At 54.4% G+C, this 203,108-nt stretch carries 167 protein-coding genes and 3 tRNA genes; 60 read left to right on the top strand and 110 right to left on the bottom strand.

Features of this window, described 5'->3' with window-relative positions; translation table 11 throughout:
* Nucleotides 1–84 precede the first annotated feature (84 nt).
* Together scpA and meaB are read left to right on the top strand one after the other, a co-directional pair.
* Complete coding sequence (gene scpA, locus ACMZ66_RS15705; protein ID WP_416938481.1) at nucleotides 85–2,238, top strand: methylmalonyl-CoA mutase; 2,154 nt, start codon at nucleotides 85–87, stop codon at nucleotides 2,236–2,238.
* A 77-nt stretch (nucleotides 2,239–2,315) separates the two neighbouring features.
* A complete protein-coding gene (gene meaB, locus ACMZ66_RS15700; RefSeq protein ID WP_416938480.1) occupies nucleotides 2,316–3,350 on the top strand; it encodes a methylmalonyl Co-A mutase-associated GTPase MeaB in 1,035 nt (344 codons plus the stop codon).
* Nucleotides 3,351–3,426: 76 nt separating this feature from the next.
* Here meaB and ACMZ66_RS15695 read toward each other — a convergent pair whose 3' ends face one another.
* Entirely contained in the window at nucleotides 3,427–3,582 is a 156-nt protein-coding gene (locus tag ACMZ66_RS15695; RefSeq protein WP_416938479.1) for a hypothetical protein, read from the bottom strand.
* 115 nt (nucleotides 3,583–3,697) lie between these two features.
* Nucleotides 3,698–3,847 carry a hypothetical protein gene (locus tag ACMZ66_RS15690; RefSeq protein WP_416938477.1) on the bottom strand — a complete coding sequence of 50 codons (150 nt, stop codon included), beginning with the start codon at nucleotides 3,845–3,847 and terminating at the stop codon, nucleotides 3,698–3,700.
* Nucleotides 3,848–4,078: 231 nt separating this feature from the next.
* Between ACMZ66_RS15690 and ACMZ66_RS15685 the strand changes: the two genes are divergently transcribed.
* On the top strand, nucleotides 4,079–5,077 hold the full coding sequence (locus tag ACMZ66_RS15685) for a tRNA dihydrouridine synthase (protein ID WP_416938475.1): 999 nt from the start codon (nucleotides 4,079–4,081) through the stop codon (nucleotides 5,075–5,077).
* An 87-nt stretch (nucleotides 5,078–5,164) separates the two neighbouring features.
* On the opposite strand, the gene ACMZ66_RS15680 is transcribed toward ACMZ66_RS15685, so the two are convergent.
* The 3 genes from ACMZ66_RS15680 to ACMZ66_RS15670 all read right to left on the bottom strand — a co-directional run bounded on the left by ACMZ66_RS15680 (nucleotide 5,165) and on the right by ACMZ66_RS15670 (nucleotide 33,726).
* Nucleotides 5,165–29,668: a hypothetical protein gene (locus tag ACMZ66_RS15680; RefSeq protein ID WP_416938473.1), complete on the bottom strand. Its 24,504-nt coding sequence runs from the start codon at nucleotides 29,666–29,668 to the stop codon at nucleotides 5,165–5,167.
* Between the two features lie 243 nt (nucleotides 29,669–29,911).
* On the bottom strand, nucleotides 29,912–31,219 hold the full coding sequence (locus ACMZ66_RS15675) for an HlyD family type I secretion periplasmic adaptor subunit (protein ID WP_416938472.1): 1,308 nt from the start codon (nucleotides 31,217–31,219) through the stop codon (nucleotides 29,912–29,914).
* Entirely contained in the window at nucleotides 31,219–33,726 is a 2,508-nt protein-coding gene (locus ACMZ66_RS15670) for a type I secretion system permease/ATPase (RefSeq protein WP_416938470.1), read from the bottom strand. Before ACMZ66_RS15670 ends, ACMZ66_RS15675 begins: the two co-directional genes overlap by 1 nt.
* Nucleotides 33,727–34,412: 686 nt before the next feature.
* On the opposite strand from ACMZ66_RS15670, the gene ACMZ66_RS15665 reads away from it, so the two are divergent.
* The 3 genes from ACMZ66_RS15665 (at nucleotide 34,413) to ACMZ66_RS15655 (ending at nucleotide 36,532) form a co-directional block, all read left to right on the top strand.
* Complete coding sequence (locus tag ACMZ66_RS15665; RefSeq protein ID WP_416938469.1) at nucleotides 34,413–35,306, top strand: M48 family metalloprotease; 894 nt, start codon at nucleotides 34,413–34,415, stop codon at nucleotides 35,304–35,306.
* 6 nt (nucleotides 35,307–35,312) lie between these two features.
* Entirely contained in the window at nucleotides 35,313–35,648 is a 336-nt protein-coding gene (locus ACMZ66_RS15660; protein WP_416938467.1) for an HNH endonuclease, read from the top strand.
* Nucleotides 35,649–35,803: 155 nt separating this feature from the next.
* The gene (locus ACMZ66_RS15655; protein ID WP_416938465.1) at nucleotides 35,804–36,532 is read left to right on the top strand and encodes a MarC family protein; all 729 of its coding nucleotides are present in this window, start codon (nucleotides 35,804–35,806) and stop codon (nucleotides 36,530–36,532) included.
* A gap of 98 nt (nucleotides 36,533–36,630) precedes the next feature.
* Here the strand turns inward: ACMZ66_RS15655 and ACMZ66_RS15650 are convergent, their stop codons facing one another.
* A complete protein-coding gene (locus tag ACMZ66_RS15650; RefSeq protein WP_416938463.1) occupies nucleotides 36,631–39,015 on the bottom strand; it encodes a transketolase in 2,385 nt (794 codons plus the stop codon).
* 321 nt (nucleotides 39,016–39,336) lie between these two features.
* On the opposite strand from ACMZ66_RS15650, the gene ACMZ66_RS15645 reads away from it, so the two are divergent.
* Nucleotides 39,337–39,582 carry a hypothetical protein gene (locus tag ACMZ66_RS15645; RefSeq protein WP_416938461.1) on the top strand — a complete coding sequence of 82 codons (246 nt, stop codon included), beginning with the start codon at nucleotides 39,337–39,339 and terminating at the stop codon, nucleotides 39,580–39,582.
* Here ACMZ66_RS15645 and ACMZ66_RS15640 read toward each other — a convergent pair.
* Nucleotides 39,558–40,775, bottom strand: coding sequence for a methionine gamma-lyase (locus ACMZ66_RS15640; protein WP_416938459.1), 1,218 nt, complete (start codon nucleotides 40,773–40,775; stop codon nucleotides 39,558–39,560). The genes ACMZ66_RS15645 and ACMZ66_RS15640 overlap by 25 nt on opposite strands.
* 225 nt (nucleotides 40,776–41,000) lie before the next feature.
* Between ACMZ66_RS15640 and ACMZ66_RS15635 the strand changes: the two genes are divergently transcribed.
* Entirely contained in the window at nucleotides 41,001–42,626 is a 1,626-nt protein-coding gene (locus ACMZ66_RS15635) for a sigma-54-dependent transcriptional regulator (protein ID WP_416938457.1), read from the top strand.
* Between the two features lie 22 nt (nucleotides 42,627–42,648).
* On the opposite strand, the gene ACMZ66_RS15630 is transcribed toward ACMZ66_RS15635, so the two are convergent.
* The gene (locus ACMZ66_RS15630; protein WP_416938456.1) at nucleotides 42,649–43,089 is read right to left on the bottom strand and encodes an acetyltransferase; all 441 of its coding nucleotides are present in this window, start codon (nucleotides 43,087–43,089) and stop codon (nucleotides 42,649–42,651) included.
* 185 nt (nucleotides 43,090–43,274) lie between these two features.
* Between ACMZ66_RS15630 and ACMZ66_RS15625 the strand changes: the two genes are divergently transcribed.
* Nucleotides 43,275–44,057, top strand: a complete 783-nt coding sequence (locus tag ACMZ66_RS15625; RefSeq protein ID WP_416938454.1) for a 3-hydroxybutyrate dehydrogenase — start codon at nucleotides 43,275–43,277, stop codon at nucleotides 44,055–44,057.
* Between the two features lie 93 nt (nucleotides 44,058–44,150).
* On the opposite strand, the gene ACMZ66_RS15620 is transcribed toward ACMZ66_RS15625, so the two are convergent.
* Nucleotides 44,151–44,339, bottom strand: a complete 189-nt coding sequence (locus ACMZ66_RS15620; protein WP_416938453.1) for a YegP family protein — start codon at nucleotides 44,337–44,339, stop codon at nucleotides 44,151–44,153.
* A gap of 95 nt (nucleotides 44,340–44,434) precedes the next feature.
* Here ACMZ66_RS15620 and ACMZ66_RS15615 point away from each other — a divergent pair, with 95 nt between their 5' ends.
* The 7 genes from ACMZ66_RS15615 (at nucleotide 44,435) to ACMZ66_RS15585 (ending at nucleotide 51,932) form a co-directional block, all read left to right on the top strand.
* A complete protein-coding gene (locus ACMZ66_RS15615; RefSeq protein ID WP_416938451.1) occupies nucleotides 44,435–44,902 on the top strand; it encodes an SDR family NAD(P)-dependent oxidoreductase in 468 nt (155 codons plus the stop codon).
* Nucleotides 44,903–45,215: 313 nt separating this feature from the next.
* Nucleotides 45,216–46,079: a polysaccharide deacetylase family protein gene (locus ACMZ66_RS15610; RefSeq protein WP_416938450.1), complete on the top strand. Its 864-nt coding sequence runs from the start codon at nucleotides 45,216–45,218 to the stop codon at nucleotides 46,077–46,079.
* 9 nt (nucleotides 46,080–46,088) lie between these two features.
* Nucleotides 46,089–47,309 carry a hypothetical protein gene (locus tag ACMZ66_RS15605; RefSeq protein WP_416938449.1) on the top strand — a complete coding sequence of 407 codons (1,221 nt, stop codon included), beginning with the start codon at nucleotides 46,089–46,091 and terminating at the stop codon, nucleotides 47,307–47,309.
* 4 nt (nucleotides 47,310–47,313) lie between these two features.
* Nucleotides 47,314–48,612 (top strand): O-antigen ligase family protein, encoded by a 1,299-nt coding sequence (locus ACMZ66_RS15600; RefSeq protein WP_416938447.1) that lies wholly within the window; start codon nucleotides 47,314–47,316, stop codon nucleotides 48,610–48,612.
* Between the two features lie 511 nt (nucleotides 48,613–49,123).
* Complete coding sequence (locus ACMZ66_RS15595) at nucleotides 49,124–49,687, top strand: GNAT family N-acetyltransferase (RefSeq protein ID WP_416938445.1); 564 nt, start codon at nucleotides 49,124–49,126, stop codon at nucleotides 49,685–49,687.
* Entirely contained in the window at nucleotides 49,684–50,433 is a 750-nt protein-coding gene (locus ACMZ66_RS15590) for a class I SAM-dependent methyltransferase (protein ID WP_416938443.1), read from the top strand. The genes ACMZ66_RS15595 and ACMZ66_RS15590 overlap by 4 nt, the downstream gene beginning before the upstream one ends.
* On the top strand, nucleotides 50,430–51,932 hold the full coding sequence (locus ACMZ66_RS15585) for a lipopolysaccharide biosynthesis protein (RefSeq protein WP_416938442.1): 1,503 nt from the start codon (nucleotides 50,430–50,432) through the stop codon (nucleotides 51,930–51,932). Before ACMZ66_RS15590 ends, ACMZ66_RS15585 begins: the two co-directional genes overlap by 4 nt.
* Here the strand turns inward: ACMZ66_RS15585 and wecB are convergent.
* The 3 genes from wecB to ACMZ66_RS15570 all read right to left on the bottom strand — a co-directional run bounded on the left by wecB (nucleotide 51,883) and on the right by ACMZ66_RS15570 (nucleotide 55,286).
* Nucleotides 51,883–53,028: a non-hydrolyzing UDP-N-acetylglucosamine 2-epimerase gene (gene wecB, locus ACMZ66_RS15580; RefSeq protein ID WP_416938440.1), complete on the bottom strand. Its 1,146-nt coding sequence runs from the start codon at nucleotides 53,026–53,028 to the stop codon at nucleotides 51,883–51,885. The two genes, ACMZ66_RS15585 and wecB, sit on opposite strands and share 50 nt — an antisense overlap.
* Nucleotides 53,029–53,034: 6 nt before the next feature.
* Entirely contained in the window at nucleotides 53,035–54,264 is a 1,230-nt protein-coding gene (locus tag ACMZ66_RS15575; protein ID WP_416938438.1) for a glycosyltransferase, read from the bottom strand.
* Between the two features lie 146 nt (nucleotides 54,265–54,410).
* Nucleotides 54,411–55,286 carry a LysR substrate-binding domain-containing protein gene (locus ACMZ66_RS15570; RefSeq protein ID WP_416938436.1) on the bottom strand — a complete coding sequence of 292 codons (876 nt, stop codon included), beginning with the start codon at nucleotides 55,284–55,286 and terminating at the stop codon, nucleotides 54,411–54,413.
* Between the two features lie 120 nt (nucleotides 55,287–55,406).
* Between ACMZ66_RS15570 and ACMZ66_RS15565 the strand changes: the two genes are divergently transcribed.
* Together ACMZ66_RS15565 and fghA are read left to right on the top strand one after the other, a co-directional pair.
* A complete protein-coding gene (locus ACMZ66_RS15565) occupies nucleotides 55,407–56,534 on the top strand; it encodes an S-(hydroxymethyl)glutathione dehydrogenase/class III alcohol dehydrogenase (protein WP_416938435.1) in 1,128 nt (375 codons plus the stop codon).
* A gap of 96 nt (nucleotides 56,535–56,630) precedes the next feature.
* Nucleotides 56,631–57,485 carry an S-formylglutathione hydrolase gene (gene fghA / locus ACMZ66_RS15560; protein WP_416938433.1) on the top strand — a complete coding sequence of 285 codons (855 nt, stop codon included), beginning with the start codon at nucleotides 56,631–56,633 and terminating at the stop codon, nucleotides 57,483–57,485.
* A 108-nt stretch (nucleotides 57,486–57,593) separates the two neighbouring features.
* Here the strand turns inward: fghA and ACMZ66_RS15555 are convergent, their stop codons facing one another.
* From ACMZ66_RS15555 to ACMZ66_RS15545, 3 genes are all read right to left on the bottom strand, one after another.
* Nucleotides 57,594–58,190: an energy-coupling factor transporter transmembrane component T family protein gene (locus ACMZ66_RS15555; protein WP_416938431.1), complete on the bottom strand. Its 597-nt coding sequence runs from the start codon at nucleotides 58,188–58,190 to the stop codon at nucleotides 57,594–57,596.
* Complete coding sequence (locus ACMZ66_RS15550; RefSeq protein WP_416938430.1) at nucleotides 58,187–58,861, bottom strand: energy-coupling factor ABC transporter ATP-binding protein; 675 nt, start codon at nucleotides 58,859–58,861, stop codon at nucleotides 58,187–58,189. Before ACMZ66_RS15550 ends, ACMZ66_RS15555 begins: the two co-directional genes overlap by 4 nt.
* Before the next feature lie 93 nt (nucleotides 58,862–58,954).
* Nucleotides 58,955–59,503, bottom strand: coding sequence for a biotin transporter BioY (locus tag ACMZ66_RS15545; RefSeq protein ID WP_416938429.1), 549 nt, complete (start codon nucleotides 59,501–59,503; stop codon nucleotides 58,955–58,957).
* 324 nt (nucleotides 59,504–59,827) lie between these two features.
* Between ACMZ66_RS15545 and ACMZ66_RS15540 the strand changes: the two genes are divergently transcribed.
* The gene (locus ACMZ66_RS15540; RefSeq protein WP_416938427.1) at nucleotides 59,828–61,111 is read left to right on the top strand and encodes an ImmA/IrrE family metallo-endopeptidase; all 1,284 of its coding nucleotides are present in this window, start codon (nucleotides 59,828–59,830) and stop codon (nucleotides 61,109–61,111) included.
* A gap of 3 nt (nucleotides 61,112–61,114) precedes the next feature.
* Here ACMZ66_RS15540 and ACMZ66_RS15535 read toward each other — a convergent pair whose 3' ends face one another.
* The 15 genes from ACMZ66_RS15535 to ACMZ66_RS15465 all read right to left on the bottom strand — a co-directional run bounded on the left by ACMZ66_RS15535 (nucleotide 61,115) and on the right by ACMZ66_RS15465 (nucleotide 74,660).
* Entirely contained in the window at nucleotides 61,115–61,474 is a 360-nt protein-coding gene (locus tag ACMZ66_RS15535) for an ArsR/SmtB family transcription factor (protein ID WP_416938426.1), read from the bottom strand.
* Entirely contained in the window at nucleotides 61,461–61,907 is a 447-nt protein-coding gene (locus ACMZ66_RS15530) for an SRPBCC family protein (RefSeq protein ID WP_416938424.1), read from the bottom strand. The genes ACMZ66_RS15535 and ACMZ66_RS15530 overlap by 14 nt, the downstream gene beginning before the upstream one ends.
* Nucleotides 61,908–62,105: 198 nt before the next feature.
* On the bottom strand, nucleotides 62,106–62,726 hold the full coding sequence (gene ureG / locus ACMZ66_RS15525; protein WP_008888415.1) for an urease accessory protein UreG: 621 nt from the start codon (nucleotides 62,724–62,726) through the stop codon (nucleotides 62,106–62,108).
* Nucleotides 62,723–63,493 (bottom strand): urease accessory protein UreF, encoded by a 771-nt coding sequence (locus tag ACMZ66_RS15520; RefSeq protein ID WP_416938422.1) that lies wholly within the window; start codon nucleotides 63,491–63,493, stop codon nucleotides 62,723–62,725. The genes ureG and ACMZ66_RS15520 overlap by 4 nt, the downstream gene beginning before the upstream one ends.
* Complete coding sequence (locus tag ACMZ66_RS15515) at nucleotides 63,420–64,019, bottom strand: urease accessory protein UreE (RefSeq protein WP_416938421.1); 600 nt, start codon at nucleotides 64,017–64,019, stop codon at nucleotides 63,420–63,422. Before ACMZ66_RS15515 ends, ACMZ66_RS15520 begins: the two co-directional genes overlap by 74 nt.
* A gap of 11 nt (nucleotides 64,020–64,030) precedes the next feature.
* Nucleotides 64,031–65,743 (bottom strand): urease subunit alpha, encoded by a 1,713-nt coding sequence (gene ureC, locus ACMZ66_RS15510; protein ID WP_416938419.1) that lies wholly within the window; start codon nucleotides 65,741–65,743, stop codon nucleotides 64,031–64,033.
* A 16-nt stretch (nucleotides 65,744–65,759) separates the two neighbouring features.
* Nucleotides 65,760–66,065, bottom strand: a complete 306-nt coding sequence (locus tag ACMZ66_RS15505) for an urease subunit beta (protein ID WP_416938417.1) — start codon at nucleotides 66,063–66,065, stop codon at nucleotides 65,760–65,762.
* 17 nt (nucleotides 66,066–66,082) lie between these two features.
* Entirely contained in the window at nucleotides 66,083–66,385 is a 303-nt protein-coding gene (locus ACMZ66_RS15500; RefSeq protein ID WP_416938415.1) for an urease subunit gamma, read from the bottom strand.
* Nucleotides 66,386–66,412: 27 nt separating this feature from the next.
* The gene (locus ACMZ66_RS15495) at nucleotides 66,413–67,345 is read right to left on the bottom strand and encodes an urease accessory protein UreD (protein ID WP_416938413.1); all 933 of its coding nucleotides are present in this window, start codon (nucleotides 67,343–67,345) and stop codon (nucleotides 66,413–66,415) included.
* A 175-nt stretch (nucleotides 67,346–67,520) separates the two neighbouring features.
* A complete protein-coding gene (gene urtE / locus ACMZ66_RS15490; RefSeq protein ID WP_416938410.1) occupies nucleotides 67,521–68,216 on the bottom strand; it encodes an urea ABC transporter ATP-binding subunit UrtE in 696 nt (231 codons plus the stop codon).
* 12 nt (nucleotides 68,217–68,228) lie between these two features.
* Nucleotides 68,229–69,029, bottom strand: a complete 801-nt coding sequence (gene urtD / locus ACMZ66_RS15485) for an urea ABC transporter ATP-binding protein UrtD (protein ID WP_416938408.1) — start codon at nucleotides 69,027–69,029, stop codon at nucleotides 68,229–68,231.
* On the bottom strand, nucleotides 69,026–70,213 hold the full coding sequence (urtC, locus tag ACMZ66_RS15480) for an urea ABC transporter permease subunit UrtC (RefSeq protein ID WP_416938406.1): 1,188 nt from the start codon (nucleotides 70,211–70,213) through the stop codon (nucleotides 69,026–69,028). The genes urtD and urtC overlap by 4 nt, the downstream gene beginning before the upstream one ends.
* 3 nt (nucleotides 70,214–70,216) lie before the next feature.
* Entirely contained in the window at nucleotides 70,217–71,920 is a 1,704-nt protein-coding gene (gene urtB, locus ACMZ66_RS15475) for an urea ABC transporter permease subunit UrtB (protein ID WP_416938405.1), read from the bottom strand.
* 139 nt (nucleotides 71,921–72,059) lie between these two features.
* Entirely contained in the window at nucleotides 72,060–73,334 is a 1,275-nt protein-coding gene (gene urtA, locus ACMZ66_RS15470; RefSeq protein ID WP_416938403.1) for an urea ABC transporter substrate-binding protein, read from the bottom strand.
* Between the two features lie 372 nt (nucleotides 73,335–73,706).
* Nucleotides 73,707–74,660, bottom strand: a complete 954-nt coding sequence (locus ACMZ66_RS15465) for a LysR family transcriptional regulator (RefSeq protein ID WP_416938401.1) — start codon at nucleotides 74,658–74,660, stop codon at nucleotides 73,707–73,709.
* Between the two features lie 100 nt (nucleotides 74,661–74,760).
* Between ACMZ66_RS15465 and ACMZ66_RS15460 the strand changes: the two genes are divergently transcribed.
* Nucleotides 74,761–75,744, top strand: coding sequence for an MBL fold metallo-hydrolase (locus tag ACMZ66_RS15460; protein ID WP_416938399.1), 984 nt, complete (start codon nucleotides 74,761–74,763; stop codon nucleotides 75,742–75,744).
* A 120-nt stretch (nucleotides 75,745–75,864) separates the two neighbouring features.
* On the opposite strand, the gene ACMZ66_RS15455 is transcribed toward ACMZ66_RS15460, so the two are convergent.
* On the bottom strand, nucleotides 75,865–77,109 hold the full coding sequence (locus tag ACMZ66_RS15455; RefSeq protein ID WP_416938397.1) for a urate hydroxylase PuuD: 1,245 nt from the start codon (nucleotides 77,107–77,109) through the stop codon (nucleotides 75,865–75,867).
* A 271-nt stretch (nucleotides 77,110–77,380) separates the two neighbouring features.
* Between ACMZ66_RS15455 and ACMZ66_RS15450 the strand changes: the two genes are divergently transcribed.
* Entirely contained in the window at nucleotides 77,381–78,292 is a 912-nt protein-coding gene (locus ACMZ66_RS15450) for a LysR family transcriptional regulator (protein WP_416938395.1), read from the top strand.
* Nucleotides 78,293–78,364: 72 nt separating this feature from the next.
* Here the strand turns inward: ACMZ66_RS15450 and ACMZ66_RS15445 are convergent, their stop codons facing one another.
* The 3 genes from ACMZ66_RS15445 to ACMZ66_RS15435 form a co-directional block, all read right to left on the bottom strand.
* A complete protein-coding gene (locus ACMZ66_RS15445; protein WP_416938393.1) occupies nucleotides 78,365–79,402 on the bottom strand; it encodes a histone deacetylase family protein in 1,038 nt (345 codons plus the stop codon).
* 77 nt (nucleotides 79,403–79,479) lie between these two features.
* Nucleotides 79,480–80,649 carry a methyl-accepting chemotaxis protein gene (locus tag ACMZ66_RS15440; RefSeq protein ID WP_416938391.1) on the bottom strand — a complete coding sequence of 390 codons (1,170 nt, stop codon included), beginning with the start codon at nucleotides 80,647–80,649 and terminating at the stop codon, nucleotides 79,480–79,482.
* A gap of 36 nt (nucleotides 80,650–80,685) precedes the next feature.
* Nucleotides 80,686–81,219, bottom strand: coding sequence for a PAS domain-containing protein (locus tag ACMZ66_RS15435; protein WP_416938389.1), 534 nt, complete (start codon nucleotides 81,217–81,219; stop codon nucleotides 80,686–80,688).
* Between the two features lie 369 nt (nucleotides 81,220–81,588).
* On the opposite strand from ACMZ66_RS15435, the gene ACMZ66_RS15430 reads away from it, so the two are divergent.
* Nucleotides 81,589–82,200, top strand: coding sequence for a hypothetical protein (locus ACMZ66_RS15430; protein WP_416938387.1), 612 nt, complete (start codon nucleotides 81,589–81,591; stop codon nucleotides 82,198–82,200).
* Nucleotides 82,201–82,309: 109 nt separating this feature from the next.
* Here ACMZ66_RS15430 and ACMZ66_RS15425 read toward each other — a convergent pair whose 3' ends face one another.
* Entirely contained in the window at nucleotides 82,310–83,482 is a 1,173-nt protein-coding gene (locus tag ACMZ66_RS15425; RefSeq protein ID WP_416938385.1) for a helix-turn-helix transcriptional regulator, read from the bottom strand.
* A 116-nt stretch (nucleotides 83,483–83,598) separates the two neighbouring features.
* Here ACMZ66_RS15425 and ACMZ66_RS15420 point away from each other — a divergent pair, with 116 nt between their 5' ends.
* Nucleotides 83,599–83,961: a hypothetical protein gene (locus ACMZ66_RS15420; protein ID WP_416938384.1), complete on the top strand. Its 363-nt coding sequence runs from the start codon at nucleotides 83,599–83,601 to the stop codon at nucleotides 83,959–83,961.
* 83 nt (nucleotides 83,962–84,044) lie between these two features.
* On the opposite strand, the gene ACMZ66_RS15415 is transcribed toward ACMZ66_RS15420, so the two are convergent.
* From ACMZ66_RS15415 to uraH, 9 genes are all read right to left on the bottom strand, one after another.
* Complete coding sequence (locus ACMZ66_RS15415; protein WP_416938382.1) at nucleotides 84,045–85,127, bottom strand: BMP family ABC transporter substrate-binding protein; 1,083 nt, start codon at nucleotides 85,125–85,127, stop codon at nucleotides 84,045–84,047.
* Nucleotides 85,128–85,335: 208 nt separating this feature from the next.
* Entirely contained in the window at nucleotides 85,336–86,256 is a 921-nt protein-coding gene (locus ACMZ66_RS15410; RefSeq protein WP_416938381.1) for an ABC transporter permease, read from the bottom strand.
* Nucleotides 86,256–87,335 carry an ABC transporter permease gene (locus ACMZ66_RS15405; protein WP_416938380.1) on the bottom strand — a complete coding sequence of 360 codons (1,080 nt, stop codon included), beginning with the start codon at nucleotides 87,333–87,335 and terminating at the stop codon, nucleotides 86,256–86,258. The genes ACMZ66_RS15410 and ACMZ66_RS15405 overlap by 1 nt, the downstream gene beginning before the upstream one ends.
* The gene (locus ACMZ66_RS15400) at nucleotides 87,322–88,902 is read right to left on the bottom strand and encodes an ABC transporter ATP-binding protein (RefSeq protein ID WP_416938485.1); all 1,581 of its coding nucleotides are present in this window, start codon (nucleotides 88,900–88,902) and stop codon (nucleotides 87,322–87,324) included. The genes ACMZ66_RS15405 and ACMZ66_RS15400 overlap by 14 nt, the downstream gene beginning before the upstream one ends.
* Nucleotides 88,903–89,016: 114 nt before the next feature.
* On the bottom strand, nucleotides 89,017–89,490 hold the full coding sequence (locus tag ACMZ66_RS15395) for a nucleoside deaminase (protein ID WP_416938378.1): 474 nt from the start codon (nucleotides 89,488–89,490) through the stop codon (nucleotides 89,017–89,019).
* A 107-nt stretch (nucleotides 89,491–89,597) separates the two neighbouring features.
* Entirely contained in the window at nucleotides 89,598–90,638 is a 1,041-nt protein-coding gene (gene xdhC, locus ACMZ66_RS15390) for a xanthine dehydrogenase accessory protein XdhC (RefSeq protein WP_416938376.1), read from the bottom strand.
* A gap of 3 nt (nucleotides 90,639–90,641) precedes the next feature.
* Nucleotides 90,642–93,038, bottom strand: a complete 2,397-nt coding sequence (gene xdhB, locus ACMZ66_RS15385; RefSeq protein WP_416938375.1) for a xanthine dehydrogenase molybdopterin binding subunit — start codon at nucleotides 93,036–93,038, stop codon at nucleotides 90,642–90,644.
* Nucleotides 93,031–94,524, bottom strand: coding sequence for a xanthine dehydrogenase small subunit (xdhA, locus tag ACMZ66_RS15380; protein ID WP_416938373.1), 1,494 nt, complete (start codon nucleotides 94,522–94,524; stop codon nucleotides 93,031–93,033). The genes xdhB and xdhA overlap by 8 nt, the downstream gene beginning before the upstream one ends.
* Before the next feature lie 8 nt (nucleotides 94,525–94,532).
* Complete coding sequence (uraH, locus tag ACMZ66_RS15375) at nucleotides 94,533–94,886, bottom strand: hydroxyisourate hydrolase (RefSeq protein WP_416938371.1); 354 nt, start codon at nucleotides 94,884–94,886, stop codon at nucleotides 94,533–94,535.
* Nucleotides 94,887–95,320: 434 nt separating this feature from the next.
* Between uraH and puuE the strand changes: the two genes are divergently transcribed.
* The 4 genes from puuE (at nucleotide 95,321) to ACMZ66_RS15355 (ending at nucleotide 98,400) form a co-directional block, all read left to right on the top strand.
* The gene (gene puuE / locus ACMZ66_RS15370; RefSeq protein WP_416938370.1) at nucleotides 95,321–96,235 is read left to right on the top strand and encodes an allantoinase PuuE; all 915 of its coding nucleotides are present in this window, start codon (nucleotides 95,321–95,323) and stop codon (nucleotides 96,233–96,235) included.
* A gap of 26 nt (nucleotides 96,236–96,261) precedes the next feature.
* Nucleotides 96,262–96,789, top strand: a complete 528-nt coding sequence (gene uraD / locus ACMZ66_RS15365) for a 2-oxo-4-hydroxy-4-carboxy-5-ureidoimidazoline decarboxylase (protein ID WP_416938368.1) — start codon at nucleotides 96,262–96,264, stop codon at nucleotides 96,787–96,789.
* 73 nt (nucleotides 96,790–96,862) lie between these two features.
* The gene (gene alc, locus ACMZ66_RS15360; protein WP_416938367.1) at nucleotides 96,863–97,882 is read left to right on the top strand and encodes an allantoicase; all 1,020 of its coding nucleotides are present in this window, start codon (nucleotides 96,863–96,865) and stop codon (nucleotides 97,880–97,882) included.
* An 11-nt stretch (nucleotides 97,883–97,893) separates the two neighbouring features.
* Nucleotides 97,894–98,400, top strand: a complete 507-nt coding sequence (locus tag ACMZ66_RS15355; protein WP_416938365.1) for an ureidoglycolate lyase — start codon at nucleotides 97,894–97,896, stop codon at nucleotides 98,398–98,400.
* 12 nt (nucleotides 98,401–98,412) lie between these two features.
* On the opposite strand, the gene ACMZ66_RS15350 is transcribed toward ACMZ66_RS15355, so the two are convergent.
* From ACMZ66_RS15350 to ACMZ66_RS15340, 3 genes are all read right to left on the bottom strand, one after another.
* Nucleotides 98,413–99,090, bottom strand: coding sequence for an HAD family hydrolase (locus ACMZ66_RS15350; RefSeq protein WP_416938363.1), 678 nt, complete (start codon nucleotides 99,088–99,090; stop codon nucleotides 98,413–98,415).
* Nucleotides 99,087–99,896 (bottom strand): tetratricopeptide repeat protein, encoded by an 810-nt coding sequence (locus tag ACMZ66_RS15345; RefSeq protein WP_416938361.1) that lies wholly within the window; start codon nucleotides 99,894–99,896, stop codon nucleotides 99,087–99,089. The genes ACMZ66_RS15350 and ACMZ66_RS15345 overlap by 4 nt, the downstream gene beginning before the upstream one ends.
* Before the next feature lie 72 nt (nucleotides 99,897–99,968).
* Complete coding sequence (locus ACMZ66_RS15340; protein WP_416938359.1) at nucleotides 99,969–101,696, bottom strand: hypothetical protein; 1,728 nt, start codon at nucleotides 101,694–101,696, stop codon at nucleotides 99,969–99,971.
* 228 nt (nucleotides 101,697–101,924) lie between these two features.
* Here ACMZ66_RS15340 and ACMZ66_RS15335 point away from each other — a divergent pair, with 228 nt between their 5' ends.
* Both ACMZ66_RS15335 and ACMZ66_RS15330 read left to right on the top strand, forming a co-directional pair.
* The gene (locus tag ACMZ66_RS15335) at nucleotides 101,925–102,194 is read left to right on the top strand and encodes a ribbon-helix-helix domain-containing protein (protein ID WP_416938357.1); all 270 of its coding nucleotides are present in this window, start codon (nucleotides 101,925–101,927) and stop codon (nucleotides 102,192–102,194) included.
* The gene (locus ACMZ66_RS15330; protein WP_416938355.1) at nucleotides 102,184–102,528 is read left to right on the top strand and encodes a type II toxin-antitoxin system RelE/ParE family toxin; all 345 of its coding nucleotides are present in this window, start codon (nucleotides 102,184–102,186) and stop codon (nucleotides 102,526–102,528) included. The genes ACMZ66_RS15335 and ACMZ66_RS15330 overlap by 11 nt, the downstream gene beginning before the upstream one ends.
* A 108-nt stretch (nucleotides 102,529–102,636) precedes the next feature.
* Here the strand turns inward: ACMZ66_RS15330 and ACMZ66_RS15325 are convergent, their stop codons facing one another.
* From ACMZ66_RS15325 to ACMZ66_RS15300, 6 genes are all read right to left on the bottom strand, one after another.
* Nucleotides 102,637–103,419 (bottom strand): succinate dehydrogenase iron-sulfur subunit, encoded by a 783-nt coding sequence (locus ACMZ66_RS15325; protein WP_114096665.1) that lies wholly within the window; start codon nucleotides 103,417–103,419, stop codon nucleotides 102,637–102,639.
* Between the two features lie 25 nt (nucleotides 103,420–103,444).
* The gene (sdhA, locus tag ACMZ66_RS15320) at nucleotides 103,445–105,241 is read right to left on the bottom strand and encodes a succinate dehydrogenase flavoprotein subunit (protein ID WP_416938354.1); all 1,797 of its coding nucleotides are present in this window, start codon (nucleotides 105,239–105,241) and stop codon (nucleotides 103,445–103,447) included.
* A gap of 4 nt (nucleotides 105,242–105,245) precedes the next feature.
* Complete coding sequence (sdhD, locus tag ACMZ66_RS15315) at nucleotides 105,246–105,629, bottom strand: succinate dehydrogenase, hydrophobic membrane anchor protein (protein WP_416938352.1); 384 nt, start codon at nucleotides 105,627–105,629, stop codon at nucleotides 105,246–105,248.
* A gap of 26 nt (nucleotides 105,630–105,655) precedes the next feature.
* Entirely contained in the window at nucleotides 105,656–106,036 is a 381-nt protein-coding gene (gene sdhC / locus ACMZ66_RS15310; RefSeq protein ID WP_416938351.1) for a succinate dehydrogenase, cytochrome b556 subunit, read from the bottom strand.
* A gap of 414 nt (nucleotides 106,037–106,450) precedes the next feature.
* Nucleotides 106,451–107,500, bottom strand: coding sequence for a MaoC family dehydratase (locus ACMZ66_RS15305; RefSeq protein ID WP_416938349.1), 1,050 nt, complete (start codon nucleotides 107,498–107,500; stop codon nucleotides 106,451–106,453).
* Between the two features lie 110 nt (nucleotides 107,501–107,610).
* The gene (locus ACMZ66_RS15300) at nucleotides 107,611–108,489 is read right to left on the bottom strand and encodes an HpcH/HpaI aldolase/citrate lyase family protein (protein WP_416938348.1); all 879 of its coding nucleotides are present in this window, start codon (nucleotides 108,487–108,489) and stop codon (nucleotides 107,611–107,613) included.
* A gap of 329 nt (nucleotides 108,490–108,818) precedes the next feature.
* Here ACMZ66_RS15300 and ACMZ66_RS15295 point away from each other — a divergent pair, with 329 nt between their 5' ends.
* Nucleotides 108,819–109,856 (top strand): substrate-binding domain-containing protein, encoded by a 1,038-nt coding sequence (locus ACMZ66_RS15295; protein ID WP_416938347.1) that lies wholly within the window; start codon nucleotides 108,819–108,821, stop codon nucleotides 109,854–109,856.
* 3 nt (nucleotides 109,857–109,859) lie between these two features.
* Here the strand turns inward: ACMZ66_RS15295 and ACMZ66_RS15290 are convergent, their stop codons facing one another.
* From ACMZ66_RS15290 to pspA, 7 genes are all read right to left on the bottom strand, one after another.
* Entirely contained in the window at nucleotides 109,860–111,020 is a 1,161-nt protein-coding gene (locus tag ACMZ66_RS15290; RefSeq protein ID WP_416938345.1) for a serine hydrolase domain-containing protein, read from the bottom strand.
* Between the two features lie 30 nt (nucleotides 111,021–111,050).
* On the bottom strand, nucleotides 111,051–111,383 hold the full coding sequence (locus ACMZ66_RS15285) for a hypothetical protein (RefSeq protein ID WP_416938343.1): 333 nt from the start codon (nucleotides 111,381–111,383) through the stop codon (nucleotides 111,051–111,053).
* A gap of 26 nt (nucleotides 111,384–111,409) precedes the next feature.
* Nucleotides 111,410–111,979: an EndoU domain-containing protein gene (locus tag ACMZ66_RS15280; protein WP_416938341.1), complete on the bottom strand. Its 570-nt coding sequence runs from the start codon at nucleotides 111,977–111,979 to the stop codon at nucleotides 111,410–111,412.
* A gap of 115 nt (nucleotides 111,980–112,094) precedes the next feature.
* On the bottom strand, nucleotides 112,095–113,471 hold the full coding sequence (locus ACMZ66_RS15275; RefSeq protein ID WP_416938339.1) for an ATP-binding protein: 1,377 nt from the start codon (nucleotides 113,469–113,471) through the stop codon (nucleotides 112,095–112,097).
* 258 nt (nucleotides 113,472–113,729) lie between these two features.
* Nucleotides 113,730–114,314, bottom strand: coding sequence for a hypothetical protein (locus ACMZ66_RS15270; RefSeq protein ID WP_416938337.1), 585 nt, complete (start codon nucleotides 114,312–114,314; stop codon nucleotides 113,730–113,732).
* A complete protein-coding gene (gene pspB, locus ACMZ66_RS15265) occupies nucleotides 114,311–114,568 on the bottom strand; it encodes an envelope stress response membrane protein PspB (RefSeq protein WP_416938335.1) in 258 nt (85 codons plus the stop codon). The genes ACMZ66_RS15270 and pspB overlap by 4 nt, the downstream gene beginning before the upstream one ends.
* 47 nt (nucleotides 114,569–114,615) lie before the next feature.
* Nucleotides 114,616–115,281 carry a phage shock protein PspA gene (gene pspA / locus ACMZ66_RS15260; protein WP_416938334.1) on the bottom strand — a complete coding sequence of 222 codons (666 nt, stop codon included), beginning with the start codon at nucleotides 115,279–115,281 and terminating at the stop codon, nucleotides 114,616–114,618.
* Nucleotides 115,282–115,450: 169 nt separating this feature from the next.
* On the opposite strand from pspA, the gene pspF reads away from it, so the two are divergent.
* The 4 genes from pspF (at nucleotide 115,451) to ACMZ66_RS15240 (ending at nucleotide 119,110) form a co-directional block, all read left to right on the top strand.
* Nucleotides 115,451–116,464: a phage shock protein operon transcriptional activator gene (gene pspF, locus ACMZ66_RS15255; RefSeq protein WP_416938332.1), complete on the top strand. Its 1,014-nt coding sequence runs from the start codon at nucleotides 115,451–115,453 to the stop codon at nucleotides 116,462–116,464.
* Between the two features lie 113 nt (nucleotides 116,465–116,577).
* A complete protein-coding gene (locus tag ACMZ66_RS15250) occupies nucleotides 116,578–117,345 on the top strand; it encodes an outer membrane protein (protein ID WP_416938330.1) in 768 nt (255 codons plus the stop codon).
* Nucleotides 117,346–117,473: 128 nt separating this feature from the next.
* Entirely contained in the window at nucleotides 117,474–117,953 is a 480-nt protein-coding gene (locus tag ACMZ66_RS15245; protein WP_416938328.1) for a hypothetical protein, read from the top strand.
* Nucleotides 117,950–119,110, top strand: a complete 1,161-nt coding sequence (locus ACMZ66_RS15240; RefSeq protein ID WP_416938327.1) for a 2-methylaconitate cis-trans isomerase PrpF family protein — start codon at nucleotides 117,950–117,952, stop codon at nucleotides 119,108–119,110. Before ACMZ66_RS15245 ends, ACMZ66_RS15240 begins: the two co-directional genes overlap by 4 nt.
* 4 nt (nucleotides 119,111–119,114) lie before the next feature.
* Here ACMZ66_RS15240 and ACMZ66_RS15235 read toward each other — a convergent pair whose 3' ends face one another.
* The 9 genes from ACMZ66_RS15235 to ACMZ66_RS15195 all read right to left on the bottom strand — a co-directional run bounded on the left by ACMZ66_RS15235 (nucleotide 119,115) and on the right by ACMZ66_RS15195 (nucleotide 128,607).
* A complete protein-coding gene (locus tag ACMZ66_RS15235; protein ID WP_416938325.1) occupies nucleotides 119,115–120,248 on the bottom strand; it encodes an acyl-CoA dehydrogenase in 1,134 nt (377 codons plus the stop codon).
* A gap of 103 nt (nucleotides 120,249–120,351) precedes the next feature.
* Entirely contained in the window at nucleotides 120,352–120,972 is a 621-nt protein-coding gene (locus ACMZ66_RS15230; protein ID WP_416938324.1) for a carbonic anhydrase, read from the bottom strand.
* 150 nt (nucleotides 120,973–121,122) lie between these two features.
* On the bottom strand, nucleotides 121,123–121,434 hold the full coding sequence (locus ACMZ66_RS15225; protein ID WP_416938322.1) for a P-II family nitrogen regulator: 312 nt from the start codon (nucleotides 121,432–121,434) through the stop codon (nucleotides 121,123–121,125).
* Between the two features lie 4 nt (nucleotides 121,435–121,438).
* A complete protein-coding gene (locus tag ACMZ66_RS15220; RefSeq protein ID WP_416938320.1) occupies nucleotides 121,439–122,413 on the bottom strand; it encodes a sodium-dependent bicarbonate transport family permease in 975 nt (324 codons plus the stop codon).
* A 147-nt stretch (nucleotides 122,414–122,560) separates the two neighbouring features.
* The gene (locus ACMZ66_RS15215; protein ID WP_416938318.1) at nucleotides 122,561–123,748 is read right to left on the bottom strand and encodes an acetyl-CoA C-acyltransferase; all 1,188 of its coding nucleotides are present in this window, start codon (nucleotides 123,746–123,748) and stop codon (nucleotides 122,561–122,563) included.
* A 35-nt stretch (nucleotides 123,749–123,783) separates the two neighbouring features.
* On the bottom strand, nucleotides 123,784–124,956 hold the full coding sequence (locus ACMZ66_RS15210) for an isovaleryl-CoA dehydrogenase (RefSeq protein WP_416938317.1): 1,173 nt from the start codon (nucleotides 124,954–124,956) through the stop codon (nucleotides 123,784–123,786).
* A 52-nt stretch (nucleotides 124,957–125,008) separates the two neighbouring features.
* The gene (locus tag ACMZ66_RS15205) at nucleotides 125,009–125,473 is read right to left on the bottom strand and encodes a PaaI family thioesterase (protein ID WP_416938315.1); all 465 of its coding nucleotides are present in this window, start codon (nucleotides 125,471–125,473) and stop codon (nucleotides 125,009–125,011) included.
* A 257-nt stretch (nucleotides 125,474–125,730) separates the two neighbouring features.
* A complete protein-coding gene (locus ACMZ66_RS15200) occupies nucleotides 125,731–126,561 on the bottom strand; it encodes a substrate-binding periplasmic protein (protein WP_416938313.1) in 831 nt (276 codons plus the stop codon).
* A gap of 228 nt (nucleotides 126,562–126,789) precedes the next feature.
* Nucleotides 126,790–128,607, bottom strand: coding sequence for a DEAD/DEAH box helicase (locus tag ACMZ66_RS15195; RefSeq protein ID WP_416938312.1), 1,818 nt, complete (start codon nucleotides 128,605–128,607; stop codon nucleotides 126,790–126,792).
* A gap of 382 nt (nucleotides 128,608–128,989) precedes the next feature.
* Here ACMZ66_RS15195 and ACMZ66_RS15190 point away from each other — a divergent pair, with 382 nt between their 5' ends.
* Nucleotides 128,990–130,660, top strand: a complete 1,671-nt coding sequence (locus tag ACMZ66_RS15190; RefSeq protein ID WP_416938310.1) for a methyl-accepting chemotaxis protein — start codon at nucleotides 128,990–128,992, stop codon at nucleotides 130,658–130,660.
* 85 nt (nucleotides 130,661–130,745) lie between these two features.
* Here ACMZ66_RS15190 and ACMZ66_RS15185 read toward each other — a convergent pair whose 3' ends face one another.
* On the bottom strand, nucleotides 130,746–131,606 hold the full coding sequence (locus tag ACMZ66_RS15185) for a prephenate dehydratase (RefSeq protein ID WP_416938308.1): 861 nt from the start codon (nucleotides 131,604–131,606) through the stop codon (nucleotides 130,746–130,748).
* 78 nt (nucleotides 131,607–131,684) lie between these two features.
* On the bottom strand, nucleotides 131,685–132,425 hold the full coding sequence (locus ACMZ66_RS15180) for a 3-deoxy-manno-octulosonate cytidylyltransferase (RefSeq protein WP_416938306.1): 741 nt from the start codon (nucleotides 132,423–132,425) through the stop codon (nucleotides 131,685–131,687).
* A gap of 357 nt (nucleotides 132,426–132,782) precedes the next feature.
* On the opposite strand from ACMZ66_RS15180, the gene ACMZ66_RS15175 reads away from it, so the two are divergent.
* The 4 genes from ACMZ66_RS15175 (at nucleotide 132,783) to ACMZ66_RS15160 (ending at nucleotide 136,560) form a co-directional block, all read left to right on the top strand.
* Complete coding sequence (locus ACMZ66_RS15175) at nucleotides 132,783–133,421, top strand: c-type cytochrome (RefSeq protein ID WP_416938304.1); 639 nt, start codon at nucleotides 132,783–132,785, stop codon at nucleotides 133,419–133,421.
* A 166-nt stretch (nucleotides 133,422–133,587) separates the two neighbouring features.
* Entirely contained in the window at nucleotides 133,588–134,370 is a 783-nt protein-coding gene (hisN, locus tag ACMZ66_RS15170) for a histidinol-phosphatase (RefSeq protein ID WP_416938302.1), read from the top strand.
* 67 nt (nucleotides 134,371–134,437) lie between these two features.
* Complete coding sequence (gene hisN / locus ACMZ66_RS15165) at nucleotides 134,438–135,223, top strand: histidinol-phosphatase (RefSeq protein WP_416938301.1); 786 nt, start codon at nucleotides 134,438–134,440, stop codon at nucleotides 135,221–135,223.
* A 107-nt stretch (nucleotides 135,224–135,330) separates the two neighbouring features.
* Nucleotides 135,331–136,560, top strand: a complete 1,230-nt coding sequence (locus ACMZ66_RS15160; protein WP_416938300.1) for a cation:proton antiporter — start codon at nucleotides 135,331–135,333, stop codon at nucleotides 136,558–136,560.
* A gap of 20 nt (nucleotides 136,561–136,580) precedes the next feature.
* On the opposite strand, the gene ACMZ66_RS15155 is transcribed toward ACMZ66_RS15160, so the two are convergent.
* From ACMZ66_RS15155 to ACMZ66_RS15135, 5 genes are all read right to left on the bottom strand, one after another.
* Nucleotides 136,581–137,252: a LysE family translocator gene (locus ACMZ66_RS15155; protein WP_416938298.1), complete on the bottom strand. Its 672-nt coding sequence runs from the start codon at nucleotides 137,250–137,252 to the stop codon at nucleotides 136,581–136,583.
* Nucleotides 137,252–137,749 carry a DinB family protein gene (locus ACMZ66_RS15150; RefSeq protein ID WP_416938296.1) on the bottom strand — a complete coding sequence of 166 codons (498 nt, stop codon included), beginning with the start codon at nucleotides 137,747–137,749 and terminating at the stop codon, nucleotides 137,252–137,254. Before ACMZ66_RS15150 ends, ACMZ66_RS15155 begins: the two co-directional genes overlap by 1 nt.
* 43 nt (nucleotides 137,750–137,792) lie before the next feature.
* Nucleotides 137,793–138,722 (bottom strand): DMT family transporter, encoded by a 930-nt coding sequence (locus tag ACMZ66_RS15145; protein ID WP_416938294.1) that lies wholly within the window; start codon nucleotides 138,720–138,722, stop codon nucleotides 137,793–137,795.
* Between the two features lie 125 nt (nucleotides 138,723–138,847).
* Nucleotides 138,848–140,827: a potassium/proton antiporter gene (locus tag ACMZ66_RS15140; protein WP_416938293.1), complete on the bottom strand. Its 1,980-nt coding sequence runs from the start codon at nucleotides 140,825–140,827 to the stop codon at nucleotides 138,848–138,850.
* A 133-nt stretch (nucleotides 140,828–140,960) separates the two neighbouring features.
* Nucleotides 140,961–141,425: an Lrp/AsnC family transcriptional regulator gene (locus ACMZ66_RS15135; RefSeq protein WP_416938292.1), complete on the bottom strand. Its 465-nt coding sequence runs from the start codon at nucleotides 141,423–141,425 to the stop codon at nucleotides 140,961–140,963.
* A gap of 167 nt (nucleotides 141,426–141,592) precedes the next feature.
* Here ACMZ66_RS15135 and ACMZ66_RS15130 point away from each other — a divergent pair, with 167 nt between their 5' ends.
* Genes ACMZ66_RS15130 through ACMZ66_RS15120 form a run of 3 tightly spaced genes read left to right on the top strand, consistent with a single transcriptional unit; the run spans nucleotide 141,593 to nucleotide 144,434 of the window.
* Nucleotides 141,593–142,609 carry a DMT family transporter gene (locus ACMZ66_RS15130; RefSeq protein ID WP_416938291.1) on the top strand — a complete coding sequence of 339 codons (1,017 nt, stop codon included), beginning with the start codon at nucleotides 141,593–141,595 and terminating at the stop codon, nucleotides 142,607–142,609.
* The gene (locus ACMZ66_RS15125) at nucleotides 142,602–143,555 is read left to right on the top strand and encodes a DMT family transporter (protein ID WP_416938290.1); all 954 of its coding nucleotides are present in this window, start codon (nucleotides 142,602–142,604) and stop codon (nucleotides 143,553–143,555) included. Before ACMZ66_RS15130 ends, ACMZ66_RS15125 begins: the two co-directional genes overlap by 8 nt.
* Nucleotides 143,556–144,434 carry a DMT family transporter gene (locus ACMZ66_RS15120; RefSeq protein ID WP_416938289.1) on the top strand — a complete coding sequence of 293 codons (879 nt, stop codon included), beginning with the start codon at nucleotides 143,556–143,558 and terminating at the stop codon, nucleotides 144,432–144,434.
* Here the strand turns inward: ACMZ66_RS15120 and ACMZ66_RS15115 are convergent, their stop codons facing one another.
* Nucleotides 144,435–145,040, bottom strand: coding sequence for a Spy/CpxP family protein refolding chaperone (locus ACMZ66_RS15115; RefSeq protein ID WP_416938288.1), 606 nt, complete (start codon nucleotides 145,038–145,040; stop codon nucleotides 144,435–144,437).
* 76 nt (nucleotides 145,041–145,116) lie between these two features.
* On the opposite strand from ACMZ66_RS15115, the gene ACMZ66_RS15110 reads away from it, so the two are divergent.
* Both ACMZ66_RS15110 and ACMZ66_RS15105 read left to right on the top strand, forming a co-directional pair.
* Nucleotides 145,117–145,647 (top strand): Crp/Fnr family transcriptional regulator, encoded by a 531-nt coding sequence (locus ACMZ66_RS15110; protein ID WP_416938287.1) that lies wholly within the window; start codon nucleotides 145,117–145,119, stop codon nucleotides 145,645–145,647.
* 111 nt (nucleotides 145,648–145,758) lie between these two features.
* Entirely contained in the window at nucleotides 145,759–146,520 is a 762-nt protein-coding gene (locus ACMZ66_RS15105) for an SDR family NAD(P)-dependent oxidoreductase (protein WP_416938286.1), read from the top strand.
* Between the two features lie 75 nt (nucleotides 146,521–146,595).
* On the opposite strand, the gene ACMZ66_RS15100 is transcribed toward ACMZ66_RS15105, so the two are convergent.
* The 3 genes from ACMZ66_RS15100 to ACMZ66_RS15090 are packed head-to-tail and all read right to left on the bottom strand — an operon-like array spanning nucleotide 146,596 to nucleotide 148,241.
* Nucleotides 146,596–146,886, bottom strand: a complete 291-nt coding sequence (locus ACMZ66_RS15100) for a 4a-hydroxytetrahydrobiopterin dehydratase (protein ID WP_416938285.1) — start codon at nucleotides 146,884–146,886, stop codon at nucleotides 146,596–146,598.
* Between the two features lie 59 nt (nucleotides 146,887–146,945).
* The gene (locus ACMZ66_RS15095) at nucleotides 146,946–147,578 is read right to left on the bottom strand and encodes a uracil-DNA glycosylase family protein (RefSeq protein ID WP_416938283.1); all 633 of its coding nucleotides are present in this window, start codon (nucleotides 147,576–147,578) and stop codon (nucleotides 146,946–146,948) included.
* Nucleotides 147,579–147,581: 3 nt separating this feature from the next.
* Nucleotides 147,582–148,241 (bottom strand): glutathione S-transferase family protein, encoded by a 660-nt coding sequence (locus ACMZ66_RS15090; protein ID WP_416938282.1) that lies wholly within the window; start codon nucleotides 148,239–148,241, stop codon nucleotides 147,582–147,584.
* A gap of 180 nt (nucleotides 148,242–148,421) precedes the next feature.
* Between ACMZ66_RS15090 and ACMZ66_RS15085 the strand changes: the two genes are divergently transcribed.
* The 3 genes from ACMZ66_RS15085 (at nucleotide 148,422) to ACMZ66_RS15075 (ending at nucleotide 151,456) form a co-directional block, all read left to right on the top strand.
* The gene (locus tag ACMZ66_RS15085; protein WP_416938280.1) at nucleotides 148,422–149,399 is read left to right on the top strand and encodes an alpha/beta hydrolase; all 978 of its coding nucleotides are present in this window, start codon (nucleotides 148,422–148,424) and stop codon (nucleotides 149,397–149,399) included.
* 206 nt (nucleotides 149,400–149,605) lie between these two features.
* The gene (locus ACMZ66_RS15080; RefSeq protein WP_416938278.1) at nucleotides 149,606–151,006 is read left to right on the top strand and encodes a leucyl aminopeptidase family protein; all 1,401 of its coding nucleotides are present in this window, start codon (nucleotides 149,606–149,608) and stop codon (nucleotides 151,004–151,006) included.
* A gap of 102 nt (nucleotides 151,007–151,108) precedes the next feature.
* Nucleotides 151,109–151,456: a MarR family transcriptional regulator gene (locus ACMZ66_RS15075; protein ID WP_114096622.1), complete on the top strand. Its 348-nt coding sequence runs from the start codon at nucleotides 151,109–151,111 to the stop codon at nucleotides 151,454–151,456.
* Nucleotides 151,457–151,765: 309 nt separating this feature from the next.
* Here ACMZ66_RS15075 and ACMZ66_RS15070 read toward each other — a convergent pair whose 3' ends face one another.
* From ACMZ66_RS15070 to ACMZ66_RS15040, 7 genes are all read right to left on the bottom strand, one after another.
* Nucleotides 151,766–152,437, bottom strand: coding sequence for a LysE family translocator (locus tag ACMZ66_RS15070; RefSeq protein ID WP_416938276.1), 672 nt, complete (start codon nucleotides 152,435–152,437; stop codon nucleotides 151,766–151,768).
* A 126-nt stretch (nucleotides 152,438–152,563) separates the two neighbouring features.
* On the bottom strand, nucleotides 152,564–153,262 hold the full coding sequence (locus ACMZ66_RS15065; RefSeq protein WP_416938483.1) for a hypothetical protein: 699 nt from the start codon (nucleotides 153,260–153,262) through the stop codon (nucleotides 152,564–152,566).
* A 73-nt stretch (nucleotides 153,263–153,335) separates the two neighbouring features.
* The gene (locus tag ACMZ66_RS15060; protein ID WP_416938274.1) at nucleotides 153,336–154,970 is read right to left on the bottom strand and encodes an ABC transporter ATP-binding protein; all 1,635 of its coding nucleotides are present in this window, start codon (nucleotides 154,968–154,970) and stop codon (nucleotides 153,336–153,338) included.
* A gap of 9 nt (nucleotides 154,971–154,979) precedes the next feature.
* Nucleotides 154,980–156,014 (bottom strand): ABC transporter permease, encoded by a 1,035-nt coding sequence (locus tag ACMZ66_RS15055; protein WP_416938272.1) that lies wholly within the window; start codon nucleotides 156,012–156,014, stop codon nucleotides 154,980–154,982.
* A gap of 2 nt (nucleotides 156,015–156,016) precedes the next feature.
* A complete protein-coding gene (locus ACMZ66_RS15050) occupies nucleotides 156,017–157,141 on the bottom strand; it encodes a microcin C ABC transporter permease YejB (protein WP_416938270.1) in 1,125 nt (374 codons plus the stop codon).
* Between the two features lie 3 nt (nucleotides 157,142–157,144).
* Nucleotides 157,145–159,094, bottom strand: a complete 1,950-nt coding sequence (locus tag ACMZ66_RS15045) for an extracellular solute-binding protein (RefSeq protein ID WP_416938269.1) — start codon at nucleotides 159,092–159,094, stop codon at nucleotides 157,145–157,147.
* Between the two features lie 168 nt (nucleotides 159,095–159,262).
* Nucleotides 159,263–160,186: a LysR substrate-binding domain-containing protein gene (locus ACMZ66_RS15040; RefSeq protein WP_416938267.1), complete on the bottom strand. Its 924-nt coding sequence runs from the start codon at nucleotides 160,184–160,186 to the stop codon at nucleotides 159,263–159,265.
* A gap of 166 nt (nucleotides 160,187–160,352) precedes the next feature.
* On the opposite strand from ACMZ66_RS15040, the gene ACMZ66_RS15035 reads away from it, so the two are divergent.
* The gene (locus ACMZ66_RS15035; protein WP_416938266.1) at nucleotides 160,353–160,562 is read left to right on the top strand and encodes a DUF1127 domain-containing protein; all 210 of its coding nucleotides are present in this window, start codon (nucleotides 160,353–160,355) and stop codon (nucleotides 160,560–160,562) included.
* Nucleotides 160,563–160,823: 261 nt separating this feature from the next.
* Here the strand turns inward: ACMZ66_RS15035 and ACMZ66_RS15030 are convergent, their stop codons facing one another.
* From ACMZ66_RS15030 to ACMZ66_RS15020, 3 genes are all read right to left on the bottom strand, one after another.
* The gene (locus tag ACMZ66_RS15030; RefSeq protein ID WP_416938264.1) at nucleotides 160,824–162,092 is read right to left on the bottom strand and encodes a class I SAM-dependent methyltransferase; all 1,269 of its coding nucleotides are present in this window, start codon (nucleotides 162,090–162,092) and stop codon (nucleotides 160,824–160,826) included.
* A gap of 118 nt (nucleotides 162,093–162,210) precedes the next feature.
* On the bottom strand, nucleotides 162,211–163,200 hold the full coding sequence (locus ACMZ66_RS15025) for an NADPH:quinone oxidoreductase family protein (protein ID WP_416938263.1): 990 nt from the start codon (nucleotides 163,198–163,200) through the stop codon (nucleotides 162,211–162,213).
* Nucleotides 163,201–163,333: 133 nt separating this feature from the next.
* Nucleotides 163,334–163,642: a hypothetical protein gene (locus ACMZ66_RS15020; RefSeq protein WP_416938261.1), complete on the bottom strand. Its 309-nt coding sequence runs from the start codon at nucleotides 163,640–163,642 to the stop codon at nucleotides 163,334–163,336.
* 350 nt (nucleotides 163,643–163,992) lie between these two features.
* Between ACMZ66_RS15020 and ACMZ66_RS15015 the strand changes: the two genes are divergently transcribed.
* Nucleotides 163,993–164,082: transfer RNA gene (locus ACMZ66_RS15015), tRNA-Ser, on the top strand.
* A gap of 76 nt (nucleotides 164,083–164,158) precedes the next feature.
* Here the strand turns inward: ACMZ66_RS15015 and ACMZ66_RS15010 are convergent.
* The gene (locus ACMZ66_RS15010) at nucleotides 164,159–164,674 is read right to left on the bottom strand and encodes a MarR family winged helix-turn-helix transcriptional regulator (RefSeq protein WP_416938259.1); all 516 of its coding nucleotides are present in this window, start codon (nucleotides 164,672–164,674) and stop codon (nucleotides 164,159–164,161) included.
* An 82-nt stretch (nucleotides 164,675–164,756) separates the two neighbouring features.
* Between ACMZ66_RS15010 and ACMZ66_RS15005 the strand changes: the two genes are divergently transcribed.
* Both ACMZ66_RS15005 and ACMZ66_RS15000 read left to right on the top strand, forming a co-directional pair.
* A complete protein-coding gene (locus ACMZ66_RS15005; protein WP_416938257.1) occupies nucleotides 164,757–165,638 on the top strand; it encodes an EamA family transporter in 882 nt (293 codons plus the stop codon).
* Nucleotides 165,639–165,736: 98 nt separating this feature from the next.
* Nucleotides 165,737–166,432, top strand: coding sequence for an NAD(P)-dependent oxidoreductase (locus tag ACMZ66_RS15000; RefSeq protein WP_416938255.1), 696 nt, complete (start codon nucleotides 165,737–165,739; stop codon nucleotides 166,430–166,432).
* 73 nt (nucleotides 166,433–166,505) lie between these two features.
* On the opposite strand, the gene ACMZ66_RS14995 is transcribed toward ACMZ66_RS15000, so the two are convergent.
* From ACMZ66_RS14995 to ACMZ66_RS14965, 7 genes are all read right to left on the bottom strand, one after another.
* Nucleotides 166,506–167,288: a pyrroline-5-carboxylate reductase gene (locus tag ACMZ66_RS14995; protein WP_416938253.1), complete on the bottom strand. Its 783-nt coding sequence runs from the start codon at nucleotides 167,286–167,288 to the stop codon at nucleotides 166,506–166,508.
* A complete protein-coding gene (gene thpR, locus ACMZ66_RS14990) occupies nucleotides 167,285–167,881 on the bottom strand; it encodes an RNA 2',3'-cyclic phosphodiesterase (RefSeq protein ID WP_416938252.1) in 597 nt (198 codons plus the stop codon). Before thpR ends, ACMZ66_RS14995 begins: the two co-directional genes overlap by 4 nt.
* 53 nt (nucleotides 167,882–167,934) lie before the next feature.
* Nucleotides 167,935–168,801 carry a pirin family protein gene (locus ACMZ66_RS14985; protein WP_416938250.1) on the bottom strand — a complete coding sequence of 289 codons (867 nt, stop codon included), beginning with the start codon at nucleotides 168,799–168,801 and terminating at the stop codon, nucleotides 167,935–167,937.
* An 83-nt stretch (nucleotides 168,802–168,884) separates the two neighbouring features.
* A complete protein-coding gene (locus ACMZ66_RS14980; protein ID WP_416938248.1) occupies nucleotides 168,885–169,925 on the bottom strand; it encodes an NADP(H)-dependent aldo-keto reductase in 1,041 nt (346 codons plus the stop codon).
* Nucleotides 169,926–170,097: 172 nt separating this feature from the next.
* Nucleotides 170,098–171,216 (bottom strand): FIST signal transduction protein, encoded by a 1,119-nt coding sequence (locus ACMZ66_RS14975; RefSeq protein WP_416938246.1) that lies wholly within the window; start codon nucleotides 171,214–171,216, stop codon nucleotides 170,098–170,100.
* 147 nt (nucleotides 171,217–171,363) lie between these two features.
* Entirely contained in the window at nucleotides 171,364–172,068 is a 705-nt protein-coding gene (locus ACMZ66_RS14970; protein WP_416938245.1) for a J domain-containing protein, read from the bottom strand.
* A 1,027-nt stretch (nucleotides 172,069–173,095) separates the two neighbouring features.
* Entirely contained in the window at nucleotides 173,096–173,803 is a 708-nt protein-coding gene (locus ACMZ66_RS14965; protein WP_416938243.1) for an arylesterase, read from the bottom strand.
* A gap of 187 nt (nucleotides 173,804–173,990) precedes the next feature.
* Here ACMZ66_RS14965 and ACMZ66_RS14960 point away from each other — a divergent pair, with 187 nt between their 5' ends.
* Nucleotides 173,991–174,737 carry an ABC transporter ATP-binding protein gene (locus ACMZ66_RS14960; RefSeq protein WP_416938241.1) on the top strand — a complete coding sequence of 249 codons (747 nt, stop codon included), beginning with the start codon at nucleotides 173,991–173,993 and terminating at the stop codon, nucleotides 174,735–174,737.
* The gene (locus ACMZ66_RS14955) at nucleotides 174,734–177,292 is read left to right on the top strand and encodes an ABC transporter permease (RefSeq protein ID WP_416938239.1); all 2,559 of its coding nucleotides are present in this window, start codon (nucleotides 174,734–174,736) and stop codon (nucleotides 177,290–177,292) included. Before ACMZ66_RS14960 ends, ACMZ66_RS14955 begins: the two co-directional genes overlap by 4 nt.
* A 103-nt stretch (nucleotides 177,293–177,395) precedes the next feature.
* Here the strand turns inward: ACMZ66_RS14955 and ACMZ66_RS14950 are convergent, their stop codons facing one another.
* Entirely contained in the window at nucleotides 177,396–179,012 is a 1,617-nt protein-coding gene (locus ACMZ66_RS14950; protein ID WP_416938237.1) for an acyl-CoA synthetase, read from the bottom strand.
* 138 nt (nucleotides 179,013–179,150) lie between these two features.
* Nucleotides 179,151–180,671, bottom strand: coding sequence for a hypothetical protein (locus tag ACMZ66_RS14945; RefSeq protein ID WP_416938235.1), 1,521 nt, complete (start codon nucleotides 180,669–180,671; stop codon nucleotides 179,151–179,153).
* Between the two features lie 262 nt (nucleotides 180,672–180,933).
* Between ACMZ66_RS14945 and ACMZ66_RS14940 the strand changes: the two genes are divergently transcribed.
* On the top strand, nucleotides 180,934–181,653 hold the full coding sequence (locus ACMZ66_RS14940) for a Bax inhibitor-1 family protein (protein ID WP_416938233.1): 720 nt from the start codon (nucleotides 180,934–180,936) through the stop codon (nucleotides 181,651–181,653).
* A gap of 103 nt (nucleotides 181,654–181,756) precedes the next feature.
* On the opposite strand, the gene ACMZ66_RS14935 is transcribed toward ACMZ66_RS14940, so the two are convergent.
* Nucleotides 181,757–183,352, bottom strand: coding sequence for a hypothetical protein (locus ACMZ66_RS14935; protein ID WP_416938232.1), 1,596 nt, complete (start codon nucleotides 183,350–183,352; stop codon nucleotides 181,757–181,759).
* Nucleotides 183,353–183,568: 216 nt separating this feature from the next.
* Nucleotides 183,569–184,540 (bottom strand): zinc metalloprotease HtpX, encoded by a 972-nt coding sequence (htpX, locus tag ACMZ66_RS14930; RefSeq protein ID WP_416938230.1) that lies wholly within the window; start codon nucleotides 184,538–184,540, stop codon nucleotides 183,569–183,571.
* 298 nt (nucleotides 184,541–184,838) lie between these two features.
* Here htpX and ACMZ66_RS14925 point away from each other — a divergent pair, with 298 nt between their 5' ends.
* A complete protein-coding gene (locus ACMZ66_RS14925) occupies nucleotides 184,839–185,483 on the top strand; it encodes a hypothetical protein (protein ID WP_416938228.1) in 645 nt (214 codons plus the stop codon).
* Nucleotides 185,484–185,554: 71 nt separating this feature from the next.
* On the opposite strand, the gene ACMZ66_RS14920 is transcribed toward ACMZ66_RS14925, so the two are convergent.
* The 4 genes from ACMZ66_RS14920 to ACMZ66_RS14905 all read right to left on the bottom strand — a co-directional run bounded on the left by ACMZ66_RS14920 (nucleotide 185,555) and on the right by ACMZ66_RS14905 (nucleotide 195,847).
* Complete coding sequence (locus tag ACMZ66_RS14920) at nucleotides 185,555–188,734, bottom strand: efflux RND transporter permease subunit (protein ID WP_416938226.1); 3,180 nt, start codon at nucleotides 188,732–188,734, stop codon at nucleotides 185,555–185,557.
* Between the two features lie 38 nt (nucleotides 188,735–188,772).
* Nucleotides 188,773–189,945 (bottom strand): efflux RND transporter periplasmic adaptor subunit, encoded by a 1,173-nt coding sequence (locus ACMZ66_RS14915; protein ID WP_416938224.1) that lies wholly within the window; start codon nucleotides 189,943–189,945, stop codon nucleotides 188,773–188,775.
* Between the two features lie 147 nt (nucleotides 189,946–190,092).
* Complete coding sequence (locus tag ACMZ66_RS14910) at nucleotides 190,093–190,722, bottom strand: TetR/AcrR family transcriptional regulator (RefSeq protein ID WP_416938223.1); 630 nt, start codon at nucleotides 190,720–190,722, stop codon at nucleotides 190,093–190,095.
* A 289-nt stretch (nucleotides 190,723–191,011) separates the two neighbouring features.
* The gene (locus ACMZ66_RS14905; protein ID WP_416938221.1) at nucleotides 191,012–195,847 is read right to left on the bottom strand and encodes an NAD-glutamate dehydrogenase; all 4,836 of its coding nucleotides are present in this window, start codon (nucleotides 195,845–195,847) and stop codon (nucleotides 191,012–191,014) included.
* 371 nt (nucleotides 195,848–196,218) lie between these two features.
* Here ACMZ66_RS14905 and fabI point away from each other — a divergent pair, with 371 nt between their 5' ends.
* The gene (gene fabI, locus ACMZ66_RS14900; RefSeq protein ID WP_416938220.1) at nucleotides 196,219–196,977 is read left to right on the top strand and encodes an enoyl-ACP reductase FabI; all 759 of its coding nucleotides are present in this window, start codon (nucleotides 196,219–196,221) and stop codon (nucleotides 196,975–196,977) included.
* A 27-nt stretch (nucleotides 196,978–197,004) separates the two neighbouring features.
* Here the strand turns inward: fabI and ACMZ66_RS14895 are convergent, their stop codons facing one another.
* From ACMZ66_RS14895 to ACMZ66_RS14880, 4 genes are all read right to left on the bottom strand, one after another.
* A complete protein-coding gene (locus ACMZ66_RS14895) occupies nucleotides 197,005–197,643 on the bottom strand; it encodes a DUF488 family protein (protein ID WP_416938218.1) in 639 nt (212 codons plus the stop codon).
* 48 nt (nucleotides 197,644–197,691) lie between these two features.
* Nucleotides 197,692–199,908 carry a putative bifunctional diguanylate cyclase/phosphodiesterase gene (locus tag ACMZ66_RS14890; RefSeq protein WP_416938216.1) on the bottom strand — a complete coding sequence of 739 codons (2,217 nt, stop codon included), beginning with the start codon at nucleotides 199,906–199,908 and terminating at the stop codon, nucleotides 197,692–197,694.
* A 220-nt stretch (nucleotides 199,909–200,128) separates the two neighbouring features.
* Nucleotides 200,129–200,203 (bottom strand) — tRNA-Gly (locus ACMZ66_RS14885).
* 36 nt (nucleotides 200,204–200,239) lie between these two features.
* A tRNA-Gly gene (locus ACMZ66_RS14880) sits at nucleotides 200,240–200,314 on the bottom strand.
* 163 nt (nucleotides 200,315–200,477) lie between these two features.
* On the opposite strand from ACMZ66_RS14880, the gene ACMZ66_RS14875 reads away from it, so the two are divergent.
* The 4 genes from ACMZ66_RS14875 (at nucleotide 200,478) to ACMZ66_RS14860 (ending at nucleotide 203,034) form a co-directional block, all read left to right on the top strand.
* The gene (locus ACMZ66_RS14875) at nucleotides 200,478–201,053 is read left to right on the top strand and encodes a prolyl-tRNA synthetase associated domain-containing protein (RefSeq protein ID WP_416938214.1); all 576 of its coding nucleotides are present in this window, start codon (nucleotides 200,478–200,480) and stop codon (nucleotides 201,051–201,053) included.
* A gap of 134 nt (nucleotides 201,054–201,187) precedes the next feature.
* Nucleotides 201,188–202,114: a thioredoxin gene (gene trxA / locus ACMZ66_RS14870; protein WP_416938212.1), complete on the top strand. Its 927-nt coding sequence runs from the start codon at nucleotides 201,188–201,190 to the stop codon at nucleotides 202,112–202,114.
* Nucleotides 202,111–202,794 carry an LON peptidase substrate-binding domain-containing protein gene (locus tag ACMZ66_RS14865; RefSeq protein ID WP_416938211.1) on the top strand — a complete coding sequence of 228 codons (684 nt, stop codon included), beginning with the start codon at nucleotides 202,111–202,113 and terminating at the stop codon, nucleotides 202,792–202,794. The genes trxA and ACMZ66_RS14865 overlap by 4 nt, the downstream gene beginning before the upstream one ends.
* Nucleotides 202,795–202,845: 51 nt before the next feature.
* A complete protein-coding gene (locus ACMZ66_RS14860) occupies nucleotides 202,846–203,034 on the top strand; it encodes a Trm112 family protein (RefSeq protein WP_101246487.1) in 189 nt (62 codons plus the stop codon).
* The last annotated feature ends 74 nt before the right edge of the window (nucleotides 203,035–203,108 follow it).

Here is a 203,108-nt window from a genome sequence, read left to right as displayed (position 1 = left end):
GTTTATCTTTGTTGGCGCAGACGTTCTTGCCATTTGCTGTGCCGCACTTGACCATCTTCTTGCCAAACAGGGGGAGAAATAACCATGTCCCGTATTCCTGATTTCTCCGATCTTCCGTTGTTTGATGGGGCTTCTGCCGGGGCAAAGGATCCGTTTGAAGCAACGCCGTGGACCACGCCCGAAGGCATTGATGTTAAACCATCCTATGGTCCCAAGGATCTAGATGGCATTGATCATCTGAGCACCATGCCGGGCATGCCGCCGTTTTTGCGTGGCCCCTACCCGACCATGTATGTGCAGCGTCCCTGGACCATTCGCCAATATGCCGGTTTCTCGACCGCTGAAGAATCCAACGCGTTTTATCGCCGTAACCTGGCGGCCGGTCAAAAGGGCCTGTCGATTGCATTCGATCTTGCCACCCACCGTGGTTATGACAGCGATCATCCGCGCGTAACCGGTGATGTCGGCATGGCTGGTGTTGCGATTGACAGCATCTATGACATGCGCACCCTGTTTGATGGCATCCCGCTTGATCAGATGTCGGTTTCCATGACCATGAATGGTGCGGTTCTGCCCGTCATGGCGCTTTATATTGCGGCGGCCGAAGAACAGGGTGTGAAGCACGAACAGCTTTCGGGCACCATTCAGAACGACATCCTCAAAGAATTCATGGTGCGCAACACCTATATCTATCCGCCGAAACCATCGATGCGCATCATTTCGGACATCTTTGCCTTTACCTCGCAAAACATGCCGAAATTCAACTCGATCTCGATTTCCGGCTATCACATGCAAGAAGCCGGTGCGACGGCCGATCTTGAGCTGGCCTATACGCTGGCCGACGGCATTGAATATGCCCGTGCAGGTCAGGCAGCGGGATTGCCGATTGATAAGTTCGCACCGCGTTTGTCCTTCTTCTGGGCGATTGGCATGAATTTCTTCATGGAAATCGCCAAAATGCGGGCGGCCCGCATGATCTGGGCCAAGCTGATCAAACAGTTTGATCCGCAAAACCCCAAATCACTCTCGCTGCGCACACACAGCCAGACATCCGGTTGGTCCCTGACCGCACAGGACGTGTTTAACAACGTTGTACGCACATGTGTTGAGGCGATGGCATCGACACAGGGCCACACACAGTCCCTGCATACCAACGCGCTGGATGAGGCACTGGCCCTTCCGACCGATTTCTCGGCCCGGATTGCACGCAACACCCAGCTGTTCCTGCAACAGGAAAGCGGCACGACCAATGTCATCGATCCATGGGGTGGCTCATATTATGTCGAACGCCTGACCCGTGATCTGGCGGAAAAGGCATGGGCGCATATCGCCGAGGTCGAAGAACAAGGCGGCATGGCCAAGGCGATTGAAGCCGGCATTCCCAAAATGCGCATCGAAGAAGCTGCTGCCCGCACGCAGGCCCGCATTGATAGCGGCCGCCAGACTTTGGTCGGCGTGAACAAATACCGCGTGACCGATGATCGCCCGGTTGATGTTCTTCAGGTCGATAACGCCGAAGTCCGTCGCCAGCAGATTGCCAAGCTTGAACGTCTGCGCGCTGAACGTGACAACGCGTCCGTTGAAAGTGCGCTAACCGCCCTGACCAATGCCGCTGACAGCGGAACTGGCAACCTGCTTGAACTTGCCGTCGAAGCCGCTCGCGCGAAATGTACGGTGGGCGAAATCTCCGATGCGCTTGAAAAGGTCTATGGCCGTCATCAGGCTGTTATTCGATCTATCTCGGGCGTTTATAAAACCGAAGTCGGCGCTGATAACGAGGCATTGGCAAAGGTCGATCGCCTGATCACGGAGTTCGAAACCAATGAAGGCCGTCGTCCGCGTATCCTGATCGCCAAGATGGGTCAGGATGGCCATGACCGTGGTCAGAAGGTGATTGCGACTGCCTTCGCCGATCTTGGCTTTGATGTCGATATCGGCCCGCTGTTCCAGACCCCGGAAGAAGCCGCAAAGCAGGCCGTCGAGAACGATGTTCATATCGTTGGTGCAAGTTCACTTGCCGCAGGTCACCTGACCCTTATCCCGCAGCTTCGTGCCGAACTTGATAAGCTTGGCCGTGAAGACATCATGATCGTTGCCGGGGGCGTGATCCCGCCACAGGACTTCGACAAGCTGTTTGCTGCCGGGGCAGAGGCGATCTTCCCGCCCGGAACGGTGATTGCCGAAGCAGCCGGCGACCTGCTAGAAAAGCTAAATCAATCTGGCGAAGAAGCAGCCTGATCGCTGCTTCTGCCCCGCCCCTCTCATCGGCATGGGCATAGACACTTGATTTGGCGGCATCCGAAAAGGAACCATCGGTGAAAGAAACGCTGCGCACCATACCTGCTGGCACGGGCGGAACCGTAAGCCCGCGCAAGGCTGTGCGCAGACGTGTGCTTTCCACTGATGAAATCGTTGAAGGCGTTCTGACAGGCAATCGCACGATCCTGTCACGCGCCATCACGCTGGTTGAAAGCCGCAACCCCAAACATTTCGAACAGGCGCAAGCCGTTCTGGCCCAACTCATGCCGAAAACGGGCGGTTCGCAACGCATCGGCATCACCGGTGTGCCCGGTGTTGGCAAATCGACCTTTATCGAGGCATTTGGCAAAAACCTGACCCGCGCTGGCAAGAAGGTCGCCGTCCTTGCCGTTGACCCGACCAGTAGCCGGTCAGGCGGTTCGATCCTGGGTGACAAGACCCGGATGAACGAACTTTCGATTGATCCCAACGCCTATATCCGCCCATCGCCCAGCAGCGGCTATCTGGGTGGGGTCAACCGCATGACGCGCGAAACCATCTTGCTGTGTGAAGCAGCCGGTTTTGACGTGGTCTTGGTCGAAACTGTCGGTGCCGGACAAAGCGAAACCATGGTCGCGCAAATGACCGATTTCTTTTTGGTGCTGATGCTGCCCGGCGCGGGGGATGAGCTTCAGGGCATCAAGAAAGGCGTTCTTGAAATCGCCGATCTGATCGCGGTGAATAAGGCCGATGCCGACCCGGCCAAGGCCCGCGAAGCCAAACGTGAGTATTCCTCAGCTTTGCGTATTATGCAGCCCACCAGCAAACATTGGCGCCCACAATCAGTCATGGTTTCCGCCCTAATTAATGACGGGCTTGATAACATCTGGGACCTGATCAACCAGCATCGTGCGGTGATGGACAAGGAAGGCGAATTCGCCGCCAAGCGCGCCCGTCAGCAACGTGACTGGATGTGGACGATGCTGCGCGACCGATTGCTTGAAACCTTCACCCACCGCGAAGATGTCGCAAGCCGCCTAACAACCCTTAATCTGACGTCCTTTCCGGCACCACCAACCCGACCGCCGCGGTCGAGGAATTGTTGGGGCTAATCAAGACCGGATCGAACTAGGCAAAACAAAAGGCCGCGCAATCAGCACGGCCTTTGGACCAAGACGTTCAGCGAGGTTACTTGCCCTCAGCGTCGTCTTTCAGCTTGTCCTTCAGGATTTTAAGCTTCTCGACCGCATCATTGATTTCCTGTTCAAGATGGGCAAGGCCTTCGCGTTTTTCGCTTGGCACGGCTTCGAGTTCATCGAGTGCTTTTTCAACGATATACAGCATTTCAAAATCCTCCTTGGCTGTCATGACAGACCTGATGGCCCATTAGCTTGTTAACGAGCATGGGGCAGCCAGAGTTCCAATTCCAAGACATAGATCAAAGATGGAAAGAAATGCGTTAGCTCGCAGTCTGTTCGAGCCGTTCTTTAAGGACTTCAAGGCTTTCGGCGGTTGATTTCAGGATGGCTTCAAGACCGCTTAGTTTCTCACGTGCTTCGCGTGATACGGCTTCGACCTCGTCAAAGGCACTTTCAAAGATATACAGCATGTTTCTTACTCCTGCCCGATGCCAATCACCGGGCATTTCTTGGTTGTTTTTGATGCAGTTAATCTAGCCGCCAAATCGGCGCAAATCGTGTCAGCAATGCGCTTATTTCGCCTCATTTCGGCGGTTTTGCTGGCATCTCGCACATTGCTGGTCTGTGATTTTTCAACGGCACGTTTTGGGCTTTTGTGGTAAAAGCCGCCAACTTAATTCATGAAACAGGACACACTTGCGATGACGCGTCTGGTGCTTGCACCGATGGAAGGACTTGTTGACTGGCGCGTTCGGCAATTGCTGACCGCGACCGGCGGGTTCGACTTGTGCGTGACCGAGTTTATCCGCGTGTCGCAAAACCTGTTTCCGGCTCATGTGTTTCATCGCTATTGCCCGGAACTTCTGAACGGCGGCAAGACGCTTTCGGGTGTGCCGGTACTGGTGCAGTTGATGGGGCATGATCCCGAATTGATGGGCGAAAATGCCGTGGTCGCGGTCGAGCTTGGCGCGCCGGGCATTGACATCAATTTCGGCTGCCCGTCCAAAACCGTGAACAAGCGCGAAGCCGGCGCATCGCTTTTGAAATGCCCGGATAATCTGTTCCAGATTGTTTCAGCCGTGCGCCGTGCAGTTCCGGCGGAAATCCCCGTCAGTGCCAAGGTACGTCTGGGCTTTTCGGACAAGGAACTGTTCCTTGATATCGCGCGCGCTGTCGAAGCCGGTGGCGCGCAGCATCTGACAGTTCATGCGCGCACCAAGCTGGAAGGCTATAAACCGCCAGCACATTGGGAATATCTGGCGCGCATCCGCGAAGCCATTTCCATTGGCTTGACCGGCAATGGTGAAATCTGGGATGTCTCGGATTATCAGAAATGCCGCGATATTTCGGGCTGTGACAGCTTCATGCTGGGCCGTGGCGCAATTGCCGCCCCCGACCTTGCCAACCGCATCAAGGCGTTTGAAGGCGGATCACACCTGCCCAAGGAAAGCTGGGCGGATGTTTTGACGATGCTTCTGTCCTATTGCGATCTGATGAACGAAGACGGAGCATCGGAAAATCATCAGGCCGGGCGCATCAAACAATGGATGGCCCTGATCCGCAAAAGCCATGCGCAGGGTGCCGATTGCTTTGACGAAATCAAACGCATCCGCGCAATTGACGAGCTTCGCGATAAATTGCGCTTTGATATGACATTGCCGGAAAATCAGCGGCAGGATGTTCCAATCGCTGCTGAATAACCGGCAGGTCGGTTTACTGGGCGCGAAATGCAAAACGGGGTGGCTTTTGGGCCACCCCGTTTTCTGTTTCAGCAGATTAGCACCTGATTAGCTGCCAAATCCGAAATCATCGGCATCAAGATCATCCGGGTCATTTACCCCCATCAGGGTGACAGATGCATCATTGCCAAGCTCGATCACAACATTGCCGTCGGTGTCGACATGCATGTCATCGCGGATCTGGTTGAAGTTGTTGTAGTTCCATTCAGACAGATCAATGATGTCTTCGCCCGGCGTGAAGTCGGTGATGATGTCATGGCCATCGGTTTTGCCAATCTGGAAGGTATCCCAGCCGGTCCCACCGGTCAGCGTATCGTCACCGGCACTGCCATAAAGATGGTCATTGCCTTCACCACCCAGCAGCACGTCATCACCGGCATTTGACCAAAGCGTATCGTTACCGGTGCCACCGTCGATGGTGACATTGCCATAGCTTTCGATCTCGCTCGTCAGGTCGATGATGTCATTGCCAGCACCAGCTTCGATAACCTCGATACCGCTGATGCGGACATTGGCGTCGCCTTCGCTGACACTGTCACGCAGGAACAGGGCGTCATCGCCGCTGGTCATCTGCAGGGTATCGACACCATCGCCACCGATAAAGACGTCGTTGGACTGGTTATACCCGCCAAGATTGACGTATTCACCTGTACCTTCGTCGCCGCTGCCATTGTCATGGCCCCAGCCGTTGCCATTGTGATTCTCATGGCCCCAGCCATTGTCGTGGCTATGACCGTCTTCACCCGGCGAACCATCGTTCAGCGCGTACCAGCTGTTACCCCAGGTGTCGTCTGCATTGTATTGCAGAACGTCATCACCGGCACCGCCATTGAGAACGTCAACACCTGCACCGCCCGAGATGGTATCAGCACCCGAACCGCCCCACAGGGTGTCGTTGCCTTCGCCACCATCAATCACGTCATCACCGGCATTGCTCCAGATGATGTCATCACCGGTGCCACCAAGGATCGTGACATCGCCGTAGCTCAGCGTATCGCTGGTCAGGTCGATGATGTCATTACCATTGCCTGCATCGATAACTTCGATGTTGGAAATGCGCGGGCTGACATTCGGCTCGGTGATGGTGTCATCAAGGAACAGGGCGTCGTTACCGCTGGTCATGGACAGGGTGTCGGTACCCTCGCCACCATCAAAGATGTCTTCGGAACGGGTGTAGTTCGACAGCGTGATCTGTTCGTTGGTGCCATCCATACCCGGATCACCAACGTTTTTCGCAGCGTAGCTTCCGCTCCAGGTCGCGTCTTTCTGGTATTCGATAATGTCGTCGCCAGCACCGGCATCAATGATGTCAGAACCAGCACCACCGTTGATGGTGTCATTGCCATCACCACCCCAGATGGTGTCATCCCCGTCGTCACCGCCCAGTACGTCATTGCCATCAAGCCCCGACAGCAGGTTCGAGCCATCATCACCGAACAGGTAATCGTTGAAGTTCGAACCGATCAGATCTTCGATCGAGGACAGAACGTCATAACCTGCACCGCCAACTGCCGATCCGCTTTCAAGGCTGACGCCCACGGCCGAGGTCGCGTTGGCATAGCTTGCCGTGTCACGGCCCGCACCACCAACAAGCGTGTCATTGCCCAGACCACCTTCAAGGGTGTCATTCCCGGCATCGCCATACAGCTTGTCGTCGCCATTGCCGCCGCTTAGCGTGTCGTTGTCGTCACCGCCATAGAGCTTGTCGTTGTTTTCGCCGCCCTCAAGGACGTCGTCACCCGCACCCCCCCAAAGCGTGTCGTCACCGGTACCGCCCTGCAGATTGTCATTGCCGGCTTCGCCATACAGCTTGTCCTGACCCTGACCACCAATCAGCGTATCGTTGCCATCACCAGCCGAGATGCTGTCATCACCCGAACCGCCATCAAGGGTATCGTTGCCGGTACCACCCGTGATCTTGTCCTGACCGCTGCCACCTTCGATGACATCGTCGCCTTCGTCACCCGAAAGCGTATCATCGCCATCACCACCATAAAGGCTGTCATTGCCTTCCATGCCGCTCAGCGTGTCCTGACCGTTCAGGCCAAAGACAGTGTCATCACCCGAAAGGGCCGCGATGGTGTCGTTGTTGCTTGTGCCATAGAGCAGATCATCATACGGGGTCGGGCCACTTGCCGCTTCGACGCCAACAAACATGTCCGCGGTCAGCGCACCCATCGAAACACCGACAAGGGTCAAGGTTCCCTGACCATTCAGGTTGATCACGGTGTCGTTGCCCGACTGGCTCATCAGACCCTGAAGCTCGGTCCAGTCATCCACATCAAGCGATGCCAGATTGATTTGGTCTTCATTGACGTTGAAGTCGGTAACGACCTTGTCGCCGACATTGTTCGAAACAAGAATCTGATCGGCACCGGCACCACCGGTATAGGTGTCATCACCTGCACCGCCATCGAGCGTATCATTACCCGAACCACCCAGAAGCGTATCGGTACCATCGGTTCCGGTCAGGGTGTCGTTACCGGCACCACCATCAAGCAGGTCATTGCCGTTACCGCCCGACAGAACATCATCGCCGTCGCCACCGATCAGGGTATCGTCGCCGTCACCGCCATTGAGCGTATCGTTGCCAATACCGCCATCAAGGGTGTCATTGCCCGCATCACCCGAAAGCATGTCATTGCCAGCACCACCTGCGATGCTGTCATTGTCGTCGCCACCATAAATGACGTCGTCGCCGCCTTCGCCATCAAGCGTATCGTTACCGGCCGATCCATAGATGGTGTCGGTTTCATCACCACCGGTGATGGTGTCGTCACCTTCCATGCCGTCGATGTAATCATCGCCGCCGCCGCCATCCATGACGTCGTTGCCGCTGCCACCAACAAGGGTGTCATCGCCAGCACCGCCGGAAATCACGTCGTGGCCTTCGTTACCATCAAGGGTATCGTTGCCATCACCACCCGAAACAACGTCATTGCCGCTGCCACCGGTCATGGTGTCATCGCCGTCACCGCCCGAAAGGTTATCGTCACCTTCCATGCCGTTGATGGTGTCATTACCCGCACCGCCATCGACCACGTCGTTACCGGCCAGTGCATCGATATAGTCATCTTCGCTGGTGCCGATCAGGACGTCATCGAACGGGGTCGCGCCACCGTCATTTTCGATGCCGACAAACATGTCAGAAGACACATCATTGAGGCGAACACCCAGAAGCGTGACCGAGCCCTCTGCGCCAAGATCAATGACCGTGTTGCCATTCACTTCTGACAGAAGCGGGGCAAGGTCGGACCAGGTGCTGACATCAAGCGCATCAAGCGAGATCTTGTCTTCGCTGGTGTTGAAGTCGGTAACGACCTTGTCACCGATCAGGCTGCTGACCTGAATAAGGTCGGCACCCGAACCACCCGACATGGTGTCGTCGCCTTCGCCGCCATCAAGGGTGTCATTGCCTTCACCACCGACCAGACGGTCCGTACCGGCACCACCATCAAGGACGTCGTCGCCTTTTTCACCATTCAGGTAATCGTTGCCTTCGCCACCGCTCAGTGTATCGGAACCGTCACCGGTCCAGATCGTGTCATTGCCAAGACCGCCATCAATGGTGTCTTCGCTGACATCGGCTTCGACGTTATCGAAGGTGTCATTGCCATCGCCAAGATCGACTTCGTTGTTCTGGCTGTTGCCATAGACATAGTCGTCATGGGCCGATGCGATGACTTTTTCGAAGTTCGCAAGGATATCGCCAACCGCATCGCCGTAATAGGCGCGGCCACCCTCGCCCGGGGTCTGGGCATGGGCATCGGTTTCACCAAGATAGATTTCGACGCCTTCGTCGGAACCTTCGTAGCTGATGGTGTCGCGGCCTTCGCCACCGTCCATGTAATCGCCGCCTGCACCACCTTCGATGGTGTCATCGCCATCGCCACCCAGAATGGTGTTATCGCCATCCGATCCGGTCAGGAGATCATTGCCGTCCGAACCGATCACGTTTTCAATGCTGCTGATGGCATCCGATCCGGTCTCAGCCGAGGTCGCGGTGCCCGCACCCAGATCAACCGTCGCACCGTTTGCGCCGCTCATATCAAGGGTGTCTTCACCCTCGCCACCATCGATGGTGTCATCACCGGCTGCTGCGATCAGGCTGTCATTACCGGCACCGGCATCGACAACGTCGTTGCCTGCACCATCATTGATGATGTCTGCACCGTCGCCGGCCGTAATCGTGTTGGCTGCATCGCTGCCCGTGATGGTGTCTGCACCAGCAGAACCAATTACGTTTTCGATATTGGCAAGGCTGTCGGTACCGCTTTCGGCAGAGGAAGCCGTGCCTGCACCAAGATCAATGGTCGCACCAGAAGTTCTGGATGCATCAAAGGTGTCGGAACCTTCGCCGCCATCGATGCTGTCGTCACCGGCACTTGCGATGATGGTGTCATCACCGGTACCGCCATCGACAATGTCATTGCCTGCGCCATCATGGATATTGTCGTTGCCAGCACCACCCAGAACCGTGTCATTGCCAGCATTGGTCCAAAGCGTATCATTGCCGTCACCGCCATCGACGGTGACATCGCCATAGGCATGGGTCTGACTGGTCAGATCGACCACGTCATCGCCACCACCGGCATTGATTACTTCGATGTCAGAGATCGACGGATCGGTTGCACCATTTTCGTGGTCGCCATCAAGGATGATCGCATCACCGCCATCAGAACCAACCAGCGTATCAACGCCGTCGCCACCGGCATATTGGTCATCACTGATGCCAAGGCCATCTAGGCTTGCAACATCACCGGTGCCACCAACACCCGGGCTGCCGATATGGTCGGTATCATCGGCGTCGGTTCCGGTGCGATCCGCACCGAATTCCAGAACGTCATCACCAGCACCACCATCAAGCGTGTCGCTGCCTTCACCGCCGGTAAGGGTATCGTTGCCCTCACCACCATCAAGGCTGTCATCACCTGCGCCACCAACCAGCGTATCGCCACCGGCGCCGCCCGTGATGGTGTCGTTGCCGCCACCGCCATTGATGCTGTCATCGCCATCGCCGCCGCCAAGGGTATCGTCACCTTCGGTCGCGATGTTTTCGACGCCTTCGAACTGATCCGGGCCAAGCTGATCAAGGGCAACACCAACCAGCATGATCGTGCCGCCAGCCGGCAGGTTGATCACGGTATTGCCATTGCCGTCTTCCGACATCAGCGCCTTCAGATCGGTCCAGGCCGTAATGCCCAGATCCGGAAGCGAAATAACGTCTTCATCAACATTGAAGTCGGTGACGACGTCATCGTCGGTTCCGTCTTCAAAGATCAGTTTGTCAGAACCAGCACCGCCGGTGATGGTGTCATCACCCTCACCTGCAGCAATCGTGTCATTGCCCGCACCGGCATCAATGATGTTGTCGCCCGACGATCCGGTGATGATGTCATCGCCATCACCCGTGGTCAGGTTTTCAAAGCCGGAAATCACGTCCGTACCGGTCTCGGCACTGCTTGCAGTACCCGCCGACAGATCAACCGTCACGCCAGATGTCGCTTCCGACAGATCAAGCGTATCGGTACCTGCACCACCCGACAGGGTGTCGTCACCGGCACCGGCCATGATCGTATCATTGCCTTCACCACCCGATACGGTGTCGTTGCCCGCACCGCCATCAAGCACGTCATCACCGGCACCGCCAGAAATCACGTTGTCGCCGTCAGAACCGGTGATCGTGTCAGAACCGACACCACCAGTGACATTCTCGAACCCGGAAATAACGTCATCGCCAGTCTCGGCACTGCTTGCCGTGCCAGCAGACAGATCAACAGTCGCACCACTGGTTGCTTCGGACAGATCAAGTGTATCGGTGCCATCGCCACCAGCAAGGGTGTCGTTGCCGGCACCCGCCAGAATGGTGTCATCACCCGCGCCACCATCGACCGTGTCATTGCCAGCACCGGCATTGATCACATCGCTGCCATCGCCGCCATTGATGGTGTCATCGCCTTCGCCGCCATCAAGGACGTCGTCGCCTGCACCACCTTCAAGGACATCATTGCCGCCATTGCCGATCAGTGTGTCGTTGCCAAGGCCACCCATCAGGGTGTTGTCGGCATCCGAACCGGTCAGTTTGTCATTGCCTGCCGAACCGATCAGGTTTTCGATGCTTGAAAGCGTATCGGTTTCACTTGCGCCAACCTGTGCCGTACCGGTCGACAGGTCCGCAGTTACCGGCGAGGTTGCGGCACTGTAATCGGCCGTATCATTGCCATCGCCACCGCGCAGGGTGTCGTTGCCTGCACCGCCGACAAGGGTATCGTCGCCTGCGCCACCATCAAGGGTGTTGGCTTTGGCATCGCCCGTGATCGTGTCGTCGTGATCAGAACCGGTAACGTTTTCGACCTGATAGATCGCATCGTTACCTGCACCGCCGGTCGCGGTGTAGTTCGCCAGATCGACAGCGACACCTTCGGTCGCGTCGTCATAGATCACGGTATCCTGGTCAGCACCACCAACAATGGTGTCATCACCGGCACCACCACGAAGCAGATCTTCGCCGGTACCGCCCAGCATGGTGTCGTTGCCAACACCACCATCGATCACATCGTCGCCGTAACCGCCATCAAGATAGTCATCACCCGCACCGCCATGGATGTTGTCATCGCCAAGCTCGCCACGGATGGTGTCGTCGCCTTCGTTACCCCAAAGGGTATCGGCACCCGAACCACCATTGATGGTCACATCGCCATAAGCAATCGTGTCACTGGTCAGATCGACAACGTCATTGCCGTCGCCAGCATTGATGACTTCAACACCTTCGATGCGCGCATTGTCAGATGCTTCTTCGACAACCGTGTCGAAGCTGATTGAACGCACGAAGAAGTCGCTGCTGTCGGAACCAGACGTGCCGTCGGCATATGGTTCGCTTTCAAACGCGATATAGCGGAATTCAACCGGGTTACCCGATCCATCGGTTACGGCAATGGTCGAGGTGCCAACGCCACCACTGGTGTAATTGATCGTGCTTGCGTCAAGCGTGCCCGATCCCACCAGATTGCCGTCGGCATCAAAAGCCTGCCAGGAACCGACTTCACCGCTTGCTTCGCCCGTCATCAGGTTGGAAACCTGAACCGTTGCCGTGGTTGCATCCGCACCAAGGTCAACAACGATGGCTTCGCTTTCACCGGTCGTGCCATCATGATTGATCTGGCTGCCCGCCGGGCTGCCGCCATCATTGCCGATGCCGTTGCCGTTATAGGTCACGGTGTCATCAGCAGCCGCAAGGTTCAGCTTGCCGTTTTCATCAACGAACGACGTTCCGAAATCAAAGGCATAAAGGTCTGCATCCGACCATGCCGCTTCGACATCGGCCGAGCTTGCCGAATCTGTCATGCCCAAAGTGCGCGTTTCAATGGTCGGCGTCGTGTTGCCGCTATCGCCCAGTTTCGAACCATCAAGGATCAGCGCGTCCGAACCATCGGTCATATTCAGGGTATCGTTACCCTCACCACCGACAAAGCTGTCATCAGAGATGTTCTTGCCGCTGATGCCTGCAAGATCGCCGGTACCGTCTACGTCCGGGCTACCGGTATGTTCGGTGGTGTCACCGGTTGCGGCCGTACCATCAGCTTCGAAGTTCAGGACGTCATCGCCAGCACCGCCATCAAGGGTATCGGCACCCGCACCACCCGACAGAACGTCATTGTCGTTACCGCCTTCGATAACGTCATCGCCGTCGCTACCGGTCAGGGTGTCGTTGCCTGAACCGCCATCAAGGCTGTCATTGCCCGTACCACCATCGATGGTGTCCGAACCGTCATTACCCAGAAGCGTGTCATCACCTGCGCCACCGGCAACGGTGTCATCACCGGCCAGGGCATCAATGACGTCATCTTCGTCAGTGCCTTCAAGGTTATCATCAAACGGCGTTGCGCCATCAGTGATGTTGGTGAAGTCATCGGCACTCAGATCGCTCAAACCAACACCGATCAGGGTCACCGTGCCGCCCGCAGGCAAGCTCAGAACCGCATCGCCATTGCCGTTTTCGCTAAGCAACGGCAGAAGGTCGCTCCAGCTTTCAAGGCCAAGGTCATCGATCGAGATTTTGTCTTCGCCAACGGTGAAGTCGCTGACGACATCGTCATCGGTGCTATCGGCAAAGATGAAGGTATCCGCACCCGCGCCACCGGCAACCGTGTCATCACCCGCACCACCATCAATGGTGTCGTTCCCGGCACCCGCATTGATGTTGTTATTGGCAGACGAACCCGTGATCTGATCATCACCGGCACCGGTGGTGACATTTTCAAAGTTCGAAATCTGGTCATTGCCGGTTTCGGACGAGGTCGCCGTGCCCGCGCTCAGATCAACAACCGCATCGCTTGAGGCGTTGGACATATCAAGGGTGTCGGTACCCTCACCGCCATCCATGCTGTCATTGCCAGAACCGGCAACTACCAAATCGTCACCTGCACCGGCCAGAACCATGTCGCTGCCTGCGCCATCGGCAATGACGTCATTGCCCGCACCACCATCGATCAGATCAATGCCATCGCCACCATCAATGGTGTCGGCACCCTCGCCGGTCGAAATGGTGTCGTTCGCGGTGCTGCCAGTGACGGTATCGTCACCTGCGCCGGTTACCAGATTTTCAAAGCCGGAAATGATGTCATCGCCGGTTTCGCTGCTGTTGGCTGTGCCATCCTGCAGATTGACTGCGATATCCGCATCAACATCGGACAGATCAAGCGTATCGGTACCTTCGCCACCCATCAGGGTGTCGTTGCCCGCATCGCCAACAACCGTGTCATTACCCGCACCCGCATCGACGATGTCATTGCCTGCACCGGCATTGATGTGGTCGTTGCCATCACCGCCGCTGATGCTGTCATTGCCTGCGTTGGTCCAAACCGTGTCGTCACCTGCACCGGCATCAACCGATACATCGCCATAGGAATGAACCTGGCTGGTCAGATCGACAACGTCGTCGCCTTCACCGGTATTGATGACTTCAACATCAACGATCGACGGGTTGGCTGCGCCATTTTCATGATCGCTATCAAGGATGATCGCATCGCCACCACTGGTACCTACCAGGGTATCGGTGCCTGCACCGCCATCATAAACATCGTTGCTGGTGCCAAGACCTTCGAGGTCGGCAACATCGCCGGTGCCATCGACGCCCGGGCTTCCGACATGATCGGTGCTATCGCCTGCCTGACCGGTACCATCGGCACCAAATTCAAGCACGTCATCGCCATCGCCACCGTCAAGCGTATCGGTACCGCCGCCACCAGACAGGGTGTCGTTGCCGTCACCGCCATCAATGGTGTCATCACCTTCGCCGCCACCAAGCGTATCGTTGCCGCCGCCGCCAGACATGGTGTCGTCACCGCCACCACCGTCGACGGTATCATCGCCACCGCTGCCACCAAGGCTGTCATCGCCTTCGGTCGGAACGTTATCAATGCCTTCGAAATCGCCCGGACCAAGGTCTTCGACCGCAACACCGGCAAGGGTCACCGTGCCACCGGACGGCAATGTGATCACTGCACCATCCGGGCCTTCGGAAAGCATATCCTGAAGTTCGGTCCAGCTGGTGATGCCGCTATCAGGCAGGGCAATCTGATCTTCACCAACCGTGAAGTCAGTGACCAGATCATCATCGGTGCCATCATCAAAGCTAAAGACATCCGCACCACTGCCGCCCGTGACGGTATCGTCACCAAGACCGGCATCAATGCGATCATCACCCGCGCCACCATCAATAGTGTCGTTACCTTCGCCACCCAGCAGGCTGTCATTGCCAGCACCGCCGTCGATCACATCATCGCCTGCACCGCCATCAACGATGTCGTCGCCGGTACCCGATGCGATGACGTTCGCGCCGTCGCTACCAGTGATGGTGTCTGCACCATCGCTGCCCGTAACATTTTCAAAACCGGAGATCGCGTCATTGCCCGTCGCATCCGAGGATGCGGTACCCGCCGCAAGATCAACAACCGCGCCATCGGCACCGGTCATATCAAGGGTATCGATACCTTCATCACCGGCAAGCGTATCATCGCCCGCACCGGCCAGAACCGTATCGTCACCGGCACCAGCAGTTACCGTGTCGCTGCCCGCGCCACCGTCAAGGGTGTCGTTACCAGCACCACCATCAATGACGTTGGCATCGCTTGAGCCCGTGATGATGTCATCACCCGCAGAACCGGTTACGTTTTCGATGTTCGAAACGCTGTCTGCGCCAAACGCGTCAGACTGTGCGGTACCTGCTTCAAGATCGACCGTTACGCCATCAGCATCAGACAGATCGAGGGTATCAGTACCTTCACCACCATCAATCGCGTCGTTGCCAAGGCTGCCTTCGATCACGTCATTGCCTGCACCGGCATTAACAACGTCATCGCCTGCGCCATCGTGGATCGCATCATCGCCGTCACCGGCATTAATCTCGTCATTACCGGCACTGGTCCAGACCGTGTCATTGCCCGTTCCGGCATTAACCGTCACATCGCCATAACCATCAGTCGCACTGGTCAGATCGACAACGTCGTCGCCCGCACCGGTATCGATGACTTCAACATTGCTGATCGACGGGGCATTCGTGCCATCTTCATGGTCGTCATCAAGAATGATCGCATCGCTGCCCGATGTGCCCAGAAGGGTATCGATGCCCGCGCCACCATCGAACTGATCATCGCTGATGCCAAGACCTTCAAGATCGGCGACATCACCGGTGCCATCGACCCCCGGGCTACCGGCATGATCGGTTTCATCGCCAGCCTGACCAATACGGTCGGCTTCGAACTGAAGCACGTCATTGCCATCGCCGCCATCAAGCGTATCGGAACCTTCGCCACCGGTCAGGGTGTCGTTACCGCCACCACCTGCGACCGTGTCATCGCCGGAACCACCACCAACGGTATCGTCGCCACCACCGCCCTGAAGCGTGTCGTCACCGCCACCACCGTCAACGGTGTCATCACCATCGTCGCCGTCGATATTGTCATCACCATCGCCACCACCAAGGGTGTCTTCACCCGGCGTACCAATATTGGCGATATCCTTGAAGTGATCCGGGGTCAGGTCATCAACCGCAACACCCGAAAGGGTGACGGTGCCACCAGACGGCAGCGTGATCACTGCTCCGTCCGGACCATCAGCCAGAAGCGGCTGCAGATCCGTCCAGGCAGAAATGCCCAGATCCGGCAACGAAATCACATCAGAACCCAAGTCAAAGTCGCTGACCAGATCGGCATCGGTGCCGTCTTCGAACACAAAGGTATCCGCACCGGCACCGCCCGAAAGCGTGTCATTGCCATCACCTGCTGCGATGGTGTCATCGCCTTCGCCGCCCGACAGAACGTCATCACCGGCACCGCCATCGATCACGTCGTCGCCTGCACCACCGTCAATGACGTTGGCGTCATCAGAACCGGTGATGGTATCAGCATCGTCCGAGCCGGTGACATTTTCAAAGTTGGCAATCGCATCGTCACCGGTATTGGCACCGCTTGCGGTACCTGCGGCCAGATCGACGGTCACGCCACCGGTCGTGCCAGACAGATCAAGGGTATCAATCCCCTCGCCGCCATCAATCACGTCATTGCCTGCATCAAGGCTTACGGTGTCATTGCCAGCACCGGCATCAATCGTATTGTCGCCATCCGATCCGGCAATGATGTCATTACCCGCCGTTGCGATAACATTTTCAAATCCGTCGATGCTGTCGGTTCCGGTTGCATCGCTGCTTGCTGTGCCTGCGCCGAGATCAATGGTCGCGCCATCGGCACCAGACATATCAAGCGTATCGTCGCCGTCACCACCAATCAGGATGTCGTCACCGGCACCAGCAGCAATGGTGTCATTGCCGGTACCACCGTCGATGGTATCCGAACCTTCGCCGCCATCGATGATGTCATCATCAGCACCGCCATCAATGACGTCGGCCCCTGCACCACCATGGATGTTGTCCGAACCGTCGCCACCCAGAAGGACGTCATCGCCATCGTTTGACCAGATGGTGTCGTCTCCCGCACCACCGTCAATCGTGACATCGCCATAGGAATGGACATTGCTGGTCAGATCGACAACGTCATTGCCATCACCGGCATCGATATTTTCGATATCGACAATCGCCGGATTGGCCGAACCGTTTTCATGATCACGATCAAGGATGATCGCATCATCGCCGGAACCGGCAACCAGCGTGTCATTGCCTTCGCCGCCAACGAAGCTGTCATCAGAGATATTTTTGCCGGAAATATCGGCAACCGCGCCGGTACCATCGGTGGTCGGGCTGCCGACATGATCGGTCGTCTCGCCATCAGCAGCAACGCTGTCACCTTCGAATGACAGAACGTCATCACCAGCGCCACCATCAACAAGATCGGCACCTTCGCCACCGGCAAGGGTATCGTTACCCGCACCGCCCGAAAGCGTATCGTTGCCTGCACCGCCCGAAAGGACATTATCACCGGTGGAGCCCAGCAGGGTGTCATCACCCGAACCGCCAATCGCACCTTCGATACCATCAAGGGTATCGGTGCCATCGGTTGCAGTACCGGTACCATCTTCAAGATCAACAACAACACCGTCGGTATCGTCGGAATAATCAACGATATCGGCACCGTCGCCACCGATCAGGGTGTCATTACCGGCACCACCCGAAAGTGTGTCGTCACCAGCACCGCCATCAATGACGTTATCGGCATCATTACCCGCCAGAACGTCATCATGGTCCGAACCGATCAGCGTTTCAAAGCCGTCAATGACGTCATTGCCCGCACCACCGGTCGCGGTACCCTCACCCATGTCGGCATTCACGCCCGCATCGGCATCGGCATAAGACAGAACGTCTTCGCCGTCGCCACCGATCAGGGTGTCATCACCGCCATTGCCGATGATGGTGTCGTTACCGGCACCGCCATCAAGAATGTTGTCGTTTTCATCGCCGATCAGAACATCGTCACCCGCACCACCGGTGGCGTTTTCGATGCTTTCAAGCGTGTCATTGCCTGCTTCGCCAGTCGCGGTACCCGCGCCCAGATCAACAGTCACGCCTTCGGTCGTGTCGGAATAATCGGTGGTGTCACTACCCTCGCCGCCGCGCAGCGTATCATCGCCCGCGCCACCGATCAGGGTGTCGTCACCTTCATTGCCATAGATGTCATCATTGCCGGCCTGGCCATCAACGATGTCATCGCTTTCAAGCGCATGGATTTCATCGCTGATCTGGCTACCGGTGATGTTGTCTTCAAACTCGGTGCCATAGATGACTTCATAGCCAAAGAAGTTCTTCGGCGACAGGTCATCAACCGAAACACCTTCAAGCGTGATGCTGTCATCACCAACCGTGATCACGGCATTGCCGTTTTCATCGTCAAACATCTGATCACGCAGGGTCGCGTAATCCTCGATGCCATAGGCCGACAGATCGATCATGTCGTTTTCGACGTCAAAGTCTGTCGCGGTGTCATGACCACCGCCCGGCTCCATAACAATCAAGTCTTCGCCGTCGCCCGTGATCAGAACGTCATCACCCGCACCACCAGACAGCGTATCGTTACCCGAGCCGCCATCAAGGGTATTGATCCCGTCGCTACCGATCAGGGTATCGGTGTAATCCGTACCAATAACGCGTTCGAAGTTCCGAACGATGTCATCACCCGCGGCACCGGTCGCGTATTCGCGCAGAAGGTCAACCGTCACACCGCCATCGACGTTTGAATAATCGACGGTATCAACGTCCTCGCCGTCATCATCTTCGCCGCCGTCTAGAAGATCGTCGCCAGCATCACCATAGACCCAGTCATTGCCGATGCCAGCATCGACAATGTCATCACCGTCGCCGCCTGTGATGGTATCCGCACCGGCTTCGCCAAGAAGAATGTCACCGCCAGCACCGCCGTCGATGATGTCGTTGCCATCTCCACCACTGACTTCGTCAACGCCGTCACCCGCATTGATAACGTCATTGCCGGCACCTGCTTGAATTGCATCGCCGCCAGCTCCCGACGAAATGGTGTTATCATTGTCATCGCCGACGATTTCATCGTTGAAGTCAGAACCGACAACGTTCTCAATGCTTGTAAAGATATCGCTGCCCTGACCAGATGCCGTACCTGAACCAAGATCAATATCCATACCCTGTGCGGCAGAACTGTAGTCGGCAGTGTCCGAACCTTCCCCACCGTCGAGTACATCGTCACCATCACCACCGGCGAGAGTATCATCGCCATCAAGGCCAGAAAGCGTATTGTTCTGAGCGTCACCAATCAGCGTATCGCCCTGATTAGTACCAATCAGGTTCTCAACGCCTGAGATAACATCGTTGCCATCTCCGCTGGTGACCGTACCATTCTGAAGATCGGCAACAATACCAGCGCTTTCACCAGAATAGTCTGCTGTATCCGTTCCGTCGCCACCCAGCAGGACATCCGATCCTGCATTACCAATCAGGGTGTCATCTCCGACACCACCATCCAGGGTATCGTCTCCTTCACCGCCGATCAGCAAGTCGTCTCCAGCACCGCCAGAGATCGTATCGTTGCCAGCAAGGCCATCGATGATTTCATCGTTGACGCCGCCAACAATTACATCATCGCCGCTCGTACCAACGACTGAGTCGAATCCTGCAAAATTCTCGGTATTCAGGTCGTCAGGAGAGACGCCCACTAGAGTGAGTGTTTCCCCACTTTCAAATGTGATGACCGTATTGCCGTTGTCATCGACAGCAAACATATCCTCAAGCGCGCCGTACCCTGCAATATCGAAATTGCGGAGATCCAAAACGTCTTTCGAGGGGTCAAAGTCGGTAATCGTGTCGTTACCATCACCCGGATTGAAGACAACGAGGTCAGCACCGTCACCAAGGGTCAGAACATCATTACCTGCACCCGCATCAAAAGTATCGTCGCCAGCACCGCCAATGAAGGTATCGTTCTGCGCACCGCCCGTAAAAGTATCGTTGAAATCAGTACCTTTGATTACTTCAATTTCATCGATGCTATCGTTGCCAGTAGCGTCGCCAGTAATCGTTTTGTTCGCGGTATCAACAGCGATAGATGAAGTTGATCCGCTGTAGTCGAGCGTATCGACCCCATCGCCACCGCGCAGTGTGTCGTCGCCTTCATCGGCAAGAATGGTGTCATTGCCTGCACCACCAGAGATCGTATCCTGACCAGCTCCACCCATGATGGTGTCGTTACCAGCGCCACCATCAATGACGTCATCACCCTCACCAGTCGAAATTGTATCCTGGCCTTCGCCGCCAGATACAGTGTCGGCACCAGCACCGGTATTTATGATGTCATGACCATCGCCACCATCGACTACGTCATCACCCAGCCCGGTTTCGATAACGTCGTTTCCAGCACCACCAAGGACTGTATCATTGCCTTCACCGGTGTTTATTGAGTCATTTCCGGCACCACCATCGACCACATCGTCACCGTCACCCGATGAAATGGTATCGTCGCCAACCCCGCCAGAAACGGTGTCTGCGCCAGCACCCGAAGTAATGGTGTCATTGCCAACGCCGCCATCAACAATATCGTCACCATCGCCTGTGAGGATGACGTCTGCGCCATTCCCGGCAAGTACCGTATTGTCACCGCCACCAGTTTCGATTGTGTCGTCACCCTGACCAGCATCAATCAGGTTATTTCCGTCACCCACAGAGATGGTGTCATTGCCGAAACCGGCATTGATTGTGTTGTTTCCAGCGCCGCCATCAATCAGGTCGTCGCCTTCTCCGGCGTCGAGAACGTCATCCCCTTCGCCACCACTAAGGGTGTCGTTGCCATCACCAGCTACAATAACGTTTGCACCATCGTCACCGGTAATGACATCCGCGAAATCTGTGCCAGTTACGTTTTCGAAACCGGAAATCGTATCATTGCCATCGGCACCAAATGCCGTTCCTGCGGAAAGGTCGATGTTCTGACCACCGGTCGCAGCTGAGTAATCAAGCGTATCAGTGCCTTCGCCACCGGAAAGGGTATCTGATCCCTCACCACCGGAAATGACGTCATCACCGGCACGGCCATCAATGGTGTCGTCACCTGCACCGCCAAGGAGGGTGTTGCCATCATCGGACCCAGCAATGCTGTCATTTGCGTCAGAACCAAGAACATCTTCGATATTACTGATCTGATCAGTGCCGTCAGCCTTGCCGACTGTGCCTGCTTCAAGATCGACATCAACACCAGTGCTACTTGCACTATAGTCAAGAACGTCTTTACCGGCACCACCATCAATAACGTCGCTGCCGCCACTTACACCGATCGTGTCGTCACCATCCCCACTGAGGATCGTATTGTCAGAATCAGAACCGGTAATGACATCGCCATACCCAGAACCAATGATGTTTTCAACATTCAGGACGGTATCACCAGTGGTGGAATCTGTTTCACCGGTTGCAAGATTAATGGTTACGCCACGCTCTGCCCCCTCATAGGTAACGGTATCGACACCGTCGCCACCATCAATGACGTCTCTGCCTTTACCACCATCAAGGAAGTCATTGCCGGCACCACCAATGAGGGTGTCCTCACCGCCAGCGCCAAACAGGGTATCATCACCGTCTTCACCAGACAGAATGTTGTTGCCCTGACTACCAGTAATCGTGTCGCCATAATCCGAACCGACCAGGTTCTCTATATTCTCGAGCTGGTCATTGCCCATACCAGTCACGGTTCCGGCCTGCAGATTGGCTTCAATGCCACCTGCCGCGTTGCCGTAGTCGATGGTATCATTGCCGCCGGAGCCACGCAGAACGTCGTTGCCTTCGCTTGCGATCAGGCTGTCATTCCCAGCACCAGCATTGATGGTGTTATCGCCACTATCACCAGACAGTACGTCATCGTGCGAAGAACCTGTGATATTCTCGATACTGGAAAGTGAATCATTGCCAGCAGCGCCACTTGCAGTCTGATTCTCCAGGTCTACATTGACGCCACCCGATGCGTTCGCGTAGCTGGCAGTATCGTTTCCTTCACCACCTTCAATCGTATCATCGCCATCAAGACCTTCGAGAAGATCATCACCTTCGCCGCCAGCGAGCAAGTTGTCGCCGTCCGTTCCAGTCAGTCGATCATCTCCTGCGCCCGCAATGATATTCTCAATGTTGCGCAGAGTATCATTACCCTTGTCGGTCGCAGCCGTACCCGAATTCAGGTCGACGGTGACATCTTCGACTTCGCCACTGTAATCAGCAGTGTCATTTCCGTCGCCGCCATCAAGGTCGTCGTCTCCAGCCCCGCCAATCAGGGTGTCGTCACCGTCTCCGCCAAGAATGCTGTCATCTTCTTCAAGGCCATAGATCGTATCGTTACCATCAAGACCCGAGATGACATCTTCACCATCGGTGCCATAGATGGTGTCGTCACCCAATGTGCCGACGATATCGCGAACACCAATAAAGTTGTCAGCAGTAATGTCGTCGATACCGACACCCTGGAGCACCATTGATGTGCCTTCACCGAAATCGATGACAAGGTCACCGTTCTCGTTTTCAGACATCATTTCAAACAGCGCACCATAGGTGTCGATGGACAGCCCGGTAATGTCGATCTTGTCTTGTTCGGTATTGAAGTCAGTAACAGTGTCAGTTCCGTCGTCAGCGCCGACGACGTAAACATCAGCACCAGCGCCACCAGTCAGGGTGTCATCACCAGCGCCACCAGTGATGGTATCTGCACCGCCACCGGCCTGAATAATGTTATTCGCATCGTCACCAGTGATTATGTCGTTCTGGTTCGAGCCAATTACATTTTCGACGCCAATGATGCTATCGGTACCGCCAGCATTGGTTGCCGTACCTTCAGACAGATCAATGGAAACAGCACCACCATCCTTGTAGCTGGCAGTGTCGCTGCCATCGCCGCCGATAATAGTGTCATTGCCGACACCACCGATAAGAAGGTCATCACCAGCACCGCCGTCAATTACGTCGTCACCGAGACCACCTGAAAGCGTATTGGCACCATCATTACCGATGAGCGTATCGTTGTGATTTGAGCCTGTTACATCTTCGATGCTGTCGAGAGTATCATTCCCATCAGCACCCGACGCCGTACCAGCACCAAGATCGACTGTAACAGAACCATCTGCCGCACTGTAATCAACTGTATCCTGACCAGCACCGCCAGAGACCGTGTCATCACCGGCACCACCTGACAGCAGATCCTTGCCAGCCCCGCCAAGCACAACATCGTCACCGCCGCCACCAGAGATGGTGTCATCGCCGGCATTCCCGCTGAGCGTGTTGGCACCATCATCACCCGCGATGATGTCCTTCTGACCAGAGCCTGTGACATTCTCGATGTTGATCAGTGTGTCTTCTGCTCCGACACCGCCGGTACCTGCCGCAAGATTTACCTGAACGCCGTTTCCAGCGGAATAATCGGCAGTATCTTCGCCGTCGCCACCATCAATAATGTCTTCGCCAAGACCACCAGAGATCGTGTCATCGCCGTCATTGCCATAGATCGTATCGGCACCAGCACCACCGCTGATGGTGTCATTACCACCAAGACCGTCGATAATTTCTTCGAACGCTGTCCCTTGAATGACGTCATCGCCATCGGTTGCGCCAAGATCTTCAATATCAACGAAATTGTCTGCGGTTAGCTGATCCGGAGAAACACCTGACAACGTCATGACGCTGTCATTGATGGTGATCACCGCGTTGCCTTCACCATCCTCGCTGATAAGTTTCTTCAATGCCTCAAAGTTCGGCACATTGAAATCAGCAAGATCGATCTTGTCTTCCGCAGGATCAAAGTCGGTAATAACCGTTGATTCGGTAGATGAAGTCATGACGAAGGTATCAGCACCTGCGCCACCAGTAACGATATCATCACCAGCCCCAGAGCTAATGGTGTCATCACCGGCACCACCATCAATGGTGTTATCAGCCTGCGAACCTGTCAGGACATCGTCAAATGCTGACCCGGTAACGTTTTCGACGTCAACGATCGTATCGTTGCCGTCCGCACCCGAAGCATTACCAGCCTCAAGATTGACGTTTACACCGCCTGAGGCATCTTCATAGGTGACAGTATCAATTCCCGCTCCGCCATCGATTGTGTCGTTACCAACACCGCCAGACAACGTATCGTTTCCGGCTTCGCCAAACAGCGCGTCATCACCTGCACGACCGTCAAGAACGTCGTCACCTGCACCACCGCGAAGAGTATTATTGTTCGCATCGCCTGAGATGGTATCTGATTTGTCAGACCCGGTGACATTCTCGAAATTCGAAATGGTGTCACTATCGGAACCGGAAGTCGCCTGACCTGTTTCAAGATCAACATTAATGCCAGTCGCATTGCCCTGATAGCTCAGCGTGTCGTTACCGTCGCCGCCATCAAGCTCATCACTTCCAGCGCCACCGTTGATCGTGTCATTGCCTTCGCCACCAGCGATCGAGTCTGTCCCGCCATCACCGAACAGAACATCATCGCCTGCGCCACCATCAATGGTGTCATTGCCTTCACCGCCGGAAACAGTGTCGTTGCCACCCTTGGCATCAATGACATCACTTCGGTTGGTCCCGACAAGAACATCTCGCTCTTCGGTGCCATCAAGTGAACGAATACCTGCAAAGTTTGCGTATGTCAGGCTATTGGGATCAACCCCTTCAAGAGTGATGACCGCGTCGCCGACGGAAATCGTCGCGTTTCCAGCCGCATCTTCACCAATGAAATCTACGATATCAGAGAACAGCTCAAGGCCATCGATACCCTGAATATCGATAACGTCACTTGCAGGATCAAAGTCCGTGACAAGATCGCTGCCACTGTCAGAAGTGATTACGAAGGTATCAGAGCCCGTGCCACCGGTAAGTGTATCGTCACCGCCCCGGCCATCAAAAACATCATCACCTGCACCACCGAGGAGGATATCGTTCCCGCTACTGCCCAGCATTGTATCGTTGCCAGACGAGCCTTCAATTTCCTCAAACCCGGAGATCGTATCAACAAAGCTGCTACCGGTAACCGTGCCTGCTTCCAGATCGACAGTAACACCTGATCCAAGGCTGCTGTTCACACCTGGGCTATAGCTCAGCGTATCATTTCCATCGCCACCGCTTAGGGTGTCATTCCCGCCACTGCCATAAACAGTATCATTGCCATCTCCGACATCGATGACGTTGTCTTCTGAATTGCCTTTAACAACATCGTCGCCTGCACCCGTAATGACATTCTCGATACCAGAAAGAGTATCGGATCCGTCACCGGTTGCTGTTCCTGCGGTCAGATCAACTGACATACCGCTATCGATGTTGGAATAATCCGCAGTGTCGCTGCCTTCACCGCCGATGAGGACGTCATTTCCGCCGCCCCCGACGAGAGTGTCATCACCACCCTGGCCAGAAAGAACGTTGTTACCATCGTCGCCGATGATCAGATCATCATTGTTCGAACCAGTGACGTTCTCGACATTGGAAATCGATGCAGTACCATTTTCGGTTTCTGCAACACCAGTAGACAGATTGATGCTGGTCGATTCATCACCAAGGAAAACAGTATCGCTACCTTCACCGCCGTCGATTGAATCGCCACCAGTAACGCCAAGAATACGGTCGTTGCCCGCACCAGTCGCAATGGTATTGGCATCCGCATTCCCGACAACAACATCGTCACCGGCACCGGTAATGACATTCTCAATTCCGGTGATGCTATCGACTTCATCTGTTTTCGTATCACGTGCGAAACCACTGCCAAGACGAACATCCTGGGCCGTATCACGTGCACTCAGATCAAGCGTATCGCTACCTTCACCACCGATGATGACGTCATTGCCATCTTCACCGATGAACAGGTCATCGCCCGCACCGCCATCAAGGGTGTCATTACCACCGCGGCCAACAATGGTGTCGTTGCCTGCACCGCCCTCAAGGACGTTTACGCCGCCATCGCCATAAATTTCATCGTCATAGTTCGAACCGATAACGTTCTCGATGCGATCAAGGACGTCATCGCCATCCGCACCAGTCGCCGTACCCGCGGCAAGATCAACCTGAACACTGCCAGGTGCGCCGGAATAATCGACCGTATCGATACCTTCCTGACCACGAAGCGTATCGTTGCCCGAACCACCCGAAACCGTATCGTCGCCATAGCCGCCGGAAACAACGTCGTTGCCTTCGCCACCGCCAAGGGTGTCGTTACCGCCATAACCGTAAATGGCGTCGCTGCCACCGGTACCGCCCTGAACGTCGTCATCTTCGGTTTCAAAGATGCGGCCAAAGCCACGGAAATCATCTGCCGTCAGGCTGTCGCTGCTGACACCTTCAAGGGTCAGCGTGCCCTGTTCGCCGAAATCGATAACGGTGTTGCCGTTACCATCATCGGCCATCATGGTCTGAAGAGTTTCGAAGTCCTGAACGCCAAGCTGAGACAGGTCGACAATATCGCCCGACCCGTTAAAGTCGGTGATGGTGTCGTTGCCGAAATTCTCGGTCAGTTCGAAATCGTCATTGCCCGAACCACCGGTCAGAGTGTCATCACCCGCCCCACCGGTCAGGGTATCAACGCCGGCACCGCCCTCAAGAACGTTATTGGCGTCATCGCCCGTAATGTGGTCGTCATAGTCGGTACCGATGACGTTTTCCATCATCTGCACGACGTCGTTGCCCGCACCGCCGGTCGCGGTTTCGTTGGCAAGATTAACCGTTACGGCACTGTCAGCTTCGCTGTAGCTGACGGTATCAATGCCGCTGCCACCCTGCATGTGGTCATCGCCAGCACCACCGCGGAAGAAGTCATTGCCCGATCCACCGGCCATGACGTCATTGCCGTCACCACCGATCAGAAGGTCATCACCCGACCCGCCTTGCAGCATGTCATCGTCATCGCCGCCATAAAGGCTGTCATTGCCTTCACCGCCCTGCAGGATGTCATTGCCAGCTTCGCCGCGCAGAACGTCATTACCGCCAGCACCTTGGAGCAGGTCATCGCCAACATTGCCTTCAAGCGTGTCGTCGCCGTCATTGCCCTGAAGTGTGTCGTTTCCGGCACCACCACCCAGAACATCATCGCCGTCAGTGCCCTGCACAACATCATCGCCAGCGGTCGGGACGTTGTCGTAATCAACAACACTGCCATCATCGCCGTCGCCAAGCGTTACATCGACTTGGGTTTCAGTTTCGGTATCGGTTTCATCGGTGGTTTCACCAGATGTTTCTTCACCCGAAGCTTCGTCGCCAGAACTCTCACCACCGGTTTCATCGTCAGATGCTTCGGTATCGCTGGTTTCTTCACCGCCAGCAGGCAAACCGCCTGCTTCAGGCGTCTGCGTTTCATCGGCGCCCGTTTCGGAGTCAGAAGTCTCTTCACCTGTTGTTTCGTCACCAGTGGTTTCCTCGCCACCGGTTTCACCAACGGTATCTTCGCCGGAATCACCTGCGGTTTCGTCACCGGCTTCGGCACCGGCCTGCGCACCCGACGTCGTATTTTCGTCCTGGCTTTCACCGGTCGCGCCGCCATCGGTCTCATCAGACGGGGCAGCCTCGTCACCAGTCGCGTCATCGCCGGTGGCTTCACCAGTGGTCTCGCCGCCGGACGTCTCTTCACCAGATGTCTCGCCGCCGCCGGCTTCTTCGCCAGACGTATCGCCAGCTGCTTCACCGCCGCTGGTTTCGTCTACCGGATCGGTGGAGCCATCGCCGGAACCGGTTTCATCAGTGCTCGTTCCATCAGAACCGAGCGCATCTTGACCGCCGGAACCAGATGTTTCATCCGATCCACTGGTGTCGCCGGAATTGGTTTCGCCACCGGTTTCCGAACCGGCCTCACCGTCGGAGCCAGCCGTGGTTTCGCCGTCCGATCCGCCGGTGCCAGATGTGTCACCTGCTTCTGAACCACTTTGCGTTTCCGCACCGGTTTCGCCCGATCCAGTGTCACCTGAGCCGGTTTCACCCGCGCCGGTTTCACCAGTGTTGGTTTCGCCTGATCCCAGCGTGTCATCGCCACCAGAGCCCGAAGCACTGTCAGAACCACTATCACCCGTGGTTTCTTCATCGCCGGACGCCGTTTCGCCAGAACCGGTATTGGTTTCTTCCGAGCCGGAAGAATCGGTGGTTTCACGACCTGATTCACCACCGGAATCACTTGGGTTATCTGAACCGGCATCCGTTCCGGTTCCTGAACCCGTTTCGCTGCTGCCATCAGAGCCGGTTTCATCGCTGGAACCAGTACCGGTATCGCTGCCGGATTCTCCCCCGCTTTCTAAATCGCCAGAAGTGGCCTCGCCCGAGGATGTGTCTTCCTGCGCTCCAGAACCGTCTGATAAACCGGAATCCGTCGAACCGGTTTCCGTTTCACCGCCGTCTGAAGTGTTGGTTGTTTCGCTGTCACCCGAGCCCGTATCGCCCGAACCAGTATCGCCAGAACCAGTTTCACCGGAGCCAGTTTCACCTGAACCTGATGCGCCGCTATCGCCTGAACCGCTGTCGGTAGAACCGGTTTCGCCGCTACCGGTGTCAGTACCACCGGTATCTGATTCCGTTTCGCCGCTGCTGCCATCAGTGGTGGTTTCGTCTTCGGTGATTGCTTCGGCCGCACCAGCGCCAAGATCAACATGCACGCCCTGCTGGGCTTCGCTGTAATCAAGGGTGTTTTCGCCAGAACCGCCGTCAATAACGTCCGAGCCGTCACTGACAGCAAAGGTGTCATTGCCGTCGCCGCCCGAAAGCGTGTTATTGCCGGAATCCCCGCGCAGAACGTCATTTCCGGACGTGCCGCGAACATTTTCAATGCCGCTAAAGGAAACGCGGTTCGCACCGAAATCATCGGTCGCAAGCCCCTGACCCAGATCGGCACGCATGCCATCGGCCGCACCATCAAGCGAAAGAGTATCTTCGCCTGCACCGCCATCAATAGTGTCAGAACCACCATTTGATGCGATCACATCATCACCGTCCGTCCCGGTGATAACGTCATCACCTTCGGTACCGTCAATGACGTTTTCTGTGCCGTCTGCTGAGGTATCAGAAGAACCGTCCGTCACACCCAAATCGGTTGTCGCAGCAACCTGGGTGATCTGCGGTGCATCGACCAGATTTATATTGGCAAGCTCCGCCTTGGTAACGCCCTGGAACACCAGAACATCGCCCGTAGCAAAGGTCACCACAACATTGCCTGCACCATCATCGGATGCCAGCAACATCAGGTCGCTTACGCTGTCCACACCAAGGTCGGTCAGCGCAAGTTCATCTTGCTCAACATTGAAATCGGTAATCGTGGTTTTCTCGAAACCACTTTCAAGAACAAAGGTATCGCGCCCTTCGCCACCGGTAACAACATCCTCGCCCTCGCCCGATTGCAGGATATCGTCGCCGTCGCCGCCGATCAGCGTGTTATTGCCATTATCACCCACCAGAATGTCGTCATAGGCGCTGCCGATGACGTGCTGGACATTGGTGAAGATCTGGTTTGCGGCAGATGGAGAATTGCCGTCGCCCGATGAAGTGTTTCCTAAATCAGAATTGGCCGCTGCAAAATCACCTTCCGCGCGGTCATCGAGAACCTGGTCAATATCGGTGTCGGTGATACCAACACCATCATCTTGATTGGCGGGCGAGGCCAAGACACGTACTCCCTACTTGGGAATTCATTATACTTTCAACTGTGGCACCCCCTGCGCCACAAATCGATTTATACACTAGTATAAATCAACTCAATACCACCATCAACCACACATCGGCAGCAAACGGCGGTAATTTAGTTTTTTTTCATGTTTTTTCGTGATTTGGAAGCCAAATCTTTATGACGTCAAATTCTGTCAGGTTGTATAGGGTACTCGACTTAAACCTAGACGACAGACCGAAACCTATTGCTCGCGGAATGCACGATCAAAACTGGTGGTAATCGGGGAGAAAAGATAGGCCAGGATCGTTCTGGACCCGGTCACGATCTCAAGTTGGGCGGGCATACCGGGTGATAAAATCATCCCTTCATGCTCGGCCAAACTCTCTGCATCGATCTCAACCATGGCTTGAAAATACGATCTTCCTTCCAAATCGGTAAGGCGATCCGGGGAGACGTCGGTGACAATTCCCTTGACCGGTGCAAACCAGCGCTGGCTGAACGCCGTTACCCGGATATTGACCGGAAGCCCGGCCGAAACAACGTCGACATCGTTCGGCGATACCCGCGCCTCGATCACCAAGCGGTCATCAAGCGGCACGATCTCAAGCACCTGTGCACCCGGCGGAATGACGCCACCAACGGTCGTGAACTGCATGTTGGTCACAGTCCCGTTGCGCGGTGCTTTGATGTCGGAACGTACCAAGACGTCCTCGGCTGAGCGCAGCCGTTCGTTCAGATCGGAAATCTCGCTTTGGATGTCGCGAAGCTCGGTATTGATCGATTGCAAATGATCTCGCATCAGCTGCGACTGGCTGGCTTTAACCTGCTGGATTTGCTGCTCAATCCGCGCGATGTCTGCTGAAAAACGCCCGATATTGCCAAGCGTCTCGACAAGTCTGCTTTCAAGCTGCAACAACCGGGTCCGACGGGCATAGCCCAGATCAACCATCGGTTTGACCATCGCGAGCTCTTCCTTGACGATGCCGACTTGCTGTTCGGCTGCAATTTTCTGCTCGCGCGTCCCAACAATCTCGCGGCGCAGCTCCTTGATCCGCTCGTCATAAAGCTGCACTTCACCGGTAAAGGCACTTCTGCGGCTTTCAAACAGCGTGCGCTGCAAGTCCGTGATCGAGAAATATCTTGGATCTTCAAGCGGTGCGGGGAATATCAGATTGTCTTGTTGACCGCGCTCGGCCAGAAGCCGGGTTTGGGTGGCAATCGCATTCAGGTAACGGTTATTGAGCAAATCAAAACTTGCGCGCGACCGTGTATCATCAAGGCGGACCAACACGTCGCCCGCCTTCACCCGCGTGCCATTGCGCACCAGAATGTCGCGAATGATCCCGCCTTCAAGATGCTGAACACTTTGCCGCCCGGAAAATGGCGCAACCACGCCGCTGGCCGTCGCCGCCGAATTGACCTCGGCCGTGCCCGCCCACAGCAATACAGACCCAAAACCCAAAAACAGGATCAAAAGCCCGATCCGCACCAATGGCTTAACATCGGTACTAAGCTCGCGCGCGGTTGGAAGCTGCACACCACCAGACATCAGGCACCACCCTGTCGACGCTCAGCCGATCCTTCGACCACGCGAAGCTGCGGGCGACCACGGCGCGGTTTTTCCGCCCGCATGGGGGCTTCTTCTGGGGCGCGACGCGGTCCGCGTTTTGCGGCACGTTCGGCCGCTGCACGTTCAGCATCCTCACGCACCTTGCGCATACGTTGGGCTGCTTCTTCGCGGGCCTTGGCGATTGCCTCGGTGTCACTCATTTTGCGTTTTGGAGAGGCTGGCTTACGTGCTGGTGCCGCTGCCCGTTCAGGCTGCGCTTTTGGTGCAGGTGCAGCGGCACGACGTTTCGCCACAAGATCCGCCGCACTTGCCGGGCGGGCTTCACGCGACGGACGTGCAGGTGGCGCCTTGCGCGGTTCGTCCTTGGCGGTTTCCTGCTTTTTCGTCACCGGGCGCATGGTCATCATGGTGCCACCCGGCGTTACGGTCGGCTTCATTTCGGTCTTGTCTTCTTTCGCGATGCCTGCGGCCTGTTTGGCGGCCTGCGCACGGCCTGATCCGGCTTCGCTGACCGAACCGAAATCTTCGATCTCTGGCATTTCTTCGATTTCTGGTTCGACGGCAGCGGCAGGATGCGGTGTGGTCGCGCTGTTCTTTTCAATGATCGGACGCGGCGCATCCGGATTGGGAACAGCAATTTGTTTTGGCGTGATCCGCATCTGCCCATCTGACGGTGCACCGGCCTCAGTCACCGCTGCGGGTGCGGCGGGTGCCAATGGATCAGGCATGTCAGAGCTTCTGCGCATTGGCGGCAGGCCCTTGGCAATGTCTTCGGTCTGGGTCGCCGGCTTGCCCGGTTGCGGTTTTGATTTCACCGGTACGACCTGAATTTGACCATCCGCAAGGGCCAGGATCGCGTCCGCATGGGCCAGAATTGCCCGTTCGTGGCTGACGATAAAGGTCGTAATGCCATTGCGCCGCAGAATATCAATCAGATCGCTGATATGACGCACCCCCATGTCATCAAGGGCCGTGGTCGGCTCATCCAGCAGCAACAAGCGCGGGCGCGAAAACAGGGCCGCAGCCAAGGCAATCAATTGGCGCTGACCACCCGAAAGGTTACGCCCGCCGCGATCAACGCGCGTGTCATACCCATCAGGAAGATCAAGAATGAACTGATGCGCCCCGGCAAGCTCGGCGGCCTGAATGATGTCGCGCATCTCGGCATTGCCAAGGCGCGCGATATTTTCGGCAATCGTTCCGGGGAACAGGAACGGGTTTTGCGCCAGATAACCGATCTGCGCGCCAAGTTCCTGACGATCCACACGCGATGCTTCGACGTCATCAAGTTTGACTGACCCGGAGCCCGGTAACCAGATTCCCATGATCAATTTCAAAAGGGCGGTTTTACCCACACCGTTGAAACCGGCAATCGAGATGATCTGACCCGGCCCAGCCTTGAACGAGAACCCCTTGAACAGAACATTGCGGCTGTTGGGCGGGGCAAAAACCAAGCGATCAACCGTCACCGCCATCCCGCGTCCACGCGGCATCGGGGCCGGTACGGTCGAGCGTTTTTCAAGCAGGATCTTATTGAGGCGCTCAAACGAGCTGCGCGCTGAATTCCAGCTGCGCCACGCATTCACCGCACCATCAAACGGGGCCAAACCACGCATACCAAGGATCATGGATGCGACCATGATACCAATCGTGATGCTTTCAGAGAGAACCAGATATGCACCAACACCGATAAAGCACACCTGCATTGCAAGGCGCACGAAATGCGAAAGCGTGGTGGATGTCCCAACTCGGCGGCTGGCCTGTCCTTCCCAATAAAGCAAATCTGATTGATCGGCCTGCCAACGCTGACGCGCAGCGGGCGTCATGCCCATGGCTTCCATCGCCTCGGCATTGCGGACATAGGTTTCTTCCTGCGCAATGCCACGGTTCTGGCTTTCTTCGGACCGGTCGACGGAAATCTTTGCAGCCGCCTCATTGGCAATCGCAATGATGATCAAAAGAACCGCCCCGCCACAGGCCACAAGGCCCAGCCGGGTATCAAAGATAAACACCACGCCGATATAGACCGGCGCCCACATGAAATCGATCAGGGCGAAGGGGCCACTGCCGGTCAAAAAACCGCGCAACCCATACAAGTCGCGCAATGGGCGCTGACGCATCTGGCTGCCGCGTGCCGATTGCTGCACGACATGGGCAAACAGCTCGCCACCCAAACGCAGATCAAGGGCGGTTCCGACCCGGATCAAAACCCTGGATCGGAGCTGCTCCATCGAGGCAATGAAAATCAGGACAAGGCCGATACCAAGCGTCAGAAGTGCCAGCGTATCGACCGAACGACTTGAAAGAACGCGGTCAAATACCTGCATGGAATAGATCGGGATCACCATGTTGAGCATGTTGATCACCATCGAGAACCCGCCGACAAGCGCGATCGACCGCCAGAACAATCGTTCAAGCGGGGTACGATCCCCCTCGCGTCCCGCATCCGTTTTGCGGTCTGGCCGGATTCGATCCAACAGGCCCATGCGTTCCTTCCGCTACAACCACCCATTCATATGGGTGGAACCCCAATATTTCCCGCCGTTGGCCGCCCATCTATCACGCATGACAAGCGTCCCGCGCAGCAAAGCTGTGACGGGCATCCAGAGCCTTCTCTACTTAGGTTGCATCGTTTTGCCGAGGACATTCTTCTGGCCAGCAAGGAAAGGATTGAAGAGCGTAGCGGCACTACGGTCAAAATCCTTGACGCTGCGGGGCAGAAGAATGTCCCGGCCCAAAGGGTTCGTGTTTGGCGATGTTTCGCATCGTTACACCGCTTGCGCGATGCGCCGCATCGCCCTGCTCGCTGTGTCTTGCCAAACAGTTCGCCAAACGCGAACAAAATCTATGCAACCTAAGTAGAGAAGGCTCTCAGGCATATTCCCACTATTCTAGTGGAATATATAAGGATGTGTTAAAATTTCGCCGCAAATCCCTTTATTTCATTGCGTTATCGTCGAACTGTAACGGGTGAATCTGTCGAAATTCCGACCTATACCTCCATCGGCGTAAATCACCCCATCGCTGTCATGGATCAATGCGCGCAAGTGATTGCTGCGACTATGGTTTTAATAAAAGACGGGCACAGGATTTGCGCAAGCACCCCTGACACCCCCATCTGTAAACAAGACCCACACATAAAAACCCGATCACGACAGAAACGGCTTAACCGATGTCCGATCAAAACCAGCAACTTCCTGATTTTATTGCCCGCTTTCTGGCCCTTGAGCCGGGCGGCGTGTCTCATGCCGGGGCATTGATGGCCTGTATGATCGGGGTGCTGGCGGCCTGTGCCTGGATGCTGGGCGGGTTTTCAATGATGATATCGGCCGGTATTGCCGTTGCCCTGATGCTGGTCTTAACGCCCATGATCTCGCCCGATATTCTGATGAAAATCCTGCGCGCCCGGCCCCTGCCCGCGCCCGATTATCCCGTCATTCACGAAATGCTGCAGCTTCTGGCAGATCGTGCGGGTCTTGCCCATCTGCCAAAGCTTTTCATCCTGCCGGGCAAAGGCGTTAACGCGATCACGACCGGGACAGATGATCACACAACGATTGCTGTTTCAGGCGATGCGCTTCATGGCCTATCACCCCGCCAGATGCGTGCGATCCTTGCCCATGAAATTGCCCATGCCTGGCATGGCGATACGCGCATCCTTTTGATTACCGATGTGCTTTATCGCGCGACCTGGACTGTCGCCCTATTTGGCTTGATCGTCTTCATCTTTGGCAATTTCAATCCGCCCGGATGGATGATCGTCCTGTTTGGGGCCGTGCCGACAATCAGCTTCCTGCTGCAACGTGCGGTGATCCGCGACCGCGAATTTGCCGCCGATCACGGGGCCAGCGATCTTTTGAACGGTCCCGAAGACATGATTGATGCGCTGCTGCATATCGATCAGATCAACCGCATCCGGCTTGGCATCATCCCCTATCGCAGCACGCAGCCACCCAGCCTGCTTGATACCCATCCATCGGTCGGGGCGCGCATCAAGGCATTGCGCGCACTCAAGCCCGGCACATGGCAAAAATTCTTTGAAAACCGGCGGATGCCCGGCCAATAATCACCCATGCCCATTGTACATGACCGCACTGAAAATGACCTTGGACCCTGCCCGATTTGCGGCCGTCCGATGCTGGCCGGCCCCACGGTGGATCGTCATCACTGGCGACCAAAATCACAGGGCGGGACAGAGACCGAGTGGCTGCATCGGGTCTGTCATCGCATGATCCACCGCCTGTTTGATGAAGCCACGATTGCGCGCGACTTTGATCACCCTGACAAGCTTAAATCCCACCCGGACATCGCCAAATTCATCAAATGGGTGCGCAAAAAGCCCGCCGATTATATCGACTACCCCGAAAGTGCCGGGCGATATGGCCGCAATCGCGGCAGACGACACTAATTCCCGCGTCAAACACGGCACCTTTCCTCTTCAAAGCGCAAAAGAAATGCCAATTTAATCATTTACCTGCCAGACTGGGCCGGATACATGACCCGCCTGCCGGGTCGCACATGACAATGCCCGCAGCCGATTAACCGTCCTTACAGGGAAAACCGATGCCAAGCTTTGACATGCTCAACGAACTGATCCCGGTCTTTGTCACGCTGTTTGTGATTATTGATCCGCTGGGTCTGGTCCCGGTTTTCATCGTTCTGACACAGGGTACAAGTGCGGCGCACCGTCGCCGCATGGCCATTCGCGCCTGTTTGACCAGCTTCTTTATTCTCGCGGCCTTTGCCCTGATTGGTGAAGGGTTGCTTGGGATTTTCGGCATTCATATGCCAGCCTTTCGCATTGCCGGTGGCACCCTTCTTTTCCTGATCGCGCTTGAGATGCTGTTTGAAAAACGCAGCCAAAAACGTAACCAGCGCGCCGAACAGGTTCATCAGGAACTTGAAGAAGACCACGAAGCGGAAAAGGCGCAAAAGGCCCAGGCAGCAGCACCCACGACAAAATCCGCCAACGGCCACACCATCCCCGATGAAGAAGCCGACGATATTTCAATCTTCCCGATGTCGATCCCGTTCCTGTCGGGTCCTGGTGCGATTGCATCGGTCATGCTGTTGATGGGCAAATTCGAAGACAATATCGCCATGCAGGCCAGCGTCATTGGCGTTGTTGCTGTGGTGATGGCCATCGCATTTGTCTTTTTCCTCGCATCAAACGTCGTTGCCAAACGCCTGAGCCCGACGGTTGCCACCGTGGTATCTCGCCTGCTCGGCATGATCCTGGCTGCCCTTGCCGTCCAGTTCATCATCGATGGCGTGAAGCAGGCGTTTTTCTGAGCCACTTAACGATTGCAAAACCCAAAAAAGAAGGGAGGGCAATTTGCCCTCCCTTTTGCGTTCAACACACCTGAACGTCTTCATTGATGACACTTTGATCAGTCCCAGCGCTTCGCCGCACGCAGGATGGCGTCGGTGCCGATCTGGTAATGGTCATAAAGGGCGATGCTATCGCCGCACTGACCAAAACCATTCACACCAAGCGGTGCGACCGCGTGACCACGGACCGACCCAAGCCATGCAAGTGCAGCGGGATGGCCATCAATCACCGTGACAAGACGGGCATCAGATGCCAGCGGCTTGAGTAGGTTTTCAACATGGGCCATGTCGCCCTTTGCCTTGCCTTCAAGACGGGCACGTTCCAGATCCTGCCATTCGTTGTACAACCGATCGGTCGAAGTAACCGCGAGCAGGCCCAAGCCCGGATGATCTTCGGAAAGCTTTTCCCACGCAGCAATCGCTTCGGGCGCCATGGCACCGCAATAGGCAATCGCCATCTTGCAATCCTTGCCGGGCTCGCGCAGCCAGTAACCGCCCGAGACGATCTCGCCCTTGGTGATATCGGAAAGCTCACGTTCGGGCTGTGCCAGCGGCTTGGTCGACAGACGCAGGTAAATCGATCCGCCATCCAGGGCCTGCATATGATCAAACGACCAGCCCATGATGGTGGCAAGCTCATCGCCAAAACTTGGCTCAAAGCTGGTCAGGCCCGGCTGGCCCATACCGATCATCGGCGTTGAGATCGACTGATGCGCGCCACCTTCCGGCGCCAGCGTGATACCGCTTGGTGTTGCGACAACCATGAAACGCGCATCCTGATAGCAGGCATAGTTCAGCGCATCCAAACCGCGCGCAATGAACGGATCATAAAGCGTTCCGATCGGGAACAGACGCTGCCCGAACAGGCTGTGCGACAGGCCAAGGGCGGCGAGGTTCAGGAACAGGTTGTTTTCGGCAATGCCAAGCTCAACATGCTGACCGCTTGGTGATCTGATCCATTTCTGGGCCGAGGGCACCTTGCGTTCACGGAACTCATCGGCCAGTTCTTCGCGGCCAAACAGTCCGCGCTGGTTCACAAAGCCGCCAAGGTTGGTTGACACCGTCACGTCCGGCGATGTGGTGACGATACGATCGGAAAGATCGCTGTCCTTCATTTTCGCCAGTTCGTTCAGGATCTTGCCAAATACTTCCTGGGTGCTCGATGTATCGACACGGGCATAGGGCATGTCCGGAATGGTGATGACTTCGGCCATCTTGTGGCGCGGGGCACGGTCATTGAACGGTGCGTTTTTGATGTAATCACGCACACGTTCGGCGCTGACATCAAGGCCCGCCGCCATGTCCCATTCCTGACCATCGGCGATCTTGTTTTGCAGTTTGAAGGCATCCATCTGCGGGACGTTCATCAAACCGGCATGGTTATCCTTATGCCCCTGAAGCGGGGTGGCATAGCCTTTGACCGTATAGGCGATGAAGATTGTCGGCTTGTCATTGGGGACCGCATCAAATGCGTTCAGAACCGCTTCCATGCAATGACCGCCCAGATTGGTCATCAGGTCATGGAGTTCATCATCGCCATAATCGCCCAGCAAGCTTACCAGCGCATTGTCGCCCGGCATATCCGAAATGATCTGTTTGCGCCATGCGGCACCGCCCTGGAAGGTCAGTGCTGAATAGATATCGTTTGGCGCATCATTCAGCCATTTCTTCAATGACTTGCCACCCGGCTTGGCAAAGGCATCATGCAGCTTGCGGCCATATTTGATGGTAATCACGTTCCAGCCAACCGCACGGAAGAAACGACCAATCACGCGGAACAGATGCGCATCGATCATGCCATCAAGGCTTTGACGGTTATAATCGATCACCCACCAGACATTACGAATGTCATGCTTCCAGGTATCAAGAAGTGCTTCGTAAATGTTGCCTTCATCAAGTTCCGCATCACCGACAAGGGCAACCATGCGACCGGGCGTTTCACCCTTGGGCAGCATATCCTTGTAACGCAGGTAATCTTGCGTCAGGGCGGCAAAGTTCGTGACCGCCGCACCAAGGCCAACCGAACCGGTGGAAAAATCAACCTGATCACCATCCTTTGTGCGCGACGGATAGGATTGCGCACCGCCGAACGAGCGGAAGTTTTCGAGCTTTTCCTTGGTCTGGCGACCAAACAGATAATTGATCGCATGGAAAACCGGGCTTGCATGCGGCTTGACCGCAACGCGGTCCTGCGGGCGCAAAACATTGAAATAAAGTGCTGTCATCAACGTTGTCATCGACGCACAGCTGGCCTGATGACCGCCGACCTTGATGCCATCGCGTTTCGGGCGCAGATGGTTGGCGTTATGGATTGTCCAGCTCGATAGCCAGCGCACTTTCTTTTCGATCTGACCGAGCATCTCAAGATCTTCGGCCTTCACATTTCCAGTGCTGGTTGCTTCGATAATTTCACCGATTTCCGGGGCGGCATCCTGTGCTGACATTTCCTGTTCGCCTTCTATATACGCCTGATGTTTTGGGTCTTGTTCGGGCTGAATAATCACGCCCGTCATATTCTGGTATTGGAATACCGATTTTTAAGCTCACGCTACGGAAATCAAGGGTTGAGACCATCATTTCACACAAAATTCGTCGAATTTACCTGAACTGTGGAATCGGCTGCGACAATCCCGGTCAAACCTTCGAATTTCCCGTCTGAAACATTATTTCGTGGCGGCTTTCTGCCCTTCTTGAAGCAACAATTCGCCCTTCGCACTTAAAAACCGGCCTTTGGAAGTTCAATATGCGTCACCGCGATCCAAGCCATGCTGATCGATAAAACGCAGCTTCAAGCCCAAGATTTCGATGAGAAGTCGGGCCTGACGCGCCAGCGGGGTACGGCACCTGCAATCAATGACATGCACATTTGTCGATTGCAAATTCTGGCGCTGTGGGGATGCACGTCAGGCCCAAGGGCCGACCCGATTTCGGATCAGCCCTCTTCTTCCTCCCCTGAGGTCGGTATTGGTTTGGATTTTGGCCTGACTTATTCCGCAGCAATCGCCATCTGATCGCCATCAAGCGCGTTCGACAGGTCAGCAAGGATATCATCGATGCTTTCAAGACCGGCCGACAGACGGATCAGACCATCGGTGATCTGATATTCTGCGCGCTCTTCGGCGGTGTAGGTCGAATGGGTCATGGATGCCGGATGCTGGATCAGGGTTTCGGCATCGCCCAGGCTGACAGCACGGGTGATCATCGAAAGACCGTTCATCAATTTGCGGCCTTCTTCGATCCCACCTTTAAGTTCAAACGCGATCATGCCGCCAAAACGATCCATCTGCTTTTTCGCCAGTTCATGTTGCTCAAAGCTTTCCAGACCCGGATAGAAGACCTTTTCGACTTTCGGGTGTTTGGCGAGGAATTCGGCAATCTTTTCGGCATTGTCGCAATGACGTTCCATGCGAAGCTCAAGCGTCTTGAGACCCCGCATTACAAGATTGGCGTCCTGTGCCGACAGAACCGCACCGGTCATATCCTTAAGACCAACCAGACGCACCTGGGTCATGTCTTCGGCCGAGCCAATCACCGCACCCGCCATCAGATCGCCATGACCGCCCAGATATTTGGTCGCGGAATGCACAACGATGTCAGCACCCAGTTCGATCGGCCGCTGCAGATAGGGCGTGCAATAAGTGTTATCGACAACGACCTTGGCACCATGTTTGTGGGCAATTTCGGAAATCGCTTCGATATCGACCAGACGCATGTTCGGGTTGGCCGGGGTTTCAAAATAGACAATCTTGGTCTTGTCCGAGATCGCCTTTTCCAGTTCCGCCGGATCGGTCAGATCAACATGGGTGTGTTTGATGCCAAACTTTTCCAGACCATGACGGAAATAGGCAAATGTGCAGCCATAAAGGGTACGATCAACAATGATCTCGTCACCCGGCGCAATGAAGGTCCAGAAGACCGACGTAATCGCCCCCATCCCCGATGCGGTCGCAAGCGCTGCTTCGCCGCCTTCAAGAACAGCCAGACGCTTTTCGAGCAGATCAAGGGTCGGGTTGGCAATACGTGAATAGATGAAGCCCTGCTCATCACCGGCAAAGAAGCGACCGCCCTGCTCGGCTGTTTCGAACGCAAAGGTCGAAGACATGTAAACCGGCGGGTTCAGCGCACCATTATGGCTCTGCGGATCATAACCATGATGAATTGCGTGGGTGGAAAAACCGGTTTTGGCGGTGTCATGTGCGGACATGGGAAGGCTCCTGATAATGCGTTTATTCTGCCGCTATCACCGCAAAGCCCGTGCCAGAATTGAAAATCGCCGGTTTTCAAGGGCTTGACGATAGGTCGCACAATCAGTGTGTAAATTAATATTTACACACAAAGAATTTCCAACGGACTTAACCGCAATTTCACTGGATTTCAGAACCTTACATCCGTACAATTTTCGTTACAGTGTAAATTATTCGGTACGGTTATGCGGTTTGAGATCAGGGGTGAAAACAGGCTCGGCATCACGCGCGATGTGGTGAATGTCCTGACCGATCAGGGCCTGGACATCCGCGCGTTTGAGGTCACCACCCATCACATCTATGCCGATATCCCGGCCATCCGCCCGGAACGCTTTCCGCTTCTGGCAACCGCGCTTAAGAAAATTCCGGGTATTTCCGACATTACCGAGATCGACCGTCTTCCGACCGAACGCAGGCGCGCGCAGCTTCATGCAACGCTCGCCGCCCTTGGCGACCCGGTGATTGCCGTTGATGCCAACGGCCTGATCGCCCAGGCCAATCCAGCCGCACAGGCCATCGCGGGCACCCCGGAAAAATCCCTGCGCGACATCGATATAACCAATATATTGAACGAACCATCCATTAAAGATTTACGCCAAAGCAAATTTCGCCTACCCGAACATGAGGTCACTTTGGGCGGTCAAACCTATTTGTTGCAGGTCGAACCGATTGGCCATGTCGATGATGGATCGGACGCGGGGGATGATGAACCCTGGGGCGGGGTAATGGTGTTTCACCGTGCGGCCCGCCTGGGCCGTGTCATCACCGCCCTTCAGGACCGCAGCCATACCGGCTTTGACGACATCATTGGCGATAGCCGTGCAATGACCCGGGTGAAGTCACAGGCGCAGCGATTGGCCGGCATTGACGCGCCGATGCTGATCCTTGGTGAAACCGGCACGGGCAAGGAGCTGTTTGCGCGCGCCTGCCACCGGGCGAGCACCCGTTCTGATCAACCGTTCTTGGCGCTTAACTGTGCCGCCATGCCTGAAGGTCTGGCCGAAAGCGAGCTGTTTGGCTATGCCGCTGGCGCCTTTACCAGCGCGCGTCGTGGCGGCAAGCCGGGGCTTTTGGAACTGGCCGATGGCGGCACGCTGTTTCTTGATGAAATCGGTGAATTGACGCCGTATCTGCAGGCAAAGCTTCTGCGCGTACTTCAGGACGGCCGGTTCCGCCGCGTTGGCGGCACCGATGAAATCGCCGTTGATGTCCGCATCATCAGTGCGACCAACCGTGACCTTGAAGCCATGTCCCATGACGGCACATTTCGCGAGGATCTGTATTTCCGCCTCAACGTTCTTGGCATCACCCTACCGCCGCTGCGTGAGCGGATCGAAGACATCCTTGATCTAGCGAAATTCTTTATCGATCGCACCGCCCAACAAACCGAACGCGCAACGCCCTATTTGGCCATTGACGGGCTTGATTGGCTGCGCGCGCATGATTGGCCAGGCAATGTGCGTGAGCTTGAAAACACCCTGTTTCGCGCGGTTGCCCTTTTGGATGGCGATGTCTTGGGCGCGCGCGACCTGACCAATGCCGCCACCGGCACGACCTCTGCACCAGACACATCCAGCATCGATACTGCGCACGATACCACAAGCCCACCAAACACCACCGCTGCCCAGACCGACCTGATCACCGAGGCATTGTCGCAGGAAGATTTCGGTGCCGGATTGGACCTTCTGGAACGTGAAATGCTGGTGCGGCTTTATCCGGATTATCCAAGCTCGCGCAAACTGGCCGAACGGCTTGGCGTGTCGCACACATCAATTGCCAATAAGCTTCGCAAATACGGTATAGGCACTTAGACCAACCTTCTCGATCCTGCCGTCAGGCACCCTGATATTTCAAATGGATCAAAGGATAAGCCCGCCCCTGCCCGTCAAGATCAGAACGCCCGGTGCGCACGAACCCCATCGCCTCGTAAAAACCAACGGCTTTCGGGTTTTGCGCGTTTACATCCGTCGTCATGCCTGGATGTAGATCCAATCCATGCTGCACAAGCACCCTGCCGATACCCGCACCATGACGGGCAGGATCGACAAAAAGCGCTTCCATATGGCCATCATCGATCAGCATGAAGCCAAGCGCGACATTATCCTGATCCACCGCCAACCAAAGCGGCGCATCGGGTAAAAAGCCACACACCAAATCATCAATCGCCAGACGGTCTTCGGGCGTCAGGAAATCATGGGTGGCATCGACAGCCTTGCGCCAGATATCGATCACGCGGTCGCTGTCTTCGGGTCTGGAAGCTCTGATTTCGATCATGGCGCACATTATTTCGGCCTTGAACGACACACAAGCAAACCATTGTGACAGTTACAATTTTCGGGGCCATCGGCGCGCGGGACGGCAATTGGTCACACCACTTCTTGCCAGCTTGGTTGCAGTGCGGCATGATCCTTCCAACTTAACAAGAGGATCAAACTCCTCACACACAGGGAGAAGACAAGATGCTGACAGGAAAACGCGCACTCGTGACCGGCTCCACCAGCGGGATCGGCCTTGCCATGGCGCGCGCCCTTGCCGGGGCTGGTGCGGACGTGATGCTCAATGGCTTTGGCGATGCCGATGCGATTGAAGCGACCCGCAAATCAATCGAAACCGATTATGGCGTGACGGCACATTATAACGGTGCCGACCTGTCCAAACCTGACGAGATCGAAGCAATGATGAAGGATGCTGCGGCCAAATTTGGCGGCGTCGATATCCTGATCAACAATGCCGGCATTCAATATACCGCCAATGTCGAAGATTTCCCGGTCGAGAAATGGGACGCGGTGATCGCGATTAACTTAAGCTCCGTCTTCCACACCACCCGTTTGGCCGTGCCCTATATGCGCGAGAAAAACTGGGGCCGCATCATCAATACCGCCTCTGCCCACGGCCTTGTCGCATCGGTCCAGAAGGCAGCCTATGTTGCCGCCAAGCACGGCGTGATCGGGCTTACCAAGGTCACCGCCCTTGAAACCGCTGAAACCGGCATCACTGCAAACGCGATCTGCCCGGGTTGGGTCCGCACCGAAATGGTCGAACGCCAGATCGAAGCGCGCGCCAAGGAAAACAATATCTCGATCGAAGAATCCGCAACCCGTCTGGTTTCTGACAAACATCCGTCCAAACAGTTCGTCAGCCCCGAACAAATCGGCCAAACCGCCCTGTTCCTGTGTTCTGACGCAGCATCGCAGATGACCGGAACCCACATGTCGGTTGATGGCGGCTGGACGGCGCAATAACCGCCCGTCAGACACGCACAAAGCACATTCAAAAGCCCCTCGGCATATCTGCCTGAGGGGCTTTTTCTTTGTTGTTTGCTCGTATCGATCTGATCAGTCTTTGGGCGTGCAGGTCATGCCGTTGCGTTCGGCATTGGCGATGCAGTCCGAACGCTTTGAATAGCCTTGCGTTGCCGCCCCAACAATATTCCCGTTACTGGCCGTACGCCGCCAGCGCCAGCCGTCCTTGCCCTCATAAATCTCCCAACGATCCCCGCGGGCATCAACACATTGCGCCATCATTCACCTCTTCTGCTGCGTCGTGTTTCCATGTCATGGATGACGCGCAAAGTCGGTTTATGTGACGTGAAGATCGATCACCCCAAATACCGCCCAAGATGCTCGACCAGCATGCGGATCTTGGGGCTGAGATGGCGGTTGGTCAGGTAGATCGCCCAGATGCCTTCGTCGGATGGCCGGTACTTGGTCAGGACCGGGATCAGATCACCACTGGCTATGCCGATGCGATTGAAACCGCCCTCAAAGCGATCGAAACCGTCGATGGCGCCACCGCACATTATAACGGTTCCGACCTGCCCAAATCTGATGAGATCGATGCAATGATGAAGGATGCCGCAGCCAAATTTGGCGGCATCGACATCCTGATCAACAATGCGGGCATTCAATATACCGCCATTGTCGATGATTTCCCGGTCGAGAAATGGGGCGCGGTGATCGCGATCAACCTAAGCTCCGTCTTCCACACCACCCGTTTGGCCGTGCCCGCACCGAACTGGTCGAACGCCAGATCGAAGCGCGAACAAAGGAAAGCAACATTTCTATTGAGCAATCCGCAATCCACCTGACCTCCGCCCTGTCCAAACAGTTCGCTTTCCCCGAACAGATCGGCCAAACCGCCCTGTTCCTCTGCTCTGACGCAGCATCGCAGATGACGGGCACGCATAGTTAGGTTGATGGTGGTCGTGCGGCGCAATAAAGAACCTCGCCTCCGCACCAATACGCGCAGCCCTCCGGAGCCCCCTCTTTCAAGAACAACACGCCACTTAGCAACATATGTAGAAGTCGAGATTGCCCCACTCGACTTCATTTCCACTATGCACACAATTTAACGCATGCTAGGAAACTGATACACGTGTTCCAAATGTTCGGCTTCGGAAAATGGTCAGCAAAACTCAAATATTCTTGGGTAAAATTGCCTTAAGGCTGCTTCCGAGTCTGTATCTGAGAAGCCAGCTTAAAAAATCAAACACAACAAGTAGTCAGAATTTTTTCCTGACTTTTGATTGCGATACAGATCGCGACGCTGAAGCAGCCATCAACATTCAATCGCGTCTGAACAAGGTGGGCATGCGCGCAGGCTACGCAATCCCTGGTGAATTACTCAGAAATCACTGGGATGAGTACCAGCAGCTCCTCTCAATGGGCGGATACTTTATAAATCACGGGTACCGTAAACATGCCGAAGTCGACCTTTCATCTGGTCGGGTTTATTCTACTTTTACATACCGCGATGTAGATGACGCAGTGTGGCAGCAAGACATTCTTGACGGTCACCATACAATCCTTCAGCTAACCGGAAAATCGCCAAGCATATTTAGAACCCCACACTTCGGTGAATTCAATTCACCTGCTCAATTGCAGAAGCTCTACATTTTTTTGGCGAAACTTGAGTACAAAGCGTCTTCTTCCACCACGCCCATCTTTGGCTTCTTGAATGGCCCCATTTACAAAGAAAAGAATGGCATTACTGAACTCCCATTAAGCGGATCACTCAGAAAGCCAACGCAGCTGATTGACAGCTGGGGATTTATTGCAGCACCGGACGCACTCGGACGCGAGCAACTTGTTGCCGAGCTGGGAGACTATCTTTCCAAGTTCGCCTCCGGCAAAAAGCCAATGACAAACATTTATTTTGACCCTGCTGATATCGCACAAGATGAAGAGTTGCTCGACTTGCTTACCAACTTTGCGCCTTACAGCCATCCAGGATACGACAAGTATCTTGATGCCAAAATGAGCTAACTGCAAAAGATGACAGATACACCGCGCATACTAGTAATAGGCTACTGTTATCCCCCAACCGCCAGCCCGGAAGCTTTCGTCAGCGCCAAATTGATGAGAAACATTCCAGACTGCAAGATTGACGTCCTAACCCTTGAAGACGGCCTAGTCAGCGATTTTTTCGATGACGAGATGGGCGAATACGCCGCCGACATAAACGGTGAAGTCATCAAGGTCTCGCCGTCGCCATTAACTAAGTACTTATGCAGAGTTCCGCGCCTGCCACTTCGCCCAGACCGCTGGCTTCTAGCAAACTCCAGCGTACATCAACGCGCCAAACAATTGATGCCCCGCAAATACGACCTCTTAATCACTCGCTCTCAATATCACTCTGCGCATTTAGTTGGCCTCAGACTCAAGAAATCAAACCCAGCACTACCTTGGATCGCATGCTTCTCCGACCCATGGTCAGAGTCCGATCACCAACCGTTTATTCCCTTCATTTCGCACCTTAGCCAGAAACATGAAGAAAAAGTCATGGAGCTAGCTGATCGTCTTATTTTTCCGACAACCGGCCTGCTCGAACATATGACCAAAGGGCACAATGCAGCGGTAAAAAAGTCATACGTTGTACCGCACTGCATTGACTACAATCTCTACCCTCGCGAAGCCCACCCCGCCACTTCGCTTAAGGATGAATCACAATATGTTTGGCGTATTTTCGGGTCTTTCTACGGAAATCGACAACCCGACGTGCTGTTTGAAGCACTAAGTAAAATATCCATACCATCAAACAAAAATCTATCAGTTGAAGTGTTTGGGTCACACCACGAAAAATATGACAACTTCGACGCATTCAACCAAGAACACACAGACAGAAAAATTCGTTATGCCGGCCAAATATCGCATAAAAAAGCTCTATCACTAATGCAGGTTTCCGACCTTCTTATTGTGATTGATAGCACCAATATGAAGGAGAGTTTCTATTTGCCATCAAAAATCATCGATTATTTTGGAAGTGGCGCACATGTTTTATCGATTTGCCGCGAAGGCACAGTATCTGCAATCACTCGAGAAAGAGGTCACCTAGTAGCAAGCATTGACAGCGTAACAGCAATTTGCGTCGAAATGGAAAAGGCTTTATCAATGCGACACCCACGCTGCAGACAACAATGCATTAGCTCTGATTTTTCCGCATCAACCGTAGGACAAACATTCAGAAAAATAATAACAGACGCCATCAAGAGATAAGAAAATGAAAAAAAATAATCAAAATATAACGGAAATATCATCAGTTATATTTTCGACAATAATACTTAGCTTTTGTGTAATTCATGTAAACTCATCCACACTATACATCAATCCATTTCTCCAAATCACTATAGTACTCCTATCAATTCTCTCCCTGCATTTAATCGACAAAAAAAAAGAAAAAATAGAAAAAATATCTTCAATAAATATTATTGCTTTCATTGTAGTTTTATCATCAATAACAATATCTAGTACTATATCAAATGAAACACATAAAAGCATAACCCGATTTGTGCTAATATTTGGCGTCTCCTTTTTTGCTTTCTATATTTTCAGATCATCCAGAAATCCTCAGAAATTACTGCAAGGACTATCAATCAGCGTAATCCTGATAACTATAGTTTCAACTTTATACAACATAGTCATGGCTTTATATGACTTTAACCTCATAAACAAAACGGGATACTTAACTGTAACAATGAACTTTGCAGGAATTGAACTGCACCAAAATATAGCGTATCGCGCTTTTAGATTAAACCAAACAAACTATTACATTCAACGCTTTGGCGGTATTTTCCCCAACCCGAATGGGATGGGAATCATGTCGGCAATGACATTTTTTCTAGCATACACTTCAACGGAAAACAAAAAAATACGGATGACAATTCAGGCTATAAGCTTAATCGGACTAATTATGTCTATTTCCCGAATGGGATTTCTTTTATTTTCCACCGCCCTAATATATTATCACTTGCATCACAATCGCATAAGACAAATCATTATTTCAGTAATGATCATCGTCTTGATGTTATTTTTATTTGGAACAGCAACCTCCACGCCCGCAACTATAGCTACCCCCCTCAAGCTTACGCCAATTTCACAGCAAGAACTACTTCAACTCAGCGAACGCGCCCAAATGATATCGATGGCTTGGCAAGGCTTTCTAGAGCATTGGTTCGTCGGAGTAGGTTACGGCGTAGGAGCCGAATACCTTTTCAAGGAAAGTGCAGATGTACAAGCCGTACACTCTGTTCACTTGAACGCAATGCTCGAAACCGGAATTATTGGCACTTTGGCCTTGTTCCTGATTTGGCTTACTCCAGTTTTTGCAACTCCCACGAGCAACAAGCGAATAGAAGGGAGGATTGATCACCGTCATGTTATAGCGGCATTATTGTTCGGACTTTTCTTTGCAGAGGCGTTTGATTTGAGTGTTACACGCTTCCACTACATTCATATCATTTTTGTCTTCTTTATTGGCTGCTGGTTTGCCTTGGGACATGTCTTGAAAGACAAAACGTGACACTATGTTAAAATTACTCGAACGGCGTAACATCCCCAAAAACATTTGGAATCAGGCGAGCGACGATATAGATGCAGCCTGGGCTTGGCATAGGTGGGAGTTACTCGAGGCTCGACAAACATGGGATAACACGACGGATCTTAGCTTCGCAATTGTGTCCTCAGAACAACAGTTACGTATTCATGCCCTTGTCCCACTCGTCCTCGTGAACTCAAATAAATACTCGATTTTTTTCGGGCCATATATGGAAAGCACTGGCGGCCCAGCCATCTGTTCAGGCGTGCCTCGTCGGACACAGCACACAATTCAAACGTTAGTCTCTCAAGAGCTAAAAAATTTAGCACGAAAGAACGGCGCGAGGCGGGTAGATATATCATGCCCTCCACTGGCTCCTAGATTCCTATACACGAACCAACCCACTCCAAACCCACTGTGTCACTTCGGCTCAACCGATGCATCGACCCAATCTTGGGTCCTTAGAATTTCCGACCGAAGTGAACAAGAGCTTTGGATGACTATCGAGCACCGTTGCCGAAAGCAGATCAACAAAGCTATTCGCAATGATCTGCGGGCGGAGATAGTTACCCCGGACAAGAAGTTACTTGACGTATACTACAACCTTCATCTGCAAACCTGTCGCCGAAATGGGATTAAACCTCACCCAAATCAATATTTCAGAACCATACAGTCAACCGTCGCGCCCGCTGGCCTGAGCAAGAGCTGTGTGGTTATGCTTGATAATGAGGTTCTCGCTATCCACAATTTTTTAATCTACAAAAATTGTGCACTTTATTGGACGACCGCAGGCAGCAAAAAGGCCTTACAGCTCTGCGCCAATGATCTTGGAATATGGCATGCAATAAAAGAATTGAAACAAATCGGCATCAGCTATCTTGATTGCGGAGAGGCATTTCCTGGCATTCCGCATGGCAAGCTAAAAGGTCTCAACGATTTCAAAAAATCGTTTGGCGGAGAACTGCATCCGTACTTCAGAGGTCAAACTGTCTATCGACCGATAACCGAGTCAATTATGAGCATAGCTAGACATCTTTTAAGTAGAGGAGCAACACATTGACTTCTCACGAACAAATCCATTTTGATGGTCGTGCGGAAACCTACGAAACGGAGATTGGGCAGGAGTACCCACAAGCTCTTAAATGGTGGCTGCTAAGGAAGTACTCCAGTGAAGGAGAGCAAGTTGTCGACGTTGGCGGAGCAAGCGGTCGACATGCTATTGAACTCGCATGTGTAAACCGCGATGTCACCTGTATTGATTTAAGTTTCGGAATGCTCAAGAAGATGAGCGTTCGTGATAGCTTTGACGCGCTTGAAAACTTTCAAAAACCAAAACCCATCGTCGCGAAGGCTCAGTCTATTCCGTTAGCAAGCCAATCAGTAGATTTAGCTTATTGCTATGCAACCTTGCTCCTCATGCACGATCAGGATAAAGCAATTTCAGAGCTTGTACGGATCGTTCGCCCAGGTGGACACGTAATCGTCGATATTGCACGTCCTTGGAATTTTGGATGGCTATACTGGCGGCGGCACTACAGGAAACTCGGTTTTCCTGGAATTTTCCCGCTTTCCAATAAAGCAACCGGAAAGCTTTTTAGCTGCTTGGGTTGCTATCCCGTGGAAACAATAGCGACGGGTTTTCTAACACAGTTGTTGTACCTGCCCTATGTGGAACAAAAAACCAGTTTGCGGCATTGGATCCACCGCAATGGTGAAGGGCCAGACTTGGACGGCAAAGTGACGGCAAAAGTGCCACTATTGGCTAACCGCGAATATATCGTACTTCGTAAGGAAAAGCGCATTTGATAGGAAAGGCGATCAGAAGCGCAACACACTTCTTCAGAAGTGATCTTGGCATCCGTTTCATTGCCGAGGGAGCAGTACGTTCCAGCGCTTTTGTTTTGACGCCGTTGCTGTCGTGGTCTTTGGGAGCCCATGTCTTTGGTGGTTACCTGCAGATCATGAGTCTTTCTTTTGCATTTGTTCCACTTGTTTCTGCGGGCTTAGGCTTCACGGTTATCAGACAACTCGCGGGCCATCGAAACAGCACTCAGGGACCACATTTACTTGCAATTGCGTTGGGAATAATTAGTGCTCTTTGTGTGGCGCTAGCAGCAGCCCTCGCACTCCTGTCAGACACAATCATGAGCTATTTTGCTCTGAGCATGTTTGAACACAGAAACTGGCTTGCATTAACAATCCCTGCACTTGCTTGGATATTTGCAACAGAAGCATTAGTCGGGGAATATCTGCGCGCACTCATAAAGGCTCGCGCATCCCTTTATGTCCAGATTGCCGGCTTCGGCTTGCACATGACAGGCCTGGTCGGAATTCTCCTATTTGGTGAGTTATCACTCGAAACAGCACTACTGTCCATTGCTGCAGCAAAACTGATCATCATTGGACTTGTTCTTGGTCCAGCCTTCTTGCGCACACATCGCAAGTTTAAAGGAAGATCGACCATACCACCGTTTCGAACGGCCGTAGCCGGTCTACCATTCATGTTGGCCGGCCTTGCTGAATGGGCGGCGAACTTGGGTGACCGGCTCATCGTCGGACGTTTCTTGGGATCAGAGGCCGTTGCCCACTACGGAGCAGGTATCATGATGCTGTCTGTTATCGCTGCCTTGGGAGCTCCGGTTTGGTGGATGCTCTTTCCGACAGTTGCTAAAAGCGTGAAAGGTCGCGACATCGAGGGGTGCAGAAATGCTGTCAAACACTACACAATGCTGTTCCTAGAACTGGCACTTCCTGTAATGGCGTTGGCGGTGCTTATCGCCAACCCTGCTATATCGCTGTTGTTGAATAGTTCTGTGGAACAAATGACACCTGTCATTCTCATTGCCGGGTCTGCAATTGTGGTTTCCCAAGTAACCACCGGCTGGGAGTACTATCTGGTCACGATTTCTTCAGGCAAACGACTGATGATAGCCACCATAATTTGCTCATCGGTCGGGTTTGCCGTTGCTTGGCATTTTGCACCAGCATCGGGGCTCGCCGGAATAGCTGCGGGCATGCTAACAGGAAAGTTGTGCCTCGCAATATTTTACGCGATCAGTGCAAATCGCAACGGGTTTGGAGGCACTGTGTGGCGCTCCTCAAAGCTTATCTTGTTATGCACCCTGAATACGATCGCCTTATTGCTAACCTATCTTGCAGTACGTTCACTTCCCCCTAGCACGACAGTCATCACTGAGATCGCCATACCAGCCTTAATTTTTTCTGCACTCTATTGCAGCGGTCGTTACCTGATTACTACGACTGAGCGTCGCTTAGATACTCAAGCAAACAACGTGAAATCTTGACTGCCGAGTTACCGCGCCCCTGAATGTTTCTCCATTTCTCGACGGCAGCGAGATTAATGCTATTGGCAATGAAACTCTCAAAATCATCTGCAAGCGAAATCCCGTGTGCGCCAGCAAGTTTACCTAACCCCAAATCAATGATTTCAGGTCGTTCAGTAACATCACGCATAACAACGATTGGCACACCGCAATAAGGAGCTTCTTCTTGCATGCCACCTAAGTCACTTACGACAATGCGCGCCATTGGAAGAATGGTAGCCATTTCGTCGTAAGGAAGAGGCGCTACGAAACGAAGGTTCACCGGTATTTCTTGGAAATGACGCTCTACGATCTCCCGAACCATTGGATTAGGATGCAAAGGCCAAACGAAATCCAGCTCTGGATGATTGCCGATGGTAAGCTTGAGGTTCTCACAAAATGCATCAAGCGCTCCCTGCAAAGCCTCACGGCGGTGCATTGTTATCAAGGCAAACGGTCGACCTGCCTGAAAGTCGTAGCCATCTTGATTCTTTGAAATCTGGCACGAGTTTTCCTGAGTAGCGACCAAACTATCGATCCCGGGATTGCCGACGATACTGATACGGCTTTCAGGAATACCCTCGCGCATCAGGTTACTTTTTGCGATTTCGGTCGGAGCAAAATGAAGGGAAGCGACCCGCGCAATCATTTGCCTTAGCCCCTCTTCCGGCCAGGGATTATTGATGTCGTGACTTCTAAGACCTGCTTCGACATGCGCGACCGGAATATTGTTCAAGAAACCCGCCATCGTGCCGCCAAAAGCCGAAATTGTGTCGCCCTGTACAACAACGACATCAGGTTTTCTGGCTTTGAACTCCCTATCCAGCGCAGAAATGATACGTCGTTGAATTTCTGCAGCAGGTTGCGCATGTGTCATCAAGTCAAAATCAACATCAACTTTCAAATGTAGACTGTGAATAGCTTGGTCCATCAGGCTTCGATGCTGCCCCGTCGAATAAACTCGAACCGCACTCTCACCTGCAGTAGCTCTCAGTGACCGAATAACAGGCGCCAGCTTGATAAACTCCGGCCTTGTTCCCGCAACAACAGCAATCCGTTTCGTCGAGCTATCAGTCACGCGCATTCAATCCTTATTCCACGGACGCAGACCATTGTTCGGGGTCTGCGATATGAGATCAGCCATCAATTTGCCAGAAGAAACAGGATTAAAAACTGCTTCAAAGCGGTTTCTTGTTGTAATGCCTAATTCCTTGAGGTCAACAAAATCCCAACCCAGTCCTTTAAAAGCACTACGATAGCTCGACGCATCTCCTGAAACCCAAATGATCGGTGCTCCATCGTATTCTTGTGCAATAGCGCTTGAGGACTTGTTCAAAATAATCGGCAAACCAACCAAACCTGCCTCAATGACGGTTTTTGGTACTTCTGCATATGCCGTGTATGCAGCAAAAACATCAAACGTACTTAGAGAAGCGACCAAATCATCGTTTTTCATAGAAGGTACCAGCCTGACCTTCCCTGCCTTATCATAACGAGCAATCCAATCAGCAATCTCGTAACGACATGGACCATCGCCGATGATGGTCAACTCCCAGCACTCAAGTTCCCTGAGCGCCTCGAGTACCGGCATTACACTTTTTCCTGGAACAAGGCGGCCAACCGTAACAATCTTGAAAATGTCAATTCTGTCATAATCAAGCTTCTTATGCGTTTGGACCACCCCGACAGCATTCGGGATCACATAGGATTTGTGGTGATATCTTTCCGGAATAGATGCCATGATCGGGCTGTAGACTGGCGCAAGTGCATCAATATTTTCGTGCGTAAACGCCCTGCTCCTCTTCTCAAGGAACCGCAGCAACTTTCCCTTCGCGGAGATTTTCTCACCGACCGGTATATGCGTGAAGGTCGTATGCACACTTGCGACTGATCGACACCTCAATGCCTTGCCCAGCAATGCAGCAAACATTCCGGCGAAACTGTCACCATATGATCGCACAACAAAGCTCTCTTCTGTTTGCAAGAGCGGCACTAGTGACTTTTGAATGAGCTTTCCAACCAAGAATGGCGAAAAACCTGCTGAGTAAACCAATCCTGAAACGGTCAGCAGGTCCAAGGACACGAATGATGACTCTTCAGCCTGACAGAGAAAACTGACCACCTCTTCGCTTGGTTGGTCAGGCAACAGTGACACCACCAACACCTTTTTAAAGCGACCATCTGGATTGAAGTAGCCAGGAGATATTTCCCCTTTCGCAATCCATTCGGATATTCTGGCAGGCACTACAACGATCAAGGTATTTGTCAAAACAAGGACCTTCGCAAAGAGATCGCGGTTAAAATCTTCGGACAACTCGCAACCAAATTCAACGGCCGCAAGACCGTTAACTTACCTGAATTTGTATAATCGATATGCATCAAGATCGAAAGAAACTCAGAGCCATACCAACCGTCATCGCGTCATTTAGTATGGACTACCGAAGCACCTCACACTTACCCTCACCCCAAATACCGCCCAAGATGCTCGACCAGCATGCGGATCTTCGGGCTAAGGTGCCGGTTGGTCGGGTAGATCGCCCAGATGCCTTCATCGGATGGCTGATATTTGGTCAGGACCGGGATCAGATCACCGCTGGCGATCCATGGATCGACGTAGTAATCGGGCAATTGCACGATGCCGATGCCTTTGAGGGCGGCATCCAAAAGCGCCTGTCCGCTATTGGCATGGATGGAGCCATGGATGCGCACGGTGCGTTCACGCCCATCTTCTTCAAAGCGCCAGTAATCAAGTGTCCCGACAAGGCAATTATGATGGTTAAGCTCGGACAGTGAATGCGGCTCGCCGCGTTTGGCGAGGTATTTGGGCGCGGCACAGGCATAAAGGCGACGCGTTGACAGCTGCTGGGTCATCAGGCTGCCCGTCGTGCTATCTAGCCGCCCCAGACGGATCGCCATGTCATAGCCTTCCAGCACCAGATCAAGTTTCTGATTGGTGAAGCGGCATTGCACTTCAAGATCGGGATAGCGGGTGACGAAATCATTCACCAGCGGCGCAATCACGGTTTCGCCGTACGTGGTGGGCGCGGTGAGCTTGAGCTTGCCGCGCGGCATTTCGGTCAGGTTGCCAATCGCACGCTCCGCCTCGCCCAGACCATCAAGCAATTGTCGGCAATGCTGATAATAAATCTGTCCAGCTTCGGTCACGCTGACCTTGCGCGTGGTGCGATAGAAAAGCTGGGTGCCGAGCTTTTCCTCAAGTGCGGTTACCTGACGGCTGACCTGGGCAACCGAAATGCCAAGCTGCTTGGCCGCTGCGGTAAAGCTTTGGCGCTCTGATACAGCGATAAATTCGCTGATCCCGTCCCAGGCATTCATCGCCGATCACCCCATTATTATTTCACATTGGTAAAAGTGAATTACCAAAATAGCCGATTATCATTTCGGGGGAAATAAATAGACTGATCGCATTACACATTCAAACGCCGGAGGAGCGTCATGAGCGCCGAAACCACCATTACCTGTAAAGCCGCCATTGCCTGGGAAGCTGGCAAACCGCTGTCGATCGAAGAAGTACAGGTCGCACCGCCCAAAGCCGGCGAAGTGCGCGTCAAAATCGTTGCGACTGGCGTGTGCCACACCGATGCCTTTACACTGTCGGGCGACGATCCCGAAGGCATCTTCCCGGCGATCCTTGGCCATGAAGGCGGCGGGATTGTTAAATCTATCGGTGAAGGTGTGACCAGCGTTGCGGTTGGCGATCACGTGATCCCGCTTTACACCCCGGAATGTGGCGAGTGCAAATTCTGCAAATCAGGTAAAACCAACCTGTGCCAGAAAATCCGCGTCACCCAGGGCAAGGGTTTGATGCCTGATGGCACCACGCGTTTCTCGCAGAATGGCAAGCCGATCTATCACTATATGGGTTGCTCGACCTTCTCGGAATACACTGTGCTTCCGGAAATCTCGCTGGCCAAGATCAACAAATCCGCACCGCTTGAAGAAGTTTGCCTGCTGGGCTGTGGTGTCACCACCGGCATGGGTGCTACCGTCAACGCAGCCAAAGTTCAAAAGGGTGATTCTGTTGCGGTCTTTGGCCTGGGCGGTATTGGCCTTTCGGCCATCATCGGCGCACAGATGGCCGGTGCGGGCCGCATTGTTGCGATTGATCTGAACGAAAAGAAATTCGATCTGGCAAAACAGCTTGGCGCGACCGATTGCATCAACCCGAAAGACCATGACAAACCGATCCAGGAAGTGATTGTCGAGCTGACCGATGGTGGCGTTGACTGGTCATTTGAGTGCATTGGCAATGTCAATGTCATGCGCTCCGCCCTTGAATGCTGCCACAAAGGCTGGGGTGAGTCGGTGATTATCGGTGTTGCCGGTGCCGGTCAGGAAATCTCGACCCGTCCGTTCCAGCTGGTGACCGGTCGCGTCTGGCGCGGCACGGCATTTGGTGGCGTTAAAGGCCGTTCGCAGCTGCCTGATTATGTTGAGCGTTACCTTGCTGGTGAGTTCAAACTGTCGGACTTCATCACCCACACCATGAAGCTTGAAGACATCAACGAAGCGTTCGACCTGATGCATGAAGGCGAAAGCATTCGTTCCGTCATTCATTACTGATCATCCAAAAATAGTTTGAATGATCACGCCAATGCCGGAAATCTTCCGGCGCAGTCAAAACCGAAATTCCGGCATTGGCACTTTCAAGGAGCCCCAATGGGTATTGAAAACGCTTCAAGCAACAAGGTGTTTGGCGGCTGGCAAAAGCAATACACCCATCCGTCTGCGGTGCTGGGCTGTGACATGCGCTTTGCCATCTTCCTGCCGCCCCAGGCCAGCAATGGCAGCAAGGTCCCGGTGATGTATTGGCTTTCGGGCCTGACCTGTACCGATGAAAACTTCATGCAGAAGGCCGGTGCGTTTCGCATCGCCGCCGAACTCGGCATCGCCATCGTCGCCCCGGACACCAGCCCGCGCGGCGATCATGTCCCCGATGATGAAAACGAGGCCTATGATTTCGGCAAGGGTGCTGGCTTTTACGTCAACGCCACCCAGGAGCCCTGGGCACGCAATTACCGCATGTATGATTACGTGACCAAGGAACTGCCAGCCCTGATCAAGGATCACTTCCCGGTCAGTGATGACGCGGTGATTTCCGGCCATTCGATGGGCGGCCATGGCGCGCTTATGATCGCGCTTCGTAATCCAGGCACGTTCAAATCGGTTACCGCATTCTCCCCGATCACCAACCCGGTCAATTGCCCGTGGGGCCAGAAGGCGCTTGGCAATTATCTGGGCGATGACAAATCGGTCTGGAAAGACTGGGACAGCTCGGAACTGATGAAGGCTGCCAAATCGGCTGATGTTCAGACGCCAGCACTGGTTGATCAGGGCGATGCAGACGGCTTTTTGGCCGAGCAGCTTAAACCCGAAACCCTTGAAGCAGCAGCAAAGACATCAGGCTATCCGCTGACCCTGCGCATGCAGGATGGCTATGACCATAGCTACTACTTCATCTCAAGCTTTATCGAAGATCACATCCGCTTCCATGCCAAGCATCTTGGCCTGTAGTTGATTGCACCCCGATCTTCGATTGCCCCGGCGCGTCGCCACGTACCTCCCCCCATGGCGTGCCGGGGCCTTTTATTTGGGGGATAGTCTTCTGGGCAGGCAGGGCGATTAGTCGAAGCTGCGCGCTTCAATCGCATCGGCCACATCATCAGCCATCTTAAGCGTTCTGATAATCAGCGGCACGATCATCGCAAGGATGGATCGATCAAGCCCGCGTGCGCGTTGCGCATCCCGGATTTCCGATGCCACCGTGGCGATCACCGGGATAAAGCGCAGCACCATTGAAATGGCGAGACTGACCTTTTCCGGGTTTACACCAATTGGACGCAAGGGCTGCATTGCACGTTCGAGCGCGCTTAGCAGATCGGATGTTTTGGTTGTCAGCGTCACAAGCGATGCGAACATCACGATCGCTGCGATCCGGGTCACAACCAGCAACCCCGCCTGCCAGTCATTCAGCCACAACTGAACCGCAAAGAAGATCGCAAGCAACCACAGGATCGGCTTGATCTGCGCCCAGATGATGCGCGGGCCAAATCCCGATGCCGGATACAGCAGGAAAACCGTGGCCATGACAAAGCCCACGACCGGCCAATCGGGGATTAAAAACACCCCCGTGCCAAGGGCGATCATCGCAAGGATCTTTGACCCGGCGGATGCACGGTGCAGGGCAGAACGGCCTTCGATGTAAAGCCCTGCGATCACGCCATCATCTCCCGATATCTGGGAATAACGTCGCCCGGCTTGCCATCAAGAACGATTTTGCCGCCTTCAAACACCAAAACCCGGTCATAGCCCGCAATCAGATCAAGGTCGTGCGATACCGTAATCACGGTCTGATCAAGCTCGGCAATCGCACGTTCAACCCGGTTGCGATTGCGCAGATCCAAAAGCGTGGTCGGTTCATCAAAGATGATATAGCGCGGCTCCATCACCAAAACGCCCGAGATCGCCAGAAGCTGCTTCTGGCCACCACTCAGCAAATGACTGGGATGGGTTTTGAACTCGGTCAGGTCATAGCGCGCGAGAATTTCATCAATACGGCAATTGATCTCGTCCTTCGGAAGTTTCAATGCCTTCAGGCCAAAGGCCAAGTCTTCTTCGACGACCGGATAGACGATCTGATTATCAGGGTTTTGAAAAACAAAGCCGACATGACGGCGCAATTTGCGGCCATCCTTGGCGGCATCAAAATCATCGACCAGAACCTTGCCCGACGTTGCGGTTTGAAGCCCGTTTAACAAACGCACAAACGTGCTTTTGCCTGATCCGTTGGCACCGACAATCCCGATCCGCTTTTCGCCAAGCGTCAGATCAATATCATCAAGCGCACGTCGCTGATCAAATTGTACAGAGACATTTTCAAACCGGATCATGGGGTTGTCTGTCCGTGGTTTATGGCAGGAAAGGCCGGTCAACCGGCATCAAGAAAACGGGCGCAAGCAATCACTGCTTGCGCCCATAAAACGTTAGGCCGTTTTGGAAATCAAGGGATAGGACTTGCGCACGGCAAGGCATGCGGCGGTCGCAATCGCAACCTTGATCGCATCCCCGATCAGGAACGGAGCTGCGCCGACAGTTGCCTGCCAATAGCTGATGTCAGCGGCAACCGCGACCCAGGCATTGCCAATGGCATAGAGCAGAACGATGCCGCCAAAGGCAATCGACAGGGCAGCGTTGATAACGTTCAGATTGTTCCAGAATTTCTCGATCAGCAGACCAATGACAAAGGCCGAAATGGCCCAGCCAAAGATGAAGCCGCCGGTCACACCAATCATCACGCCAAAGCCACCACGACCACCCGAAAGCAACGGCAGGCCAACAGCAACCAGCACCAGGAACAGCACGATGGAAAGCCCACCGCGACGTGCGCCCAAAATGGCACCAGCCAACATCGGACCCAATGACTGGGCTGTTACCGGAACGCCGGTAACCGGAAGCGTGATTGGCGGAAACAGGCCAAGAACAGCGGTCAGTGCCGCAAACAAGGCGATATAGACGATATCTTTGGTATTCATGTAACGGTTCCCATTCCCGTTATAAGGCATCTTGCATCAACCCCTTGCGCAAGGATGCCTTTCGTTAACCGGTCCGCCCGACCGGCTCAACGCGATATGGGATAACCGCAAATATCGGCAACGCCAAGCAAAATGACGATGTCAATCAACCATCAGTTCACCTGATGCATCAAGGACACACCTTTTCAGTGGCTTAAAGAACCCGACGCGATCAGAGACAAAAATCGAAAAGACAACTAGTTCGCGATTGCACTGCATAGATCAGCAATCCATGATGGTTTCACGGACATCTACTAGGTTTACGTCTCTACGGAGTGAGCTGAGTTGGATACAGTTCGAATCGGAAACGAACTTGAGAACGCAATCTTTGCTTACCTGAAAGAGCAACAGAATGCTGGTCTATACTTGATTGGAACATTACCGCCCGATCGCTGCACGATCAGGCGCAAACCCAGATATTACTCGAAAGAGCGCGAGGATGACATCGAGTTCGACGTCTCAATTGAACTCCGGCGAGAAGATCACCTCGAGCCACAGCAAATTATAATTTTTGAGTGCAAGAATTATAGCAGCGCTATCCCGGATAGCGAGATTAGAGAGTTTTCCGACAAACTGTCTGACATTGGAAGAGACAACACGAAAGGCATCATTGTTGTAACTTCCAAACTCCAAAGTGGCGCAGAAAAGGTGGCTCGCAGCAGAAAGCTCGGGATTATCAAATACAATCCAAATGGTTTGGAATTTTTGGCCGAACGCCGGTTCACCGACGACCTGAAATCCAAGCATGCAAGAGCTTCAATGTTCAACTCTAACAGTCGCTTTCGCTCACTCAAGTTCGCCGCTTATTTTTCCGGGAAATACTACGACAACACGCATCAACTCCTTAGTGTAGTCGCAGGCGAAGAACCCGACAAATCTGAAGTTCAAATCTTATCCAAAAGTCAGTTTCCATACCTGCGAGCGGACGAAATTGAGCAAACTACAAGCCAAATACATACAATGATTGGCTACGATGATGGTCCTGTTGATCTAATTAAAATTTGCGAAGAACTGTCTATTGATCTTACAATATCTGAAGAATCTGGAGACACTGTTGAAGAGAGCGAACTTCTAGGACGTGCTGACTTCGCCACTAGGAGAATAGTGATTTACGCACATGGAAACAGAAAGCGTGAACGCTTCACCCTAGCTCACGAAATTGGTCACTTTCACCTAAACCATGACCAGTTCCTCCGCTCTGAAACCACTATCAAACAAGACTTGGTTGTCGATGAACATGAAACGAAAGGCAACTTAATCAACCGAATGGAGTATCAGGCCAACATGTTTGCGTCCCATTTACTCCTACCAAAGTTCAGTTTGGTCGAAAAAGTACAACAGCTAAGGACTGAACTCGACATCAGAGATCGCGGGCACGGGTACATATTCGTAGACAACCAACCGCAAAATTTGTCCAACTATTACCTGTTACTTGAAGCCGTTTCCGAGCATTTCAACACGTCTAGCCAAGTCATCGAAATCAGATTGAAAAGTTTGGGCTGCATAACTGATAACAGAAAACAGCTTCAAAACTTTGTAGCTGACTTTCGCCAAACTTGGCCAAATTGATGCCTAAACTTCATCGTCTTCGACAAATGACTTAAGCCGCATGAGGGCAAATTCCCAACGTCCCGCGACCTGATCAAGATAGGCACGGGCTTGTGCCAATTGTTCAGGACAAAACGCATATTGGCTTTCGCGCCCGACCCGATGGTTTTGCACAAGGCCCGCCGCCTCAAGCACGCGAAGATGCTTGGTCACGGCTTGGCGGGTCATATCGGCATCATCGGAAAGAACCGAGATCGAGCGTGGCTTGCCATCGGCCAGACGATCAAAGATCGCCAAGCGTGTAGGATCGCCCAAAGCAGCAAACATGACGGAGAAATCCTTGTCATGTTTGCCAATGTCCGAATTATTTTCAGCTTTCTGCATGTTTCTTGATGTTTTCAAGCTGGAAGCCCCAGCCGTTTGTATTGGCCCGCAGTGCATCGGCAATGCGATGGGGGGGCAGATTATCAAATCCGGTTTCCCGCACCTTTACCGATGTCGTGCCGGACGTTTCTTCAAGCCAGAATTCGACAAGGGTTTCGGGTTCACCGCTGTAATCGACTTCGGGGTCAACCGCATAGGGATGCCATGTATAGGCAAAGTAACCCGGTTCCTCCATGGCCTTGATCGTCGAGTTCCACGGCACATGAGTAAAACCTTCGATGGTCATCATGCCTCTGGACACCTCGCCAACGACAAACGGGGCTTTGATATCAATCCCGAACCATGTGCCAAACTCCTGATGATCTGTCAGGGCCTGCCAGACACGTGAACGGGATGCCTTGATTTCAATCGACTTCTCAATGGTATTTGACATAACACAACCTCCTGGTTGCATTTAATCTGCCAGAAGATTTTCTATTATGCAACTGAAAAGTTGCATAATAGATTTTGGGCGGCAATTTGGGCCGGATGCACAAACGCCCGGCTGTTTCCAGCCGGGCGATGCGTGCTCCCGTCATCCTTGGGTCAAAGCGCTTGGCTTTGCCCGTGCAGCTATCCTTATATCCCCATATCAGGATGCTGCGGATTGGCGGAGCCCCCCTGTCTCGATGATGAAGTTTTTCACGTCTTCAAGGCCATCCATCGCCTTGAGATTGGTGAACAGGAACGGACGATCACCACGCATTTTCTTGGCATCGCGATCCATCACGCCCAGATCCGCGCCAACGAGTGGCGCCAGATCGGTTTTGTTGATCACAAGCAGGTCTGATCGGGTAATACCCGGTCCACCTTTGCGCGGGATTTTGTCACCGGCAGAAACGTCGATGACGTAAATGGTGATGTCGGCAAGCTCCGGCGAGAAGGTGGCAGACAGGTTATCGCCACCAGATTCAATAAAGATCGCCTCAAGTCCCGCATGCTTGGCGGCCATGTCTTCGACCGCTGCAAGATTGATCGATGCGTCTTCACGAATGGCGGTATGCGGACAGCCACCGGTTTCAACACCGGCAATGCGGTCTGCTGCCAATGCGCCCGACCGGGTCATGAATTCGGCATCTTCGCGGGTATAGATGTCATTTGTGATGGCCGCGATATTGAACTCATCGCGCATCGCCTTGCACAGGCGTTCCAGAAGTGCGGTTTTGCCCGAACCAACCGGGCCACCAATTCCGATACGAAGAGGAGAGCTCATGATCTAAATAGCCTCGTATATTGGGTTTCGTGTTTCATGGATGTCCAATCGACCATCGGTGCAGCCGCACCAAGATCGCAAAGTTCGGCCTGCATCGCGTGATCAACGGCAATCGATACCGCCTGATCAAGGGATGAAAGCGACCTGACACCATCGGTTTGACCAAGCGGCACCAAACGCACCGCACTGGAAACAAGGTTTGCCGCCATCGCATGCAAATAGGCGGTCAGCGCATCGCGCAAGGGGACTTTTGCCTCGGCCGCGGCAATGCCAACAGCAACCGGATAGGATGGCAGGCGATCATCAGCACGCATGCGTGAAGCCCATCGGGTTATGATGCCATCGCCCCAGACTTTTTCGACGGTCGAGACAAAGGCACGCCCCTGAGCGGTTGCCTCCAACGCCATTTCAGATGTCCCGCGCCAGCAATCTGCCTCAATACCAATGTCAAACAGCGCGTCTTCATCACCGGCAAGAGCCGCGCGCCATGCAGCACAAAACAGCACCGCATCAATCCGCCCGGCACCAAATTCCAGAACGCCTTCAACCCATCGGATCAGGGTCTCAGCCGACGTCACCCGACCATCTTCCACCGCGTATTCCACGCCATGGGAATAGGTATAGGCACCAACCGGAAATGACGGGCTCAGCCAGGTCATCAAACGCATCAGGCCTGCGGGGTTAAGGGTCAGATCATCCGTGGTCATGCGAATGTCCATGATGATGGGAATGGCCGTGATCGTGGGAATGTTCGTGCTTGTGGCCATGATCATGGTCGTGGTCGTGACTGTGATCATCATGATCGAAATGATCATTGCCATGGCTGTGACCATGTGCACCGCCAAGCCCGTGATAAGCCCCGTTCAGCGGATTGAACGGCGCGATTTCGGCATCCACCACACCGCCAAGACCGATAATCATATCGCGCATGACATGGTCATCAATGATGCGCAAACGCCCGTCATTAAGAACCTCGACCGGGGTATGGCGGTTGCCGATATGCCAGGCAAGCTTGGCCGTTGCGATCGGACCGGCTGCCGTGATGGTCAGAACCGGCTCGTCCGCCGCGCGAACAACAATCACCCCGCCATCAACAAGGCGCAATCGATCCCCATCGGCCAGACGCACCGCATGGGGCAGATCAAGCAGGAACGGCTCCCCCGCATCATCGATCAGACGAATGCGGCGGCGATGACGATCGGCAAAGGCCAATGTGACCGTCCCGCGCACCTCAACAAGGCGGGATGCGCTGTCTGTTCGGTCGACCGGTATATGTTCAATGGCATGACGCATGATGATGATGCTCAGAACAGGAAGTAACGCTGTGCCATCGGCACAACATCGACCGGCTGACAGGTCAGAAGCTCACCATCTGCCGTCACCTGATAGGTTTCCGGATCGACTTCCATCGCGGGCAACGCATCGTTCAGCTTCATGTCCTTCTTGCCGATGTTACGCGTGTTCGACACGGCCAGAAGTTCTTTGGACAGGCCAAATTCGGCGGCAATACCCGCATCAATCCCGGCCTGGGATACGAACGAGAAGCTCGATTTCGCAATCGCATTGCCGTACGCACCAAACATCGGGCGGTAATGAACCGGCTGCGGTGTCGGGATCGATGCGTTCGGATCCCCCATGGCGGCCGCGACAATCATGCCGGCCTTCACCACCATGTCGGGCTTGGTGCCAAAGAACATCGGCTTCCAAACCACAAGGTCGGCGATCTTGCCAACTTCGATGGAGCCGACATGCGCGCCAATGCCCTGCGCAATTGCCGGGTTGATGGTGTATTTCGCGACATAGCGTTTGGCGCGGAAGTTATCATTCCCCTTGCCCGCATCTTCGGGCAAAGCTCCACGCTGCTTTTTCATCTTGTCGGCTGTTTGCCAGGTACGCGTGATGACTTCACCAACACGCCCCATCGCCTGACTGTCAGACGAGATGATCGAAAACGCGCCAAGATCATGCAGGATATCTTCGGCCGCAATGGTTTCGCGGCGGATACGGCTTTCGGCAAAGGCGACGTCTTCTGGGATTTTCGGATCAAGGTGATGGCAGACCATCAGCATGTCCAGATGCTCGTCAATCGTGTTGACCGTGAACGGACGGGTCGGGTTGGTCGAGCTTGGCAGAACGTTGGCTTCACCACACAATTTGATGATGTCTGGCGCGTGACCGCCACCGGCACCTTCGGTGTGGAAGGTATGAATGGTGCGGCCCTTGAACGATGCACGGGTATGCTCGACAAAGCCGCTTTCATTCAAGGTATCAGTATGGATCATGACCTGAACATCAAGGTCATCGGCCACCGAAAGACAGGTATCAATCGAAGCTGGCGTTGTCCCCCAGTCTTCATGCAGCTTCAGGCCACAAGCACCCGCCTTGATCTGTTCGATCAACGATCCCGGCAGGGTCGCATTGCCCTTGCCAAAGAAGCCGATATTCATCGGAATACCGTCAGCTGCCTGAAGCATCCGGGCAATATGCCACGGACCGGGTGTACAGGTGGTCGCGTTCGTTCCGGCCGCCGGGCCAGTCCCGCCACCCAGCATGCTGGTGACGCCGGAATAAAGCGCGTCTTCAACCTGCTGCGGGCAAATCCAGTGAATGTGTGCGTCAATGCCGCCTGCGGTGATGATGTTGCCTTCACCGGCAATCACCTCGGTCCCCGGACCAATGATGATATCCACACCGGGCTGCACATCCGGGTTCCCGGCCTTACCGACACCGGCAATACGGCCATCCTTAATGCCGATATCGGCTTTGACGATGCCGGTATAATCAAGAATCAGCGCATTGGTGATCACGGTATCAACCGCACCTTCGGCGCGCGTTGCCTGTGACTGGCCCATGCCGTCACGGATCACCTTGCCGCCACCAAATTTGACTTCTTCGCCAAGGGTGGTGAAGTCCTTTTCGACCTCGATAATCAGGTCGGTGTCGGCCAATCGCACCTTGTCGCCCACAGTCGGGCCAAACATGGCAGCGTAGGACGGACGATCAATTTCATATGCCATTTATCCCATCCCCCGCTTAGAGCTTGCCGTTAACTTTGGCGTTAAAGCCATAGACCGTGCCGGTACCGGCATATTTGACCAGATTGACCTCGCGCGATTGGCCCGGCTCAAAACGAACAGCCGTACCCGCCGGGATATCAAGGCGGAAGCCACGTGCGGCTTCGCGGTCAAAATCAAGGCCCGGATTGGTTTCATAGAAATGATAGTGCGAACCAACCTGCACCGGCCGGTCGCCGGTATTGGCAACCTTGATGGTTTTGGTTTCACGCCCCTCGTTGAGGATGAGGCTGCCTTCCTTGGTAATGATTTCACCTGGAATCATGACTTGGTCCTCCTTCCTTAACGGATCGGTTCGTGAACGGTCACAAGCTTCGTCCCGTCCGGGAAGGTGGCTTCGACCTGAATTTCGTGGATCATTTCGGCAATGCCATCCATCACCTGCGCGCGCGTGATCACGGTCGCCCCGTCGCGCATCAGTTCGGCAACAGATCGGCCATCACGTGCGCCTTCAACGACGTAATCGGTAATGATTGCGATGGCTTCGGGATGGTTCAGCTTCACCCCCCGTGCAAGGCGATTGCGCGCCACCATGGCGGCAACCGAAACCAGCAACTTGTCCTTTTCGCGTGGCGTCAGATTCATGCCTGCCTACTCCTTGGATCCACCATTTCAAATCTCCCACAAACGCGGCAAGCGTTCGGGAAGCCCCCGTGTTTTATGGCGGAATTGCTTCCACCATGCGCCGTAAACCCGGCGCAATTTCATCGGATCGCGCGCCATGAAACGCGCAATCACAATCCCCTTCATCGCGGTCGCGGCACATAAAACATCACCGCCCGCCATGCCAGCAGACGCCTGCTCCAGACAATCGCGCGCATCCTCAAGATGATCTTCAGCACCCTGCCCGACCAAAATGGCGGTCGCATTGGCCCGCGCGCCGTCAAAGGCCGCTTCATGATCGAGCATGCGCAACACATCGCCTTCAAGATGGAGCGCATCGCGCCAGATCGGACGACCATCAATCGAAACGTCCCAGGCATCGCGTGCAAGACCCGTGGTGAAAACTTCACCGCGCGCCAGACGGCCAAACACCATCATCTCACCGGCCATCACCATGCCCGAACCGGCAACCGAAACCGTTGTCTTGCGTCTCAGGCGGGCCTGATCAAACAGGATGCTTTCATGGGGCAACCATTCAAGCCAGCCCCCATCAGCCACCGCAAGATCAACCGACATTTCACAATCCGGCCCGACCGAGCGGTAAATCTTTTCTGCTGCCTGCGCGGTAAAGAGCGCGGATGCGCCCGCCTCGACCTTACCGGCAAAGGCCAGCTTGTCGCCGCCTACCATGCCGCCCGATGTGGTCACCAAAACAGCCGTTGTCAGGTCCCCCGCAACCGGGCGCGGGAACAGGATTTTCATCGGATCACGGTAATAAAGATGATCAAGTGCCGCATGCCCGCCCTGATGGGCAGGACCGGTTCCCTGACGGAAAGTGACCTCGGCCCGGCCATCGGTGATGATGCGCTGGACGGTTTGGGTCAGTTCTGTATCCGCGCTTTGATCCGCAGATACCGGGGTTTCGAGTTTGCGAAGTTGCACTAAGCCACCTTATCTATAGGTCCAGTTGTTGAACCTGATACCGTTCACCGGCAATTCCAAGGGGCTTAACAGCAAGATGCGGGCCAAAAACCAAATCCATGCCGATCCACGGATTTTGATCTCTATTGGTCTGATCAATCACGTGAATTTTGCGCAAAATTTTGGCAAATGCTGATCAAACAGTCAGATAGGCCCGCACTTTTTCCCGATCCAACGTATCCTTCGCGCCCGAAAGCACCACTTCGCCACGTTCCAACACAACGATTTCATCGGCCAGTTCATGGGCGAATTCGAAATATTGTTCGACCAGAAGGATCGCCATGTCGCCACGATCGGCCAGCTGTTTGATCACGCGTTGAATGTCCTTGATGATCGATGGCTGAATGCCCTCGGTCGGTTCATCAAGCACCAACAAACGCGGACGGGTGACAAGTGCACGGCCAATTGCCAATTGCTGTTGCTGACCGCCTGAAAGATCCCCACCGCGACGGCCGAGCATGTCACGCAGAACCGGGAACAGTTCGAATATCTCATCGGGGATATGGCGCATGGCACGTGGCAAGGCGGCAAAGCCGGTTTCAAGGTTTTCCTTCACGGTCAGAAGCGGGAAAATCTCGCGCCCTTGCGGGACAATCGCGATGCCATTGGCCGAACGGCGCCAGGATGGATCGCGCGAGATATCCTTGCCTTCCCATTTGATGTTGCCGTCCGCAATCGGATGTTGCCCGACAACGGCACGCATCAATGATGTTTTGCCAACGCCATTGCGCCCCAGAACTGCGGTAACCTTGCCGGTTTCAGCATTGAGTGACACTTTGCGAAGCGCATGGGACGCGCCGTAGAACAGATCAATTTTGCTGACATCAAGCATGACAGTTTTCCCCTAGCGCCCCAGATAAACTTCAATGACCCGCGGGTCTTTCTGCACATGATCAAGGCGGCCTTCGGCCAGAACCGATCCTTCGTGCAGAACGGTCACCTTGCAATCAAGGTCGCGGACAAATTCCATGTCATGTTCAACCACGACGACCGAATATTCCTTGGCGATTGATCGTAAAAGTTTCGCCGTTTCTTCGGTTTCGGAATCTGTCATCCCGGCAACCGGCTCATCGACCAGAAGAAGTTCGGGTTCCTGCATCAAAAGCATGCCGATTTCCAGCCACTGCTTTTGCCCGTGCGACAGGTTCGCTGCCATCTCGTCACGCTTGTCTTCGAGCATGATGGTGACCAGCGTCTTTTCGATCCGGATTTTCTCTGCAGCGGAAAGCTTGTGGAACAGCGCCTTGAACACCCCACGTCCGCCAGAACAGGCCAGAAGCAGGTTATCAAACACCGTATGGCTTTCAAAAACGGTCGGCTTCTGGAACTTGCGGCCGATGCCCAGATTGGCAATTTCCGCCTCGTCCATCTTGGTCAGATCGATCTCGCTTTTAAACAGCACATCACCCGTATCCGGGCGCGTTTTACCGGTGATGATGTCCATCATCGTCGTTTTACCCGCACCGTTCGGACCGATAATGGCGCGAAGTTCGCCCGGCTCAACATAAAACGACAGGTTATTAAGCGCACGGAACCCATCAAAGGTCACCGACACCCCGTCGACATAAAGAATGGTTTCCGATCGCGCTGATTTGATCTGCGGTTCGTCCGAGGCATTCTTTTCCATGACAGCTGCGTCACTCATGCTTTGCCTCCTTCATTTGCGCGGCGATCAGCAATGCGTTTGCGCCATGTCGTAAACAGCGATTGGCGATCAGCCGCCCCGAATGCCGGAACCGCACCAATCACACCTTTTGGCAGGAACAGGGTGACGGCAATGAACAGACCACCCAGGAAGAACAGCCAGAAGTCCGGCATAACCCCCGTGAAGAAGGTCTTGGCATAGTTGACGATAAACGCGCCAAGCACAGCACCATACAGCGTGCCACGCCCGCCAACCGCGACCCAGATAACGATTTCAATCGAAAGGGCCGGGGCAAATTCGCCCGGATTGATGATGCCGACCTGCGGCACATAAAGCGCCCCGGCAATCCCCGCCATCACGGCCGAAACAGTAAAGACAAACAGCTTGTAATACTCAACCCGGTAGCCGGTGAAACGCACCCGGCTTTCCGCATCACGAATGGCAATCAAAACCTTGCCCAGACGTGACTGGGTAATCCCGCGCGCCACGATATAGCAGATGCCAAGAAACACGCAGGATGCGACGAACAATCCGGCACGCGTCCCGTCGGACTGCAACGAGAAGCCAAGCAGATCCTTGAAGTCCGTCAGACCGTTATTGCCGCCAAAGCCCATATCGTTGCGGAAGAAGGCGAGCAACAGCGCATAGGTCATCGCCTGGGTGATGATCGAAAGATACACACCCGTCACGCGCGAGCGGAAGGCAAGGAAGCCAAACACAAAGGCCAGAAGTCCCGGTACAAACATCGCCATGACAATGGCGAACCAGAACATGTCAAAGCCGTACCAGTACCATGGCAATTCCTTCCAGTTCAGGAAGACCATGAAGTCCGGCAGGATCGGGTCGCCATAGACACCGCGATCACCGATCTGGCGCATCAGATACATGCCCATCGAATAGCCACCAAGCGCAAAAAACGCACCGTGACCAAGCGACAGAATACCGCAGAAACCCCAAATCAGATCGACGCTAAGAGCGAGTAGCGCATAGCAAAGATACTTGCCCAGCAAGCTCAACATCCAGGTTGGCACATGGAAGGCCGAGCTTTCCGGCACCAGAAGGTTTCCGGCAGGCACGAGGATCGCCGCAGCAATCAGGATCATAAGCAGGATCATCCCGCCACGGTCGTTCAGAAGCCAACCAACAACCGGCGTCATTTGATATTTTCGGGCGTAATCGGTCATGGATCAGGCCTCCACCGCGCGGCCCTTAAGGGCGAACAGCCCCTTGGGTCGTTTCTGGATAAACAGGATCAGGGCGATTAGGACAAAGATCTTGGCCAGAACGGCCCCTGCCACCGGCTCAAGGAACTTGTTGACGATGCCAAGGCTGAACGCGCCAAGTACCGTACCCCACAGGTTCCCGACCCCGCCGAACACAACCACCATGAAGCTATCAATGATGTAGGTCTGACCAAGGTTCGGGCTGACGTTGGAAATCTGGCTGAGCGCCACACCGGCAATCCCGGCAATCCCCGACCCCAAACCAAAGGTCAGTGCATCCACATACCCGGTACGGATACCAACCGAACCGGCCATGCGGCGGTTTTGCGTCACCGCGCGCATCTGAAGACCAAAGGCCGTGTAACGCAGAACAGCAGCAATTCCAGCCACGACAATCACGCTAAACAGGATGATCCAAAGACGGTTATAGGTCAGAACCAGACCGGTCGAAAATTCGATCGCACCACTCATGAAATCAGGCGCGGTGACCTGCTGGTTGGTTGCACCAAAGATCGAACGAATGGCCTGCTGCAAGACAAGGCTTACACCCCAGGTCGCCAGAAGTGTCTCAAGCGGACGACCATAAAGGAAGCGAATTACGCATCGCTCGATCACAACACCAACCGCACCAGCAACAAGGAAGGCCGCCGGAACCGAAATCGCCAATGACCAGGCTGAACCTGATGGCAAGAAGGGTGCCAAGGCCTGCTGCACCACAAAGGTCGTGTAGGCACCGATCATGATCATTTCGCCATGCGCCATGTTGATCACGCCCATCACGCCAAAGGTAATGGCAAGGCCGACAGCGGCCAGCAACAGAACCGAACCCAGGCTGATGCCGCGATAAACATCGCCAACCGTCTGCCAGGTGGACAGACGTCTCTCAACCGATGCCAGCGCGTCCTTTGCTGCTTCAACGACTTCGGGCTCGTATCCTTCGGCCTCGGCGCTGGCGACGAATTGCGACAGGACCGCACGAATTTGCGGGGTGGTTTCACTGGCCAGAACCATGATTGCGCTTAGGCGCTCATCAGTGGTTTCCCCCGCAGCCAATGCCATGGTGGCCTCGGCCAGTTGCATGCGGGCCAGAAGCGTTTCGTCTTCTTCACGGTCAATCGCGCGCAGAAGCAGCGGCAACATGGCCGGATCGCGCGCATCCATGATCTGCTCAACCGCAGCCGTTCGGACATTCAGATCCGGGCTAAACAGGTTCAGCGTCGCCAGCGCATCGCGCAGCGCACCGCGAAGACGGTTGTTGATCTTGATTTTCGACAGCTCCTTGGAGCTGCTTTCGCCAGCTTCTTCACCGCTGACGATATCGATATGGGTATAGACATTGCCCTTTTTCGTCGCGATCACGACATGTTCGTCGCTGTCACGGACATAAAGGTCACCCTCAAGCATGGCTTTCAGGATCGGCGCCACTCGCGGGTCGCCATCGGCCGCCATTTCTTCGATTACTGCGACCTTTTTGGTCGCACTTTTATCGTTAAGCTGTTCGGCGATGTTTCGCAGTTCTTCGTCGCTAAAGGCCTGCGCACTGTGCGGTGTTGCGATCACAAGCAGCGCCAGACACGCGATAACCGCACCCAACCGGCACAGAACATCACGCGTTTTGGTCATTGAGAACGGAGAACGGCGCAGCACTGAAAACACTTCATTGCGCATGATCACCAAACCTTTGAATTCAATATGGAAAATTGGATAAAGAAAGCGCGAATTTCAGGCAAAGACCCAGAGAGCCTAGCCAATGCGCCTAAAATGAACAGGCCGGTCGCGTTTCCACGACCGGCCCATCCGAAACCAATTAGTACATCGGTTTTTCACAGTTGCCGCAGACCCACGGATAGGTCCAGTCGGCGGTCAGCTTTGCGCTTTCCGGAAGGAAGTCAGACCAAGCATCGCCAACGACGGTGCCTTCGGTTTCCCAAACGATGTCGAACTGGCCATCATCCTGGACTTCGCCGATCAGAACCGGCTTGGACAGGTGGTGGTTGGTGTTCATGACAGCGGTACCGCCGGTCAGGTTAGCAACTTCCTGGCCGTACATTGCCTGACGAACGGCATCAACATCAGTGGTGCCAGCCTGCTCAACAGCCTGTTTCCACATGTTAAAGCCGATATAGGTTGCTTCCATCGGGTCGTTGGTTACACGGAACTCATCACCGATAAAGGCATGCCATTTTTCGATGAAGGCAGAGTTCGCATCTGCTTCAACCGACTGGAAGTAGTTCCAGGCAGCAAGGTGACCAACGAGCGGTGCGGTATCGATACCAGCAAGCTCTTCTTCACCAACAGAGAATGCAACAACCGGGATGTCCTCAGCTTTGATGCCCTGGTTGGCGAGTTCTTTGTAGAACGGAACGTTAGCGTCACCGTTAATGGTCGAAACCACTGCGGTTTTCTTGCCAGCGGAAGCAAATGCTTTCACGTCAGCAACGATCGACTGCCAGTCGGAATGACCGAACGGGGTGTAGTTCTCCATGATGTCTTCATCGGAGATACCCTTGCCGTTCAGGTAAGAACGCAGGATCTTATTGGTGGTACGCGGATAAACATAGTCCGTACCCAGAAGCACGATGCGCTCAGCGGAGCCGCCATCTTCGCTCATCAGGTAATCAACAGCCGGAATGGCCTGCTGGTTCGGAGCAGCACCGGTGTAAAATACGTTACGTGAGCTTTCCTCACCTTCGTACTGAACCGGATAGAACAGCATGCTGTTAAGCTCTTCGAAAACCGGCAGAACCGATTTACGCGACACAGAGGTCCAGCAACCGAAAACAACGGAAACCTGATCTTTTTCGATCAGTTCGCGTGCTTTCTCGGCGAAAAGCGGCCAGTCAGATGCCGGGTCAACGACCACAGCCTCGACCTGCTTCCCAAGCAGACCACCGTTCTTGTTCAGATCGTCGACCAGCATCAGGACGGTGTCCTTCAGCGTGGTTTCGGAAATAGCCATCGTCCCGGAGAGAGAGTGCAGCACACCAACTTTGATGGTATCTGCTGCTTGTGCGGCTGACATTGCCATTGCGGACACTGCCATGGCCCCAGCGCTGATCAGCGCCTGAAGCTTCTTATTCATTTATAGCCTCCACTGCGAGTTTATTGCACCGCAGTAGACCTTGCTAAAACCATGCCAGATTCAAACGACAATAGAATAAAATCAAGAATCGAGGGATTCCCACGCAATATGCGACTATTCCACAGCCATTTTAGGGAAAATATTTGCGCAGACCGGTTTTTGTATGATTATTTTTCAATCACAGATTAAAATTTGATTACTTTTTAATCACATTGACTGCGTAGTTTGCGCGCCCTATTTGAAAGGCGGAAGTTTCGCCTTCATTGCGGTTATTGCACCACAATCCGCCTGATGAATGGCGGCTTCCCGCCCCGTCGGCTTGCCGGCGGGGCGTTATTATTTCAGGACGAAATTCGCGGTCAAAAAGCCTGATTACTCGGCGGCCAAGACGGCATGATCAGGGGCGATTGACGCGATCACTGTGCGGATTTGCTCACGCAACCAGACAAGCCCGACATCCTTATCTGTCCAAAGCGCCCAGTTCATGGTTACCGGCGGAAAGGCCACATCAATCGGCATCGGACAATAGGACAAGCCAAATAGCGGCGCATATTGGGTGGCAATCCGGCACGGCACCGTTGCGATCACCGGTGTGTTGCGGGCCGCAGCCAGTAGCGGCATAAAATCGGGTGCCGCCAGCACAACGTTCAGCTCAATGCCCAATCCCTGAAGTGCCACACCAACGCATCCGGCGACATTTTCGGTCTGCGACAGAACCGCATGGCGGGACGCCAGATATTGATCGCGCGAAATCGGCGCTTTTAACCCCACCAGATCAGCATTAAAGCAGCAGGCAACCTCGGAATTAAACAGCACCTCGCCAAAATGCCCGGTTTGCAGCTGACTTTTGCAGCCAATTGCCATTTCGATCTCGCCGGTATTGACCATCATATCAACGCTATCGGCCGTGATCGGACGGCTGAGCAGCTTGATGCCCGGTGCCTGTTGCTGCAGGTGATGCAAAAGTGCCGGAAGCAGGATCATTTCCATTTCGCCGGTCACACCAAGACGAAAAACGCGTTCTGCCGTTGTCGGATCAAAGCAATCGGTTGCCTGAAGGGCGTTTTGCGCCTGTGACAGCGCAGTGCGCACCGGCCCTGCCAGCGCACGCGCCTTGGCTGTCGGCTGCATTTTCTGACCAACACGGACAAAAAGATCATCCCCCAACAGCATGCGAAGCGTGTTGAGATTGTGGCTCATGGCGGACTGACCAATGCGCAGTTTTTCGGCAGCCTTGGTGACGCTCATCTCTTGCATCATTGCGTCAAACGCAATCATGAGGTTGAGATCGAAGGACCGTAAATTGAAATGATCAATATTATCCATGATTGGCATCGATTTGATTACTGACTAAAGGCACTATAGCTTTTCCCCATCAGGTTACAACCCGCTGGTTCCCCACCGGCGATATTTGAGGGAAAAGAAAATGTTATCACGTCGCGATTTGCTTAAAAGCACGCTTGCCGCTGGTGCCGTCGGCGCCATTGGCAGCACGGTCTTTGTCCCGCTGACAGCCAAGGCAAAGGCACCTTTGGTCGGCACCCAGGCACCGGGCTATTACCGCATCATGGTGGGTGACGTCGAAGTCACCGCCCTATCAGACGGCACCGGTCAGTTCCCGATTGCCGATCTTTACGTCAACACAACGCCGGAACAGGCCCGCCTGGCGCTTGCCAATGCGTTTCAGGGAACCCCGACCTATCTTTCGGTCAACGCCTATTTGCTGAACTTTGGTGATCGTCTGGTTCTGCTTGATGCCGGTACCAGCGATCTGATGGGCCCGTCCCTTGGCAAGCTTCCGGCAAATATGATCGCATCGGGCTACCACCCCGATCAGGTCGATGATGTCGTGATCACCCACGTTCATCCTGACCATACCGGTGGTCTGACCTTGGGCGGCAAGAAGGTCTTTGCCAATGCTACGGTCCATGTGCCCGAGGCTGATGCCGCGTTCTGGCTGAGTGCGGAAAACAAGGCCGCAGCGCCTGATGATGCCAAGGCATTCTTTGATCAGGCGGTTGCAGCCCTCACCCCCTATATCGATAGCGGTAAGCTTGAGAAATTTGCACCCGATGCCGCAGCCATCCCGGGCAAGGTCAACACCACCTTCCGCCCGGGTCATACGCCGGGTCACAGCGCGCTTTGGATCGAAAGCAAGGGCGAGAAGTTTGTCTATTGGGGCGATATCACCCACGGCGATGTCGTGCAGTTTGATGACCCGAATGTCGCGATTGCCTTTGATGGCGATACCGACATGGCGATCAAATCGCGCGAAGCGGCCTTTGCCGAAGCGGTAAAGGAAAAGTATCTGGTGGCAGGTTGCCACGTTGCCTTCCCGGGCTTTGGCCATGTGCGTGAAGACGCGACCATGTATGACTGGGTGCCGATGAATTATCGCGCGGACGTCTGATACCTGATCAAGACCGGAATATGATCCCCCAACCCCGCCGGTCTTGAAACATTAGCAACGCAAAAGGGCGGCCGCATCACGCGACCGCCCTTTCTGCTGATTAACCGGGAAGGAAAAATCCTATTCCGGCATGCCCGCGCGGATCCACTGCCCAAGCTGGGCGCGTTCCTCGTCGGTCATCTCTGTGATATTGCCAAGCGGCATGGCACGGCCAATCACGGCCTGTGCAAGGACACGTTGCGCATTGGCTTCGATCTGGGCCAGATCATCAAACATCACGCCTGCCGGGGCTTCGTCAAAACCCTCATCGGTCGGGTTTGCCGAGTGGCAGGTCGAACAGCGGGTCTGAACAATCGCCATCGCGTGGTTGGCAGTAATCATATCTTCGTCTGCAAGCTCGACCGCGTTCGGGTCATAGGATGCAAACATCGCAAGGATCGCCATCCCAACCGCAGCCGAGGGAAGCTGCCAGGAGATCGCCTTGCCGGTACCACCGGCATTGCGCGTGTTAAAGAAATGACGCACCAGACCACCGATGATCAGGATCAGACCAACAATCAGCCAGGACTGATCGTGAGAGAACAGCATCGAATAGTGATTGCTGATCATCATCAGCAACACCGGAAGGGTCAGGTAGTTATTGTGCGTTGAACGCTGTTTCGCCTGAAGGCCCAGCTTCGGGTCGGGCTTTTCACCGGCCATCAGGCTGGCGACGACCTTTTTCTGATTCGGAATGATGATGCGAAACACGTTGGCGGCCATGATCGTGCCAATCATCGCACCGACATGAATGAATGCACCACGGCCACTGAACACATTGGTGAACAGATAACTTGCCACCATGATCAGGATGAACAGAGCAACGGCAAGCGTGCCGGTATTTTTGCCAATCGAACTTTTGCAGATGATGTCATAGATCACCCAACCGGCGAACAGGCTGCCAAGACCAATAAGGATCGCATCCATCTTGGTCAGCGCCAGAACGCTTGGATCGATCAGATAGCTTTCTGCACTCCAGTAATACATCGTTACGAGAAGCGCGAAGCCGGTAATCCAGGTGAAATAGGCTTCGTATTTGAACCAGTGAAGATCTGGCGGCATGGAGCTTGGCGCGACCATCCATTTATTGACGTGATAGAACCCGCCACCATGGACCATCCAGGCTTCGCCATAAACGCCCTCATCCATGCCCGGACGCTTGCGCAAGGACAGATCAAGCCAGACGAAATAGAACGAAGACCCGATCCAGGCGATGCCCGTAATCAAGTGCGCCCAGCGCAGGATCAGGTTGATCCAGTCCTGAAACAGAATATCCACGGTGCTTGAAACCTCCGTCTCGCCGCGGTGCGGACCACCGACTGCCATTTGCAGTCCGGCGCACGTTGGCTGCCCCTCTGATGGTCAGATCCGGCTGGCTTGTCCCCGCCATAATCCGGAACCGTTCAAATCAATCTCTTATCTTGTCCTAACATAGGCGTCCCGCCGCCTCTATTATTAAGGGGCTGAGCATAATCGAAATGACTTTCAAATTATTCTTTAAAATGGCACAGTGTGCGCCATTAAATTGAATATAGAACAATCATAAACGCCATAAATCACGTTAGTTGATCACGTTAGTTCAGGAGCTTCCCGCGCCATGTCCGACTTTGAGGACATCCAGATTTTTGTCCGCGTTGCCGAATTGGGCAACCTTTCTGCCGCTGGCCGCGAGCTGCGCCATTCTGCTGCTGTTGTTTCCAACCGGATTGCCCGCCTTGAAGAACGCCTTGGCGTCCGGCTGTTGAACCGCACAACGCGCCGGGTCAATCTGACGACCGAGGGCGATGTTTATTACCGCCATTGCCTGCGTATTCTCTCAGAAATGCAGGAAGCGGAAAACGCCATCGCCAATCAGAAAAACACCACGCGCGGTCCTGTAACGCTGACCTGCCCGGTCGCGTTTGGCAATAAATATATCGCGCCGATCATTCCGAAATTCGTGGAAAAGAACCCGGATGTGCAGATCAGACTGCATCTTTCCGACCGGCTTTTGGATCTTCTGCAAGACAAGGTCGATCTGGCAATCCGCATTGCCGAGCTTAAGGAAAGCTCGTTGATCGTGCGCAAGCTTGCCTCGAACAAACGCATGCTGGTTGCAAGCCCGGATTATCTGGCAAAGCATGGCACCCCCAAAGCCCCGGCTGATCTTTTAAACCACAATTGCCTTTTGCTGCGTTTCCCGGGTTCGCGGCAATATCAATGGACGCTGACCGGCCCGAATGACGAAGCCCCCACCACCCTTGCGGTGTCCGGATCAATGGATTCAGATAACGGTGAAGTCCTGACACGCTGGTGTCTTGATGGCTATGGCATTTCACTAAAATCAAACTGGGAAGTCGGCGAACTGGTCCGCGATGGCAAACTCAAGGTCGTTCTGCCCGACTACCAACCGCCATCACACGCGGTCTATACGCTTTATCCGGAAAACCGGTACCTGCCGACGCGCGTGCGCGCCTTTGTCGATTTTCTGGTGTCCGAGTTTGGCGGAACCCCGCCTTGGGAACGCTAGCAGGCTAGTAGCGCTCAAAACAAAACGCCCCGGCAATCTGCACGGGGCGTTTTCGTTTGACCACGCAATTGTTCAGCGCTTGGCTTGTTCAAGATATCCCGAAAGCACCGCAGCCACATTCAAGCCGATCACATCATGGGCGTAACCGCCTTCCATGGTGAACACGGTTTTAAGGCCCAAACGCCCGATCATTTGACCAATCCGGTTGAAATCATCGGTCTGAAGTTTGAAATCGCAAATCGGTTCTGCTTCATGCGCATCAACACCAAGCGCGATGACCAGCGCATCTGGCTGCCAGGTGACAAGCTTTTGCATCGCCTTGGCAAAGCCCTGACCCCAGGCACCAAAATCACTGCCACCCGCAAGTGGGACATTCAGGTTCGCACCCTGCCCGTCATTGCGACCGGTTTCATTGGCATAGCCCATGAAGAACGGGAATTGATGGGTCGGATCGGCATGGATCGAGATGGTCAGGACATCGCCCCGTTCATAGAAGATATCCTGCGCGCCGTTGCCGTGATGGTAATCGATATCAAGGATCGCGACCTTTTTCGCCCCCTTGCTGATCATCTTCTGGGCGGCAATCGCAGCGTTATTAAGGAAGCAATATCCGCCATAGCGGTTGGCATGGGCGTGATGTCCCGGTGGGCGGGTCAGGGCAAAGGATGCCTCGCCATCATTCCATGTTGCGTCCGCCGCCGACACCACGGTTTGCGCCCCCCAATAGGCAGCCTTCCAGGTGCCTTGGGTAATCGGGGTGTCGCTTGAAAATGCAAAAGCACCAAGCCGCGCGCTGATATGTTTGGGATTGCCACCGGAAAAACCGGCTGTCGGCCAGACATAGGGGAAGGCATCGCCGGTCTTGCCGACCTTGGTCCATTCACCCCAGGCATTTTCGATGAAATCAAGATAGTCCGGATCATGGATCGCCCGGATCGGGTCCATGCCGTGATCGGCCGGATCGACCAGATGGGCTTTGACCGCATGGGCCACCGCATCGCGGATGATTGGAATACGCCGGGCATTTTCAAAACAGGGCACCATCCGCCCGTGGTGCATTTCGCCAGCCCCGTCATGGGCATCGTGACGTGAATTAAAAAACACACGCATCGCACCACTCCCCTGTTTTGAAAATATCTGCAGGGCATCGTAAAACGCCCTGCAGGATCATAATCCGCCGAAAACGGCTATTTCTTGGCGGTATAAAGCAGCTTTTCGATGGTATCGAGGAAGCCTGCCAGATGTTTGCGCAAGTTTTCCGATTGATCTGCCAGTCGGCTGGCCATTTCACGGGTGGTATCGGCGGCCTCGCCGGTACGGCCCGCCATGTCGGATACCACGGTGATGTTATCTGTTACTTCCTGTGCGCCACTTGATGCCTGTTCGACATTGCGCGTGATGTTCGATGACAGATGCGCCTGGGTTTCCACATTACCTGAAATGGTATCGGACCGCGCCGCCAGATCATCTATCACACCGGCAATCTCGCGGATTGCGCCAACCGATTGTTCAATCGCGTTCTGGATATCCTGAACTTTTTCTTCGATGCTTTCAGTTGCCTTACTGGTCTGGTTGGCAAGGCCTTTGACCTCGTTGGCAACAACGGCAAAGCCCTTACCGGCTTCGCCAGCACGCGCGGCCTCGATGGTGGCGTTCAGTGCGAGCAAGTTGGTCTGTGCTGCAATGTCACGGATGAAGCTGACAACTTCGACAATCTCGCCAGCAGCGGCTTCAAGCTCGCCAATTCGGCCATCGGTTTCTTGCGCCAGACCGTTTGCACGATTGGCAATCTGGACCGATTCACGGGCCTGTTCGGATACTTCGCGGATCGACTGGTTCAGTTCTTCGGATGCGGCCGAAACTTCGGTGACGTTGCTTGCGGTCTGGCGCGCAGCGGCGGCAACGTTGGTCGAACGGGAACTGGTTTCATGGGCAATGGTGTTGGCCTCACCCGATGCTTCGGAAAGTGCCGATGCCGCATTGGCGATATCATCAACTGCTTCGAACGAACCACTTTTGAACTCGCCCAGGATATCGGCAAAGCCAGACAGCTTCTGTTCGATGGATGCGGTCGCGGCATTGATGCGCTTGGCCGAGGACAGATATTCGCCAACAAGACCGGTTTCAACGATACGGCGGTAATAACGGTTTTCCGAAACTGCGCCCATCGATGCCGCACTTTCGCGCAGGAACGCATCATTGCGGTCGATCAGACGGTTGATGGCGACAAACAGGTCGCGCATATCGGGGTGACTATCGACATTGGTAATACGGGCTTCGTAATTGCCCTCGGCTGCGGCCAGAACCACATCGAGTGCCTTTTTGATACCGGACTTGGAACCACCAAATAGCGCCATTGCGAACCTCGAACCTTCGATTTGGGACCAAAGCCGTTAGAGACTTTGAATGAATTTGTCGTATGCCATACCGGCATCCGAAAGCTTTTTGGCAAGGGCGTCGGATGCGGCATGCATGCCGTCCTTGCGGTTGGATGTGCTTTCCTCGATCTTGCGAAGCTCCGCATAGAGAGGAATGATCTTGTCACTCAGCACCTTGGGATCAGCCACGCGGCGATTGGAATGGTAACCAATGACTTTGTGATTGGCATCAAAGGTCGGCGTGACGTGGGCATAGACCCAGTAATGATCGCCCTTTTTGCCCATATTGAGCACATAGGCGAAGATTTCCTTACCGGCTTCGATCTGGTCCCACAGCAGCTTGAATACGCAGCGCGGCATATCAGGATGGCGGATCAACGAATGCGGCTGCCCCAGCACTTCCTTCTCGGTATAGTCGGAAAGGCGCAGAAAAACTTCGTTGGCATAGGTAATGCGACCCTTAAGGTCGGTCTTGCTGACAATCAGTTCTTCCGGCTTGAAATGACGTTCCTTGCCAGATGGCTGGACGCCTGAACGCTTCTCACTCACCTTGATACCCCGTTTATTCTGATCCTACCTTGCAATCCAAAGATGCAGGCAAGTTGGACAATTCGATTACCATGTAACAATAGTTCCGCGAAGAAAAAATGTAAATTTTTCATACAGTTCCAGCCCAGTTCGCGGCACCGAATTCTCAGAATTATTCTAATACCATTTCGCCATTTTCCTAAAGCACAGATGGGGAAACAACCCAAAAAATTCACCTGACCGTTTTTAATGTTTCCAATCATCTGTGCTTCCTCCCCCGTGCGGGGGATGCGCGCGTGATCAAATTCACATTCAATCGCCTAATAAACATCCCGGTACAAACCATTACCGCTTCACACAAAACCGGGTTTGGATGATCAGGAGAACCAGATGAAGAAGTTTGTCGTTTCGTGCGCGCTGCTTGGCGCCTTGGCAGCCTGCCAGACCACTAACAATGTGGTCCGTGATACCAATGTTAATTTGCTGTCGCTGGCCAAACCGGCCCTGGCTGTTGGCGATACCTATGCCTATTACCGCAATGGCGAGCACGAAGTTGCAACTGTCACCGCTGTTGGCGATGGCGTTTACAGCTTTGAAGTCACCGAGGGTGAAGATGCTGGTTGCACCTATGTCGGGGATGGCTTCCTGGCACCGGACGTCAAATGGGCTGATTGCAGCGGATCAACCGGCACCCAGACCCTGACCCATACCGGTGACATCTGGCCGCTCAAGATCGGCAATATAGAATCTTACGGGATTGAGGGCACGGACGGCACTGACAGCTGGACCCAGACGCGTGATTGCAGCGTCATTGGCACCGCCATGGTGACCCTGGGCACCAGCACCATTCCGACCTATGAAGTGGTTTGCAAAGACAGCTCAAACACCCGGACCTGGTTCTATTCCCAGACCCACAAATTCCCGGTCAAATACACCAAGGTCCACAAAAAGCGCGGTCTTGTTGACGTGCGCGAACTTGACCTTGGCCAGAAAGCTGGCTGATCCCATCTGGTGATGCGAATTGGTGCCATCATCCCTGACCCGGCACCAATTTGGGTCTGGTTTCTGTACCCGGGAACCAGACCCCACCCACCGATCCAAACAGGCGGAATTAACCCGGAATAATCTGATCTTCTTTGAGCGGAATGATCATTTGCACCGCCAAGCGGACCAGCTCCAAGCGGTCCTTTACCCCGGTTTTGCGATAGACGCTGGCAAGCTGGGATTTAACGGTTTCTGGCCCCTTGCCCAGATGTTCGGCGATTTCGCTGTTACTCAGGCCGCGCAGGACCGCGTCAAACACATCGGTTTCAGTACGCGTCAGGGCAAAGTGGCGATTAAGAAGATCGGTATTGATATCGGTGTACCAGAACGGATCAACCACCGTTGCCAGCACCCCGGAAAACTGCCCGCCAAATGTGCCGTGCTTTTCACGCAACGGCGCCAAATCAAGCAAATAGGCACTGCTTTCATTGATCCGGCTATTGAGGCGCAGGTTTTCCGATGTCTTTTCGATAAAGGCTTGCTGGCTGAGTTTCCCAACCGCTTGCGACAGGCGTCTTGCATCCTGATCATCATTGGCAGTTAGCTTTTGACCCGGCCCGACAATCAGGGCATCGCGGCTATCAAGAATGCGGCTGAATTCTTCGTTGATGACAACGATCTCACCATTGGCATTAAGGATCGCAACCCCGATCCGCAACCGATCAAGAACATCAAGAAACGCACCATAGCGATGGCGCAGCAAATGCACCGGGCGGTTCATTTCCAGAACCTTGGTCAGATGCGGGCCAATAAAGCGGAGCTTATCCGTCGCCTCGGACGGCATGAACGGGCCATCATCACGGTAATGCACCGTCAGAATGTCATAGCCCGCTGCGTCCTTCGACACACACATACCAGCGGCCTGATTGCACCCGGTGGTCTTTTCAAGCCAGGGATAGAACTTTGATGGGGATGTATCGCCGTTTTGGTGGCGGACCTCATCGCCAACGGAAAACCGATACAGGTCTTGCAGATGAAAATATTCCGACCCGTCATTCTGGTTAAGACCAAGGCTTAGATATTCTGCAATCGCCTCGCTTGGCACCCAGCTATTGGCATGAAAGGAATACTCGGAAATCTCGGGCCGAATATTTTCGATATGCATGATGATGGCATTTTGCGTCCGCAGAAGCCCTGCCAGCCAATCAAGCCGTTCGCACCAAAGTTCGGGCGAAATCGCAGCTTCGTAAAATTGCGGAATAAGTTTGTTATATTCTTCGAATTCGTCAGAAGACCACATCCGGCCAGCATCCCTGTTCAACCATCTTTTTAGTCAAACACCGAAAAACCATATATATCAAGAAGTACTGACCTAAGCCGAAGACTAGGGTTGTATGTTCCAAAGGGGGAAAATACATGAGCAAAGATTTGCGAAATTTTCCATATCGCGTGGTTATTCACGAAAAGCATTCGGCCCAGCAGGTTCTCGATTGGCTGGATTTGAATGTACGCAGCGACATGTGGACCATGGGCATTCGCAACATTGAACTGCCGCGCTCCGATCAGTCCGCCCCCTTTGTTGACTTGGTGATCTATTTTTCACGCCGCGATGACATGGACCTGTTTCGCGAGAAGTGGGCTGGAAAGACGCGCGAGCACAAGGTCAAACTTCATGGCTGGCGCGCAGCCCTTTATGCCCTCCGCCATCCGCGCACCGAAATGGTCGCCTATGAAAAGTCGGACGGACCAGCCCGCATTCGCCCAAAAAACCCCGCATAACAAACCGGCATGCAAAAAGCCCCGCGCAAATCAATGCGCGGGGCTTCGTCATTTAGCCAATCCGGGTGGATTGGAAAGCTGACTTATTTTGGCAGTTCAGCGTCGATGCCTTTGATGTACCAGTCCATGCCAAGCAGCATGCCGTCATCAGCAACTTCGCCTTCTTTGACGCGCAACTCGCCTGCCTGATCATAGATCGGGCCGGTGAACGGATGGAATTCACCCGAAGCGATTTTAGCTGCGGTTGCTTCTGCCAGCGCTTTTACGTCGTCAGGCATGTTGGTGTACGGAGCCATCTCGACCATGCCGGTGTTGATGCCACCCCAGGTATCCATGGACTCCCAGGTGCCGTCGACAACAGCTTTGGCACGCGCGACATAGTAGCTGTCCCAGTTATCAACGATCGCGGTCAGCTGTGCTTTCGGTGCGAACTTGATCATGTCAGAAGCCTGACCGAAACCAAGAACGCCACGGTTTTCAGCAACCTGAAGCGGTGCCGGGCTGTCGGTGTGCTGAACCATGATGTCAGCACCCTGGTCGATCAGCGCCTTGGCAGCATCGCCTTCTTTGCCCGGATCATACCAGGTGTTTGCCCAAACGATTTTGACCTGAACGTCCGGGTTAACCGACCATGCGCCCATCATGAAGGAGTTGATGCCACGGACAACTTCCGGGATCGGGAAGGAACCGACATAACCAACGATGTTCGACTTGGTCATTTTACCGGCGATCACACCAGCAACATAACGGCCTTCATAGAAACGCGCAGCATAGGTCGACAGGTTGTCGGCACGCTTGTAACCGGTCGCATGTTCGAACTTCACGTTCGGGAACTGCTTGGCAACCTTTTCGGTCGGGTTCATGTAACCGAACGAGGTGGTGAAGATCAGGTTATGGCCAGTCTGGGCCATCTGACGGATCACACGCTCTGCGTCGGCACCTTCCGGCACGCTTTCAACATAGCTGGTCGATGCTTTATCGCCGAGCTCAGCTTCGATTGCCTGACGGCCGATGTCGTGACGGTAGGACCAGCCATGGTCACCAATCGGGCCAACATAGACAAAACCGACTTTAGCGTCTTCGGCCTGGGCGCTACCCATGCCGGTTGCGAGTGCACCGACGGCTGCTACAGCAGCGATCGTGCGCTTCACGAAAGTTGCATTCATTCGTTAGGTCTCCCTGTTAATCAGCAGATTAGGATTTATACGCAATCCACTATCCAATCAATGACGCGATCACGCCCGAACCAAGACTCAGTCAAACCGGCCCAAAACGACCGGTCGACTTGATTGAGTTTTGGCCCGACGCGAGCCTTCCTCCCGTTGGGTCGGAACATCATTTGACGTGCCCCGATCCCAAAAGCAGAACCGCCCCTTATTGGGCGGCCCTGAACGCCTGGCCGATACAGGCAGGCGCATTCAGTCTGATTTTCGCACGGTCACTGGAAATAATCACCAGCACAATCACAGTCGCCAGATATGGCAGCATCGACATGAACTGAGACGGCACATGAATGCCAGCCCCCTGCGCATGAAGCTGCATCACCGAGATAAGACCAAACATATAGGCACCCGCAACCAGACGTCCGGGACGCCACGTTGCAAAGACCACCAATGCCAGTGCAATCCAGCCACGACCGGCGGTCATGTTTTCCGCCCACATCGGCGTATAGGACAGCGAAAGATACGCCCCGCCAAGACCGGCCATCGCCCCGCCAAACATGGTGGCAAGATAGCGGATCTTGATCACGGAATAGCCAATCGCATGGGCCGAATGATGGGAATCCCCAACCGCCTTAAGCACAAGACCGGCACGCGTTTTCGCCAGGAACCAGCCAATCGCAACCACCGCCGCAATTGACAGATACACCAGGAAATCCTGCCCAAACAGGATCGGGCCAATCACCGGAATGGCACTGATGCCAGGGATCGAAAGGGCCGGAAGCGGTGCAATCGCAAAGCCAACAAAACCTGATCCGACAAGGGCTGAAAAACCAACGCCAAAGATCGTCAGCGCCAAGCCCGTTGCCACCTGATTTGCCATCAGCGTCAGGGTCAAAAAGGCAAAGATCAGCGACATCAAAACACCGGCCAGAACAGCGGCCAGAATGCCAAGGATCGCCGAACCAGATGATGCGGTGACGGCAAAACCGGCAATCGCACCAACCAGCATCATGCCTTCAACGCCCAGGTTCAAAACACCGGATTTCTCGGTCACCAACTCGCCCGATGCCGCCAGCAAAAGCGGGGTCGATGCGGTGATGACGGTCAGAATAAAGGGAACAAGCCATTCCATTATGCGGTTCTCCCTTTGGCCGCGATTGAACCGAAACGAATGCGGTATTTGGTCAGAACGTCACAGGCCAGCAGGAAGAACAACAAGATCCCCTGGAAAAGCCCGGTCACTGCATTTGGCAGACCAAGCGTAATCTGGGCCAATTCACCGCCCAAATAGGTCAGCGCCATGATCAGACCACCAAACAAGATACCTACCGGATGCAAGCGACCAAGAAACGCCACGATAATCGCGGTAAAGCCATAGCCCGGCGAAATGGAAGGCTGCAGCTGACCAATCGGACCGGCAACCTCAAACAAACCGGCAAGACCGGCGAGTGCTCCGCCCAGAAGAAGGGTGAACCACACCATGCGTTTTTGACGGAAACCAACGTGACGGGCGGCCTGCGGGGCCTTGCCAACCACGCGAAGCTGGAAACCGATCACGGATTTTGACAGCAACAACCAACCGGCAATCACCACAAACACGGCAACTGCCGTGCCCAGATGAACGCGCGTGCCGTCATAAATGATCGGCAGCAAACCAGCATCCGGGAACGGGCGGGATTCCGGGAAGTTGAAACCTTCCGGGTTACGCCACGGACCATGCACAAGGAAGCTCAGGAACAGGGTCGCGACATAAGTCAACATCAGGCTGGTCAGAATTTCATTGGCATTAAAGCGCGTGCGCAGCAAGGCGGGGATCGCCCCCCAAAGTGCGCCACCCAATGCACCCAGCAAGAACATGGCTGGCATCAAAAGCATGCTTTCGCTGTCATGGAAATACAGCGCCAAGCCACCGCCAAAAATCGCCCCCATGGTCAGCTGACCTTCCGCGCCGATGTTCCAGACATTGGCACGGAAGCCCATCGCAAGACCGACCGCAATGATCACAAGCGGGGTTGCCTTCACAAACAGCTCGGAGATGCCATAGCTGTTATTGATCGGCAGAATGAAGAAGGTATAGAGCGCATCAAACGGGTTCTTGCCCAGAAAGGCAAAGATGATCCCGCCGACCACCAGCGTCATAAGGATTGCCAGAACCGGCGACAGATAAACCATCGCCTGGGAGTGCTGGCGACGGGGTTCAAGCCTGACCAACGCGACCTCCTACGTCTTGCGTGTCGTTCGCCGGGGTCGCGTCGCCTTCAAGATCATGAAGGCCCCCCATCAACAGACCAATTTCTTCGATGCTGACATCGGCCATCGGACGCGGCTTGGACATTTTGCCCTCCGCCATCACAACGACGGAATCACAAATGGCAAAAATCTCGTCGAGATCCTGGGAAATCACCAAAACCGCCGTGCCCTTGGCCGCCAGGTTCAAAAGCGCCTGGTGAATGGCACTGGCCGCGCCGGCATCCACCCCCCAGGTCGGCTGCGAAATCACAAGAACACCCGGGTCCTGCATGATTTCACGACCAACGATAAACTTCTGAAGGTTACCACCCGAAAGCGATCCTGCTTCTGCCCCCGATCCGGTCGTGCGCACATCAAAAGTCTTGATGATGTTATCGGCAAACGACTTGGTCTGGACTTCGCGGATCAAACCACGCGCAGAAAGCGCCATGCGACGGAACGCGGTCAAAAAGCCGTTTTCCGACAGGCTCATATCTGGCACAGCACCATGACCATTGCGTTCTTCAGGCACAAAGGCCGCGCCCAAACGACGGCGTCGGCGTGGACCGAAATGGGCTACCGATTTGCCCTCAATCTTGATGCTGTCCGGGGCTGCTTCGTGTTCGGTTTCACCGGCAAGCGCACTGAACAGTTCGTTCTGACCGTTCCCGGCAACACCGGCAACGCCCATGATCTCGCCACCGCGCACGGTAAGGTCGATATTTTTCAGATGCGTGCCGAACTGCTCGTCACTGATCAGTGAAAGGTCGGAAACTTCAAGACGAACATCGCCAAACTGACGTTGCGCACCACGATCCGGTGCCGTCAGTTTCTGACCGATCATCATCTCGGCCATGGATTTGGCCGTTTCCGCACGCGGATCACAGCTGCCAACAACCTTGCCACCGCGCAGAACGGTTGCGTTCTGGCACAGGGCTTTTACTTCGTGCAGCTTGTGGCTGATATAAAGGATCGCGCAGCCTTCATCGGCCAGACGACGCAGGGTTTCAAACAGCTTTTCAACTTCTTGCGGCGTCAGAACCGAGGTCGGCTCATCAAGGATCAGAAGTTTGGGGTTCTGCAACAGGCAACGGACAATCTCGATGCGCTGACGCTCACCAACGGAGAGCGTATAAACGTGGCGATCAGGGTCGAGTGGCAGACCATAGGTCTTTTCGACCTCGATCACCTGTTTGCGCAACGCGTCCATATCGCGCACATCATTCATCGCCAGTGCGATGTTTTCGAGCACGGTCATGGTTTCAAACAGCGAGAAATGCTGGAACACCAGACCAACGCCCATTTCGCGTGCGTCATGCGGGCTTTGGATCGTGACCGGCTTGCCATCCCAGAGCAATTCGCCCTGATCGGCCTGCAGCACGCCATAAATGATTTTCACAAGCGTACTTTTGCCTGCGCCGTTTTCACCGAGCAGCGCATGGATTTCACCAGGCTCGATACGGAAACTGATATCGTCATTGGCCAGACAGCCCGGAAAGGCCTTGGTCACACCGCGCACTTCCAACTGCGCGGGTGCCGCCCCCTTCATCGCTTCTGCCCCGGCATCACCGGTCGTTGACGTCACTGTTGCCACCCCTATTTAGCGATATGATCTACAACCCCTGTGCGGTTTTACCGCATAACGTATTGCAATCAAACGGTCTCAATATGCGATCTTGTCGGTTTTGGCATCCCACGCAGCGAACACTTCGCGCGCTTCGGGCAAATCGACATGAACAATTGGCAAGGAACGATCATTGATCGGCTTTGCCACTTCATCATACAGGAACTGATCATCAAAACCGATGGCAGCAGCATCGTCGCGGCCATTGGCATAATAGATCTTGTCGAGACGGGCCCAATAGATTGCCGAAAGGCACATCGGGCAGGGTTCGCAACTGGTATAGATTTCACAACCCGACAGGTTGAACGTACCCAGCTTTTCACAGGCAGCACGAATGGCGCTGACCTCGGCATGGGCAGTCGGATCGTTATTGGATGTGACATTGTTCCATCCTTCGGCAATCACTTCGCCATCGCGAACAATGATTGCACCGAACGGTCCACCACATCCTTCATCCATTTTTTGCCGTGACAAATCCACGGCGTGGCGCATATGGCCTTTGGCGTCACACACAGCCAATCTCCTTTACGAAGCCCTTGATCTGGTAACCAGATCACCTGATCGGGCCGTCATTTCGCGGCCCTTTAGCATTAAAAACACCTTCAATGAAGGCTTTATAATCAGCCGACCCCGTCTGATGCGGATTTGGTCGTCTGATTTTGCGCCATCTGAGCTTCACGCACCGATAGCACCTGCGCTGCGACAGAAGCCGCAATTACCACCGGCTGTTTTCCGGTAATGCCTTGAATCCCAATCGGGCATGTCAAACGGCCGATTTCAACCGCACCCAACCCCCGGTCAGAAAGCCTTCGGACAAAGCGTGCACGTTTGGTTTGACTGCCAATCATGCCAACAAAACCAAGGTCACCGCGCATCAAAGCCGCCCGGCAGATGTCAAAATCAAGCGCATGGTTATGCGTCAGGATCAAAACATGCGCCCCGGACGGGATGTCAGCGACCTCCAATTCCGGCCTATCGCTTTGACAAATATGAATATTATTGCCCGTCACCGCATCCAGATACGCATCGCGCGAATCGACAAGATGGATGTCAAACGGCAAGGGTGACAGGGCATTTACAATCGCCTGCCCGACATGACCCGCACCGAAAATCCAGATAGGCGTCAAGGCCTCATCAAGGCGCAAACACAGCGTTTCCGCGCCATTGATCGCAACAATCCCGCCGCGCGCGGTACCAAAACCATTGGCCAGCATTGCAGATTGCGGACTGTTTTGATCAGCAACCGAACGTTTCCCGTGATCCCCCATCGGCAGCATCAACCAGCGGCCATTTTGCGAAACCGGCTGATCGGCAATGTCGGTCAAAACATCGCGAAGTTCGGATTGGCTATCGGCATCCAGAAAATGGAAACCAACTTCAACCGATCCCCCGCAACATTGACCCAGTCCAGGGCCAAGCGGGAAGCGGACTATCTCGGCTTTGGTCAGCTCACCGGCATCGGCAAATGCCGCCTGAACGCGCAAGGTCACCTGATGTTCAAGATTGCCACCGCCAATCGTGCCCGCCGTCGCGTTGTCACTGATCAGCATGAACGCACCAACCTCGCGCGGGGTTGATCCGCGCAATGCGGCAACGGATACCAGCATCACCGGATCGGTTCCCGACAGAAGGTTAATATGTTCACGCAGCGACAGGGTCATGGATTATTCCCCAACCGCCGGAACAGCCTGTCCCGATTGTTCGATCATGCGTTTGGCAACATCGGCCACAGCATACAGAACCGCTTCGGGTGTCGCCGGGGTGCTGAGTGCCGGGATGACCTTGTGGTCGGCAACCGATGCCACCGCATCGGCAATCGCGCGATGGACGGAAATGGCCAGCATCAAGGGTGGCTCACCAACCGCCTTGGAGCGATGAATGGTTTTTTCCACATTTCGTCCGGAAGACCAAAGATCAAGTCGGAAATCGTCCGGTCGATCTGAACATGCCGGGATTTTATAGGTCGACGGCGCGTGGGTGCGCAGGTTGCCCTTATCATCCCACCAAAGTTCTTCGGATGTCAGCCATCCCATGCCTTGAATAAAACCGCCTTCAATCTGACCACGGTCAATCGCCGGGTTCAGCGACCTGCCGACATCATGGATGATATCAACGCGCGTGACCTTGTTTTCGCCGGTCAGGGTATCAATCAAAACTTCCGAGCAGGCCATGCCATAGGCAAAGTAATAGAACGGTCGGCCCGACGCGGTTTCGCGGTCATAATGGATTTTCGGCGTCGCGTAATAGCCCGTCGCCGACAGCGACACGCGCGCAAGATAAGCCTGCTTGATCAGATCGGCGAATGCCAGTTCCGCCTTATCACCAACAATGATCTTGCCCGGCACAAATCGGACTTGGGCTTCCGCCACGTCATACTTTTCGGCAGCAAATTCGATCAGGCGGTTCTTGATCGTCATGGCTGCATCACGTGCTGCCATCCCGTTCATATCCGCCCCGCTTGAAGCTGCGGTTGCCGATGTGTTTGGCACCTTGCCGGTATTGGTCGCGGTGATCTTGATCTGATCAAGATTTATCTGGAATTCTTCGGCGACGACCTGGGCGACCTTGATGAAAAGGCCCTGCCCCATTTCCGTCCCGCCATGGTTCAGATGAACCGAGCCATCCTGATAGACATGGATCAGCGCACCGGCCTGGTTCAGGAACGTCGTGGTAAAGGAAATGCCGAATTTAACCGGCGTCAGCGAGATGCCCTTTTTCAAAACCGGGCTTTGTTCGTTAAACGCATCGATCTCTTCGCGGCGTTTGCGATAATCGCTGGCAGCAAGAATATCGTCGGTTAGTTCCGGCAGAACGTTATCTTCGACCACCATGTGGTATGGCGTCGTATTGCGATCATCGGTGCCGTAATAGTTGGCAATGCGCACATCCATCGGATCGCGGCCGACGGTCATGGCGATTTCATCAATGATGCGCTCAATCGCGACCATCCCCTGCGGCCCACCAAACCCACGAAACGCCGTGTTCGACACAAGGTTGGTTTTGCAGCGGTAGGACCTGATTTCGACATCGCCAAGGAAATAGGCATTGTCGGTATGGAACATGGCACGATCGGCAATCGCGGCCGACAAATCGGCCGAGAAACCGCAATTGGCCGCATATTGAATATCAAGGCCGCAAATGCGCCCGTCATCATCAAAGCCAACATCATATTCAACAACAAAGTCATGACGTTTGCCGGTCATGACCATGTCGTCATCACGGTCCAGTCGGAACTTCGCCGGGCGTCCGGTTTTAACCGCAACAATGGCCGCAAGTGCGGCCCATTGCGATGCCTGCGTTTCCTTTCCGCCAAAGCCGCCACCCATGCGGCGCACTTCAACCGTGACCGCATTGGCCGGACGGCCAAGGACATTGGCGATATTGTGCTGAACTTCCGATGGATGCTGGGTCGAGCAATGCAAAAGTACATCACCGTCTTCGCCCGGAATGGCAAAGGTGATCTGCCCTTCAAGGTAAAAATGATCCTGCCCGCCAATATCCATTTTCCCGGAGTGACGATGCTTTGCCTTGGCAAGGGCTGCTTTGGCATCGCCCTGCTTCATCACATGCGGGGGGGCGACAAAGGACTGCTTCGCAAGTGCGTCTTCGACCGAAAGCACCGCTGGCAGTTCTTCATATTCGATTTCTGCAAGCTTGGCGGCGGCACGGGCCTGCGCGCGCGTTTCAGCAGCAACACAAAAGACCGGCTGACCATAGAATTGCACGATGCCATCCGGCAGAACCGGGTCATCATGGGTGTGGGCCGGTGACACGTCATTTAGGCCCGGCACATCATCGGCGGTCAGAACACAAACAACACCCGGCGCCGAACGGACCTTCGACAGATCCATCTTGGTAATCTTGCCATGCGCGATATTGGCAGCACCCGGTGCGAGATGAAGCGTGCCATAAGGCTCGATAATGTCATCGATATAAACCGCTTCGCCCGCAACATGCTTGGGCCCGCTATCATGCTTGGATGATGACCGCACACCGCCCGAAAGTCCTGCGGTCGGTGTGACAAGATCATCCATATCGGGTTTCGCCACCTGATCAGACATGGGCGGCCTCCTTGCCAACAAGGCGCGTGGCAACTTCAGGCGCGTTGGTCTCAATAAACAGCTTGGTCAAAAGGTTCTGGGCCACCAGCATGCGGTATTCCTTCGATGCCCGCATATCGGTCATTGGCGCGAAATCCTTGGAAAGTGCCAGCTGGGCTGCGTTTAAAGATGCTTCATCCCAAGCCTGCCCAATCAGGGCTGCTTCGCATTTCTTGGCCCGCATCGGCGTTCCGGCCATCCCGCCAAAGGCAGCGCGAAATTCCGCGACCTTGCCATCGACAACCTTGATCGCGAATGCACCAAGAACCGCCGTTATATCCTGATCAAACCGTTTGGAGATTTTATAGGCCTTGAACACCAGACCGGACTTTGGTTTGGGCACAATCACGCTTTCGACAAACTCGCCGGCAACCCGGTCCTGTTTTCCATAGGTGATAAAGAAATCTTCGAGTGCTACTTCGCGCCGGACATCACCCATGCGCAGAACAATCTTAGCACCCAGCGCGATCAAGGCAGGCGGCGTATCGCCAATCGGTGATCCATTGGCGATATTGCCGCCAACAGTCCCGGCATTGCGGATCTGGCGCGATCCGATGCGACGGACCAACTCGCCAATATCGGCGGCCACTCGACCCAGTGCATCATGCGCCCGGCTATAGGTCACGCCAGCCCCAATAATCAGGGCATCATCGGTTTCGTAAACCGACTTCATATCGGCGACATCGCCAATATAAGTGATCGGATCCAGACGCTTGAGCATCTTGGTCACCCAAAGCCCGACATCCGTACCCCCGGCCAGAACCGTGGCATCGGGATGCGCGACCAGAAGGCTTGCCAATTCATCAGACGTCCGCGGCGCGTAATAGCGACCTGCGGCATGTTCAATCGCGAGCGTTCCGGCGTCCTTGATCATCGAACTCAGTCGGGCTGCAACATCCGCGCGGCGCTTTTGTTCAACTGCGTCACCCGCAGCAACCCCGCCTGCCTTGCGCGCGGCGTCAATGATCGGGCCATAGCCGGTACAACGGCACAGGTTCCCGGCGAGCGCATCATTGATCGCGCCACGGTCATCTTCGCCACCATCAAGCCACAACTGATAAAGGCTCATGACAAAGCCCGGCGTGCAGAACCCGCATTGAGACCCATGCGTCTCAACCATGGCCTGCTGCACCGGGTGCAAGGAACCGTCTTTGGACTTAAGGTGCTCGACCGTCAGAAGCTGTTTGCCATCGAGGGTCGGCACAAACTGAATACAGGCATTCACCGTGCGATAGGCCATGCCACCATTGCCATCGGGCTCGCCCAGAACCACGGTGCAAGCACCACAATCGCCTTCGGCACAGCCTTCTTTGGTGCCCGATTTGCGTTCGGTCAGGCGGATATAATCAAGCACGGTCATCTGCGGATCGATATCGCGCAGCGTGCGTTCCTCATCGCCAAACAGGAAACGGATTTCGGGTCGGAAAGTGTTCGTCGCGTTCGCCATGACTGACCTCAGCTTCCGCGATAGGTGGAATAGCCAAACGGCGACAGCAGAAGCGGCACATGGTAATGCGCCTGACCATCGGAAATCCCAAAGCGGATCACGACATGATCAAGGAATTTCGGTTCGGGAAGCTTTTCACCAATCGCGTCGAAATAGTCACCGGCATGAAACACCAGTTGATACTCACCCGTCTTGAAAGAGGCACCATCAAGCATCGGTGCTTCCGTGCGGCCATCGGCATTGGTCACGGCTTCGGCAACAAGGTCATCGTGACCGTTTCCAAAACGGTGCAGCTCGATGCGGATACCAGCAGCCGGACAGCCTTTTGCCGTATCCAGTACATGGGTAGTCAGTCGTCCCATGCCGGGCCTCCTCTCTCAAGTCAAATGCGGTGGTCGGTCGCTTCTCCCTCTGGTCGGCATTCTGTTTATGAATTTTGTGCCGTACCAATTTTGAGCGATTTAAAAGGGTCGCATTACGACCCACCCTCAGGAAAGAGGGGATAAAGTGAAACTATATCAACAATTCTTTGAAAAACGAATGCAGCAGTTTCAGGCACTATAGTTATCAACAGCGGCGAAAAGCCTTGAAAGACCGCGTAAAACGTGGCCCAAATCAAATTCCGTCCAGGAACATTATCAAAACCGTCTTGATAGTGCGGCACTTATCCGGTCCGGCAGGCTTGGGTTTATCCCTTGCTGCGCTGTGACCTATGGTTAATTGTAACCAACAAGATGCTACACCAAACGTTCCGCACAACAAAGCCGGGCGTGACAGAATTCAGGAGAAGGCTCGAATGAACGACCAGACATATGCGCGTGATTTGATTGGCTATGGCGAAAAACCGCCCAAGGCCAACTGGCCCAACGGGGCGCGTGTGGCCGTTCAGTTTGTCCTGAACTATGAAGAAGGCGGTGAAAACTGCATCCTTCATGGCGACAAGGCATCCGAAGCCTTCCTGTCGGAAATCGTCGGTGCGGATATGCGCGACGGTGTTCGCCATATGAGCATGGAGTCGATTTATGAATATGGCTCGCGCGTTGGTGTATGGCGCATCCTGAACCTGTTCCGCGAACGTCAGATCCCGATCACGATCTTTGCCGTTGCCATGGCCCTTGCCCGCCACCCCAAAGTTGGCGAAGTCGCAATGAAGGATGGTCACGAGATTTGCTCACACGGCTATCGCTGGATCGATTACCAATATGTGCCCGAGGATATCGAACGCGAACATCTGCATAAGGCGATTGATATCATCAAGGATGTCACCGGCGAACGTCCGCTTGGCTGGTACACCGGGCGCACAAGCCCCAATACCCGCCGCCTTGTGTGTGAAGAAGGTGGCTTCCTTTACGATGCCGATGATTACAGTGACGAGCTTCCCTTTTGGAGCACCCAGACAGAAAAGCCGCACCTGATCGTGCCCTATACCCTTGATGCCAATGACATGCGCTTTGCCGCCATGCAGGGCTTCAATTCCGGCGAACAATATTTCCAGTATCTCAAGGACAGCTTCGATACCCTGTATGAAGAAGGCGCTGAAACCCCGCGGATGCTGTCGCTTGGCCTTCATTGCCGACTGGTTGGCCGTCCGGGCCGTTTCGCTGCCCTTAAACGCTTTGTCGATTATGTACAAAGCCATGACAATGTCTGGTTTGCCCGCCGGATCGATATCGCCCGCCATTGGCGCGAACATCATCCCTTTGGCGGTTGAAAACCAAAAATAAGAACAAGGTCACCATGACAGAAACCACCAAATCCCTGTTTGAAACCCGCCCGCCAAGCACGCTTGCCAAAAGCGCGTTTGTGTCACTCTATGGTGGCGTTTACGAACATTCGCCCTGGATTGCCGAACAGCTTTATGAGCGCGGCATTACCAATGCGCTTGATACGCCATCTGCCCTTGCTGATGCGCTGGCCGCTGTGGTCAATGGCGCGGTTGATGCCGATAAACTGTCCCTTTTGCGTGCCCACCCGGATCTGGCGGGCAAGCTGGCCCTGGCTGAACTGACAGCATCGTCGCAGAACGAACAAATGGGTGCAGGCCTTGATCAATGTACCGCCGATGAATTGGCCCGCTTTACCGAGCTTAATGATCTCTATAAGCAGAAATTCGGGTTCCCGTTCATCTTTGCGGTCAAAGGGTTCCACCGCACCGATATTCTTGCGGCGTTCGAGCGCCGTGTGAAAAACGATACCGAAGCCGAATTTAACGAGGCGATCAATCAGGTTCACCGCATTGCCAAATTGCGGCTTGAGGCGCTTTAGGTCTAACCGCCAAAGCACCGACGAAACCGATTAATCACCGAATAATAAACGACCATTTCAGGATTACACGACCATGAGCCATCAGGAAAATCACGACGCACCGGAATTTGCACGGCGCTTTGTCAATCTGGCCGACGAACGTCTGGGCGCAGAAGCAATCTTTGCGACCGACGATTTCTTTGCCGACAAGCAGCGCATGCTGCAAACCGCAGAGGCCATTTTCTATCCTGATCGCTATGACGACCATGGCAAGTGGATGGATGGCTGGGAAAGCCGTCGCAAACGCGTTGAAGGCCATGATTACTGCGTTGTCCGTCTGGCAACGTCTGGTCGCATCTATGGCGTTGATATCGATACCAGCCACTTTACCGGCAACTTCCCGCCCGCAGCATCACTTGAAGGCTGCTATTGCCCGAATGGTGATCCGGCCGATGATGCCAAATGGGATGAAATCGTTGCTCCCTTGGGCCTTGGCGCCAGCGCGCATCACTATGCCGATGTGACGTCGGATGCGATCTATACCCACGTTCGCCTGCATATCTATCCCGATGGTGGTGTGGCACGCCTGCGTGTTTATGGCCGTCCGAACCGTGACTGGACCGAGATGGCCGCCAAGGGCGAACAGGTCGATCTGGCAGCGATGATCAATGGCGGTGTGGTTGTTGGCTGGTCCGATGCCCATTACGGCAACCCGAATGCCATTCTGGCACCGGGTCGCGGGGTGAATATGGGCGATGGCTGGGAAACCCGCCGCCGTCGTGAACCGGGCAATGAATGGCTGATCGTCGAGCTGGGTCATCCGGGCGAGATCGAAAAGATCATTGTCGATACCTGCCACTTCAAGGGCAACTATCCGGACCGCGTATCGATCCAGGGTGCCTATGTTGACGGCGAAAAGGACAAGTCCCTTCGTGCACGTTCGATGTTCTGGTCGACAATCCTGCCAGAAAGCAAGATGCAGGCAGACCATATTCACGAATTTGATGCCGCAGCGCTTAGTGTGAATGGTCCGGTGACCCATCTTCGGGTCAATTCGATCCCCGATGGCGGCATCAGCCGTTTGCGTATCCTTGGCAAACCGAAAACCAAATAACGGGCACAGGCATGAAGCTTCAGGTCGAACATTTGACCCAGGATGCCTTTGCCCCGTTTGGCGAAGTCATCTCGATTGATACCGCACGCGATAGCTATCCGATCAATCTGGGCACCACCACCCGGTTCCACGACATTTCCCGTGTCGATGTAGCCGACGAAGGTGGTGCACCGATCATCAGCATCTTTCGCGGCACGCCCCGGCCAAAGCCGATTGAAATCAAGATGATGGAACGCCATCCGCTGGGATCTCAGGCCTTCATGCCCCTATCGGCACAGAAGTTCCTGATCGTTGTGGCGTCGGGCACCGATACACCCAAACCCGAAGACCTGCGCGCATTCCTGTCCGACGGCACGCAGGGGGTGACTTACGCCAAAAACGTCTGGCATCACCCGCTTTTGGTTCTGGAAGAAGACAGCGATTTTCTGATCGTTGATCGTTCGGGTCCGGGTAATAACCTGAATGAAATTGACCTGCCGCTGGTCGATGGCGAGGTCATTACGCTTGATTGGGCGTAACCCGCCCAAGCATCAAGCTTGACCAACCAATCCAAGATCCCGCAGGTAACCGCGCAAATCCGCGCTGTTGCCTGCGACATATTCTGCCCCGGCATCGCGCAGAATATCCGCATCCTCTGAACTCCGGTGCGCCCCGCCCAGAAAACCGACCGAACGCATACCTGCCGCCCCGGCCGCGATCACGCCAGACGGGCTATCTTCAATCACAAGACAGCTTTCCGGGCTCCAGCCACACGACTTTGCCGCCAACAGGAAAACATCCGGGGCCGGCTTCCCGCGTGCGACCTGCTCGGCCGAGAAAATGCGATCGCCAAAAAGATCGGCAAAATCCGTCAGGCCAAGACACTGATCCAACCGCGCCAGATCACTGCCCGATGCCAGGGCAAAGGGGGCACTTAAATCTGCCACCAGTTCGCGCATTCCGGCGATGGCACGCAGATCGGTTTCAAACGTACGGGCAAGTTCGGCTTCGCAGCGTTTCTGATAGGCAACCGGATCGATATCGACATCAAACCGGGCATTAAGGTCTGCCACCATCTCGCGATAGGCGACACCGCCAAAACTGCGCGCCAGTTCAGAAACATCGAGCGTGATGCCATATTCCGGCAGCATCCGTTCATCGACGGCAAAGGACAGGATTTCGCTGTCGATCAGGACACCGTCGCAATCAAAGATGATGTGTTTGATCATTGCGTCGGCTGCGCCGCACTGCCTCCGCCACCCAGATCCAACGCAAGAAGGCGTTTCTGGATGGTTTGGGACAGGACCGGACTTGCCCCGGCCTGAAGGGCACGTTGATAGGCCGCACGCGCCATTTCCGTCTTGCCCATCGCCAAGGCGTTATCGGCAAAATGCGCGATATGCTCGGCCGTTGGCATCGCCTTGTTCACGCGTATAAAGACTTCTTCGGCCTGCTGATAACGACCCTGCCGATACAGGATCAATCCATAGGTATCAAGCGCACCGGGGTCATCCGGTGCGACCTGCAATGCCTGTTTGGAAAGTCGTTCTGCTTCACCCAAGTTCTCGCCGCGCACGGCATAATGATAAGCAAGCCAGTTGGCCGCCCCCATATTGCCCTGTATTGCCGCCTGATAGGCTTCTGCGGTCATGGTATCGCGATAGGATGCCATCACGCTTTCAATCGCCTGCTGATCCAGTCCATCAACCCATGTCAGGCCGACACGTACCGCCTTGCAGCCAATCGCATTGGCCTGCTGACAGGTGGCAACCGCATCTTCAACCGCCCCCATGACCGTGGCCGACGGCCCGGCGGCATATTCCGTCCCGGCGTCATCCCGTGCCATGGCCTTGAAATCGATCATCGCCCGATAGCGATCATCAAGCTTCTGCTGGGTTGGGGCAGCAAACATATCCTGCGCTTCCCATTTCGGGCCGGTATCACCGCAGGCCGCAAGCCCCAGCAACCCCAGTGACAGGACAGAAAAACGCAGCATTTTGAATTTGGATGGGTGGCGATCAGGCAAAGAATTCATTCCCTGTTTCAGTGACGAGAGCCATTTGCATCATACACCATTTCGGTAATTCAGGCGTTAACAGTAAAAGAATTAAGGGTTTTGTCGCCAATCGATCCCGCCAACGCGAAGGTCGGACAAGCGCGGTGCAATCAACTCGACCGCCCCGCTGGCCAACCCATCAATCAGTTTTCTGCGATCCTTTCCATCCCCCTCTACCTGAAGATTGGTCAGAAGACGCCAAGTGTCATTAGCATCATCAAAGGCATAAACACCGGCAAAATCGCGCGTGTTGAAAAACACGGCCTCCTTCACGCCATCACGATCGAGATCGACCAAAAGCACGGCACAGACATTATCCGCCCCCGCACTGCGTTCCCGGCAATATTCCCGATCATATTTCAGCTGATCTTCAAGCAACGCCGTCAGCCGATCGTCCCCCATGCCGTGATCTGGCGGATAGACCGGGATGTCTTTCACATCCACCCGTTCGGCCATTTCAGGAGCGCGATAGGCCCGCAAATCGGCAATCGTCGGGATCAAATCCGCATGACTTTCGCTCACATCGGCAATTACCCCTTCACCGGGCTTGCCCAACTCACCGGCCAGATAGACCAGATCATCTTCAAGTTCGTCCGGGATTTCCGTTTGGGCATTCTGCCCCGCAAGCTTTGCCAATACCCGTTCAGATTGGCTTCGCGCGGACATGCTGATCGGGTCCATCAGCGGCAGATGAATGAAAAACGCCATCATCGCCAAACAAATCGCGATATGGCCAAAGGTTTTACGCAACATGACCGGTGTTGATTGCCGCCGCCCGAAGGCCGCCACCGCCAACCAGATCGTCGCAAACAAAACAAACAGGGCGGCCCATATGCCATAAACCCGCGATGGCGTCAGGCCATATTCGCTGACGCGCAGCCAAGTGGTGTAAATCGCAAGTGCGCCAAACAGTGGCGCCATCCAAAGCGTCACGCGAAAGATGCGATCACCGATACGGCCAAACAATGTCGTGCCGTCATTGGCCTGCACAGTGCCAAACAACAGGTAACTTAAACCGGCCGCTGCCGACATCACCGTCCACCAGACACCAAATTCCTGCGCAATCAGGGTTTCCCAACCGCCAAAGATGGCTGCGATCAGAAACACAAACAAACCAAGTGCCTGAATGGGATAAAGAACGCGGAACATGCCGCCGATCACTTGGCGGATCGGGATCAGAAGATTTGATTTCTCGCGCGCAATCAAAATACCGGTCGCGCAGGCTGCCCCGGATAGCGGGGCAGCAACCCAGCCTTCGGTCAGGATATCCTCAATCCCGGTCAGGCCGACCAGCTCAAACAACGTGATCAGCGCCCATAGAACCGGCCACACGATGCCAACGGCCAAAAGACCAAATGCCAGCGAAAGCTTGATCGACCAGATATCTGAAACAAGGGCAGATGGATCGGCGTGATTGGGAAGGACTGTGGTTTGCACCGGCATCCAGATGCGCCAGGCCGATGTCGCGATTCCCACCCAAAGGGCCTGACTGATCAAAAGACCAAAGATCGCGGTGTCATCGACATATTCAAATCCGACCAGTTGCTGGAAGCCAAACACCTGAAGTGCGGCAACGGTCGAGACGACGGCGCAAAATGCGATGTCATCGCGCAGGTTTCGCACCCCCATGGCAAACCAGCTGCAAAAGGCCAGGGCTGCGACAAAGGTCATCACAGCGGCAAGGACATAGTCATAGCCAAGGTCGTAATCACTTAGATACCACAAGGCCAATCCATATGCCGCCCCGCTTGCGGGAAACAGCCAGTGACGCTGTGCCATGCCCGATCCTTTTTGGTTCCGGTTGTGATCAGATCGCGATCATCCCAACCAGTTAAACAGAAAAAGCCGCCGGGATCATCCGCTCACCGACGGCTTTAACTTGCTGGCGTAAAACGCCAATTTCAGGGCAACACGATAAAATCAGCCCAGTGCGGAAGGCATAACTTGACAGAAATACTACTGAGTAGCACCATTCTTAGCTATTGATGGCAAACAAAGGAACCACCCATGACCGTCAAGTCATCCATCTCTTTGACCGACAGTCAAAGCGCCTTTGTCCGAAACCTTGTGGAGCAGGGCAAGTACCCCAGCGTCAGCGCTGTCCTGCAACAGGGCCTTGAACTTCTGCGTCATAAATCCGAGAGCGAGGCTCTTGAAACAGAAGCCCTGCGCCAAATCATTACGACACGGCGTGAAGGTCAATTTGTCTCGAACACAACGATGAAAGACCGGATCTCCGCTATCGCTCAAAAGAAGCGCCAAAACAATGACCTTTAAGGTCATTTATGCTGCAGATGCGGAACGTGATTTTGAACTGATTTTTGACTTTCTCGTCGAAAGCTATGTCGGTTTTGGCGATGATATCCATCGCGCTACGTCCCACGCACAGCAACGCCTCATAAACATTCACGCCGACATCGAAAAACTTGCCAACGCCCCGTTTTGCGGCACCCGGCATGATGACATCCTGCCGGGATTGCGACACGTCACGCTTGGCAGGGCAATTATCTGGTTCGACATTGAGGAAGACGCACAGACTTTGCGCGTCCTCGCCATCTTTTTTGGCGGTCAGGACCACATCCGTCACATGCTGGCAAGGCTGCTTCAATAGAGATGCGGGATCAAACCCGCAAAGAAAAAGCCGCCGGGATCATCCGATCACCGGCGGCTTTAACTTGCTGGCGTAAAACGCCAATTTCAGGGCAACACTGCCGACCGCTTAGGCGCGGCGTTCTGCGATCATCTTTTTGATTTCGGTGATCGCAAGGGCCGGGTTCAGGCCTTTCGGGCAGGTGTTGGTGCAGTTCATGATCGTGTGGCAACGATACAGGCGGAACGGATCTTCGAGTGCATCGAGACGTTCACCGGTATATTCGTCACGCGAGTCAGCCAGCCAGCGATATGCCTGAAGCAGAACAGCCGGGCCGAGGTAACGGTCGGAGTTCCACCAGTAGGACGGGCACGCGGTCGAGCAGGAGAAGCACAGAATGCATTCCCACAGACCATCAAGCTTGGCCCGTTCTTCACGGGACTGAAGACGCTCACCATCCGGCGGGGTCGGGCTGTCGGCCTTGAGCCACGGCTCGATGGATGCGAGCTGTGCATAAGGCTGGGACAGATCCGGCACCAGATCCTTGACCACCGGCATGTGCGGCAGCGGATAGATCTTTACTTCGCCCTTGATGTCTTCGATCGGCTTCAGGCACGCAAGCGTGTTACGGCCATCGATGTTCATCGCGCACGAACCGCAAATGCCTTCACGGCAAGAACGGCGGAAGGTCAGGGTCGCGTCGATCTCGTTTTTAATCTTGATCAGCGCATCGAGAACCATCGGACCGCACTTGTCGAGATCGATGTCGTAAGTGTCGGTACGCGGGTTGTCGCCGCTGTCCGGATCAAAACGGTAAATCTTGAACGAACGGACATTCTTCGCGTCAGCCGGCGCAGAGAACGATTTGCCCTCTTTGACGACCGAATTGGCGGGAAGATTGAATTCTACCATCTCTCAAATCCTCTCTTGCCGCGCCTTAATAGACGCGCTCTTTCGGCTCGATATACGACACTTCATCGGTCAGGGTGAAGTTGTTGACCGGACGATAGGTCAGATCAACGCCATAGCCCTTATCGGTGTCGACCTTGGCGATCGTGTGCTTCATCCAGACTTCGTCATCACGTTTCGGGAAATCTTCGTGGGCATGTGCACCACGCGATTCATGACGCGCTTCTGCCGAATTCATGGTTGCTGCGGCACAGGTCATCAGGTTCTCAAGTTCGAGAGTCTCGACCAGGTCCGAGTTCCAGATGAGGGAGCGATCCGAAACGCCGACGTCGGGAAGCGTCTTTGCGGTTTCGGCCAGTTTGCCAACGCCCTCTTTGAGGATTTCCGAGGTACGGAACACGCCGCAGTTGCCCTGCATGACGCGCTGCATTTCCAGACGGATATCCGCAGTCGGACGCGAACCTTTTGCCCAACGCAGACGGTCGAAACGTGCAATCGCTTCGTCGCCATCGGTCGGCTTGATCTGCTTGAAGGATGATTTGGTATCGACCACTTCGGCAGCATGAAGACCACATGCACGGCCAAAGACAACAAGGTCGAGCAGCGAGTTGGTACCCAGACGGTTTGCACCGTGGACCGACACGCAAGCTGCTTCACCAGCTGCCATCAGGCCCGGAACGATTGCGTTCGGGTTGTCAGCGGTCGGACGCAGAACTTCGCCCTTATAGTTGGTCGGAATACCGCCCATGTTGTAGTGGACCGTCGGAAGAACCGGGATCGGCTCCTTGGTGGCATCAACACCGGCAAAGATTTTTGCGGTTTCGGTAATGCCCGGCAGACGTTCCCACAGCACTTCAGAACCAAGATGTTCGAGGTGCAGGTGGATGTATTCGCCATGCTCGCCAACACCACGACCATCACGGATTTCCTGTGCCATACCACGCGACACGACGTCACGCGATGCAAGGTCCTTAACGGTCGGCGCATAACGTTCCATGAAACGCTCGCCTTCGGAGTTGGTCAGGTAACCACCTTCGCCACGTGCACCTTCGGTGATCAGGCAGCCCGAACCGTAAATACCGGTCGGGTGGAACTGAACGAATTCCATGTCCTGAAGACCAAGACCCGCACGGGCCACCATGCCATGACCATCACCGGTGCAGGTATGTGCCGAGGTGCAGCTAAAGAATGCACGGCCATAACCACCAGATGCCAGAATGACCATCTTGGCGTTGAAGCGGTGCAGTTCACCGGAATCCAGATCCCAGGCAACCAGACCTTTGCACGAACCATCGTCATCCATGATCAGATCAAGGGCGATATATTCGACAAAGAATTCCGCTTTGTGCTTCAGGCACTGTTGATAGAGCGTGTGAAGCATCGCGTGACCGGTACGGTCAGCAGCAGCACATGCACGTTCAACCGGCGCCTTGCCGTGGTCACGGGTGTGACCACCGAACGGACGCTGATAGATTTTGCCATCTTCGGTACGCGAGAACGGCATGCCGTAATGTTCAAGTTCATGAACCGCCGGAACGGCGTTACGGCACATATATTCGATCGCGTCCTGGTCACCAAGCCAGTCGGAACCCTTGACGGTGTCATACATATGCCACTGCCAGTGATCCTCGGACATGTTGCCAAGCGATGCACCGATACCGCCCTGGGCAGCAACGGTGTGCGAACGGGTCGGGAAGACCTTGGTGATACATGCGGTTTTGAGCCCGGCTTCAACCGTACCCAGCGTCGCGCGAAGACCAGCGCCGCCCGCACCCATAACGACGACGTCGTAGTTATGGTCGATAATTTTATATGATTTAGTCATTGGCTCAGGCTCCGGCAAAAACGATACGCAGGACTGACACGATGGCAGCAACAGACAGGAATGCTGCGATCGCCTTGATCAGCATCAACGAGATCACTTCTGCTTTACGGTTATGCACATAATCTTCGATCACGACCTGCAGGCCGTGCGTGAAATGCACAGCAACGCTGACGATCATCAGGATCATCATGGTCGAATGGAAATACGAGCTCAACCAAGCGTGAACGGCATCATAATCAGCCGTGTGCCCAGCAAGAATCGAAAGAATGAACCAGATGCCGAGCGGAAGGTTTGCAGCAGCGGTAACGCGCTGGGTCCACCAGTGCGCAGAACCACTTTTGGCAGAACCGAGACCGCGGACACGGCCTAGATCGGATTGCATCTTCATGACGAGTTGTCCCCTCTTGCCCGGCCTTAGGCCAGACCGATGATCCAGGTGAGAATGGTCAGCACGACTGCCGCGCCAAGGACGATCGGGTTGCCTTTGGCAGCACCCTCATTCGTCAGGCCGCGACCAGTATCCCAGACAAGGTGACGGATACCGTTGCAAGCGTGGTAATAAAACGCCGCCGTCCATCCGAACAGCAGCAGCAGACCAAACCACGAGGTGAAAAATGCGTGATAGCCATTGAAGGCGTCACGACCAGCGCCGGCACCAATCAGCCAGGACGCCAAAAATACGAAACCAATGGCAAGGCCGACACCCATCGCGCGGAACGTGATGGACATCTTTGCCGTCATCGGAAGCCGGTACACCTGCAAGTGCGGAGACAGCGGCCGATTGGCTTTGCTCATAGCGGAATTGCCTCTTCTCAAAGTAGCTGGCGGGAAAGCAGGGTTTATTTACCCATGCAGCGGGTTTGAGTCAATCTGAACACCTTTGAAAGCCAAAGATTTCAGTGACGAAACGCCGTTTACGCCTCCGTTTAACTACGTAGGTTGACCTCTCAGACACCGTAAACACCCTGCGGGAAGGGTCACTCCAAAGCAACGGTGTCGTTCCTTGGAATATGCATACGGCGTAACGTGGATTTAGCAATTGCACAATTAGACCTTCTTACGCAAGGCAATGGCCGTTGGATTGGGTCTATTTTGTTGCAAACACATATGAATGCGCACCGGGCGGATCAAGATCACCGCCAAATGCGCAGGCGAAATTACCGCCAAGCTTACGAAGGATCCGTTAAGCAAAGCGCGCTTTAGTGCGCCTTAGCGCGGGATAAGAACCGTGTAATCGAAATCAAGCAACACATCAGAATGATATTTGCCCGCCTCATCACGCAGCGGAAAGTCACTGCCCTGACGATCACGCACTGCAACAAGACGCAGGCGAAGTGCGCCCAAATCGCGCCGACCGGGCACTTCAAATTTACCCAGAACCTCTGACCAGGCAAAGATCGTATCGCCTGCAAAGGCCGGGTTGGCGTGGGCCCCGGCATTGATCGCGGCAATCCGAAACGCATTGCCCAGACCATTAAATGAGAGCGCGCGGCACAATGAAATGATATGCCCGCCATAAATCAGGCGCTTGCCAAACCGCCCATCATTGGCCGCGACCTGATCGAAATGCACCTTGGCGGTGTTTTGATAGAGTCGTGTGGCGATCTGATGTTCGGCTTCTTCAAGCGTCATGCCGTCAACATGATCGATTTTCTCGCCGACATAATAATCATCCCAGCGGTGCGGCGATCCGGAAAGCTCGGTCGAATAGGCTGACATGTCGAGTCCAACCGGGATCTGGAACGCTTCGGGTGGGACCACACCGGGCAGTTCGGGCAAAACGGTTTCCGGGGTCGGGGCGTTTTCATCGCGTTTGCGCACCATGACCCAGCGATTGTAATCAAGAACCATCTCGCCGCGTTGATTGCGCCCGACGGAATTGACATACACCACGCCGGTTTTGCCGTTGGAGTTTTCCTTGATCCCGGTCACGGTCGAAACCGAACTGACCGTATCGCCGGGATAAACCGGCACCCCGAACACGCCACCCGCATAGCCAAGATTGGCCACCGCATTAAGCGACACATCAGGCACGGTTTTGCCAAACACCATATGGAACGCCAAAAGGTCATCGACCGGGGCAGAGCGAAAACCAAGTGACTGGGCAAATTCATCGGAGGACTGCACAGCAAAGCGCGGTCCATAAAGCCCGGTATAAAGGGCAACATCGCCACTGGTAATCGTACGCGGCGTGGCATGACGGATTTCCTGTCCGATCTGGAAATCCTCAAAGAAATTGCCCGGATTGGTTTTCGACATGTTCGATTGCCTCCCTGAAAGGCGATATTTCCAAAAGACCGAAGCACGCCGCCCTGCCCCTTTGCGGGTTTATAATTTCGGCTTTAGCGCGTTCGGCTTGATGACGGGTGTTAAGCTGCGTCCATTTCCGTGATCAGATCGGCCATGGCGACAAGCTTTTTGGCCGACACCACATGCAGATTCTCGATCAGCTTGCCATCGACCACGACAACACCTTTGCCTTGGGCGGCAGCCTCTTCGTGGGCGTCGATGATTTTGCGCGCCCATGCGATCTCGGCCTCGGCCGGGGCAAAGGCGGTGTTGGCAGCCCCGATGGTTTTGGGATGGATCAGCGTTTTGCCATCAAAGCCAAATTCGCGCCCCTGCTTGCAGGATGCCTCGAACCCGGCATCATCAGACAAATCAAGATGCACACCATCAAGGATCGCCAGCCCATAGGCGCGTGCCGCCAACAAACAAAGACCAAGGCTTGTCACCATCGGCAGACGATCTGGCGTATGCGCACAGTTCAGGTCCTTGGCCAGATCAGACGTGCCCATGACAAACCCGCCAAGACGCGGATGGGCAGATGCGATTTCCTTGGCATTGAGCATCGCAAGCGGGGTTTCCATCATGCACCAGATGGTCATGCTAGCGTGTGCGCCCTCGGCTTCCATGATATCGGCGACCTGACGGACTGTGTCTGCACTTTCTACCTTGGGCAGCAGGATGGCATCGGCACTGGTTTTTGACGCCGCAACGATATCAGCATAACCCCACGGGGTGTTCAGACCGTTGGTTCTGATCTGAATTTCGCGTTTACCATATCCGCCTTCGGCAAGGGCTGCGACGATCTGATCACGTGCTGTATCCTTGGCATCAGGTGCCACCGCATCTTCAAGATCAAGAATAAGGCCATCCGCCGGAAGGGTTCTGCCCTTTTCCAAAGCGCGGGCGTTCGAGCCCGGCATATACAAAACAGAGCGGCGCGGACGTGGGGCTGCTGCCATCAGGAATCTCCCGTTTGATAATATTCGTACAATATTGACGATTAATTTTTACGAAAATTACCCAAACTTGTTTTGCACTGCAAGCTACTTTTTGCGCTGCGGCATCGCAAAACCATCCGATCAATGGCCGGACGTGGGCGTATGGGGAAATCATACACGTGCAAATGCCGAAAGAAAATTATCCCCTCACCCCCGATGGATAAACCACTGCATCATCACCACATGAAATGGTGTTGAGATCCACGGTGCGAATTATTCCGTAGACTCAGCACAAAGCGGCTGAAAACAAGTCGCGTGGGAGAAGTGCCTGGCATTACGCCGGAGCTACGATGGTTGGACAAGCGCCTTTTGCGCGAAACCTTTGCGCATCTATATTCCTCATCGCATTCATGCTGTGCGTTATCGCACCGGCACAGGCACGGAATCTGACCTTTGCGCTGATCCCCAAGGATATTGAGGACGTCAATTTCATCAATGCCTGGCGCGGATGCTCAGATGCCGCGCGCCGTAACGGTGACGAATGCCGCCAAATTGGCGATACCCAGGTTGGATATTTCCGGGGCCAACTGGCTGCAATTCACAAGGCGATCGAGCTTGAAGTTGATGGCATGGCGATATCGGTAACCAATTCATCCTTCATCGGCGAAGATGGATTGCCCGCCGCCCAGGCCCAAAACATCCCGATCATCACCTATGATTCTGATCTGGAACCCGCCCAACAACATTTCCGGCGCACCTATATCGGTCCGGATAACTTTGGGATCGGACTTAAGCTTGGGCAACTGATGAAGTCAGAATTTCCATCTGGTGCCACCGTATGTTTGATGAGCGGCGGGCGGTTTGACCCCAACCTCAATGACCGGATTGCAGGCATTCGCTACGCTTTGCGCCAAACATCGCCCGACGATGACGGCGACGATGCCCCGGATAACACAACATTGATCCCGCTCGTTGGCGAAAACGGCTGGAAAGAACATCCGCGCTGCCCGCTCTATAACCGTGGGGATGAAAGCCTTGCACAAACACAGTTCGCACAAGCAACCCAGGTCCAGGAGATCGAAGTAATCGTACCGATCGGCGCCTGGCTTCTGGGCGATACGATACGGCTGGAACGAACCATCAATGCCCTGCCGTCCCATCCGGAAAAACTGATCATGGCAACAGGCACGCCATCGCCCGAACAGGAAGACATGACTTTGCGTGGTCTGATCGATGGTTATGTCGCGATTGATTTCTATGCGATGGGGGAATTGGTCTATCAACAGATGCGCAATTACGCCATCGGGCGCAATGTCGTGATTGCCGAGGAAACACCACTTCAAGTCCGAAGCAGCAGCGAGCTCAAACCTGATGAAACCGGAATGTGAGGATTATTCAGGTTTACCAAAGATGCCTGTCATCAGCATACTGGTCACCGACGGCACTTCGTTTAACGCACGGCCGTTTGACAGAAACACAACCACCGTGTCCTGCTCGGGGAACCATGAAAATTCGGCGGAATAGCCAAAATAGATCCCGTCATGCCCCCAGACCGGCCCCCAATCACTTGATCCGATCATAAGCCCATAGCCATAGGACCCTTCACCGGCAAAGGCCGTATCGGTCGTGGCACGTTTCAGGGCATTGGGACCAAGCAACACACCATTCACAAAAAGTGCACGGGCGAATTTCACCATGTCCTCAGCGGTTGAAATCACCCCGCCATCGGCAAGCTGATCGCCGACATCGAAATCCGTGACATCTTCAAGCTGCCCATCGCCATTGGCATCATCAAAGCCGCGCGCCAATCGATCCGGGCGCGGGAACCGCCCAAAGGACGTGTTAATCATTTCGGCGGGCTCGAACACACGGCGGTTAAACACCGCTTCGATATGATCGCCTTCAACCGCCTCAATCATGATGCCAAGCAAGATGAAATTGCTGTTCGAACTGGCATAGCTGGTGCCGGGCGCAAAATAGGGTTCGCGATCGGCAATCAGTGGCAGCAATTCTTTGTTACGCCATCCATGTTGTGGATCGCGCCCGACCAGTTGGAAAAAGAACTCTCCATCGAGATAATCCGGGATGCCTGAACTGTTGCGCAGCAAATCGCGAATGGTCGCCTTGTTCGCATTGGGGATACGATCCTGAAATTCCTTGGGCAGGTATCTGCCGATGGTATCAGCCAGATCAATGCGCTTTTCCGATGCCAGCTGCAGGGTCACAACCGATGTCATCATCTTGGTGAGCGACCCGATATAGAACTGGCGATCCTCGCTCATGCCCGTATCGGGCTTGACGCTGGCATAACCGCTTGCGGCATAGCGCACGTCACCCGTGCCGTAGCCAATCGCGACTACGCCACCGGGCAAACCGGCATGTTCGATAAATTGATGCAAAAAGACTTCGAGCGGATCAGATGGCTCTTCCTTTGTCGCGCCATCCTGCTGCGCCATCACAGGCGATACAGAGGACGCGATCATGATCACCGCCACCATCATCGTCATCGCCACCGGCCAAAGGTGACGGCATCGTGCAATCCACTTGCTCATCGCATCCAGTCTTTTGATCGTCTTACCCGCTTAATCCAATGGTGGCGCGATTTGCGCGCACCATGCGCTCAACGCATCACGCAAATCTGTCGTCTTGACCGTGATCGTTGCCTCACCGCTTTCCTCATAGATCGGCAAAATCTCGGTCTTCTCTGCGCCTACTTTAAGCATGTAGGCATTCATGCCCATATCCCAATGGCTTTGCGCACCATCAAGAACCTGATTTATCTCGGCCAGCACATTTTTCGCCCAATCTGGCGCACGCTGGATATCAAGTGTCAGGCAGGCGGCAATTCGATCATGCCCCGCATCGCCTGCAATTCTGCCTGGCCAGTCTGGAACCGGATAATCACCGCCTGCCATGTCATGTGTTCCTTGGGTTTTCTTGATTAACGCAGCGGGAATGCCGTGTTGATATTGCCGTTACCAAGTGTGGCAAAGGCAATGAAGAACCGCGAAGCCGCGTCATCGCCAACGCAATGACCCGGCGTCGCCGGATCGGGACGGTTCATGCCGCAAGACGCCCAACCTGGTGCGCCCGCCGGGCAGGCGACCTGGTTGGCATGGGCATACAGGATCGACTGAACGACCTCTGCCTGACTGCAGCTATCAGGGAACATGGTTGAGAACTTGGTCGGGTTCGCCCCGTTCGGGTTCACCAGCGTTACGTTCCCGCCATAGACACCATTGGCATTTGGCGCTTGGGTCACCACAAAATTGGCGACGGTTGCCGGATTGGCACCACCCGGACGGGAATGAAAGCCTGCAGCCGTTCCGTTATTGCGAACTTCACCACAAAAAACATGATCGGCATTGATTGGCGGAACAGTTGCCGTCCAATGCGGGTTTGCCGGGCAGACAACCTGTGCCGATGCCGGCTGAACCGAAAGCATGAAGGCAGCGCCGACCATCAAGGCCAGTGCGGCAAGCAGTTGGGAAAGCTTGGAAAGTTTCGTCATCAACGAACTCCTTTACTTTATCCGATACAGTTCCTGACCGCACCGGATAGCACGGTCATACTGCCGTGATCAGACGCTGCCTGACCCTGCATGTGACGGCATTTTACCCGATAGATCAAAGCTGTGAGAACTCGATACCAATTCGAAGGGCCAGCACGCTGGCCGGTTCGAAGCGCATCGGCACACCGCCCAGTTTTCCGCCATGCCATTGCGCCTTGGTCAGGACAAAGGCCCCAAGCGGCAAGGCGTGACTGCCCCGGAAATTGACCAGCGCACGGATTTCTTTTGGCTTGCGGATCGCTTCATCACGCCACAGGCAGTGATAGGCGAAAAGCGGCGTTCCCGACCGACGATCAAGGAACACAAACGGCACTTCATATTGCCCCCAACGCGCGTAATAAAGGCTTTCCATCCCAACGCTTGAGGTCAAAAACTGTGTCTGGATCGCGGTTTCCGCCAAACGTGTGATCGTCGCACTATCGGACGCCCGCCCGCCAATCAAACCGGTGCGAAGGCCCGGATGGATCAAATGAACCTTAAACGCCACCGCACGCTGGAACGGTTTGGCATCCTGATCAACGCGTTCAAGTCGACGAACCAGCCAGGCGCTTTCAAGATATTCCAGATAGCGACGCAGCGTGTTCTTGGCGATATCAAGCTCGCGCGCCAGCGTTTCGATCGAGAATTCCGATCCGGTGTTATAGGCCAAAAGCGCAAACAAACGATGCAGGTCCGACGGGCTTGAAATGCCATGCAGCCCCGGAAGATCAGAATGAAGGGATCGGTGAATGGCCCCGGCTTCGCCATTGGCATCATGAAAGCCGCCTTCATTGATGTAATCTTCAAACAGGTCATTTAGCTCGATCAACCCATCTGGCACATCGGCGGTATAACGCCCGACATTTGGCGTTTCGGGCAGCACATCACTGGCCGCGATCCCTTTTTGCTCAAGATATTCGGCAAAGCTGAAGGGCGGCAAAAACAGGCTTTGGATGTGACCACTGCTATCGGCACTGGGTGCTAACGCACTGACGGCTACCACGCGCAGCATCGGGTCCGACACAATCAAACGCGCAAGGCGATCTTCCCAGTCACGCTGATAGGAAACCTCGTCAACAAACAGCCAAAGCGGATGATCGGCCGAAATGCCGCGCATGGAGCGCAGAAGCTTTGGCAGGCGCGGCAGATCGACCTCAAGGAACAGCGGATGCTCGAGCGAGATATAGCAAACATGACGACGGGGCGTGTCGGCATTGAGCAATTCTGCGACCGCTTGGCGCAGCATCACGGTTTTGCCAACCCCGCGCGGACCGGTCAGAACGACGGCCTTTTGCCCGTCATTCTTTTCAACCGCAGCCCAGAAACGTTTGAAAAATGCGCGTTGCGGCAGGCCCTGAACCACATCATCGGTGACCCCGTCCCACCATGGGTTATCCAGCATCAAGCGATGCAGAAAGTCCCGTTCGCCGGGATGCTCGATCATGGTCGCCATACGCAATCTTCCCCACGCAACATGCCGCGATATCCCGGCACTTTTCCCGACTGTGCCGGGAAAACCTTTAAATTAGGTATAGTGATAAACGCTATTTGGGAATTTTGCTGCAAGGAACTGCAAATAAAAAGAAAACCGGACCACCTTGGTGATCCGGTTCATATGTTTGACGGCAGCTTCACGTTGCTAACGCGAGGGGGGGGGATTGGGGAAAGCTGAAACCGCCGTCAATCTGATTAGACTTTTTAGTCCAAAGCGTTACGCCTTTGGTTCGTCTGATTTTCTGGCATCGTCTTCGCCCTTTTGGGCCGCTTCGGATGCGTCGTCCTTTTTCATTTTCTCAAGCTCGGATGCCAGTCGGTAGTCGCCCGAGGCAACGAAGCCTTCCATCGAACCGGTGCGGCGTTCCAGATCATCGAACTGTTCACGCAGTTCTTCCATCCAGCTTTCTTCGTAATCCACACCAACGGTCGGGCGTTCTTCGCTGGCATCTGCCTTGGCACTGCTTGTCTTGGCACTGCTTGTCTTGGCAGATCTGCGCGCTGTCGTGCCACGCATCTTGCCGCGCAGGCCATCAAACCAGTCGGGATGATGGACAAAGGCCCAGGCCAGACCAAACAGCATCACACCAACCGGGAAGCTGAAGATCAGGATCAGAATAAAGGCAATCAGCACACCCTTGCGCGGAATGCCAAAGGCTTCTGAAATTCCCCGCGTGGTCCGGCCGATTACGCCGTGGCGTTTGGAGCCATCCGGGTTGCGCCGTGAACCACATCCACAGCGTGAGCGTTTTTTGTGACTGCGCCCAAAACCGTCTCCGGCAGTAGCTTGCTGAGCAGTCATATCCTGTTCCTCCATTCGGCAACCTCGGCATCTAACAGGCGTTCAAGTGTCTCGACACGGGATTCCAGTCGTGCGGCCCGTTTTTTCAATGCAGCCACCATTTCCTGTTCACGAGCGGACTGTTCAGGGGTCTGTGCACGTTGCTCTGCCTTCATTCGTTTCCAGACGGTGATGTAGTGGAACACCACCCAAACCGGGCCGACCACGGCAAAAAACACAATCAAGGGTACGGCAATCGCCCACATATTCGACATTTCAATCCCTGTGCAGGCCCACGTGTCGAAACACATAAACCGGTTGATTACTTATCTTTCTTCACGCGCGCCTTGAGCTCCTTAAGATCATCTTCGATCCCAAGCTCGGCCTCAAGGTCTTCGAACTGTTCCTCAAGGCTCTGGCCGCGACCAAGGTCCCAGGAGTCGGCACTTGCTTCAAGTTCGTCAATCCGGCGTTCCATCTGTTCATAGCGCAGAAGGGCTTCGTCGATTTGACCGGAATGAAGCTTCTCTTTCATTTTTACACGCTTTTCAGCCGTCTGCATGCGGATTTCAACCGTACGCTGTTTCGCCTTGGCTTCGTTCAGCTTGTTCTGAAGCTTGTTGAGGTCCTCGTCATATTTGCCAAGGGTTTCCTCGATCACTTCAAGCTCACGCTCTAGCACAAGGCTCTGATCGGCCAGACGTCGGCGCGCCATCAGTGCGCCCTTGGCCAGATCATCACGGCCCTTGGAAACAGCAAACTCTGCCTTGGTGTCCCATTCGACCTGACCGTCATGAAGCTTCTTAAGCTTGCGCTCGACTTCCTTCTTGTCGGCAATCGCCTTGACGGCGGCGGAACGCACCTCAACCAGGGTGTCTTCCATTTCCTGGATCATCAACCGCACCATTTTCTCCGGATCTTCGGCACGATCCAGAAGCGAGTTGATGTTGGCATTTACGATATCGGACAAACGCGAAAACACGCCCATTGTCTGATCTCCTTAATTAATCGGGGGACGCTACAAATTCTGATCTCTCTATTTCAAATGCCGTGCCAGTTTTGAAATCACATAAAATCAATAGCCTAGATGATTCGATCGTCTTGAAATTACTTTTATCGCGACAATATTGTCGTTTTTCGATAACGTTTTTCGCGAAATGGACAGCTTGCAACCGATTTTGGGCGAAGACCCCGTTTTTCTGGCAGCGCTTGAGCATGTTTCACGCTTGGCGCCAATTGAACGCCCGTGCCTTGTCATTGGCGAACGCGGATCGGGCAAGGAGCTGATTGCAGCCCGCCTGCATTATCTGTCGCGCCGCTGGGGTGGCCCGCTGGTCAAGGTCAATTGCGCCGCCCTGTCCGAAACCCTGCTCGATACCGAACTGTTCGGCCACGAGGCCGGTGCCTTTACGGGGGCAACAAAACGCCATGTCGGGCGGTTCGAGCGTGCACATGGCGGCACCATCATTCTTGATGAAATCGCCACCGCCAGCCCGGTGGTGCAGGAAAAGCTTCTGCGGGTTGTTGAATATGGCGAGATCGAACGCGTTGGCGGATCCGAGGTGATTGAAGTCGACGCGCGGGTCATTGGTGTGACAAATGAAAATCTGCGCGAACTGGCCAAATCCGGGAAGTTCCGCGCCGATTTGCTTGATCGACTGGCCTTTGACGTGATCGCAGTGCCACCGCTGCGCAAAAGGTATGATGATATCCTTTTGCTGGCCGAACAGTTCGCTCTGGACATGACAAAGCGACTGGGAAGGTCCGTTTTTGCTGGCTTCTCGCGCCATGCCGCCGAACAGCTTCTGCGTCATTCATGGCCCGGCAATATTCGCGAACTTCGTAATGCGGTTGAACGCAGCATTTACCTGTCTGAAGACGAAGATGCACCGCTTACCATGATCACCCTTGATCCGTTTGACGGCATCTGGTCCGAGACCGACACCAGCACACCCACCCGATCCGACACGGTTGAGACGCCCGAGCCAGACAGCGCCCCGGACGGCACCATCGACTTCAAATTACAGGTCGCCAATTTCGAAATCAAACTGCTGCAACAGGCCCTTCGCACCCACGCCAACAACCAGACCGAAGCCGCCAAAGCGCTTCATCTGAACTACCATCAGTTCCGAAGGCTACTTGATAAGCACAGTCTTTCGATTCAACGTTGAAATCCGTCATATTCTGACAGTATCTGACATTCATTCATTTATCATTGCATCGCAATACACTTTTGGGCTTAGTTGAACGATAAAATTCAACATTTCCTGTAGGTTATACTGCCATGCCATCGGCTTCTCTCGCCTCCAAACTATGCCATTTTGTTCGCAAATCAGCACAGACAGGCATGCTCTCCGCATTTGGACTTGCCGGATTGCATTCAACAGCGTCCGCCGAAGAATGGCTACTCACCCCATACCTGCGTGCTGACCTTGGTTATTCCATGACCATTGATGATCGAGACGACTTTTACGACAGTGCTGAGCGCGACTCAGTCGAATTGACAAGTTATAAAGGGCAACGTTACCAGATCGGTGCCGGACTGAAGCTTACGGACTATCTACGGACCGATATCACGGTATCGTATGGTTCCCGACTGTCCGCAGCCGATGATTATCGTGACGCGGACGGCACTCCGAACAAACCAGGAAATAAGCTAAATGAAGGCGCTTTCGAGACGTCCAACTGGACGACGATGATGAACGTCTATGTCGATCCTTTGAGCATTGCCGGTGTTGATGTGGGTGCATTTTCACCCTACTTGCAAGGCGGCATTGGTTGGGCGCGGAACAAAACAGAGAAGCTTTTCTTCCCGAACAGCAGTTTCATACCTGGCGATACGCATAATGACCTTGCCTGGCAGATTGGCGCTGGCGTCGGATACGCGATATCCGACAATTGGAAGCTGGATCTGTCCTACCGCTACCTTGACATGGGAGAAGCACGCGGCGGTAACACGTTCATCAATGGCGCGACAACGCTCGACATTGAAGCGACCCAGTTCGACCTGCGGGCCCACGAAGTCATGCTCGGCCTGCAATATCAGTTCTGAGCGTACCCTAAGGCGACATCGCGAAATCACCTGATCTATACAGACACCCCGGACCACGATACTCTCGCGGTTCGGGGTGTTTTGTTTTGGCAAGGCCACAGGCTGCGCCACCTCCTTCAGGAAGGGCGATGTACCAGCCAAGAACACCGAACTACCGCAAGAATGATCCCGTGATGCGCTGGAACTTGCCAGATCGCGTGTTCTTTGCCTGCGGTGCCTGCCATATCCTTGCCCATGCCTTCCTCATGCGGCACGGCACCGATGACATGACACCTCTATGGCTTCACCCGCATAGGGGCTTTACTGGCAATCATATTGTCATTGCATGGGATGACTGGATTTTTGACTATCACGGCTACAGCCACCGCCAGAAATTCATCAATCACTGTTTTCGCCGCGCACGCCAGCGTTGGGCAGACTGGGATGCAGAGATTAAAGCAATCCCGCGTGGCACATTGATTTCCGAGGAAAAATCACGGCAAATCGACGGGCTATGGCTGCGCGAACCAAAACAATTTCTGCATGATGCCTTACCGCGTGCCGAACGCTTCCTTGATCGCTTTGCTCCGCCCCAAAAAAACACCGCCCTTCGGAGCGCCATAAAATGACCACGACCCATTCGCCGCAAATTCCACTCCGCGCCGTCTTCATGCGTGGCGGCACCAGTCGGGCGTTGTTTTTCCGGACGGAGGAATTACCAGAAGCCGGACCTGAACGGGATTCCATGATCCTCGCGGCGATGGGAAGCCCCGATCCGAACAAGCGCCAGCTTGATGGCATGGGGTCCGGGACATCTTCGACCTCCAAGATCGCCATCATCGCCAGATCATCCCGCGAAGATGCCGATATCGATTACACATTCGGGCAGGTCAGCGTCGATCACCCTACAATCAGCTATAAGGGCAATTGCGGGAATATTTCATCCGCCGTTGGTCCCTATGCAGTTGAAGAAGGATTGGTTGCGGTCACGGGCAACGAAGCCACGGTGCGCATCCATAACACCAATACCGGCAAGATCATCGTCGCACGCTTTGGACTGCAAAATGGCCTGCCAGCAGTTGGCGGCGACTTCGCTCTTGATGGCGTCGGCGGTACGGGTGCTCCGATCCGGTTGTCCTTTTTGGAACCAGGTGGATCAAGTACCTGCAAGACGCTGCCGACGGGCAAGGCGCGTGAATTGCTGGAAACAGATGGATTTGGCGCGGTCGAAATATCACTGGTCGATGTCAGTAACCCGATTGCCTGTGTGCGGGCAACGGATTTGGGATTGAGCGGGCGTGAAAGCCCATCTGAGATTACAGAAACGCCGGGATTGCTGGAAAAGATCGAAACACTTCGCGTCGCAGCCGCAGTGAAGATGGGCATTTGCAGTCTGGACGAGGCCAAGACAACGGTCCGCAATCTGCCGCAAATCGCGATTGTCTCGCCCCCGACAGCGGAAGACGCGGAAACTACGAACATCGTTCTGCGGATGATCTCAACCGGGCAGGCCCATGCATCAAGCCCGATCACGGGTGGCATGTGCCTTGCGGCCGCCATGCGACTTGAAGGTTCCATCGCCCATGAGGTCGCGCGCGCAAATACCAAACCCAATCAGCCACTGACCATTACCCATCCATCGGGGACACTTGTGCTTGATGCCGATATTTCCGGTCAGACGGCAGATGATTTTGCGGTCACTTCGGTAACCGTATTTCGATCCGCCCGTCGCCTGATGCAGGGTGAGGTATTGGTGCCGCGCCACCGAATTATCGGCGGCGCGTAATCCATCAATCGGCCAGCGAACGGGCGATCACCATGCGCTGGATATCAGATGTGCCTTCGTAAATCTGACAAACCCTCACATCCCGGTAAATGCGTTCAACCGGGAAGTCTTTAAGGTAGCCATAACCACCGTGAATCTGGATCGCGGCGGAGCAAACTTCTTCGGCGATTTCAGATGCAAACATCTTGGCCATGCAGGCCTCGGTCAGGCACGGCTTGTGATCATCGCGAAGTTCAGCCGCGCGGTGCACCAACAGCCGGGCGGCATCGATCTTGGTTGCCATGTCGGCCAGGCGGAACGCCACGGCCTGATGATCGATGATTTTCTTGCCAAAGGTTTCCCGTTCATTGGCGTAATCTTTTGCGGCCTCAAACGCAGCACGAGCCATGCCGACCGATTGGGCGGCAATGCCAATGCGGCCACCTTCAAGGTTCGCAAGCGCGATCTTATAGCCCTGTCCTTCGTCGCCCAGCATATTCTCGCCCGGTACACGGCATTCAACAAAGGTGATCTGGCAGGTATCAGACGCATTCTGACCCAACTTTTCCTCAACGCGCGACACCACATAGCCCGGGGTATCGGTCGGAACGATGAAGGCGGAAATACCACGCTTGCCCGCATCCGGGTCGGTCACGGCAAAGACGATGGCAACGTCACCTTCGGAACCCGATGTGATGAATTGCTTGGAGCCATTCAAGATCCAGTCATCGCCATCGCGCACCGCACGGGTTTTAAGCGCGCTGGCGTCTGATCCGGCCTGCGGTTCGGTCAGGCAGAACGCGCCGATCTTTTCACCCTGCGCCATGGGCACGAGGAATTTTTGCTTTTGTTCTTCGGTGCCAAATTTCAGGATCGGCATGCAACCGACAGAGTTATGCACCGACATGATGGTGGATGTCGCCCCGTCACCCGCAGCGATTTCTTCAAGCGCTAAGGCATAGGCCACATGATCCATGCCCGCCCCGCCATATTCATCGGGGACCAGCATGCCCAAAAAGCCAAGCTCGCCCAGACCGGCAATTGCCTCGGCCGGGAAGGTGTGGTGGGTGTCCCATTTTGCGGCATTGGGTTTGAGTTCATTTTCGGCGAACTCGCGCGCGGTATCGCGCACCATGATTTGATGTTCTTCCAACCGCATGGCGGTGCTCCTCCCACTTCGTTTTTGCGGGCGCGGCACCGACCATGCGATCAGAAGATGATCAGCATACATCCATCAGTATGAAACCGATGGCTGGTCGGGCTTATTCTTCGCCCTGAACAAATTTGTCCTGCGCGGCATCAAAGCGCCACAGGATGCCTTCCTTCATGCCGTACCACCAACCATGCAGGTTGAGGTCACCGGCATCGACGCGTTCCTTGATGAACGGGAACGACATCAGGTTACCCAGCGAATTGCGGATCGAATGGCGCGATACCTTGTCCACATCCGGGCCATGCTTTGCGCAGCAATGCGCGATATTGACCCATTCACCGATAAAGTCGCGATCCGGAACCTTGCCCGCGTCACCATGTTCGACCAGGGCCGCCATGCCGCCACAGCCCGAATGACCAAGGATCACGATGTCTTTGACCTTAAGGTCGCGCACCGCGAACTCGATGGCCGCTGACGTGCCGTGATAGTTTTCATCTGGCTCATAAGGCGGGACAAGGTTTGCGACGTTACGCACGACAAACATTTCGCCCGGTTCGGCATTGGTCAGAATGGCCGGATCAACACGGGAGTCCGAGCATGCAATCAGAAGCACTTCGGGCTTCTGGCCCGTATTCACCAGATCCTCAACGCGTTCAGGGCGCTGTTCATAATACATTGCCTTGAAGCTCTTAAATCCGGCGATCATCCGGTCGACAGTCGACTTTGCCATCACGCGATTTCCCTTATCCTCGTCAATCTCTGGCGACAAAATAGAAGGAATTCGACGAAGTTGGTAGCCCTCATTCCAACCAATTTAAATCGTTCTAAATGACAGTTCTCCGTTGTTATAAAGGCCTCAAGCAATCTATGGCGCGCTGATCTAAAACCGATCCGCGCGCAGCACCTGACAGTCACTGATGGCAACCACACCGATATGCCGGTCGACCACCTCAAAGGCTGCTTCGAGCATCTCATCAAGTTTCTCGGCCCGGATGATGCAGACGACCTGAACCATACCGCCACCGCGCGTCACGGTGTCATCACGGCGCCAGCTGCCTGATCGGCCCGATCCACCAAGCACCGGCAGAACCGAATACCCGGTGACACCCGCCCCTTCGAGCGCCTGACGCAGGCGGCTTTCCATGATGGCCTCGATGATGATGGCCACGCGTTTGGCATCATGTTTTTCCATGTTTTCAGCCTCCGTGAATTGCACTGGCCATCGCAAGATAAAGCGGAATGCCAAGTGTCAAGTTGAAGGGGAAAGTCACGCCAAGTGACAGCGTAAGATAGACCGACGGATTTGCTTCGGGCAGGGCCACTCGCATCGCGGCCGGAACGGCGATGTAACTGGCCGATGCGGCCAGCACCATCAACAGCACCGCCCCACCAAGTGACAATCCGATCACGAGTGCGAAGGCCAAACCAATGCAGGAGCCGATGATCGGCATCAACACCCCAAAGGCCAACGGCCCCGGACGCAGCACCGCGCGCCCCTGTTTAAGCCCGCGCCCTGCAACCAGGCCCATATCAAGCAGGAAGAGACACAAGACACCCTGGAACGGCGATACAATCAGTGCTTCGATCTTTGCCATGCCCTCAGCCCCTGTGATCCAACCGATCACAAAGCTTCCGACCAGAAGAACGATCGACCCATTCAGCAGGATTTCACGGATAAGCGCGCCATCCATTCGCCCCTTGCCCCCCGATGATACAAGCCAAAGGGCAGAGAAAATCGCAGGCGCCTCCATCGCGGCCGCAACCGCGACCATATAGCCCTCGGAAACAATGCCCGATGTTTGCAGAACAGAGGTCGCCGCAACAAAGGTCACGATCGAGATGGAACCATAATGCCCGGCAACCGCTGCCGCATCCGTGCGGCTGAGCTGCGATATCGCGCGCAACAGCGCAAAGGCAATGAAAGGCAGAACGAAAGAAAGAATGACGCCTGCCATCAGGGTCATGCCCAGCGTCAAATCGATGCCGTTATTGGACACCGCGACGCCGCCTTTGAAACCGATGGCAAATAGAAGATAAAGCGAGATCCCCTTGGCAACGGCTTCGGGGATTGTCAGATCAGATCGTGCGAGGGCGGCAAACACCCCCAAAACGAAGAAAAGCACAATGGGCGACAAAAGGTTTTGCGCCGCCAAGCTCAGCACGTCTTGCATGGCTGTCCCTTACGTAAGAAAACCCGATGCATCGCAAGCACCAGTCATCCTGCGATAAAATCGCGATTCCGATAGCAGAATCGCGATTTCAAGTCACCCAAAAGGCCAATGCAACCAGATCACAAGTTTGATCTGGTTCACATCACCTTAGACAAGTTCAATGGCAACAGCGGTTGCTTCGCCGCCGCCAATGCACAGCGATGCAACACCCTTGGTGCCGCCATGGGTCTTAAGCGCATGGATCAGGGTGACGAGCAAACGGGCACCGGTCGCACCAATCGGATGCCCCAGCGCACAGGCACCGCCGTGTACGTTGACCTTGCCGTGATCAAGCTCAAGATCGCGGATTGCCGCCATGGCAACAACAGCAAAAGCTTCGTTGATTTCCCAAAGATCGACATCATCCTTGGCCCAACCGGCTTTGGCCAAAACCTTTTTGATCGAGTCAATCGGGGCGGTCGTGAACCAGCAGGGTTCCTGCGCATGGGTTGACTGACCAACGATTTTGGCAAGTGGCTTAAGCCCGCGTTTTTCAGCTTCGGACGCGCGCATCATCACAAGGGCTGCTGCGCCATCGGAAATCGATGCCGAATGGGCTGCCGTTACTGTGCCGTCCTTGGCAAAGGCCGGGCGCAGGGTCGGGATTTTTTCCGGTTTTGCTTTTGGCGGCTGCTCATCAGCATTAATGGTGACCTCGCCCTTACGCGTGGCATAGGTGACCGGGGTGATTTCATCGGCAAAGTGGCCAGCCTTGGCGGCATCTTGTGCGCGGGTCAGCGAGGTAATGGCATAGTCATCCTGTGCTTCGCGGGTAAAGCCGTATTTTTCGGCTGTTGCCTCGGCAAAGGTGCCCATCGAGCGACCTTTTTCATAGGCATCTTCCAGACCATCAAGTGCCATATGGTCATAGACCATCTCGTGGCCGTATTTGTGGCCTGAACGCATTTTTGGCAGAAGGAACGGCGCGTTGGTCATGCTTTCCATGCCACCGACAACCATCACATCCGCACCACCGGCAACCAGCGTGTCATGGGCAAACATCACGGCCTTCATGCCCGAACCGCACATCTTGTTGATCGTGGTGGCACCGGCCGAACGCGGGATACCGGCATTCCAGGCGGCCTGACGCGCAGGGGCCTGCCCCTGACCGGCGGGCAGAACGTTGCCCATAATGACTTCGTCGATGTCATCAGCGGGAACACCACCGCGCTCAAGCGCTGCCTTGATGGCGGCACCGCCCAGTTCGGCTGCGGTGACGGTGGCGAAATCACCCTGCATGCCGCCCATTGCGGTACGGGCACAGGAAACGATGACGATCGGATCAGAATTGCTCATGATATTTGTCCTGTAGATGTGTGGGACTATGGGGCTTAGGCGGTTTCGCCAAACAGCTCGCGGCCAATCAACATACGGCGGATTTCACTGGTACCAGCACCGATCTCATAAAGCTTCGCATCACGGAGCAAACGGCCCGTCGGATATTCATTGATATAGCCATTGCCGCCCAGCGTCTGAATGGCTTCAAGTGCCATCCAGGTGGCCTTTTCGGCGGCATAGAGGATCACACCGGCCGCATCCTTGCGCGAGGTTTCCCCGCGATCGCACGCCTTGGCGACTTCGTACACATAAGCACGACACGCATTCATCGTGGTGTACATATCGGCGATCTTGCCCTGCATCAGCTGGAACTCGCCAATTGCCTTGCCGAACTGTTTGCGTTCATGGATGTAAGGCACAACCACATCCATGCAAGCACGCATGATCCCGGTTGGGCCTGCGGCCAGAACCGCCCGTTCGTAATCAAGGCCGCTCATGAGAACGCGCACACCGCCATTGAGCTGACCGAGGATGTTTTCTTCGGGCACTTCGCAATCTTCAAACACGAGCTCGCAGGTGTTCGAGCCACGCATCCCGAGCTTGTCGAGCTTCTGCGCGGTCGAGAAACCTTTGAAACCCTTTTCAATGATGAAGGCAGTGATGCCTTTTGGCCCGGCATCCAGATCGGTTTTGGCGTAAACCACCAGCGTGTGGGCATCCGGGCCGTTGGTGATCCACATCTTGTTGCCATTAAGGATAAAGCGGTCGCCTTTTTTCTCGGCGCGCAGTTTCATCGATACAACATCGGACCCGGCACCCGGCTCGCTCATGGCAAGGGCGCCGATATGTTCGCCACTGATCAGTTTGGGCAGGTATTTTGCCTTTTGCTCGGGCGTCGCGTTACGGCGAATCTGGTTTACGCACAGGTTGGAATGCGCACCATAAGAAAGCGCAACCGAGGCCGAGGCACGGCTGAGTTCTTCCATGGCGATCACATGCTCAAGATAGCCAAGGCCAGTACCGCCATCTTCTTCGGGCACGGTCATGCCCAACAGGCCCAGATCACCGAATTTGCGCCAAAGTTCGTTGGGGAACTGGTTGGTTTCGTCAATCTCGGCTGCGCGCGGGGCGATTTCCGCCTCGGCAAAGGAAGAAACGGTTTCGCGGATCGCTTCTGCGGTCTCGCCAAGATCAAATTTCAATCCGGGAAATTCGAAAAATGCCATGGTGACTATCCTGCCCTGAATATGGGGTGATTGTTATGTCGATTAGATGGGATCAAGCGGCGGTTTCGACCATATCGGCCGGAAGCTTCATGACCTTTAGGGTCTGAAGCGACGTCGCGCACAAAACCGGCTCGCCATCTTTGGAACCAAAAACGTCGATCCGTGTGACGATGATGGAACGCCCGCGCGAGACAACCTCGCCGACGGCACGCAATTCATCGCCCAACCCCGGCGCAACGATGTTGAGTTTATATTCAATGGTCAGCATCCCCTGATCGGCTTCGACCAGGCTCCATCCGGCAAAACCGCCCGCAATATCGGCAAGACCCGCAATCAGCCCGCCATGGAAATAGCCATTATGCTGAATAAGATCTGCGCGTGATGGCACCACCACCTCGACCCGGCCCGGCTTCACGTCGGCAACCTTTGCGCCGATGGAGAGATTATAGGGCTGCTGGGTAAAGCGCTTGCGCACTTCGGCATCGAAATCGGGGTTTTGCGGTTCGAACTGAGCCATGTCGCGGTCCTGATGGTGATACGGCGCGCCCCGCTGGAGCACGACTGGATATGACGCGACTCAGTTGTAGTTAACGTTAACGTTAACGTCAAATCAAATCCGCATAGCTATACCAATTTATCCCACCAAGCTAACTAGCTATGTATTTCACTGTAGTGAAAATCGCTGTATCTCGCCCAAAAACAAAGCGCCGAAATTTCTGTCGACGCTTGTAATTCAGGCTATTTCGATGGAAATCCGGCCTTGGAGTCCAAAACTTAATTGGTGTTGTTGCCCCAGCGCTGGATGCTGGCTTCGAGCATGTCTTCCATCGCCTTTTCAATCACCAGCTTGAAGACTGCCTTGGTGATACGACCGCGCAGATCACCCGTGTTGCAGGCTGATTTGTGCGACATGGTCAGATAAAGATTTTCTTCGCTGACCGGATTGTCGTAGCTGCGGATATTCGTAATCCCCTCACGCGAAGCAAAGGCCTTGCCCGGGAATTCTTCGTAAATCAGGTATTCCGCACGATCACGAGAAAGCATACCAAGCCCCTGCGCCAGATTTGGCACCTCGGTAATTGTCAGGTTCGCTGCCGCATAGCTGTCAAATGCCTGACCAAAACTGTTATTGATCACGGTAAGGCCTTCAAGCCCGCGCAAATCTGCCCAATCCCGATACTTGATATCAATGTTGTCGCGCGTCCAGATGACGGTGCGCGTACCCTGAAATGGCGGGTTGAAATAATCCATATATTCCAGGCGCGGAACAGTAAAGAAGGCACCGGCAATCATATCTAGCGTGCCTTCGCGCATGTTCTGCTGCACGCGCCCCCAGTTCCCGGCATTGATAATATCAATCTCGACACCAGCAAGCTCACCAACGCGTTTCAGGAAGTCTGCAGCGGCACCTTCGAGCTGCTTTCCGTCTTCGGATACCCAAAGATAGGGCGGATAGTCAGGGTTTCCCGATGCCAAAAGCCGGGTGCAGTCACGTGTTCCGTCAGCATTCAATTTGAAATGCCCGGCTTGGTCATGTGCGTTTGAGACAGTCGCGCCAAGCGCCAAAGTCATTGCCGCACCCAGGATCGCCAAACTCCACTTCATGGAAGACAAACTCCCTTTCGGTCTCAATCCAGAATACACGCCCTATTCAATGTGGTGTGACGCTACGGAAAATTCACCCACAAGGATAGGTAATTTACGCAAAAATTAAAGCTTAGCTTTTCGAACTATCCTGAAATGCAAAAGAGCCGGTTCGAAACAACCGGCTCTCTTACGAAAATCATTTGCGATCAGAGGCGCAATTCACCCCATCTGATCGTATGAGGTCACTTAGGCAGAACGGCGTTTCATGCCCTGACTGCCACCGCGGCCTTCGGAGCGGCGCGGACGATCACCGAAATCACGGCGTGCGCCATCGCGGCCACCATCGCGACCGCCATCACGGCCACGGAAGTTGCCACCACGATCACCACGCGGCTTGTCGGCAAAACGACGCTCGTCGCGGTTACCGCCTTCGCGCTGGTCACGGTTGCCACCTTCGCCACGCGGACGGAAGTTGCCGCCGCGGCTGCCACCACGTTCTTCACGATCACCACGTGGTGCGCGATCATCATTGTCGAAACGCGGCTTGCGATCATTGCGGAAATCACCGCTGTCACGACGCGGACGATCAGCAAAATCGCGACGACCGCCTTCACGGGCACCATCGCGTGCGCCATCACGGCCACCAAAGCCGCGTGCTGCGCGTTCGCCCTGGAAACCACCATCGCGACCACCATCACGGGCACCGTCACGACCGCCGCCGAAGCCACGACCGCGACCACCGTCACGACTGTCACCACGGGCACCATCACGGCCGCCATCACGACCACCGCCGAAACCGCCGCGGCCTCGACCACCATCACGACCGCCGAAACCACCACGACCGCCACCGCCGAAGCCGCGACCACCGTCACGGCCACCACGACCGCGACCGCCGCCAGCACCACCACCAAACGAACGGGGCGGCGGAGCGGCATGGAATTCGTGATCTTCGTCGATATCAACGTCCTGTTTGATCAGGCGTTCGATATTGCGAAGCAGACGAATGTCCCGCGGTTCACAGAACGAAATTGCGGTACCTTCGGCACTACCACGACCGGTACGACCGATACGGTGAACATAGCTTTCCGCATCCTGCGGCAGGTCATAGTTCACAACGTGGGTGATGCCCGGAACGTCAATACCACGTGCAGCAACATCGGTCGCAATCAGGACCGGGAAACGGCCATTGCGGAAGTTGCGCAGGATTTTCTGACGGATGCGCTGCTGTTTGTCACCATGGATGGCGTCGCTGTCGATGTCTTCATCGCGCAGCTGGAACGAAAGCTCGTCCGCATCAGCCTTGGTTTTGGTGAAGACCAGAACGCGTTCGGCGTCATCACGCTTGAGCAACTGAACCAGAAGCTTGGTCTTGTCGTGACGTTTCACGAACATACCAACCTGGGTTACACGCTCGGTCACGCTGGACTGCGGTGCAGTTTCAACCTTGACCGGATCTTTGAGAAGACGGTCGGTCAGGTGTTTGACTTCCGGCGGCATGGTTGCCGAGAACATCACAGTCTGATGCTGGTTCGGCAAAAGTTCAGCCACGGTCAGAACGTCTTCGGAGAAGCCCATATCGAGCATACGGTCAGCTTCATCAAGGATGAAGACTTCGACATCGTCGAAACGAACCGTGTTGCGTGACATGTGATCAAGCAGACGACCCGGGGTCGCAACCAGGATATCAACGCCACGGCGCAGTTCCTGAATCTGCGGGCCCATCGGGGAACCACCGAAAACAACAGAAGAAAACAGGCGGATGCCTTTTTTGAAGTCACGCAGGCACTGGCCAATCTGGGTTGCCAGTTCGCGGGTCGGCGCAAGAATAACTGCGCGCGGCTGACCCGGCTTCGGACGCTGCGGATTTTCAGCAAGACGCTGCAGCAAAGGCAGGCAGAAAGCGGCCGTTTTACCGCCACCCGTATGGGAAATACCCATCAGGTCCTTGCCTTCGAGAAGTGCAGGAATCGTCGCAGCCTGGATTTCGGTCGGCGCGGAGAAACCAGCAGCTTCAACATTGCGCAGCAGGGGCTCGATCAGGTTGAGCCCATCAAAATTCGTCATAAAGGATAGCCCTTCGTTTATCCGGTCGGCGCCATGTTAACGCCAATGGTGCCTGCTCAAACGCAGTCGAGACCGGTGCGCGGCAAATGACAGCCACTGCGTCGGACCCTGCATGAGAGGCAAATGATGTGAGGCCACGACGTCATCACGTCGTAACCGCCCTCGCCTTTTTCATACAGTTCCTGACAGCTGATTCTGTCTTTGCAAGCGAAGGAATGAGCGGGGTGATACAGGTGTGTTGGACAGATGTCAATCAAAGCAAGTGCTGGTCAGCCATGCAAAAACGCGCAGCAGCACCGAATATATCTTGGATCCGTAACTTCTTTAACCATTGATCGGTGATAATAATCCATCAACGACAATAACTTACGAGGGTACGTCCATGCGGTTTCGGGTTGTCACAGGCATTTTCTCCATTCCAGCGATCTGCCTTTTAACGTTGCTTGCGATTATTTTTACCGTCGCGCTGAACTATCAGACCAGTCTTCGTAACGGCAAATTCGAACAGATTTCGCATCTGACCGAGGGAGCGGTGTCGATCGTCAACACCTATATCGCCAAAGCGAAAAGCGGCGAGATGAGCCAGGACGAAGCAAAGGCAGCAGCGCTTTCGCTTCTCAACAGCTATCGGTTTGATGGTCAGAACTATATCTATGCGACGGATTACAATCACTGCATGGTTCTTGACCCGCTGAGCCCCGAAGATGTCGGCAAATGCAACCCGGACAGCAAGGTTCGCAACATGATCGTCGATGCCGCCAAGGCAGGCGGCGGGATCATCACTTATGAAACCAAAAAACCCGGACAAGGCGAAAAGCTGATCGAAAAGGCCGCCTATGTGCGCCCGATCAAGGATTGGAACTGGGCGCTAGGTGCCGGTGTCTACATGGATGATGTCGAATCCGAATTTGCATCGGTCATCGTCAATATCGCCATCATCTCGGCCATCGCGATTGTCATTGCGGGTATCCTGTCCTGGATAGTTGGTACGCGGATCACGCGCGGCATTCTCGGCCTGAACAATGCGATCACGACCATTGCCGATGGCAATTACAAGGCCCCGGTCGAAACCGAGTCTCATTTCATTGAGATTGGTGACATGGGTGCTGGTGTGTTGGCACTTCGTGACAAATCGGCCAAGGCCCAAGAGCTTGAAGCTGATGCCGCGAACCAGAAGCAGAAAGCCGAACAGGAACGCCGCGCAAACATCCGCGAGATTGCCAAGAAGCTTGAAAGCGAAGTTGGCGGCATTGCCGGTGCCGTAGACCGGTCGGTTAAACGCAGCGGTGATCTTGCGATCAGCATGGCCCATAACGCCGACGGCATTTTGGGTCAAAGCCAACAGGTCGCGTCCGCCGCAAGCGAAGTCTCGCAAAATGTTGATGCGGTTGCCGCTGCGACCGAACAGCTTTCATCCTCGATCACGGAAATCAATGTTCAGATTTCCCAGATGTCGCACACTGTCGAACGGGCAACCGATGAAAGCCAAAGCGCATCGGATGACGTTGCTGGCCTGTCTGCAACGGTCGACAAGATCAAGGAAATCATTGGCCTGATTAACGACATTGCCGGTCAGACCAACCTTCTGGCACTGAACGCAACGATTGAAGCCGCGCGCGCAGGCGAAGCTGGCAAAGGCTTTGCCGTGGTTGCCAACGAGGTCAAAAACCTTGCGACCCAGACCGCCAAGGCAACGGATGAGATTGCTGCCCAGATTAACGACATTGTTGACGGGACCGAGCGTGCCGTCACGGGCATTTCGCGCGTCTCGGAAACCATTGAACAGGTTCGCAGCTCCTCAACCGCGATTGCCGCAGCCATTGAAGAACAGGGTGCGGCAACACAGGAAATCTCGGGCAATGCCAATCGCAGTGCCGATGGCGTGAAACAGATTTCCTACAGTGTTGATGAAACCATGAAAAACGCACAAGGCACGACCCAGGATGCAGATGAACTGAAATCCGCATCGGCCGAACTTTCAACCCGCTCGGCCGAGCTGACCCAGATTATTCAGCGTTTCTCGGGCGACCTTTTAAAGCAGGCTGGCGACTAAGACCTTTGCCAAACAAATGCCTTAACGACGAAGGGCCGGACAATCACTGTCCGGCCCTTTCTTTATTATATGCATTCGCAACCGGTCACTCTGCCGGAAGGTCATTTTCCCGGCGGAACGGATGGGCCGGGTAAACACCGAGAATGCGGACCTCGTGCGAGAAGAATTGCAATTCTTCAAGCGCGTGACGCAGGCCAAGCTGTTCGGGATGCGCTTCAACTTCGGCAAAGAACTGGGTCGCCGTGAAGTGGCCTTCGACCATGTAGCTTTCAAGCTTGGTCATGTTGATCCCGTTGGTAGCAAAACCGCCCAGCGCCTTATAAAGGGCAGCTGCCACGTTGCGCACACGGAAGACAAAGCTTGTGACAACCGGGGTGCCGTCATTGGGGATATTGAGCGGATCGCGCGCCAGAATGATAAAGCGCGTGGTGTTATGTGCCGCGTCCTCAACCTCGGTGCGCAGAACATCAAGACCATAAATCTCGGCCGCCAATACCGGTGCGATGGCCGCAATGGATTTATCACCACGATCAGCAACTTCTTTGGCACACCCCGCGGTATCCGGGCCGACCACCGCATTGACACCAAGTTCCTTACGCAGCTTGCGGCATTGCCCAAGGGCGTGAACGTGGCTGTGGATTTCTTTGATCTCTTCGATCTTGGTGCCCGGAACAGCCACCAGCGCGTGGTTAATGCGCAAGAATGTCTCGCCAATAATATGTACGCCCGATTCCGGCAGGATGTGGTGCACGTCGGCCACACGACCGGCCAGCGTGTTATCAATCGGGATCACGGCCAGTTCGACATCGCCTTCTTCCAATGCACTAAAGGCGCCTTCAAAGGTTCTGTACGGTACTGTCGTTGCACCCGGAAAGGCGCGACGGGCTGCCTGATCTGAATAGGCACCGTGCATTCCCTGAAAAGCGATCCTTTGTTGCGCAGTCATCTGGCTGTTTCCTGAAGTGATATTAAAGACTTGTTTTGCGCCGCCCTGTTTAAAGCGCGGCCGGATAGAAAACCCCAATTACGCGCCCAAGACAAGTCGCGCGCGTTCAAGGTCTTCGGGCGTGTCGACACCAAGCGGCACACCATCGACAAGGGCGACCGCAATCACCATGCCGTTTTCAAGCGCTCGCAGCTGTTCAAGCTTTTCACGCTGTTCAAGCTCTGCCGGTGGCAGGGCGACAAAACGATCAAGGGCTGCGCGGCGATACGTATATAGACCGATGTGATGATAAAGCGGCCCGTCACCATGCGGTGCCGTCGCGCGCGTAAAATAAAGTGCACGGGCAACACGGCCCGATCCAAATGCCGCAACCGCCTTCACCACATTGGGGTTGGTGCGTTCTTCATCGCGTTTGATCTCGGCGGCCAGCGTTGCGATATCGACGGCCGGGTCGTTTAGCGGTTCAAATACTGCGCGGATGTCTGCGGCATCAATGGTTGGCAAATCGCCCTGCACATTCACCACCGCATCGTATTTGCCTTCGGGATCGAATGTTTGAAGTGCCTGATGCACGCGATCTGATCCGCTAGGCAAATCCGGGTCGGTCAGAACGGCAATACCGCCAGCGGCAGTAACCGCATCGGCAATTTCCTGTTCCGCACAAGCCACAAGGACAGGTCCGATTCCCGCCTCGGTCGCGCGACGCCAAACCTGAACGATCATTGGCTCCCCACAAATGTCGGCCAATGGCTTGTTGGGCAAGCGCGTAGAGGCCATACGGGCAGGAATAACAACAACAGGATTGCGCGGCGTCGACATTTTCTAACTCCGGTCAGGCTCAAATTGCCTGTGTTTTGATCTTCCGCAAAGCAGCCCTCGGGCCGGGAATGGCAAAACACAGCGATGAATCGGCGCGACATTAGCCGGTTTTTGGGGAACGGTGAAAGACGGAATCGTTTTGCATCGGATGCTAGACGAAAGTTTTACAGCATCCGTTTTCGCCTTGGTGTTTAAGAAAGGTTGATGCAAATCGCTGAAACGTATAGTTTCCCACCGAACAGTTTTGCCTGCGGTTACAAGTGTGTTCTCAACCATGAGGATTGCCAGGGGGGGCGCATGGGTAAACTGACTATAATGAGAAACCTGAGAGTGATTAGGCTGTAACGGGGTCCCGTCATGAACACGATGGAAATCAACAAGATCGTCGCCGGAGTCATCTGCGCCGTGCTTCTGGTAGTAGTTGTCGGAAAGATCGGCAGTGCTTTGGTTCATCCCGATGAACTGGAAGCACCGGTTTATCCTTTCTCCGAAGATCTGATGGCGGGGGCGAATGCTGATGTTGCTGCACCTGCAGCACCGGCTGGTCCGGAACCGATTCTTGCCATGCTGGCAACGGCGGATCTTGCTGAAGGCGAAAAAGTATTCAAGAAATGTGCGTCCTGCCATGACGTCGAAAAAGGTGGTCCGAACAAAACCGGCCCGAACCTTTATGGTGTTGTCGGCGCGGCCTTTGGCCATGTGGGCGACTTCTCCTATTCCGATGGTATCGCCAACCATGGCGGTTCGTGGGGCTTTGATGAGCTGAACGAGTTCCTTTACAAGCCGCGCGATTACATCGATGGCACCAAGATGAGCTTCGGTGGCCTGAAAAAGGCTGAAGACCGTGCTGCGGTTATTGCTTGGCTGAACACCAAATCAGACAACCCGCTGGCATTCCCGGATCCGGCAGAAGCAGCAGCCGCTGCTGAAGAAGCTGCTGCACCGGTCGAGGGTGAAGCAGCGGCACCGGCCGAAGGCGAAGCAACTGCTCAGTAAGTGCTGACAAAACTGATCAGATTTTCTGATCAAATATTGATTTTTCACAGGGGACAGGTAACTGTCCCCTGTTTGCGTTTCGTGGGCCTTTTTTCGCCAACGCAACCTGACTTCGCGGTACGTGCCGCATATGCCATTGACCACTTGTCTGCAGGGATGCGCTTTGATGGAAAATCTCGACCAATTTCTGGAAATTGCCCACAAACTGGCCGATGCCGCCCGCCCTGTGGTGCGCAAATATTACCGCACCCCGGTTGCGGTTGACGTCAAGGCAGATGACAGCCCCGTCACAATTGCCGACCGTGAAGTCGAACGCACCATGCGCGACATCCTGAATGCCGAATTGCCCGATCACGGGATACTTGGCGAAGAACATGGTCGCGAAAATATCGATGCCGATTATGTCTGGGTGCTTGATCCGATTGATGGCACCAAATCCTTTATTTCCGGCAAGCCGAGCTTTGCGACCCTGATTGCGCTTTGCCACAAAGGCACGCCCGTCATGGGCATCATTGATCAGGCGATTACCGATGAACGCTGGGTCGGTGTGATGGGTCAGGCCAGCACCATGAATGGCAAGGAAATCAGCGCACGCGAATGCGAAGACCTTGCCAGCGCGACCTTCTTTACCACCGCACCGGAACTTTTCCGGGGTGATTCGGCGAAGGCCTATGACGCAGTTGCAAAGAAATGCCGCGTTCCGATGTATGGCGTTGATGCCTATGCCTATGGCCTGACCGCCCTTGGCCTTGCAGATACTGTGGTTGAGATCGGACTTCAGGCTTATGATTTCTGCGCACTGGTTCCGGTCGTCGAAGGCGCTGGTGGTGTCATGACCGACTGGTCGGGCAAGCCGCTTCATATTGATAGTGCCGGTGATGTTGTTGCCAGTGGTGATGCACGCTGCCATCAGGATGTTCTGGCAACAATCAAGGCTGCCACTGCCTGATTGATCCCACCTATTTGATCCATCCAAGACTTGCGATCTGCCACCTGCCCGACACAGGAGCCATTCGATGACCAACAGCCACCCGTTCCTTGCCATGGCGCATAAGCTTGCCGATGCCGCACGTCCGGTTTTGCAAAGCTATTATCGTCGGCCATTGGAGATCGATGAAAAGGGTGACGCCAGCCTGGTCACGGATGCGGACCGCGCGATTGAGCGCACCATGCGCGATCTGATCAATGCTGAACTTCCTGATCACGGGATTCTTGGCGAAGAATATGGGCCGGAAAACCTTGATGCCGAATATGTCTGGATCCTTGATCCGATCGACGGTACCAAATCGTTCATCACCGGCAAACCAAGCTTCAACACCCTGATTGCACTCTGTCAGAACGGCAAACCGATCCTTGGCGTGATTGATCAGGCCATCCTTGATGAACGCTGGATTGGTGTTTCGGGGCAGCCGACCACATTAAACGGTGAAGTCGTCCGTGTGCGCGCCTGTTCGCACCTGAAAGATGCCACTATTTTCACCACTGGGCCGGATCTTTTCATCAAAGAAAAGGCAATTGCCGGATACAAAGCGGCATTTAGCGCGGCACGCCAGCCAGTTTATGGCATTGATTCATATGGCTATGGCCTGATTGCCATGGGATTTGGCGACGTTTTGGTCGAGTCTAACCTGCAGCCTTATGATTTCTGCGCAGCGGTACCGGTGATTGAAGGTGCGGGTGGTGTCATCACCGATTGGAATGGCGATCAGCTTACCATCAACAGTGGTGATCTGGTCATTGCCAGTGGTGATACCCGTTGCCACGCTGAAGGACTTGATGTTCTAAAACGCGCGATCGCCTGATGCGCCCTACCCTTGCCGCGCGACTGCAGGACTGAACCATTTGGTCTCGCACGGTTTTTCGGGCAAGATAGCCTGAGTTAAAACCGGGCAACGAGTGGGACAGCGCGATGTTCGAATGGGTGATCATCCTGTTTCTGGGATCTGGGCTGCTTTATGGGTTGCAGTCCCGGCGCCTGCAACGTCGCAATATCTCATCACCGATGATGATGGTCCTGACCGGTCTTCTGATTGCCCTGCCGCTTGGCATTTGGCATGCCGCACCGATGAACGCGGTCGAGGGCAGCATTCATTTCGCCACCGGCTTTGCCGAAATGACGCTGGCGATCATTTTGTTCCTTGATGCTGCTGTTCTGAATTATCGCAAGGAAAAGGCCGCACGCAATGTCGCGACCCGATTGCTTCTGATCGGCTTGCCGCTAACCATCGGGGTGACATGGGCCTTTATCGTTGGCCTTGATCCAACCATCGGCGTAATCCCGGCCCTTATTTTGGCATTGATTGTCAGCCCGACCGATGCGGCCCTTGGGCGCCCGGTTCTGGAAAACAAGGGCGTGCCTGATCCCGTCCGGCAAGGCATCAATATCGAAAGCGGGCTGAATGACGGGCTTGTTTTGCCGATCTTTACCACCGCTGTCTTGCTTGAAGCCAACATCCAGGATCACGGACAGAACGCCTGGATCGCCGAAGCGCTTCTGGAAATCTCGATTGGGGTTGGCATCGGCGTTGTGGGTGGGTTTGTGATTGGTCAGATCGTTAATCACGCCGTTTCCAATGATACGATTGTTGATCGGTTTGAGAGGCTACTGGGCGTTCTGGCCGCCCTTTTCATATTCCTTCTGGCCGAGGAACTTGGCGGCAATGGATTTGTCGCGGCCTTTGCCGGTGGGTTGGCACTTAATATCTCAAGCGATCGGGTGCGAGACACGATTGAAAGCTTTGGCGAGGCCGAGTCAGAGCTTCTGACCATGCTGACATTCTTTGTCTTTGGCCTGATCGTTGTTCCGGCCGTTTATGACAGCTGGACCTGGAGCATGGCGGTCTTTTGCCTGGCGAGCCTGATCATTTTGCGTCCGCTTTGTGTGTGGATTTGCATGATCGGCAGCCCCTATAGCCTAGGTGAGAAGCTTTATATCGGCTGGTTTGGACCGCGCGGGATTGCCTCGGTGATTTACATGCTGATCATGGCGACCATGATTGATCCGGGCGACTTCAAACCGATCTTTGCCGCAGGAACCATGATTGTCTGCATGAGCATCGTCGCACATGGCATCAGCGCCGCACCGGCATCGCATGCGCTGGTGCGGTATCTGGCGCGGCGCAAATCCAAAGCAGGCTAATCAGTTCAAATTGTTAGCTGTTACTGCTGGCTAAGCGCAAGCCGTGCGCCAAGTGCAATGAACATTGCGCCCAAGGCACGTTGAAGCCATGTGCCAATCGCACCGACGGCATGATGGCCTTTGATCCGCACAGCGGCGGCTGCAACCATCAGGACAATCGTGCTTTCAACAATCAGCCCGATCAGATTGACCAGACTGCCCAGCACCAGAAACTGAACCGCGCCGTGGCCCTGTGCGGGGTCAACGAATTGCGGCAGAAACGCCATGAAGAAGATCGCGACCTTGGGGTTCAGGACATCAATCATCACGCCCTGTCGCCAAGCCTGAAGGGCTGTGATCGGGGATTTCGAAATTTTGATTTCTGATGCGCTGTCATCGGCAACGTCATTCGAACGACGGCCAAAACTGCTGCGCAACGCGCCAATGCCAAGCCACACCAGATAGGCAACGCCGACCCATTTCACGATGGCGAAAGCCAGTGCCGATGTCGCAAGAATGGCCGACAGACCAAGGGCCGCGGCAATAACATGGACAAACGCGCCCGATACGACGCCAAAGGTCGAAAACAGGCCGATCTTGCGCCCATGTACTGCCGTTTGCCCAACGATATAGGCCATATCAGGCCCCGGCGAGATATTAAGCAAGAAGGCCGCAATCAGAAACGGCGTGTATTGCACCAGAAGATCAATCATCACAGCATATCCCGCGCGTAATAGATCAGATCGATTTCAAGCACCTTGCCACCCGCCTCCAACACCATGTTGGAAAGCTGTCCACGGTGGTGGGTCTGATGGTTAAACATATGCCCCAAAATCAAATCGCGCGGCATGGTATAGGCCCCAGCTGTCACCGATTGATAGGACAGATCAGAAGCGATGATCTCGTCCGTCAGGGTCGCTGCGAAATCAATGATCGCCTGATCCTGCGCTTCGCGTGCGACACGCAAGGCATCAAAATCATCATGTAGCACCGTATCAAGTGCCATCGTCACCGGGCTGGCTGTCAGACGTGACATCCACAAACGATCCGCGACCAAAAGATGGTTGAGCATTGCCATGATCGACGGAAAGAAAGCGCGGCGTGGTGCGGAAAGCTCCGCCACCGGAAGTGCGGCGCAGGCATCATAAAGATGCGTGTTCGCCCAGCTGTTATAGTTGGCCATCCGTTCGAAATAGGCAGCGCTGCTCATGACTTTCTCCATCACTGGGATATCGCGTCGGCTTGGTCCTAAATCAGGACTTCACACCGGGTGCGGGCGGGGCTGGGGCAACCTGTTCAAGAACCTCGGCTGCCGGTTTGGGGACACGTTTGGTCAGAATAACCACGTTCCCGACCCATGTCAGGCCCACACCCCAGACGATGTTGCTAGTCCAATGGAAATCCTCAAACACGGTCGACAGTAACAAGGCAACGATTGGGAACATCACTGAACTATAAGCCGCGCGATCCGGCCCGATCTTGCCCAGAAGGGTCAGATAGAAGCCAAAACCAAGCACCGAACCTACCAGTGCAAGGTAAACCCACGCGGCAATGAAGCTAAGGCTGGCATCAAATGACAGCGGAATACCGGCAATGGCAATATAGGCAAACAGCATGATGGTGCCATAGAGCATGCCATAGGCATTGGCTTGCATGACCGGAACGCCGCGCGCGTGGTTGCGCGCCGATGCCATATTCCCAAGTGAGGCGATATAGGACCCGGCAAGCGACACCAGAAGGCCGATGCTGCCACCTGCAGCCAGATCAAAGCTTGCCAGATCATTGGCAAAAACCATGGCAATCCCGGCAAGACCAATGGCCGCCCCGATCAGGGTGCGGGTTTCCGGACGGCGACGGAAAAAGATCACGCCATTAATCATATTCATGATGACAATGGTCGAAAACACCACGGCCAGCAGACCTGATGTCAAATGCACGCTGGCGACATAGATCAGAACATAGTTCAGCGAGAACAGGCACACGCCCAGAACCGCCATGAAAACATGATCGCGAATGGCAAAGCGCATCGGGAGACGGCGGACCAAACACCATGCCATCAACATCATCGTCGCAAGCGCAAAACGATATGCAACAGCGACTTCCGGGGCGACCGAAAGCTGATACTGAATGGCGATCCAGGTCGAACCCCAGATTAAAACAACTGCTGCATAAAGACCGAACATGGCCAAAGGACTCCAAAATATTTGAAGTCGCAATTTAGGTCAGATCAGGAATTGCACCAAACCAGCATTTTTGATCATTGCATTAGCCAAACTAATGCCAATCGCTGTAATCTAATGCATTGGGATCAGGCTTTTTTATCCGGCTCGGTTGGCGTCGGATCAGGTGTCCCGTCTTCGGGCTTGGTATCCTCATCCGCAACATCGCCGCCCGCATCATTCGATGAGTTGGCCGATGCATCAGAGTCGGCGGCAATCTGCTTGTCCGTTGGTGCGGTGTCATCACGCAACGCTGCGTTCTTTTCAGCGCGTTTGCGTTTCTGCCAGTCTTTCCAGATTTCAAGCAACTCGCTGCGCGACTGGAAGATCGGAATCCGGCGTTTTGGTTTCTTGGTCTGGGTCTGTTCAACCGACAGGCCGACTTCGATCACGCCATGTTCGTCATCGGTCCGGCGCACGATCAGTTCCACCGTGCCATAAGCCACGCGATCACCCAGTTCCACATCACCCGAAAGATCACGTTTCAGGATGTCGGCCACAGTCAGTTCATGGTCTTCGTCATCAACCGCAAAACCATAAAGCCGACCGATATCGGCAATATGGGTGTCTGGCGGGAAGCTGAAATCACCAAACAGCTCGACATCATTGGCACCTTCGGCCGGGCCGGCAAACAGCTGATCAAGCAGTTCGACATGCTTGGGCGGGGTGATAATATAGACCTGATCACCGCCCTGAACATGACCCGCACTATGCGGGCGCAGCGACACGCCATCACGCAAAATCAGGCTGGGACGCGCCCAGCGCGGAATGCGATGGCCGGTCGCAACGGCACTTTCTTCGTGCACGCGATAAACAACGATTTCCTGATTGGCATTACCGGGCAGTTCAAGATCAATACGATCGACCGGGCCGTGCTTGGCCGGAATGATAATACCCAGCCAATTGGCAACCTTGCGGATCGTCCATCCCTGCAACAGAAGGGACGTGATCACGACAATAAAGGCCGTGTTAAACAGCAATTGCCCTTCGGGTACGCCTTCGACCATCGGCACAATGGCAAGCAGGATCGATACCGCCCCGCGCAAACCGACCCATGAAATAAAGGCGGTATCATTGCGCGAGAAGTTAAAGAACATGAGGCACAGCCACACCGCGACCGGACGGGCGATAAAGACCAGAACAAGTGCCAGAACAACGCCGGGAATGACCACCGCGCCAAATTCGGACGGGGTTGCCAAAAGGCCCAAGGTGACAAACATCGCGATCTGGGCAAGCCAGGTAGTGACATGCTGGAAACGACGGACACCGACACTCATCTTCATGTCGCTGTTACCGGCATAAAGACCGGCAACGTAAACCGCCAGGAAGCCACTGCCGCCCAAAATACTGGTCGCGCCAAACAAGCTAAGTGCCAGGGCCATGGTAATGATCGGCACAAGGCCCGGTTCAAGCTTCACCCGGTTAATCATCCAGACCAGTGCATAGCCCCCGGCCAGACCAAAAATACCGCCCAGACCAATTTGCAAGATGAAGCGTTGAAGAAGCTCAACCGCAATGTTCTCGCCACCGCCCAGAATGATCAGCTCGACCAGTGAAATGGTTAGAAACACCGCCATCGGATCGTTCGAGCCGGACTCCACTTCAAGCGTGCTTCGCGTACGATCACGCAGATTGATCCCGCCCACACGCAGCAGGAAAAACACCGCCGCCGCATCGGTCGAACTGACAATTGCCCCAAACAAAAGCGCAACCAGCCACGGCACATCAAGCACCAGCCAGGTCACACCACCAATCACGCCGGTGGTGATCATGACCCCAAAGGTCGCCAGAACAAGCGACGGCCCGGCCGCAATTTTTAATGTTCGGAATTGGGTTTCAAAGCCGCTGTCAAACAGGATCAGGGCAAGTGCGATGGAGCCAATGAAATAAGCCAGCGGGGCGTTATCAAACATGATCCCGCCAATGCCATCCTCACCCGCAGCCAAGCCGACAAACAGGAACACCAACAGCAATGGCGCACCAACCCGGAAGCTGACCAGGCTTGTGAAAACGGCGACCACAACCAGAATCGATGCAATCAGGATAACCAGATTCATCGATTCAATCATGTTGGGGCTCCTGATTTATGGATATCAAATCGTTACGGCTTGTCTGTCACCATCGCGATCATGTCATGAGATGCTTAGGAAATGGTGACCGCACAAACCATTACCCAAAGATTTTGGCGAAATTAGTGCACCTTCACGCGTCTGTTTCAGACTGCGCCGGAACAAACAGGGTTTCTTTGGCTGTTGACAGGGCAATTTCCGGCAGAACTTCGACCACGCCGGGCATTTCCTTGATCGTGTCTGACACGAAAGTTTCAAGATGGGCCGTATCGCGCAAACGCAGTTTGACCAGAAAATCAAACCGGCCTGTCATGTGATGACATTCAAGAACTTCATCCGCCTTGATCAGGGATTTGACCAGTTTCTTGTTGCCCTTGGCCGGATCTGTGCGCAGCCAAACCATCGCGGTCAGTGCACGGCCGATGGCCTGCGGATCAACCGAAATGCGATAGGCCTGAATGATCCCCTGTTCGCGGAGCTTGCGCACACGATCATTCACCGCAGAAACCGACAGTCCCACCTTGGTCCCCAAAACCGAATAGGACAGTGATGCGTCTTCCTGCAGGATGTCGATCAGCTTGCGATCAATAGCATCCATTTATCTTCCCCCTGATGGATTCTTATCGACAGCCTTGATCCTACACGAAAAACTGCCATTGGCGAACTGTTCGCCATTTTGTCCGGGTCTGCCATGCACAATTAGTATGACAAATCCCGGCGCCGAGACTGGATTTTTTCCAGTTTCGCGCTTATTGCTTGAAGATAATGATATTTTCTCGCGCCTCCTCTGACAATGCAGCCCTTACCGGCGCCCTGTTAATGATCTGTGCTGCAATGTGTTTTGCGGCGATGGCGGTGCTTATCCGCTATGTCACCCGTGATGTTCATCCGTTCGAGGCGTCCTTTTTCCGAAATCTTTTCGGATTGCTGCCGATGCTGCCCTGGCTTTTTGCCAACGGGCTTGGCGGGCTTAAAACCGAACGGTTCAAGCTGCATTTCCTGCGTGGTGTGCTTGGTTTTGGCGCGATGTCGTGCCTGTTTACCGCCCTTGCCCTGTCGCCCGCAGCCCAGGTCATTGCGATCAACTTTACCCTGCCGATCCTGACCACGGTTCTGGCGGCCATCATTGTGCGCGAAACCGTGCGTGCAAGGCGTTGGAGTGCTGTTGCCATTGGCTTTGTCGGCGCGATGGTGATCATTCGCCCGTTCGGGCAGGAATTTGAAACCGGGGCGATTTTGGCGCTGGTCGCGACCCTGTTCATGGCCTGCGCCATGACCACAGTAAAGATGCTGTCGCGAACCGAAAGTGCCAATGCGATTGTCACCTGGATGGGGCTGACCATGACGCCACTATCCCTGATCCCGGCATTGATCTATTGGCAGACACCGACAGTTTGGCAGTTATTTGTATTGCTTTTGATTGCGGTGACGGGGACTGGTGGGCAGCAGCTTTTGGTGCGCGCCTATCGCACGGCCGATCAGTCCTATGTGATGATCTTTGACTTCCTGCGCCTGCCCTTTGTCGCGGCACTTGCCTTTATCATGTTTGGCGAGGTGGTTGATCTTTGGACATGGGCCGGGGCGGCCTTGATTATCGGATCTGCCCTTTATATCGCCCGGCGTGAAGCGGTTCTGGCCAAACGCAATAAAACCGCCCAGCGCCTGCCAACCACAGCCCCGGCCGATCCGCAATCCATCCCGGCAACCAAGATCGATCGAGCCAGCAGTTTTGAAGCCGACGATGCCACGCAACAGCAAACGGACAAGAAACCCGATGCGTGATCGGTTCAATGCCCTTCCGCCCTATTTGCAGGCGACGGTTTTTGGCCTGATGGCATCGGTCAGTGCGGCGATCTTTTCGGTTTTCGTCCGCTTGGCGACCGAGCATATCGATCCATTACAGGCGGTGTTTTTCCGCAATTTCTTTGGGTTGTTGCTGATCGCACCCTTGGCGTTTCGCGCCGGTATTGCCCCGCTTAAAACCAAGCGCCTGCCGATGTTTGTGCTCCGCGCGGTTTTGTCCATGGGTGCGATGAGCTTCTGGTTTTCCGCCATCGCCTATATGCCCCTTGCCGAGGCCACCGCACTTAACTTCACCGTCCCGCTATTTGGCACCATTCTGGCGGCGATCTTTTTGGGCGAGACAGTTCGGAAATACCGGGTTGCGGCTTTGTTTGTCGGGTTTTGTGGTGTCTTGATCATTATCCGGCCGGGCAGTGAAACCGTACAATTGGCAAGCCTGCTTCCAATTGCCGCCGCCATTTGCATGGCCAGTGCCGGGCTTACCATCAAGTCGCTGTCGAAAACCGAAAACCCGACAACCATCATTCTTTACATGATGGCGCTGACCACACCGATGACGCTGATCCCGGCATTGTTTGTTTGGCAAACCCCCAGCCTTGAGGCACTTGGCCTGATGCTTGCCGGGGCGTTTATGGCCAACATCACCCAGATCTGTAACACCAATGCGTTTCGGGTTTACGATTATGGCTTTGTCATCGGGTTCAACTATTTGCGCCTGCCCTTTGTCTCGATCATCGCACTTGTGATGTTTGGTGAAGTGCCGGAAATCTGGCTTTTGCCCGGCGCAGGCCTGATTATCGGATCGGCGCTATTCATTGCCCGGCGCGAAGCAAAGCTTAACCGCGACGCCAACCGCATCAAGCGTGGCCCATCGGCGACTGCAAGTGACCTTGATCCCCCGCCAACACGGGATCGGGCGGAATAGATGCAGGACTGGTTTGAAAAACAACCAGCCGCGATCAGGGCCAGCTTCTTTGCACTGGCTGCTGCCATCCTTGCCGCCAGCTTTACCCTGACCATCCGGTATGCAACAGCGGAAATTCATCCCTATCAGGCCGTGTTCTTGCGCTTTGCCTTTGGCGTCATCCTGATCGCACCCATGCTGATGAAAGCCGGGCTTGGCAGTCTTAAGACCAGCCGCCTGCCATTGTTTGGGTTGCGCGGGGTCCTTTCCGCAGCCGAGATGTGCCTTTGGTTTATGGCAGTCCTTTATCTACCACTGGCAGAAGCCACGACGCTTAACTTCACCGTCGCGTTGTTTGGCACCATTCTGGCTGCCCTTGTGTTGCGCGAAACCGTGCGCATTCATCGCTGGTTAGCGGTATTGATCGGCTTCATTGGTGTTGGACTGATCATTCAGCCCGGATCAGACGCGATGCAACCTGCTAGCCTGCTTCCGATTGCCGCTGCCATCTGCATGGCCTGTGCCGGGATGATCACAAAGCAGCTGGTTGCAACCGAAAGCACCACTTCGCTTCTATTTTATCTGATGATCATCACAACGCCGGTATCGCTGATCCCTGCACTGACGGTTTGGGAAACGCCCAGCTGGACCGCACTTGGCCTGATGGCAGTTGCGGCATTGATGATGAATGTCATGCAGATTTGCAATGTCAAAGCCCTGCAACTGGCTGATTACAGCTTCTTTGTCGGGTTTTCCTATTTGCGCCTGCCGATCATCGCCATCCTCGCCCTGATCCTGTTTGGCGAAGTGCCAGATATCTGGATTGTACCCGGTGGGGCCTTGATCATTGGCGCTGCGATCTATGTCGCCATGCGCGAACGCAAACTTGCCAAATCCTGATCAATCGCCGTAGCCCCGCAAACTATTATAGCGCGCGATTTGCGCCGGACTGAGGATGTCCGGGGTTTTAAGATGCGTTGATAGATGAATGAAGCGCAGTCTGCTTCGGCTTTGCGCAATTTCATCCAACATCGACTTCAATTCGTCTTCGTTCACGTTCCCGGCCTTGAACGCGTCATCCAATGCCGCTTCCGCCGCGATCAGCTTTTCACCCTCAAGAATGGCGCTTTGTTGCATTGTCGCAAAAAGCGCGGCAATCGCGGCATGCTGATCATCACTTAGCGGGATTAGATCGGAAAGCTCCAACAGATGTGCCGGACCGGGTAATCCGTTTAGTTCCGCCGCCTTGGCCAATCCCCAGCCTCCGCCTTTTTGCAGCTCGGCAATATCATCATCTGACAGGCTTTTGATCGCGCGATGTTGTTGCCCAACATAGGGTGAAGGTGCGGTTTCCCCGCCATTTTTTCCACGCTGATGTTGTCCGTGCCCCAAATGCTGACCATGCGTGATTTCCTCGGCCTGTGCGGTTACGCCAAAGATCGAAAAGGCCGCAAGCAGAGCCATAAACAGGCAGAAACGTATGAGTGGGGCGGATCGGATAGTCATCAACATCGCAGCACCTTTTGGGTTTTGATTAAACCGATCTTGAAGTGCTGCGCGCATTTCCCACATGATAGATATCATGTCCTCATCAATTTTTGATCTTCTCAACCGCTTTAATGGTCGGTCGCGCGATGTTGTCGCGTCCGAATTTCTGTTTCGCAAAGGCGATCCGGTCGAACATCTTTTTCTTGTTCTTGGCGGGGAAATCCGGCTGGTCCGGTTTCTGGAAAATGGCGACGAGATTGTCCTGCAGCGTGCAGGGGAAAACAGTGTTCTGGCGGAAGCATCCCTGTTTTCGCAATACTATCATTGCGATGCCATTTGCCATCTGGATGCGCAGATCAAAATGATCCGCAAGCATGACATTGAAACCCATCTTGCCAGTAATACTCAAATGGCCCTGTCACTTGCCCAACATCTGGCGCGCGAAGTACAGGCGACCCGCCAACGGGCGGAGGTTCTGAGGCTTCGCACGGTTGCCGAACGGCTGGATGCTTGGATCGCGTGGCATGACGGGGAACTTCCGGAAAAGGGCAACTGGCGCATCATTGCCCTGGAAATCGGCGTAAGCCCGGAAGCGCTTTATCGCGAAATCGCGCTTCGCCGATAGTTCTGACATGCCAAATTCAGCGCGGTAAATCGGCGCTTGCCCGTTAAAGATATAATTTGGTATATAAATACCAATTAATTTCTTTTTCGCTGAGTTAGGAGACGTCACGCCATGCAGATCAAGGGTTCCATCGCCATCGTTACCGGGGCTGCTTCCGGTCTTGGCGCCGCAACGGCAGAGACACTGGCAAATGCCGGTGCGCGGATCGTTGCCTTTGATCTCAATGAAGATGGCGCAAAGGCCACTGCCGAAAAACTGGGCGGCTTTGGTTTTGCCGTGGATGTGTCAAACGGCGACAGTGTTGAGCATGCGGTTTCCGAAGCCGTCAAAACCGTCGGCATTCCGTCGATTTTGGTCAATTGCGCCGGGATCGTGCATGGCGAACGTATTGTCGGACGTGAAGGTCCGGCGGATCTTGATGCCTTTGCGCGCGTGATCAATGTGAACCTGATTGGCACATTTAACATGATGCGCGTCACCGCAACCGCTATGAGCCGCAATGAACAATCCGCCACGGGCGAACGCGGCGTGATCATCAACACCGCATCCATTGCTGCTTTTGAGGGGCAAATTGGTCAGGCGGCCTATGCCGCGTCCAAGGGCGGGGTTGCGTCCCTAACACTTCCGGCTGCGCGTGAATTGGCGCGCCATGGTGTACGTGTTGTTTCCATCGCACCGGGCCTGTTTGGAACCCCGATGTTGATGGGCCTTCCCGATGAAGTACAGGAAAGCCTTGCTGCCAATACGCCATTCCCCAAACGCCTTGGCGATCCGTATGAGTATGGCCGTCTGGCGGCCCATATCTGTGAAAACGAAATGATCAATGGCGAGACCATCCGCATCGATGGCGCGGTTCGCCTGGAGCCGAAATAGTCCCACATTCCGGCCAACCAGCCTGCGCCAACCGCGCCCTGCCGTCCCTACCGGCAGGGCGTACTTTTTGGGCGGTTATTTATCGACGACGGTCTCGCAGAAACTTGCAAGATCGATGTCCTTTTGCGTCACACCACCGGCATCATGGGTGGTCAGCGTCACGCCGACCTTGTTGTAAACATTGAACCATTCCGGATGGTGATCCATCTTTTCCGCCATCATGGCGATACGGGTCATGAACCCGAATGCGGAATTGAAATCGCCAAACATATAGACCCGGCCGATCGACAGGCCGTCTTCGGCAAGCTCCCAATTCGGAAGCCCTTTAAGGGCCGCTTCGATGGCAGATTTTTCAAGTTTGCTCATGTGTTTGCCTCCATATTTTTATCATTGGAACGACAGGTCATTGGACCATAAATCGGCATCTATCCCAACAGTCGATGCACCCGATCGCGCAGTACAGGCAGAAGATCTGCTTCAAACCACGGGTTCTTTTTCATCCAGGCGGTATTTCGCCAGCTGGGATGCGGCATCGGCAGGATATCTTCCGGCAGGAAGTCATTAAAGCGATGAACTGTCTCGGTCATGGTTTTGGCCCGACGCGCACCAAGATAGCGTTCCTGCGCATATTGCCCGATCAAAAGCGTCAGTCCGATATCAGGCAGATGTTGAAGCAATGCATCATGCCAAGCCGGCGCACATTCCGGACGCGGCGGCAAATCGCCCCCGCGATCGAACCGCCCGGGATAACAAAAGCCCATCGGCATGATGGCAAGCTTGGCCGGGTCATAGAAATCATCGACCGGCAGATCAAGCCAGTCCCGCAGCCGATCACCCGATGCATCATTCCACGGAAGACCCGTTTCATGGACCTTGGTGCCCGGTGCCTGACCAATAATCAGGATGCGCGCGCCCTTTGCCATCCGCACGACCGGGCGCGGACCAAGCGGAAGGTTGGCACAGATACGGCACGCCCGCACTTCACCCAGAAGCGCATCAAATGCCGCATCCCCGCCAAGCGGGTCTATTTCCGGAAGTTTTCCGCTTAGACCCGGCATGGGTCAGCCGACCTCGGATACGTCAATCACCCATTCTTCGTCACGGGCATCGGCGTACCAATCCTTCATCGCCGGCAGATCCAGCACTGCCTGCATATAGGCATTGCCAACCGGATCAAGCTCAACCCCGTAGGTTTTAAAGCGCGTCACAACCGGGGCATACATGGCGTCCGCAATGGAAAAATGACCAAACAGGAAATCCCCACCCTGTCCGAACTGGGTACGGCACATTTTGAAGATATCACCAATGCGCGCGATGTCCTTTTCTACACCATCCTTACGGCCAAGCCCCGGAAGGCTTTTGCGGCAATTCATCGGCATATGGGTGCGTAGCGGACCAAATCCGCCATGCATTTCAAGCGCGACCGACCGGGCAATCGCGCGCACATCCATATCAAGCGGCCACAGCATCGTATCAGGGCGGCTATCCGCGATATATTCAAGGATACCCAAAGCTTCCCAGATGGTTTTCTGGCCATCGAAATAAGCCGGCACCTTCGCACTTGGCGAGAAGACCGGGGCCTTGGCATCCCATTCTTCGGTCATCAACGGAACAAGCCGTTCCTCAAAATCAATGCCCGCAACCTTGAGGCCAAGCCAGGCACGAAGCGACCAGGATGAATAGTTTTTATTGCCGATATAGAGAACGGGACGCGTTTCCATTTTGGGCTCCTTGAGATGGTGGTGACGGCATTCAATGATCACTATCAGCAGTTTAAGCATCGCGTTCAAGCGTGGTCTGGGAAATTTGCGTTATTGTTTTTGGCTTCTCAAACGTCGTATTTGGCAGGGGAACGTTCATGCACGCGCAGCCCCGTAAAAATCAGTCATTTCGGGGTTTTCATGCCGTACTTTTGCCTAACGGTATTCGTCATCACCACCGCCATCCTCACAAGCATGCTTGCCCCGAAAGCCCAAGCCGAAACACAGGCCGCATCCGCAGCAGCAACTGAAATGCAGCCGACCCAAACCATCCTTGAACATGTTGTTCATTCAAAGATTTTGGGCCGTGATGTCAGGCTTTTGGTCTGGAAACCCAAGCAGGATGCGCCCGAGGGCGGCTATCCGGTGATTTACAGCTTTGACGGGGAAACATCGATCACGGTCTTTGCCGAATTTGCGGGGCAGGCCGCGATGCTGGGCAAACGTTATGGTTTGGTGCCGCCCGTGATTGTCGGCTTTGCCGAAATGCCAGGCGGCTACACCATGGAACGCCGTACCCATGATTATACGCCCTATGCCGATCATTATGAGCTTAGTGAACGCCCCAACGGCTTTGAATGGCCGGAACTGGGCGGCGGGGATACATACCTTGATGCGGTGATGAATGAATTCAAGCCACTGATCAATGCGCAATATGATGTCAATCGGACGCGTGAGACGCTGTTTGGCCACAGCCTTGCCGGGATGATGACGCTTCATGCGTTGGCAACGCGCCCTGATGCGTTTGATGCTTATGTCGCGGTGAGCCCGTCGCTTTGGTTTAACAGCCCACAGCGCTTTGAAGAAATGACTGCTTTGCTTTCAAACCCCGATTTTGCGCCCAAAGACCCCATTCCCCTGATCATGACGGTGGGATCAAAGGAATCCGGGCTGAGTAACTGGGACAGCCGCCTTTCGGATGAGGATCGCGAACAACGCCTGATCTGGAAGAAGATGAATGCGATGGTCGAAAATACCGAGAAAATGGCAGACCTGATTACGGAGCAAGGTAAAGGCAAGATTGAGCTCGATTTCGCGGTTCTGGAACGGGAAAACCATCATACGGCCAAGCCGATCACCATGAGCCGCGCGATTGAAATGGCGATGACGCCGCGCTGATCCAAACCGAGCTGAGTTCTTTAAACCCCGCCTTCCATCTGGTTGGCGGGGTTTTCGTTTCGGCAATTGCTCTTGGCCCACCCGCACCGTAAGATCAGCTATCACACCTTGTTTGAACGCGCGGCAGCACATATCTGGCAAGGACCAAGGTTGATGGCCCCGCCACCGCGTTCAAATCCCCACGTCACCAGCAGGGAAATTCGAAATTGTACGACCACATCATCGCACGCGATAATTCTGCAAATCCGATCACCATCACCCCGATTGCCGAGGATGCTTTTAAAAACTGGCTTTCTGATCAGCCTGAAAGCACCAAGGCATGGGTTTCGGCCAATGGCTATGAGGCCAAACGCGGCACGCAGCTTTCCCTGCCGGGCAGCGACGGTGCGCTTGGCACGGTTTTGATCGGCTATGTTGATGATGCAAAGGCGATCTGGGATTTCGCAGGCCTTCCGACCACCCTGCCAGAGGGCATCTATGCCCTTGCTGATGATCTGGCGGATAATGCCGGCCTTTATGAGAAGGCAGCCCTTGGTCTTTATCTTGGTGGTTACCGCTTTGATCGTTATCGCAAGGATGACGGCAAGAAAGCCAAACGTGCAAAGATCGCCCTGCATGATATCGAGGCCACCAAACGCGCCGAAAACACCGCGCGCGGTATCGGCCTCGCACGCGATCTGATCAATATCCCGGCAAATGACATGGGCCCGGCCGAACTTGAAGCCGCCGCACGTACGCTGGGCAAGGAATTTGGCGCAAAAGTCAGTGCCATCATTGGCGAAGACCTTCTAAAGCAGAACTTCCCGGCCATTCACACGGTTGGTCATGGCAGTGACCGTGAACCGCGCCTGATTGATTTGGTATGGGGCGATGAAAGCGCGCCGAAGATCACGCTGGTCGGTAAGGGTGTTTGCTTTGACACTGGTGGCTATGACCTCAAACCTTCAAGCAACATGCTTTTGATGAAAAAGGACATGGGTGGCTCGGCACAGGTTCTGGGCCTTGCGCGCATGATCATGGCAGCCAACCTTCCGGTGCGCCTGCGCGTTCTGATCCCGGCTGTTGAAAACATGGTATCTGGTCGCGCCTATCGCCCAAGCGATATTCTTCAGACCCGTAAAGGCATTACGGTTGAGGTTGGCAATACCGATGCAGAAGGCCGTTTGGTTCTGTCCGATGCCCTGACGCTGGCAGCTGGTGAAGACCCGGAAATGCTGCTTGATTTCGCGACCCTGACCGGGGCGGCACGTGTTGCCCTTGGCCTTGGCCTGCCGGCCCTGTTTTCCAATGATGATGATCTGGCAAACGGGCTGATGGAAAATGGTCTGGCCCTTCATGATCCGCTTTGGCGTTTGCCGCTTTGGGATGAATATCGCAGCCAGCTTGATAGCAAGGCGGCTGATATGAACAACATTTCCGGAAGCCCGTTTGGCGGGGCAATTATCGCGGCCCTGTTCCTCGATCGCTTTGCCGAAGGTGCTAAAAGCTGGGCGCATATCGATCTGATGGCATGGAACCCGTCAGACCGTCCGGGGCGCCCGACAGGTGGTGAAGCACAGGGAATTCGAGCAGCCTTCAAGCTGATCGAGGATCGTTTCGGGAAGTAAACCAAAGCGGAAATTACAAATTTCCCAATTACACCTTTGACATCATTGCCGGGGTCAGGTAGAGATTACGTATTCGTAACAAATAAATTGTTGGGCACAAGTATGTCGATCGAGATCAAACCGTCTCAGGCGCTCGACCTTTGGCGTATCGCGATTGTTGAAAGTGTGCGTCGGGATTCTCCCGATTTGTCAGCCCGTCAAATGGCTTTGTTGCTAAACGTTTACCTGACCCCGGCCCCGCATACCGTGCGCGGTCTGTCAGAGGCCCTTAATATCTCCAAACCGGCAATCACCCGTGCACTTGATCGTCTAAGCTCGCTTGGCATGGTCAAACGCAAGGTCGATGAAGAAGACCGTCGTTCGGTTCTGATTCAGCGTACCGTCAAGGGATCTGTTTTCCTGCGCGAGTTTGGCGACATCATCGTTTCTGCCGGTCTGGAAACGGAATAACACGACCCGAAATCGCCAAATCTCTCCGGTGATTTCTGAACAAAATGCCCCGAAAACAGACGTCTATATCAATTTTTTCTGAATTATAGACCTGTTAGGACAGCAAACCTTCCCCATCATTGATTTTGAAAATCTGATATAGCGGAAAATCGCTATATACAGACCAGTCGGTTTGTAAGGAGCCCTTGCCGCTTGCCCTGCGGATTGCCATTTTCGCGTTTTAAATCTGATGCTTAGAGTGGATTGGTGCCCCGAGGCGTTCTTGGAAACGCTCCAAATCGGCCGTCAGGCCCCTGCGCGCGCAAAACTCTAGTGACGGGTACCAGCGGTGCTTTCGGGCATCTCAATCAGCGCCAAAAGGCATGCAGCGACGATCAAAACGCCGCCTGACACCCGCCCAATGGCGTTATTACCGCCACGACGCACAAGCCAGGGCATAACGCGTGCAGCTCCCATCGCGTAAATCATTACGAATGTGTAATCAAGCACGACAAAGGTCACGCCAAGGATCAAAAGCTGTAATGCAAGCGGTGCAGTTGGATCAACGAACTGCGGGAACAATGCACCGAAAAATGCGATTGCCTTCGGGTTGCCCGCAGCCACAAGGAAACCTTCGCGGAAAAGCTTGCGCTTTTTAACCGGCTCATACCCGATCCGATCATTTGTTTCGATACCGGTATTATATCTCATCCCTTTGGATTTACGGAAGAAAGACATCAATCCGATCACCAGAAGGAAGGCAACACCACACCATTTAACAATGGCAAAGGCGGTTGCCGAGGTTGCCAAAATGGCGCCAAGTCCAAGGGCTGCGATCAGCATCTGGATCATATTGGCGGTGACATCACCCAATGCCGTCATCAGGGTCGGGCGCGCGCCATAGCGCAGCGCATGGGACATGCCAATCAGGATGCTTGGCCCCGGTGTCAGAACCATCAGGAAAACAAGCAGGGTAAAACTGAGCCAGATTTCATAAGACATGGGGCAACTCCGGTGACGCGACCGGACCGGCATATCACAGCCAAACGCACGCACAAGTGCAGCTTATGCATCCGCATCATGCGTCTCGCAGATCATGACGCGTAAAAAGGCGAAGGCGAGATTGGTCTATTTCTTCTTTTTGACGTCGCCCGGCCAGAAATCATAGAACAGGCGCACCTGAACCGAGCGCAAGGTATCGGGCGGCAGGATCGCCTGACCGGTGCGCAGAAGCTTATTTTGGAGCGCTGCGAAATAGCGGTTGGTGACCGGCGCAAACGGTGTAAAGGGCGGCTCCTTGACGATCACTTCGCCTTTTTCCTCAGCTTCCTTGGCGGCTTCGGCCTCGGCTTCTAGTTCTTCCGGGGTTTTGGGCGGCGGCGGCGCGATCAATTCCGGACCGGAATATTTAAAGCCACGCTTGCCTGCTTCACGGGTTTCAAAGCGCTGCAGGGTATCGCTATACATCAAGCGCTGCAGATCGATGAGGAAGGCGTTGATTACCTTGGGAAGGGCGCGTTCAATAACGCCAACAGCCTGCTTGTTGGTACCTTCGAGCCAGATGTTAAACACGATCTGGCGAATGGTGCCGGTCTTGGGCAGAACCACGGTCAAAGAAATCGGATCGGGCACAACAACCGTGTCAGGAATGACAGGTTTTGCCATCAGATCAGGTTCTTCTGCGGCCGGTTCAGGCGCGGCGTCCGTATTGGCATAAGCCGGATTATGAACTGTCGCGATCAGAAGCCCAGCCATCATCATGGCGGGCAGCATCACATTGGCCCATGGACGGAAATTGAGCAGTCCCTTGGTCGCACGCGACAACATATTCACACTTACTTCCCTGTTCGCCTTGTCAGTCTGATGCGGTTCTAGCAGCTCTGTTTACAGATTGCCGCGATCAGTTACTGACAAAATCTGTCCCGGCCGCCTTCAGGTCAAGGGCTGCGGCCAGAAGTGCCTTGGTATAGGGCTGTTGCGGATTGTCAAACACATCGCCTGCCGCACCGCTTTCGACCAGCTTGCCACCCTGCATTACCATTACACGATGGGATAATGCACGCACAACGCGCAGATCATGGCTGATAAACAGGTATGCCATTTTATGGCGCGCCTGCAAATCACGCAGTAATTCAACGATCTGTGCCTGTACCGACATATCAAGTGCTGATGTTGGTTCATCCAGTACGATGAAGCGGGGTTTTAAGACCAAGGCACGGGCGATTGAAATGCGCTGACGCTGCCCGCCGGAAAACTCATGCGGATAACGATCCATCGCATTTTGCGGCAGATCGACCTCATGCAAAGCCTCGGCAATGCGGGCCTCGCGTTCCTCAATGCTTAGACCCGGCTCATGAATTTCCAATCCCTCGCCGACGATCTGTGAGATCGACATACGCGGGCTGAGCGATCCGAACGGGTCCTGAAACACCACCTGCATGTCCCGGCGCAGCTTGCGCAGATCAGCACCTGCGTATTTGCGGATATCCTGCCCGGCAAAGCGCAGTTCTCCTTCGGACCGTAACAGACGCAGGATCGCCATCGCCAAGGTGGTTTTACCAGATCCACTTTCCCCAACAATGCCAAGGGTTTCGCCCTGTTTCAGGGTAAGCGAGATTTGATCAACCGCATCAAGATAACGTTCCGGTCGCCCCAAAATCCCCTTACGCCCAATCGGGAAGCGTACATGAATGTTGCTGGTTTCAAGCAGTTCAGCCGCATTTTCCGGAAGGTGCGGGGCAAAGCCACTTGGCACCGCAGACAGAAGCTTCTTGGTATAAGCATGTTGCGGATTATCAAACAGGCTGTGACCAACGCCCTTTTCGACAATCTCGCCATCCTTCATCACGCAAACGCTTTTGGCCATTTTGCGCACGATCTGAAGATCATGGGTGATCAGAAGAAGCGCCATGCCAAGCTTGTTCTGCAAATCTTGCAGCAGCTCCAAAATCTGGGCCTGAATGGTGACATCAAGGGCTGTTGTCGGCTCGTCAGCAATAAGTAATTCCGGCTCATTGGCCAGCGCCATGGCGATCATCACACGCTGTCGCTGCCCGCCGGAAAGTTCATGCGGGAGGGCACGCAGGCGCGATTTTGGATCGGGAATACCGACAAGCTCCAAAAGCTCGACAATGCGTTCGCGCGCCTTGGCACCACGTAGCCCTTTATGGAGCAACAACACCTCGCCAATCTGCTTTTCAATATTGTGCAGCGGGTTAAGGGATGTCATCGGCTCCTGAAAGATCATCGAAATCCGGTTGCCGCGAATTTTGCGCAACGTCCGCTCATCCGCACCGACCAATGATTCCCCATCAAAGGTGATCGACCCGGTCGGATGGGTCGCGCGTGGATAGGGCAGCAATTGCAGGATGGAAAGTGCCGTGACCGATTTGCCCGATCCACTTTCCCCAACCACCGCCATGGTTTCCCCGCGCGCCATGGAAAAGGACACATTTTTGACCGCAGGAACACCGGCAAAGGACACCGACAGGTCTTTGACCTCAAGAAGCGGTTGCTGGGTGGTTTGGCTACTCATAACCGTCTCCTAAAACGTCTTGCGCGGGTCAAAGGCATCGCGCACGGCTTCGCCGATAAAGATCAGCAGGCTCAACATGGTGGCGATGGCAAAGAACGCCGTCAAACCAAGCCAGGGGGCCTGAAGGTTGTTCTTGCCCTGTGACAGAAGCTCGCCAAGCGATGGCGATCCCGGCGGCATGCCAAGCGACAGGAAATCAAGCGATGTCAGGGCCACGATCGAGCCATTCAACACAAATGGCAGGAAGGTAATGGTCGCCACCATCGCGTTGGGCAGAACATGGCGATACATGATCCGGTAATCGGTCATGCCCAATGCCTTGGCAGCACGGACATATTCAAAATTACGTGCGCGCAGGAATTCGGCACGAACAAGCCCGGTCAAACTCATCCAGCTAAACAGCACAAGGATGAACAACAATGTCCAGAAGCCCGGCGCAAACAAGCTGGCCAGAATGATCAGGATGAAAAGCTGCGGCAAACCACCCCAGATTTCGATCACACGCTGGAAACCAAGATCAACCCAGCCCCCGAAATAGCCCTGCACCGCACCCGCCGCGATACCAATCACGGAACTGACAGCGGTCAGCGCCAAGCCAAACAGAATGGAAATCCGGAACCCATAAATAAGACGTGCCAGCACATCACGGCCAAGCTCATCCGTGCCCAGCCAATGGCGCAGCGATGGTGGAGATGGCTGCGGTTCGCGCATCTCAAAATCGATGGTTTCATAAGAAAACGGGATCAGTGGCCAAATGGCAAAGCCATGTTCGTCAATCTTGGCGCGGATGTAGGGATCATAGAAATCGGTTTCGACGTCAAAATCCCCGCCATAAGCGGTTTCCGGATGATCGGAAAAGACCGGCAGATACCAGTTATCGTCATATTTAACGAAGATCGGCTTGTCATTGGCGACCAGTTCGGCAAACAGGGCGATGACAAACAGGATGCTAAAGATCACAAGCGACCAATAGCCGCGCCGATTGGCCTTGAAGTTCGACATCCGGCGACGGTTAAGCGGGGAGAGAAGAACTGTTCTGATCATGATCAATTCTCCCGCGCTTCAAAGTCGATCCGTGGATCAACGAAGTGGTAACTGAGATCACTGATCAGGTTCATGATCAGACCAAACAACGTAAAGAAATAAAGCGTTGCAAACATCACCGGATAGTCACGCGTCATCACCGCGTTAAAGCCAAGAAGCCCAAGCCCGTCGAGCGAGAAAATCACTTCTATCAGAACCGATCCGGTAAACAGCATGCCGACCAAAGCACTGGGGAAACCGGCAATGATCAAAAGCATGGCGTTGCGAAACACATGACCATACAGCACACGTTTTTGACTAAGTCCCTTGGCCTTGGCGGTGACGACATATTGCTTGTTGATCTCGTCCAAGAACGAGTTTTTGGTCAACATGGTCAGGGTCGCAAAGCCGGAAATTGTCAGAGCAATAATCGGCAACGCGAGATGCCAGAAATAATCGCCGACCTTTTCAAGCTGCGACATCTGATCCCAATTTGACGATGTCAGCCCGCGCAACGGGAACCAATCCAGATAGGTTCCACCGGCAAAGATCACGATCAGCATGACAGCAAACAGAAAGCCCGGAATGGCAAAGCCGATAATGATTGCCGCTGATGACCAGATATCGAAATTCGATCCATCACGAACCGCCTTGGTAATCCCAAGCGGGATTGAGATGATGTAAATGATCAGCGTCGACCAGATACCCAGCGATATCGATACCGGCATCTTATCAAGCACCAGATCAACAACGTCCCGGTCCTGGAAGTAACTCTGACCGAAATCAAAGGTCAGATAGTTCTTCATCATCATCCAGAACCGCTCATGCGCGGGCTTATCAAAGCCAAACTGCACTTCAAGCTGCTTGATGATTTCCGGATCAAGCCCCTGTGCCCCGCGATAGGTCGATGTCGATGAGAAGTTGTTGCCTGATGCAGATGACGCAGCGGCACCACCACCGCCACTGCCGCTTTCGGCACCCTGATTGGTGATGCGCGCGGTTGCAGATACATCTGCACCCTGAAGCTGGGCAATTACCTGTTCAACCGGACCACCCGGTGCGAACTGGATGATCACGAAATTCAGCAACATGATGCCAAACAACGTGACAGGGATCAGAAGCAAACGCCGAAATACATAATTCAGCATGGCCTAAAATCCCCCCATCTTGAGTGCAGCAGACTTATCCTTGTCGATCCACCACCGCATGACCGACATGCCCTTAAGCGGCACCTCATCAGGCCGGCCAAAGATGTTCCACCACACCATGCGATCCCCGCCCAGATACCATTGCGGGATCACGTAATCGCCCCATAACAACACGCGATCAAGTGCGCGGGTCGCGGCAACCAGTTCGTTCCAACTGTTGGCCGATGCCACATTTTCGATCATTGCATCAACCACCGGATCCTTGATCCCGGCAAAGTTGCGTGATCCTTGCTGATCAGCGGCTTCGGAACTCCAAAATACCCGCTGCTCATTGCCTGGCGTCAAGGACTGGGTCCACCAGAAGGTCGTGACTTCAAAATCAAACGCCTGAATGCGGTTGACCCACTGGCCGGTATCAATCAGACGGATATCCATCTGAACACCAAGCTGCTTGAGCCGCGATTTCACTACCAAGGCAATCTTTTCCAGACCCGGCTGACGAATGATCAGTTCAAACCGGAACGGTTGGCCGGTTTCCTTGTTGACCAAAACCTTGTCACGCACTTCCCACCCGGCTTCATTGAGCATCGTCATGGCCTCGCGAAGGGCCTCACGACGACCGTTTGGCGCATCAAAGTCTGGCTGATGATAGGGTTCGGTGAATAATTTCGGCGGTAATTGATCGCGATAAGGTTCCAACAATGCCAACTCGTCGCCTGTCGGAACACCTTTTGCCGCCAGTTCGGAGTTCGCAAAGTAGCTGTCTGTTCGACTATAGGCACCATAGAACATCGCCCGGTTCAACCATTGAAAATCCAGACCATATTGCAGGGCTCTGCGGACACGACGATCGGCAAAAAGCGGGTTGCGGATATTCATCACATAGGCCTGCATGCCCGTCGGCAGATTATCGGGCAAAAATTGCTTTTGAATGTCGCCACGTTCAACCGCGGGCGTGTCATAGGCCGTGTTCCAGTCACGCGATGAATGCTCGGACCGGATCATATATTCGCCCGCCAAAAACGCCTGTCGCTGCACCTCGAAATCAAGATAGGTGTCATAGCGCAACGTATCGAAATTGTTCTGACCGCGGTTAACCGGCAAATCTTCTGCCCAGTAATCCTTCACCCGTTCATAGGTAATGCGACGGCCTGCCTCGATGCTGGCGACCTTATAGGCGCCACTGCCAACAGGCAGCTCAAACGTGGTTTTGGAAAAATCCTTACCGTCCCAGAATTTCTTGGGCATGATCCCGATGCCCGCTGCCGTCATCGGCGTTTCGCGGTTGTTGCCGGGCTTGAAGGTGAATTTGACGGTCAGTTCATCAAGGGCTTCAGCACCTTCGATCTGGGAAAAATATTGCCGATAAACCGGGCTGCCTTTTTCGACCAGAATTTCATAGGAAAACACCACATCCTCGGCGGTGATTTCGCTGCCATCCTGAAAACGTGCACGCGGATCAATGTGGAAAATGGCAAAGGATCGGTCATCAGGGACTTCGATGCTGTGCGCGATCAGGCCATACATCGCAAACGGCTCGTCCGCACTTGCAACCATCAGGCTATCATAAATCAAGCCCAGCCCCGCAGCCGCGTTACCCTTAAGCGTAAAGGGATTGAGCGTGTCAAAGGCAACGATCGAGGATTGCACCAACGTGCCGCCCTTTGGCGCATCAGGGTTCACATAATCAAAGTTTCTGAAATCAGGACCATATTTCAGATCGCCATAAAGAGAGATGCCATGTGAAACGGTGGTAAGCGGCGCAAGATCGGCTTCTTCGACAGGGACCGTCGGTGCCGGGTTGATGACCGGCTTGTCACCTTCCTGGGCAAATCCGGGCGATGGCATGCCCACGGCAAACATCGCCAAGCCAAACGCAAATAGGGTTGATGAGACCACCCTGCCCAGCCGCCCATGGCCCGGCAGTTTCATGCTGGCTGCATTCGCAATCATGTGACTAATCGTCTTTCCCCTGATGCAAGCTGGTTGCCTGTTGTCACGTTCTTATCATGTGGGACGTATCGCACTGACAGTTCCAGATATGGTGGTGGCGCAATGTCTCTGTCAGCGTCTTTTATGTATTAGATAGTCTCTACTAAATGGTTCAATTTCAAGGCATCATCACGTGTTTTGATCTTTTTGCGACAATTTTCGCCGTTCGGTTTCAAGCTTGATCTCGCCCATCAACCAATTGCGAAATGCCCGCACCTTGCGCCGCTCAAGCCGCCCTTGCGGATAACATAGCGAATAGGCGTAGGGACTATCGACCGGCAGATCAAACGGCACGGTCAAACGATTGGTGACAACATATTCACCAATCATCGCCGGATCGGAAATCACCACGCCAAAGCCGCTTGCCGCGGCCTCCATCGCCATATCAAGCGTGGCAAATACCGGACCGCGTTGGGCATTCACCCCCTTGATCCCGGTCCCGTTCAGCCAGATGCGCCAATCTTCGCGCTGCGCGGAACAGTGCAGAAGCGTCACACCCGATAAGTCCTGCGGAGTCTTGAGCTGTTTGGCGAGGTCCGGGTGGCACACCGGCAATAGTCGCTCGCCGGTCAGGAATTCATGCACCAGTTCATCATCCTGGGCATCGGCGAACCGCACGGCAATATCGACTTCGTTAAAGTCCACCGGGGCCTTGTCATCATTATAGGTGCCAAGCTGCACCTGAAGATCAGGATATTCCATCTGAAAGCGGCCAAGGCGCGGCACGATCCAGCGCATGGAAAATGTCAGCGGGGCCAGAACCGAAAGCTGCGTGTCGTCTGCGCGGTCCTCGACCTTGGCCACCGCATTTTCAATCGCATCAAAGGCCGGGGTCAGCGAAACCAGAAGGTTACGGCCCGCGCGCGTCAGCCGCAGGCTGCGATGATGGCGTTCAAACAATTTACGCCCCAGCACCTCTTCAAGATGTTGCACCTGTCGACTGACAGCCCCTTGGGTCACATTAAGCTCATGTGACGCTTTGGTGAAACTTTCAAGTCTTCCGGCCACTTCGAAGGCCCGCAGCGCATTTAATGGCAATGGACGGCGTTTCATGGAGATCGCTTTGCATGACTAAAACTCATGCAATGATGACAAAAGATGGTTTGAGCGCAAGTGTTTTTAGGCGTAACTCTGGGTTTATCGAAACGAAACACACGCATTAGAGATGCCGGGCCGCTGATTGCTTGAGAGCAGGCCTAGATTGAGAAGGAACGAGATCATGGTCGCGATCACCAAAGAAGCAGGTGCTTTTGTCACCACCCGCCGTCACCAGAACACTGTCAACCTGATGGATCTGCCGCGCGCTTGGTTCAAACGTTATAACCTGCGTCAGAAACTGGGCCTGATGGATGCACGTATGCTGCGCGATATCGGCTGGAACGTTTATGACGCCCGTCGCGAAGCTGCCAAGCCGTTCTGGAAAGCGTAAACCGCGCTTAGGCGCACAACTGAGTAGTTATCATGTCTGCCCCGTTCTTTCGCTTGCAGGGGTCCCTTTCATTCCCCCTGCAGGTGCTTGATGCTCTACTGAGCATTTGGAAGGTCCAGAGCCTGAAATAAGGCTTGGAATTCTTCTCTCCCTGAAGGCAATCCCAACATCCCCCCGTTGGCAATTGCTTATGAAAATGCCGGTCACTCCCCTGGTGACCGGCTTTTCTTTTGCCCGGAATTCTGAGCGATAAAAGATCGACTATTTCTTGTCGCGATAACGCAGATACATCAGGTTGGCCGCATTCAATACCGAATACATCACAGCAAATTGCGCGTTGAACTCGAACTTTTCCGGCTTTGGATCGAAAAGCTCGTAAATCTCGCGAATGGTGCGCTCGCCATCAATCCGCGACAGGATTGCCGGTGAGGCACCCGGCATGGTGCGGGTCACCGCAAGTCCGGTAAAGGTGATCTTGATATTGCCGGTCTTGGCGACCGATCGCGCCAATGCCGCACCATCAACCCGGGTAAAGAACGGAATGGCGTCTTCGCTTGGCACCGGTGCTTTGATCTTGTTCTTGGCCTTGACCACATAAAAGGTGTGCTTGGTGATATTGCCCGCCATCAGTTCGGCAATGGCGGCACGTTCACGGAACGGCACATGAACCGCCTTTTCCAGAACGTCATGGCGCGAACAATAGGTCGTCGGGTCATAGCGCATCGGTTCGATGAAGTTCTGCAGGCGAAGACCGGCCTGTTCGACAAAATCAAACACTTCATCGACGCGATAGGCGCGATCCTGTTGATGCAGCAACAGATCATAGAACCCGGCATCGCCACCATGGATGTGATCGCCGACAAACGGATTACGTTTCAGCCAGTTCGTACCTGGCAGGGAATTGAACAGCGCCTTGCCAAAATTCAGGCGCTTTGCGCCACCGGCCTCGGCACTCAGGCGCTCCATCATCTCCTGCATGTGGTAAACGCCCTGACGGCCAAGCTCGCCATAGACCATCAGACCCATTCCACCATTGGGTTTGAGCGACTCCGCCAATGCGCGCAGTCCGGCATCCGGATCGGGCAGATGGTGCAGAACCCCGCAGCAATCAATATAATCGAACGGGCCATATTCCTTTGCCAGATCTACAAAGGATCCGGTGACAAAGGTGACACTCTTTTCAAGATTGCGGCGCTTGATACGTGCCTCGGCTACGGCGCGCGAGCTTTCTGACAGATCGATATAAACGATCTCTGCCTTGGCTTTGCGATCACGCGCCTGTTGGGCCAACATGACCAGCGCATCACCGGTACCGCCGCCTGCAACAAGGATCTTGATCTTGCCCTTGGCCGATGGGTCCCGCCCGCCAAAGACGAAATGGACAACCTCATCCCAATTGCCCGGCGATCCGGTGACCAGCCTTTTATCTTCGTCTTCCGGGTTTCGCGCCGGATATGGGTATGTTTCGTACTGATCACGCGTCTTTTCAGACGATAGAACAGCATCGGACCTATTTTTGTCGTCGGGCATTACCGCGGATTCCGCCAGAGAGTTATTAGTGACTTATTATTGTCAGGGTTTTGAGGCACGGCCTTGGGGCGCCAACATCCTATACCAACGAATTAATTAAGAAAATCCGCGAGTTCGCCTATTCATTGCGACAATTGATAACAAGTTTCCCCGTCGCACTGCGATCCCGAATGGCGTCAAGGGCGCTCATCGCCCCAGACAGCGGATAAGTTGCCGATATCAGTGGCTTGATTTTGCCTTCGCGCAAAAGCGCCAAAAGCTCCGCCATGCCTTGTTGGGTGATGTCCGGGTTCTGTTCCAGATAGGCGCCGAAATAAAAGCCGATCGCCGTGACATTTTTGACCAGAAGGATGTTGGCGGGAATTTGTGGCACCGATCCGCTGGCAAAACCAATCAGGAGCATCCGCGCACCGGGTGCAACACAGCGCAGGCTTTGATCAAAGACATCCCCGCCGACCGGATCATAAACCACATCAACACCCTTGGGTCGGCCAAGGCCTGTCGCGATTTCGCGCACGCGATCCCGGATATTTTCGACCTTGTAGTCAATCACGTGATCCGCACCGTGATCCTTGGCGATCTGACATTTGTCCGCACCGCCCGCGGTTGCAATCACCGTCGCCCCCAACAGCTTGGCACATTCAACAGCCGTCAGGCCAACGCCACCTGCGGCACCATGCACCAACACCAGATCACCCGATTGGACATTGGCGCGATATTTCAAACCAAACCAGCTTGTGCCATATGCAATCTGAAAAGCAGCGGCATCGAAAAAATCAACTTCATTTGGCAAGGGGATCACAAGCGACGCATCAGCAATCACGCAGCCCGCAAACCCACCCCAATCGGGCAATGCCATGACCGGATCACCAATGGAAAACTGATTGACACCCTCGCCAACCGCGCGGATCGTTCCACTGATTTCGAAGCCCGGCGAAAACGGACCATCGGGGCGTTTTTGGTATTTGCCTTGCAAGATCAGGGTATCGGCGAAATTGACACCACAGGCGGTCACATCAATCACCACCTGACCGGGGCCAGGTACTGGATCCGCCCAATCGATCAGTTTTGGTTCTTCCCCGAATGCTTCGCAAATCCACGCTTTCATGCCGCCTTCCCGTCCCTGAAGATTTTATGGGCGTCAGTGTGCCGTTTGCGCAGTGCACAAACAAGCCGACATTGGGCTAAACCCCGGAAACGGACTGGTACAGTATTGGAGAATTTTGAGGGGATCTGGCAGATCAGAAGAAGCGCTGACGTTTACGCTTGCGGGTCAAAAGCAGCAGGACCACGGACGGGACCAGCAACACCACAAGTGCCGGCGCCAGCAAGACCGGGACAAAGATGTTATCCCATGCCCATGAAGATACATAACGCTGGATGAGCGATTGCAACAGGTTAAGGCTTCCGGCATCAAGGCGATACCAGAGCTCACCGGCAGCAACCAGCCGGAATGTACCTGTTTGAAGCGCGGTAATGGAATCGTCGACCAGCACGGCAATGCTGGCAAACAACAAGACCCATCCCAACGCCCGGAAAACCCACATCATCCTCTCCACACGTCCCGCACGGAACGGGACATCAGCGAAATAAAGTAAGGCACCCTATCGGCTCCGCCCCACCGGCGTAAAGTGTCGCAAAAACCGCATAGGTATATGTCGATTATGCCATAACCCTAACGTGAAACCTTACGGGCGAGACATCAACAAGAAGTAAAGATACCGCCAAAGCCCGGAATTGTGCGGGTTACAGACGGCGACACCCGTCTTGGACGCCCGGTTTTCCACATGATTTTCCGATGATTACACGAAAGTGAAAAAAGAGGCTTATTGGGCCTTGTCAAGCAAGGTCGGGTCGGCTAATGTCCGCCCGCTTTCGCGATATATACAAGATCGCATGTGGAGAGGTGGCCGAGTGGTTTAAGGCGCACGCCTGGAAAGCGTGTTGGGGTGTAAGCCCCTCAGGGGTTCGAATCCCCTCCTCTCTGCCACTGACCAAATTTCCAAAATTCAGATACCAAACCACCACGCAGCACATATCGTGCCGTGCGACAATTTGCGTTTGTCCTATTCCCCGTCCGCGCCCTCGGCACCGACGGCTTGCATCCATTTGCGCAACAGACCATCAAGCTGGGCGAGCTCGTCCTTGGTAAGCCCGTCGACCAGACGATGCTGGTTGGCAACGTGGTCGGTGACGGTGGCATTGACCAATGCGAACCCCTGTTCGGTCAGGGCAACGACAAAGCCGCGTCCGTCTTCCGGGTTGCGTTCGCGGCTAATCAGGCCTGCTTCTTCCAACTTATCAAGGCGGTTGGTCATGGTGCCCGATGTCACCATCGTCCATTCAATCAATTTGGATGGGCTGAGCGCATAGGGCGGGCCGGAACGCAGCAAAGTGGCGAGCACATCAAAGCTGGCACCATTTAATCCATGCTTCTTGAAAACCAGATCAAGCTCGGCAATGAGCTTGTTTCGCAGGCGTCCAATCCGGCCAAACGTGCCCATCGGGGTCACATCAAGGTCGGGGCGTTCACGGCGCCATTGCGCCAGAATGCGGTCGATTTTGTCGGTAGTGTTTTCCATGGATCGATCATATGGCGAAAATTTATCTTGACGTCAAGATTTCTGATTATATCTTGACGTCAAGATAAATGGAGATGCCACCATGAACCGAACAACTGATTTATTCCTGACCGCCATCGCCCCGGTCATCTGGGGCAGCAGCTATATCGTTGCGACTGAAATGCTGCCACATGGTTATCCCTTAACCGTATCGCTTTTGCGTGCCTTGCCTGCTGGCCTGATCTTATTGCTGGTCGTGCGCCAGTTGCCCCAAGCTGGCTGGCGTGGTCGCGTATTCATTCTGGGTGCGCTGAATTTTGCGATCTTCTGGTCGATGCTGTTTCTGGCCGCCTACCGCCTGCCGGGCGGGGTTGCCGCGACACTTGGTGCAGTTCAGCCGCTATTTGTGCTGTTTCTCGCCCGGTTTGCCTTGGGCAACACCATCACCATCCTTGGCATCATTGCCGCAATTTCCGGCGTGATCGGGGTTGGGATGCTGGTGCTTGATCCGGGTGCCGTTCTTGATCCGATCGGCATTGCTGCGGCCCTTGTCGGTGCCCTTTCAATGGCAGCCGGAACGGTTCTGACCCGCAAATGGCAACCGCCCGTATCCCCACTGACTTTTACCGCCTGGCAATTAACCGCCGGTGGTTTGCTTCTGATCCCGGTTGCGTTGATTGTTGAACCCGGCTTCCCGATGCCGACAGCCACCAATATTGCCGGTCTTGTCTGGCTTGGTTTGATCGGTGCGGCGCTCACCTACTTCCTGTGGTTCCGCGGGATTGCAAGGTTGGGGCCGACCACGGTGACAAGCTTTGGCTTCTTGAGCCCGACCAGTGCGGTGCTTTTGGGCTGGATCGTACTGGGACAGGCTTTATCCGCCCTGCAAATCGTCGGTGTTGCCGTTGTCTTGATCAGCATCTGGCTTGGACAACGCGCAGCACGCCCTGCCCCGCAACCAAACCCTGCCCCACAAACCACGTAACCCTCACGCCACCAGCTCAACACTACCCCTTTGAACGTCCTATTAAACGCCCCACTAAATTCATAACGATATCAAATCGAAATAAAAGGAACGTCACCATGACCACTCAAAACGCCCCCAAACAGCACCTTAACATCGTTGTCTTTGGCGCCACTGGCGATGTCGGCAGCGAAGTCGTTGCCGAGGCTGTGGCGCGCGGCCATCGGGTCACAGCCGTTGCCCGCGATACGGCAAAGCTTTCGGCCCTGCCAGCATCGGTCAAACGTCAAAGCGTTGATATCCTTGAGAACCCCGAACTGGTTGCGGATATCCTGGCCGAACATGACGTTGCTGTAAGCTCGCTCCGCCCGGCGGCTGGCCATGAAGAGCTTCTGGTTGCAATGAGCAAAGTGCTGCTTGATGCGGCCCAGAAAACCGCGAAACCGATTTATCTGACCGGCGGTGCCGCCACCCTGAAACTGGCCGATGACAGTGGTTACACGGTGCTGACCGCACCTGACTTCCTGCCAGATTCCGTCCGCCCGATTGCCGAGGCCTGCGAGCAGCTTGATGCCCAGTTTGATCAATATGATGACGTGCAATGGACCTGCCTGCGCCCGCCAGCAATGCTTATGCCCGGCGAAAAGACCCGCAATTATGTCCGCGGAACCGACACGCTGGTGACCGATCACGACGGTGTCGCACGGATTTCCTATGCCGATTTCGGCTTTGCCATGGTTGATCTTCTTGAAGGCGGTAATGGTGGCCAACGCCGCCTGACGGTTGGTTATCAGAACAAGGCCGAAGCTGCCTGACCCCACGATCACAACACCAACGCAAAACGGGCGGCCCAGTGCCGCCCGTTTTCGTTTACGCTTAAGTCTACGCTTAGCTTTTTTTAGATGCTGCCTTGATCCGGGCAAAGACTTCGTCCAAAGCCGTGTGGATTGCCGCCCCACCCTTTTCACGCAGGAAGGTCTGCGCGACCTGTTCGTTCAGACCGCCTGCCGTAATGTGACCTTTATAAAGATCAGCAAAACTTTGATCGGGGGATTTGTCAGTGTTTTCGGCAAGACCGCTGAAAAGTGCCGCCAGATAACGTCGGGCATCCCCCTCATCCGTGCCATGCGCGACCATCCATTTTGCCGATTGATCCAGCACCGTAAAATAGGTCGCCATCAGCGCACTTCCGGTCGCATAGCCATCAAAGGCATCAATGGTTTCGGCTGCAACCGCGCCCCCCAGCTTTTCAAACAATGCCATCACATCAGATGATCCGGGATAAACCGCCGTCACACAGCGATGATGTTCGACCGGCGGCAGGGGAATGGCGCGATCGATCTGGGCATTGGTTTTAAGCCAGGTTTTGAGATCACTGATCGGGATCGTCGCAATCAGGCTAACGAGCTTCTTGTCATCAGACACCTGAAGCTTTGAGAGGATTTCTTCGGAAAGCTGCGGCAGGACCGCCAAAAAGATCATATCGGCCTGATCAATGATCGCCTGATTGTCATCCTCGACCCGGACGCGGTCAAAATCCGCGGCCAGCTTTTCGGAGATATGCGGGCTTCGGCGTGAAACGATGACCTCGGTTACCGGGTAATCCGATGTCAGCAATCCACGGATCACCGCATCACTGATCGCGCCCGTTCCGATAAATCCAAGTTTCATTCCATCCCCTCCATCGCGAAATCATCCATAGGCACCAGCTTTTGCGCCGGATCTTCAGACCCGTCATAAGCAGCAATCACCCGAAATTCCGGGCCATCCTGCGTTGAATGGCTTTCATACAAGCAGAACCGGTCAATGGTGAAAACCCGCGAGCTGAGATCGGCATGATCGGCAACGGTTTGTTCGATCGTTGCGCGGGCCGCATCGCGGTTACGGCCGAGTGTGATATGCGGGGTGAATTTGCGCATATCCATATCCGGGCATTCTTCAAGGGTCAGAAGCGCGCTTTCGACCCGTGCGGCAAGCTTGCGCATGATCGGTTGGTCTTTCACCCCGGCCCAAAAGATGCGGATCTTGCGGCTTGAGGCAAAAACGTTCAGCCCCTGCACCTGAAGATCAAAGGGTTCAAACCGCACATCCGACAGGACCTGGTCAATCTCGGCGGCCAAACCCGGATCAACATTACCGATGAATTTAAGGGTAATGTGCATGTTTTCCGGGGCCTGGGCATCCAGCCCCTTGATCCCGCGCGCAAGCGGATAAAGCTCTGCTGCGATATCACCCGGGATTTCCACGCCGACAAACAAACGCATGATAGGTATCCAATTCAATTCTGGTGGCAATCCGGGCGAAGGTGGTCCTGACCCTAGCCCGTTGCACTGCCCGGCAAAGGCAACACGTCATCTTCGCCGTCGATCTGCGGGAAATTGCCCGATGCCCAGTCGGACTTGGCTTTTTCGATCCGTTCCTTGGAACTGGCAACGAAATTCCACCACATGAAGCGATGACCAAGTGGCAAGCCGCCCAGAAGCATCACACGGGCATCTGATCGCGCGACGATATCAGGGATTTCTTCGGGCGCGATATAGACAAAGCTTTCCGGGCCGTAATCTTCGCCATCAATGGCGATTTGGCCCGAGACGACATAAACCGCCCCTTCCTGATTTTCACCCGGAAGCAAAAGCTGCGCACCGTCATCCATATGCACATCAAGGTAATAAAGCTTGGACTTCACCGGAACGGGCGCGGTCTTGCCAAAGGCTTCACCGGCGATCAGGCGCATATGAAGTCCGGCATCTTCAATGACCGGAAGATCGTTTTTGGCCACGTGATAGAAGGCGGGTTCGGATTCTTCTTCGTCTTCGGGAAGGGCGACCCAAAGCTGAAGCCCATCAAGTTCGTGATGAGAATTACGGACTTCGGGTGTTTCACGTTCGGAATGGGTGATGCCGGTTCCGGCACTCATCCAATTAAGATCACCCGGCGTGATTTCAAGATTGCTGCCAAGGCTGTCGCGATGCAAAACAGCGCCCTTAAACAAATAGGTCACAGTCGCGAGGCAAACATGAGGATGGGGCGGCACATCAATGCCTTCGCCGGGTTTGAAAGCGGCTGGTCCCATATGATCGAAAAACACGAACGGTCCAACCGAACGCACATCGCGATGGGGAAGAACGCGGCGCACGGAAAAGGCGCCAAGATCGGCTTCTTTGCCTGAGATGAGTTTGACCATGCGCCACCTCCTGAAATTCTGGAATGGGGTAAGGCAGCCAAAAAAGACTGCCTTACCTTATAGGTGAGATAGCCTAAACCCGATTAAGGGCAAGGATATGGCCAGGTCTGATGCACGCTTTCAATCGCGCTCAGCACGTCATCAGACAGCGTGATGTTTGCTGATCCGATATTGAGCTTGAGCTGTTCCATGCTGGTCGCGCCAATGATGTTCGATGTCAGGAACGGGCGCGAATTGACATAGGCAAGCGCCATCTGCGACGGATCAAGACCATTATCCTTGGCGATTTTGACGTACGCCTCGGTCGACTTGATGCCATTTTCCGTCAGGTAACGGCCGAAATATTGCGGCCATTTGGCAACGCGCGTACCTTCCGGGCGCGCACCGCCCAGATATTTGCCCGACAGCGCCCCGCCACCCAGCGGCGAATAAGCCAGAAGACCGGCATTCTCGCGGATGGAGCATTCGGCCATGCCGACTTCATATTGACGGGTTAGGAGGCTATAGGGGTTTTGCACCGAAACCACGCGCGGCCAGCCGTTCTTTTCCGCAAGCTCAAGGAACTTCATCAGTCCCCACGGGTTTTCGTTCGAAAGCCCGATATGGCGAACCTTGCCCGCCTTGACCAATTCATCAAGGGCCTCAAGGCTTTCCTCGATCGGGGTCATTTCCTCGTTCTCGTCATGGACATAGCCAAGCTTGCCAAAGAAGTTGGAATTCCGATCCGGCCAGTGGAGCTGATAAAGATCGACATAGTCGGTTTTCAGGCGCTTGAGCGATCCATCAATCGCCTCGTGGATCTGGCCACGGGTCAGACGTGGTCCATTGCGGACATAATCAAACCGATCAGCCGGACCGACGATCTTGGTCGCGATCACCAGATCATCACGACGACCGCGCTTTTCCAGCCAGTTGCCAATGATGGTTTCGGTTTTGGTGAAGGTCTCTTGCATCGCCGGAACCGGGTACATTTCGGCGGTATCGATGAAATTGACTTCGTTGGATGTTGCGTAATCAAGCTGTTCGAACGCTTCGTCCTGCGTATTCTGTTGGCCCCAGGTCATGGTGCCGAGGCAAATTACACTGACATCAATGTCAGTACGTCCCAAACGACGATATTCCATGTATCAATCCCCTGTGACACGCAAACGGGCATAAGCCCCGCCGCATGCTTCATTTTTTGCAATGGTATGAATATATCCTGTGTGCCACGGGATGAAACCGCCCATGGCAAAAAATCTTGCAAAATCACGAATTCGCAAGATTTCGGGCTTCGCCGCAAACGATTGAAAAGGCTTAGATAAACAGGGTCAAAACCCCGGTATAGCCATAGAAACGATCGTTACATATTTCGCCATTACCATAAAAGCCGGTCAGTGGCAGATCGCCCAGCTCATCGCGGATGATCATCATTTCCCGGCTTTCGGTGCCAAACAGATGCGGACCACGGGCGACACAGCTGCAATAAATCGCACCGCGCGGCTTGCCCGGAAGACGTTTTTGCAAATCCGCCAGCATACGGCGTAGATCCAGCTCGGCGGCTGCTCCGTCACGCCGGACAAAGCGGATGGCATCGCCTGCCTGCACATCACCGCTGACCGCAATCATATTATTGTGCGGATCAACGCCCATCAGATTACGGACCACGAAATCACCGGTGTCAGAACCCGGCACCATCAAGGCCACATGATAACGCCCCGATGCCATGGAATGTTCGCTGCCATCGGCTTCGAGTTCTTCTTTAAGCACATCCAAGGCCGCGCGATCATCAAGGGTGGAGATGATGCCTTCGCGGCCCTCTGTCACGCGATGAACCGGACCAATGGGGGTACAGGCCTGACTGATGCCGACCTGCACACTGGTTTTGCCATCAAACAAAACACCCGAAAGACCACCATCGACTACCTTATCCGCAATTTGCGGAGCGCTTCGTTCACCTGATGCGATCCCGCCCACCAAATAGGTCGATCCCAATCGCGCCAGTTCGGTCAATGTACCAAGGCTTTCAGGTGCACCGGGATCACCATGCACGAGGCCAAAGATCGGCTGCAGACGGTCAATCGCCTGCTGCAGTTCCGGCGCATCCAGATCGGTATCGGTTTTAAGCGGCTCGAAGATATGAAACTCGTCGCGGTCAAAGGGTGCGACCATCACGGATGCGGCAGGCACCCCGAAATAGGCCCGACCCGATCCACACACGCCGACACCGGATGTACCGGTCCAATGTTCGATGGAAAGACGCGATCGCAGGAATGTCAGGATACTGCCAATGTCTTCTGAAAGTGCTTCGGAGACATACAAAAAAGCCAAGGCCTGCTTTGGCAATGGCTCCTTTTCCAAGAGATCCGCCAGCTCAGAGGCAACTGCAGCCCAGTTTTCTCCGCTGGCATGGGCAGCCCGAAATTCTGCTGTCATGCATTCTCCCGTCCTGTCTGGTCACGTGATCCGGGTCTTGCGCCCGATGCGTTTCCAAGTTCTCCAAGGACTATATCTAAGCATCGCGTTTGCGCTTCGACAAGGGCGAAGCATGCAAACCAAGTCACTATGATTGCAGGCGGGTAATCACAATACGTGTTTGCGCAGGATATCCATCGCCGCATTCAGCTGGGTCATGCGTTGATGCGATCCATAGTTGCTGTCGGGATGATGAATGGCGGCAAGGACGCGGTATTTTGCCCGAACCGCGCGTATATCGGGCCTGGCATTCGGTGCAAAGCCCATCACATGCAGGGCTTCGTTATAGGTGGTCACCCCGCGATCAAGCGGATCAAAGGCAAGGTTATCAACAATCTGGCGCAGTCGTTCGAGCTCTTCACGCGATTGCAGAAGTTCGACCGGCGGTTCGGCCTGACGTTTCTTCAGCGCGCGAGCTTCTTCAAGGGCCGCGCGCTCTGCGGCCAGAACATCGGATTTCTCAACGCGCATATTGACATCACCGGCATCGAAATCGATGGCCATTTTCAAAGCCTTACGCACTGTGATCACGGAGAACCCGGGCGGCAACCGCAATTGCAGGCGAGGTTTACGGCGCCATGGGCGGCCTTCTGCCGGACCGGATTTCAAAACAATGGTTTCGCGGTCACCTTTGGGCGGATCGCCAGGGTCCTGATAGTCTTCGATGACTTTTTCCGGGACGATCAACATCACAGAACGCGCCAGATCGGCCGCATTCACACCACGCTGCTCAGCCAGTTTTAAAACGGCGTCACGGAAAATCGATGAACAGGGGATGGTATAGGATTGCTTGACGTTTGAAGATGCGGACACGTTGGGTAACCTGATAAATTATTGAATTAATTTAACATTCTGGCATTGCATCACGCAGCAAACACCGCGAAATCGGGCGCAGATGTCCCGATTTCAAAAAGTGTATCTGCGGATTTGGCCCCCTGCAACTGCATTTGCAGTCAAAATTGAATCGCTTCCGATTCATCCACAGGTCAAACAGCGACTCCAAAGAACGCAACGGAGTCCGACTTTTCGCGCCAAATCCCTGAAATTGCGCCATTTTACCAGAATCATCAGGGATTCTGCGGAGCGACTCGGCAAAAAGTTATTCAACAAACTTATCCACAGGCCGACACAAGAACGCGGGAAACAATACTTGTTAAATCATTGAATCATAACGGGAATTACTATGACTCTATGGTTTCAATCGATTGTGGATTTTCTCCGAAATCGATCAAATCGGCGATCATGCCCGAAAAAACAACGCAATTGCGAACGACAAAACTACGTATGCAGTTAGACAAAGATTCGTTCGAAACATAACCGAAAGTAAATGAGGTGTTAATTTCACAGCAAACAGGGTGTTTTGGGGTGTTTTTACCCGTTTCAGCCCCCCTAACGGGGCATAACACGGCCCTGTTGAAATCCGATATTACATTGATATTAAATACTTTTATGTTTCACGATTGCTGAATATAAACGTTGAGAAGGTCCGCACCCACAATCGTTTCGGGTTGTTGATGTTTTCTATCTACATACGCAGTTTTTCCAGCAATTCACATCACTTGATCGCCCGAAAATACCTATGGGCGAAATTTTATTACCGTCGGAAACCTGCACAAACGCTTGGCTTGTCAGTGATTTTCGTCACACCCCTGAATTATGCTGCGGTCTGTCGCAACGCAAAACCACTCCGACCTCAACCGGGAGTCAAAAGATGCCCCGTGACACGCTACATTGCCCGATCAAGGGCATTGCAGAGGCCATAACGTCTTTCACATTGACAAAACCCCGCCACAGGTAGTGCGGCGGGGTTCTATGATTGATCGAGAAATCGGTCGTTTTATCAGGATGCGTTGCCCAGAAGCTCAATGACCTCAGGCAGAATGCGCTCAACGATGACTTTGACGCCATCAGCGTTCGGATGCATGCCGTCGTCCAGATTAAGGCCTGGCTCCGCAGCCACCCCATCAAGGAAAAACGGATATAATTCAATCTGATAGCGCCCGGCAAGATCGGGATAGATGCTGTTGAACTCATCGCCATAGTCCGTGCCCATATTGGGTGGTGCCATCATCCCGGCCAGCAAAACATCAACATCCATTGCACGCAACTTCTCAATGATCTGGGCAAGGTTATCGCGCGTTTGGGATGGCTCAACCCCGCGCAATGCATCATTCGCACCAAGTTCAAGCAACACCGCATCAGGCTTATCCACCAAGGCCCAATCAAGACGGGCCAAGCCCGCCGCCGTGGTGTCGCCGGAAACCGAACTATTGACCACTCGGATGTCATGACCGGCATCTTTGAGGGCGGCTTCAAGTTGCGGGGCAAAGCCGGCATCCTGATCAAGCCCGTAGCCCGCCATCAAACTATCACCAAACAAAACAAGGGTTTGCGGCGCATCTTCACTGGCATAAGCCACCGATGAAGTTGCCAAAACCGCAGCAAAACCAAGGCCTGCAAGCGTGGTCTTGGCGAATTTGTTTATTCCAGACACCATATGACGAGTGAACTTGATAACAGTACGACCTTGCCCGAAAGCCAAATTCATAACAAATCTCACCTTATATGCTGCCAACTTGCGGGGTCGGTTACCTTCCGTTTACCCTTGGACAGCGCATTCAAAACAATAGAAGCGCGTTCGAACCACAGAAGTTTGAACCAGAAACGTCCAGATCCGTAAGCTTATGTAACCTGCTTTGTTGATCTTGCAACGGACAACCCCGATAGGAACCGACATGACTGTGACCGAAACCACCGCGATCCCGGACCAAGCTGGCGTATCGGCGGCCGAGAAACCCAAACAGACAATTGATGTGCAAGGTCTGAAGCTGCGCCTGCAGGGCCCGGCTGGAATTGTCGAGATTTTAAAAGGGGTTGATCTGTCGATCCATGCGGGTGAACGCGTAAGTCTGGTCGGTCCGTCAGGTTCGGGCAAAACATCGCTTTTGATGGTTATTGCCGGACTGGAACAAGCCCAAGAAGGTGTGGTCAAGGTTTGCGAGAATGATCTCCGCGCGCTCGATGAAGACGGGCTTGCGCTGTATCGCCGTCACCATGTTGGCATCGTATTTCAGGACTTCCATCTGATCCCGACCATGAGCGCGTTGGAAAACGTTGCGCTTCCGATGGAGTTTGCCGGACGCAAGGATGCGTTTGAAAAAGCCCGCGAGGAGCTTGAACTTGTCGGGCTGGGTCATCGCATTGGCCATTATCCCGGGCAGCTTTCGGGGGGCGAGCAACAGCGCGTGGCTCTTGCCCGTGCTTTGGCAACCGATCCGGAGCTTCTTCTGGCTGATGAACCGACCGGTAACCTTGATGGAGCGACCGGTGAAACGATTATTGAATTGCTTTTTGATCTGACCAAACGGCGCGGCTCGACTTTGCTTCTGATCACCCATGATCCGGGGCTTGCAGAACGCTGTGACCGTACCGTGATGCTGCGCGATGGCGAAATCGTTTCGCATCTGGAACCGCAATCATGAGCACCACCGATCTGAAATCATCAGGTGCGGATCGTTTGTGGTCCATCGCCTGGCAAGTCTGTCGGCGTGAATTGCGCGGCGGGCTTTCGGGCTTTCGCATCTTTCTGGCCTGCCTTGCGCTGGGCGTGGGATCGATTGCCGCTGTCGGAAACGTTTCGGAATCCGTTCTATCGGCCTTGGAGCGTGATGGCCGTAAACTTTTGGGCGGAGACGTAGAGCTTCGCCTGACCCATCAGGAAGCCACCCCTCAACAGATTGAATGGCTTACGGAAAACACCGAACGGGTTGGCGAATTGGCCACCATGCGCAGCACGGCCTATGGCCCGGAGCAGCGCCGTCTGGTGGAGCTTAAGGCCGTTGATGATGCCTATCCCCTGTTTGGCGAGATGGAGCTTGAAGACGGCATTCCATTCGCCAGTGCCCTTGATCAAAAGGATGGCCTCTGGGGTGCTGTGACCGAGGCAGGCCTGCTGGAGCGCCTTAACATCGCTGTTGGTGATACGGTCAAGCTTGGCGACATTGATGTTCAAATTCGCGGCGTGATCGCCAAGGAACCTGATAAGGCAGTTGGCTTTTTCAATTTCGGCCCGCGCTTGATGGTCTCCAAGGCAGGGTTGATGGAGACCGGTCTGGTGCAGCCCGGAAGCCTGATCCGCTATTATTACGCTTTGGATTTGAACGATAATGAAAGCCCGACCGAGTTCCGCGAACGCATTGAAAACGAGTTCGCCGATGCCGGTTGGCGCATTCGTGATACCGCCAATGCCAATCCGGGCCTGCGTCGCTTTATCGAACGCCTGACCCTGTTCCTGACCCTTGTCGGGCTGTCCGCCCTTCTTGTTGGCGGCATCGGGGTCGCCAATGCGGTGCGGAGCCATATCGAAAGCAAAACATCTGTCATCGCGACCCTGAAATCGATCGGGGCATCGCATGGTCTGGTGCTTCGGATTTACTTCCTGCAAATCCTTGTGCTGGCATTGATCGGGATTGGTATCGGTCTTTTGATCGGTGCGGTGACACCTGCGATCATTGCTCCGCTTCTGGCAGGTCGTTTGCCGATTGATGTGACTTTGGGCCCGGCTTTGCCGTCGCTGATCATTGCAACCAGCTTTGGCGTTCTGACCACCTTGGTCTTTGCCCTGCCATCCTTGTTGCGTGCACGTGAAATCCCGGCCGCCCGATTGTTCCGAGCCAGTGCCGGTCTGTTTAACGGAAGCCCGGTGCGCAAACGTGACCTGCCCTATATCGGCGTTCCGCTTGCACTTCTGCTGATCCTGACCGTGCTGACCGCAACAGATCGCGAGATTGCGCTTGGCTTTATTGTTGGATCTGCACTGGCTGTGGTGATTTTCACCTATGCCGGGCAAAGTATCGTATCCCTTTCGAAACGGTTCATCACCGGACGCAGCGCGTTTTCAAGACTGGCGCTGGCCAACCTGCATCGTCCGGGCGCCAGCACGGTTCCGGTCGCGCTGTCGCTTGGTTTGGGTTTGACCCTTCTGGTCACCATTTCCGGGATTGAGGGCAACCTTGATAACGAGATCAATGAGAACCTGCCGGACTTTGCCCCTGCTTTCTTCTTCCTTGATATTCGCCCCGATCAGATGGACCAGTTCAAAGGTCAGCTTCTATCAAAAGATAATGTTTCGGATATCGAACAAACACCGATGCTGCGCGGACGTGTGACCGCGGTTGACGGTGTTAAATCCGAAGATGTCGGTCCGGGTGAAGATCGCTGGTTCCTGCGCGGCGACCGTGGTTTGACCTTTGCTGCCAGCCCACCGCCGGAAACCAAGCTTGTGCGCGGTGCATGGTGGCCGTCTGACTACAATGATGCCTCCAAACCGCTGGTATCGATCAGTGCGGATATCGGCAATGCCTTTAGTTTGGAGCCGGGTGACACATTGACCGTCAATGTGTTGGGTCGTGACATCACCGCTGAAATTGCCAATTGGCGCGAAATTGAATGGCAGAGCCTGCGCATGAATTTCGCCATGGTGTTTTCGCCGGGTCTGATCGACAAGGCGCCCTATAGCCTGATCGCCACTGCCCATATGCCACGTGAAATGGAAGAACCGGTCGATCGCATGATCGGGCTTGATTTCCCGAATGTGTCGGCCATCCGGGTACGAGAGGCGCTTGAAGCCGCCAACGCCATTCTCGCAGGCATCGGCACGGCCCTGAATGCGACAAGCATGATTGCGATTGTTGCCGGTGTGCTGGTTCTGGGGGGCGCTGTGGCGGCGGGCCGTCGCAAGCGCATCTATGATGCCGTGGTCCTCAAAACATTGGGCGCAACACGGGCCAACATCCTTTATGCCTATGCGCTGGAATACGGGATCCTTGGCCTTGCCACCGGCGTGATTGCCACCATCGTTGGTTCGATCGCTGCTTGGTCGGTTCTCGTACTGGTGATGGAAGCAAATTGGGTGCTTCTGCCGATGACCATTCTGGGTCCGATTGCCATTGGCCTGTTTGCAACGCTTGCGGCCGGTTTTGTCGGCACATGGCAGGCACTGCGCAGTCCGGCGGCCCCTATGTTGCGTAACGAATAAGCTTCGTCGCATCCCCAAAAACAAAAACAGGGCCGGTTCAAGTAACCGGCCCTGTTTTGCATTTCAGATGTTTCGATATCGATTTGATATCAGATGATGATCATCAGGCAATATCACGCAAAGCGCGGCGGACGACCTTGCCGGTCGTTGTCATCGGCAGTTGCTCAAGGAAAGCGATCTCGCGCGGATATTCATGCGCGGCCAAGCGGGTTTTTACGAAGTCCTTGATTTCGCTTTCAAGTTCCGCACTTTGCGCAAAGCCATCTGCCAGCACGACAAAGGCCTTTACGATCTGACCACGCTGTTCATCGGGTTTGCCGATCACACCTGCCATGCGCACAGCCGGATGGGCAATCAGGCAATCTTCAATCTCGCCCGGACCAATGCGATAACCTGCCGAGCTGATCACGTCATCATCGCGCCCGACAAAGCGGATATAGCCATCGGCATCAACACAGCCCATATCGCCAGTCAAAAGCCATTCACCGACAAACTTGTCCCGGGTGGCTTCGGGATTGCGCCAATATTCCAGAAACATCACCGGATCGGGTGCACGCACCGCAATCCGGCCCATTTCACCGGGTTCAAGCACGTTGCCCCCCAGATCAATCACCGCAACGTCATGACCAGGCGCTGGTCGCCCCATCACGCCGGGCTTTGATTTCATGATCGACTGGCAGGAACTGACAACCATGTTGCATTCGGTCTGGCCGTAAAACTCGTTGATCGTGACGTCAAACACCCGACGCCCCCAATCAAGAAGTTCCGCACCAAGTGTTTCGCCACCACTTGCAATAGAGCGCAAATTACAATTGAACTTTTGCGCCAATTCATCACCTGCGGCGCGCATCATCTTCAATGCAGTTGGCGGCAGGAAAGTATTGCGCACGCCATATTCGGCAATCAGCTTGAACGCTTCTTCGGGTGTGAATTTCTCAAACCGGTGGGCGACGACCGGAACGCCATGATGCCAAGCAGGCAGCAAAACATCCAAAAGTCCGCCGATCCAGGCCCAATCAGCCGGGGTCCACATCACATCCCCATCCTTGGGGAAGAAGTCATGAGACATTTCAACACCGGGCAAATGGCCGAGCAACACCCGATGCGCATGAAGGGCACCTTTGGGCTGGCCGGTGGTACCGGATGTGTAAATGATCAGGGCCGGTTCATCAGCGCGCGTCTTGACCGGCTCGAACTGATCACTGGCCTCGGTCGAGAGTGCCTTGAAGTCAAAGCAGCCTTCTGGCGCGCCATCAATGACATAGACATATTCAAGGGCAGGCAGCAGATCGCGGATTTCGGCGATCTTGGCCGCACCTTCTTTGTCGGTCACCAGCGCCTTGGCCGCACAGTTGCCCAAACGGTATTCGAGCGCATCCACCCCAAACAGGGTAAAGAGCGGCACGGCAATCCCGCCCATCTTATAGGTCGCGACATGGACAATGGCGGTTTCCGGGCTTTGCGGCAGCAAGATACCCACACGATCCCCTCGACGAATGCCATGGCGGCGCATGACATTGGCGAAGCGGTTCGACAGACGTTTGATCTGTGAGAATGTGTAATCGCGACGTGATCCGTCGCGGCGGCGATGCATCAGCGCAAGGCGATCCGGGTCATCTGCCCATTTATCGCAAACATCAACGCCGATGTTGAAATAGGTTGGTACATCCCAGACAAAATCCGAGCATACCGTCGCATAATCATCACGACTGGCCAGCATGTTTCCTCCCTGAATTCGCCGCTGTTCTTTGTTTTTTGGCTGCGGCAAATGTTGCGGGGCATGCTAGTGCCAAACGCACAAAATTGGAAGGTCTGTATGCGGGGTATCCGCGCAATCAGGAAAATGCCTGACCAACGGTCACGGCAACGGGTCAAGCAGGAAGGTAAAGTTTGATCGCTGCCCGGTATCGGTTGTTGCCCGATCATGGCAGCTCAGGCAACTGGCATCTGTTTGATGCTGCATAAAGCTTTCAAGCGCACTGTTGGTCAGATAGCGCGGTACTTCCCCAACCCCGAACGGCGCATTGCCGGGATTGCCAATCCATTGTGTCCCCAGCAGCAAGTAATTTGCCCAGACGGAGTTCCCAAGCTTGCTCTGCCAGATGAAATTGCTTTCGGCTGTTCCGGAGAACAGCCGCCAACACCGGACAATATCCGGGCCAGATGCAACCTCCCCCGATGCCAATCGGGCATAAGGTTCTTCGCGCGCCCATTTCAAAGGCCCTGATATCGACTGGTTGGCCTCCTGCCCTGCCCCGACCTTGCCACCATAGAAGGCAAATTGATCACCAGCATCATCCGGTGCCAGACACCCATCGGGGAACAGATTATCGGTGATGATGCTGTTGGGTCGCCGTGCATTTTTGGCGAGCGGCACATTCCCGACATGCTCAAAGCTTGCCCAGATCCAGCGATCGCCATTGCCACTGGCCACACGTTGCACCAGATGCAGCCCGACCAATCCCACCGTCACATCCAGACAAGCCGGTTTGCCATCAAGGCTGTCTGTTCCGGCAACTGCGATCCGGGCCGGGCGGGCGTAATACGCGCCTGATGTCGTGTTTACGGACGCGCCATCGGAGGGCAGGATGCGCCAAGCGAATTTTAAAAGCTGCGCGCCCATCACGCCAGGCGCAGAGGGTGGGATGCCCACATCCGTGTCGTTTGACGGGACTTTTCCGACGATTTCTTCAAACACATGCCCGGTGGGAAAGGAGATGTCCTGGCCAGAAGCAGCAAACGCCTTGCGCCCAACCGGGCTTTGTAGATCATTTTCGCGGATATAGGTTTCTGCGACCGGATTGATCCGGGTTTCATACAAAACAAAATTCCCGGCCTGATCGATCAGGATATCGCCACTCGATTGCACATAACTTGCCAACAACAGATGCCCGCTGGGCAGATCCTTGGCACAGGCGGAATTGGGATAGCCGACCTCGGAAAACAATGTGCGTCTGGTCGGGAAGCTTTCCCAGATGGCAGGTTGGGATGGATCATCAACCGGCGCCATCAGCGATGTGAAGGCCTGCCAGGAAAAACGGTCAAACGGGCGCTGCGCATGATAGGCAAGGAAACGATAGACGAAGCTTGCATCAAATTCCGGCACATCGACCGGGGCGACCGCACAGGGACCATTCCCGGTACCATCGGCACAAAATTCTGCGTCGGCATATTTTTCGGTAAAGATCGGGATATCACCGCTATCAGGCTTCACACTTAGATTTGCGTTTTGGGCCAAAGCCGGGCCAAACAGTCCAAAACCGAGCATCCCGGCCGTTGCACAGGCCAGAACAAGCGCGCGAATCCCCGACCCCGATTTTGAGGCGAATTTACGCTTGTCTGGATGTGAGGCGATATCTGGCATGGCGATCTTTGGCATATGGTTCCGGGGCTTGGTAACCTGTTGGCATATAATTGTGAATTCTCCTTAAGCGCCATGATAGACCGGTTTCGCGGTTCTGTCGCGTCATGGCAAATTCACAATCGCGTAACTTGCAACGTGAACAAGATCACAGATGTCTGCCCCTCATCCTTGCCGTTTCCGTCAAAGCGTTGCTTTTCGCGGAAATCCTGCCATATTTTGATCATCGCAGAATTGTATATCTATGTTCTGCTCACAATTGGATCAAAGAGGGATTTCAATGGCTTTTGAAACGCGTCAACGCGGCTATGACGTCTCGGTTGGCCGGTCGGCGGCCGAGATCGATGAAGGTCTCCGCGCCTATATGCTGCGTGTCTATAACTACATGGCATCCGCACTTGCCTTGACCGGTATCGTGGCAATGGCTGTGTCGACCAGCCCGACCCTGATGCAGGCTATTTTCGGCACCGGTCTGCACTGGATTGTCATGCTGGCCCCGATCGGGCTTGTTTTCTTCCTGAGCGCACGAATTCATAAGATGAGCTTCGGCGCAGCACAGGCGACATTCTGGATTTATGCCGGCTTGATGGGTCTGTCCCTTGCTTCGATCTTCCTGGTTTATACCGGTGAGTTGATTGCACGTACCTTCTTCATCACCGCTGGTACCTTTGGTGCGATGAGCCTGTTTGGCTACACCACCAAGAAGGACCTGTCGGGTTGGGGCAGCTTCCTGTTCATGGGCCTGATTGGCATCATCATTGCCAGCGTGGTCAACATCTTCCTGGGTAGCGGCATGCTGCAGTTCGTTATCTCGGCTGCTGGTGTCCTGATCTTCACCGGCCTGACCGCATACGACACCCAGCGCATCAAGGAAGAGTATCACGAGCATGACGACGTAGCGACCGCAGGCAAAAAAGCCCTGTTCGGCGCACTGCGTCTGTATCTCGACTTCGTGAACCTGTTCATCATGCTGCTGCACTTCTTCGGTAACCGCGAATAGAAGTGACCCGGCAGTCGCAGTCAAAACCCCCGCAGCACCCGCTGCGGGGGTTTCTTTTTGTCTGTGATCGATTAGGCCGGACACCAGTTAAGATGCGGCAGCGTTAGGATGCGGCTTCCTTGCCTGAAGCCTCGCCAGAACCTTCGCCGCCCGTGGCGTCCATCACCGCCTTGCGATGACCAAGTTGCGACAACATGTTTTCGGTTCGGGTATATCCGCCTGACGCGGCACGTGCCGCGCCTTTGGCCCCGGCATCAATAAATGCCTCATAGGCTTGGGAAAAGCCCATACGGGCCTTGGTCAAAGATTTGGAATCCTGATGAACATTCCCAACGGTAAGATAGACCGTGGCAAGCGCAAACATGATCCGCCCCCAGATATAGGGATGATCCCTGCGCGCACAGACTTTTAGGGCGGCTTGAAACACTGGTACGACCTGCGCGTCGGGGATATTGATGTCATTGATATTTGCTGATGCGACGATTGCCTCGGCCAGGCCATAGGCAACAAGCGAATAAAGCGGAGCATGCGCACGGGTATTAACCATCGTAATTGCCCGGCGATAGTGGCTTGCACCGGCATCGACGATCTTGGCGTCTTCGGCATCCTTGCCCGCACAAACCATGGCTTCGCCAAGTTTGCAAACCGCGATCGCCCGATCAACCGCCGTCCCGACCGACAATTCCACGCGAAGTTCCAAAAGCTTCCAGATGCCCATCGCCAACGCACCAGAACGCGCCTTGAGGTTGGCAATCAACGACCAGTTCACCAGCCCACCATAAAGCGCCAGAACCGCTGTCGATTGCGAGCTTAACTTGGCGTGATCGGTGATCAGGCCCAGAAGATCTTCGGTGCGAAGCTCCTTGGTGGCCGCCTGCTTTTGGTGCAGGGCCTCGCCCAAAAGACCCGACGGCGCTTTTGGCTTGGCGGCGGGTTCCTGTGGTTTGGTCCCGGCATCACCCAATATCTGCCGCACCAGCGGCTCCAGCACGCGAAGCGCACTGGCGCAATAGGATCGATCGCCGGTTTCGCTTAGCATATAGGCGCCAAACGCATAGGCCAGCGCAACACCACTGCCCGCCGCGTTGAAATATTCGCCGTGATTGATGCGTTCCTGAAAATCCTCAAGCGTCGATGACAGACGCGCAATTTGCAAAAGACGCTGATCGCCACCACGCGACTTCAAAACAAGTTGGGCACCCAAAAGGATCTTGAGCGCCTCGGCAACATCAGGGTGGTCTGGTTGCCGGAAGCTATAGGATAGCGGCAATAACAGGTCATAAAGCGACGTTGTCAGCCCATCACTGATCAGGTGAACGTCAAAGTGACCGGTATTGGCATTATATTGCCCCCAGAATGCGGCATCCGCATCCAATCGATGCCCCATGTTAAGCACATTAAGCTGTACTTCACGCATGGCCTGGAACGGATCGGTTGCTTCGGGGTTGGGGGTAAAGAACTGATCAAGGCGCACGGCCTGACTTGCAGGAACATTTGCCAGAACATGGGTCAGGAAATCGGCAAAGCCGTCAGCTGTGTCATCACCGGTCGGCGGTTTGAAGCGCGCAATCGCATAAAGACATACAGGATCATCGCCAGCCGAACCAATATCGGCCGTGTCCCCCAAATCATTGACTGCGTCGTTGCCTGTGATCAATGACTTGATCACAAGGCCAACCATCGACCAGAACCCAGCCATTTTTTCCCTTATTGGTACCCCGTGGCGCGTAACCCGGATTGTGGGTTCCCTGAATTTTATCCGCTTATTGTCTTCTGCCAAACACAGATGGTCAATCCAGACCAGAATGGTTTCAGCTAATACCGAAGAATAATCTCAACAATCCTCAAATAGGGATCAGCACCAACGTACCGGTCAAAATGACCGGTTACATTGCGATAGATCAGGTTTTCTGGATTAATTCCAAGGTCGCTTGCGACGGCGCGGTGCTGCTGGTTTTGATGGGCTTTTGCCCCATGGGCTGGAGGCTGATCGACCAGACGATGCCGGGGTCGAAGCCGCCTGCGGACGACTTACCGGCCCCATCGCCATTTCCTGTAGTTTGGCAATGCGGTTGGCCATGTTGGGATGGGTCGAAAACAGGTTATCGACCCCTTTGCCCGACAGCGGATTGGCGATGTACATATGCGCCATTGCCGGGTTGCGTTCGGCTTCCATGTTCGGGATGGCGTGAACGCCCTTATCAAGCTTGTTCAGCGCACTGGCCAACCACATCGGATGGCCGCAAATCTCGGCCCCGATTTTGTCGGCTTCATATTCGCGGGTTCGCGAAATCGCCATCTGCACAATCATCGCCCCCATCGGAGCCAGAATGGCAATCAGGATCATACCAATACCGCCAAGCGGATTGTTGTTTTCCCGGTTCCCGCCAAACATACCGGCAAACATCGCAAAGTTCGCGAGTGCCGAAATCGCACCGGCGATGGTTGCCGTGATCGTCATGGTCAGGGTATCGCGGTTTTTCACATGCGCCAATTCATGGGCCATGACACCCGCGATCTCGTTGCGATCAAGCAGCTTAAGCAACCCGGTCGTTGCCGCCACAGCTGCATTTTCCGGGTTACGGCCGGTGGCAAAGGCGTTGGGTTGCGGGTTTTCGATGATATAGACCTTGGGCATTGGCAGATCGGCATTGCGCGCCAGATCGCGCACCATCGCCACCAATTCGGGTGCGGTCACATCATCCACCTCGCGTGCGCTTCTCATCCGAAGCAGCATCGCATCCGAGTTCCAATAGGCGAACACATTCATCGCCGCGGCAAAGATCAGCGCGATGATCATGCCCTGCTGGCCGCCAATCATCATGCCGACCGCACCAAACAGTGCCGTCAGTCCGGCCAGCAACAAACCTGTACGCACATAGTTCATGGTCGAGAACCCTTATCGACAAACATTCCGAACGAAAGATAAGGCGAAGTTTGCCAATGGCAAGCACCCGGCAAACTTGGTCTGCTTGATCGCAATCGTATAAGGAATTTATTCGTTGGTGTGGGAAGATTATTCCCGCTAAACCGCTGAGATCACCAAATATTTTAGACGCAGACACCACAGGTGACCAACATCACATCGTGCAACCGGCGCAATACCGCCACAACCCGGCTTTTATGCATATTTGGCCCTTGGATTGCTTGTCTTTTCGCCCCAAGACACCGCAACGAGGTTCATCATGGTCACTATTCAGGGACAAATTTCATTGGTTGGCGCACAGCTTTTGACGCCGCCCCGCCCGATTGACAGTCAAACCGGCGAATATGCCACCGACTATTCCGTTGATGAGTGGAAAGCTCTTTGGCAGGAACGCCAAGCCGAGTTTGCCAATACTCAACAGAATGCTCAGAACAATTTGTCCAACTGGCTTGATGACAATGCCGATGCGGATGTGACGCGCGCCTATTACCTTGATGGGCAACTGACCGCGGTATTTGGCAGCAATAACGCCAACATATCAAACGGCATGGATTACGGATTTGAATTCCGTGTTGCCAAGAATGCTGGCGAACAAAAAGGGCTAACCGGCGACAAGTTGACCGAATTCGTTGAAAACCGGGTCGAGACAGAACTTAAACGCAAATATGGCGCCCGCCTGACCGTCAAAGAAGCCCCAGCTGGAACGCTTGGCACCCTTGGCGATTACCGCGATGAACTGTTTGGTGGAGATCGCTGGCCATCGGCCGAGAATTTGCCAAAACAGCCTGCAATTGACTGGGATGCGCCATCACCAGCCCAAGCTGGAACTTGGCAAGGGCCGCTGGTTCCGATTGATACCGAGGCATTTCTGGGCATCCGCAAGCTTGCATTGGAAAATCAGTAGAAAAGTAAAACAGCCGGACCGGCGGGGTCGGGGGGATAAGAACGGTCCGGCTGTTTGTGCAACGATATCGATCACTCCGCAGGTTGGTGTGCATCAACCTCATCAAGTGAGCGAACTTCGTTGCGCCGGCCAATCATGCGTACAAGAACATAAAAGACCGGGGTCAGGATCAGGCCAAATATCGTCACGCCCAGCATGCCCGAGAAGACGGCAATACCAATCGCGTGGCGCATCTCGGCACCCGCACCGCTGGACAGAACCAGCGGGACGACACCCATGATGAAGGCCAAAGAAGTCATAAGGATCGGACGCAGACGCAAGCGGCTGGCCTCGATCGCGGCTTGAAGTGTGGTACGGCCCTGATGTTCAAGTTCGCGGGCGAACTCGACAATCAGAATGGCGTTCTTTGATGCCAGTCCGGCCAGCACAAACAAGCTGATTTGGGTGAAGATGTTATTGTCACCCCCAAACAGATAGACACCAAAGACTGCCGACAGGATGCTCATCGGGACGATCAGGATCACCGCCAATGGCATGGTCAGGCTTTCATATTGTGCCGCCAACACCAGGAACACGAGCAGGATACAGATCGGGAACACAAAGATCGCTGTATTGCCCGCCAGGATCTGCTGATAGGTCAGCTCCGTCCATTCATAGGACATGCCCGGCGGCAATGTTTCTTCAAGGATCTTCGTGATCGCAGCCTGTGCTTCGCCACTGGAATAACCCGGTGCAGCATTACCGTTCAGATCAGCCGAACGGAACGCGTTGTAGCGCATCGCCGTGTCCGGACCGAACGTTTCGGTTACGGAAATAACAGAACCAAGCGGCACCATGTCCCCGTCTGCGTTACGTGTTTGCAGACGCAGGATGTCTTCCGGGCTTGAACGGTATGGCTTGTCTGCCTGTGCAATCACCTGATAGGTGCGGCCAAAGGCGTTGAAGTCATTGACATACATCGATCCCAGATAGACCTGCATGGTCCGGAAAATTTCATCAACCGAAATGCCAAGCTGCTGGACCTTGGTACGGTCAAGCGTTGCCTGAAGCTGCGGCACATTGATGTTATAGCTTGAAAACACACCGGTCAGTTCCGGTGCTGCCCATGCCTTGGCAAGGACCTGTTTCATCGCATCATCAAGCGCGCCGTAGCCCTGATCAGAGCGATCCTGCACCTGCAGTTTGAACCCACCAACGGTCCCAAGACCCTGCACCGGTGGTGCCGGGAAGATGGCAACAAAGGCTTCTTCAATGCCAGCAAATTTCTGCTGAAGCTTGCCAGCAATCGCCAGGCCCGACAGATCATCGCTTTTGCGTTCGTCAAAGTCCTTGAGCGTCACGAACACGATGCCAGCGCTTGAGCTGTTAACGAAACCGTTGATCGAAAGCCCCGGGAAGGCCACGGCACTTTCAACACCCGGCTCTTTGAGCGCGATGTCAGACATTTCACGAATGACGTCTTCGGTACGATCCAGTGTCGCGCCCTGCGGAAGCTGGGCGAAACTGACAAGATATTGCTTGTCCTGAAGCGGAACGAAGCCTGTCGGCAGGATCTGGAAGCCCTGATAGGTGAGCGCCAGAAGACCGACATAAAGCGCCATCATGATGGCCTTCACGCCCAGCAGACGCTTCACACCACCGGCATAAAGATCGGTGCTGCGGTTAAAGAAGCGGTTGAAGCCCCGGAAGAACCAGCCAAAGACAAAGTCCATTCCCCGCGTCAGCCAATCTTTCGGCGCGTCGTGACTGCGCAGAAGAACTGCGGACAAGGCCGGGCTAAGCGTGAGCGAGTTGATGGTCGAAATGATCGTCGCAATGGCAATCGTCAGGGCAAATTGCTGATAGAACTGACCGGTCAGGCCAGAAATAAAGGCAATCGGCACAAACACGCCGGTAATCACAAGCGAGGTCGCAATGATCGGTCCGGTCACTTCGCGCATGGCGGCAACGGTGGCATCACGCGGTGACAGGCCACGTTCAATGTTACGTTCAACGTTTTCGACAACAACAATCGCATCATCGACCACGATCCCGATCGCGAGGATCAATCCAAACAGTGACAGAACGTTGATCGAAAAGCCCATCAGCAGCATCAGCGCAAAGGTACCAATGATCGATACCGGCACGGCCAACAACGGAATGATCGATGCACGCCATGTCTGAAGGAAGATTGTCACCACGACCACAACAAGTGCGACCGCCTCAAGCAGGGTCATAATGACCGACTTGATGGAACCACGAACAAACACGGTCGGGTCATAGACAATCGAGTAATCCAGATCATCCGGGAAGTTCTGTTTCAGTTCTTCCATGGTTGCGCGAACGTTGCTTGAGATATCAAGCGCGTTCGAGCCCGGCGACGCAAAGATCGGAATAGCAACCGCTGGCTTGTTATCAAGCAGGGAACGCAGTGCATATTGCTGTGCTTCCATTTCGACACGGGCCACATCACCCAAACGCGTGATTGTGCCATCGCCTTCGCGTTTGATGATGATGTCTTCGAACTCTTCCGGGCTTTGCAAACGGCCGCTGATATTGATCGGCAGCTGGAACTGCACACCGCTGTCATAAGGCGCACCGCCAATGATACCAGCAGCAACCTGAACGTTCTGGCTTTGGATGGCCGAGACCACCTCACCGGCGGTCAGGTTGCGTTCGGCAACCTTGTCCGGATTAAGCCAGACGCGCATTGCATAGTCACCCGACCCAAACAGGCCGACCTGACCAACGCCGTTGATACGGGCCAGTCTGTCACGGACATTGAGCGTCGCGTAGTTACGCAAGTAAAGCATGTCATAGCGTTCATTTGGCGAACGCAAATGCACGACCATGGTCAAATCCGGTGATCGTTTCGACACCGTAACGCCAAGTTGACGCACGATATCAGGCAGACGCGGTTCGGCCTGCGACACACGGTTCTGGACTTTTTGCTGGGCCAGATCGGGGTCGGTGCCGATTTCAAATGTCACGGTCAGCGACAGGTTGCCATCGGTGGTGGCCAGCGAGTTGATATAGAGCATCCCCTCAACCCCGTTGATTTGCTCTTCAAGCGGGGATGCAACTGTTTCGGAAATCTCGGCGGGATTGGCGCCGGGGAATTTGGCTTCGACCACGATCGATGGCGGCACGACTTCCGGATATTCGGAAATCGGCAAACGCATCATGGCAATCAGGCCCGCCAACAACATCAGGACGGACAGGACGCCGGCAAAGATCGGGCGATCCACGAAAAATCGGGACAGGTTCTGCATGATTTTCAGCCTTGCTTTAAAGCGCAGTCACACATCGATTACGATGCGGAGGCCTGCAGAATTTCCGGGGCGACCGGCATGCCTGGTCGAACCTTCATGATGCCATTAACGATCACGAGATCACCTTCGTTCAGGCCCGATGTCACAATGCGCATGCCATTGATTTCAGACCCCAAAGTCACCTGACGATAGGCAACCGTGTTGTCCGGTTCGACGACATAAACGAATTTGCGATCCTGATCGGTGCTGACGGCTTCTGGCGAAACCATGATGACGTCGCTTTTGGCAAGCGTGCCGACCTGAAGGCTGGCAAAGGTGCCCGGCAGCAGACTGCCATCAAGATTGTCAAACAGCGCACGGGTACGGATGGTGCCGGTGCGCGCATCAATGCGGTTATCGAAGCTGTGAACGTGACCGGAAATATGGCGACCGTTCGAAAGCGTCATATTGACCGGAATGGTCTGTGCCGCACCATCGATCTTGCCGCTATCGCCCAGACTTGCAAAGAAGGTCTGCTCATCCAGATCGAAATCGGCATAGATTTTACCGGTTGAGACAATCGTGGTCAGAACCGGGGCATTAGCACCCGAATTGACCTGGTTACCCACGGTTAGCTCAACCCGGCTGACACGTCCATTGATCGGTGCTTTGACATAGGCGTGATCAAGTTCGATTTCAGCCAGTTCAAGTTTTGCCTTTGCGCGGCTGACGTCACTTTGCGCGACCTGATGGGTGCTTAGGCGTTCGTCATAGACGCGCTTGGAAACTGTACCGTTGGAGACGAGCTTTTCCGCACGTTCCTTTTCCTTTTTCGCCAGCGACAGGTTTTGCTGTGCGGCGGCAAGTTCGGCACGTGCTTCGTTGACTGCAGCCTGATAGCTGCGCGGATCAATCACGGCAAGGATATCGCCCTGATTGACCAACTGACCGTCTTCAAAGCGGATTTCAACAATCGCACCACTGACCTGCGGGCGCAGTTGTACTTCTTCCACCGCACTCAGGCGGCCGGAAAAGTTGCTCCAAAGGCGGACAGACTGACTTTTGACACCCGATACGGTGACCGGGGTTGCGGGGGGAGCCGACTGGGCGGATTGAACCGCGACCTCATCAGCAGCGGATCCGGTGATATGCAGACCATATCCACCGGCGGCAGCGACCAGCGCCAAGGCAGCAACTGGCAGCAGAATTTTGCGTTTTGATCGAGACTGCATCTTACCATCTTCCAAATGCGTTGCACCGCACATAAGCGGCCCGTTTGATGGTTAGATGCATACCGATCGGTTTGATCGCAAGTGCAAAAAGGCAAAAAAGTGGCGATTTTTTAAAATTATTTTATTTTCACCGCCTAACGAGACGTTTTAAACCGTCTCTAACTTTCTGAATTTGCACTGTAAATTAAGGATTCTGCAGATACCTTCGCGAATATCAGACCGAACGGTATCAAGATCATTAAAAACTTGTCCATAGGTCAGCAGGCCGTGAACATACTGGAAAATCAGTCGCGCCAAGGTTGTGACGTCCCCATCCTGATCCAACATGCCCTCGCCCTTCAGGCCGCGCACCATGGATGACAGATACTTGATCTGTTCTTCGGCCAACTCGCGCGAGCAGGTTTGAATGGCTTCGTCTTCCGGCCCCACCTGACCGCCGGCGGTAAAGATCGGGCAGACACAGACTTCGCTTTCACCCGGGACGGCGTAGCGTTCCTGTTTGTTACAAATCAGCTCGATATAGCCATTTAGCTGCTCAATCGGTGGCACATCGGGGGAAAAGATGGCGCGAAGTTCGTCCTTGCCCTTTTCCCAATGATGCCGTGCAGAGGCGGCAAACAGTTCAGCCTTGCTGTCAAAGTGGTGATAGAACGCGCCCTTGGTGACGCCAGCATGCTTACACACATCACTGACACCAACATCGTGATAACTGCGCGTTGCCAACAGCTCGATGGCTGTTTCAAGCAACTTGATCCGGGTTTCTGCGGCGTTCCTCATGGGCTTAACCTGTTTTATTTGTATATGACAGATATACGTACCGGTTGGTATTTTGCAAGCCAACGCACCCGATACATTGTCAGATCATCATGTATTAATGGCAGTAGAATGACAGGAATGTTTGCAAACTCAAAGATTTAACGAAATTCGCATCTGAAACCTTTGTGCACTGTCATTTCGGTATCTTTGCCAAGATCCGGCCATATCACCGGCAAAACAGCACCGAATCAAAAGAGGGCGCCAAAGGCGCCCTCTTTCACAAAGATCATGATCCGATCAGGATCGCAGATCACGCACCGGTCAAAGCACGGATCTGACGGTTGGCAACTGTGATCATCGACAGATCAATCTGACCTGCAGCACGCAGTTCGTTGATCAGCTCATCACAGCGGGCACATCCGCGCTGATGGGTATCAACCCATGCATCCACCAGATCAGAGCCGGACTTGCCCTTCTTGCCCGATGCCAGAACCGCACGGGTCAGTTCGCGCTGATGACCAAACAGATCATCAATCACGGCTGCACGCGCCAGTTTCTGCCAATGGGTTTCGGCTTCGATAGATTCGGCTGCGGCCCGCATCAGACCAAGCTGGAAGCGTGCACCGACGGCAAAGTAGGTCGCACCAACTTCGAGAACGTCACGACCAGTCGCCTCCGCAATGCGGACCACATCACAGATCGCAACCATCTGTGCGACCGAGGCCACCCGACGTGCGAGTTCTTCGGGAACACCCTGTGCGATCAGCGACTGTGCCTTTTGTTCCAACGCAGTGCGGAAACCGGCATCTTCAGGCACGATTTCATCAAAGGCCGCGATGACCTTTGACACAGCCGGACGGAACAGCTCGATCTTGGCCCCAACATTGAGTTCCTCGCAATTGCGCAGGAACCATTGGGTGACGTCATTGACCATGCGGTTGATGTCACGGAACATGCTGGTCTGAAGTTTGGCCAGAACCACGTTATCAAGGGCTTCAATCCCGGCCCAAAGATCACGCAAACCAAACACAGCACGGGTAATCAGATAACCGCGCGATACATCAACTGCCGACAGTCCGGTTGCTTCCATCATGTCATGGACAAAAGTACCGCCGACACGATTGACCAGGCTGTTGGTGGCAACGGTCGCAATGATTTCCCGTTTCAGACGATGCCCCGAGATCGCATCCGCATATTTCTTGCGAAGCGGTGTCGGGAAATAACGCACCAATTCCTCAACCAAAATCGGATCATCCGGAAGATCGGATTCCAGCACCTCGTCATAGAGCCACAGTTTGGCATATGGCATCAGCACCGAGACTTCCGGACGGGTCAGACCATCATGTGCGTTGGCACGACGGACGAGTTCCTCGTCATCTGGAAGATATTCGATCTCGCGGTTCAGACGACCTTCGCGTTCCAGCATCCGGATCAGGCGAACCTGCGCATCAAGCAGCTCCGCATTTACCGCATGGGCATTGGAAATCGCCTGACTTTGCAGATAGTTGTCGCGCAGAACCAGATCACCAACTTCATCGGTCATCTCGACCAGAAGCTTGTTACGCTGTTTCTCGGTCATATCGCCGGCAGCAACGACTTCGCCGACAAGGATCTTGATATTGACCTCATGATCCGAGCAATTCACGCCCGCAGCATTGTCGATGGCGTCTGTGTTCAAACGACCACCTGCATGGGCATACTCGATACGGCCACGCTGTGTTGCACCAAGGTTGGCACCCTCGCCAATGACCTTTGCGCGGATCTCACGCCCATTGATACGAATGGCATCATTGGCGCGGTCACCGGCATCAGCATTGGTTTCGTTGCTTGATTTGATGTAGGTCCCGATCCCGCCGAACCACAGAAGTTCGACATCGGATTTCAGGATCGCCTTCATCATTTCGGCCGGCGTCACCTTGCCGCTATCAAGTCCCAGAAGTTTGCGGACCTCTGGTGACGGATCAAGCGTCTTGGCCTTGCGATCATAGATATCGCCGCCCTTGGACATGGTTTTCTTGTCATAATCAGTCCAGCTTGAACGCGGCATGTCAAACAGACGTTTGCGTTCAGCAAAGCTTTTCGCCGGGTCCGGATCCGGGTCGACAAAGATATGCATGTGGTTGAATGCAGCAACCAGCTTGATCTGTTCAGACAGAAGCATGCCATTGCCAAACACGTCCCCAGACATGTCACCAACACCCGCCACGGTAAATGGCGTCGTCTGGATATCCTTGCCCATTTCGCGGAAATGACGTTTGACCGATTCCCACGCACCACGTGCTGTGATGCCCATTTTCTTGTGGTCATAGCCCTGCGAGCCGCCCGATGCGAAGGCATCATCAAGCCAAAATCCATAATCACGGGCAACACCATTGGCGATGTCCGAGAAGGTCGCAGTGCCTTTATCAGCCGCAACAACCAGATACGGATCATCGTCATCAAGACGCACAACGCGTTTTGGCGGAACAATTTCGCCAGCAACAATGTTGTCCGTGATATCGAGCATCCCGCTCATCAGGGTTTTGTAGCAGGCAATGCCTTCTTCAAGGAATGCTTCACGCGAACCATCTGCTGGCGGGCGCTTAACGACAAAGCCGCCTTTGGAGCCAACCGGAACGATGACCGCGTTCTTGACCATCTGGGCTTTGACCAGACCAAGGATTTCAGTACGGAAATCTTCCTGACGATCGGACCAGCGGATACCACCACGGGCAACCGGACCACCGCGCAGGTGAACTGCCTCGACCCGCGGGGAATAGACAAAGATTTCACGCCACGGACGGGGCAGCGGCAAGTCTTCGATCATGCCGGAATTGAATTTGACCGACAAATACGGCTTCGGATTACCGTTCGCATCGTTCTGGAAGAAGTTGGTGCGAAGGGTCGACTGAACCAGATTGAGGAAGGCGCGCAGAATGCGGTCTTCATCCGGGTTCATCACATCTTCAAGGCGCGAAATGATGTCAGCCTCAATCGCTTCGACCTCGGATGCCTTGGCCGGATCACGATCCGGATCAAACCGCGCAACGAACAGGGAAACGAGTGCGGCGGCCAGACCCGGATTGTTTGCAAGGGTCTTGGCCATATAGTTCTGCGAGAAAGCAGAGCCCATCTGACGGGTGTAACGCGCATAGGCCCGCAGAATAACGACTTCACGCCAATGCAATCCACCCAGAAGAACAAGACGGTTAAAGGCATCGTTTTCGACTTCGCCATGCCACATGCGGACGAACAGTTCCTGGAACTTGTCACGCACGTCATGCAGATTGAACTCGCCATCAACCACCACGCCGAAATCATGGATGCGAACGTTGGTTTCGATCTCGCGCGGTTTTACCGTAAACGGGTTCTCGGTAATGACCTTAAGCCCCATGTTTTCCAACATCGGCAAAACATCAGACAGCGGAACCGGCATGCCCGGGTTATAGATCTTGAAGCGCAGTTCGTTCTCGGCTGCTTCGATCGGGCGATACAGGTTCACCCGAAGGTCGCTTGCCTTAATCACGTCTTCGATACGTTCGATATCAAGCGCTGCACTTTCAACCGAAAAACGCTCGCGATAGTCGCTTGAGAAGCTTTCGCCATAGCGACGATAAAGTGCCAAACCGCGCTCTTCGCCCATTTCACGGACAAGAACCTGACGCAACGTATCGGACCAGTCACGGGCCACTTCAACCAGCTGACGTTCGATATCGACAACGTCATATTCCGGAAGCTCACCCGGACTGGTTTTGACCAGCAAGTGCAAACGCGCAAGCGGGCTGTCACCGATCAGGGTGTAGTGGGCCGAAACTTTGCCCTCGAAAGCGTTTTCGATCACGGTTTGGAATTTCAGACGCAGCTTGGTCGAGAACCGGTCACGCGGGCAGAACAGCTGGCAGGAGACAAACCGTTCAAACGCATCACGGCGTACAAACAGGGCAATGCGCTGACGTTCCTGCAGGTGCAGGATGCCCATGCAGGTATGATACAGGTCATCAAGTTCGACCTGGAACAGCTCGTCACGCGGGAAGGTTTCAAGGATATTGACCAGCGCCTTGCCATCATGGCTGGCTGGCGGGAAGCCGGCGCGTTTGACCGTTTCAGCCAACTTCATCCGTAGAAGCGGGATCAGACGCGGGCTGAGGTTATAGGCAACCGAGGTAAACAGGCCGACAAACAGATGCTGGCCAATCACCTTGCCCTTATCGTCGAACTGTTTGACAACAATCGTATCAAGATGCACCGGGCGGTGCACGGTTGATTGCTTGTTGGCTTTCGTCACCATCAAAAGGTTCGGGCTGGTGACGAAATCGCGCACCTCAGCCGACAGATTGCCGATCTGGCGCAGCTCATCAAAGATGTGCGTGCCTTCGCGTGACAGAATGCCAAGCTGGTTTTTCACCTCGACATCGACCGGGGTCTTTTTGCCCGACGTTTTGAATTTGTATTCGCGATAGCCCAGGAAGGTGAAGTGATCGTTGTGAAGCCAACCAAGAAAATCTTTGACTTCCTGACGGTCTTCGTCGGCCTCACCACCAGTGGTTTGACCGATTTCTTCGAGAACTTCGGTGACCTTTTTAAGCATCGGCTGCCAGTCGCGAACAGCAAGCGCCACATCGGTCAGCGCGTTTTCCAGACGTTCATGGATATGTGCCAGAACGGCCTGATCGGTTTGCTCGTCAATTTCGACATGCATGACCGATTCACGCGGATCTTCGGAATCCTCGACGCTTGCAACGGCCTGAAGTTCGCCATTGGCATCACGCGCAATGCGCATGATCGGGTGGATCACAAGATGAACAGTCAGGTCCATCTCATGAAGTGCCGAGGTCACGGAATCGACCAGGAACGGCATATCGATGTTGCTGATCTCGATCACGGTGTGATCGGATTTCCAGCCATGCTCTTCAAGATCGGGGTTGTAAACGCGGATCTTGGCAGCATCAACTGACGGGCGCTTTTGCGCGAATTTGTATAAAGTTAACGCCGCGCCATAAAGCGAGTCGACGGATCGACCAGCCATGTCGTCGGGCGGAACATCCTTGTAAAAAAGGCGAACGAATGCTTCTGCATCCTTCGCCGTCTTGCCTTTTATGCGTTGCTGGATTTGTTCGACAACCTTGTCGATGACTTCCCGTTTCGGGTCGTCCTTTCGGGCTTTCATGTCCAATTTCCCTTTTTCCCGGTTCTGTTTGCCAGAACCGAAACACCGACCTTTGCGGCCGGCATCACACACCACGGATGTTTAGCTTTTATTTACAGAGAAAATCGGGGGTTTTCCGTTATTGGAACACAGGAATTCCGACGACTCTCTCCAAGGCTACACATAGCCGATCAAGTGCCTAAAAACTATGCTTCTGCACAAAAAAAATTCATTTCACCAACAGCATAGCATGGACCTTTCTGATTAACTGTTAGGCAGTTCTGTCACAGAACTTTGTCCTTTTTTGCAATGCAAAATGTCTTAAGCTTATAGATACTGCCAAACACGCCGATCATCTTCGCGCCCGCACACCAACCGACTGGAGACACGCCATGCTAGAAGGCAAAAAAGGACTGATCGTAGGAATTGCCAATGATCTGTCTATTGCATGGGGCTGTGCGCGTATTTTCAAGCGCGAAGGCGCTGACTTGGCGGTGACTTACCTGAACCCAAAGGCCGAGCCGCATGTGCGCCCATTGGCCGATGCTGTTGATGCCGCGATAATCGCCCCGCTTGATGTGCGAAACGAAGAACAGTCAGACATGTTGTTTTCCCAGATCGAAAAACAATGGGGAAAGCTTGATTTTCTGTTGCATTCCATCGCCTTTGCCCCGGCCGAGGACCTGCATGGGCGCGTGATTGACTGTTCGCGCGACGGCTTTTTGGCCGCGATGGATATTTCGTGCCATTCCTTTGCCAGGCTAGCCAAACGCGCCGAACCCCTGATGCGCGATGGCGGTGCGATATTGACTGTGACCTATATGGGATCCGAACGCGTGGTGGATCATTACGGTGTGATGGGCCCGGTCAAAGCCGCCCTTGAAAGTACAACACGCTATATGGCGGCCGAACTGGGCCCCAAGAATATTCGATGCCACGCAATTTCACCGGGACCGCTTTTGACCCGGGCTGCATCCGGCATTGCTGAATTCCAGCATCTGATGGATGAAACCGCCCAACGCGCACCATCCAAACGCCTCGTGACGATTGACGAGATTGGCGAGCTGGCAGCTTTTCTGGTCAGCGACCGTGCAAAGTCACTGACGGGCGATGTGGTGCATATTGATGGCGGCTACAACATCATGGGCTGAGCATGCCCAAACGCGCTCAGACAGCGTTTAACGCCCCTTTATGGCGTCATCTGCCTTGGGTGCTACGCGCTTGATCTGTTTTGCCAGTGCCAGCTTCACATCTGCATCGGGATCAGGGGCAACGGCCGCAAACAAATCCGGCACATCGCCGCCATTGATTTTGACCATTCTGGCATCTGTTTCCGACTGGCTTTCAACCCGACCTTCGACCAGATGGCGCAGATCAAAACCGGCATCTTTGAGGGCCGGCGCGATCAGAAGTGTGCGATGACAATCAAGCGGGTCCTTTTCCGCACACATCAAACAGATCCGATATTTCCCGGCCCCTGACACCAACCGCTCAATGCCGGATTTGAATTCCGGCGTTTGCGCCATCAGACCGTAATCAAGCTGCCCGTCGGGATACAAATCCGGGATTTGCGGCTTTCCGCCCATCACATCGCCCAAGAAAACATAGGCAATACCGTTTTCGCGCAGGAACGGCCCGAAACTGTCCGAGTCAAATGCGGTCCAGTAACTTGATCGTTTGAAAGTCCGGATATCCGCCACCGCCGAAATGCCATGCGCCCGAAACAGCGCAAGCAGGCTGTCACGGTCATGGCCCGCATAGCCAACCGTGTAGATGATTTTCGGGTTGCTGGCGGAATTGGATGATGGGACTGTCATGCGATCAAAACACCCGATCCTGCGCACAAAGGCAAGACGTGATCAGACTTAACGCGCGGCCTGTGCTGGTGCCGCGGGGCGTTTATGCACCAGTTGATCAACCATATGCGCATCAATCGGGCGAGAATAATAAAAGCCCTGCAGGTTGTCGCAGCCGATTTTGCGCAGACAATCGACTTGTGCCTCTGTCTCGACCCCTTCGGCGGTTGCCTGCATCCCGGCAACATGGGCAAAGTCAATGACCGCACGCACCAATTCGCGGTCATGCAAAGAAACATCAATCTGCTCAATAAAGACCCGATCGATTTTGATGATGTCGACATGCATGTCTCGCAACCGACCAAGCGATGAGAACCCGGTTCCGAAATCATCAATCGCCACCATCACGCCAAGCTCCTTGAGCGCGGAGAGAACATGATCGGTTCGATCCCCGGTGGCGATAATTGTCTCTGTGACCTCAAGCACCAATCGGTGGGGCTCAAACCCGGTTTCCTCCAGGATCGTTTTGACCCGTTCGACATAATCCGGATCATCAAATTCCAGCACCGACACATTCACGCTGATGCCGACATCTGGCCAATGCATTGCCGCCTCGCAGGCAGATCGGAGCGCCCATTCACCAAGCTTCAGGATCAAGCCGGTTTCTTCTGCCACGGGAATAAAGCGGTCTGGCGGGATAAAGCCCTGTTCGGGGTGCTCCCAACGCGCCAGCGCCTCAAACCCCAACAGGGTCTCTTCCGGCAAGCGATACAGAGGCTGGAACTGGAGATGAAGTTGCGAGGTACCATCATTAAGGGCTTCGCGAAGGTCATGCTCGATCTGGCGCTTTTCGCGGTTGATCGCATCCATTTCCGGATCAAAGGCCACAAAGCGGTTACGACCACTTCCCTTTGCCCAATAAAGCGCGACATCAGCACGACGGATCAATTCTTCGCGGCCAATTGACCCGTCCGCGTCAAAGGCAACACCGATGCTCATGCCCATGGGAACGTGGCGCCCCTTGATGTCGACGGGTTCACGGCAAATCTGGAACAGATCTGTGCAAAATGCCTCTGCTTCTTGCTGGGTGGAAAGGTGGCTAAGCAACAAGGTAAATTCATCACCACCCACGCGGGCGACCAACTCGTTTTTTGGCGTCAGGGAGCGCAAACGCGCAGCGACCGTCCGGATCATTTCATCGCCGGACTGATGCCCCATCGTGTCATTGACCTGTTTGAAGTGATCAAGATCGATGAACAACAGCGCCAAACCGGACGGATCGCGGTTCGTTCGGGCAAGCTCCATATCAACCCGATCATTAAAGCAAGACCGGTTGGGCAATCCTGTTAGGGAATCGTGGCGGGCCATATGCAGCATTTTGCGTTCTGCCAAACGCTGCTTGCGGATGCGAGTGCGCAATTGCACGGCAAAGAAGACAATCAAAACAGCAATGACTGTCCCAAGCGCGATCAGCATTGGGAGCAGGTAGGAGAAAACCGCACTTCCCGGCTGATAGGGCACCCAGATGAAATAACCGATCGTCGCACCGCTCATATCAACAAGACGGTTCGAGGCTTCCTGACCACGAACATTTTCGGTCGGAGAAAAGCGCAACTTGTCGAAAAGGAACTTGCGTTCAATTTCGCTCAGGAACTGTCCGTCAAGATAGCGCAGGGCGACAAATATGTATTCTTTTCCAAGTTCCTGTGGGACCTCACCCGTATCAGAAACAATTGGCTTGGCACTAATGATTGCCGGTCTGCCATTCACTTCTGCAACATCTACCGCACCTGGGGTCTGTAAATAGGCTTCCGTGTCGATTTCGATGCCATCTGTGGCAATCTTTGCGCGCAGATCTGTTATCAGCCGCTCGATCGTCTGCGCAGCTGCGGCGTGATCAAGGCTATCTTGACCTTCTTCAGGGATAAATTCATAAAGCAGCTCATCATCCGCAGTGAAAACAAACAGGCCGTTATGGTCAAAATATTCCTGCATCCATGTGCCAAGGTTCCATTCGACCCATTCATAATCGCCATCACGCACAGCAATCAGCGCGTCATCCCAGATGGTCACACTTTCCTGATCATGGGCAATCTGATCACGCATGTCGCCAATCACACGCTCAAACATGTGATGCTGACGCTCATAGGCGACCCTGTCGGCCTCTTGCGTCGTCCAATATAACAGCCAGAAGCCACCAAAATTCAGCAGCAGAGCCGCAATCGCGATCGGCAAGGTCCGCGTCAGCACAAAGTTTTTATGCGTGAAGAATCCTGAATTCGGCACCCGATATCCCTTTATAGAGCACAGGCATTATTCTCTACCCTTACGAATAGCTCCTGCTCTACTAACAGATTTGCCAATCGGGATGATTTTTCAATAGTGGAAAACGCTTATTCTCTGCGATTAAGCCGGAAATAATGTGATTCCCTAATGAAGTCTGGAAAGACGAATCGGAAAAGCAAAAAGGCTGCCCCGAAGGACAGCCTTTTTGGAACTTTCATCATGGAGCGGGCGAAGAGATTCGAACTCTCGACCCTAACCTTGGCAAGGTTATGCTCTACCCCTGAGCTACGCCCGCATCATCATGAAAACGATGATCTAAGAAACCTGCTGATGGAGCGGGCGAAGAGATTCGAACTCTCGACCCTAACCTTGGCAAGGTTATGCTCTACCCCTGAGCTACGCCCGCATTCATCAGTTTGTTTCTTGCCCCTGTGGAGCGGCGCGGATAATAGCCCAACAAAGAGCGATTGCAACCCTTTTTTCCACGAAATCGTAACATCGCAAATTTTGGCGGTTTTCCTTGACTTTGGTGGTCTCAATTGACGAAATCCGACCCTGCTTACGCAAATTTGCGTCTGGTTTTGAACTTGGTTATCTTCGCGCAGCACAGCCACAAGGGAAAGAGCATGAGCGATCCATCAACCGTACTTTTCGATCACCTGCAAAAACTGGGAATCGAAACGACAACTCACGAGCATGAACCGCTTTTCACGGTCGAGGATTCGCAAAAGCTGCGCGGTGATTTGCCGGGCCTTCATTCCAAGAACCTGTTTGTGAAGGACAAAAAGGGCGAAATCTGGCTGGTGGTGACCGAGGAAGAAGCAGAGATACGCATGAATCATCTGCATAAACGCCTGGGCTGTGCACGCCTATCCTTTGGCAAACCGGAACTTTTGATCGAAACATTGGGCGTCAAACCAGGGTCCGTCACGCCATTTGCGCTGATCAATGATCAGGGGCGCAAGGTGCGGCTGGCACTGGATGCAAAACTGGCCAACGGAGACCTTTTGAACTTTCACCCCTTGCGGAATGATCGCACCACGACAATTTCCTCTGCAGACCTGTTGAAGTTCATCTCGTCTCTGGGCTACACGCCACTGATTGTTGATTTTGCTTCCGAGATGGAAACAGCCACACCTGAATGAGCACGGCCAAGGCCGTGTAACTCCTTAAAAAGCCTCATATTAACGTATAAGCAATATGGAATATCGCAACCATACCTCTTGTCGTTCCGACACTGCGATATCATTTAGAATTTAGAACTAGCGAGTGACCAATAATGTCTATCATTCTTGACGCCAATGCGCCTGAGACCGCCACCAGCCCGAATCAGGCCGCCGACCTGATTAAAGACAGCAGCGTAGAGACGTTTGTCCAAGACGTAATTGAACCTTCTATGGAGGTTCCTGTTGTCGTCGACTTTTGGGCACCTTGGTGTGGTCCTTGCAAAAACCTGACGCCGGTGATCGAGAAGGTCACCCGCGAAGCAGGTGGTCGCGTCAAACTCGTCAAAATCAATATCGATGAAAACCAGGAACTGGCAATGCAGTTGCGCATTCAGTCAGTACCGACGGTTTATGCATTCAAGGGCGGCCGCCCGGTTGATGGCTTCCAGGGCGGGCAACCTGAAAGCGAAGTGCGCGCATTCTATGAGAAGCTTGCTGGTGGCCCGATTGAAAGCCCGATTGAAGCTTTGCTTGAACAGGCTAGCGCAGCGTTGGCCGAGGATGACTTTGAGACCGCCCATGGTCTCTATGTTGGCGTGCTTGAACGCGAACAAGAAAATGAAACCGCCATCGGCGGCATGATCCGTTGCATGGTTGGTATGGGTGAAGTTGAAGAAACCCGCCACTTCGTTGACAACATGTCTGACATCGACCGCATGAAGGCTCCGATTGCGGCTGCCATCAGCGCACTTGAACTGGCCGAAACCGGCTACAGCAGTGCCGATCTGGACGATGCGCGCGCCAAGGTCGCCGCCGACCCGACCGACTTGCAGGCACAATTTGACCTTGGCATGGCATGCTTTGCCACCAACAAACGCGAAGACGCCGTCAATGCCATGATCGCAATCATTCGTGCCAATCGCGAATGGAATGAAGATGCAGGACGCACTCAGCTCCTGAAGTTTTTTGAAGCATGGGGGCCAATGGACCCCGCCAGCGTCGCAGGACGCCGTGCATTATCAACGGTGCTATTTTCATGAGCATATGCGGCCCATTCGATCCTGCTTTTTCGGATCTCCCAGAAATCATGCCGGTATTCCCGTTAAGCGGTGCGCTTTTGCTACCGCGCGGGCATTTGCCGCTGAACATCTTTGAACCACGTTACATGAACATGGTGACCGATGCCCTGGGGCAAGATCGTATTATTGGCATGATCCAGCCGCGTCCTGATCAGCATAACAGCTATTTCATGGACCCGGATCACCCGCCAATATTCTCTACCGGATGTGCGGGCCGCATTACTGCCTTTAGCGAAACCGATGATGGGCGCTTCCTGATCACGCTGACCGGGGTTTGCCGCTTTAACGTGATCGAAGAACTGCCAGACAATGAAGGCGGTTATCGCACCGTTCGGGGCGATTTCGGTCCGTGGGAAGATGACCTGTCCATCCCGGCCGGGGACACGCAGATCAACCGCGATCGCCTGCGTCTGGCGCTGGAAGCCTATTTCGCGCAGCATTCGCTGCGGTCCTGCTGGGATACGCTGGCCGACAGCGACGATGAAATGCTGATCACCACCATTTCGATGGGTTGCCGGTTAAGTCCGCTTGAAAAACAGGCTTTGCTCGAATGCACAACGCTGTATGATCGCGGCGATATGCTAACGACCTTGCTTGAAATGGCGGTTCACACCGACCCCAAGCAGATCCACACCAATTGACGTGATTTGCCGCAGCATGCATGCGGCACAGCAAACCCGAAGGCCGAATTCATGACCGCGACCCATAGCCCGGTAGACCCGAAACTTCTTGAGATCCTTGTCTGTCCGGTGACCAAACAGGCGCTTGAATATGATCGTGAAAATAACGAGCTGATCAGCCCGAAGGCCGGTCTGGCCTATCCGATCCGCGATGGCATTCCGATCATGCTGCCAGACGAAGCACGCCCGATCGAAGATTAAGGTGCGTCTCATGTCGCATGACGGTTTCACGCCGGAATTCACCCCCGTCGAGATCAATTATCTGCGCGATGATC

The organism is Thalassospira sp., from assembly GCF_048059015.1.
Classification (GTDB): Bacteria; Pseudomonadota; Alphaproteobacteria; order Rhodospirillales; family Thalassospiraceae; genus Thalassospira.
The sequence above is the reverse complement of the archived record's forward strand: the minus strand, read 5'-3'. Positions and strand labels throughout refer to the sequence as shown.

Excerpts from the sequence above, each read along its gene's own strand:
- scpA (WP_416938481.1), top strand. The coding sequence starts at position 85 with ATGTCCCGTATTCCTGATTTCTCCGATCTTCCGTTGTTTGATGGGGCT.
- ACMZ66_RS15695 (WP_416938479.1), bottom strand. The coding sequence starts at position 3,582 with ATGCTGTATATCGTTGAAAAAGCACTCGATGAACTCGAAGCCGTGCCA.
- ACMZ66_RS15690 (WP_416938477.1), bottom strand. The coding sequence starts at position 3,847 with ATGCTGTATATCTTTGAAAGTGCCTTTGACGAGGTCGAAGCCGTATCA.
- ACMZ66_RS15685 (WP_416938475.1), top strand. The coding sequence starts at position 4,079 with ATGACGCGTCTGGTGCTTGCACCGATGGAAGGACTTGTTGACTGGCGC.
- ACMZ66_RS15675 (WP_416938472.1), bottom strand. The coding sequence starts at position 31,219 with ATGTCTGGTGGTGTGCAGCTTCCAACCGCGCGCGAGCTTAGTACCGAT.
- ACMZ66_RS15670 (WP_416938470.1), bottom strand. The coding sequence starts at position 33,726 with ATGGGCCTGTTGGATCGAATCCGGCCAGACCGCAAAACGGATGCGGGA.
- ACMZ66_RS15665 (WP_416938469.1), top strand. The coding sequence starts at position 34,413 with ATGTCCGATCAAAACCAGCAACTTCCTGATTTTATTGCCCGCTTTCTG.
- ACMZ66_RS15660 (WP_416938467.1), top strand. The coding sequence starts at position 35,313 with ATGCCCATTGTACATGACCGCACTGAAAATGACCTTGGACCCTGCCCG.
- ACMZ66_RS15655 (WP_416938465.1), top strand. The coding sequence starts at position 35,804 with ATGCCAAGCTTTGACATGCTCAACGAACTGATCCCGGTCTTTGTCACG.
- ACMZ66_RS15650 (WP_416938463.1), bottom strand. The coding sequence starts at position 39,015 with ATGTCAGCACAGGATGCCGCCCCGGAAATCGGTGAAATTATCGAAGCA.
- ACMZ66_RS15645 (WP_416938461.1), top strand. The coding sequence starts at position 39,337 with ATGCTGATCGATAAAACGCAGCTTCAAGCCCAAGATTTCGATGAGAAG.
- ACMZ66_RS15640 (WP_416938459.1), bottom strand. The coding sequence starts at position 40,775 with ATGTCCGCACATGACACCGCCAAAACCGGTTTTTCCACCCACGCAATT.
- ACMZ66_RS15635 (WP_416938457.1), top strand. The coding sequence starts at position 41,001 with ATGCGGTTTGAGATCAGGGGTGAAAACAGGCTCGGCATCACGCGCGAT.
- ACMZ66_RS15630 (WP_416938456.1), bottom strand. The coding sequence starts at position 43,089 with ATGATCGAAATCAGAGCTTCCAGACCCGAAGACAGCGACCGCGTGATC.
- ACMZ66_RS15625 (WP_416938454.1), top strand. The coding sequence starts at position 43,275 with ATGCTGACAGGAAAACGCGCACTCGTGACCGGCTCCACCAGCGGGATC.
- ACMZ66_RS15620 (WP_416938453.1), bottom strand. The coding sequence starts at position 44,339 with ATGATGGCGCAATGTGTTGATGCCCGCGGGGATCGTTGGGAGATTTAT.
- ACMZ66_RS15615 (WP_416938451.1), top strand. The coding sequence starts at position 44,435 with ATGCTCGACCAGCATGCGGATCTTGGGGCTGAGATGGCGGTTGGTCAG.
- ACMZ66_RS15610 (WP_416938450.1), top strand. The coding sequence starts at position 45,216 with ATGGTCAGCAAAACTCAAATATTCTTGGGTAAAATTGCCTTAAGGCTG.
- ACMZ66_RS15605 (WP_416938449.1), top strand. The coding sequence starts at position 46,089 with ATGACAGATACACCGCGCATACTAGTAATAGGCTACTGTTATCCCCCA.
- ACMZ66_RS15600 (WP_416938447.1), top strand. The coding sequence starts at position 47,314 with ATGAAAAAAAATAATCAAAATATAACGGAAATATCATCAGTTATATTT.
- ACMZ66_RS15595 (WP_416938445.1), top strand. The coding sequence starts at position 49,124 with ATGACTATCGAGCACCGTTGCCGAAAGCAGATCAACAAAGCTATTCGC.
- ACMZ66_RS15570 (WP_416938436.1), bottom strand. The coding sequence starts at position 55,286 with ATGAATGCCTGGGACGGGATCAGCGAATTTATCGCTGTATCAGAGCGC.
- ACMZ66_RS15565 (WP_416938435.1), top strand. The coding sequence starts at position 55,407 with ATGAGCGCCGAAACCACCATTACCTGTAAAGCCGCCATTGCCTGGGAA.
- fghA (WP_416938433.1), top strand. The coding sequence starts at position 56,631 with ATGGGTATTGAAAACGCTTCAAGCAACAAGGTGTTTGGCGGCTGGCAA.
- ACMZ66_RS15550 (WP_416938430.1), bottom strand. The coding sequence starts at position 58,861 with ATGATCCGGTTTGAAAATGTCTCTGTACAATTTGATCAGCGACGTGCG.
- ACMZ66_RS15545 (WP_416938429.1), bottom strand. The coding sequence starts at position 59,503 with ATGAATACCAAAGATATCGTCTATATCGCCTTGTTTGCGGCACTGACC.
- ACMZ66_RS15535 (WP_416938426.1), bottom strand. The coding sequence starts at position 61,474 with ATGCAGAAAGCTGAAAATAATTCGGACATTGGCAAACATGACAAGGAT.
- ACMZ66_RS15530 (WP_416938424.1), bottom strand. The coding sequence starts at position 61,907 with ATGTCAAATACCATTGAGAAGTCGATTGAAATCAAGGCATCCCGTTCA.
- ureG (WP_008888415.1), bottom strand. The coding sequence starts at position 62,726 with ATGAGCTCTCCTCTTCGTATCGGAATTGGTGGCCCGGTTGGTTCGGGC.
- ACMZ66_RS15520 (WP_416938422.1), bottom strand. The coding sequence starts at position 63,493 with ATGGCCACAAGCACGAACATTCCCACGATCACGGCCATTCCCATCATC.
- ACMZ66_RS15515 (WP_416938421.1), bottom strand. The coding sequence starts at position 64,019 with ATGCGTCATGCCATTGAACATATACCGGTCGACCGAACAGACAGCGCA.
- ureC (WP_416938419.1), bottom strand. The coding sequence starts at position 65,743 with ATGGCATATGAAATTGATCGTCCGTCCTACGCTGCCATGTTTGGCCCG.
- ACMZ66_RS15505 (WP_416938417.1), bottom strand. The coding sequence starts at position 66,065 with ATGATTCCAGGTGAAATCATTACCAAGGAAGGCAGCCTCATCCTCAAC.
- ACMZ66_RS15500 (WP_416938415.1), bottom strand. The coding sequence starts at position 66,385 with ATGAATCTGACGCCACGCGAAAAGGACAAGTTGCTGGTTTCGGTTGCC.
- urtE (WP_416938410.1), bottom strand. The coding sequence starts at position 68,216 with ATGCTTGATGTCAGCAAAATTGATCTGTTCTACGGCGCGTCCCATGCG.
- urtD (WP_416938408.1), bottom strand. The coding sequence starts at position 69,029 with ATGAGTGACGCAGCTGTCATGGAAAAGAATGCCTCGGACGAACCGCAG.
- urtC (WP_416938406.1), bottom strand. The coding sequence starts at position 70,213 with ATGACCGATTACGCCCGAAAATATCAAATGACGCCGGTTGTTGGTTGG.
- urtB (WP_416938405.1), bottom strand. The coding sequence starts at position 71,920 with ATGCGCAATGAAGTGTTTTCAGTGCTGCGCCGTTCTCCGTTCTCAATG.
- urtA (WP_416938403.1), bottom strand. The coding sequence starts at position 73,334 with ATGAATAAGAAGCTTCAGGCGCTGATCAGCGCTGGGGCCATGGCAGTG.
- ACMZ66_RS15465 (WP_416938401.1), bottom strand. The coding sequence starts at position 74,660 with ATGGATAATATTGATCATTTCAATTTACGGTCCTTCGATCTCAACCTC.
- ACMZ66_RS15460 (WP_416938399.1), top strand. The coding sequence starts at position 74,761 with ATGTTATCACGTCGCGATTTGCTTAAAAGCACGCTTGCCGCTGGTGCC.
- ACMZ66_RS15455 (WP_416938397.1), bottom strand. The coding sequence starts at position 77,109 with ATGGCAGTCGGTGGTCCGCACCGCGGCGAGACGGAGGTTTCAAGCACC.
- ACMZ66_RS15450 (WP_416938395.1), top strand. The coding sequence starts at position 77,381 with ATGTCCGACTTTGAGGACATCCAGATTTTTGTCCGCGTTGCCGAATTG.
- ACMZ66_RS15445 (WP_416938393.1), bottom strand. The coding sequence starts at position 79,402 with ATGCGTGTGTTTTTTAATTCACGTCACGATGCCCATGACGGGGCTGGC.
- ACMZ66_RS15440 (WP_416938391.1), bottom strand. The coding sequence starts at position 80,649 with ATGGCGCTATTTGGTGGTTCCAAGTCCGGTATCAAAAAGGCACTCGAT.
- ACMZ66_RS15430 (WP_416938387.1), top strand. The coding sequence starts at position 81,589 with ATGAAGAAGTTTGTCGTTTCGTGCGCGCTGCTTGGCGCCTTGGCAGCC.
- ACMZ66_RS15425 (WP_416938385.1), bottom strand. The coding sequence starts at position 83,482 with ATGTGGTCTTCTGACGAATTCGAAGAATATAACAAACTTATTCCGCAA.
- ACMZ66_RS15420 (WP_416938384.1), top strand. The coding sequence starts at position 83,599 with ATGAGCAAAGATTTGCGAAATTTTCCATATCGCGTGGTTATTCACGAA.
- ACMZ66_RS15415 (WP_416938382.1), bottom strand. The coding sequence starts at position 85,127 with ATGAATGCAACTTTCGTGAAGCGCACGATCGCTGCTGTAGCAGCCGTC.
- ACMZ66_RS15410 (WP_416938381.1), bottom strand. The coding sequence starts at position 86,256 with ATGGAATGGCTTGTTCCCTTTATTCTGACCGTCATCACCGCATCGACC.
- ACMZ66_RS15400 (WP_416938485.1), bottom strand. The coding sequence starts at position 88,902 with ATGAAGGGGGCGGCACCCGCGCAGTTGGAAGTGCGCGGTGTGACCAAG.
- xdhC (WP_416938376.1), bottom strand. The coding sequence starts at position 90,638 with ATGACCCTGTCGCTGCGTGAACATATTAACCTTCTGTCGGGAACCGAT.
- xdhB (WP_416938375.1), bottom strand. The coding sequence starts at position 93,038 with ATGTCTGATCAGGTGGCGAAACCCGATATGGATGATCTTGTCACACCG.
- xdhA (WP_416938373.1), bottom strand. The coding sequence starts at position 94,524 with ATGGCGAACGCGACGAACACTTTCCGACCCGAAATCCGTTTCCTGTTT.
- uraH (WP_416938371.1), bottom strand. The coding sequence starts at position 94,886 with ATGGGACGACTGACTACCCATGTACTGGATACGGCAAAAGGCTGTCCG.
- puuE (WP_416938370.1), top strand. The coding sequence starts at position 95,321 with ATGAACGACCAGACATATGCGCGTGATTTGATTGGCTATGGCGAAAAA.
- uraD (WP_416938368.1), top strand. The coding sequence starts at position 96,262 with ATGACAGAAACCACCAAATCCCTGTTTGAAACCCGCCCGCCAAGCACG.
- alc (WP_416938367.1), top strand. The coding sequence starts at position 96,863 with ATGAGCCATCAGGAAAATCACGACGCACCGGAATTTGCACGGCGCTTT.
- ACMZ66_RS15355 (WP_416938365.1), top strand. The coding sequence starts at position 97,894 with ATGAAGCTTCAGGTCGAACATTTGACCCAGGATGCCTTTGCCCCGTTT.
- ACMZ66_RS15350 (WP_416938363.1), bottom strand. The coding sequence starts at position 99,090 with ATGATCAAACACATCATCTTTGATTGCGACGGTGTCCTGATCGACAGC.
- ACMZ66_RS15345 (WP_416938361.1), bottom strand. The coding sequence starts at position 99,896 with ATGAATTCTTTGCCTGATCGCCACCCATCCAAATTCAAAATGCTGCGT.
- ACMZ66_RS15340 (WP_416938359.1), bottom strand. The coding sequence starts at position 101,696 with ATGGCACAGCGTCACTGGCTGTTTCCCGCAAGCGGGGCGGCATATGGA.
- ACMZ66_RS15335 (WP_416938357.1), top strand. The coding sequence starts at position 101,925 with ATGACCGTCAAGTCATCCATCTCTTTGACCGACAGTCAAAGCGCCTTT.
- ACMZ66_RS15330 (WP_416938355.1), top strand. The coding sequence starts at position 102,184 with ATGACCTTTAAGGTCATTTATGCTGCAGATGCGGAACGTGATTTTGAA.
- ACMZ66_RS15325 (WP_114096665.1), bottom strand. The coding sequence starts at position 103,419 with ATGGTAGAATTCAATCTTCCCGCCAATTCGGTCGTCAAAGAGGGCAAA.
- sdhA (WP_416938354.1), bottom strand. The coding sequence starts at position 105,241 with ATGACTAAATCATATAAAATTATCGACCATAACTACGACGTCGTCGTT.
- sdhD (WP_416938352.1), bottom strand. The coding sequence starts at position 105,629 with ATGAAGATGCAATCCGATCTAGGCCGTGTCCGCGGTCTCGGTTCTGCC.
- sdhC (WP_416938351.1), bottom strand. The coding sequence starts at position 106,036 with ATGAGCAAAGCCAATCGGCCGCTGTCTCCGCACTTGCAGGTGTACCGG.
- ACMZ66_RS15305 (WP_416938349.1), bottom strand. The coding sequence starts at position 107,500 with ATGTCGAAAACCAATCCGGGCAATTTCTTTGAGGATTTCCAGATCGGA.
- ACMZ66_RS15300 (WP_416938348.1), bottom strand. The coding sequence starts at position 108,489 with ATGGCAGCAGCCCCACGTCCGCGCCGCTCTGTTTTGTATATGCCGGGC.
- ACMZ66_RS15295 (WP_416938347.1), top strand. The coding sequence starts at position 108,819 with ATGGTTGGACAAGCGCCTTTTGCGCGAAACCTTTGCGCATCTATATTC.
- ACMZ66_RS15290 (WP_416938345.1), bottom strand. The coding sequence starts at position 111,020 with ATGAGCAAGTGGATTGCACGATGCCGTCACCTTTGGCCGGTGGCGATG.
- ACMZ66_RS15285 (WP_416938343.1), bottom strand. The coding sequence starts at position 111,383 with ATGGCAGGCGGTGATTATCCGGTTCCAGACTGGCCAGGCAGAATTGCA.
- ACMZ66_RS15280 (WP_416938341.1), bottom strand. The coding sequence starts at position 111,979 with ATGACGAAACTTTCCAAGCTTTCCCAACTGCTTGCCGCACTGGCCTTG.
- ACMZ66_RS15275 (WP_416938339.1), bottom strand. The coding sequence starts at position 113,471 with ATGGCGACCATGATCGAGCATCCCGGCGAACGGGACTTTCTGCATCGC.
- ACMZ66_RS15270 (WP_416938337.1), bottom strand. The coding sequence starts at position 114,314 with ATGACTGCTCAGCAAGCTACTGCCGGAGACGGTTTTGGGCGCAGTCAC.
- pspB (WP_416938335.1), bottom strand. The coding sequence starts at position 114,568 with ATGTCGAATATGTGGGCGATTGCCGTACCCTTGATTGTGTTTTTTGCC.
- pspA (WP_416938334.1), bottom strand. The coding sequence starts at position 115,281 with ATGGGCGTGTTTTCGCGTTTGTCCGATATCGTAAATGCCAACATCAAC.
- pspF (WP_416938332.1), top strand. The coding sequence starts at position 115,451 with ATGGACAGCTTGCAACCGATTTTGGGCGAAGACCCCGTTTTTCTGGCA.
- ACMZ66_RS15250 (WP_416938330.1), top strand. The coding sequence starts at position 116,578 with ATGCCATCGGCTTCTCTCGCCTCCAAACTATGCCATTTTGTTCGCAAA.
- ACMZ66_RS15245 (WP_416938328.1), top strand. The coding sequence starts at position 117,474 with ATGTACCAGCCAAGAACACCGAACTACCGCAAGAATGATCCCGTGATG.
- ACMZ66_RS15240 (WP_416938327.1), top strand. The coding sequence starts at position 117,950 with ATGACCACGACCCATTCGCCGCAAATTCCACTCCGCGCCGTCTTCATG.
- ACMZ66_RS15235 (WP_416938325.1), bottom strand. The coding sequence starts at position 120,248 with ATGCGGTTGGAAGAACATCAAATCATGGTGCGCGATACCGCGCGCGAG.
- ACMZ66_RS15230 (WP_416938324.1), bottom strand. The coding sequence starts at position 120,972 with ATGGCAAAGTCGACTGTCGACCGGATGATCGCCGGATTTAAGAGCTTC.
- ACMZ66_RS15225 (WP_416938322.1), bottom strand. The coding sequence starts at position 121,434 with ATGGAAAAACATGATGCCAAACGCGTGGCCATCATCATCGAGGCCATC.
- ACMZ66_RS15220 (WP_416938320.1), bottom strand. The coding sequence starts at position 122,413 with ATGCAAGACGTGCTGAGCTTGGCGGCGCAAAACCTTTTGTCGCCCATT.
- ACMZ66_RS15215 (WP_416938318.1), bottom strand. The coding sequence starts at position 123,748 with ATGAGCAATTCTGATCCGATCGTCATCGTTTCCTGTGCCCGTACCGCA.
- ACMZ66_RS15210 (WP_416938317.1), bottom strand. The coding sequence starts at position 124,956 with ATGGCATTTTTCGAATTTCCCGGATTGAAATTTGATCTTGGCGAGACC.
- ACMZ66_RS15205 (WP_416938315.1), bottom strand. The coding sequence starts at position 125,473 with ATGGCTCAGTTCGAACCGCAAAACCCCGATTTCGATGCCGAAGTGCGC.
- ACMZ66_RS15200 (WP_416938313.1), bottom strand. The coding sequence starts at position 126,561 with ATGAAGTGGAGTTTGGCGATCCTGGGTGCGGCAATGACTTTGGCGCTT.
- ACMZ66_RS15195 (WP_416938312.1), bottom strand. The coding sequence starts at position 128,607 with ATGACGAATTTTGATGGGCTCAACCTGATCGAGCCCCTGCTGCGCAAT.
- ACMZ66_RS15190 (WP_416938310.1), top strand. The coding sequence starts at position 128,990 with ATGCGGTTTCGGGTTGTCACAGGCATTTTCTCCATTCCAGCGATCTGC.
- ACMZ66_RS15185 (WP_416938308.1), bottom strand. The coding sequence starts at position 131,606 with ATGACTGCGCAACAAAGGATCGCTTTTCAGGGAATGCACGGTGCCTAT.
- ACMZ66_RS15180 (WP_416938306.1), bottom strand. The coding sequence starts at position 132,425 with ATGTCGACGCCGCGCAATCCTGTTGTTGTTATTCCTGCCCGTATGGCC.
- ACMZ66_RS15175 (WP_416938304.1), top strand. The coding sequence starts at position 132,783 with ATGAACACGATGGAAATCAACAAGATCGTCGCCGGAGTCATCTGCGCC.
- hisN (WP_416938302.1), top strand. The coding sequence starts at position 133,588 with ATGGAAAATCTCGACCAATTTCTGGAAATTGCCCACAAACTGGCCGAT.
- hisN (WP_416938301.1), top strand. The coding sequence starts at position 134,438 with ATGACCAACAGCCACCCGTTCCTTGCCATGGCGCATAAGCTTGCCGAT.
- ACMZ66_RS15160 (WP_416938300.1), top strand. The coding sequence starts at position 135,331 with ATGTTCGAATGGGTGATCATCCTGTTTCTGGGATCTGGGCTGCTTTAT.
- ACMZ66_RS15155 (WP_416938298.1), bottom strand. The coding sequence starts at position 137,252 with ATGATTGATCTTCTGGTGCAATACACGCCGTTTCTGATTGCGGCCTTC.
- ACMZ66_RS15150 (WP_416938296.1), bottom strand. The coding sequence starts at position 137,749 with ATGAGCAGCGCTGCCTATTTCGAACGGATGGCCAACTATAACAGCTGG.
- ACMZ66_RS15145 (WP_416938294.1), bottom strand. The coding sequence starts at position 138,722 with ATGTTCGGTCTTTATGCAGCAGTTGTTTTAATCTGGGGTTCGACCTGG.
- ACMZ66_RS15140 (WP_416938293.1), bottom strand. The coding sequence starts at position 140,827 with ATGATTGAATCGATGAATCTGGTTATCCTGATTGCATCGATTCTGGTT.
- ACMZ66_RS15135 (WP_416938292.1), bottom strand. The coding sequence starts at position 141,425 with ATGGATGCTATTGATCGCAAGCTGATCGACATCCTGCAGGAAGACGCA.
- ACMZ66_RS15130 (WP_416938291.1), top strand. The coding sequence starts at position 141,593 with ATGATATTTTCTCGCGCCTCCTCTGACAATGCAGCCCTTACCGGCGCC.
- ACMZ66_RS15125 (WP_416938290.1), top strand. The coding sequence starts at position 142,602 with ATGCGTGATCGGTTCAATGCCCTTCCGCCCTATTTGCAGGCGACGGTT.
- ACMZ66_RS15120 (WP_416938289.1), top strand. The coding sequence starts at position 143,556 with ATGCAGGACTGGTTTGAAAAACAACCAGCCGCGATCAGGGCCAGCTTC.
- ACMZ66_RS15115 (WP_416938288.1), bottom strand. The coding sequence starts at position 145,040 with ATGACTATCCGATCCGCCCCACTCATACGTTTCTGCCTGTTTATGGCT.
- ACMZ66_RS15110 (WP_416938287.1), top strand. The coding sequence starts at position 145,117 with ATGTCCTCATCAATTTTTGATCTTCTCAACCGCTTTAATGGTCGGTCG.
- ACMZ66_RS15105 (WP_416938286.1), top strand. The coding sequence starts at position 145,759 with ATGCAGATCAAGGGTTCCATCGCCATCGTTACCGGGGCTGCTTCCGGT.
- ACMZ66_RS15100 (WP_416938285.1), bottom strand. The coding sequence starts at position 146,886 with ATGAGCAAACTTGAAAAATCTGCCATCGAAGCGGCCCTTAAAGGGCTT.
- ACMZ66_RS15095 (WP_416938283.1), bottom strand. The coding sequence starts at position 147,578 with ATGCCGGGTCTAAGCGGAAAACTTCCGGAAATAGACCCGCTTGGCGGG.
- ACMZ66_RS15090 (WP_416938282.1), bottom strand. The coding sequence starts at position 148,241 with ATGGAAACGCGTCCCGTTCTCTATATCGGCAATAAAAACTATTCATCC.
- ACMZ66_RS15085 (WP_416938280.1), top strand. The coding sequence starts at position 148,422 with ATGCCGTACTTTTGCCTAACGGTATTCGTCATCACCACCGCCATCCTC.
- ACMZ66_RS15075 (WP_114096622.1), top strand. The coding sequence starts at position 151,109 with ATGTCGATCGAGATCAAACCGTCTCAGGCGCTCGACCTTTGGCGTATC.
- ACMZ66_RS15070 (WP_416938276.1), bottom strand. The coding sequence starts at position 152,437 with ATGTCTTATGAAATCTGGCTCAGTTTTACCCTGCTTGTTTTCCTGATG.
- ACMZ66_RS15065 (WP_416938483.1), bottom strand. The coding sequence starts at position 153,262 with ATGTTGTCGCGTGCGACCAAGGGACTGCTCAATTTCCGTCCATGGGCC.
- ACMZ66_RS15060 (WP_416938274.1), bottom strand. The coding sequence starts at position 154,970 with ATGAGTAGCCAAACCACCCAGCAACCGCTTCTTGAGGTCAAAGACCTG.
- ACMZ66_RS15055 (WP_416938272.1), bottom strand. The coding sequence starts at position 156,014 with ATGATCAGAACAGTTCTTCTCTCCCCGCTTAACCGTCGCCGGATGTCG.
- ACMZ66_RS15050 (WP_416938270.1), bottom strand. The coding sequence starts at position 157,141 with ATGCTGAATTATGTATTTCGGCGTTTGCTTCTGATCCCTGTCACGTTG.
- ACMZ66_RS15045 (WP_416938269.1), bottom strand. The coding sequence starts at position 159,094 with ATGATTGCGAATGCAGCCAGCATGAAACTGCCGGGCCATGGGCGGCTG.
- ACMZ66_RS15040 (WP_416938267.1), bottom strand. The coding sequence starts at position 160,186 with ATGAAACGCCGTCCATTGCCATTAAATGCGCTGCGGGCCTTCGAAGTG.
- ACMZ66_RS15035 (WP_416938266.1), top strand. The coding sequence starts at position 160,353 with ATGGTCGCGATCACCAAAGAAGCAGGTGCTTTTGTCACCACCCGCCGT.
- ACMZ66_RS15030 (WP_416938264.1), bottom strand. The coding sequence starts at position 162,092 with ATGCCCGACGACAAAAATAGGTCCGATGCTGTTCTATCGTCTGAAAAG.
- ACMZ66_RS15025 (WP_416938263.1), bottom strand. The coding sequence starts at position 163,200 with ATGAAAGCGTGGATTTGCGAAGCATTCGGGGAAGAACCAAAACTGATC.
- ACMZ66_RS15020 (WP_416938261.1), bottom strand. The coding sequence starts at position 163,642 with ATGATGTGGGTTTTCCGGGCGTTGGGATGGGTCTTGTTGTTTGCCAGC.
- ACMZ66_RS15010 (WP_416938259.1), bottom strand. The coding sequence starts at position 164,674 with ATGGAAAACACTACCGACAAAATCGACCGCATTCTGGCGCAATGGCGC.
- ACMZ66_RS15005 (WP_416938257.1), top strand. The coding sequence starts at position 164,757 with ATGAACCGAACAACTGATTTATTCCTGACCGCCATCGCCCCGGTCATC.
- ACMZ66_RS15000 (WP_416938255.1), top strand. The coding sequence starts at position 165,737 with ATGACCACTCAAAACGCCCCCAAACAGCACCTTAACATCGTTGTCTTT.
- ACMZ66_RS14995 (WP_416938253.1), bottom strand. The coding sequence starts at position 167,288 with ATGAAACTTGGATTTATCGGAACGGGCGCGATCAGTGATGCGGTGATC.
- thpR (WP_416938252.1), bottom strand. The coding sequence starts at position 167,881 with ATGCGTTTGTTTGTCGGCGTGGAAATCCCGGGTGATATCGCAGCAGAG.
- ACMZ66_RS14985 (WP_416938250.1), bottom strand. The coding sequence starts at position 168,801 with ATGGTCAAACTCATCTCAGGCAAAGAAGCCGATCTTGGCGCCTTTTCC.
- ACMZ66_RS14980 (WP_416938248.1), bottom strand. The coding sequence starts at position 169,925 with ATGGAATATCGTCGTTTGGGACGTACTGACATTGATGTCAGTGTAATT.
- ACMZ66_RS14975 (WP_416938246.1), bottom strand. The coding sequence starts at position 171,216 with ATGACAGCAGAATTTCGGGCTGCCCATGCCAGCGGAGAAAACTGGGCT.
- ACMZ66_RS14965 (WP_416938243.1), bottom strand. The coding sequence starts at position 173,803 with ATGAATTTGGCTTTCGGGCAAGGTCGTACTGTTATCAAGTTCACTCGT.
- ACMZ66_RS14960 (WP_416938241.1), top strand. The coding sequence starts at position 173,991 with ATGACTGTGACCGAAACCACCGCGATCCCGGACCAAGCTGGCGTATCG.
- ACMZ66_RS14955 (WP_416938239.1), top strand. The coding sequence starts at position 174,734 with ATGAGCACCACCGATCTGAAATCATCAGGTGCGGATCGTTTGTGGTCC.
- ACMZ66_RS14950 (WP_416938237.1), bottom strand. The coding sequence starts at position 179,012 with ATGCTGGCCAGTCGTGATGATTATGCGACGGTATGCTCGGATTTTGTC.
- ACMZ66_RS14945 (WP_416938235.1), bottom strand. The coding sequence starts at position 180,671 with ATGCCAAAGATCGCCATGCCAGATATCGCCTCACATCCAGACAAGCGT.
- ACMZ66_RS14940 (WP_416938233.1), top strand. The coding sequence starts at position 180,934 with ATGGCTTTTGAAACGCGTCAACGCGGCTATGACGTCTCGGTTGGCCGG.
- ACMZ66_RS14935 (WP_416938232.1), bottom strand. The coding sequence starts at position 183,352 with ATGGCTGGGTTCTGGTCGATGGTTGGCCTTGTGATCAAGTCATTGATC.
- htpX (WP_416938230.1), bottom strand. The coding sequence starts at position 184,540 with ATGAACTATGTGCGTACAGGTTTGTTGCTGGCCGGACTGACGGCACTG.
- ACMZ66_RS14925 (WP_416938228.1), top strand. The coding sequence starts at position 184,839 with ATGGTCACTATTCAGGGACAAATTTCATTGGTTGGCGCACAGCTTTTG.
- ACMZ66_RS14920 (WP_416938226.1), bottom strand. The coding sequence starts at position 188,734 with ATGCAGAACCTGTCCCGATTTTTCGTGGATCGCCCGATCTTTGCCGGC.
- ACMZ66_RS14915 (WP_416938224.1), bottom strand. The coding sequence starts at position 189,945 with ATGCAGTCTCGATCAAAACGCAAAATTCTGCTGCCAGTTGCTGCCTTG.
- ACMZ66_RS14910 (WP_416938223.1), bottom strand. The coding sequence starts at position 190,722 with ATGAGGAACGCCGCAGAAACCCGGATCAAGTTGCTTGAAACAGCCATC.
- ACMZ66_RS14905 (WP_416938221.1), bottom strand. The coding sequence starts at position 195,847 with ATGAAAGCCCGAAAGGACGACCCGAAACGGGAAGTCATCGACAAGGTT.
- fabI (WP_416938220.1), top strand. The coding sequence starts at position 196,219 with ATGCTAGAAGGCAAAAAAGGACTGATCGTAGGAATTGCCAATGATCTG.
- ACMZ66_RS14895 (WP_416938218.1), bottom strand. The coding sequence starts at position 197,643 with ATGACAGTCCCATCATCCAATTCCGCCAGCAACCCGAAAATCATCTAC.
- trxA (WP_416938212.1), top strand. The coding sequence starts at position 201,188 with ATGTCTATCATTCTTGACGCCAATGCGCCTGAGACCGCCACCAGCCCG.
- ACMZ66_RS14865 (WP_416938211.1), top strand. The coding sequence starts at position 202,111 with ATGAGCATATGCGGCCCATTCGATCCTGCTTTTTCGGATCTCCCAGAA.
- ACMZ66_RS14860 (WP_101246487.1), top strand. The coding sequence starts at position 202,846 with ATGACCGCGACCCATAGCCCGGTAGACCCGAAACTTCTTGAGATCCTT.